The organism is Nocardia sp. NPDC003482 (assembly GCF_053588115.1).
The window spans coordinates 57,339-283,980 of the sequence record NZ_JBSFPI010000009.1 but is presented as its reverse complement, the minus strand read 5'-3'; the positions used below and the strand labels follow the sequence as shown (position 1 = coordinate 283,980).

At 70.0% G+C, this 226,642-nt stretch carries 219 protein-coding genes and 5 pseudogenes (1 of these 224 running past the window's edge); 102 read left to right on the top strand and 122 right to left on the bottom strand.

From position 1 onward, the window contains the following. Positions 1-326, bottom strand: the 5' portion of a protein-coding gene (locus ACWDSJ_RS16905) for a zinc-dependent alcohol dehydrogenase (protein WP_450032937.1). Its footprint begins 844 nt before the window's first position; the window shows 326 of its 1,170 coding nt (coding positions 1-326); the start codon lies at positions 324-326; its stop codon lies off the left edge, out of view. Positions 327-333: 7 nt separating this feature from the next. Beyond that, positions 334-852 (bottom strand): hypothetical protein, encoded by a 519-nt coding sequence (locus ACWDSJ_RS16900; protein ID WP_450032935.1) that lies wholly within the window; start codon positions 850-852, stop codon positions 334-336. Positions 853-970: 118 nt separating this feature from the next. On the opposite strand from ACWDSJ_RS16900, the gene ACWDSJ_RS16895 reads away from it, so the two are divergent. Continuing rightward, positions 971-2,065, top strand: a complete 1,095-nt coding sequence (locus tag ACWDSJ_RS16895; protein WP_450032933.1) for an S-(hydroxymethyl)mycothiol dehydrogenase — start codon at positions 971-973, stop codon at positions 2,063-2,065. A gap of 42 nt (positions 2,066-2,107) precedes the next feature. On the opposite strand, the gene ACWDSJ_RS16890 is transcribed toward ACWDSJ_RS16895, so the two are convergent. From ACWDSJ_RS16890 to ACWDSJ_RS16865, 6 genes are all read right to left on the bottom strand, one after another. Continuing rightward, a complete protein-coding gene (locus tag ACWDSJ_RS16890) occupies positions 2,108-2,638 on the bottom strand; it encodes a DUF4383 domain-containing protein (protein ID WP_450032932.1) in 531 nt (176 codons plus the stop codon). A gap of 83 nt (positions 2,639-2,721) precedes the next feature. Further along, the gene (locus ACWDSJ_RS16885) at positions 2,722-3,726 is read right to left on the bottom strand and encodes a YihY/virulence factor BrkB family protein (protein WP_450032930.1); all 1,005 of its coding nucleotides are present in this window, start codon (positions 3,724-3,726) and stop codon (positions 2,722-2,724) included. A 46-nt stretch (positions 3,727-3,772) separates the two neighbouring features. Next, on the bottom strand, positions 3,773-5,041 hold the full coding sequence (locus tag ACWDSJ_RS16880) for a cytochrome P450 (RefSeq protein WP_450032928.1): 1,269 nt from the start codon (positions 5,039-5,041) through the stop codon (positions 3,773-3,775). Between the two features lie 17 nt (positions 5,042-5,058). Next, positions 5,059-6,387, bottom strand: a complete 1,329-nt coding sequence (locus ACWDSJ_RS16875; RefSeq protein ID WP_450032926.1) for an NAD(P)/FAD-dependent oxidoreductase — start codon at positions 6,385-6,387, stop codon at positions 5,059-5,061. Further along, complete coding sequence (locus tag ACWDSJ_RS16870) at positions 6,384-7,604, bottom strand: cytochrome P450 (protein WP_450032924.1); 1,221 nt, start codon at positions 7,602-7,604, stop codon at positions 6,384-6,386. Before ACWDSJ_RS16870 ends, ACWDSJ_RS16875 begins: the two co-directional genes overlap by 4 nt. Beyond that, positions 7,601-8,839 (bottom strand): cytochrome P450, encoded by a 1,239-nt coding sequence (locus ACWDSJ_RS16865; protein ID WP_450032922.1) that lies wholly within the window; start codon positions 8,837-8,839, stop codon positions 7,601-7,603. The genes ACWDSJ_RS16870 and ACWDSJ_RS16865 overlap by 4 nt, the downstream gene beginning before the upstream one ends. A gap of 232 nt (positions 8,840-9,071) precedes the next feature. Between ACWDSJ_RS16865 and ACWDSJ_RS16860 the strand changes: the two genes are divergently transcribed. The 6 genes from ACWDSJ_RS16860 to ACWDSJ_RS16835 are packed head-to-tail and all read left to right on the top strand — an operon-like array spanning position 9,072 to position 14,003. Then, complete coding sequence (locus ACWDSJ_RS16860; protein ID WP_450032920.1) at positions 9,072-10,709, top strand: fatty acyl-AMP ligase; 1,638 nt, start codon at positions 9,072-9,074, stop codon at positions 10,707-10,709. Between the two features lie 33 nt (positions 10,710-10,742). Beyond that, positions 10,743-11,531: a ferritin-like domain-containing protein gene (locus ACWDSJ_RS16855; protein ID WP_387357085.1), complete on the top strand. Its 789-nt coding sequence runs from the start codon at positions 10,743-10,745 to the stop codon at positions 11,529-11,531. 3 nt (positions 11,532-11,534) lie between these two features. Then, a complete protein-coding gene (locus ACWDSJ_RS16850) occupies positions 11,535-12,062 on the top strand; it encodes a PaaI family thioesterase (RefSeq protein WP_450032917.1) in 528 nt (175 codons plus the stop codon). After that, positions 12,059-12,316 (top strand): acyl carrier protein, encoded by a 258-nt coding sequence (locus ACWDSJ_RS16845; RefSeq protein WP_387357082.1) that lies wholly within the window; start codon positions 12,059-12,061, stop codon positions 12,314-12,316. Before ACWDSJ_RS16850 ends, ACWDSJ_RS16845 begins: the two co-directional genes overlap by 4 nt. Beyond that, the gene (locus tag ACWDSJ_RS16840) at positions 12,313-13,146 is read left to right on the top strand and encodes an SAM-dependent methyltransferase (RefSeq protein WP_450032915.1); all 834 of its coding nucleotides are present in this window, start codon (positions 12,313-12,315) and stop codon (positions 13,144-13,146) included. Before ACWDSJ_RS16845 ends, ACWDSJ_RS16840 begins: the two co-directional genes overlap by 4 nt. A 14-nt stretch (positions 13,147-13,160) precedes the next feature. Beyond that, positions 13,161-14,003, top strand: coding sequence for an acyl-ACP desaturase (locus tag ACWDSJ_RS16835; RefSeq protein ID WP_387357078.1), 843 nt, complete (start codon positions 13,161-13,163; stop codon positions 14,001-14,003). 70 nt (positions 14,004-14,073) lie between these two features. Here the strand turns inward: ACWDSJ_RS16835 and ACWDSJ_RS16830 are convergent, their stop codons facing one another. Then, positions 14,074-14,541: a PaaI family thioesterase gene (locus tag ACWDSJ_RS16830; RefSeq protein ID WP_387357076.1), complete on the bottom strand. Its 468-nt coding sequence runs from the start codon at positions 14,539-14,541 to the stop codon at positions 14,074-14,076. Positions 14,542-14,693: 152 nt separating this feature from the next. Between ACWDSJ_RS16830 and ACWDSJ_RS16825 the strand changes: the two genes are divergently transcribed. After that, complete coding sequence (locus ACWDSJ_RS16825; protein ID WP_450032912.1) at positions 14,694-15,893, top strand: cytochrome P450 family protein; 1,200 nt, start codon at positions 14,694-14,696, stop codon at positions 15,891-15,893. Between the two features lie 5 nt (positions 15,894-15,898). Here ACWDSJ_RS16825 and ACWDSJ_RS16820 read toward each other — a convergent pair whose 3' ends face one another. The 5 genes from ACWDSJ_RS16820 to ACWDSJ_RS16800 all read right to left on the bottom strand — a co-directional run bounded on the left by ACWDSJ_RS16820 (position 15,899) and on the right by ACWDSJ_RS16800 (position 19,772). Further along, a complete protein-coding gene (locus ACWDSJ_RS16820; RefSeq protein ID WP_450032910.1) occupies positions 15,899-16,690 on the bottom strand; it encodes an ABC transporter permease in 792 nt (263 codons plus the stop codon). After that, positions 16,687-17,421 (bottom strand): ABC transporter ATP-binding protein, encoded by a 735-nt coding sequence (locus tag ACWDSJ_RS16815; protein ID WP_450032908.1) that lies wholly within the window; start codon positions 17,419-17,421, stop codon positions 16,687-16,689. Before ACWDSJ_RS16815 ends, ACWDSJ_RS16820 begins: the two co-directional genes overlap by 4 nt. Positions 17,422-17,429: 8 nt before the next feature. Then, entirely contained in the window at positions 17,430-17,912 is a 483-nt protein-coding gene (locus ACWDSJ_RS16810) for a hypothetical protein (RefSeq protein WP_450032906.1), read from the bottom strand. Positions 17,913-18,082: 170 nt separating this feature from the next. Next, positions 18,083-18,778, bottom strand: coding sequence for a hypothetical protein (locus ACWDSJ_RS16805; RefSeq protein WP_450032904.1), 696 nt, complete (start codon positions 18,776-18,778; stop codon positions 18,083-18,085). Between the two features lie 67 nt (positions 18,779-18,845). Continuing rightward, positions 18,846-19,772 (bottom strand): PDR/VanB family oxidoreductase, encoded by a 927-nt coding sequence (locus tag ACWDSJ_RS16800; RefSeq protein WP_450032902.1) that lies wholly within the window; start codon positions 19,770-19,772, stop codon positions 18,846-18,848. Between the two features lie 156 nt (positions 19,773-19,928). Between ACWDSJ_RS16800 and ACWDSJ_RS16795 the strand changes: the two genes are divergently transcribed. From ACWDSJ_RS16795 to ACWDSJ_RS16760, 8 genes are read left to right on the top strand one after another with little or no spacing between them, the layout of a single operon-like run. Then, on the top strand, positions 19,929-21,089 hold the full coding sequence (locus tag ACWDSJ_RS16795; RefSeq protein WP_450032900.1) for an acyl-CoA dehydrogenase family protein: 1,161 nt from the start codon (positions 19,929-19,931) through the stop codon (positions 21,087-21,089). A gap of 12 nt (positions 21,090-21,101) precedes the next feature. Beyond that, a complete protein-coding gene (locus ACWDSJ_RS16790; RefSeq protein WP_387357062.1) occupies positions 21,102-21,623 on the top strand; it encodes a YiiD C-terminal domain-containing protein in 522 nt (173 codons plus the stop codon). Beyond that, positions 21,620-22,513 (top strand): alpha/beta hydrolase family protein, encoded by an 894-nt coding sequence (locus ACWDSJ_RS16785; protein ID WP_450032898.1) that lies wholly within the window; start codon positions 21,620-21,622, stop codon positions 22,511-22,513. Before ACWDSJ_RS16790 ends, ACWDSJ_RS16785 begins: the two co-directional genes overlap by 4 nt. 10 nt (positions 22,514-22,523) lie before the next feature. Continuing rightward, positions 22,524-23,654 carry an ABC transporter ATP-binding protein gene (locus ACWDSJ_RS16780; protein ID WP_450032896.1) on the top strand — a complete coding sequence of 377 codons (1,131 nt, stop codon included), beginning with the start codon at positions 22,524-22,526 and terminating at the stop codon, positions 23,652-23,654. A 30-nt stretch (positions 23,655-23,684) separates the two neighbouring features. Next, on the top strand, positions 23,685-25,058 hold the full coding sequence (locus ACWDSJ_RS16775; RefSeq protein WP_450032894.1) for an ABC transporter substrate-binding protein: 1,374 nt from the start codon (positions 23,685-23,687) through the stop codon (positions 25,056-25,058). Beyond that, positions 25,055-25,912 carry a metallophosphoesterase gene (locus ACWDSJ_RS16770; RefSeq protein ID WP_450032892.1) on the top strand — a complete coding sequence of 286 codons (858 nt, stop codon included), beginning with the start codon at positions 25,055-25,057 and terminating at the stop codon, positions 25,910-25,912. The genes ACWDSJ_RS16775 and ACWDSJ_RS16770 overlap by 4 nt, the downstream gene beginning before the upstream one ends. After that, on the top strand, positions 25,912-26,862 hold the full coding sequence (locus ACWDSJ_RS16765; RefSeq protein WP_450032890.1) for a carbohydrate ABC transporter permease: 951 nt from the start codon (positions 25,912-25,914) through the stop codon (positions 26,860-26,862). The genes ACWDSJ_RS16770 and ACWDSJ_RS16765 overlap by 1 nt, the downstream gene beginning before the upstream one ends. Then, positions 26,852-27,667, top strand: a complete 816-nt coding sequence (locus tag ACWDSJ_RS16760) for a carbohydrate ABC transporter permease (protein ID WP_387357050.1) — start codon at positions 26,852-26,854, stop codon at positions 27,665-27,667. Before ACWDSJ_RS16765 ends, ACWDSJ_RS16760 begins: the two co-directional genes overlap by 11 nt. Before the next feature lies 1 nt (position 27,668). Here ACWDSJ_RS16760 and ACWDSJ_RS16755 read toward each other — a convergent pair whose 3' ends face one another. From ACWDSJ_RS16755 to ACWDSJ_RS16730, 6 genes are all read right to left on the bottom strand, one after another. Continuing rightward, positions 27,669-28,130, bottom strand: coding sequence for a hypothetical protein (locus ACWDSJ_RS16755; protein WP_450032888.1), 462 nt, complete (start codon positions 28,128-28,130; stop codon positions 27,669-27,671). 86 nt (positions 28,131-28,216) lie between these two features. Beyond that, complete coding sequence (locus tag ACWDSJ_RS16750) at positions 28,217-28,894, bottom strand: LppP/LprE family lipoprotein (protein ID WP_387357047.1); 678 nt, start codon at positions 28,892-28,894, stop codon at positions 28,217-28,219. Positions 28,895-29,009: 115 nt separating this feature from the next. Further along, positions 29,010-29,621 (bottom strand): hypothetical protein, encoded by a 612-nt coding sequence (locus ACWDSJ_RS16745; RefSeq protein ID WP_450032885.1) that lies wholly within the window; start codon positions 29,619-29,621, stop codon positions 29,010-29,012. Between the two features lie 131 nt (positions 29,622-29,752). Further along, positions 29,753-30,658 carry a helix-turn-helix domain-containing protein gene (locus ACWDSJ_RS16740; RefSeq protein WP_450032883.1) on the bottom strand — a complete coding sequence of 302 codons (906 nt, stop codon included), beginning with the start codon at positions 30,656-30,658 and terminating at the stop codon, positions 29,753-29,755. A 103-nt stretch (positions 30,659-30,761) separates the two neighbouring features. Continuing rightward, entirely contained in the window at positions 30,762-31,220 is a 459-nt protein-coding gene (locus tag ACWDSJ_RS16735; protein WP_450032881.1) for a DUF4254 domain-containing protein, read from the bottom strand. A gap of 99 nt (positions 31,221-31,319) precedes the next feature. Next, on the bottom strand, positions 31,320-31,541 hold the full coding sequence (locus ACWDSJ_RS16730; RefSeq protein ID WP_450032879.1) for a hypothetical protein: 222 nt from the start codon (positions 31,539-31,541) through the stop codon (positions 31,320-31,322). A gap of 184 nt (positions 31,542-31,725) precedes the next feature. Here ACWDSJ_RS16730 and ACWDSJ_RS16725 point away from each other — a divergent pair, with 184 nt between their 5' ends. The 6 genes from ACWDSJ_RS16725 to ACWDSJ_RS16700 all read left to right on the top strand — a co-directional run bounded on the left by ACWDSJ_RS16725 (position 31,726) and on the right by ACWDSJ_RS16700 (position 35,708). Then, positions 31,726-32,940, top strand: coding sequence for a helix-turn-helix domain-containing protein (locus ACWDSJ_RS16725; RefSeq protein WP_450032877.1), 1,215 nt, complete (start codon positions 31,726-31,728; stop codon positions 32,938-32,940). A 14-nt stretch (positions 32,941-32,954) separates the two neighbouring features. Continuing rightward, on the top strand, positions 32,955-33,671 hold the full coding sequence (locus ACWDSJ_RS16720) for a 5-formyltetrahydrofolate cyclo-ligase (protein WP_450032875.1): 717 nt from the start codon (positions 32,955-32,957) through the stop codon (positions 33,669-33,671). A 167-nt stretch (positions 33,672-33,838) separates the two neighbouring features. Beyond that, positions 33,839-34,138, top strand: coding sequence for an MTH1187 family thiamine-binding protein (locus tag ACWDSJ_RS16715; RefSeq protein WP_387366153.1), 300 nt, complete (start codon positions 33,839-33,841; stop codon positions 34,136-34,138). Positions 34,139-34,185: 47 nt separating this feature from the next. Beyond that, positions 34,186-34,656, top strand: coding sequence for an NUDIX domain-containing protein (locus ACWDSJ_RS16710; RefSeq protein WP_450032873.1), 471 nt, complete (start codon positions 34,186-34,188; stop codon positions 34,654-34,656). A 69-nt stretch (positions 34,657-34,725) separates the two neighbouring features. After that, a complete protein-coding gene (gene cyaB, locus ACWDSJ_RS16705) occupies positions 34,726-35,283 on the top strand; it encodes a class IV adenylate cyclase (protein WP_450032982.1) in 558 nt (185 codons plus the stop codon). 128 nt (positions 35,284-35,411) lie between these two features. Beyond that, a complete protein-coding gene (locus ACWDSJ_RS16700; protein WP_450032871.1) occupies positions 35,412-35,708 on the top strand; it encodes a hypothetical protein in 297 nt (98 codons plus the stop codon). Between the two features lie 3 nt (positions 35,709-35,711). On the opposite strand, the gene ACWDSJ_RS16695 is transcribed toward ACWDSJ_RS16700, so the two are convergent. The 7 genes from ACWDSJ_RS16695 to ACWDSJ_RS16665 form a co-directional block, all read right to left on the bottom strand. Next, a complete protein-coding gene (locus ACWDSJ_RS16695; RefSeq protein ID WP_450032869.1) occupies positions 35,712-37,247 on the bottom strand; it encodes a PfaD family polyunsaturated fatty acid/polyketide biosynthesis protein in 1,536 nt (511 codons plus the stop codon). Continuing rightward, the gene (locus tag ACWDSJ_RS16690; RefSeq protein ID WP_450032867.1) at positions 37,244-38,908 is read right to left on the bottom strand and encodes a beta-hydroxydecanoyl-ACP dehydratase; all 1,665 of its coding nucleotides are present in this window, start codon (positions 38,906-38,908) and stop codon (positions 37,244-37,246) included. The genes ACWDSJ_RS16695 and ACWDSJ_RS16690 overlap by 4 nt, the downstream gene beginning before the upstream one ends. Positions 38,909-39,405: 497 nt before the next feature. Further along, positions 39,406-45,651 (bottom strand): SDR family NAD(P)-dependent oxidoreductase, encoded by a 6,246-nt coding sequence (locus ACWDSJ_RS16685; protein ID WP_450032865.1) that lies wholly within the window; start codon positions 45,649-45,651, stop codon positions 39,406-39,408. Positions 45,652-45,680: 29 nt separating this feature from the next. Then, a complete protein-coding gene (locus ACWDSJ_RS16680; RefSeq protein ID WP_450032863.1) occupies positions 45,681-46,286 on the bottom strand; it encodes an SGNH/GDSL hydrolase family protein in 606 nt (201 codons plus the stop codon). Continuing rightward, positions 46,283-47,536, bottom strand: a complete 1,254-nt coding sequence (locus ACWDSJ_RS16675) for an NAD(P)/FAD-dependent oxidoreductase (protein WP_450032861.1) — start codon at positions 47,534-47,536, stop codon at positions 46,283-46,285. The genes ACWDSJ_RS16680 and ACWDSJ_RS16675 overlap by 4 nt, the downstream gene beginning before the upstream one ends. A 142-nt stretch (positions 47,537-47,678) precedes the next feature. Continuing rightward, on the bottom strand, positions 47,679-49,349 hold the full coding sequence (locus ACWDSJ_RS16670; protein WP_450032859.1) for an AMP-dependent synthetase/ligase: 1,671 nt from the start codon (positions 49,347-49,349) through the stop codon (positions 47,679-47,681). A gap of 87 nt (positions 49,350-49,436) precedes the next feature. Further along, on the bottom strand, positions 49,437-50,369 hold the full coding sequence (locus ACWDSJ_RS16665) for a LysR family transcriptional regulator (RefSeq protein ID WP_387366124.1): 933 nt from the start codon (positions 50,367-50,369) through the stop codon (positions 49,437-49,439). Positions 50,370-50,586: 217 nt separating this feature from the next. Between ACWDSJ_RS16665 and ACWDSJ_RS16660 the strand changes: the two genes are divergently transcribed. Together ACWDSJ_RS16660 and ACWDSJ_RS16655 are read left to right on the top strand one after the other, a co-directional pair. Then, positions 50,587-50,970, top strand: coding sequence for a hypothetical protein (locus ACWDSJ_RS16660; protein ID WP_450032856.1), 384 nt, complete (start codon positions 50,587-50,589; stop codon positions 50,968-50,970). Between the two features lie 94 nt (positions 50,971-51,064). Then, positions 51,065-52,054: an AurF N-oxygenase family protein gene (locus tag ACWDSJ_RS16655; protein ID WP_387366112.1), complete on the top strand. Its 990-nt coding sequence runs from the start codon at positions 51,065-51,067 to the stop codon at positions 52,052-52,054. Here the strand turns inward: ACWDSJ_RS16655 and ACWDSJ_RS16650 are convergent. Together ACWDSJ_RS16650 and ACWDSJ_RS16645 are read right to left on the bottom strand one after the other, a co-directional pair. After that, positions 52,021-52,746 (bottom strand): TetR/AcrR family transcriptional regulator, encoded by a 726-nt coding sequence (locus ACWDSJ_RS16650; protein WP_450032854.1) that lies wholly within the window; start codon positions 52,744-52,746, stop codon positions 52,021-52,023. The genes ACWDSJ_RS16655 and ACWDSJ_RS16650 overlap by 34 nt on opposite strands. A gap of 5 nt (positions 52,747-52,751) precedes the next feature. Then, positions 52,752-53,399, bottom strand: a complete 648-nt coding sequence (locus ACWDSJ_RS16645) for a TetR/AcrR family transcriptional regulator (protein WP_450032852.1) — start codon at positions 53,397-53,399, stop codon at positions 52,752-52,754. A 157-nt stretch (positions 53,400-53,556) separates the two neighbouring features. On the opposite strand from ACWDSJ_RS16645, the gene ACWDSJ_RS16640 reads away from it, so the two are divergent. From ACWDSJ_RS16640 to ACWDSJ_RS16630, 3 genes are read left to right on the top strand one after another with little or no spacing between them, the layout of a single operon-like run. Continuing rightward, positions 53,557-54,741 (top strand): hypothetical protein, encoded by a 1,185-nt coding sequence (locus ACWDSJ_RS16640; RefSeq protein ID WP_450032850.1) that lies wholly within the window; start codon positions 53,557-53,559, stop codon positions 54,739-54,741. Further along, positions 54,738-56,621 (top strand): hydroxysqualene dehydroxylase, encoded by a 1,884-nt coding sequence (locus ACWDSJ_RS16635; protein WP_450032848.1) that lies wholly within the window; start codon positions 54,738-54,740, stop codon positions 56,619-56,621. Before ACWDSJ_RS16640 ends, ACWDSJ_RS16635 begins: the two co-directional genes overlap by 4 nt. Further along, positions 56,618-58,051, top strand: coding sequence for an NAD(P)/FAD-dependent oxidoreductase (locus ACWDSJ_RS16630; protein WP_450032846.1), 1,434 nt, complete (start codon positions 56,618-56,620; stop codon positions 58,049-58,051). The genes ACWDSJ_RS16635 and ACWDSJ_RS16630 overlap by 4 nt, the downstream gene beginning before the upstream one ends. A gap of 3 nt (positions 58,052-58,054) precedes the next feature. On the opposite strand, the gene ACWDSJ_RS16625 is transcribed toward ACWDSJ_RS16630, so the two are convergent. The 4 genes from ACWDSJ_RS16625 to ACWDSJ_RS16610 all read right to left on the bottom strand — a co-directional run bounded on the left by ACWDSJ_RS16625 (position 58,055) and on the right by ACWDSJ_RS16610 (position 61,504). Further along, a complete protein-coding gene (locus ACWDSJ_RS16625) occupies positions 58,055-58,663 on the bottom strand; it encodes a TetR/AcrR family transcriptional regulator (RefSeq protein WP_387366191.1) in 609 nt (202 codons plus the stop codon). A gap of 75 nt (positions 58,664-58,738) precedes the next feature. Next, complete coding sequence (locus ACWDSJ_RS16620) at positions 58,739-59,719, bottom strand: oxygenase MpaB family protein (RefSeq protein WP_450032844.1); 981 nt, start codon at positions 59,717-59,719, stop codon at positions 58,739-58,741. Positions 59,720-59,760: 41 nt separating this feature from the next. Then, positions 59,761-60,639, bottom strand: coding sequence for an oxygenase MpaB family protein (locus tag ACWDSJ_RS16615; protein WP_450032842.1), 879 nt, complete (start codon positions 60,637-60,639; stop codon positions 59,761-59,763). 37 nt (positions 60,640-60,676) lie between these two features. Next, positions 60,677-61,504 carry an oxygenase MpaB family protein gene (locus ACWDSJ_RS16610; protein ID WP_387366088.1) on the bottom strand — a complete coding sequence of 276 codons (828 nt, stop codon included), beginning with the start codon at positions 61,502-61,504 and terminating at the stop codon, positions 60,677-60,679. A 367-nt stretch (positions 61,505-61,871) separates the two neighbouring features. Between ACWDSJ_RS16610 and ACWDSJ_RS16605 the strand changes: the two genes are divergently transcribed. Genes ACWDSJ_RS16605 through ACWDSJ_RS16565 form a run of 9 tightly spaced genes read left to right on the top strand, consistent with a single transcriptional unit; the run spans position 61,872 to position 70,279 of the window. Beyond that, a complete protein-coding gene (locus tag ACWDSJ_RS16605) occupies positions 61,872-62,702 on the top strand; it encodes an MlaE family ABC transporter permease (protein ID WP_387366085.1) in 831 nt (276 codons plus the stop codon). Then, a complete protein-coding gene (locus ACWDSJ_RS16600; RefSeq protein ID WP_450032838.1) occupies positions 62,702-63,577 on the top strand; it encodes an ABC transporter permease in 876 nt (291 codons plus the stop codon). Before ACWDSJ_RS16605 ends, ACWDSJ_RS16600 begins: the two co-directional genes overlap by 1 nt. 2 nt (positions 63,578-63,579) lie before the next feature. Further along, a complete protein-coding gene (locus ACWDSJ_RS16595) occupies positions 63,580-64,602 on the top strand; it encodes an MlaD family protein (protein WP_450032836.1) in 1,023 nt (340 codons plus the stop codon). Continuing rightward, complete coding sequence (locus tag ACWDSJ_RS16590; protein ID WP_387366076.1) at positions 64,599-65,612, top strand: MlaD family protein; 1,014 nt, start codon at positions 64,599-64,601, stop codon at positions 65,610-65,612. The genes ACWDSJ_RS16595 and ACWDSJ_RS16590 overlap by 4 nt, the downstream gene beginning before the upstream one ends. Continuing rightward, on the top strand, positions 65,609-66,661 hold the full coding sequence (locus ACWDSJ_RS16585) for an MlaD family protein (RefSeq protein WP_450032833.1): 1,053 nt from the start codon (positions 65,609-65,611) through the stop codon (positions 66,659-66,661). The genes ACWDSJ_RS16590 and ACWDSJ_RS16585 overlap by 4 nt, the downstream gene beginning before the upstream one ends. Before the next feature lies 1 nt (position 66,662). After that, positions 66,663-67,688: an MlaD family protein gene (locus ACWDSJ_RS16580; RefSeq protein ID WP_450032831.1), complete on the top strand. Its 1,026-nt coding sequence runs from the start codon at positions 66,663-66,665 to the stop codon at positions 67,686-67,688. Further along, a complete protein-coding gene (locus ACWDSJ_RS16575) occupies positions 67,685-68,695 on the top strand; it encodes an MlaD family protein (RefSeq protein WP_450032829.1) in 1,011 nt (336 codons plus the stop codon). The genes ACWDSJ_RS16580 and ACWDSJ_RS16575 overlap by 4 nt, the downstream gene beginning before the upstream one ends. Then, positions 68,692-69,645 (top strand): MlaD family protein, encoded by a 954-nt coding sequence (locus ACWDSJ_RS16570; protein ID WP_450032827.1) that lies wholly within the window; start codon positions 68,692-68,694, stop codon positions 69,643-69,645. The genes ACWDSJ_RS16575 and ACWDSJ_RS16570 overlap by 4 nt, the downstream gene beginning before the upstream one ends. Before the next feature lie 19 nt (positions 69,646-69,664). Next, complete coding sequence (locus tag ACWDSJ_RS16565) at positions 69,665-70,279, top strand: hypothetical protein (protein ID WP_450032825.1); 615 nt, start codon at positions 69,665-69,667, stop codon at positions 70,277-70,279. A gap of 7 nt (positions 70,280-70,286) precedes the next feature. On the opposite strand, the gene ACWDSJ_RS16560 is transcribed toward ACWDSJ_RS16565, so the two are convergent. Further along, complete coding sequence (locus ACWDSJ_RS16560; protein WP_450032823.1) at positions 70,287-71,735, bottom strand: DUF4041 domain-containing protein; 1,449 nt, start codon at positions 71,733-71,735, stop codon at positions 70,287-70,289. 155 nt (positions 71,736-71,890) lie between these two features. Between ACWDSJ_RS16560 and ACWDSJ_RS16555 the strand changes: the two genes are divergently transcribed. Genes ACWDSJ_RS16555 through ACWDSJ_RS16540 form a run of 4 tightly spaced genes read left to right on the top strand, consistent with a single transcriptional unit; the run spans position 71,891 to position 74,437 of the window. Beyond that, positions 71,891-72,397: a metallophosphoesterase family protein gene (locus tag ACWDSJ_RS16555; protein WP_450032821.1), complete on the top strand. Its 507-nt coding sequence runs from the start codon at positions 71,891-71,893 to the stop codon at positions 72,395-72,397. A 51-nt stretch (positions 72,398-72,448) separates the two neighbouring features. Next, positions 72,449-73,369, top strand: coding sequence for a non-homologous end joining protein Ku (ku, locus tag ACWDSJ_RS16550; protein WP_450032819.1), 921 nt, complete (start codon positions 72,449-72,451; stop codon positions 73,367-73,369). Further along, positions 73,366-73,905 carry a GNAT family N-acetyltransferase gene (locus ACWDSJ_RS16545; RefSeq protein WP_450032817.1) on the top strand — a complete coding sequence of 180 codons (540 nt, stop codon included), beginning with the start codon at positions 73,366-73,368 and terminating at the stop codon, positions 73,903-73,905. The genes ku and ACWDSJ_RS16545 overlap by 4 nt, the downstream gene beginning before the upstream one ends. A gap of 55 nt (positions 73,906-73,960) precedes the next feature. Beyond that, positions 73,961-74,437 (top strand): hypothetical protein, encoded by a 477-nt coding sequence (locus tag ACWDSJ_RS16540; RefSeq protein WP_450032815.1) that lies wholly within the window; start codon positions 73,961-73,963, stop codon positions 74,435-74,437. A gap of 3 nt (positions 74,438-74,440) precedes the next feature. Here ACWDSJ_RS16540 and ACWDSJ_RS16535 read toward each other — a convergent pair whose 3' ends face one another. Next, positions 74,441-75,058, bottom strand: a complete 618-nt coding sequence (locus tag ACWDSJ_RS16535; protein ID WP_450032813.1) for a hypothetical protein — start codon at positions 75,056-75,058, stop codon at positions 74,441-74,443. Positions 75,059-75,237: 179 nt separating this feature from the next. Between ACWDSJ_RS16535 and ACWDSJ_RS16530 the strand changes: the two genes are divergently transcribed. Then, positions 75,238-75,918, top strand: coding sequence for an RDD family protein (locus tag ACWDSJ_RS16530; RefSeq protein ID WP_450032811.1), 681 nt, complete (start codon positions 75,238-75,240; stop codon positions 75,916-75,918). 51 nt (positions 75,919-75,969) lie between these two features. Here ACWDSJ_RS16530 and ACWDSJ_RS16525 read toward each other — a convergent pair whose 3' ends face one another. From ACWDSJ_RS16525 to ACWDSJ_RS16480, 10 genes are all read right to left on the bottom strand, one after another. Beyond that, positions 75,970-77,007, bottom strand: a complete 1,038-nt coding sequence (locus ACWDSJ_RS16525) for a phosphotransferase family protein (protein ID WP_450032809.1) — start codon at positions 77,005-77,007, stop codon at positions 75,970-75,972. A gap of 358 nt (positions 77,008-77,365) precedes the next feature. Further along, positions 77,366-77,956, bottom strand: a complete 591-nt coding sequence (gene warA / locus ACWDSJ_RS16520; RefSeq protein WP_450032808.1) for a 16S rRNA (adenine(1408)-N(1))-methyltransferase WarA — start codon at positions 77,954-77,956, stop codon at positions 77,366-77,368. 109 nt (positions 77,957-78,065) lie between these two features. Beyond that, positions 78,066-78,494 (bottom strand): DUF4189 domain-containing protein, encoded by a 429-nt coding sequence (locus ACWDSJ_RS16515; protein ID WP_387365862.1) that lies wholly within the window; start codon positions 78,492-78,494, stop codon positions 78,066-78,068. Between the two features lie 77 nt (positions 78,495-78,571). After that, positions 78,572-78,928, bottom strand: coding sequence for a metal-sulfur cluster assembly factor (locus ACWDSJ_RS16510; protein ID WP_387365859.1), 357 nt, complete (start codon positions 78,926-78,928; stop codon positions 78,572-78,574). After that, entirely contained in the window at positions 78,921-79,403 is a 483-nt protein-coding gene (gene sufU / locus ACWDSJ_RS16505; protein ID WP_450032805.1) for a Fe-S cluster assembly sulfur transfer protein SufU, read from the bottom strand. Before sufU ends, ACWDSJ_RS16510 begins: the two co-directional genes overlap by 8 nt. Before the next feature lie 3 nt (positions 79,404-79,406). Then, a complete protein-coding gene (locus ACWDSJ_RS16500) occupies positions 79,407-80,660 on the bottom strand; it encodes a cysteine desulfurase (RefSeq protein ID WP_450032803.1) in 1,254 nt (417 codons plus the stop codon). 1 nt (position 80,661) lies between these two features. Continuing rightward, positions 80,662-81,438 carry a Fe-S cluster assembly ATPase SufC gene (gene sufC / locus ACWDSJ_RS16495; RefSeq protein ID WP_450032802.1) on the bottom strand — a complete coding sequence of 259 codons (777 nt, stop codon included), beginning with the start codon at positions 81,436-81,438 and terminating at the stop codon, positions 80,662-80,664. A gap of 31 nt (positions 81,439-81,469) precedes the next feature. Further along, positions 81,470-82,648 carry a Fe-S cluster assembly protein SufD gene (gene sufD / locus ACWDSJ_RS16490; RefSeq protein ID WP_450032800.1) on the bottom strand — a complete coding sequence of 393 codons (1,179 nt, stop codon included), beginning with the start codon at positions 82,646-82,648 and terminating at the stop codon, positions 81,470-81,472. Beyond that, positions 82,648-84,084 carry a Fe-S cluster assembly protein SufB gene (gene sufB, locus ACWDSJ_RS16485; RefSeq protein WP_450032798.1) on the bottom strand — a complete coding sequence of 479 codons (1,437 nt, stop codon included), beginning with the start codon at positions 84,082-84,084 and terminating at the stop codon, positions 82,648-82,650. Before sufB ends, sufD begins: the two co-directional genes overlap by 1 nt. After that, the gene (locus ACWDSJ_RS16480; protein ID WP_450032796.1) at positions 84,081-84,869 is read right to left on the bottom strand and encodes a helix-turn-helix transcriptional regulator; all 789 of its coding nucleotides are present in this window, start codon (positions 84,867-84,869) and stop codon (positions 84,081-84,083) included. Before ACWDSJ_RS16480 ends, sufB begins: the two co-directional genes overlap by 4 nt. A 197-nt stretch (positions 84,870-85,066) precedes the next feature. Here ACWDSJ_RS16480 and mptB point away from each other — a divergent pair, with 197 nt between their 5' ends. From mptB to ACWDSJ_RS16465, 3 genes are read left to right on the top strand one after another with little or no spacing between them, the layout of a single operon-like run. Beyond that, positions 85,067-86,764, top strand: coding sequence for a polyprenol phosphomannose-dependent alpha 1,6 mannosyltransferase MptB (gene mptB, locus ACWDSJ_RS16475; protein ID WP_450032794.1), 1,698 nt, complete (start codon positions 85,067-85,069; stop codon positions 86,762-86,764). Further along, entirely contained in the window at positions 86,761-87,693 is a 933-nt protein-coding gene (locus ACWDSJ_RS16470; protein ID WP_450032792.1) for an ABC transporter ATP-binding protein, read from the top strand. Before mptB ends, ACWDSJ_RS16470 begins: the two co-directional genes overlap by 4 nt. Positions 87,694-87,704: 11 nt before the next feature. Then, complete coding sequence (locus ACWDSJ_RS16465; protein ID WP_450032790.1) at positions 87,705-88,487, top strand: ABC transporter permease; 783 nt, start codon at positions 87,705-87,707, stop codon at positions 88,485-88,487. A gap of 117 nt (positions 88,488-88,604) precedes the next feature. Here ACWDSJ_RS16465 and mug read toward each other — a convergent pair whose 3' ends face one another. After that, a complete protein-coding gene (gene mug, locus ACWDSJ_RS16460; protein WP_450032788.1) occupies positions 88,605-89,165 on the bottom strand; it encodes a G/U mismatch-specific DNA glycosylase in 561 nt (186 codons plus the stop codon). Positions 89,166-89,250: 85 nt separating this feature from the next. Here mug and ACWDSJ_RS16455 point away from each other — a divergent pair, with 85 nt between their 5' ends. Together ACWDSJ_RS16455 and ACWDSJ_RS16450 are read left to right on the top strand one after the other, a co-directional pair. After that, the gene (locus tag ACWDSJ_RS16455) at positions 89,251-90,276 is read left to right on the top strand and encodes a COX15/CtaA family protein (protein ID WP_450032786.1); all 1,026 of its coding nucleotides are present in this window, start codon (positions 89,251-89,253) and stop codon (positions 90,274-90,276) included. Between the two features lie 7 nt (positions 90,277-90,283). Next, entirely contained in the window at positions 90,284-90,502 is a 219-nt protein-coding gene (locus ACWDSJ_RS16450) for an FmdB family zinc ribbon protein (RefSeq protein ID WP_387365823.1), read from the top strand. Positions 90,503-90,506: 4 nt separating this feature from the next. On the opposite strand, the gene ACWDSJ_RS16445 is transcribed toward ACWDSJ_RS16450, so the two are convergent. Both ACWDSJ_RS16445 and ACWDSJ_RS16440 read right to left on the bottom strand, forming a co-directional pair. Next, a complete protein-coding gene (locus ACWDSJ_RS16445) occupies positions 90,507-93,797 on the bottom strand; it encodes a BTAD domain-containing putative transcriptional regulator (protein WP_450032784.1) in 3,291 nt (1,096 codons plus the stop codon). A 149-nt stretch (positions 93,798-93,946) separates the two neighbouring features. Continuing rightward, entirely contained in the window at positions 93,947-94,282 is a 336-nt protein-coding gene (locus tag ACWDSJ_RS16440) for a WhiB family transcriptional regulator (protein WP_387365817.1), read from the bottom strand. Between the two features lie 203 nt (positions 94,283-94,485). On the opposite strand from ACWDSJ_RS16440, the gene ACWDSJ_RS16435 reads away from it, so the two are divergent. After that, positions 94,486-94,806, top strand: coding sequence for a hypothetical protein (locus tag ACWDSJ_RS16435; RefSeq protein ID WP_450032782.1), 321 nt, complete (start codon positions 94,486-94,488; stop codon positions 94,804-94,806). A 36-nt stretch (positions 94,807-94,842) separates the two neighbouring features. After that, positions 94,843-97,299 carry a LuxR C-terminal-related transcriptional regulator gene (locus tag ACWDSJ_RS16430; RefSeq protein ID WP_450032780.1) on the top strand — a complete coding sequence of 819 codons (2,457 nt, stop codon included), beginning with the start codon at positions 94,843-94,845 and terminating at the stop codon, positions 97,297-97,299. A gap of 18 nt (positions 97,300-97,317) precedes the next feature. Here the strand turns inward: ACWDSJ_RS16430 and ACWDSJ_RS16425 are convergent, their stop codons facing one another. Next, positions 97,318-97,731, bottom strand: coding sequence for a DUF7144 family membrane protein (locus tag ACWDSJ_RS16425; protein WP_450032778.1), 414 nt, complete (start codon positions 97,729-97,731; stop codon positions 97,318-97,320). 114 nt (positions 97,732-97,845) lie between these two features. Here ACWDSJ_RS16425 and ACWDSJ_RS16420 point away from each other — a divergent pair, with 114 nt between their 5' ends. Further along, entirely contained in the window at positions 97,846-98,307 is a 462-nt protein-coding gene (locus tag ACWDSJ_RS16420) for a PLDc N-terminal domain-containing protein (RefSeq protein WP_450032776.1), read from the top strand. Here ACWDSJ_RS16420 and ACWDSJ_RS16415 read toward each other — a convergent pair. Further along, positions 98,297-98,821 (bottom strand): potassium channel family protein, encoded by a 525-nt coding sequence (locus ACWDSJ_RS16415; RefSeq protein WP_450032774.1) that lies wholly within the window; start codon positions 98,819-98,821, stop codon positions 98,297-98,299. The genes ACWDSJ_RS16420 and ACWDSJ_RS16415 overlap by 11 nt on opposite strands. Before the next feature lie 30 nt (positions 98,822-98,851). Between ACWDSJ_RS16415 and ACWDSJ_RS16410 the strand changes: the two genes are divergently transcribed. Further along, complete coding sequence (locus tag ACWDSJ_RS16410) at positions 98,852-100,714, top strand: glycoside hydrolase family 15 protein (RefSeq protein WP_450032772.1); 1,863 nt, start codon at positions 98,852-98,854, stop codon at positions 100,712-100,714. On the opposite strand, the gene ACWDSJ_RS16405 is transcribed toward ACWDSJ_RS16410, so the two are convergent. Further along, entirely contained in the window at positions 100,675-101,550 is an 876-nt protein-coding gene (locus tag ACWDSJ_RS16405) for a class I SAM-dependent methyltransferase (protein ID WP_450032770.1), read from the bottom strand. The genes ACWDSJ_RS16410 and ACWDSJ_RS16405 overlap by 40 nt on opposite strands. A gap of 30 nt (positions 101,551-101,580) precedes the next feature. Then, the gene (locus tag ACWDSJ_RS16400) at positions 101,581-101,925 is read right to left on the bottom strand and encodes a hypothetical protein (protein WP_387365793.1); all 345 of its coding nucleotides are present in this window, start codon (positions 101,923-101,925) and stop codon (positions 101,581-101,583) included. A 47-nt stretch (positions 101,926-101,972) separates the two neighbouring features. On the opposite strand from ACWDSJ_RS16400, the gene ACWDSJ_RS16395 reads away from it, so the two are divergent. After that, positions 101,973-102,938, top strand: coding sequence for a quinone oxidoreductase family protein (locus tag ACWDSJ_RS16395; protein ID WP_450032767.1), 966 nt, complete (start codon positions 101,973-101,975; stop codon positions 102,936-102,938). A gap of 42 nt (positions 102,939-102,980) precedes the next feature. Here ACWDSJ_RS16395 and ACWDSJ_RS16390 read toward each other — a convergent pair whose 3' ends face one another. After that, the gene (locus ACWDSJ_RS16390; RefSeq protein ID WP_450032765.1) at positions 102,981-103,580 is read right to left on the bottom strand and encodes a TetR/AcrR family transcriptional regulator; all 600 of its coding nucleotides are present in this window, start codon (positions 103,578-103,580) and stop codon (positions 102,981-102,983) included. A gap of 84 nt (positions 103,581-103,664) precedes the next feature. Between ACWDSJ_RS16390 and ACWDSJ_RS16385 the strand changes: the two genes are divergently transcribed. After that, the gene (locus ACWDSJ_RS16385; protein WP_450032763.1) at positions 103,665-105,092 is read left to right on the top strand and encodes an FAD-dependent monooxygenase; all 1,428 of its coding nucleotides are present in this window, start codon (positions 103,665-103,667) and stop codon (positions 105,090-105,092) included. A 117-nt stretch (positions 105,093-105,209) separates the two neighbouring features. Further along, on the top strand, positions 105,210-106,748 hold the full coding sequence (locus ACWDSJ_RS16380; protein WP_450032761.1) for a hypothetical protein: 1,539 nt from the start codon (positions 105,210-105,212) through the stop codon (positions 106,746-106,748). Between the two features lie 132 nt (positions 106,749-106,880). Here ACWDSJ_RS16380 and ACWDSJ_RS16375 read toward each other — a convergent pair whose 3' ends face one another. Beyond that, positions 106,881-107,867: a heme o synthase gene (locus ACWDSJ_RS16375; RefSeq protein ID WP_387365778.1), complete on the bottom strand. Its 987-nt coding sequence runs from the start codon at positions 107,865-107,867 to the stop codon at positions 106,881-106,883. A gap of 276 nt (positions 107,868-108,143) precedes the next feature. On the opposite strand from ACWDSJ_RS16375, the gene tkt reads away from it, so the two are divergent. The 6 genes from tkt (at position 108,144) to ACWDSJ_RS16345 (ending at position 115,167) form a co-directional block, all read left to right on the top strand. Beyond that, positions 108,144-110,288 (top strand): transketolase, encoded by a 2,145-nt coding sequence (gene tkt / locus ACWDSJ_RS16370; protein WP_450032759.1) that lies wholly within the window; start codon positions 108,144-108,146, stop codon positions 110,286-110,288. Positions 110,289-110,293: 5 nt separating this feature from the next. Next, positions 110,294-111,424 (top strand): transaldolase, encoded by a 1,131-nt coding sequence (gene tal, locus ACWDSJ_RS16365; RefSeq protein ID WP_450032758.1) that lies wholly within the window; start codon positions 110,294-110,296, stop codon positions 111,422-111,424. A gap of 93 nt (positions 111,425-111,517) precedes the next feature. Then, a complete protein-coding gene (zwf, locus tag ACWDSJ_RS16360) occupies positions 111,518-112,990 on the top strand; it encodes a glucose-6-phosphate dehydrogenase (RefSeq protein WP_387365769.1) in 1,473 nt (490 codons plus the stop codon). Beyond that, positions 112,987-113,895: a glucose-6-phosphate dehydrogenase assembly protein OpcA gene (gene opcA / locus ACWDSJ_RS16355; RefSeq protein WP_387365766.1), complete on the top strand. Its 909-nt coding sequence runs from the start codon at positions 112,987-112,989 to the stop codon at positions 113,893-113,895. The genes zwf and opcA overlap by 4 nt, the downstream gene beginning before the upstream one ends. Further along, on the top strand, positions 113,888-114,625 hold the full coding sequence (gene pgl / locus ACWDSJ_RS16350; protein WP_450032755.1) for a 6-phosphogluconolactonase: 738 nt from the start codon (positions 113,888-113,890) through the stop codon (positions 114,623-114,625). Before opcA ends, pgl begins: the two co-directional genes overlap by 8 nt. Next, the gene (locus tag ACWDSJ_RS16345; RefSeq protein WP_450032753.1) at positions 114,622-115,167 is read left to right on the top strand and encodes a nitroreductase family protein; all 546 of its coding nucleotides are present in this window, start codon (positions 114,622-114,624) and stop codon (positions 115,165-115,167) included. The genes pgl and ACWDSJ_RS16345 overlap by 4 nt, the downstream gene beginning before the upstream one ends. Here ACWDSJ_RS16345 and ACWDSJ_RS16340 read toward each other — a convergent pair. Next, a complete protein-coding gene (locus ACWDSJ_RS16340; protein ID WP_450032979.1) occupies positions 115,151-116,092 on the bottom strand; it encodes an alpha/beta fold hydrolase in 942 nt (313 codons plus the stop codon). The two genes, ACWDSJ_RS16345 and ACWDSJ_RS16340, sit on opposite strands and share 17 nt — an antisense overlap. Before the next feature lie 96 nt (positions 116,093-116,188). Between ACWDSJ_RS16340 and ACWDSJ_RS16335 the strand changes: the two genes are divergently transcribed. After that, positions 116,189-117,085: an SDR family NAD(P)-dependent oxidoreductase gene (locus ACWDSJ_RS16335; RefSeq protein WP_450032751.1), complete on the top strand. Its 897-nt coding sequence runs from the start codon at positions 116,189-116,191 to the stop codon at positions 117,083-117,085. Here the strand turns inward: ACWDSJ_RS16335 and ACWDSJ_RS16330 are convergent. Beyond that, the gene (locus tag ACWDSJ_RS16330) at positions 117,036-117,869 is read right to left on the bottom strand and encodes a LysR family transcriptional regulator (protein WP_450032750.1); all 834 of its coding nucleotides are present in this window, start codon (positions 117,867-117,869) and stop codon (positions 117,036-117,038) included. The two genes, ACWDSJ_RS16335 and ACWDSJ_RS16330, sit on opposite strands and share 50 nt — an antisense overlap. A 70-nt stretch (positions 117,870-117,939) precedes the next feature. On the opposite strand from ACWDSJ_RS16330, the gene ACWDSJ_RS16325 reads away from it, so the two are divergent. After that, positions 117,940-119,046: a YbfB/YjiJ family MFS transporter gene (locus ACWDSJ_RS16325; protein ID WP_450032748.1), complete on the top strand. Its 1,107-nt coding sequence runs from the start codon at positions 117,940-117,942 to the stop codon at positions 119,044-119,046. Here the strand turns inward: ACWDSJ_RS16325 and secG are convergent. Together secG and ACWDSJ_RS16315 are read right to left on the bottom strand one after the other, a co-directional pair. After that, a complete protein-coding gene (secG, locus tag ACWDSJ_RS16320; RefSeq protein ID WP_387365745.1) occupies positions 119,033-119,266 on the bottom strand; it encodes a preprotein translocase subunit SecG in 234 nt (77 codons plus the stop codon). The two genes, ACWDSJ_RS16325 and secG, sit on opposite strands and share 14 nt — an antisense overlap. Before the next feature lie 51 nt (positions 119,267-119,317). Next, positions 119,318-120,934: an MFS transporter gene (locus ACWDSJ_RS16315; protein WP_450032745.1), complete on the bottom strand. Its 1,617-nt coding sequence runs from the start codon at positions 120,932-120,934 to the stop codon at positions 119,318-119,320. Between the two features lie 52 nt (positions 120,935-120,986). On the opposite strand from ACWDSJ_RS16315, the gene ACWDSJ_RS16310 reads away from it, so the two are divergent. Together ACWDSJ_RS16310 and ACWDSJ_RS16305 are read left to right on the top strand one after the other, a co-directional pair. After that, the gene (locus tag ACWDSJ_RS16310; RefSeq protein WP_450032743.1) at positions 120,987-121,778 is read left to right on the top strand and encodes an META domain-containing protein; all 792 of its coding nucleotides are present in this window, start codon (positions 120,987-120,989) and stop codon (positions 121,776-121,778) included. 59 nt (positions 121,779-121,837) lie between these two features. Further along, positions 121,838-124,282, top strand: a complete 2,445-nt coding sequence (locus ACWDSJ_RS16305) for a thiamine pyrophosphate-dependent enzyme (RefSeq protein WP_450032742.1) — start codon at positions 121,838-121,840, stop codon at positions 124,280-124,282. A gap of 13 nt (positions 124,283-124,295) precedes the next feature. On the opposite strand, the gene ACWDSJ_RS16300 is transcribed toward ACWDSJ_RS16305, so the two are convergent. After that, the gene (locus ACWDSJ_RS16300) at positions 124,296-125,474 is read right to left on the bottom strand and encodes a cytochrome P450 (RefSeq protein ID WP_450032740.1); all 1,179 of its coding nucleotides are present in this window, start codon (positions 125,472-125,474) and stop codon (positions 124,296-124,298) included. Between the two features lie 93 nt (positions 125,475-125,567). Here ACWDSJ_RS16300 and ACWDSJ_RS16295 point away from each other — a divergent pair, with 93 nt between their 5' ends. Further along, positions 125,568-126,386, top strand: a complete 819-nt coding sequence (locus tag ACWDSJ_RS16295; RefSeq protein ID WP_387365729.1) for an SAM-dependent methyltransferase — start codon at positions 125,568-125,570, stop codon at positions 126,384-126,386. 76 nt (positions 126,387-126,462) lie between these two features. Here the strand turns inward: ACWDSJ_RS16295 and tpiA are convergent, their stop codons facing one another. From tpiA to ACWDSJ_RS16250, 9 genes are all read right to left on the bottom strand, one after another. Beyond that, on the bottom strand, positions 126,463-127,248 hold the full coding sequence (gene tpiA / locus ACWDSJ_RS16290) for a triose-phosphate isomerase (protein ID WP_387365726.1): 786 nt from the start codon (positions 127,246-127,248) through the stop codon (positions 126,463-126,465). Positions 127,249-127,251: 3 nt separating this feature from the next. Beyond that, positions 127,252-128,466, bottom strand: a complete 1,215-nt coding sequence (locus tag ACWDSJ_RS16285; RefSeq protein WP_387365723.1) for a phosphoglycerate kinase — start codon at positions 128,464-128,466, stop codon at positions 127,252-127,254. Positions 128,467-128,470: 4 nt separating this feature from the next. Further along, positions 128,471-129,490 carry a type I glyceraldehyde-3-phosphate dehydrogenase gene (gene gap / locus ACWDSJ_RS16280; protein WP_450032737.1) on the bottom strand — a complete coding sequence of 340 codons (1,020 nt, stop codon included), beginning with the start codon at positions 129,488-129,490 and terminating at the stop codon, positions 128,471-128,473. Positions 129,491-129,667: 177 nt separating this feature from the next. Next, positions 129,668-130,177, bottom strand: coding sequence for a hypothetical protein (locus ACWDSJ_RS16275; protein ID WP_450032735.1), 510 nt, complete (start codon positions 130,175-130,177; stop codon positions 129,668-129,670). Between the two features lie 178 nt (positions 130,178-130,355). Next, positions 130,356-131,339, bottom strand: coding sequence for a DNA-binding protein WhiA (gene whiA, locus ACWDSJ_RS16270; protein ID WP_387365714.1), 984 nt, complete (start codon positions 131,337-131,339; stop codon positions 130,356-130,358). After that, positions 131,330-132,376 (bottom strand): gluconeogenesis factor YvcK family protein, encoded by a 1,047-nt coding sequence (locus ACWDSJ_RS16265; RefSeq protein ID WP_450032733.1) that lies wholly within the window; start codon positions 132,374-132,376, stop codon positions 131,330-131,332. Before ACWDSJ_RS16265 ends, whiA begins: the two co-directional genes overlap by 10 nt. Continuing rightward, entirely contained in the window at positions 132,373-133,323 is a 951-nt protein-coding gene (gene rapZ / locus ACWDSJ_RS16260) for an RNase adapter RapZ (RefSeq protein ID WP_387365708.1), read from the bottom strand. The genes ACWDSJ_RS16265 and rapZ overlap by 4 nt, the downstream gene beginning before the upstream one ends. Before the next feature lie 113 nt (positions 133,324-133,436). Further along, positions 133,437-135,485: an excinuclease ABC subunit UvrC gene (gene uvrC, locus ACWDSJ_RS16255; RefSeq protein ID WP_387365705.1), complete on the bottom strand. Its 2,049-nt coding sequence runs from the start codon at positions 135,483-135,485 to the stop codon at positions 133,437-133,439. Between the two features lie 10 nt (positions 135,486-135,495). Beyond that, entirely contained in the window at positions 135,496-136,377 is an 882-nt protein-coding gene (locus ACWDSJ_RS16250; RefSeq protein WP_450032730.1) for a LysR substrate-binding domain-containing protein, read from the bottom strand. Between the two features lie 77 nt (positions 136,378-136,454). Between ACWDSJ_RS16250 and ACWDSJ_RS16245 the strand changes: the two genes are divergently transcribed. Next, positions 136,455-137,456, top strand: a complete 1,002-nt coding sequence (locus tag ACWDSJ_RS16245) for a bile acid:sodium symporter family protein (RefSeq protein ID WP_450032728.1) — start codon at positions 136,455-136,457, stop codon at positions 137,454-137,456. A 4-nt stretch (positions 137,457-137,460) separates the two neighbouring features. Here the strand turns inward: ACWDSJ_RS16245 and ACWDSJ_RS16240 are convergent, their stop codons facing one another. The 4 genes from ACWDSJ_RS16240 to ACWDSJ_RS16225 form a co-directional block, all read right to left on the bottom strand. Beyond that, entirely contained in the window at positions 137,461-139,368 is a 1,908-nt protein-coding gene (locus tag ACWDSJ_RS16240; RefSeq protein ID WP_450032726.1) for a CocE/NonD family hydrolase, read from the bottom strand. Between the two features lie 35 nt (positions 139,369-139,403). After that, positions 139,404-140,288 (bottom strand): TIGR03854 family LLM class F420-dependent oxidoreductase, encoded by an 885-nt coding sequence (locus ACWDSJ_RS16235; protein WP_450032724.1) that lies wholly within the window; start codon positions 140,286-140,288, stop codon positions 139,404-139,406. 78 nt (positions 140,289-140,366) lie between these two features. Next, a complete protein-coding gene (locus tag ACWDSJ_RS16230) occupies positions 140,367-141,596 on the bottom strand; it encodes a winged helix-turn-helix domain-containing protein (RefSeq protein ID WP_450032722.1) in 1,230 nt (409 codons plus the stop codon). 58 nt (positions 141,597-141,654) lie between these two features. Continuing rightward, positions 141,655-142,491, bottom strand: a complete 837-nt coding sequence (locus ACWDSJ_RS16225; protein WP_450032720.1) for a hypothetical protein — start codon at positions 142,489-142,491, stop codon at positions 141,655-141,657. A 255-nt stretch (positions 142,492-142,746) separates the two neighbouring features. On the opposite strand from ACWDSJ_RS16225, the gene ACWDSJ_RS16220 reads away from it, so the two are divergent. After that, positions 142,747-143,574, top strand: coding sequence for an IclR family transcriptional regulator (locus tag ACWDSJ_RS16220; protein WP_450032718.1), 828 nt, complete (start codon positions 142,747-142,749; stop codon positions 143,572-143,574). Positions 143,575-143,661: 87 nt separating this feature from the next. Here ACWDSJ_RS16220 and ACWDSJ_RS16215 read toward each other — a convergent pair whose 3' ends face one another. Beyond that, entirely contained in the window at positions 143,662-144,555 is an 894-nt protein-coding gene (locus ACWDSJ_RS16215; RefSeq protein WP_450032716.1) for an AfsR/SARP family transcriptional regulator, read from the bottom strand. A gap of 244 nt (positions 144,556-144,799) precedes the next feature. On the opposite strand from ACWDSJ_RS16215, the gene ACWDSJ_RS16210 reads away from it, so the two are divergent. Continuing rightward, the gene (locus ACWDSJ_RS16210) at positions 144,800-146,455 is read left to right on the top strand and encodes an FAD-binding dehydrogenase (protein ID WP_450032714.1); all 1,656 of its coding nucleotides are present in this window, start codon (positions 144,800-144,802) and stop codon (positions 146,453-146,455) included. Positions 146,456-146,468: 13 nt separating this feature from the next. On the opposite strand, the gene ACWDSJ_RS16205 is transcribed toward ACWDSJ_RS16210, so the two are convergent. Continuing rightward, positions 146,469-147,506 (bottom strand): beta-ketoacyl-ACP synthase III, encoded by a 1,038-nt coding sequence (locus ACWDSJ_RS16205; protein WP_387365679.1) that lies wholly within the window; start codon positions 147,504-147,506, stop codon positions 146,469-146,471. A 90-nt stretch (positions 147,507-147,596) separates the two neighbouring features. Between ACWDSJ_RS16205 and ACWDSJ_RS16200 the strand changes: the two genes are divergently transcribed. After that, positions 147,597-148,181, top strand: coding sequence for a TetR/AcrR family transcriptional regulator (locus ACWDSJ_RS16200; protein WP_450032712.1), 585 nt, complete (start codon positions 147,597-147,599; stop codon positions 148,179-148,181). 21 nt (positions 148,182-148,202) lie between these two features. Here the strand turns inward: ACWDSJ_RS16200 and ACWDSJ_RS16195 are convergent, their stop codons facing one another. Next, positions 148,203-148,880, bottom strand: a complete 678-nt coding sequence (locus tag ACWDSJ_RS16195) for an HAD family hydrolase (RefSeq protein ID WP_450032710.1) — start codon at positions 148,878-148,880, stop codon at positions 148,203-148,205. A gap of 73 nt (positions 148,881-148,953) precedes the next feature. On the opposite strand from ACWDSJ_RS16195, the gene ACWDSJ_RS16190 reads away from it, so the two are divergent. Then, positions 148,954-149,751: an ABC transporter ATP-binding protein gene (locus ACWDSJ_RS16190; RefSeq protein ID WP_450032708.1), complete on the top strand. Its 798-nt coding sequence runs from the start codon at positions 148,954-148,956 to the stop codon at positions 149,749-149,751. On the opposite strand, the gene ACWDSJ_RS16185 is transcribed toward ACWDSJ_RS16190, so the two are convergent. Beyond that, positions 149,748-151,223 carry an amino acid permease gene (locus ACWDSJ_RS16185; protein ID WP_450032706.1) on the bottom strand — a complete coding sequence of 492 codons (1,476 nt, stop codon included), beginning with the start codon at positions 151,221-151,223 and terminating at the stop codon, positions 149,748-149,750. The two genes, ACWDSJ_RS16190 and ACWDSJ_RS16185, sit on opposite strands and share 4 nt — an antisense overlap. Before the next feature lie 224 nt (positions 151,224-151,447). Here ACWDSJ_RS16185 and ACWDSJ_RS16180 point away from each other — a divergent pair, with 224 nt between their 5' ends. Beyond that, positions 151,448-153,397, top strand: a complete 1,950-nt coding sequence (locus ACWDSJ_RS16180; protein WP_450032705.1) for a gamma-glutamyltransferase family protein — start codon at positions 151,448-151,450, stop codon at positions 153,395-153,397. Positions 153,398-153,400: 3 nt separating this feature from the next. Here ACWDSJ_RS16180 and ACWDSJ_RS16175 read toward each other — a convergent pair whose 3' ends face one another. The 6 genes from ACWDSJ_RS16175 to ACWDSJ_RS16150 form a co-directional block, all read right to left on the bottom strand. After that, positions 153,401-153,916, bottom strand: a complete 516-nt coding sequence (locus ACWDSJ_RS16175; RefSeq protein WP_450032703.1) for a DUF4333 domain-containing protein — start codon at positions 153,914-153,916, stop codon at positions 153,401-153,403. A gap of 104 nt (positions 153,917-154,020) precedes the next feature. Beyond that, positions 154,021-154,518 (bottom strand): PH domain-containing protein, encoded by a 498-nt coding sequence (locus tag ACWDSJ_RS16170; protein WP_450032701.1) that lies wholly within the window; start codon positions 154,516-154,518, stop codon positions 154,021-154,023. A gap of 4 nt (positions 154,519-154,522) precedes the next feature. Then, a complete protein-coding gene (ribH, locus tag ACWDSJ_RS16165; protein WP_387365654.1) occupies positions 154,523-155,002 on the bottom strand; it encodes a 6,7-dimethyl-8-ribityllumazine synthase in 480 nt (159 codons plus the stop codon). A gap of 25 nt (positions 155,003-155,027) precedes the next feature. Then, a complete protein-coding gene (locus ACWDSJ_RS16160; protein ID WP_450032699.1) occupies positions 155,028-156,281 on the bottom strand; it encodes a bifunctional 3,4-dihydroxy-2-butanone-4-phosphate synthase/GTP cyclohydrolase II in 1,254 nt (417 codons plus the stop codon). Between the two features lie 74 nt (positions 156,282-156,355). Further along, positions 156,356-156,961 carry a riboflavin synthase gene (locus tag ACWDSJ_RS16155; protein ID WP_450032697.1) on the bottom strand — a complete coding sequence of 202 codons (606 nt, stop codon included), beginning with the start codon at positions 156,959-156,961 and terminating at the stop codon, positions 156,356-156,358. A gap of 97 nt (positions 156,962-157,058) precedes the next feature. Further along, on the bottom strand, positions 157,059-157,322 hold the full coding sequence (locus ACWDSJ_RS16150; RefSeq protein ID WP_450032695.1) for a hypothetical protein: 264 nt from the start codon (positions 157,320-157,322) through the stop codon (positions 157,059-157,061). Between the two features lie 110 nt (positions 157,323-157,432). Between ACWDSJ_RS16150 and ACWDSJ_RS16145 the strand changes: the two genes are divergently transcribed. Next, positions 157,433-157,903 (top strand): hypothetical protein, encoded by a 471-nt coding sequence (locus ACWDSJ_RS16145; RefSeq protein ID WP_450032693.1) that lies wholly within the window; start codon positions 157,433-157,435, stop codon positions 157,901-157,903. Positions 157,904-157,925: 22 nt separating this feature from the next. Here ACWDSJ_RS16145 and rpe read toward each other — a convergent pair whose 3' ends face one another. Beyond that, a complete protein-coding gene (gene rpe, locus ACWDSJ_RS16140) occupies positions 157,926-158,576 on the bottom strand; it encodes a ribulose-phosphate 3-epimerase (protein ID WP_387366182.1) in 651 nt (216 codons plus the stop codon). 131 nt (positions 158,577-158,707) lie between these two features. Between rpe and ACWDSJ_RS16135 the strand changes: the two genes are divergently transcribed. From ACWDSJ_RS16135 to ACWDSJ_RS16125, 3 genes are all read left to right on the top strand, one after another. Continuing rightward, entirely contained in the window at positions 158,708-159,130 is a 423-nt protein-coding gene (locus ACWDSJ_RS16135) for an anti-sigma factor (protein ID WP_387365639.1), read from the top strand. After that, positions 159,130-160,047: an RNA polymerase sigma factor SigF gene (locus tag ACWDSJ_RS16130; protein ID WP_450032691.1), complete on the top strand. Its 918-nt coding sequence runs from the start codon at positions 159,130-159,132 to the stop codon at positions 160,045-160,047. Before ACWDSJ_RS16135 ends, ACWDSJ_RS16130 begins: the two co-directional genes overlap by 1 nt. 95 nt (positions 160,048-160,142) lie before the next feature. Next, a complete protein-coding gene (locus ACWDSJ_RS16125; protein ID WP_450032689.1) occupies positions 160,143-162,212 on the top strand; it encodes an NAD(+) synthase in 2,070 nt (689 codons plus the stop codon). On the opposite strand, the gene ACWDSJ_RS16120 is transcribed toward ACWDSJ_RS16125, so the two are convergent. From ACWDSJ_RS16120 to ACWDSJ_RS16105, 4 genes are read right to left on the bottom strand one after another with little or no spacing between them, the layout of a single operon-like run. After that, a complete protein-coding gene (locus ACWDSJ_RS16120; RefSeq protein WP_387365630.1) occupies positions 162,209-162,826 on the bottom strand; it encodes a PAS and ANTAR domain-containing protein in 618 nt (205 codons plus the stop codon). The genes ACWDSJ_RS16125 and ACWDSJ_RS16120 overlap by 4 nt on opposite strands. A gap of 25 nt (positions 162,827-162,851) precedes the next feature. Beyond that, positions 162,852-163,340, bottom strand: a complete 489-nt coding sequence (locus tag ACWDSJ_RS16115) for a hypothetical protein (RefSeq protein ID WP_450032687.1) — start codon at positions 163,338-163,340, stop codon at positions 162,852-162,854. Then, the gene (locus tag ACWDSJ_RS16110) at positions 163,337-165,679 is read right to left on the bottom strand and encodes a molybdopterin oxidoreductase family protein (protein WP_450032977.1); all 2,343 of its coding nucleotides are present in this window, start codon (positions 165,677-165,679) and stop codon (positions 163,337-163,339) included. Before ACWDSJ_RS16110 ends, ACWDSJ_RS16115 begins: the two co-directional genes overlap by 4 nt. A 47-nt stretch (positions 165,680-165,726) precedes the next feature. Further along, positions 165,727-167,004, bottom strand: coding sequence for a hypothetical protein (locus tag ACWDSJ_RS16105; RefSeq protein ID WP_450032685.1), 1,278 nt, complete (start codon positions 167,002-167,004; stop codon positions 165,727-165,729). A 109-nt stretch (positions 167,005-167,113) separates the two neighbouring features. Between ACWDSJ_RS16105 and ACWDSJ_RS16100 the strand changes: the two genes are divergently transcribed. Further along, on the top strand, positions 167,114-167,968 hold the full coding sequence (locus tag ACWDSJ_RS16100; protein ID WP_450032683.1) for an alpha/beta fold hydrolase: 855 nt from the start codon (positions 167,114-167,116) through the stop codon (positions 167,966-167,968). Here the strand turns inward: ACWDSJ_RS16100 and ACWDSJ_RS16095 are convergent, their stop codons facing one another. Then, the gene (locus ACWDSJ_RS16095; protein WP_450032681.1) at positions 167,969-169,057 is read right to left on the bottom strand and encodes an FAD-dependent oxidoreductase; all 1,089 of its coding nucleotides are present in this window, start codon (positions 169,055-169,057) and stop codon (positions 167,969-167,971) included. Positions 169,058-169,108: 51 nt separating this feature from the next. Between ACWDSJ_RS16095 and ACWDSJ_RS16090 the strand changes: the two genes are divergently transcribed. Continuing rightward, on the top strand, positions 169,109-169,552 hold the full coding sequence (locus ACWDSJ_RS16090; RefSeq protein ID WP_387365615.1) for a MarR family winged helix-turn-helix transcriptional regulator: 444 nt from the start codon (positions 169,109-169,111) through the stop codon (positions 169,550-169,552). Between the two features lie 232 nt (positions 169,553-169,784). On the opposite strand, the gene ACWDSJ_RS16085 is transcribed toward ACWDSJ_RS16090, so the two are convergent. The 6 genes from ACWDSJ_RS16085 to ACWDSJ_RS16060 form a co-directional block, all read right to left on the bottom strand. After that, positions 169,785-171,095, bottom strand: a complete 1,311-nt coding sequence (locus ACWDSJ_RS16085; protein WP_450032678.1) for an RsmB/NOP family class I SAM-dependent RNA methyltransferase — start codon at positions 171,093-171,095, stop codon at positions 169,785-169,787. Positions 171,096-171,478: 383 nt separating this feature from the next. After that, positions 171,479-172,402, bottom strand: a complete 924-nt coding sequence (fmt, locus tag ACWDSJ_RS16080) for a methionyl-tRNA formyltransferase (RefSeq protein WP_450032676.1) — start codon at positions 172,400-172,402, stop codon at positions 171,479-171,481. Continuing rightward, positions 172,402-172,965 carry a peptide deformylase gene (def, locus tag ACWDSJ_RS16075; protein ID WP_450032674.1) on the bottom strand — a complete coding sequence of 188 codons (564 nt, stop codon included), beginning with the start codon at positions 172,963-172,965 and terminating at the stop codon, positions 172,402-172,404. Before def ends, fmt begins: the two co-directional genes overlap by 1 nt. A gap of 54 nt (positions 172,966-173,019) precedes the next feature. Beyond that, positions 173,020-174,027: an esterase/lipase family protein gene (locus ACWDSJ_RS16070; protein WP_450032672.1), complete on the bottom strand. Its 1,008-nt coding sequence runs from the start codon at positions 174,025-174,027 to the stop codon at positions 173,020-173,022. 63 nt (positions 174,028-174,090) lie between these two features. Next, entirely contained in the window at positions 174,091-174,747 is a 657-nt protein-coding gene (locus ACWDSJ_RS16065) for a PadR family transcriptional regulator (protein ID WP_387365600.1), read from the bottom strand. A gap of 140 nt (positions 174,748-174,887) precedes the next feature. After that, positions 174,888-176,324: a carotenoid oxygenase family protein gene (locus ACWDSJ_RS16060; RefSeq protein ID WP_450032670.1), complete on the bottom strand. Its 1,437-nt coding sequence runs from the start codon at positions 176,322-176,324 to the stop codon at positions 174,888-174,890. A 95-nt stretch (positions 176,325-176,419) separates the two neighbouring features. Here ACWDSJ_RS16060 and ACWDSJ_RS16055 point away from each other — a divergent pair, with 95 nt between their 5' ends. Continuing rightward, the gene (locus ACWDSJ_RS16055; RefSeq protein WP_450032668.1) at positions 176,420-177,061 is read left to right on the top strand and encodes a TetR/AcrR family transcriptional regulator; all 642 of its coding nucleotides are present in this window, start codon (positions 176,420-176,422) and stop codon (positions 177,059-177,061) included. A 106-nt stretch (positions 177,062-177,167) separates the two neighbouring features. Continuing rightward, positions 177,168-177,878 carry a helix-turn-helix domain-containing protein gene (locus ACWDSJ_RS16050; protein ID WP_450032666.1) on the top strand — a complete coding sequence of 237 codons (711 nt, stop codon included), beginning with the start codon at positions 177,168-177,170 and terminating at the stop codon, positions 177,876-177,878. Here ACWDSJ_RS16050 and ACWDSJ_RS16045 read toward each other — a convergent pair. The 15 genes from ACWDSJ_RS16045 to pyrR all read right to left on the bottom strand — a co-directional run bounded on the left by ACWDSJ_RS16045 (position 177,860) and on the right by pyrR (position 194,641). Beyond that, positions 177,860-178,435: a dihydrofolate reductase family protein gene (locus tag ACWDSJ_RS16045; RefSeq protein ID WP_387365589.1), complete on the bottom strand. Its 576-nt coding sequence runs from the start codon at positions 178,433-178,435 to the stop codon at positions 177,860-177,862. The genes ACWDSJ_RS16050 and ACWDSJ_RS16045 overlap by 19 nt on opposite strands. A gap of 163 nt (positions 178,436-178,598) precedes the next feature. Further along, entirely contained in the window at positions 178,599-181,055 is a 2,457-nt protein-coding gene (locus ACWDSJ_RS16040) for a primosomal protein N' (RefSeq protein WP_450032664.1), read from the bottom strand. Then, positions 181,056-182,270, bottom strand: a complete 1,215-nt coding sequence (metK, locus tag ACWDSJ_RS16035) for a methionine adenosyltransferase (protein WP_387365583.1) — start codon at positions 182,268-182,270, stop codon at positions 181,056-181,058. It lies immediately after the preceding gene. 251 nt (positions 182,271-182,521) lie between these two features. Next, positions 182,522-183,739, bottom strand: coding sequence for a bifunctional phosphopantothenoylcysteine decarboxylase/phosphopantothenate--cysteine ligase CoaBC (gene coaBC / locus ACWDSJ_RS16030; RefSeq protein ID WP_450032662.1), 1,218 nt, complete (start codon positions 183,737-183,739; stop codon positions 182,522-182,524). A gap of 50 nt (positions 183,740-183,789) precedes the next feature. Further along, the gene (gene rpoZ / locus ACWDSJ_RS16025) at positions 183,790-184,065 is read right to left on the bottom strand and encodes a DNA-directed RNA polymerase subunit omega (protein ID WP_387365577.1); all 276 of its coding nucleotides are present in this window, start codon (positions 184,063-184,065) and stop codon (positions 183,790-183,792) included. 54 nt (positions 184,066-184,119) lie between these two features. Then, on the bottom strand, positions 184,120-184,701 hold the full coding sequence (gmk, locus tag ACWDSJ_RS16020) for a guanylate kinase (protein ID WP_387365574.1): 582 nt from the start codon (positions 184,699-184,701) through the stop codon (positions 184,120-184,122). Positions 184,702-184,709: 8 nt separating this feature from the next. Further along, positions 184,710-185,027 (bottom strand): integration host factor, actinobacterial type, encoded by a 318-nt coding sequence (gene mihF / locus ACWDSJ_RS16015; RefSeq protein ID WP_040748769.1) that lies wholly within the window; start codon positions 185,025-185,027, stop codon positions 184,710-184,712. A 643-nt stretch (positions 185,028-185,670) separates the two neighbouring features. Then, positions 185,671-186,495, bottom strand: a complete 825-nt coding sequence (pyrF, locus tag ACWDSJ_RS16010; protein ID WP_450032658.1) for an orotidine-5'-phosphate decarboxylase — start codon at positions 186,493-186,495, stop codon at positions 185,671-185,673. After that, complete coding sequence (locus ACWDSJ_RS16005) at positions 186,492-186,626, bottom strand: hypothetical protein (RefSeq protein WP_450032656.1); 135 nt, start codon at positions 186,624-186,626, stop codon at positions 186,492-186,494. The genes pyrF and ACWDSJ_RS16005 overlap by 4 nt, the downstream gene beginning before the upstream one ends. A gap of 153 nt (positions 186,627-186,779) precedes the next feature. Beyond that, positions 186,780-190,088 (bottom strand): carbamoyl-phosphate synthase large subunit, encoded by a 3,309-nt coding sequence (gene carB / locus ACWDSJ_RS16000; protein ID WP_450032654.1) that lies wholly within the window; start codon positions 190,086-190,088, stop codon positions 186,780-186,782. Then, the gene (gene carA / locus ACWDSJ_RS15995) at positions 190,088-191,206 is read right to left on the bottom strand and encodes a glutamine-hydrolyzing carbamoyl-phosphate synthase small subunit (RefSeq protein ID WP_450032652.1); all 1,119 of its coding nucleotides are present in this window, start codon (positions 191,204-191,206) and stop codon (positions 190,088-190,090) included. Before carA ends, carB begins: the two co-directional genes overlap by 1 nt. Beyond that, positions 191,203-191,709: a PH-like domain-containing protein gene (locus ACWDSJ_RS15990; RefSeq protein WP_450032650.1), complete on the bottom strand. Its 507-nt coding sequence runs from the start codon at positions 191,707-191,709 to the stop codon at positions 191,203-191,205. Before ACWDSJ_RS15990 ends, carA begins: the two co-directional genes overlap by 4 nt. Further along, positions 191,710-193,047, bottom strand: a complete 1,338-nt coding sequence (locus ACWDSJ_RS15985; RefSeq protein ID WP_450032649.1) for a dihydroorotase — start codon at positions 193,045-193,047, stop codon at positions 191,710-191,712. Further along, positions 193,044-194,009 (bottom strand): aspartate carbamoyltransferase catalytic subunit, encoded by a 966-nt coding sequence (locus ACWDSJ_RS15980; protein ID WP_450032647.1) that lies wholly within the window; start codon positions 194,007-194,009, stop codon positions 193,044-193,046. Before ACWDSJ_RS15980 ends, ACWDSJ_RS15985 begins: the two co-directional genes overlap by 4 nt. Next, positions 194,006-194,641: a bifunctional pyr operon transcriptional regulator/uracil phosphoribosyltransferase PyrR gene (gene pyrR, locus ACWDSJ_RS15975; RefSeq protein ID WP_387365549.1), complete on the bottom strand. Its 636-nt coding sequence runs from the start codon at positions 194,639-194,641 to the stop codon at positions 194,006-194,008. Before pyrR ends, ACWDSJ_RS15980 begins: the two co-directional genes overlap by 4 nt. Positions 194,642-194,834: 193 nt before the next feature. On the opposite strand from pyrR, the gene ACWDSJ_RS15970 reads away from it, so the two are divergent. Further along, on the top strand, positions 194,835-195,725 hold the full coding sequence (locus ACWDSJ_RS15970) for an alpha/beta fold hydrolase (RefSeq protein WP_450032644.1): 891 nt from the start codon (positions 194,835-194,837) through the stop codon (positions 195,723-195,725). A gap of 39 nt (positions 195,726-195,764) precedes the next feature. Continuing rightward, positions 195,765-196,211 (top strand): nuclear transport factor 2 family protein, encoded by a 447-nt coding sequence (locus ACWDSJ_RS15965; protein ID WP_450032643.1) that lies wholly within the window; start codon positions 195,765-195,767, stop codon positions 196,209-196,211. A gap of 495 nt (positions 196,212-196,706) precedes the next feature. Here ACWDSJ_RS15965 and ACWDSJ_RS15960 read toward each other — a convergent pair. Further along, positions 196,707-197,225 (bottom strand): annotated as a pseudogene (locus ACWDSJ_RS15960) (YbhB/YbcL family Raf kinase inhibitor-like protein); the annotation flags it as partial. Positions 197,226-197,305: 80 nt separating this feature from the next. On the opposite strand from ACWDSJ_RS15960, the gene ACWDSJ_RS15955 reads away from it, so the two are divergent. From ACWDSJ_RS15955 to ACWDSJ_RS15945, 3 genes are all read left to right on the top strand, one after another. Next, on the top strand, positions 197,306-197,968 hold the full coding sequence (locus tag ACWDSJ_RS15955) for a GntR family transcriptional regulator (protein ID WP_450032641.1): 663 nt from the start codon (positions 197,306-197,308) through the stop codon (positions 197,966-197,968). Positions 197,969-198,094: 126 nt separating this feature from the next. After that, positions 198,095-199,006 (top strand): NADP-dependent oxidoreductase, encoded by a 912-nt coding sequence (locus tag ACWDSJ_RS15950; RefSeq protein WP_450032639.1) that lies wholly within the window; start codon positions 198,095-198,097, stop codon positions 199,004-199,006. Positions 199,007-199,101: 95 nt separating this feature from the next. Beyond that, complete coding sequence (locus tag ACWDSJ_RS15945; protein ID WP_450032637.1) at positions 199,102-199,245, top strand: hypothetical protein; 144 nt, start codon at positions 199,102-199,104, stop codon at positions 199,243-199,245. Positions 199,246-199,273: 28 nt separating this feature from the next. On the opposite strand, the gene ACWDSJ_RS15940 is transcribed toward ACWDSJ_RS15945, so the two are convergent. Then, entirely contained in the window at positions 199,274-199,813 is a 540-nt protein-coding gene (locus ACWDSJ_RS15940; RefSeq protein WP_450032635.1) for a YaeQ family protein, read from the bottom strand. A 91-nt stretch (positions 199,814-199,904) separates the two neighbouring features. Between ACWDSJ_RS15940 and ACWDSJ_RS15935 the strand changes: the two genes are divergently transcribed. Both ACWDSJ_RS15935 and ACWDSJ_RS15930 read left to right on the top strand, forming a co-directional pair. Continuing rightward, positions 199,905-200,762 (top strand): alpha/beta hydrolase family esterase, encoded by an 858-nt coding sequence (locus ACWDSJ_RS15935; RefSeq protein ID WP_450032633.1) that lies wholly within the window; start codon positions 199,905-199,907, stop codon positions 200,760-200,762. 81 nt (positions 200,763-200,843) lie between these two features. After that, positions 200,844-201,722: an RNA polymerase sigma-70 factor gene (locus ACWDSJ_RS15930; protein WP_450032631.1), complete on the top strand. Its 879-nt coding sequence runs from the start codon at positions 200,844-200,846 to the stop codon at positions 201,720-201,722. 3 nt (positions 201,723-201,725) lie between these two features. Here the strand turns inward: ACWDSJ_RS15930 and ACWDSJ_RS15925 are convergent, their stop codons facing one another. Continuing rightward, the gene (locus ACWDSJ_RS15925; protein WP_450032629.1) at positions 201,726-202,790 is read right to left on the bottom strand and encodes a DUF5685 family protein; all 1,065 of its coding nucleotides are present in this window, start codon (positions 202,788-202,790) and stop codon (positions 201,726-201,728) included. Between the two features lie 100 nt (positions 202,791-202,890). Between ACWDSJ_RS15925 and ACWDSJ_RS15920 the strand changes: the two genes are divergently transcribed. From ACWDSJ_RS15920 to ACWDSJ_RS15905, 4 genes are read left to right on the top strand one after another with little or no spacing between them, the layout of a single operon-like run. After that, the gene (locus ACWDSJ_RS15920; protein WP_450032627.1) at positions 202,891-203,367 is read left to right on the top strand and encodes a hypothetical protein; all 477 of its coding nucleotides are present in this window, start codon (positions 202,891-202,893) and stop codon (positions 203,365-203,367) included. Positions 203,368-203,374: 7 nt separating this feature from the next. Then, positions 203,375-203,989, top strand: a complete 615-nt coding sequence (locus ACWDSJ_RS15915; protein ID WP_450032625.1) for a GNAT family N-acetyltransferase — start codon at positions 203,375-203,377, stop codon at positions 203,987-203,989. Beyond that, positions 203,986-204,570 (top strand): TetR/AcrR family transcriptional regulator, encoded by a 585-nt coding sequence (locus ACWDSJ_RS15910; protein WP_450032623.1) that lies wholly within the window; start codon positions 203,986-203,988, stop codon positions 204,568-204,570. Before ACWDSJ_RS15915 ends, ACWDSJ_RS15910 begins: the two co-directional genes overlap by 4 nt. A 44-nt stretch (positions 204,571-204,614) precedes the next feature. Then, positions 204,615-205,397: an SDR family NAD(P)-dependent oxidoreductase gene (locus tag ACWDSJ_RS15905; protein ID WP_450032621.1), complete on the top strand. Its 783-nt coding sequence runs from the start codon at positions 204,615-204,617 to the stop codon at positions 205,395-205,397. A gap of 10 nt (positions 205,398-205,407) precedes the next feature. On the opposite strand, the gene ACWDSJ_RS15900 is transcribed toward ACWDSJ_RS15905, so the two are convergent. Next, positions 205,408-206,310, bottom strand: a complete 903-nt coding sequence (locus ACWDSJ_RS15900; RefSeq protein WP_450032620.1) for a DAPG hydrolase family protein — start codon at positions 206,308-206,310, stop codon at positions 205,408-205,410. A gap of 79 nt (positions 206,311-206,389) precedes the next feature. Then, a complete protein-coding gene (locus tag ACWDSJ_RS15895; RefSeq protein ID WP_450032618.1) occupies positions 206,390-207,517 on the bottom strand; it encodes an FAD-dependent oxidoreductase in 1,128 nt (375 codons plus the stop codon). 67 nt (positions 207,518-207,584) lie between these two features. On the opposite strand from ACWDSJ_RS15895, the gene ACWDSJ_RS15890 reads away from it, so the two are divergent. Continuing rightward, complete coding sequence (locus ACWDSJ_RS15890) at positions 207,585-208,274, top strand: TetR/AcrR family transcriptional regulator (protein WP_450032616.1); 690 nt, start codon at positions 207,585-207,587, stop codon at positions 208,272-208,274. A 1-nt stretch (position 208,275) separates the two neighbouring features. On the opposite strand, the gene ACWDSJ_RS15885 is transcribed toward ACWDSJ_RS15890, so the two are convergent. Continuing rightward, on the bottom strand, positions 208,276-209,202 hold the full coding sequence (locus ACWDSJ_RS15885; protein ID WP_450032615.1) for a helix-turn-helix domain-containing protein: 927 nt from the start codon (positions 209,200-209,202) through the stop codon (positions 208,276-208,278). 100 nt (positions 209,203-209,302) lie between these two features. Here ACWDSJ_RS15885 and ACWDSJ_RS15880 point away from each other — a divergent pair. The 4 genes and pseudogenes from ACWDSJ_RS15880 to ACWDSJ_RS15865 all read left to right on the top strand — a co-directional run bounded on the left by ACWDSJ_RS15880 (position 209,303) and on the right by ACWDSJ_RS15865 (position 212,413). Beyond that, positions 209,303-209,697 (top strand): annotated as a pseudogene (locus ACWDSJ_RS15880) (ectoine synthase). After that, the gene (locus ACWDSJ_RS15875) at positions 209,694-210,755 is read left to right on the top strand and encodes a threonine aldolase family protein (RefSeq protein WP_450032613.1); all 1,062 of its coding nucleotides are present in this window, start codon (positions 209,694-209,696) and stop codon (positions 210,753-210,755) included. The pseudogene ACWDSJ_RS15880 and the gene ACWDSJ_RS15875 overlap by 4 nt, the downstream one beginning before the upstream one ends. Positions 210,756-210,791: 36 nt before the next feature. Continuing rightward, positions 210,792-211,418 carry an alpha-ketoglutarate-dependent dioxygenase AlkB gene (locus ACWDSJ_RS15870; RefSeq protein WP_450032611.1) on the top strand — a complete coding sequence of 209 codons (627 nt, stop codon included), beginning with the start codon at positions 210,792-210,794 and terminating at the stop codon, positions 211,416-211,418. A gap of 281 nt (positions 211,419-211,699) precedes the next feature. After that, a complete protein-coding gene (locus ACWDSJ_RS15865; RefSeq protein WP_450032610.1) occupies positions 211,700-212,413 on the top strand; it encodes an HD domain-containing protein in 714 nt (237 codons plus the stop codon). Here the strand turns inward: ACWDSJ_RS15865 and ACWDSJ_RS15860 are convergent, their stop codons facing one another. Further along, positions 212,414-213,643, bottom strand: coding sequence for an FAD-dependent oxidoreductase (locus ACWDSJ_RS15860; RefSeq protein ID WP_387365484.1), 1,230 nt, complete (start codon positions 213,641-213,643; stop codon positions 212,414-212,416). 62 nt (positions 213,644-213,705) lie between these two features. Beyond that, on the bottom strand, positions 213,706-214,263 hold the full coding sequence (locus ACWDSJ_RS15855) for a DUF4334 domain-containing protein (protein ID WP_387365481.1): 558 nt from the start codon (positions 214,261-214,263) through the stop codon (positions 213,706-213,708). 145 nt (positions 214,264-214,408) lie between these two features. Here ACWDSJ_RS15855 and ACWDSJ_RS15850 point away from each other — a divergent pair, with 145 nt between their 5' ends. From ACWDSJ_RS15850 to ACWDSJ_RS15840, 3 genes are all read left to right on the top strand, one after another. Continuing rightward, a complete protein-coding gene (locus ACWDSJ_RS15850) occupies positions 214,409-214,813 on the top strand; it encodes an SgcJ/EcaC family oxidoreductase (protein ID WP_450032975.1) in 405 nt (134 codons plus the stop codon). Between the two features lie 357 nt (positions 214,814-215,170). Continuing rightward, a complete protein-coding gene (locus tag ACWDSJ_RS15845; protein ID WP_450032608.1) occupies positions 215,171-216,310 on the top strand; it encodes a serpin family protein in 1,140 nt (379 codons plus the stop codon). 7 nt (positions 216,311-216,317) lie between these two features. Further along, positions 216,318-217,559, top strand: a complete 1,242-nt coding sequence (locus ACWDSJ_RS15840; RefSeq protein ID WP_450032606.1) for an SLC13 family permease — start codon at positions 216,318-216,320, stop codon at positions 217,557-217,559. Between the two features lie 6 nt (positions 217,560-217,565). Here the strand turns inward: ACWDSJ_RS15840 and ACWDSJ_RS15835 are convergent, their stop codons facing one another. The 4 genes from ACWDSJ_RS15835 to ACWDSJ_RS15820 are packed head-to-tail and all read right to left on the bottom strand — an operon-like array spanning position 217,566 to position 220,054. Further along, positions 217,566-217,823, bottom strand: coding sequence for a YciI family protein (locus ACWDSJ_RS15835; protein WP_387365472.1), 258 nt, complete (start codon positions 217,821-217,823; stop codon positions 217,566-217,568). Then, positions 217,823-218,326 carry a transcription antitermination factor NusB gene (nusB, locus tag ACWDSJ_RS15830; protein WP_387365469.1) on the bottom strand — a complete coding sequence of 168 codons (504 nt, stop codon included), beginning with the start codon at positions 218,324-218,326 and terminating at the stop codon, positions 217,823-217,825. Before nusB ends, ACWDSJ_RS15835 begins: the two co-directional genes overlap by 1 nt. 10 nt (positions 218,327-218,336) lie before the next feature. After that, entirely contained in the window at positions 218,337-218,900 is a 564-nt protein-coding gene (gene efp / locus ACWDSJ_RS15825; protein WP_387365466.1) for an elongation factor P, read from the bottom strand. A gap of 35 nt (positions 218,901-218,935) precedes the next feature. Continuing rightward, positions 218,936-220,054, bottom strand: a complete 1,119-nt coding sequence (locus ACWDSJ_RS15820) for an aminopeptidase P family protein (RefSeq protein WP_450032603.1) — start codon at positions 220,052-220,054, stop codon at positions 218,936-218,938. Positions 220,055-220,253: 199 nt separating this feature from the next. Between ACWDSJ_RS15820 and ACWDSJ_RS15815 the strand changes: the two genes are divergently transcribed. The 4 genes and pseudogenes from ACWDSJ_RS15815 to aroB all read left to right on the top strand — a co-directional run bounded on the left by ACWDSJ_RS15815 (position 220,254) and on the right by aroB (position 225,106). Then, a complete protein-coding gene (locus ACWDSJ_RS15815) occupies positions 220,254-220,709 on the top strand; it encodes a prepilin peptidase (RefSeq protein ID WP_450032601.1) in 456 nt (151 codons plus the stop codon). A 92-nt stretch (positions 220,710-220,801) separates the two neighbouring features. After that, positions 220,802-222,016, top strand: a complete 1,215-nt coding sequence (aroC, locus tag ACWDSJ_RS15810) for a chorismate synthase (protein ID WP_387365457.1) — start codon at positions 220,802-220,804, stop codon at positions 222,014-222,016. Further along, positions 222,013-222,531 (top strand): annotated as a pseudogene (locus ACWDSJ_RS15805) (shikimate kinase); the annotation flags it as partial. The gene aroC and the pseudogene ACWDSJ_RS15805, both read left to right, overlap by 4 nt. A 1,456-nt stretch (positions 222,532-223,987) precedes the next feature. Continuing rightward, complete coding sequence (gene aroB, locus ACWDSJ_RS15800) at positions 223,988-225,106, top strand: 3-dehydroquinate synthase (protein WP_450032598.1); 1,119 nt, start codon at positions 223,988-223,990, stop codon at positions 225,104-225,106. A gap of 181 nt (positions 225,107-225,287) precedes the next feature. Here aroB and ACWDSJ_RS15795 read toward each other — a convergent pair. After that, positions 225,288-225,377: pseudogene (locus ACWDSJ_RS15795) on the bottom strand (decaprenylphospho-beta-D-erythro-pentofuranosid-2-ulose 2-reductase); the annotation flags it as partial. Positions 225,378-225,650: 273 nt separating this feature from the next. Here ACWDSJ_RS15795 and istB point away from each other — a divergent pair. Then, positions 225,651-226,383, top strand: a pseudogene (gene istB / locus ACWDSJ_RS15790) (IS21-like element helper ATPase IstB). Positions 226,384-226,642: the final 259 nt, after the last annotated feature.

The window sequence follows — 226,642 nt, the reverse complement described above, 5'->3', positions numbered from 1 at the left end:
GGATTGGTGGTGTCGCACACCGAGTACAGCTCGTGATCGCAGTACCAGCACGACCCGCAGCCGATGAACGACGGCACCACCACCCGGTCCCCGATCGCGCGGTCGCGGACCTCCGCGCCGACATCGACGATCTCGCCGAGGAATTCGTGCCCGATGACATCGCCCGCGCGCATCCCCGGCAGGTAGCCGTCGATGAAATGCAGATCCGACCCGCAGGTCGTGCTGATCCGCACCTGGACGATGACGTCGTGCGGATTGACCAGGGCCGGATCGTCGACCGTTTCCATGGCCAGATCGTCGACCCCGTTCCAACACAGTGCGCGCATGATTCTCCTAAGCCGTGGTCCGCGCACTGGGATTGTGCGCGAGGGTGGGGATCTCACCGGTCTGCAACAGCGCCCGCGCCCGGTAGAGCACGGTGAACGCGGCCGCGCCGGTGAGCAGATCGGGCAGCGGCGTGTGCGCCGCGAGCCGCACTTCGGTGCCGAGATCGTTTGGCGCATCCGAGAATTCGAGCCGGATCCACATCGGACCCGAGTCGCCGGAGCGGGTTCCGACGAACCGCATACCGTTCTCGTCGTCGACGAGTTCGGTGTTCCAGCTCAGCGTCTCCTCTCCCGAGCGCCGCACGCTCCACTCGTAGCTGCCCTCGGGGCCGGGCCGGACCTCGGCGAGATCGCCCAGTACCCGCGACCAGTTCGCCGGGTCGCGGAAGAACAGCGCGACCTGTGCGCGCGGCCGGGTGATCGTGAGGGTCTGCCCGGGTTCGCCGCCGGATCCGCCGACGAGCTTTCCGACCAGCTCGCTCACCTGGGATTTCGCCTTGTCCACATAATGATCGACAGAGTGCATCGAGGACTCCCTTCGCTCTCGGAGCGGCCTACCCCCGTCCCGCTCCCGGAACCGGTCCCCGGGAAAGATTTCTGTGCGACCGTGAACACGGTTTCCCACGCGAGGAGAGGACGGTTCGATGGCCCAGACGGTTCGGGGTGTGATCGCCCGGTCGAAGCAACAGCCGGTCGAGGTGACCGAGATCGTGGTGCCGGACCCGGGGCCGGGCGAGGCCGTGGTGCGGGTGCTGGCGTGCGGGGTGTGCCACACCGATCTGCACTATCGCGAGGGCGGCATCAACGACGAGTTCCCCTTCCTGCTCGGGCACGAGGCCGCGGGCGTGGTGGAGACGGTCGGCGCGGGCGTGACCGAGGTCGAGCCGGGCGATTTCGTGATCCTGAATTGGCGGGCGGTGTGCGGGACGTGCCGGGCCTGCCGCAAGGGCAAACCGTGGTACTGCTTCTCGACGTTCAACGCCGCCCAGCCGATGACGCTCGCCGACGGCACCCCGCTCACCCCCGCCCTGGGGATCGGCGCGTTCGCGGACAAGACGCTCGTGCACGCCGGGCAGTGCACCAAGGTCGATCCGGCCGCCTCACCCGCCGCGGCGGGCCTGCTCGGCTGCGGGATCATGGCCGGGCTCGGGGCGGCGCTGAACACGGGCGGGGTGAGCCGCGGCGACAGCGTGGCGGTCATCGGCTGCGGCGGGGTCGGCAGCGCGGCCGTGGCGGGTGCGCGGCTGGCCGGGGCCACCACCATCGTCGCCGTCGACATCGATCCGCGAAAACTGGAGTGGGCCAAGGGTTTCGGCGCGACTCATACCGTGGACGCGAGCGCCGGGGATCCGGTGCCGGTGATCCAGGAGATCACCGGCGGGTTCGGCGCGGATGTGGTGATCGACGCGGTGGGGCGGCCGGAGACCTGGAAGCAGGCGTTCTACGCGCGGGATCTGGCCGGGACCGTCGTGCTGGTCGGCGTGCCCACCCCGGAGATGCGGCTGGAGATGCCGTTGCTGGACTTCTTCTCCCACGGCGGCGCGCTCAAGTCGTCCTGGTACGGCGACTGCCTGCCCTCGCGCGACTTCCCCACCCTGATCGATCTGTACCGGCAGGGCCGCCTGGACCTGGATGCCTTTGTCTCCGAGACGATTTCGCTCGACGAGGTGGAGCAGGCGTTCGCGAAGATGCACCGCGGCGAGGTGCTGCGGTCGGTGGTGCGGGTGGCCGAGCGGTGACCGCGTGGCCCGCGCCCGATGCGGCGCGGGCCCCGGGATGGGTCAGTGCGCGTGCCCGTGCCGGGTGTGCCGGGCCTGGCGGCGGCCCTCCGGGCGTCCGCGCTGCGGCGAACCCGCCGCCATACCCGAGCCGCCGCCCGCGGGCAGCAGCAGGCCGAGCGCGACCATGACCGCGCCGAGGCCGAGGTGCAGCCAGTTGTCGGCGTTGTTGACCGGGATGAAGTTGGCGTCGCTGTCCTTGTCGACCAGCAACCCGTAGATCCACAAGGCCAGGTAGATGACGCCGCCGCCGATCAGGAAGGTACGCGCGCCCGCCCGCGAGCGCGCCATCGCGAGCCCGGCCAGACCGAAGACCAGGTGCACGATGTTGTGCAGCGCCGAGACGTTGAAGAGTCCGAACAACTTCGCGCCGGAATGGTGTCCCGCCCACGACAGCATGTCGTAGTCGGTCGTGATCCCGGGGATGAACCCGAGGATTCCGACCAGCAGGAACACCGCGCCGATCGCGTACGCGGCGGTCTGGATGAGCGTGCTGCCGCCCACCCTGCCCTGGGCGTATCCGGCTGTGGCCATCTCGATTCTCCTCTCGACTGGGCCGACCCGGCCGAATCATGATCACCGCCGAAATAGCCGCTTGCTATCGCGCCAAACGTGGGTTACTCCTCGGGCGGACGATCCGCGGCGGGGGTGAACCCGATTTCCACCCGCTGTTCGGGGCTGCGGGTCTCCGCGCCGGTGGCCGCGATGAGGTAGGACTTGTCGGCCGAGGTGAGCGGCGGCTGGCTGAGCCCGCGCGGCCACAGCCCGCGGCTGCGCACCACATCGGCCTCCACGGCGTACAGGGTGACCGTGGCCTGCAACGCGAACCAGCTCAGCAGCCCGAGCACCACGCCGAACAGCCCGGCGACCGCCTCCGCGTGCCGCAGGGTGTGGGCCAGCAGCACTCCGGCCAGATTGGACAGCAACTGCCAGGCCATCCCGGCGGCGAACGCGCCCGGGATCATCGAACGGGTGGCCACCACCCCGGCGGTCGCCAGCCGGAACGCCGCCAGGAACAGCGCCCCGTCCAGCAACCCGGACACCGCGACCACCAGGATCCGCACCGGCAGCGCGCCCAGCCCGAGCGCCTCCCCCGCCGCGCCCATCGCCGCGGCGGTCACCGCGACCACGATCGTCAGGCCCAGCACCGCCAGCAGTCCCAGGGCGCGCACGTAGTTCAGCGGGAAGGCGGGCCGGTCCACCCGCGGCACCGCCCACACCGTGTTCAGCGTCTTCTGCACCGCCGCCGCGAAACCCCGTGCGCCCCAGACCGATCCGGCGATACCGACGGTGAGGGCGAGGCCGGTGTTGCCCAGCGCCGTGACGCCGAGCTGCTCGTGCAGTTGCGCGCCGACGATGGGGAACTCGCTGAACGCCGAATCCACCACCTGCTGGCGCAGTCCCGGCGAATCCCGCAGCACGATGCCCGCCGCCGTCACCAGCACGAGCAGCAGCGGGAAGGTCGCCACGAATGCGTAGTAGGCCAGCAGCGCGACCAGCGTCCCGGCCTCGTCGTCGTTGAACTTCTTGATCACCCCGACCACGAACGCCACCGGCCGGTGCCGTTGCTGCCACGAATCGAGCCGCCGCACAAGCGCTTCGACACCCGTGATCGGGTTCATGTCCCGGTTATACCGCTCCCGCGCGGCCCGCGGTACCGGAACGGAGTCAGGCGGGGGTGATCCGCACCGGCAGCGCCTCCAGGCCGCGGATGACGACATTCGGCTTGTAGGGCGGATTCTCGGTGAGCGGTTCGAGGGTGCGGGCGCGGCGCAGCAGCACGTCGAGCAGGATCTCCATCTCCAGCAGGGCCAGCGGCGCGCCGAGGCAGTAGTGGATGCCGAGGCTGAAGCCGAGATGCTTCTTGGCCGGGTGGTGCGGGTCGGCGTAGCGGGCGACGTCGACGCGGTCGGGATCGGCGTAGGCGCGCGGGTCGCGGTTGGCCGAATTGATCAGCACCACAACGCCTTCGCCGGTCTCGAACCGGTGCCCGGCCACCTCGATCGGGCGGGTGGCCGCGCGGGTGGTGATCTGCACCGACGGCTCGAGCCGCAGCAGTTCGTCGGGGGCGTACTCGGTCAGGCCGGGCCGCTCGCGCATCCGCTCGAACTGGTCCGGGTTGCGCATGAGCTGCAACAGGCCGGTGCCGACGAGGTTGGCGGTGGTCTCGTGCCCGGCGACGAAGGTGGTGATGCAGGTGGCGAGCAGTTCCTGTTCGGTGAGCACGTCGCCGCGGTCCTCGACCAGTGACAGGGCGCTGAGCAGATCGTCGGCGGGCCGGGCACGGCGCTCGTTGAGCAGTTCGCGGAAGTAGCCCATGAATCCGCGCGAGGCGGCGCTGCGCGCGGTCAGCGCCTCGGGCGGCAGCGTGTAGTCGTGGTCGAAGCCGCGCGCCAGATCCTGCGACCAGCGGTGCACCTGCTCGTAGGCCTCGCTGGGCACGCCGATCAGCTCGCAGGCGATGATCAGCGGCAGCGGGTAGGCGATGGTCTCCACCAGATCGAATTCGCCCGCGGCCAAGGCGTTGTCGACCAGTTGTTCGGTGAGTTCGGTGATGCGCGGGCGCAGCCGGGTGACCATGCGCGGGGTGAATCCCTTGGTGACGAGGTTGCGCAGGCGGGTGTGGTCCGGCGGCTCCATCCACAGGAACGAGGTGGGCAGTTCCTCGGGGGCGTTCTCCGGGGAGACGGTCGGATGCATCATGCCCGCCTCCTCGGCGTGGCTCCACGCGGTGGTGGACAGCACCGCGGCGCAGTCCTCGTAACGGGTGAGCACGTGGTGGCCGATCGGGGTCTGATGCAGGGGCCCGGCCTCGCGCAGCACGGCGGCCGCGGCGTAGGGATCGGGGCGGCCCTCGGGCCCCAGCAACCGGGCGAGGGCGGCGGCGACGGCCGAATCGGGTTCGGCGACAGCGGTGTTCGACTGCGAAGGGTCCATCGGTTTCTCCTCGGTGATCAGCGGCGGGCGGGCTGGGGTACCGGTGGTCGCGCCGGGGCGGCGGGGCGCAGGACGCGGCCGAGGACGCGCGGATGCAGCAGGGCGGCGGGCGGTTCCACGAGATTGGCCACGCGCAGGAACGCGCGCGCCACCCGCGGATCGGTGTGCGCCGCGCGATGCACGCGCGCGAGATAGGCATGGGTGGCGTGGGTGCGCGGCGAGCGCCGCCCGACGACACCGGGATGGGCGAGATCCGCGGTGGTCGACAGCTGCCAGGCCGCCGCGACGCAGTTGGCGGCCTCGGCGTAGAACCGGGCGGGCAGCCGCCGCGCGTCGGTGTGCAGGCACTCCCGCAGCGCCAGCGCCTGCTGCGCGGCCACGGTCATGCCCTGGGCGTAGAGCGGGTTGAAACTGCACAGCGCGTCGCCGAGGGCCAGGAACCCTTGCGGCACAACGGGTTGCCGATCGTAGCGGCGGCGCACGGCCTGGCGGAACCGGTACGGCACCGGATCGCCGAGCGGTTCGCCCGAGACGATGTCGTGGATGTCGGGGGTGGGCAGTCCGGCGGCGAACGCGGCGAACGCGTCCGGCTCGGTGGGCGGATGGTCGCCGAGCATTCCGGCGAGGGTGACATGCCAGCGGTCGCCCTCCACGCGGATGGCGCCGCCGCCGCGCCCGTCGGGTCCGGTCGACACGATCACCGAGCGGTGCCCGTCGAGCTGTCCGGGCCGGGCCCGGTAGAACCGCGACGCGTAACCGAGATCGACCTCCAGGGTCTCCTCCTGCGGGGCGCGGGCGCCCAACTGGCTGAGCCATTGCGGGGCCCGCGAGCCGCGCCCGGTGGCGTCGACGACGAGATCGGCGGCGAGCGTGTCGGGTTCGCCGTCGGTGGTGACCTGCACGGCCCGCACCCGGGCGGCGTTGCCGAGCAGCGACCGCGCCGTCGTGTGCGCACGCAGCCGCACCCCGGGCAGCGCGAGGGTGCGTTCGCGCAGCACCGATTCCAGCAGCGGCCGGGTGGCCAGCACCGAGGTCAGGCCCGTCTCGGCGGGCGCGACGCGGGAACCGCCCACGTACCAACGGGTTCCGATGAGCACCTCCGCGGTGGCCGCGCCGCGCCGTTCCATCTCGCCCGTGAATCCCGGGTAGAGCCGCTCGATGGCGGTCCGGCCGCGATCGAGCAGCCCGTGCAGATGCCGGGCCTGCGGGACGCCGCGCCGCTCCGAATCCGCCTCGGCCGCATCGCGTTCCAGGACGGTGACCCGGTCGAACCGCTCGGTGAGCACCCGGGCCGCGAGCAGCCCGGCCACGCCCGCGCCGACGACGACGGCGTGCCCGTCGCTCACAGCGTCACCGGCAGCGCGACGATGCCGCGGTGGATGAGGCTGGGCTGGTAGTCGACCGTCTCGGTCGCGAGCGCGAGTTCGGGGGCGCGGGCCAGCAGCGCGCGCACCGCGACCTCGGCCTCGAGCCGGGCCAGCGGCGCGCCGACGCAGAAGTGGATGCCCAGGCTGAACCCGAGATGCTTACGGGCGGGCCGGTTTCCGGCGTAACGGGTGACGTCGAAGGTCTCCGGATCGGCGAAGACGCGGCCGTCGCGCCCGGCCGAGCCGGTGAGCACCACGACGCCGTCGCCGCGCCGGAACCGCTTGCCGCCCACGGTCGTATCCTCGAGCGCCACCCGGATGGTGAACTGGGTGGGCGCGTCGTAGCGCAGCATCTCGTCCAGCGCGGGCGCGATCAGATCGGGCCGCTCGCGCAGCAACGCCATCTGATCCGGATTGCGCAGCAGTGCCAGCATGCCGTTGCCGATCAGGTTGATCGAGGTCTCCATCCCGGCGACCAGCAGCAGCAACGCCATGCCGACCACCTCGGGCTGGGTCAGCTCCCCGCCCGCGGCGGCCGCGGCGACCAGTTCGCTGAGCAGATCGTCGGTGGGCGCGGACTTCTTGCGCTCCACCAGACCGGCGAAGTAGGTGAGGCAGTCGCGGGCGGCGATCCCGCGCGCGGCGACGGCGTCGTCGGTGAGCAGCGCGTCGGGATCGCTGCCCCGGGCGATGGCGAGCTGCCAGGCGCGGAAGTCGGCGGCGCGGGCCGGATCGCCGCCGAGCAGCCGCACCGGGATCATGGCCACCGCCAACGGGACCGCGAGTTCGTTGAGCACGTCCAGGGTGCCGCGCTCGATGGCGGCGTCGAGCAGGTCGTCCACCACCCGGCCCGCCAGCGGGGACAGTTCGGCGATCGTCTTGGGCGTGAACGCCTTCGCGACCAGTTTGCGGTAGCGGCCGTGCTCGGGCGGGTCCATGCGCACGAACGAGCCGGGGATGGCGGCGGTGCTGTCGCGGAACGGGCTGATGCCCGCGGTGTAGCCGTGCCCCCAGTGCGCGCCGGTGAGCACCGCCGCGCACTCCTCGTAGCGGGTGACGAGAGTGACCGGCACATCGCCCAATTCGAAGGGCAGCAGCGGGGTCGCGTCGCGCACCCGCCGGTACTCCGGATACGGGTCGGCGCGGTGCGCGGGCTGGAAGGCGTCGAAGGTGATCTCCGGGATCGCGGTGCTCATCGGGCCACCACCCGCACGTCGAGCCGGGACACGCCGCGCACCACCACATTCGGGCGGTAGGCGGGTTCGGCGAGCAGTTCCAGATCCTTGACCCGTTCGGCGATCGCGGTCAGCACCGTCTGCATCTCGACCCGCGCGAGGAACGCGCCCAGGCAGTAGTGCAGGCCCAGCCCGAACGACAGGTGCCGGTCGGTGCGGTTGCCCGCCGCGTAGCGGGCGATGTCGAAGCGGTCCGGGTCGGGGAAGGCCAGCGGGTCGCGGTTGGCGGAGGCGAACAGCACCACCACCGCGTCGCCGGGTTCGAAGGTGTGCTCCCCCACCGTGATTCGGTCGTGCGCGGCGCGGGTGGTCAGGTGCACGGGGGCGTCGTAGCGCAGCACCTCGTCCACCGCGGGCACGGCCAGCTGCGGATTCGAGCGCAGCCGCCGGAACTCCCAGGGGTTGCGGATCAGGGCCAGCACGCCGTTGGCGATCAGGTTGACGGTGGTCTCGTGCCCGGCCACGACCAGGATCAGCAGGGTGCCGATCAGTTCGGTCGGGGTGAGCGCCACGCCCTGCTCCTCGGCCTGCACCAGCGCGGTGATCAGATCGTCGCGGGGTTCGGCGCGGCGCTGGCGCGCCAATTCGCCGAAGAACTCCTCGAATTCGCGCACCGCCGCGGTGCGGGCCGCCAATTCCTCGGGCGCGAGCAGGGTATCGGGATCCAGGCCGCGGGCGATGGCGTGCGACATGTGCCGCACCTGCTCGTGCGCCTCCGGCGGCACGCCGAGCATCTCGCAGATCATGCTGAGCGGCAACGGATATGCCAGCGCGTCGAGCAGTTCCACCTCGCGGCGGGCGAGGATGTCGTCGAGCATCCCCGCGACCAGTTCCTCCGCGCGTTCGCGCATGGCGCCCACCGAGCGGGCGGTGAACGCCCTGCCGACCAGCCCGCGCAGGCGGGTGTGCTCCGGCGGCTCCATCCACAGGAACGAGCCGGGCAGCTCGATATCGCTGGAACCGTGCAGCAACTGCGGTTCCTCGGCGTGGCTCCAGCGCGGATCCTGCATGATCGCGCGCGCCTCGGCGTAGCGGGTGACCAACCGCATGTCGTGGGGACCGGGCACGAACGGACCGGCCGCGCGCAGCACCTCGTAGGCGTCGTAGGGATTGTGGCGCATGTGCGGGCCGACACTGTCGACGACCGCCTGCTGCACGGGACTGATCTGCGCGAGCGCGGACTGCTCGGAACTCACCGGGCGACTCCTGGGGTGGGAGGCGACACGTGTCGCCGACGCGGAAAACCGGGTTCGCGACCATCGTGGCGTCGGCCCGAGGGACCGGGCGGCGAAGATCGCCGCTTCCTATCGGGTGATAGCCGAACAACGTTATCGCGCAGGGTGATCGGGCAATCGGAAGGAATTATCAGCGCGCGGAATTCACAGCTCGTTCGCCATGCGGTCACACTGCGCTGTTGTCGTGACGGTCATGAATTCCTCGGTAACGGGTCCGACACTCACGGACCGGCTCGCCGAAATCGCGGCCGCCCATCCGCGGGTGAGCGCCACCTTCTGGTCCTCGGCGCAATCGACGACCTATTCCGAACTCCACGACGCCGCCCTCGCGGCGGCGAAATCGCTTGTCGCGCAGGGTGTCCAGCGCGGCGAGCCGATCGGCATCCTGGCGCCCAACGCCCCGGAATTCCTCATCGGATTCTTCGGCTCGATCGCCGCGGGCGCCGCCGCCACCCCGCTGCCGTTGCCCGCGGGCGCGCGGCAGATCGAACAATATCCGCACAAACTCGCCGCCATTGTCGCCGCCTCGGGAATGCGTCACATCCTGGTGTCGCCGCGTTACGCGGAAATGACGTCGCTGCTCGGCGACACCGTCGATGTGCAATTCCACGACGCCGTCGCGCTTTTCGAGAACAATAATGTGAACGCCATTCTGCCCGAGGTCGGTTCGGACGATCTCGCGGTCGTCCAGTTCACCTCCGGGAGCACGGCCGCGCCCAAGGGGGTGCGGCTGACCCATCGCATGGTGCTGGCCGGGCTGGCCGCCATCCGCGAGGGCATCGCGCTGGATCTCGACGATCAGGGCGGGTTCTGGCTGCCGCTGTTCCATGACATGGGCCTGTTCGGCACGCTGTCGGCGATTCTGCGCGGCATTCCCTCCCATCTGTGGTCCCCGGCGGCGTTCGTCAAGGATCCGGCCCGCTGGCTGGCCCAATTCGATGCCAGCGGAACGACGATCACCGCCATGCCGAACTTCGGCTACGAGGCGCTGCTGGCCGCGGTGCCGCCGGAGCGGGTGACCGACTTCGACCTGAGCCGCTGGCGGATCGCGTTCAACGGGGCCGAACCCATCTCCCATCAGGTGGTGACCGCGTTCCAGAATCGGTTCGCCCCGGCGGGTTTCGCGCCGGAGACCATGTTCGGGGTGTACGGGATGGCCGAGGCGACCCTGGCCGTCACCTTCCCGCCGCTGGGCCGAGGGCCGGTGTTCGACTGGGTCGACCGGGCCACGCTGTCGGAATCCGGGTGGGCGCATCCGGTTTCGCCGGACGATCCGGGCGCCCGCGCGGTGGCGGGGGTGGGTTATCCGGTGGCCGGGCTGCGGCTGCGGGTCGTGGACGACGAGTCCGGGATGACCGTGCCCGACGGCGAGGTGGGCGAGATCCTCATCCGCGGGCTGTCGGTCACCGACGGCTATCTGACGGTGGATCCGGTCGATCCGTTCACCGACGGGTGGCTGCGCACCGGCGATCTGGGCTATCTGCGCGGCGGCGAGCTGTTCGTCACCGGGCGCAGCAAGGACATGATCACCGTGCGCGGGGTCAACTACTACGCCCAGGACGTGGAGGCCGCGGTCCGCGATCTGGACGGCGTCTACAAGTTCCGCTGCACCGCGACCATCGACCCCGACGACGCCGAGACCATCGCGGTGATCGCCGAGACCGAACTGACCGGCGCCGCGCGAGAGGCGTTGTGCGCGAACATCGGTGACCGCATCGCCGCCCGGCTCGGGCTGGCGGCCGTGCGGGTGTGCCTGGTCGCCCCGCGCAGCATCCCGCGCACCTCGAGCGGCAAGCTGCAACGCCTCGCCGCCCGCGAACTGCTCTCGTAATCCCCCGCCTCCCGTTTCGAGATCGGAGCCCCCGTGCACAGCTACGACGTCTTCCGCCACTACGAGCGGCTGCATTGGCAACTGACCGACCTGTCGCTGGGGTCGGTCGATCCGACCCTGGTCCGGCCCGAGTACGTGACCCTGGCCAAGAGCGCGGCCATGGGCGAATCGAATGTGATCGCCGCCGTGCACGGCTTCCTCGAGGAGTTCGTGGACGACTACGACTTCTCCACCTTCGCGGTGGTGTGGGGTTATCAGGAAGTGCAGCACCACTACGCCTTCCGGTCGTGGCTGGCCGCCGTGGGCGAGGCCGTCGACGATCGGGCCGTGGACGCCATGCGCGAGCCGTACGCGCCGGGCACCACGCCCTCGGCGACGTTGGCCACCAACATCATCAGCGAGCTGACCGTCAACCACGTCTACCGGGCGGTGTCGCGCTGGGTGGAGGAGCCGGTGCTGAAGGATCTGCTGCTGCGCGCCAGCCGCGACGAGTCCGGGCACGCGCGCGAGTTCATCCACTACACCACCAAGCGGCTGGAGCGGCGGCCCGAGGAACTGCCCTCGGTGCTCGAGACGCTGTACGTGTACAGCTCCGAGGCCAAGATCAAGCATCCGGTGAGCACGTTCAAGTCCGGCATCAGTGAGTTGGGCGACCACGAGACCATCGACACCGGATTCGAGCTGTTCCTCGAACAGGTCGCCGCCGAGGGCGAACTCGAGGATCTGCACGACAAGGTGCGCCGCACCTTCGCCGGGATCACCGGGCTGGACCTGTCGTCCAACGCCAAGGTGCGCCGCGCGCTGGCCGACGCGATCGCCTGAGCCATGGACCACGACACCGTGCGCGTGCCCTGGTCGGTGGTGCCGGACTACCGGTGCTTCGGCTGTTCGCCGCACAACCCGTCCGGGCTGCGGCTGAGCTTCACCCGTCGCGGCGACGGGTTGGAGGCCGCGGTCCGGCTCGGCCGCGAGTTCGAGTCCTATCCCGGCGTGGTGCACGGCGGGCTCATCGGCGTGGTGTGCGACGAGGTGATGGGCAATCTGATCGTGCTCGCGCGCGGGGTGCCCGCGTTCACCGTCTCGATGCGCACCCGCTATCTGACGCCGCTGTTGGTGGATGGCGACTATGTCTGTCGCGCAACGATTTCCGAGGGCGGGGACGCGACCATCGCGGCCGCCGCGGAGATCGTCGACGCGGACGGGCAGTTGTGCGCCACCGCCACCGCGACCTATCGGCCGTTCGCCCTGGGCGACGTCCGTCATCAGCTCACCCTCAGCGACGACGATGTCGCGCGCCTGTCCGACGCCCTGTCCCGTCCGAACACCCTGTCCCCGAACGGAGTTCACCCATGACCGCTCACGACGACATCCTGCGCACCGTCACCGAGATCGCCGCGTCCGAAACCGGCATTCCCGCAAGCGAACTCACCCCCGACGCCGATCTGCGCGGCATGGCCGGGGTGGACTCGGTGCGGGTGCTGCGCATGATCGCGCGCATCGAACGCGCCTACGACATCGAACTCGACGACGAGGACGTGTTCGGCCTGTCCACGCTGTCGCAGGTGGCGACCGTGGTCGGCAAGGCGCGGGCGGAGGCCGCGGCGTGACCGCGATCGCCGACACCAATCAGCACTACGATCTCGATCCGGAGATCTTCGGCGAATTCCTCGATCCGCTGCGCAAGTACAGCTCCGGGCTGTACCTGTCCGACACCGACACCCTCGAGCGGGCGCAGCGGCAGAAGCTGCGGTTCGTGGCGGAGCGGCTGGGGCTGTCCGGCGGGGAGCGGCTGCTCGACGTGGGCTGCGGGTGGGGTGCGCTGATCCTGTTCATGGCCGAGGAATTCGGTTGTGACGCACTGGGAATCAGTCCCGCGCCGCGCCAGCACGAGTACATCGCCGAGCAGGCGCGGGCGCGCGGGGTGGCCGACCGGATCCGCACCCGGGTCGGGCACTTCGAGCGAATGGAGTTGCCGGAGCGGAACTTCGACGCGGTGTCGCTGCTCGGGTCGATCGTGCACATGCCCGATGTCGACGCGGTGTTCCGCCGGGCGCGCGCGGTGCTGCGGCGCGGGGGCCGGTTGTACGTGTCGGAGAGCTGTTTTCGCAACGCGGCCGCGCGCGACGCGTTCGACGCGCGGACCGGGACGCGGTTCGTGCGCGCGGACATCTTCGGGTTCGGGGAGCTGCGGCCGCTGTCGGAGCTGATCACCGCCGCCGAGAACGCCGGGTTCTCGATCAACTCGGTCGACGATCTGACCGACGACTACCGGCGCACGATCGAGGATTGGATCGCGAACGTGGACGCCGCGGCCGAGCGCATCGACGCGCACGGCGACGGCCTGGCCGCCAAGCTGCGGCGCTATCTGGAGATCGCCAACGCCGGGTGGGGTTACACCACCAAGCATTACGCGCTGGTGTGCCGCAAGGCCCGCTAGCGGAGGAGACTGCCATGAACATCGAATCGGCCCTGATCCCGGCCGATCAGGTGGCGGCGGCCGTGGACGGCTTCCTGGCCGCCTCGCCCGCCGCCCGGGCCTGGGACGTGGAGACCGCCTTCGACTGGGCCCGCGCCGACGCCGGGCGGCTCACCGAGGGCCAGCGCTCGGCGGTGCAGTTCGTGACCTACATCGAGGACCATCTGCCCGGCTATTTCGATGTCTACCACCGGTATTTCCCGGTCGACGACAGCGTGGACCTGGCGACCTTCACCCACAATCGCGAGCTCTACCACTTCACGGTCCGCTGGGCCGCCGAGGAGGACACCCACGCCCGCGCCCTCACCCGCTACCAGACCGCCTCCGGCATCGCCGAGATCGACACGCTCCGAACCGATCTCGCCGTCGAGGGCCGCAAACCCTTCGACCTGCCCTACGACCACCCGGTCCAGTTCTTCGCCTACGCGCTGGTGCAGGAGAAGGCGACCCAGATGTACTACCAGCAGTTGCGCGAAGTGATCGACGAGCCGGTGCTGGACGCGGTGTTGCTGCGGCTGTCCCGCGACGAGGCGCGGCATTTCACGTTCATGGCGGATGTGGTGACGCGGTACCTGCGCACTCACGGCGACGAGGTGGTGGCGCCCATCCGCGACGTCATCGCGGAATTCCGCATGCCCCTCGCCGATACGCTCCGAGGTTACTGGCGCTGGGCGCTGCGCATCGCGGATGTCGCCACCTACGACCACACCGAAGCGTACGACCATCTGGTGAAAGTCGTTGACCGGGCGGTGGATACGCGGTCGGATCAGGTCGATGAGTTGGTGCGGTTCATCGGGAGTTGCCGCGCGTTGCGGTGAGTCCTCGTGGGAGGACGTCGGCACGAGGGGCTCCACCGCTGGGAACGCGGTGGAGCCCCTTCCCTTTCTCCTACTTCTCGGGGGAAAGGACCAAAATGGTGGTGGAGCCGTGGGCGATCAATTTGCCTGCGGCGTCGGTGATTCGGCCTTCGGCGGTGGCGGTGCGGCGGCCTACGTGGACGGCCTTGGCGTCGCAGGTGAGGCGGGAGCCGTCGAGGGTGACGGAGCGGATGAAGTTCACCTTGAGTTCGAGGGTGGTGTAGGCGATTCCGTCGGCCAGTTTGGTGAAGACGGCGCTGCCCATGGCGGTGTCCAGCAACGTGGCGAGGACGCCGCCGTGGACGGTGAACATGGCGTTGATGGTGGCGGGGTTGGGGTCGAGGTGGTAGCGGGTGTAGCCGTCGCCGGCCTCGTCGAGGCGGATGCCGAGGGACGCTCCGACGCCGAGATTCTCCTGGAGGCCGCGCTCGAAGACGGTGGTCAGTTCGCCGACCCGGGACGCGACGGTGCCGTTGGGCTGAATGCCGGTGCTGGTCATAAGGTTTCCTCCCTGTGAAGCGGTCGGTCCCATTCGATCAGCGCTCGGTGAACGCCGAGCGGACGCGGGCGATGACATATCGAACTTCGATCGGATGATCGAAACCGCCGGTGCCCCGGGCGAATTCACCGGCCGGGCGTAGCGTGGACGGGGTGGTCGAGACGCTGAGCGCCGATTTCTTCACCGATCCCCATGTCCATTACCGGCGCTGGCGCGAGCACGGCCCGGTCCATCGGATCCGGTTCCCCGACGGCGTCGAACGCTGGATCGTCGTCGGCTATCCCGAGGCCCGCGCCGCCCTGGCCGATCCGCGCCTGCGCAAGGACATCGTCCACGTCGACGGCCTGGTCCGCGCCAAACGCCCCGCCGCCGCGGCGAGCCCGCTGTCGCTGACGCTGCTCACCCACATGCTCAACACCGATCCGCCCCAGCACGCCCGGCTGCGCAAGCTGGTGAACAAGGCGTTCGCCCCGCGCCGGGTGGCGGCCCTGCGCCCGCGCATCGAGCGGATCACCGACGAACTGCTCGACGCCCTGGACACCGGCGACCGCGTGGACCTGCTGCGCAGCTTCGCCGTCCCGCTGCCCATCACCGTGATCTGCGAGGTGCTCGGCGTCGCCGTCGACGACCGCGACGCCTTTCGCACCTGGACCACCGATCTGGTCGGCGTGGTGGGCCGCGAGGCCGAACGCGCCCGCGCCACCGCCGCCATGGCCGCGTTCCTGCGAGATCTGGTGCAGGCCAAGCGATCCCACCCCGGCGACGATCTGCTCTCGGCGCTCACCCTGCCCGCCGAGGACGGCGACCGGCTCACCGAGAACGAGCTGGTCTCCATGGCGTTCCTGCTGCTCATCGCGGGCCACGAGACGACGGTCAATCTCATCGGCAACGGCGCGCTGGCCCTGCTGCGCGATCCGGACCGCCTGCGCGAGCTGAGCGCCGACCTGTCGGCCGTGCCGGACGCCGTGGAATCGTTCCTGCGCTACGACGGCCCGGTCGACCTGGCCACCATCCGCTACACCGCCGAACCGGTCCGCATCGGGGACACCGAGATCCCCACGGGCGAACTGGTGTACGTCTCCCTGGCCGCGGCCAACCGCGACCCGGACCGCTTCCCGGACCCCGATCGGCTCGACCTGTCCGCCGACGCGAGCGGCCATCTGGCCTTCGGCCACGGCATCCACTTCTGCGCGGGCGCTCCCCTGGCCAGGCTGGAGGCGTCGATCGCGTTCACCGCCCTGCTGAAGCGCTTCCCGGACCTGCGCCTCGACATCGACGCGGCCGATCTGCGCTGGTACGAGAGCACCCTCATCCGCGGACTGATCGAACTCCCGGTCCGCTTGCGGCCCTGAGCCTTTCAGTCCGTGGCGAGGTCGCGCCGGGACAGCCGCACGGTGCCGAGCACGAAGAACACCGCGGCCACGAGCGCGAAGTACAGCAGCGCGCCATTGGCGCCGCCGAACGCGGGATGACTCGTCGGGTACTGACCCGCGCCCAGTTCGCCGTTCTTGAACGGCATCCACCGCTGCACGGCATTGCCGACCTTCACCGGCAACATCGCCGAGAACGCCTCGATGCCGAACTTCCACAACAGCACCCCGCCCACCACGACCCCCGGCCGGGGCACCAGCCCCGCGAGGCCGACGCCCAGCGCGCAGACGCAGAACGCGAAAACCGGTAGCGCCCACAACAATCGGATTCCAGCGGCCGAGCCCATATCGACCCGGCCCCACACCTCGGGAAACACGACCGGGAACACCGCGAGCAGGATCACCATGGTGACCAGCACCGCCACCGCCGCGAGCACGCCGAACACGATCAGCTTCGCGACCGGGAGCAGCCAGCGCCGGGTCTGTGCGCAGTACACCAATTGCGCTGTCGCGTACCGGAACTCGTTGCTGAGCGAGGACACACCCGCCGACATCAGGATGATCGTCGCGAAGATCATCACCCAGTACCCGGCGTTGTTGGTGTCCATCCCGCCGCCACCGTTGATCTTGTTCATTCGCGACGCCACGGCCAGGCTGGCGTTCACCGCGAGCGGCAGCGCCACGGCGATCGGTACGATCGCCAGCCACACCGGGCTGCGCCAGGACAGCTTCGTCAGTTCGCTGCGGACAGCGCGCGCCAAATGGACTGCCGCACTCACTGTTTCACTCCCCCGGCGTATTCGACGCTGCCGCGCGTGACCGTCAGATACGCCGACTCGAGCCGACGCGGCCCCGACCCGAGCGCGAGGGTCTCCTCGCGGTCGGCGTCGGAGAGGATCCGGCCGCGGCCCATGATCACGATGCGGTCGGCGGTGATCTCGACCTCCGTCAGATTGTGCGAGGCGACCAGCAGCGTGCGGCCCTGGTTCGCCAGCCCGGTCAGCAGTTCGCGCAGCCACAGCACCCCGTCGACGTCGAGGCCGTTGTCCGGCTCGTCGAGCACGATCGTGCGCGGGTCGCCCAGCAGCGCGGACGCGATGCCGAGCCGCTGCGACATGCCGAGCGAGAACCGGCCCACGAGCCGATTCCCGACCTCGGACAGGCCCACCCGGTCGAGCACCTCCCCGACCTCGCGGACGGGTATCCCGCCGAGGCGGGCCTGCCACGAAAGATGCTGGCGCGCCGTATGTCTCGGGTTCCGCGCGAAGGTGTCGAGATTGAACCGCACCTCGCGCATGGTGTCGCCGAGTTCGCGCAGCGGGCGCTCGGCGATGCGCACCGTGCCCGAGTCCGGCGCGGTGAGCCCGGCGATCATCCGCATGACCGTGGACTTCCCGGCGCCGTTGGGCCCGAGCAGGTAGGTGATCGAACCGGCCGCGGCGGCGAAGCTCACGTCGTCGACCGCGACCTTGTCACCGAACCGCTTGGACAGGGCGGAAACTCGGATCATCGAGCGGATCAGTAGCCGAAGTCGGGGTTGCCGGTGCAGCCACCGATGCCCGCGCAGGTGGCCTTCCAGTCGACCTTCCACAGCCCGTCCTCGCGGATGTAGGAGTACGTTCCGCTCGCGGCCGGGAAGCCCGCCATCACGCCGGACAGGGTGGCGGTCATGGTGTTGCCGTTGACGCTCTTGGAGGTCGCGCGCTCCTGGATCGACAGGAAGTCGTAGAGCTGGCCCTGGGAGAGGATGCCCTGCAACGCGGGACCGGCCGTCTCGCCGTGGTAGCTGACCTTGACCTTCTCGCTGATCGGCAGGTTCGGGTTCCACAGCGCGGCGAACTGCCCGGCGATCGCGTCGAGCGACGGATCCGCGTCGCGCACATACAGATCCGCGACCGACGCGTCCCGGACCGAGCGATCCGCGAGCGCGGGGGACGCGGCGCTGGTGATCAGCAGACCAGCGAAACCCAGTGCGGCGAATACTCCGGCGATCTTCTTCATAACCCATCCTGCGTCTCTCGGGAGGGCGGCCCGACCTTCTCGGCCACCCCGTCGCCTCGGCACGCTACTGGGTCGAGTTAGGTAAGCGCAACCTAACAACACGAAGAGGCCCCGTCCGGGATCGCCGGACGGGGCCTCGGTGTCCCCCCGGTTTCCACCGGGGTCTTTCCCTACTTGGGGGCGCTGAAGGGCTGGTTGATCGTGGTGAAGTACTGGATCGCGGCCAGGATCGCGACCGGCGCGGTGACCAGCAGCTGACCGGCCAGCGTGCCCAGCGCGCCCACGGCGACGATGCCGCCGATGCAGCCGATCACCGCGGCCGGGACGAACGCGCCGAACAGGCCGACGATGGCCGCCGAGGCGACCGTCGCACCCGCGACGCCGCCCAGCACACAGCCCACCGCGCCGCCGGCGATGCCGCCGACGAGGGTGCCGATGGTGGCGCCCATGGTGATGGTGCTGGTCATGCGGGTCCAGGCGGCCTGCTCGCGATCGTAGGGGGTCTTCCAGGGGGCGGTGTCCTCGTAGGGCAGCGCGACCGGCTTGTAGACCGCGTGCGCGACGTCGAACTGCGGGGACAGCGTCGCGGTGTGGCCCTGGACCTGGGCGGCGATCGGGAACTCGAAGTCGTCGACCCGGAACTTCAATTCCGTTCCGGCGAGCACGCTTCCGTCGGCCGCCTTGATCTTGAACACCCCGTCCTCGACATCGAGCGAGCCCGCGTCGGTGGTGATGATCGTGGCCGTCTCGGTGGCGGTGGCCTTGTAGTTCACGACGCCGTTGTCGGCGGGCGCGGCACCGGCCGTGCCGGCGGCGACGCCCAGCGCGGCGACCACCAGAGTCGACGCCGCAGCGAATTTCCTCATCCTGGTTCTTTCTTTCCTCGTGTCGGGTGTGTGATCGGCGCGCGGGGTGCGCGCACGTCGATGGGCGTCACAGATCGAGGACGAGCACCCCGGCAGCGCGGGAGACGCAGAGCATCATGGTGTCGCCGCGGACGCGTTCGGCCTCGGTGAGGACGCTGTCGCGGTGGTCGATATCGCCTGTCACGACGGCGGTTTCGCAGCTGCCGCAGGTGCCCTCGCGGCAGGAGGTGATGACCGGGACGCCCGCCGCCTCCAGCACATCGGCGATGGACTGGGTGGCGCCGACGCGGTGCGTCGTGCCGGTGCGGGCGAGCCGGACCTCGAAGGGTTCGTCGGGTCCGGCGACGATCGCCTTGGGCGCGAAGCGCTCGGCGTACACGGCCGAACCCGTTGCGGCGGCGGCGGTTTCGACGGCGGCGAGCAGGGGTTCGGGACCGCAACAGTAGATCGCGGCGTCCCCGGCCCCCGCCACGATCTCCGCGATCGGCAGCAGACCGTCGGTGTCCTGCGCGACCAGCCGCACCCCGGGCCGCGACGCCAGCTCCCCGGTGAAGGCGAAGTGGGCGCGAGATCTGGCCCCGTAGAACAACTCCCAGCGCGCGCCGCGCGCTTCCGCGGCGGCCAGCATCGGCAGGATCGGCGTGATCCCGATGCCCCCGGCCACGAACACGTACGCGTCGCTGTTGACCAGTTCGAAGTTGTTGCGCGGCGGCGAGACTCGCAGCTCCGCACCCTCGTGAGCGTTGCGGTACAGCCACTCCGACCCGCCGCGCCCCCGCGGCTCGCGCAGAATCGCTATGCGCCAACGGTTTTCGTGACCCGGATCACCGCACAGCGAGTACTGCCGGACGCCCGCCTCCGCGACGGACACATCGATGTGCGCGCCCGGCGACCACGGCGGCAGCGCCGCGCCGTCGGCGGCGGCGAGGTCGAGGCGGAACACGCCCTCGGCCTCGTCGCGGCGGGCGAGCACCCGCACCGGTAGCTCGGTCATATCGTCCCCTCGGTCGTCGTCGCCACCACCGTGACCGAGTTGCTGTCCGGTCGCACGACCCCCGCGACGATCCGATTCGACCGATCGGCATCGCCTATCGCCCGCGCGCCCGCGTCCGGGCGGGACAGAGACTGGGCACATGAGCGAGGTGAGCGCATGACTACCGTGGCCCAGTTGGTCGAGCGGACCCGGGAGTTCGTCCGGGACCACGTGATCCCGGTCGAGCGCGAGGTGGTGGCCGGGGGCCGCGTCACCGACGACGCCCTACGGCTGGACCTGCAGAAGAAGGCCAAGGACGCGGGCGTGTTCGGCCCGCTGTCGGATCCGGCGTACGGCGGTCTCGGCCTGGACACCCGCGCGCAGGCGCGGGTGCTCGAGGCGGCCGGGGCGAGCCTGCTCGGCCCGCTGGCGGTCAACGCCTGGGCCCCCGACGACGGCAACATTCATTTGCTGGCCCATGTCGCCAACCCCGAACAGCGGGAACGGTATCTGGCCCCGCTGGCGTCGGGCGAGGTGCGCTCGGCCATCGCCATGACCGAACCGGCGCCCGGCGCGGGCTCGGATCCGCGCATGCTCCAGACCGTCGCCGAGGAGACCGACACCGGCTGGATCATCAACGGCAGCAAGCACTTCACCACCGGCGCGCAGGGCGCGGCGTTCGTCATCTGCGTCGCCCGCACCGCCGACGGCCCGACCATGTTCCTGGTCGACCAGGACAATCCCGGCCTGCGGGTCGGGCGGCGGATGCCGACCCTCGACCACACCAGCGCCCCCGGCGGCCACTGCGAGGTCGAGTTCACCGACTGCGAGGTGCCCGACGAGGCGGTGCTCGGCACCGTCGGCGCGGGCCTGGAACTGGCCCAGGTGCGTCTCGCCCCGTCACGGCTGATCTTCTGCATGAACTGGCTCGGCCTGGCCGTGCGCGCCCAGCAACTGACCGTCGACCACATCACCCGCCGCCACGCCTTCGGCGTCGCCATCGCCGAACACGGTCTCGCCCAGGGCCTCGTCGCCGACAGCGAGATCGACATCGCCGCCGCCCGCGGCCTGATCGCCACCGCCGCCGCCACCATCGACGAGCAGGGGCCGCTGTCGGCGCAGGCCCGGCACGAGACGTCCATCGCGAAAACCTTCGTCTCCGAGGCGGTCTGGCGGGTGCTGGACCGGGCGGTGCAGCTGCACGGCGCGCTGGGGGTCACCGAGGACCACCTGGTCGCCCGATTCCTGGTGGAGGCCAGGGCGTTTCGCATCTACGAGGGGCCGTCGGAGGTGCTGCGGTGGTCGATCGCCCGCCGCGTCCTGCGCGGCCCGCGCTGAGGAGGAATCCCGATGACCACCCGTGAACTGAGCGGTTTCGCCGCCGCCTACCCCGAACTCGACCCGGCCGCGGTCGATTACGAGTACCTGCGCGCCGTCTCCCAGGACATGGTCCCCTTCGGCCGCCACGTCGGCACCCGCATCACCGAGATCGGCCCCGACGCGGCGATCGTGGAGATCCCCGCGGGCGACGAGGTGCGCAACCACATGGGCACCGTGCACGCGGGCGCGCTGTTCACCGCCGCCGACATCGCGGGCGCCGCGGCGTTCGTCGGCGCGGCGGCCGAGCGGCTGCACACCGTCGAGCGGCTGGTGCTGCGCGGCGGCACCGCCGCCTACCGCAAGCCCGCCGTCGGCCGCATCCGCGCGATCGCGACCGTGGACACCCGCGAGCTGGCCGACATCCTCGCCGCGACCGCCTCGGCGCGGTTCGAGCTGGCGGGCAAGGCGCTGCTGCGCGACGACAACGACGTGGTGGTCGCGAAGTTCACCTTCGACTACGTCTGCGACGTGAACCTGGGCGAGCCGTCATGACCGCCGCGAAGCCGGAATCCCGGTCGGAGTTCACCACCCTGGAGGCCACCGAGGTCTCCACCGCAGACGGCGTGGTCTTCACGCTGCGCCGATTGGCGGCCGCGGACCCCGCCGCCCCGGTGGTTCTGATCCTGCCCGCCATGGCGATGAAGGCGCGCAACTACCTCGCCCTCGCCAAAGCCCTGCACGCACAGGGGCTTTCGGTGGTGACCGCCGATCTGCGCGCGCACGGCGAGGCGCGCCCGCCGCTGGGCGAGCACACCGATTTCGGGTACCGGGAGATGATCGAGATCGATCTGCCCGCGATCGTGGGCGCGGTCGAGCGGCTGTTCCCGCACGCCCCGCTGCACCTGTTCGGGCACAGCCTGGGCGGGCAGATCGCGCTGCTGTTCGCCGCCGCCGAACCCGAGCGGGTCGCCGGGGTGACCGTGATCGGCACCGGCACCGTGTTCTGGTACGCCTTCGGGCCGCGCCGCTGGTTCGAGGCGCTGAGCCAGATCCAGTGGATCGGCCTGGTGTCGCGGGTCAAGGGCCTGTGGCCCGGCGGGGTGCTGATCCCCGCGCCCATGCCCGGCGGCGTCATGACCGACTGGTCGGTGCACTCGCTGACCAGCTACTACCGGGTGCGCGGCACGAAGCGGCGCTACAACGACCTGCTGAAGCGGATGACCCTGCCGGTGCTGGCGATCTCGCTGTCCGAGGACGTGCTCGGCCCGAAGTCGAACGTCGACTTCCTGGCCGGGCGGATGCCCGCGGCCAAGCTCACCCGCTGGCATGTGGACGAGAACTCGACGGTGACCCATCGCGACCACTTCGCCTGGATCAAGGACTCCCCCGCCGTGGGAGCCGCTGTGGCGCAATGGATCACGACCGGCGCGGTCGGGGCCTGAGGGGAGCATCGTGGCACGACTGCGAATCGAGGCGCTGTCCAAGAGCTTCGGCGGCACCGACGCGGTGCGCGAGGTGAGTCTGGACATCGCCGACGGCGAGTTCCTGGTGCTGCTCGGCCCCAGCGGCTGCGGCAAATCGACGCTGCTGCGCATGATCGCGGGGCTCGAGGACCCGACCTCGGGCCGAATCCTGTTGGACGGCAGGGATATCACCACCGAACCGCCCCAGCGCCGCGATCTGGCGATGGTGTTCCAGAGCTACGCGCTCTACCCGCATCTGACCGTCGCCAAGAACATCGGCTTCCCGCTGCGCGCCCGGCGGCACTCGCGCGCCGCGATCGCCGAACGCGTGGAGCGGGTGGCGGCCACCCTGGAGCTGTCGCCGCTGCTGGACCGCCGCCCGGCCGCGCTGTCGGGCGGGCAGCGGCAGCGAGTCGCGTTGGCGCGGGCCATGGTTCGCGATCCCGGCGCGTTCCTCATGGACGAGCCGCTGTCCAACCTCGACGCCAAACTGCGCAGCGCCACCCGCGCCGAACTCATCGGGCTGCACCGCCGCCTGGGCGCGACGTTCCTCTACGTCACCCACGATCAGGTCGAGGCCATGACCATGGCCACCCGGATCGCGCTGCTCAACGCCGGGGCGGTGGAGCAGGTCGGCACGCCCGAGGAGCTCTACGACCGCCCGCGCTCGACGTTCGTGGCCGGATTCCTCGGCTCGCCGCCGATGAATCTGTTTCCGGCCGTGGTGCATTCGCGCGACGGCGGGCTGCGCGTGCGCGCCGACGGCGTGGACGCCGCCCTCCCGATCGCCGACCGGATCGACGATCAGCCCGTGATCGCCGGAATCCGGCCCGAACAGCTGCGGCTCGATCCCGACGGCGGCGCGGTGCACGGCCGGGTGACCATGGTCGAGAACCTCGGCAGCGAGGAGCTGGTGCACGTGGAGGTCGGCGCGACCACCCTGTGCGCGCGGGCGCCGCGCCCGGCGGGCGCCCGGGTCGGCGAGCCGATCGGCTTCCGCGTCGATCCCGCGCACGTGCACCTGTTCGATCCCGATTCCGGCCTGCGCCTGACCTGGCGTGCGCCCTCCGATACGGCCCCGCCCGAACCCGACGCCGCGCGAGCCGTCCCCGTTCCCTGAACCACATTCGCACTCGATGAGGAGAAATTCGTGAAACGCACCCTGCCCGCCCTGGGCCTGGCCGTGGCGAGCGTGCTCGCCCTGGCCGGGTGTGGCGGACTCGGCACCACCGGCGGGGCCGACCAGACCTCGGCCGCGCCCATTCCGGAGCTGAAGCCGGATCAGCAGGTCTCGATCGTGTTCGAGTCCTACAACTACGGCCTGGCCGGGGCGTGGACCGACACCTTCAACGCGCTGATCGCGGACTTCTCCCGCCAGCACCCGAACATCAAGGTGACCGCGCAGAAGCCGCAGGGCAACAGCCCGAACCCGGCCACCGACACCATCTCCAGCATCCAGAACCAGATCGTCGCGGGCAATCCGCCCGACGTGGCCCAATTGGGTTTCAGCGACCTGGATTTCACCATCCACCAGCTGGGCGCGAAGCCGCTGGACACGCTGCTCGGCAAGGACGAGGTGCAGCGCAACTTCGACGGCGCGAAGTACCCGTACGCGCCCAAGGCCCGCACCCTCGACGACTGGGACGGCCACACCTACGGCGTGCCGTTCGTGTTCTCCACCCCGGTGCTGTACTACAACGCTTCCCTGTTCCAGCAGGCCGGGCTCGATCCGGCCAAGCCGCCCGCCACCTGGGCCGAGGCCGCCGACGCCGCCAAGGCGATCGCCGACAAGACCGGTAAGGGCGGGCTCTACATCGACTGCTTCACCAAATCCGCCAAGGATTGGTGCTTCCAGTCGCTGGTGCGCTCCAACGGCGGGCGCGTCATCTCCGCCGACCGGCACACCCTGGAGTTCGCGAGCGCGCCGAGCGTGGAGGTCGCGAAGTTCGGTCAGCAGCTGGTGGCCTCGAACGAGATGCCCAAGCTGGACCAGAAGCAGGGGTACGAGGCGTTCGCCCGCGGCGACGTCGGCATGATCCTCGAGACCAGCGCCATCCAGGGCACCTTCACCACCGGGGCCAAGGACAAGTGGGATCTGCGCTCGGCCCCCATGCCCGCCTTCGACGGCAAGCCGACCGTGCCCACCAATTCCGGTGCGGGACTGCACATCCTGTCCAACGACCCGGCCAAGCAGCGCGCGGCGTGGGAGTTGATCAAGTACCTCACCAGCGAGGCCGCCTACGTCAAGATCTCCTCCGGCATCGGCTATCTGCCGCTGCGCACCGGACTGCTCGACGATCCCGCGGGCCTGCGCGACTGGGCGCAGAAGAATCCGCTGCTCGCGCCGAACGTGGCCCAGCTGGATCGGATGGAGCCGTGGATCTCCATGCCCGGCAACAACTATCTCCAGATCCGTGACGGCATGATGGACGCGGTCGAGTCGATCGTGTTCCAGGCCAAGGACGCTCAGCCCACCCTCACCGCCGCCCGGGACGCGGGCGCCAAACTCCTTCCGGTGTCATGACCGATCTCACCGTCGTCCAGCTCACCGACACCCATCTCCGCCCCGCCGGGGAGACGGTGCACGGCAGCGTGGACACCCACGCCAATCTGACCTTCGTCCTGGACCAGCTGTGCGCCTCGAATCGGCGCGTGGACGCCCTGGTGCTGTCCGGCGACCTCACCGACGCCGGGGACCCGCGGGCCTACCGGCGGCTGCGCGAGGCCGTCGAACCGGCCGCCGCCCAGCTGGGCGCGACGGTCGTGTACGCCATGGGCAATCACGACGAGCGGGTGGCCTTCGCCACCGAACTGCTCGGAAGGGATTCCGCCGCAATAGATCCCGAGGTTCCGCTGGACAGCCTCACCGATGTCGACGGGCTGCGGATCGTCACCCTGGACAGCACCACCCCGGGACGGCACGAGGGCCGGTTGGAGGTGGACCAGCTGGCCTGGCTGACCGAGCAGTTGAGCACGCCCGCCCCGCGCGGGACCCTGCTCGTGCTGCACCATCCGCCGCTGCCCTCGCCCAACGCGACCACCGAATTCCTGAAGTTGCAGCAGGCCGAACTGCTCGAGGAGGTGGTCACCGGCACCGACGTACGGCTGATCGTCTGCGGGCACAACCATCTGACCGCGGCCTCCGCCCTGGGCGGAATCCCGGTGTGGATCGGTCCCGCGCTGGCCTACCGGATCGATCCGATGGCCCCGGCCGGGCGGCATCGCGGCCTCACCGGGTTCGGCTACAGCCGCATCGATGTGCTCGGGTCGACCTTCCTGGCCACCGCGGTCGAGGCGACCCCCGCCGCGCCGGTGTACGACCGGCCGGAGTCCGAGGTGCTCGAGCAGCTGGCCGCGCTGGCGGCCGAGTCCCGCTGATGTTCGTCGTCGAGGCACCGCCCGCCGAGCTCGAAGCCGTTGCGGCCGAGCCGGTTCGGTCCCGCCGCCCCATCCTGACCAGGGTGGGGCGGTTCGCCGTGCCGTACCTGTATCTCGCGCCCGCGCTGGTGCTGCTGGTGGTGTGGACCTACCGGCCGCTGGTGCAGGCGTTCGAATTGTCCACCTACTCGTGGAATCTGCTGCCGACCGCGCCGATGAAGCCGGTCGGCGCCGCCAATTACGAACGGCTGGTGCAGCTTCCGGCGTTCACCGATTCGATCTGGCGGACGGTGGTGCTGATCGTGGGGCTGCTGCCGTTCACGGTGGTGCTGCCGGTGCTGATCGCGCTGGCGAGCCGCCGGGTGCACGGGCGGGCCCGCACGGTCTATCAGGCGTTCATCTTCGCGCCGTTCCTGGTCGCGCCCGTGGCCGCGGCGGCGGTGTGGCGCTGGCTGCTGGCGCCGAAGGCGGGCGTGGTGGATCAGGCGCTGGGCACCGATCGCAACTGGGTCTACGAGGCGTCGAGCGCGCCGTGGGTGATCATCGTCATCACCGGCTGGCAGCTGCTGGGGTTCGCGGTGCTGGTGGTGTGGGCCGGATTGGCCGGGATCAGCGGCGATTACGACGAGGCGGCCCGGGTGGACGGCGCGAGCGCCGGGCAGATCCGGCGCTGGATCACGCTGCCGATGCTGTCGCCGACGGTGGCGTTCCTGGTGTTGACGACCGTATTGCTCACTCCCACACTGACTTTCCCGCTGATCGACACGATGACCCAGGGCGGCCCGGCGCAGGCCACCACCAATATCTACTACCTGCTGTGGGATTACGCGTTCCACAGCTTCGACGCCGGGCTCAGCGCGGCGGCCGGGGTGCTGTTGTTCCTCGGGTTCGGGGCGGTCGCGGGCGCGTTGGTGTGGGTCTCGGAAAAGGTTGCCTTCCATGATGATTGACCGGATCCGCGCGGCGGGCAGTCACGCGCTGCTCGCGGTGACCGCGCTGGTGTGCGTGTTCCCGATCTACTGGTTGTTCGCGACGGCGCTGCGCCGCCCGCAGGACGTGTACTCGCTGTCGCCGCTGCCGTGGCCGCTGTCGTTCACCAGCTACGCCGACGCCGCGCGGCAGGTGGACGTCGCCGGGCTGGTGGCGAACACCTTCCTGCTGGCGGGGTTGTCGGCGGTGGGTCAGCTGTTGTTGGCGCTGCTGGCCTCCTACGCCTTCGCCATGTACACGTTCCCGTTGCAGCGGGTGCTGTATCTGGCGTTCGTGGGAATCTGGCTGGTGCCGTTCCAGGTGACCATGCTGCCCAATTACATTCTGCTGAACCAGCTCGGGCTGATCGACACGGTGGTGGGGGCGGTGCTGCCGACGCTGTGTTCGGCGCTGGCGGTGCTGATGTTGCGGCCGCACATGAACGCCTTCCCGAAGGAGTTGATCGCGGCGGCGAAGGTGGACGGGCGCTCGTCGTGGTCGATCCTGTGGACGGTGGTGGTGCCGAATCTGCGGCCCGCGTTGGCGGCCTTGGCGATTCTGTTGTTCATCAACGCGTGGAACGAGTACTTCTGGCCCGCGGTGGTGATGCGCAAGTCGAATGCGGTGTTGCAGTTGGGGTTGCGCAGTTTCATGGGGACCGCGGAGGGGGATCAGTGGGGGCCGATGATGGCGGTGGCGAGTTTGGCTTGTCTGCCGGTGTTGGTGTTGTATCTGGTGTTGCAGCGGCACATTGTGAACGCGTTCGTGCGGTCGGGGTTGAAGTAGGTCAGCGGCCCTGTTCGTGGGCCGTGCGGAAACATTCTGCGACGGAGGCGATTTCGCCGCGTAGGAAGGCGACGATGTCGGGGACGGTGACCCCGGCCTCGCCGTAGCGCCGGGCGTTGGCCAGGGCGTGGGCGGCGCCGGAGCGTTGGTCGGGCTCGCCGGGCCAGGTTCGCGCGATCTCCTCGACGTGGTCGACCACCGCCCGATAGCGATCGAGCGAGTGGCCGACGCTCACCGACTGCACCAGCCCCGCCAGGGCGGTGAGGTAGCCGCGATAGAACTCCGAGGAGCAGTCCGGATTCCACCGGTCGCGGAGCAGGACCGCGTCGCAGGGCGCGTAGTTCAGCATGGCCTCGAGTTCGGCGTCGGTGCACCAGTGGTCGATCTTCAGGCCGAATACGGCGTCCTCGGCCGCGATATAGGCGGCTCGCTTGCGGCGACCGGATGCGGGAGCGGCCGACATGCCCACCCTCCTCGACGGCGAAACACTTGCGGTGTCAGCCTACGTGGGGGTGGGCCGTTCGGGACGGAAACGCGCGCTCCCCCAGGCTACTTCGCGACCTGCGGCGGGATGGGCCGGTCCGGGGTGATGGTCGAGCCGTCCGCGCCGAGGGTGAAGGTGATGTCGACCGGGCCGCCCGCCGGGCAGCAGTTCGGTTCGTCGCCCGCGATCCACCGGTATCGCACCTGCACACCGCGGTCGGACGAGCCGACGATCGAGGTGTAGGAAGTGGCCGCCTTCGTCGCGGTGCCGAGGTAGCGGTCGTGGTTGAAGAACAGGACGTGCCAGGGGGAGCTGGCGGTGCCGCGCGGGGTGGCGGCCAGGACCCAGAGCAGTTGCGGGCACGAGCCCAGCGGGGCGTCGGTGGCGCTCTCGGGGACGTAGTTCTCCCCGCCCACGCCGGGGCCGAGGGAGTTCAGGGCGGCGGCGACCACGCCCGAGTTGATGTCTACGCAGAGGCCGTGACCGGCTGTGGCGGGGGCGGTTCCGGCCTCGGGCGCGCGGGAGGTGGCGGCCGGTGCGGAGACGCTGGCGCCGGGCTGATCGTTGACCGGAGTGCGGGTGGCGGCGGGGGACTCCCCCGCTGTGGCGGTCGGCTGCCCGGCCGTGGTGGTCGAGGCGGTGTGGGTGGTGGTCGTGGCCGGTGCGGTCACGTCGTCCTGGCATGCCGTGGCCGACAGTGTCACCGCGGCCGCCGCCGCTACCGCGCCGATGATGCGTTTCATCAAGGTCCCTCCGATCGTTTCTGTTCGGAACATCGATGAGGGGGGCGACGTGGTTACGCCCATAGTTCTAGGGGCAGGCGCGAATCACGTTGTGGTAACGGCTCATTCGGCGGCATCAGTTCCCGTGCCAGCGGGCGGTGCGGAAACACTCTGCGAGGCAGGCGATTTCGCCGCGCAGGAAGGGGACGATCTGGGGGACGGTGGCGCCGGATTCGGAGTACTGCCAGGCGTTGGTCATGGCGAAGGCGGCGCCGGAGCGTTGGTCGGGGGTGCCGGTCCAGGATTTCAGGATGTCGTCGATGGTGGTGACGATCGAGCGGTACCGGTCGAGGGGTTGGTCCGCGCTCACCGATTGCACCAGGCCCGCGAGGGCGGTGATGTAGCCGCGGTAGAACTCCGACGGGCAGGTGGGGTCCCAGCGGTCGCGCATGAGGGTGCCGTCGAAGGGGGCGTAGTTGAGTAGGGCGGTGATCTCGTCGTCGGTGCACCAGTGGTCGACGGTGAGGGCGAATACGGCGTCGGGGGGTGGTGGGGTGTAGGGGGGCGCGGGGGGCGGGTCGTCGTGCGTGCTGCCGGTGCCTGAGCGCCCGCGCCGGTCCTCGAATGTCCAGCCCGTGCCGGACTGCCGCCGGACCTCGCGCTGGATCTCGACATCGATTCCGGGTGCGCCTGCGAAGTCGACGCCGAGATGGCCGGCGGCCGCGTTCGCTATGTCCTGGTCGGACATGAGTGAGCCGAGGGCCGAGTCTCGGGCGCGTTGGACTGCCTCTTGAATGTCTTCTTGGACTCGGGGATCGCGTGGGTCCGGATAAGTCGACATGCCCGCCCTCCTCGCATGGGAACGTCGCTATGGCAAGCCTATCCGGTCTCGGGGCGGTCTGCGCCGGAACGGCGGCTGCGTTCGAGTTCGTCCGTCTGTGGCTGCGCCGATGACGAGTTTCGGAGTTCGGTGAGGGCGGATTTGTAGCGGGCGATTTCGGCGGGTCGTTCGAGGTAGAGGTCTCCGGCGTGTTCTTCGATGTGGACGATGGGGGGTTGGGTCATGCGGGATTTGGGCATCGTGGGGAACTCCAGGAGTGAGAAGGAGCCGAGTAGGGCGCCGATGTGGTTTCGGGTGGTGAAGGGGACGACTCGGATCGAGATGTTGGGGCGATGATCGAGTTCGGTCAGGTGCTGGAGTTGTTCGTCCATCACGGCGGGGCCACCCCATTCCTCGCGCAGCGCGGCCTCGGACAGGAGGATCTCGGCGGTGAATGCCGGATCATCAAGGCGGGCTTGCCGTTTCAGCTCGCGGTGGACGCGTTCCTCGATTTGTTCCGTCGGGGAGTTGGGGGTGTCGGTCCAGGCCACGGCGCGGCTGTAGGCGGGGGTGCGGACGAGGACGGGCAGGCGGATGACCGCCCATGCCGTGAGGCGGATGGCTTGCTCTTCCAGCGCGAGGCAGGGGTCGAAATCGGGGATTTCCCGATCGATGAGTGGCTGCCACCAGCCGCCGCCCCGCTCGGCGGTGCGGCGCGTTTCGCAGGCCAAGGCCAGGATCAGGCGACGCTCCTCGTCGGACACGCGGTAGAGGTTGCACAGGGTGTTCATGTAGAGGTCGCTCGCCGAGCGGACCGACAACCCTTCCTCCAGTCGGCCCATCGTTTGGGGAGAGATCCCGAGGACGCGGGCCGCGGCGGCCTGGCTTATCTCCGCTCTGTCCCGCAAGGCGCGCAGTTTCTGGCCGAGGGCGCGTCGCGCGAATGTCGAACCTTCAGCGGGCATTCCATCTCCTTGGCTTCGTTACATGGTTGCTTGTTCAATCCAGCGCCAGCGCAATCGCGTTGGTGCTCAGCAAGTCCGGAGTTCGACTTTCCCGAATCCGTTGTCAGCCACCGTCCCCGAGCGCCGGTAGCCGCAGCGAGCGGCGGCTGAGTTCGGTGTTGAGATCGGTGTAGCCCTCGACCAGTTCCGCCAGCCGATACCAGGCCGCGTGCACCTGCGGGTCCGTGCTGAGGTCCGCCACCGTCATCAACAGGTGGTAGGCGTGGACCTGCAAACGGGCGAGCCGGTCGATCACCGCACCAAGGGACTCGGTGTGCATCCGCGCCCCGCCGCACGGTACCGGCAGATGGGTCGCCGCCCAAGCATCGACAGCGAACACCAATTCCGCTCGCGGACAACAACACTGGTTCACGCAGGTTCGCATTGCCTGATACAGGCGCCCGAACTCGGCAGCGAGTTCGAGCACCGGATGGTCGCCGATGTGATGCCCGCGGATCGCCGCACACAGCTCCTCTCCCGAGGGCAGCACCTGCGACCCCGAACCGTGCGAAACAGGACTCATCCGTTCACCTGCTCCCAGAACGAACGCTCAGCGGGCCGAGGTGCTCACGGGCGAGGGCGAGCACGGTCGTGCGCGAGTGCGCTCCCGCCTCGCGGGACATCACCACACCGCCTGGCGCGGGTCCGGCACCAGATGCATTGCCGCGCTCGCGAAGTCGTGTGCTGCTTCGCTCAGCGACCACAGACGCTTCCCAGAGTTGCCCCTGGCGGCCCGTTGGTGATTGCTCCGGCGCTCACAACGGCTCAGCGCGGCGTAATAGCGATTACGCGGCGTCGAGACCGGCCCGTCGTCCTTCGGCTGCCCCAGCTTCCCGCCGTTCATCGTGTTTGCCCTCCTCTCCGTCGGTGTTTCGAGAAGGCGTCCAGTCGCTGGACCAATGCCGCTGGACCCCGCTCCGGTGCCTCATCTCAGAGCGTGGTCGAACTGTCGCCATGACTGAAGCGCGCGGGTGCTACGGAGGATCTACGCTGTGAGGAAAACCCCGGGACGCGGAACGGCGGATCGAATGATCGTGACGAACTGGACAGGCGTCGAGGTCAAGGCCCTTCGTCTCGCGGCGCTACGCCGCACCCAGAAGGATTTCGCCGCACTGTCAGGTTTCTCTCTTGCGGTGATCCGCAAGTGGGAAGGTCGCGGTGGGTCTATCACTCTTTCGGGAGAATTTGCCGAGGGAATGGATACGTTGTTTCGCCGATTGGACGAAAAGCAGCGCGCACGGTTCCAAGCGGCACTCGCCGCGGACCTTGGTGCATCCCAGGCCAGAAGTCGCCCGAACGAAACCGACGATAATCTACAGTTCGGTCTCCGAAAGCCCGAGTCCGTCGACTTGAAGGCGATAGCGCGGTTGCGCAATCTCATCGCAGATCTGGATGAAAGCTACGGCAATGAGTCGTCCGCATCGCTACTCGCCCAGGCTGGCCAGTACCTCGGCCAGGCGCGGATCTTTCAGAATTCCGCGCCCAGCGAATCCATTCGTCGTGAGTTGTTCGCAGTGGAAGCGCAGGCCGCAAATTTGATGAGTCGGCTTGTCTGGGACGCGTCGCAACGTAGGGACAATTCGACGGCGCATCATTACTTGAATCAGTCCATCGCCGCCGCCCGGAAACTGGGTGACGTATTAATGGAAGCTCAGGCCAACCTGCGGCAAAGTTACATAGCGCTGTACGGCGAAAAAGATCCGGTGCAAGGTCTCGAACTTACCGAGCGTGTCGCAGATATAGCGCGACACTTGAATTCCGAACTGACTGGCGTTGCTCTTTTGCATCGAGCGGAGGCATTTGCGATGCTCGGACGGGAGGTCGACTGTGAAAAATCATTGAGCACAGCAGAAAGATATTTCGACAGGATCGCTCACGATCAATTCTCCTTGGGTCTACACTCGGAAACGCAGCACGCAAGGCTGGCAAGTTCGTGCTACCTCTCCTTGGGTAAAGCCAAGAGGGCACAGACAATTCTGGAGAGCGCTGTCGAGCAGTGCCGAGATGGCTTCAAGACTCGGGCCATCATGGCAGGAAATCTAAGCCTGTCTTACATTCGACAGCACTCGATGGACGAAGCAGCTCATGCACTCCACCAGGCCATCGACCTTGTCGAGCAGACCCGCGGCGGCGCTGGGTTGAATATCGTCTTCACCGCCTGTCGCGAGTTGCAGCCATACCGCAACATTCCAACTGTTCGAGACACGTATGACAGGGTTCTAGCCCTCATGACTACGACCTGAGCGAAAGGGAAGACATGAGCGTAGCTTCGGCGAAGCAGACCGTACGTGAACATGTGTGGAATCGACTCGAGGAAAAGGGCGCTGTCGAGCCGAATGCGAAGAGAAACATCCCTTCATTCGTTGGAGCGGAAGATGCTGCGCGTCGACTGGCCGGTCTCGCTGAGTGGCAGAAATCTACAGTCGTGAAGACAGTGCCGGACACTGCTCAGTTGCCTGTCCGTGTCCGTGCTCTGACCGAGGGGAAGATACTTTACATGGCGGTTCCCAGACTCGCGGCGCCAAAGCCTTTCTATCTCCTCGATCCGAGCAATCTCGCCGAGCCTCCGGAAATTGCCTCGCAGAAGACCTCCGCCGCCGAAGTGGGTCGAAATGTCGATGTGGACGAAATGCTGCCGATCGATATGGTTGTCATCGGCAGCGTGGCAGTGAACCGGCAGGGAGTTCGACTAGGCAAGGGTGCCGGATACTCCGATATTGAATTGGCACTACTGCAAGAGGTTGGTTTGATCAACTCGGAAACGCCGATTGCAACTACAGTCCATCGGCTCCAAGTGGTCGACGAAGAATTGCCGGAGGCCGAACATGACTTCCGTGTGGATTTGATCGTGACTCCCGACGAGGTTATTCGATGCGCCCAATCGCGCCGTCCGGATGGCATCCTGTGGGAGTCGCTACCGCCCGAAAAGATCGCTGCCATTCCCGCTCTGGCTTCACGACAGTCGAAGCTCTGAAGAGGGACGACCTGAACCGCGTCCGCGATCCGGTCGAAGACCGGTCCGAAGAATCCGGCTCGGCGCGTATCCTTGACGCTCGTATGCGAGGCCGGCCGTGACGATCGAGTGGCGGAAGTCGCGGCCACGCAACGACTTCGACGCGGGATCACCGATAGGAGCTGCTCATGATCATCGCCTTCTCGGTTACGCCGATGGGAACAGGGGAAAGTGTCGGTGAAGGTGTGGCGGAAGCTGTCAGGGTCATCCGCGCGAGCGGGTTGCCGAACGAGACGAACGCTCTGTTCACCACCATCGAAGGCGAGTGGGATGAGGTCATGGCCGTGATCAAGGAAGCGATCGACGCGGTCATGGCTGTCGCGCCCCGGTGCAGCATCGTGCTCAAAGGGGATATTCGGCCCGGTGTCACCGATGCGATGACGAGCAAGGTCGCATCGGTCGAGCGGTATCTCGGGGTAGCCGAATAGGTGCCGTACAGAAAGGCGCATCGCTTGAACGTAGACGAGTCGATCCGATGACCGATCCGGCCGCAAACTTCGCAACACCTCGACTGGCATCCGGAGCGCTGTTTGTCAAAGGAGAGGACATATTGCTGGTCCGTAAAACCTATGGCGATCGATGGGACATCCCGGGCGGATACGTCGACCGAGGAGAGTCCCCGGCATCAGCTTGCGAACGTGAGTTGCGAGAAGAATTGGGTCTGAAAAGGTCCGTCAAGCGGCTGCTGGTTCACGACTGGGCGCCGAGCGATACCGAAGGGGACAAAATACTGTACCTCTTCGATTGCGGGCCGCTGGGCGATGACGAGGACAGGATTCAGGTCGATGGAATCGAAATAGACCAGACCGAATGGGTCAACGTAAACAATCTGTCAGAGTATGTGATCCAGCGCCTCGCGCGACGCCTGACCTACGGCTACCGCGCGTACGTTTCGAATGCTGTCATGTACCTCGAGCACGGGCAGCCCCGCACTGTAGGCAGATAGTGCCGCGTTCATGCCCAAGCAAGCGGCTGGCCGCGTTGCGGAGCGAGGAAACCCGATGATCGAAGCCGAATACAAAGCTCGACTTCGGAGCCAGCGGCCGTCCGTGCCGAGCTACGGAGTCGAGCGGCGGTCGAGAAGGCAACGTACGAGGACACCTACTTCGATGATTCGAACGGGTCACTGACGGACGGGGGCCGCGAGCTTCGGGTCAGGACGGTCAGCTCGGCGGCGGCGGTTCGGTATCTGCTGACCTACAAGGAGCCAGCTGTCGATCAGGCAACGGGATCGAAGCCCGAGTTCGAAACCGAGGTGAGTTCTGCCGATGACATGGCACAGATCCTCGAACGGCTCGGGTACCGGAAAGTGATTTCATTCCGGAAGGACTGCGAGAACTACCGATTCACCGCGCGTGGCCGCCCGCTGACCGCCACGATCGTGACCGTGCCGGAACTCGGTGGTGCGACGTTCCTCGAATTGGAGACCCAGTCCGAGGAGGACGGCTTGGCCGATGCGTTGGCCGACCTGCGCGCCGTCCTCGAGGAGATCGGCGTCTCGGACGGCGAACTGACCACCGAGTTGTACACCGACGCCGTGGCTCGGAGCAGGGGCGAGAAGGGGACGACCTGAGCTAGGCTGCTCGAGTGGCGGAAGGCGCGGCCGCGCAAGGACTTCGGCGCGGGATCACCGAGAGGTGTGGCCGAAGTCGTTCGAGGTCGGTTGAGCAGTATCTCAAGGGTGAGAGGTGAGCTGCGGTCATGACAGCGGGGATGACGATTGTCGGTTACGCCGTGCTCAACGCGAACCTCGTCGAGGAGGGGATTCGCGCTGAGCTTCAGCGAATTGGGGAGTCGGGCAACGGTCTTTACGGTGCCCTGTTCGTCTACGACCATGCCGCCGATGGTTCCACCACGAAGTGGACGTTGTTCACCGCTGATCCCGACTATGCCGAGATGCTGACCAAGGGCACGGGGAAGGAGGAGTTCGACCCGCAGATGTTGCGGGCCAAACTGCCTGCGTTCCAGCCTGGTTGGGCTATCTCCGCGGACGGTTGAGCCTCAGCGTTGCTCCAATGGGCGGGGCACGTACCGGGCGGCGTCGGCGGGCAGGCGCAACCCGGCCGTGCGGAGTTGGGCCACACGCGTGAGATATGCCGCGCCGTACATGATCTGGTCGGCGATATCGGCGACCGTGCGGTTCTCCGGAACGGCGAGGTAGGTGCCCGCTACCCAGTCGTTGAAGCCGCCCATTGCCGGACCGCACCAGATTTGGTAATCAGCGGTGCGGGTGGATTCGCCGCGGATGCTCCAGCCCGAGGACAGGCCGAGGTACCAGCGGAAGACCAGGGCCATTTTGTGTTTCGGGCTTTGTTCGGCGCCGGTTACCTGGGCGGGGTCGCGTTCGGTGAAGAACGCTACGCAGTCGTCCCAGACCTGGTCGAGGGGGCGGGCGAAGATTGTTCGTTCGAGGTCGGCGCGTTGGTCGGGGGGGATGGCGTCGAGGCCGTCGTAGGCGCGGTAGAGGTCGTAGAGGCGTTGGGCTCGGGTGGCGAACATGGTGCCTCGGCGGAGGACCTGCACCTGGACGCCGAGTTCGAACATGTCCGAGGAGGGGGCCATGGTGCAGTCGGCGAAATCGGCTGTGGCCAAGAGCTTTTTGGTGTGGTCGCATTGGGCGGCCTCGCGGGTGGACTGGTTCACCGAACCGGTCACCACGTAGGCCGCGCCGAGGGCGAAGGCCGCGGCGGCGGCGTCGGGGGTGCCGATGCCGCCCGCCGCGCCGATCCGGACCTCGGCCGCGGCGGGCAGCTCGCGCGCGATGCGGTCGCGGGCGGCGACGATCTGCGGCAGCAGCACCACCAGCGGTCGCCGGTCGGTGTGGCCGCCGGAGTCGGCCTCGGCGGTGATGTCGTCGGCCATCGGTACTCGGGCCGCGAGGGCGGCCTGTTCGGCGGTGAGGCGGCCGTCGGTCACCAACTCGCGCAACAGCTTCTCGGGGGCGGGTCGGAGGAAGCGCTCGGCCACCTCTGTGCGCGACACCTTGGCGATCACTCGGTGACGGCGGTCGACGCGGCCCTGCCGGTCCGCGACCAGGCCCAGCGCGCGGTAGCGCACGACCTCGGCGGTGAGGTTCATGAACGCCGACGCCTCCACGCAGCGCACGCCGTGCCGCAGGCAGGCGTCGATGATGGCGCGCTCCAGGGCGGGTTCGGACGGGCTGTGAATCAGGTTGCAGGCGAAGGGTTTATCGCCCAGGGTGCCGCTCAGTTCGGCCAAGGCCGCGTCGATCACCCGCGGGGTCACCCCGGCCGCGCCGTAGAAGGCGAGGTATCCGGCGCTCGCCATGGCGGAAACCATTGCGGGCGAGGCGATCCCGTTGGCCATGGCGCCCGCAGCGTAGGCCGCGCGCACCCCGTGCTCGATGCGGAAACGGCTGTCGCCCAACTGTTCCGGCGGGAGCGGCGCGACGGCGGTGAGGACCTCCGCGCGGGCGGCCTCGGCGCGATCGGAGGTGGCCAGCACCCGGCCGTCCCGCCGGACGATCCAGCAGGGCCGCCGCACGTCCAGCAGCACCTCGGCGATATCGGCGGTCACGGCAGCACCTTCCGGTCGGCGAGTTCCACGGCGAGGTCGATCAGTTCGTAGATGCGCAGGCCCGGCTTCCACAGCGAGCCGTCCACGATCGCGACGACGCGGCCGTCCTCGCGGCGGACCTCCTTGATGTGGGCCTCGAGTTCGACGGTGCCGTCGCTGGGCAGGAACTGACCGCGATAACGCCAGGAGAAGGCGATACCGGTGGGGATCCGGAACACCGGATCGGCCATCCCCGCCGCGAAGCCCTGATCGAGCAGCCACTCCTGCACGGCGTGCAGCACCGATTCCACGCCCAGCGAACCCGGGATGACCGGATCGAGGTGGAAGTGCCGGTCGAAGTACCAGTCGGTGGCATCGATCTCGCGCAGCGAATGCAGGTATCCTGCACCGTATTTCCCGCCGCCGTCGACCACGCTCACCCGGTCGATCAGCGCGAGGGTGTGCCGGGCGGCCAGCGGGGCGGCGGGATCGGCGCGGCGGGCGGCCACGTCGATGGTGCGGACCGGGGTGCCGGGATTCTCCGACAGCCAGGACGGGACGTGCCGACCGGCGTCCAGACCCGTCTGGTTGGCGAGCGCCTCGTCGCTGAAGTAGCCGAACATGGTCTCGCCGGTGTAGAACGGTTCGCCGTCCACGCTGAGGGTGTAGTCGAAGGTCTGCAATGACGAGCCGGGCAGGATGGTGGTCGACAGCAGCCGCGAGGACTGGTGGATCGTCTTGTCCCGCAGGTCGATTCGCCGGAGCACGGTCGCGGTGCCGCCGAGGTTGCGCAGGCTCAGGGTGGTGCCGGGCTGGGTGAGGGTCGGGCCGGCGTAGTAGCCCATGAGCAGCGCCGCCTGGAGGGAGGTCTCCATGTACACGAAGTGCGGCATGGATTCGTTGGCGGTGTCGGCGTAGTACCAGGAGTCGGCCGGGGAGTCGTATTCCGTTGTGTACGAGGCCCCGTCGAGCCGACCGCGTTCCCCGTGGAAGGTGAGCACCCGGTCCACCAGCAAGAGGCCGCCCTTGGGGAGCCGCGTGGCGCGCACGCCTGTGTAGGGCGCGAACTCCGGGCCCATGGCGATGGCCTGATCGCCGCGGGCGAGGTGGTTCATGTGGAATTCGCTGAGCAGCAGGCCGCCCGCCGCGTGCCCGGGACCGACTGCCGCGCCCGCGGGTTCGGTCGCGGTCACGGTCACCCGGATCGCCCCCGCCGTCGCGGTCAGATGCGGCCGCGGGATCAGGTCGATGTCGTCGACGACGAGATCGACTGTGCCCGAGCCATTTTCACCTGATCCTTCGACCACCGAGGTCAGCGTGGACCCGGGCAGCAACAGATGCAGCCCCGCGAAGAGGGCGAACACCTCCGCCGCCTGCACCACGGCCGCGCGGACGTCCCCGGCATAGGAGGCGACCACGCGCCCCTTCCCGTTCCCGCCCCGCAACTCGATCGCGTCCACGTCCGTGAGCACCAGCGCCGCCGAATCAGCCAGGCGCGCAACGGCATCCGCACCGGCCCGCGAGTACGCGGGGCCGAACACCTCGGCCACGGCACCCTCGGCAAGCAGCCGCAGGGCCGCCTGATCGAGCCGGTCCCGCGAGCTCCGCACCGGAGGCTTGAACGCCGCCTCCGCCGCGGCCATCACCGGCACGGCCGACTGGCCGAACCCGTTCGCCCTCACCGGAGAGAGCGAGCCTCCGAGGGCAGCCCCCGCAGCCGGGGTAGCCGCGCCTCTCGGGGAGAGGGAGCCCCGCGCGGGAACGGCCGCCGCGGGTGCGGCTGCGGCCAGCGAAGTGGCGTCCGAGCGACCCAGCCCGCCCGCACTCGCCGGGGAGAGCGAGCCCCGTGCGAGAAGCCCTGTCGCCGAATCATTTGCGGCCGACGACGTGGCTCCCGACCGGCCGGACCCGACCGGGGAGGGATTTCCAGCGGCCGGGGCCGACTCATCGGCGTTCTCCGGGGCGGTGGCGCTCAGCCAGAGCGCGCGCTGGACCGCGACGTGGGCGTCCAGGGCGGCGCGGTGGGCTGCCAGGACGCTTGCGCGGATGCGGGCCACGGGATTGTGGCCGGTTGGGGCGGGCGCCACGGGGGGCCGCACCGGGTCGGGCGTCGGGGTGGGCGGGGCCGGGGGTGGGCCGCCCAGGGGGTCGAAGGCGACCCCGTCGAATTCGAGTACCGTCATGCGGTCCACCGCCTCACCGAGGTTCGGAACTTCTCCGTCAGGTCCGGGGTCGTCACCACGGTGACGTCCGAGAAACGTTGCAGGACATCGCCGTTCAGGTCGGTCGCGGTCGCGTCGATGCGGGCGTCGAAGCGGGTCGTGCGTGGGTTGTCGACGGTGACCAGGAACGGTTCGGGCGGGAGCGGCCGGTGGTAGTCGATCCGGCCGACGCCGAGGGGCAGGCAGGCCGCGCCGAGCAGGCGGTGGCCGAGCACGGGCGGGCATTGCAGGATCAGGTCGGCGAGCACCGGGTCGTGTAGCCGACCCGCGTACGCGCCCTCGCCGACCCGGGCGGGCGGCAGCGCGCATTCGATTACCAGCGCCTCGTCCGTGGCCGACCGGACCATTCGCATGCCCTGGAGGGCGGGCGCGTGGAACTGGACGGCGTCGCGGTAGAGGTCGGCGGCCGATTCGCCGGGGCCCGCGGGCACGGTGATTCGCGGCTGGTCCGCGGCCGGGGCGCCGCGGCGCAGGGTGGCGCGGAATCGGATGGCGCCCGAGGCTTTCAGGGCCACCGAGACGGTGGTGGCGTCGACCGGTTCGAGGGCGAACTCGAACTCCTCGATCGGGTGATCGAACACCACGCCCATGAGCACCTCGAAGTCGCGCGCCTCGATCACCGTCGCGCCGGGCAGATTCCGTTCGACGAGGTTGATCATCGCGCCCAGCCCGAAGGTCGCCGGCAGGACGATGTGCTCGCCGACGCGGTGCGCGGCGATGATCGGATCGTCGACCAGTCCGGTGATCGCGCGGCGGGCGCGCACCGGGGCGGGGGTGGTCTCCGCGCTCGACAGCGCGACCGCCTCACCCACCAACACCACGGTGTCGGCGGCCCGCTCGGGGGTGAACTGCTCGGTGAAGGCGACCGCACCGGTCTCCGGCGCGAGCAGGGCGATGCCCCGCGACCGGAAGTACCCGCGAAGTTCCGGCGTCACCATGCCGCCGTCCCAGGCGCCCCAATCCACCGCCGTCACATGGCATTCCGGATGCCGGTGCCGCCAGCTCGCGGCGAAGCGGCACAGCGCCTCGTTGGCGGCGGCGTAGTCGGCCTGCCCGGCATTGCCGAAAAGTCCCGCCACCGAGGTGAACAGCACCAGATGCCGGGGATCGGGGACCACCTCGAGCGCCGCCGCGAGCCCGGCCAGCTTCGGACGCAGCACCCACGCCACCGAATCGGCAGTCTTGTCGGTGAGCATGGAGTCGGCCAGCACCCCCGCGCCGTGCACGATGCCGGTGAGGGTGTCGCGCCACGGCGCCAGCGCGGTGCGTACCGCCTCGGCGTCGGTGACGTCGGCGGAGACGTAGTGGGCGCGCTCCCCGAGTTCGGCGAGGATCTCCCGGATCTCCCGCCCGGCCCGCGCGCGTTCGCAGGCGCGGTCGATATCGCGCGGTTTCGCGCCCGACCCCGCCAAGGCGCGCACGGCGGCGGCCTTGAGATCCGAATCCACCTGTCCGGCAGCCCATTCCGGCTCCGGGGTCAGTTCGGTGCGGCCCAGCAGGACGAACCGGCAGGCACCGCGCCGGGCCAGGTCCCGCACACAGGTGGCGGTGACCCCGCGCGCGCCGCCGGTGACCAGCAGGACGTCCCGCTCGGTCAGCAGCGTCGGATCCGGCTCGGCGGTCGGATCGACCCAGGTGACCGCCGAGGCGTCGGCATGGCGACTCGGGACCGGGGTGCGGCGCTGCCGGTCGGCGTCCACGCCGATCTCCAGGGTGTCGCGGGCGGCGTCGACCAGTTCGGTCGCCACCACCGCGGCCAGCCCGTATCCGGTGAGGGCCGGGTCGATGTCGAGGGCGCGGCAGAACAGCTCGGGCTGTTCGGCGGCAAGGGTTTTCACCACTCCCCCGACGCCGCCGACGAGCGCCGCGACCGGATCGGCGTCGCCGCGCAGGCCCAGATGCCCGTCCAGGCGGGTGACCGTGAGGAAGGCCGCGCGGCCCTCGGCGTCGCGCAGCAGGGGCACCGACCGGCCCGCGGTGAGCACGGCCTCGGTCAGCACCTGCTGGGCGCGGTCCCAGTCCCGCACACCGCCGACCACGACCACGATGGCGTCCGCGGGCCGGTCGGCGTCGCGCAGCACCGTCCAGCCGCGCGCGGTCAACCCGTCTTCGATGGCGTCGCAATCGGTTCCGGCATCGTCGCCGAGTCCGATCACGACCGCGACCGCGTCGTCGCGATACGGGTTGACCGCCACGTCCACGGGCGCCACGGCGATCAGGTCGACGGTGTGCCGCGGCGCTCCCGCCGCGGCCTCACCTTTTGGGTGGACATCACCCCCGTCGGTCGCGGCCAGTTGCTCGGCCACCTGATCCAGCGTGCGCAGCGTGCCCAACTGCTCCGGGCCCAGGCTCGGTAGGTGCGGAAACCGTTCCTGGAGCGCGCCGATCACCTGCACCCGCTTGATGGAGTCGACACCGAGGTCGGCCTCCAGATCCATGGAAGGATCGACCATCTCGACCGGATACCCGGTCTTGTCGGCGACGATCTCCTGGAGCGCGCGGCGCAGGACGGGCACGGTGGCCTCGCCGTCCGCGACGGAAACCTCGGGGGCCGAATCGGTTTCGGCTCCGGCGAGCGTGTCGGCGACCTGGTCCAGGGTGCGCAGGGTGCCCAGTTGCTCGGGGCCCAGGCTGGGCAGGTGTGGGAAGCGTTCCTGCAACGCGCCGATCACCTGCACCCGCTTGATCGAGTCCACGCCGAGATCGGCCTCCAAATCCATTGAAGGATCGACCATTTCGACCGGGTAGCCGGTCTTGTCGGCCACCACCTCCTGCAACGCCTGGCGCAGGGTGTCGCGGGTGACGGGCCCGCTGCCGTTCGAGGACGGCGCGCTGCCATTGGTGGCGGGCGCGGGGGTGGTTTGCGGGACGGGCGCGGGAGCCGGGGCGGATCGCGGTACCGGCGCGGGAGCCGGAGCAGACGCGGGCGCGGGAGCCGAGGCGAACGCCGAAACAGGTTGCGGCGCAGACATTTCGACCGGCGCGGCCGGGCTCAGCGCCCGCCGGACGGGCCGCTCGACGGCGATCGGCTCGGCCCGGTGCATCGGGGTCGAGACGACGCCGCTCTCCAACTCGGCGAGCTGGGCGAGCACCTCGCTGGCGCGGGTGTGGCTGTCGCTGATCGCGACGCCGTGCCCGGTGACGGCCTCGATGGCGCGCACCGCGCGGTCGTCGAGCCCGCCGTTGTGCAGGGCGTCGGCCAGGCTGCGGGCCAGATCGAGCTGGCCGTCGAGGTAGTGGCGGTGGGTGTGCAGATGCTGCACGAGCGCGCTGTCGAGGGCGTCGGCCGAGGCGACGCGGTACTGCGGCACGGACACGGGGTTCTCCGTCGGTTCGGCGGGAAGTGCGGGGGCAGAGGGCGTTTCGGCGACAACGGTGGCGGCGATCCGGTGGCCGTCGGCCAGCGCGGCGGCGTAGGCGGCGCGGCGGGTCTCGGGCACGTACTCGGGTGCGGACAGGGTGACCGTCATGCGGCTGGACTTCGGTTCGGCGCGCGGCGGTTCGGCCGTGTAGCGGTTGATGCCGCGCACGTCGAAGCCCAGCACCGCGAGCCGCACCGCGGCCCGCTTCAGCGCCAGATCCCCGTCCCCGATCGGGCCGGAGTCGGTGGCGATGGCGATCACGTCGTCGCCGAGGGTGCGGCGCACCAGCGAGGTCAGCACCTGCTTGGGGCCGAATTCGACGAAGACCGTGCAGCCGTCGGCGCGCAGGGCGTCCAGCGCGGCCGCGAATTCGACGGGCTTGCCGAGCTGGGCGACCAGCGTGGCGCGATTGTCGGCGGCGTCGTCGCCGTAGCTCGCGCCGAGCGAGTTGGCGTACACGGGGATGCGCGGCGCGCCGATGGCGACCTCGCCCACGGCCGCGGCGAACCGGTCCACCGCGTGCGCCACGTACGGGGTGTGGAACGCGCCGGAGACCGGCAATTCCTTGGTGGGAACGCCCTTTTCGGCGGCCCGGTCGCGCACCGCCGCGACACCCGCCGCGCCGCCGCCGACCACGACCTGATCGGGGGCGTTGTGGTTGCAGATCCACACGTCCTCGACCCCGGCGAGCAGCGCGGTGACCGTCTCGCGGTCCGCGCCGACCGCGAGCATGGTGCCCGCGTCCACACCGTCCTCGACCGCCATGGCCGCGCCGCGGGCGCGCGCCAGGGTGAAGTAGTCGGCGTCGGTCAGCGCGTCGGCCGCCCACAGCGCGGTCAGCTCACCGAAGCTGTGGCCGAGGTAACCCGTTGCGCGGAAACCGAATTCGCGCAGCACCCGGAACTGGCCCACGGACAGCGCGCCGATGGCGGGCTGGGCGAACTCGGTGCGGCGCAACAGGTTCTCCTGCTCGCTCCGCTCGTCCTCGGTGAAGGCGGGCGGCGGGAACACCACGCTCGCCACGCGCCGATCGGCCCCCGCGAACGCCGCGTTGGCCTCGTCGAAGGCGGTCGCCACGGGCGGATTGTTCAGCGCGGCGGACGAACCCATGTCCACGTATTGGCTGCCCTGCCCGGCGAACAGCGCGGCCGCCCGGCGGTTCGGCAGCGCCGCGGCCCGGAAGTAGACGCCCTCGGGATGGTCCCAGGCGGCGGCCTCGGAATTGCGGACGAGTTCGTCCACGGCCAGCGAGCGCAGGTGCGCGGCGTGCTCGTCGTCGATGGAGACGAATCCGATCCGGGCGTGGTCCTCGGGAATGTCGCCGCCGTCGCCGGGCGCGGTGCTGCGCACGACGTCCACCAGCCCCGCCACGTCCGGCGCGTGCCACACGTGCGCCCGCGGCGCGCGGTGCAGCACCCGCAGCCCCTCGCGCCCGGAGTCGGCCTCCTCGAGCACGATGTGGAAGTTGGTGCCGCCGAAGCCCATTGCCGAGGCCGCGGCGCGCCGCACCGGCCGACGCGGATCGCGGATCCACGGCCGGGTGCGGGTGTTGACGTAGAACGGCGCGCTGTCCCAATCGAATTCGGGATTGGGCGCCTCGACATTGATGGTGCCGGGCAGCACCTTCTGGTGCAACGCCAGCGCCAGTTTCATGACGCTCGCCGTCCCGGCCGCGCCCTTGGTGTGCCCGATCTGGGATTTGACGCTGCCCAGGGCGGCGAAGCGGGTCTCCGAGTCCGCCTCGGCGAGAACGCCTTTCAGCGCGGTCAGCTCGGTCTTGTCGCCGACGGCGGTGCCGGTGGCGTGCGCCTCGATCAGCGCCACGTCGGCGGGCGAGCAGTCGGCGTCGGCGTAGGCGCGCTCGAGCGCCACCCGCTGTCCCTCGGCGCGCGGGGCGTAGATGCTCTTGGAACGGCCGTCGCTGGAGGAACCCAGGCCGCGGATCACCGCGTAGATCCGATTCCCGTCGCGGCGGGCGTCTTCCAGGCGACGCAGCGCGAGCATGGTGATGCCCTCACCCAGCAGGGTGCCGTTCGCGCCGTCGGAGAACGGGCTGATCCGATCGGTCGGCGACAGCGCGCCCACCTTGCTGAAGCACATGTAGATGAAGATGGTGTTCTCGGTGTCGACGCCGCCGGTGATCATCATGTCGGCGCGCCCGTCCTGCAATTCGGCGATGGCCGTGCGGATCGCCGCGAGCGAGGCCGCGCAGGCCGCGTCGACCGTGCAGTTCATCCCGCCGAGGCCGAGCCGGTTGGCGACCCGGCCCGCGACCACATTGGCGAGCAGGCCCGGGAAGGAGTTCTCCTCCCACGGCGCGAACGCGGCCACGAACCGGTCGGCGATGGCGTCGGCGTCGGTGTCGGACAGGCCGACCGAGCGCGCGGCCTCCTTGAGCACCGGCGTGGACAGCCGGGCCGCCAGCGGATGCATGAGCGGCACCGGGCCGGTGGTGCCCAGCACCACGCCGGTGCGGCTCGCGTCGTACCAGGACGAGTCGAGCGCGCCGGCGTCGGCCAGCAGATCCCGCGCCACGCCCAGGCTCAGGGTCTGCATGGTGCTGGTGACCTCGAGCTGATTGGGCGGCAGCCCGAATTCGAGCGGATCGAATTCGACGTCGGGCAGGAACGCGCCCCGGCGCGAGTACGTCTTGTCCGGCGCCTGCGGGTCGGGGTCGTAATAGTCGTCGAGACTCCAGCGCGACCCCGGCACCTCCTCGGTGCAGTCCACGCCGTCGACGACGTTCTGCCAGAACTCGAGGTGGTTGTGGGCCTTGGGAAGTAGTCCCGACATCCCGACGATGGCGATCGGATCGCGCGCCAGGCGTCTGTCGTCAGTCACGAGGTTTCCTCTCGAACCGGGCTGCCCGATCAGGCGGCGACGGTGGTGGCGGTGGTCGAGGCGATCAATTCGGCCGCGGCGGCGGCGAACACGCGGTGGCCGAGCGAGCTGGGATGCAGGCCGTCCTCGGTCCACATCTCCGCGCGCGCCCACTGCGGCTGCGCCGCGATGTCCAGCAGCAGCGTCCCCGTCTCCGAAACGGTCCGGGCGAGTGCGGCATTGGCGTGCGCGAAGCGTTCCCGCAACAGGTCGCGGAACCGCTCGGGCACCGGCAGCCGCGCCGGGATGTCCGGATAGGTGGCGGTGAACACCGTCGCGCCGGAGCAGCGCAACGTGTCGAACAGGTGGGCGAGGTTGTCCTCGAACCGATTCCGGTCGTAGTCGCTGACCAGATCGTTGACGCCCACGATCACGCCGTAGGCCGCCGCGCGGGCGGCGACCGCGACCCCCAGCTGCCGCTCCAGCACGATCGTGGTGGTCGCGCCGTGCTCGCCCAGATTGCGAATCATGGTGGGCCGCAGGCCGAGCTGGCTGCCCAGCCGGGGCACCCAGCCGCGCAGCGCGCCGCCGGGCTGCACGTCCCCGCGCCCCTCGGTGAAGCTGTCCCCCAGCGCCACCAGCGCCACGCCGCTCATGCGGGCACCCCCGCGTCCTTGGTGACGAAGCGGCGGTCGGCCGGGAAGTTCACCTTCTCGTACAGTTCGGCCAGCTCGGCCTCGCCGAAGTACTTGTCCGGCGAGTACAGGCCCGAGATGAGGCCGAAGAACTTCTTCGAGTAGTCGGCGTCGTAGCTGGTCGCGCGGAACACCGAGTCGTAGTACGGGGTCAGCGTCAACTCGGAGATGCTCTGGGTCAGCTCGAAGGTGCTGGCGCTCTGGGCATCCCGCTCGCGCTGGTACTCGGCCAGCGCCTCGGCCATCGGCCGCGCGCCCGACAGGCCCTCGTCGACCAGATCGGCCAGCAGCTGCGCGTACTTGAACGCGTCGGTGATGCCCCACCCGGTGAACGGATCCTTGTGGTAGCCCGCGTCGCCGACCAGCGCCCAGCCCGGACCGTAGGAGCGGCGGCGGTAGTTGTCGGGGTAGAGCATCGGCCGGAACGGCTCGACCCGCTTCGCGGTGTCGCGGAAGCGCGCGCCGATCTCCGGATCGACCTGCTCGATGATCTCCTGCACGCCCGCGTCGGGGTCGGTGCGGAACGCGCGGAACCGGTCGCGCTTGCGCATGACCGCCACCAGCGCCAGCCCGTCGTTGGTGGGCCAGGACGCGAACTGCTGCTCGCCGAAGCCGGTGCGGTGGTGCATGCCCCAGTCGACGCCCTCGTAGTAGGAGTAGTAGACGAAGCAGGCCGCGGCCGAACCCTCGTAGACCTCCGCGCCGACCTGCTTGGCCACCGTCGACCCGGAGCCGTCCGCGCCGATCACGATGGTGGCCTCGAACTTCTGCTCGGGGCCCTCGCCGACCCGGCCGCGCAGCCCGGTCACCCGGTCACCGTCGAAATCCAGTGCGGTGACGGTGAATCCCTCGATGACCTCCACACCCGCGTCCCGGGCGGCGTCGACGAGGATCTTGTCCAGCACCGTGCGGCGCGGGCAGTAGACGGTGTCGATGCCGTCGGCCGAGGGGTCGGCCATGCCGCGGATGTCGATGTCGGTGTAGGTGAAGTTCAGATGCCGCACCGGCGGGCAGCCGGTCGCCACGACCTCGTCGAGCAGACCCCATGTCTTCAACAGGCTCAGCCCGGCCTGGTGGATGTAGTGCGTGGAGGGGGTGTCGCTGGGGAAGGTCGCGCGATCCACGGCGAGCACCCGGTAGCCCTTGCGGGCCAGCAGCATGGCGACAGGAGAACCCGCGACGCGGGTTCCGACCACGATGACGTCGTACATGAGGCATCACTTTCGGTAGTCGAATTCCGATTTCGAGTCTGTCTTCGATTCCTCGCGTAAACCACGTCCGGCCAACGCAATTCATCGGACGATCGGTGACGGCTATCGCGATGGAGAAATTGCGCGCCGCTTTTCTACGAATTCACTTGCGCGCAACATAAAGCTGATCGATGTCGGCGGCGTAGGTCTCGGCGATCGCGGCCCGGCGCAGTTTCAGCGAGGAGGTCAGCAGGCCGTTGGCGACGGTGAAATCGCCCTCCACGATGCGAAACTCGCGAATCGATTCGGCCCGGGACACCAGCGAATTGGCCTCGTCCACCGCGTCCTGGATCGCGGTCGCCGGATCCGCGCCGGGATGCTCCGCGCGCCAGCGCTCGGCGCGCTCGGGGTCCAGGGTGACCAGCGCGGTGACGAACGGCCGCGCGTCGCCGACGACCATGCAGTTGCTCACCAGCGGATGCAGCCGCACCCGATCCTCGAGCGGGGTGGGCGCGACGTTCTTGCCGCCGGAGGTCACCAGGATCTCCTTCTTGCGACCGGTGATCCGCAGGTAGCCGTCGTCGAGTTCGCCCAGATCGCCGGTGTGCAGCCAGCCCTCGTCGTCGACCGGGCGCTGCGCGCTCGCCGCGCCCCAATAGCCCGGCGTCACATGCGGTCCGCGGACCAGCACCTCGCCGTCGGGACCGATCCCGACCGCGGTACCGGGAATCGGCCTGCCCACGGTGCCGAGCCGATTGGTCGCCGGGGCGCTGACGGTCACCGCGGTCGCGGCCTCGGTCAGCCCGTAGCAGTTGAGGATGATCGTGCCGAAGCCCGCGTAGAACCCGGCGGTCGAATCATCAAGGGAGGCACCGCCGCAGATGACGTGGCGCAGCCGCCCGCCCAGCGCGCCCGCCACCGGCTCGGTGAACTCGGCGGATTCGGGCGTGGCCAGCCGCGCCAGCCCGCGCTCGACGCCCGCGCGTTCGTCGGCCTCGGTCAGCAGGGAACGGCAGTGCTTGCGGATCTTCTCCAGGCCGTAGGGGATCATCGGCAGGAAGGTCGGGCGCACCCGCGACAGGGCGGGCACCAGATCCGGAATGCCCGGCAGCAGATGGGTTTCCGTGCCGCCGCACAGGCACGCGAACAGCATGGTCTGGCCGAACACGTGGGACAGCGGCAGCGCGAGCACGGTGGTCCCGTCGAACACCGTGCCGGTCTGGCGGACCGTGTTGGCCGCGGAGGCGTACATGTTGCGGTGGGTGATCATGCAGCCCTTGGACAGTCCCGTAGTGCCGCTGGTGTAGACGATCATGGCCAGGTCGTCGGCGGCGACCGCGGCGACGAGCGGGTCGAGATCCGCGGGCGCCTCACCCTTGGCCCACACGGCGACCTCGTCGAACAGCCACGCCCCCGGGCCGCCCGCGTCCGCCAGCCGCCGCGCGTCCGCGTCGGTCTCCGCGGCGAAATACGCGCTGCCGCTGTCGGAGAGGATGTGCTCGATCTGGGTGTGCGAGGAGGTCGGGTACACCGGCACCACCACCGCGCCCAGGGCGAGCGCGGCGCAGTCGAGCAGCGCCCACGCCAGCGAGGTCCGGCCGAGCACCGCGACCCGGTCCCCGTGCCGCACTCCACGTTCGGTCAGTGCCCACGCCAGCGCGCGCACGCGGGCGTCGACCTCGGCGGCGGTGAGCGCGACGCCGTCGGCGCACAGCGACGGCCGCGCCGGATGCTCGCGCGCGGCCGTGGCCAGAATCGAGTACAGGCCCGCCGCGTCGGCGAGGGCCGCTCCGTTCTCCGTGACAGACTTCTGCGTGACAGACACTGTGTTCACGAACCGAATTCTGCGGGGCACCAACTCGACTCGTCGCCGCGGATATCGCGGTTCCTACCGCGCGAATGTCATGGCCTATCGGGGTGGTCAGACCGAAATCGCGCGGGGAGAATCGAGGTCCGTCGCCTCCGCCGATTCCATACAGTCCAGAAACAGCTCGACCGCCGGATTGGATTCCTCCGCCCGCCACACCGCGTACAAATCCAGAGTGGGAACCGGATCGAAAAGTTTCACCGCCACCGAACTGCTGCCGGGCACACCCATGCCGAGCGAAATCGCCCGCGGCAGCGAGGCGAACCCGACCAGCGGCCGCACCGAGACCATGTGCGCGGTCGCCCCCGGATCGTCGGCCAGATGCGCGACCGTCAGCGAGATCCGGTTGTCGGCCGCCGCCGAGAGGATCGAGTCGTACATCGCCGGGCACTGCTCGCGGGCGAACAGCACGCACTGCTGTCCGGCCAGTTCCGCGAACCGCACCCCCGGCCGATCCGCCCAGCGGTGCCTGCGCCCGACGACGGCGACCAGCGGCACCCGGTGCAGCAGCCGCCGGTAGCGGAACTCCGCGGTGCTGGGATGGCCGTACACCAGCGCGAGATCCAGTGTGCCGTCGGACAATCCGGCCAGCTGCGGGCCGGTGCGCTTCTCCCACAGCGACACCACGATGTCGGGGTGCCGCTCGGTCATCCGGGCCAGCGTCTCGGGCAGTACGTGCCGCGACGCGGGCAGGTTGTAGCCGATGTTCAAGGTGCCCGCACGTCCCTCGGCCGTGGCCCGGGCGGACTCGGCCGCCCGTTCCATCTGCGCCACGATCTGACGTGCCTGACTCTCGAACTCCCGTCCGGCCGCGGTCAACCGCACCTCGTGCGAATTGCGCGCGACCAGTTGCACTCCCAGTGATTTCTCCAGCTTCTGCAGCTGGGCGCTCAGACTTGGCTGAGTCAGATGAAGGCGCTGCGCTGCGCGGCCGAAGTGCAACTCTTCGGCTATGGCGATGAACGATACGAGATGTCGGAACTCCATGCCAGGCCTCCTCCGCCTACCTGGAACGTTAGCGACGTCAGATAACCGAGCATGAACCGAACACGCCCAGCGGGCACCGGATCCGTTGCCGGTGCGTGAACCCCGTCGTTCCCCGGCACAGGGTGTGCTAACTCCCGTGCGTGCACCTCGCCGTTCCCCGGCACAGGGTGTGCCGACTCCCGGGGTTGGAACGCCCGCGGCGGGCTATCCGAACAGTATGCACCGCACCGTGTTCGCCGCGCTCGTCGTGGGCGCGGCACTGTTCGCCGCCTCGTGTGACTATGTGGGGGGCCAAAATTCGGCCACCAATGCCGACGACCATCCGGCGTTCGTCACCACCACCTCCGCCTCGGTCGCCACCACCCCGGTGCGCGCGCCCTCGGCCAGCTCGCCCAAGCAGATCCGGCACGTGTCGTGCGAGGACCTGCTCGGGAAACTGGACGGCATCCGCGCGCAGTCGGGTCAGCCCGGTGTCGACAAGGCCGTGGCGGACACCATCGCCGACTACCCGAACAAACCCGACTGGGCCGTGCTCACCGGCGAACAGCGGCAGGCCGCGATCGACGGCGCCCACGACGCGGCCACCGGGACGTGCCCGTAACCCTCGCCTCGACCGGGGCGAGAATTCGGGACGGGCAGTTGTGTGGGACCGCGAGTCCCATATAAACTCGGGGTAGACGCTGGAGGAGGCACCGATGACGCTGTCCGAGACCCGACGCACCGACCCCTTCGGGCCCGACTATCGGGAGACGCTGCAAGCCCTGTCCGAGGGTTCGGTGCGACGCAACTTCGATCCCTATCTCGACATCGATTGGGACGCACCGGAATACGCGATCGACCCGGACGATCCACGCTGGGTGCTGGACCCGGAGATCGACCCGCTGGGCGCGACGCGCTGGTATCGCGAACTGCCCCTGGAACGCCGCATCGAGATCGGCAAGTGGCGCATCGCCAACGCGATCAAGGTCGGCGCGGCGTTCGAGAGCGTGCTGATCCGCGGGATGATGCAGTACATCATGAAGCTGCCCAACGGGTCGGCGGAGTTCCGGTACTGCCTGCACGAGATGACCGAGGAGTGCAACCACATCCAGATGTTCCAGGAGCTGGTGAACCGCATCGGCGTGGATGTGCCGGGCATGCGCCCGATCTTCCGGGCGCTGTCGCCGTTCATCGGTGTGGCGGGCGGTTACGCGCACGTCATCCTGTTCATCGGCATCCTCGGCGGCGAGGAGCCCATCGATCACTACCAGAAGGCGCTCATCCGCGCGGGCGGGCGCATCCCCGACGCGGTGCATCGCACCATGGAGATCCACATCGCCGAGGAGGCCCGGCACATCTCGTTCGCGCACGAGTACCTGACCGTACACATCCGGCGGCTCGGCCCGGGCCGGAAGGCGGTGTGCGCCATCGCCTTTCCGCTGGCCATGCGCTGGCTGGCCGGGGAGATCATGGCTCCCCCGCGCTCGTTCGCCCGGCAGTTCGACATCCCGCGCGAGGTGATCCGCGAAGCCTTCTGGCGCGCACCGCATTCCAAGCGCGTGCTCGCGGGCTACTTCGACGACGTGCGCAAGCTCGCCGACGATCTGGGCCTGCGGACCCCGGCGGCGCGGCTGCTGTGGCGCGCGCTGGGCATCGACGGCCCGACCTCGCGCTACCGCAGCGAACCCGCCCGGCGCGCGGCCTGATTCGCGGCGAGGTCGTCGAGCAGTTCCAGCAACGGCCGGTCCGGATCGAGGGCCAGGCCGTGCGACCGGGCCACCCCGTCGAGAATGCTCCAGGCGTAGCCGGAGATCTCCGCGATGAGATCCTTGCGGCCCAGCGCCGGATCCGGATCGCGCGACCACCGGGTGACGGTGGCCTCGGTCATCGACACGATCGCGAAGGTCATGGTGTCGATCACCGGCGGGTCGGCGACCCCGACCGCCCCGGCCAGCCCGGTCACCAGCTGTTCGGCCCGCGCGGCGATGGCGGCCAGCAGTCCGGTCAGCGCGTCGCGCTCGATCGGATCGTCGGCGGCCGGTCCGCCGCGCAGGAATTCGTGCCAGCGCGGGTGATCGCCGATCCAGTCGACGACCACGCCGACCGCGCGGGCCAGGATGCGCGCGATCGACCCGGCGCCGATGTCGAGCGCGGCGTCCAGCTCGTCGACGAACCGCTCGGCGATGACCGCGCGCACCCGGCGGTCGAGTTCCTCGCGGCCCGAGAACTGGCGGTACAGCACCGATTTCGCGAGTCCGGCGCGCTCGGCGATCCGCTGCGAGGAGATCGGCGCGCCGGGCGGACCCTGTTCGATCAGCTCGATCGCGGCCTCGACGATGCGCGTGCGCCGCTCGTTGTTGTGCGGTTCCCAGCGCGCCCGGCGGCCGCCGGTGTCCACCCCCATTACGTGGCCGGGCCCGGAACCCGGCCCGTGTCGCCGTAGACGGTCAGCCAGATGGCCCGGGCCAGGCTGCGCGCCAATTGCTCGTCGGCCGACTCCGGCCGGGTGCGGCAGTGCACGGTCATGGTCCGTTCCACCATCCAGGTGAGGGTGTGCGCGGTCGTCTCGGGATCGAGGTCGGATTGGATTGCGCCCGTGCGCTGTTCGCGGGCCAGCCGATCGCGCACCGCGTCGATGAACGTGCCCACCCGGCCGAGCCAGTACGCCGCGACATCGGGGTCGTAGGCGGACAGTTCGCTCAGCGCGAGCATCAGGTAGATGTGGGTGCGGCATTCGGAGAGCATCTGGCGCATGGCCTGTTCCACCCCGGCCGGGCCGTCGGTGTGGTCGGACTGCCACCACGTCAGCGCGGCGCCGAACGCGCCGATGGTGGCCTGTTCGGCCAGCGCGATGAGGAGCTGACTCTTGTCCGGGAAGTAGAGATACAGCGTCGACCGGGCGATCTCGGCGCGTTCGGCGATGCGCTGCATGGGCAGTTCGGTGTACGGCGTTCCGTCCGACATCAGCTCCTCGGTCACCCGTAGCACACGCTGGGCGACGTCCTCGCGGCGATCTCTGACTCGGGAACGTGAGCGGGTGGTGGTGGGCACCGCACCAGCGTATCGGCCGCGTGCCACAGTCGGACAGTGTGTCGACACTGCGTTGACTTTCGGACAGTGTGTCATCACACTGTTCGACAGCACAGTCTTGTCCGTTCAACCGGGCGGAAGTCCGGGCGGACGAGGAATTTCCGATCGGTAGGTCGTCATGTTCAACACAACGAAGACGTTGCTGTCCGTAGGGATTTCGGCCGTCCTGGCGGCGGCGTTCACCGCGATGGGAACCGCACCCGCGGGGGCGGACCCGTTTCCGGCGGGGACGCCGGTCCTCACCAGTGATCTGACTCCCGAAACCCAGCAGTCCGGCCATGTGGCCGTCCCCGCGGACGATGTCATGCATCCGGATTCGTGGGTGGAGTGGTGGTACACGATGCTGCGCGATCCGGCGTCCGAGCGCACCTTCATCGCGGTGATCACCTCCGCGCCCGTCCCGGCGGTGAGCGCGGTCTTCATGTACGGCAATGGAAACGACCTGCTGTCGGCTCCGGCCGGGGGCATCCTGCCGGGCGGCGGGCTGCCGGTGCTGCCGCCCGCGAACGACGGCCTGCCCGGCGTGCGCACGATCGCGGGCGGTCTGGACTTCGATCCGGTGCGCGGCGCGTATCACCTTGTGCTGCAAGCGCCCGTGCAGGCGGATGTGTGGCTCGACGGCGCGCCGCTGCCGGGGGCGACGGGGCGGATGACCATCGACGACGGCGAGTGGATGGGCTGGAGCGCGCCGGTCGCGTCGAGCACCGTGCACGGCTGGGTGCGGAGTCCCGGCGGCGAGCGCGAGAACGTGGACGGGTGGCGCGGCTACCACGACCACAACTGGGGACATTTCACGATGGTCGATCAGCGCGCCGACGGCTGGGAGTGGGGCGTGTCGTTCGAACCCGACGGTGGCGCAACGCTGCTGGGCGGTCTGGTCCGGCGCGGCGGGCAGTGGAAGGGCACGCTGGTCGACGTGCGGCCCTCGGGCACCCGCGCGTGCGTGCCGACGACTCTCCAACTGTCGGACTGGTATTCGGGTCCGACGCCGCTGAGCGGGGCCACCTTCGCGCTGCCCGCCACGATCACCGCGGCCTGCGCGCCGCCGCCCGGGCTGCCGGGCGCGATCTCCTCCCGCGGTGAGCTCTACGGCGCGGACGCCGAATTCACCGCGACCTTCCATCTGACCGAATCGCTGGTCGCCGACGGGGGCGTGCTGGCGGCGTCGGCGGAGGCGCCCTACCGCACGGTGCCGGGGTCGTTCGGCATCTTCGAGCATGTGCGGTCGCTGGTGTCGCGGGTCGAGCAGGCCGGGCGCGAGCGGCAGGACACGGTCGTGAATCCCGAAGGGGGACAACGATGACAGGCCCGGTGTCGCGGCGGGCGATGCTGGGCGGCGCGCTGGCCGCCGGGGTCGCGGTGGCCCTGCCGCGGTCGCGCGCGGCCGCGCGGTTGGTGCCCGAGCGGCGGTCGGTGGCGGTGTTCGGCGCGGGGATGGCCGGGCTGGCCGCCGCGCACGAACTGGCCGAACGCGGGTTCGCGGTGCACGTGTTCGAGCGCAAGGCTCAATTGGGCGGTAAGGCACGCAGTTTCGGGGTGCCGGGCACGGCGACGGGCGGCCGCTCGGAGCTGCCCGCCGAACACGGGTTCCGGTTCTTCCCGGGGTTCTATCAGCACGTACCGGATTCGATGTCGCGGATTCCCCGGCCCGAACGCGGTGATACGACGCTGGATTCGCTGCGCGGGCTCGACGAGTTCCCGGGTTTCGGCGGCGGGGTCACGCTCGGGCCCGGCCAGAGCGTCGGGGGGTATCTGCCCTATCGGCAACCGGCGGATCTGGCACGGCTCGCCGATCCGGCGTACCTGGTCGCGAATGTGGCCGGGGCGCTGGCGATTCTGGTGGGCACGCCCACGCTGCGGCTGCCGGTGGAGATGCTGGACTTCACCGCCAAGTCCTTGGCGTACATGACCTCGAGCCCGGAGCGGCGGCACGGCCCGTTCGACCACATCACCTGGTGGAACTATCTGGGCGCGGACGGCAAGTCGACCTACTTCCAGAACGCGATCGTCAAGGGCACCACCGAGGACCTCGTGGCGGTGAAACCCCGGATCTGCGCGGTGGATTCGGCGGGCAACATCATCGAGGCGTTCACCTGGAACATCCTCGGCTACCGCTACGGGCCGCACGACGCGTACCTGCTGCGCTTCCTCGACGGACCCACCAGCGAGGTGTGGCTGGATCCGTGGACGCGTCACCTCGAGGGCCTCGGGGTGAGCTTCCATCCCGGGCAGGCGCTCGAGCGTTTCGACGTGGCGGGCGATCGCATCACCGGGGCCACGGTGGTGGACGGTGCCGGGCGGCGCGCGCGGGTCGAGGCGGACTGGTTCGTGTCGGCGCTGCCGGTGGACAAGGCGCGGCCGATCCTCACCGAACCCGCTGTGCTGCGGGCGGATCCGGCGTTGGAGGGCGTGAACGAGCTGACCGTGGACTGGATGAACGGCCTCCAGATCTACCTGCGCGAGCCGACCTCGCACGTGCGCGGGGTGCTGGGAACCCTCGATCATCCGTGGACGCTGAGCGCGGTCACCCAGTCGTTGCTGTGGCGGGAGGACTTCCCGCGGCGCTTCGGCGACGGCACGGTCGGCGAATGCGTCTCCGTCGACATCTCCACGTGGGACAACGGGGTGGGCACGACGCTGGTCGGCAAACCGGCGAACCGGTGCGCGAGAGATGAGGTGTTCCAAGAGGTTTGGGCCACGTTCAAGGCCCGGTTCGGCGCGGAGGAACCCGCCTTCCGCGACGCGAATCTGCACTCGTGGTACCTCGACCCAGCCATCGACGTGGATCCGGAGACCGGCGGCCTGAGCAATGACGAACCGCTGACCGTGCAGACCGTCGGCACCTGGGACAAACGCCCCGACGGGTCGACCGCGCTGAGCAACCTGTTCGTGTGCGGCGACTGGATCCAGAATCCGGGCAATGTCGCCTGCATGGAGGCGGGCAATATCGCGGGACGGGTGGTCGCGGCGATGATCGTCGAGGCCGCGGGGGTCGGCGGTGCGCCGGTGCGGATCTGGGACGACCTCACCCCGCCCGCGCTCGCGCCGTTGATCCGGATGGACGCCGACCGCTTTCGGCACGGCCTGCCCAACATCTTCGAGGACCCCACCACCGCCCTGGCCGGAATCGATTTCGCCGCAACGGTTTCCGCCGCCGTCGACAACGCGATCGGGACGCCATGACAGCCGACACCGCACCGACCGGACCCGAGCACGTCGACGCCGTCGTCGTCGGGGCGCGCTGCGCCGGATCGGCCACCGCTACCGCCCTCGCCCGCGCGGGGCGCCGGGTGGTGGCGCTGGACCGCGCCCGCTTCCCCTCCGAGACCCTGTCCACCCATCTGCTGTTTCCCGGCGCGGTCGCCGAGTTGCGGGCGCTCGGCGCGCTCGATCGCGCGGCGGCGCTGGGCGCGCCGCGGCTCACCGCCACCCTGGCGGCGCTGGGCGGGCACGAGGTGCGCGGCACCTACTCCCCCGCCGACGGCATCGACTACGGAATGTGCGTGCGCCGAACGGGTTTGGACGCGGCGCTGGTCGCCTCCGCGCGCGAGGCGGGGGCCGAGATCCGCGAACAGGCCACCGTGCTCGAGCTGTGCCGCGACGCCGACGGCCGGGTGAACGGGGTCTGCTACCGCGATCGGCACGATCGGGTGCGGGAGGTGCGCGCCCCGCTGGTCGTCGGCGCGGACGGGCGGCGCAGCCTCGTCGCCCGGCACGTCGGCGCGGATCGGCCCTATCGGCGCAGTCCGAGCGGTCGGGCGTGCTTCTTCGGGTACTGGCGCGATCGCGATCCGAGTCGCCGCCATATCGCGGCGATGTGGCGGGTCGGGCCGGAACTGGGGACCGCCTTCCCCTGCGACGACGGTCTGGTGCTGGTGTTGTTGCAGCCGCCGGTCGAGCGCGCGAGGGAGTTCCGCGGCAATCTCACCGAGGAGTATCTGCGCACGGTCGCCGCGATCGCACCGCTCGCCGAACGGCTCGACGGGTGCGAACTGGTCGGCCGCATCCGCTCCGCCACCGATATCGAATCCTATTTCCGCCGCGCCACCGGACCGGGCTGGGCGCTGCCGGGGGACGCGGGGCATTTCAAGGACCCCGTTACGGCGCAAGGGATCCGGGACGCCTTGCGGTTCGGCCGCCTGCTGGGCGAGGCCGCCGCGCCGGTGCTGTCGGACGCGGCCGCGCTGGATCGCGCCCTGGTCCGCTGGGAGCGCCGCCGTGAACGCGAATGTCTCGAGACGTACCAGTGGACCAATCAGCTGGCTCGGGGCGAGAGTCCGACGCCGCTCGAGGTCGAGCTCTATCGCGCCGGATCGCGGTCGGAGGAGTTGGCGCGGCGCATGTCCGACGTCTACGCCCGCACGATCGCGCCCGGGGAGGTGTTGGGCGCGGCCAATTCGGTGCGGCTGCTGGTGGGGGCGGTCACCCACCGTGACACCGATCTGCGGCGCTTGGCCGGGACCGCGGTCCGCGACATCCGCGGCGATGTGCTCGACCGGGCCGAGCGCTTCCGGGCCGCCTGGAGTCCGCTGCCGCCGCTGCCGAACGGATCCGGGAGCGGCGCAACGGGTTCCGACGCGGCGGCGCACCGGGCGGCGGGGTTGTCGGCGTGAGCCTCAGCCACCGACCAGGGGCACCAGATACCGGCGCGCGAAATCCCGGGCGCGGTCGATGTTCTTGATGGGGATCACCGATTCGGGAGTCTCGACCAGCGAGATCATCAGCCGGGACAGCATCTCGCCGACGATCTCCACATCGAGGTCGGCCGGTATCTGGCCCTGGGCCTGCCACAGCCGCAGCCGCGCCGCCACCCGTTCACGGGAGACGGCGATGACGTTCTCGTCGGTGAGGAACGCCGACAACTCCCCCGCCGCGGGCGACGCCCGGATGCTGCGGGTGAGCAACTTCGGCGCGGAGGCCGCGTGCACAAACGCCGCGAACACCTCCACCACCCCGTCCACGGCCGATTCGGCTCGCTCGGCGACCTCGTCGATGAGCGCGCTCACCCGCAGTGCCTCGTCGATGATGGTGAGCCGCACCAGATTCCGCTTGTGCCCGAAGCGGCGATACACCGTGGCCACCCCCACCCCGGCGGCGTCGGCGATGCGCTGCATGGTGGTGTCGGCGAAGCCGTACTCGACGAAACAGGTCCGGGCAGCGGTCACGATGCGGCGCGCGGTCGGATCGAGCTCGGCCCGCTCGGCGGGCAGTCGGCCGAGGGGTATCGCGGGTTCGGCCACCTGAGCTCCGTGGGGTCGGCGTCTTCCGGGTCGGTTCCCTTTCTATCACCGCGCTCGGGGTCAGCGCGTCTCGCCGAGGGTGAGCACCGGCTTGTCGATCGGCTGCTTCGGGCGCACCTGGTACGCCGCCGACTCGAGTTCGCGCCGCCGCATGGCCTGAACGCACTGGTGGTGCTTGCGGGCGTGGTAGGCCAGCGGGAAGTAGGTGAGACGGTCCGGCAGCACCCGGTAGGCCAGTCTGATCACCGCGAAAATCCGTGCCGCGCTCGCCTTTTCCTTGGCGGTCAGTTCCACGTCGAGCATCGCCCGGACGCGCTCGTCCATCGCCGAGACCATGGCCAGATACGTCATCCGCAGCATCGGGCGCATCGCCGCCGTCACCAACGGCCGCAGCGGCGCGGGCATTTTCGCGAGTTGCTCGGGTCCGGGCCGCCCGGCGCGCAGGTCACGTACCGCGTCGAGGGTTTGCGCGTTGGCCTCGAGGGTGGTGTCGATCATGCGGTCGAAGTAGGTCTCGAACTCCTCGTGGGTGGCCGGGTACCCCCTCATCGGCACCTGCAACAACCGCGCCAGCCGCCGGTTGTCGGTGAGCAGTTCCTCCCGCTCGGCGGTGGTGAACTCGCGCCCGATCAGCAGCGGCCCGGCGTTGATGGTGGTGATGTACGCGGTGGCGATGACCCATTGGTAGGCACCGGGATCCAGCGCGCTGATGTGCTTGCCGGTGGTGCTCGATCGCATCGTCAGCGGCTGGTGCAGCGAGCGCAGCCGCCGCCCCTCCTCGACCGCCTCGAGGCCGCCGTAGGTCCAGCGCAGCACCGAGTCCACCGAGCGGATGGCCCGGCCGCCGGGATCGGTGCGCGAGATCGAGTAGCGGTCCACCACCTCGGCGATGACCGGGTGCATGCCCTGCATGAGGAACGCCGCCGCCTCGAGCAGCAGATAGGTCCAGTGCCCGACCATCTCGGCGGTGAGCGAGTCGGGCGGGATCAGCTCGAGCGGCTCGCCGTCGACGAGCAGTCGCTGTTCCGGTGCGGTGGTCACGGTGAACTTCCTTCGGTGTCGATGCGGAACGGAATCACGGCTCACACCACGGTCAGGCCGAGGACGTACCGCAGCCGCATGTCCCAGACCTGCAACAGTGTCATCGTCCGCACGACCGCGCGCGGGGTGAGTCGATCGATCAGGCGGCCGAGGGCGAGCCAGCGCTGAAAGCGGCGCTCGTCGTCGGCGGTCCAGGGGTAACCGAGCTTCGCGCGCAACTGCGGCGGCAGATAGCCCAGCGTCATGAACAGATTCCACTCCCCCAGCAACGCCGGAACCGGGGCGGGCAGGAAGTCCAGCCGGGCGATGCCGACGAGGAAGCGGCGGGTCGGCTCGTCGAAATCGAGATGGTCGAGTTGCTGTTCGCGGTAGCGCTCGAGCGCTTCCCGGTCGGCGGGCCACAGCTGCCGGGGCACCTGCAACGTGGTCGCGAACACCGACGCGGCCTGATGGGTGACCTCCGGATCGTGAAAGGTCTTGCCGCGCCGCAACTTCCGGCTGTCGTCGAAGACCAGCGCCAGGCAGGTCGCCACCCACAGTTGCAGGGTGGGGTCGAAGGCGTTGTAGCGCACCGGACTTCGCTCGGTCGAGCGCACCTGCACGTGCGAGGCGTTCACCGCCTCCCGGTAGATGCGCCGGTCCTGGGCGTTGCCCGCGAGCGCGACCGCGATGTAGGTCATCGTGGTGCGGGCCCGCTTGACCGGGTGCTTGTGCAGGTTGCCGCTGTCGACGCGGCTCTCCATCACGCCGTAGGCGACCTTCGAATTGGCCAGCTGCATGATGACATTGGCCGAACCGTAGGCGGGTCCGAGGCCGGGTGAGAGTTCGTCGAGCAGGAATCGGGTGTCGGCGGCGTCGGCGGCGTCGCGGGCGGCCCGCCGGGTCGGCGGCGGATCGGCGGGCAGGGCATCGAGCGTCATGGCGGATCGTCCTCGGCAGCGTCGACGGGACAGGGATTCAGGGTCGGGTGGTGGTGCGCGCGGCGGCGGGGTGGCGAATCCGGTCGGGCAGCGCCCGGTCCAGCGTCCGCACCGATCGGACCAGCCGATCGAACCGCCGGGCCCGCGCCGGGGACCAGTCCAGCCCGAGGCGGTCGCGGACCGCGGGCGGCACCAGCCCGGCGGTCGACAGCCGCCACAGGGCCGCCAGCGGCAGCGCGAAACCGTTCCAGAGCGCTTGCGGCACACGCAGATTCGGCGGCACCGGCATCGGCTTGCGGTCGAGTTCGATGATCAGGTCGGTGGCGGCGTTGCGTTCGAGGACCTCGTTCGCGGTGCGGTGGTAGTAGTCCCAGAACTCGGCGCGGGTCGCGGGCACCACGCGGTCGGGGATGCGCAGCACCGCGGCCAGGTCCCGCCACTCGCGGAACACGGCCTCCTCCTTGGCTTCGTCGACGCGCCCGTCGAAGACGCGGCGCACCTCGGCGGGCCCGGCGTAGCCGGTGGCGTGCACCCACAGATAGGCGTCGGCGTTGAGCGCGTGATAGCGCCTGCCCCGCGCGTCCACGCCCGCGATGCCGCGATGCATCTCGCGCAGCCGCTGTCCCTCGGCCACCGCCGCGTCCGCGCCGTGGAAGCCCGCGACCCGCTGCGCGGAGGCGAAGGTGCGGGTGATGCGCGACCAACGGTCGCTGAGGAATTCGGAGTGGTCGATGACGCCCGCGCCGACGATCGGATGCGCCACCTCGAGCAGGATCACCGCGCGGGCGCCGAGCACGCCGCGCCAGTCGAAACCCCACCGCCAGGTGGCGGAGCCCGGACCGATCGGCCGAAGCTCAGAAGTCAATGGGGATTCTTGTTCTGCCGTGGACATTCTCCGGCTCCTCCCCCTCGGCGAGCGACCATCCGAGGTGATAGAAACAGCGACTCTGAACTATCAACACAGTGTGACACAGCTCTCCGGCGATTGATAGATCTCGCCCCCATCTCTCTCGAAGCACGGCAAATCGCCTGGGTATATGTCACTTTGGGACAATCTCCCGAATCGCCTCCGGCCCGCACCTCGGGTGTGCCACCATTCGTTGATAGATCGAGGGCCGACCGTCTATCAGGCTTTCACGCGTCGCCGACCCCGCTTCCGTCGGCGCGTATGTGAAGGCTAATTCATTCAGAGTTGACGGCTCAGAGCCTCATCGTTCGGAGGATGGGCAGGCATGGGAGCACTCGCCGAACCCGCGACGGAGCGGGTGGAATCGGTTGCGCCGCACCGGCTCACGGCCAACGTGCGTACGCTCGGCCGGGTAGTGCGGCTGGGCGCGCGCGCCACGGGAATTCTGGTGAGCGACGCCGCCGGGGGACGATTCCCGGTGCGGGAGGCGCTGATTCAGGGCTGGTTCTTCGTCTCGGTGTCGATGTGGCCCGCGATCCTCATCGCCCTGCCGATGGGTGTGGTGATCGCGGTGCAGGTCGGCAGCGTGACCGCGAACGTCGGCGCGACCTCGATGGCCGGAGCGGTCGGCGGGATGGGCGTCATGCAGCAGATCGCGCCGCTGGCCGCGGCCCTGCTGGTCGGCGGCGCGGGCGGGTCGGCGATCGCGTCGGATCTGGCCTCGCGCACGATCCGCGAGGAGATCGACGCCATGCGCACGATGGGTGTGGATCCCCAGCAGCGGCTCGTCGCGCCACGGCTGCTGGCCATGGCCGTGGTCGCGCCGATGCTGTCGGTGCTGATCATCCTGATGAGCGTGCTCGCCAGTTTCGTGGTGGCGGCGGTCGGGCAGGGCGTGGCGCCCGGGTCGTACTGGCTGTCGTTCGGCAGCTTCGCCTCGGTCACCGATCTGATCATCTGCCTCGGCAAGGCCGCGATCTTCGGGTACGTGGTCGCCGTCATCGCCAGCCATCGCGGGCTCGAGGCCAAGGGCGGGCCCAAGGGCGTGGCCGACGCGGTGAACGCCGCCGTGGTGCTGGGGATTCTGGCCTGCATGGTGATCGATCTGGTGATCACGCAGATCACCCTGATGTTCGCGCCGATGAGGTTCCTGTGATGGCCCGGCCGTGGGTGGCGACCCCGACGTCCTACCGCCCCAAGGGATTCCGCTGGACACGCGGTGCCGCACGCGCGTGGCTGCCGATCGAGGAACTCGGCCTGCAACTCCAGTTCGGCTGGGCAACCTTCCGCGGGATCGGGCACACGCTGCGCTACCATCGCAGGCACACGATCAGCATCTTCACCGATCTGGCCTGGGGCAACGGGCGTTCGGTGGTGGTGGGCGGCGGGGTGGCCCCGGTGCTGGCGATCATGGGCGTGGTCGCGGGCGGCATGGTCGGGCTCGTCGGCTACACCGCCCTGGACATGCTCGGCATCGGCCCGCTCGCCGGGGTGATGTCGGCGATCGCCAATCCGCGCGAGCTGGCCCCGCTGGTCGCCGCGGTCGGCTTCGCCGCGCAGGCGGGGTGCCGGATCACCGCGGAGGTGGGGGCGATGCGGATCTCCGAGGAGATCGACGCGCTCGAGGCGCAGGCCATCGATCCGGTGCCGTACGTGGTGTCCGCGCGGCTGCTGGCGGGCGTGCTCACGGTGATCCCCTCCTATCTCATCGCGCTGGCGCTGGGGTTCTGGACCACCGGCGTCACCGTCACCGTCGTGCACGGGCAGGGCTCGGGCGCCTACGACCACTACTTCCGAATGTTCGTCGACGCAACCGATCTCGGCTACTCGCTGGTGAAGGTCGTGGTGTTCGTCATGGTGGTCACCCTCGTGCACGCCTATCAGGGCTTCTACGCGCGCGGCGGCCCCGAGGGCGTGGGTATCGCGTCCGGGCGCGCGATCCGGGCCAGCCTGGTGCTGATCACCGTGACCGACATGGTCCTCACGGTCGTCATGTGGGGGCTGGAAACCACACTCAGCTTCTCGGGGTGAGCATGATCAGCAGAATCGACTCCGGACGCGGACCGGACGAGTGGGGGTTGCGGATCCGGGGGATCGCGGTACTCGTCGCCCTGGCGGTGGTGACGGGGGTGGCGTGGCGGTCGGCGCAACCGAATCGGAACGGGCACACCGATTTCGGGCTGACCGTCACCGCGCTCGGCGACGGGGTCGGTCCCGGTACGGGGGTCCGCCTGCGCGGGCTCACCATCGGCTCCGTCGTCGACGTGCGGCCGCAGGGGCCGGACCGGCAGCTGCTGACCGTCAGCGTCGGCGACGCGCCGCTGCGCGAACTGTCGACGGCGATGCGGGCCCGGTTCGTCTCCGCCAACGTCTTCGGCACCACGGCGCTGGAACTCATTCCGGCGCAAGGGGGTTCGCCGATCGCGCCGGGCAGCGTGCTGGATATGGCCGACGCGGTCGGCAACTACACCGTCACCCAGATCCTGCGCGACTCCGGCCGCGCGATCCTCGACGTGGTGACCGCGCAGCTGACCGTCTCCGTCGACGGGGCCGCGGCGCTGACCAGCCGCACCGCGCCGATGCTGGCCGCGGGTCTGCTGACTCTGCGCACGCTGCAACGCAATCAGAACATGCCGATGCGTGACCTGCTGCCCAAGGTCGCCGACCTCACCGAGGGCGTGGCCGCGTTCACCCCCTCGGCGCTGGGCATTCTGGACGCGCTGGCGTCGGTGCCCGAACTCGACGACAACGGCCAGGTGGGGCTGGCGCACGACACCATCGTGGAGGTGTCGAATCTGGTGTTCTCCTTCGCCGGGAAGTTCGTCGGCGCGCTCGGCCCGTTCAGCGAATCGTTCGACGTGTTGCTGGATCTGCTGGTGCCGACGAATCAGGGCCTGCGCGATGTGACCCCCGATCAGGTGCGCCGCCTGCTCGCCGGGGCCGACGGCGCGCTGCACCGCGACGGCGACCGCGTCGCCCTCGACACCGAGATCATCCTGCAGGGGTTCCCCGCCTTCGCGATGCCGCTGCGGACCGCCGGGGAGGCGCCGCGATGAAGAACGCCCGCCGATCCGCCCTGCGCCTGGCCGTGCTCGCCGTGCTCGTGGGCCTGATCGTGACGCTGATCGTGCAGGCCGTCCAGCGGCCCGTGGGCGGTGAAACCCGCACGTACCACGCGCGTTTCGCCGATGTGTTCGGTTTGCGGAACAACGCGGACGTGCGACTGCGCGGGGTGCAGGTCGGCAAGGTCACCGGAATCGAACTCGGCCCGGACGCCACCGCGCGGGTGACGTTCACCCTGCGCACCGAGTACCGGCTGCGCGACACCGACGAACTCGCGGTGAAGTTCCAGAACCTCAGCGGCCAACGGTATCTCGCACTCACCCAGGGCGCGGACGGACGCACCCTCGCGCCGGGCGAACTCGTCACCCACACCGTCGACTCCTTCGACATCACCACCGTGTTCAACGGATTGCGCCCGCTGCTGACCGAGGCCGATCCCGCGGTGTACAACCGGCTCGCGCGCAATCTCACCGCGCTGATCGAGGGCAGCGGCAACGATATGGCCCCGGTGCTGCGCGATGTGGCGACGCTGTCGTCCTACGCCGAGGACCGCACCGCGCTGATGACCGCCATCGTGGACAACCTGCAAATCGTCTCGGACAAACTCGGCGGCCGCTCGCAGAATCTGGAGGCGATCCTGCAAGTGTTCCATTCGATCTTCATGCCCATCGCCAGCCGGATGGACGAATTCCTGTCGCTGATGGACAAGGGTTCGGTGGAGCTGAGCGAGGTGGTGCGCCTGGTGGATTCGGTGTCGCTGCTGGGGCTGGGCGCGCGCGACCACGCCGACGATCTGACCCGCCGCATCGACGAGACCATCCCCGACACCCGCGAGGCGGTCCGCTCGCTGTCGCTGCTGCCGGGGCTGCTCGAGGGGCTCAACACGATGATTCCCGCCGCCGCGCCCGAATCACGGTGCGGCAACGGCGCTTTCCCGCTGCCGGTGACCGCCGCCGTGCTGCTGGCGGGGCGGCAGCTGACCGTCTGCAACGGAGGCCGATGATGATCGCCACGTTCACCCGGGTGCCCGCGCTACCGCACCGTCCGGCACTGCCGCGGATCTCGCTCGGCTCCGAGGAGGCGACCCCGCGAGCCCAGACGATCTGGGCGGTGCTCAGCCTCGTCGTGGTGACGGTGCTGCTGGCCGCGGCGGGCGTGCTGTACGTGCATCCGCCCGGGTACACCACCTATCACCTGGCGCTGCCGGAGGCCGGTGGGCTGCACGGCGGGGAGGGCGTGCGGGTGGCGGGGGTTCCGGTGGGGCGGGTGCTGGGCCTGCGGTTGCGCGGCGACGACGTGGAGATCGAGTTCTCGATGAAATCGGGTGTGCGCCTGGGCGATTCGACCTCGGTCGACGTCCGGATGCTCACCCCGGTCGGCGGGCTGTACCTGGCGGTGCTGCCCGCGGGCGCGGGACCGTTGCGCGGCGCGATCCCGGCGACGCGGGCCCGGTTGCCGTTCGTGGTCAACGATCTCGTCGCCGCCGCGAAGTCCGAGACCGACAAGGTGGACATCGACGGGCTGCGATCGAGCCTGTCCGGGGCGGCGGCCGCGGTGTCCGGCGCGCCCGACGCCCTCCGCGGTTCGGTGACCGATCTACAGAAGGTGGTGGAGCTGTTCGCCACCCAGCGCGACCGCATCCGGGAACTGGTCGCGCTGTCCGACGAATACGTCCAGGCCGTGCGCGACAATCAGGCCATGGCCGCGGAGGTGCTGCGCGCCTACGCGTTGCTGGGTCCGCAGATCGTCGCCACCCGCGCCAAGGTCAAGACCTTCGCCGACGCCACGGCCGCCATCGTCGGGACGCTGTTCGACTTCCTGTCCGGCCCCTACGCCACCAAGGTGGAACCGCTGCTGCCGCCACTCGAGCAGACCCGCGATCTGGGCGGCCAATTGCTCGCCGAGACCGACCGAACGATGCGCGCGCTCACCGAGACCGTCACCGAGCTCGGCGCGCTGGCGGGGCCCGAGGGCGCGGCGCTGATCGACCAGAGCGGGTTGACCGTGGCCGCGCCGAATCTGTGCCTGCCGCTGCCGGGGAAGGGGTGCTGAGATGAAACCGCCGTCCCGGATGTCGCTGGTGGTGGTCGCGGTGGCCGTCGTCCTCGCCACCGCCGCCACCGTGCGCTGGCAGGTCGGGCGCGCCGAGACGCGTTCGCTCTGCGCGGATTTCGACACCACCTACGGGCTCTACGACGACGCGGCGGTCACCATCCGCGGCATCACCGTCGGCAAGGTGCGCGCTTTGGAACCGCAGGGCGGTCACGTGCGGGTCCGCATGACCCTCGACGATCGCCCGCTGCCCGCGAATGTCGGTGCGGCCGTGGTCGGTTCGTCGATCCTCACCGATCGGCGGGTGGAACTGGTCGACGCGTCCTATCACGGCGGCCCGCTGCTGCCCGCCGACGCGTGCATCGCGCGGGACCGGACCCGGGTGCCGGTGAGCGCGTCGGACGCGCTGGACTCGTTCGCGAAACTCGTCCATCAGGTCACCGCACCCGACGCCTCCGGCACGCCGCCGCTGCAACGGCTGCTCACCGGGACCGATCGGGAGATGTCGGGGCTGGGCCCGACCATCAATCAGGAACTGCGGCAACTCGCCGACGCGCTGGCGCAACCGGATGCGTTGCTCGGCCACTTCGGACGGCTGCTGGACAACGGCGCGGAGTTGAGCGAATTCGTCACCGCGCAGTGGGACGACCTGAAGACGACGCTGGTCACCTTCGGCCCCGGCCTGGAACTCATCGAGCACATGCTCGGCGTGGTGAAGGTGGTGGTGGAGAAGCTCGCCCTCGCCGTCGGACCGCTGGACCGGCTGTTCGATCAGCATTTCCCGTATCTGATGGAGGCGCTGAACTCCACCATCCCCGTGATGACGCTGGTCCGCACCCGCACCGAGGAGTCCAAGGATCTGCTCGACCGCATCCCGGGGGTGATCGCCATGCTGCGCACCATGATTCAGGCGCAGCCCGGGGCGGTGGCACTGGACTATCGGGCGCCCGAGGTGAGCACCGCCGATCCCGCCGGGACCGTGCCGCTACCGCAATTGCTGGTGACCCTCGCCGGAGGCGCGCGATGATCCGTCCTGTCACCGCCGTACTGGTCGTCTTGACCGTCTTGGCCACGGCCGCATGCGGTTTCAACCCGAGCAACTACGTCATGCCCGGAACCGGGGTGGGCGGGCCCACCTATCGGCTCGATGTCGAGTTCAGCTCGCTGCTCAGCCTGCCCGCGGGCGCCGATGTGCGCAGCAACGGCACGAAAGTCGGTTCGCTGCACTCGATCTCGCTCACCCCGGCGTGCGCGGTCGCCCATCTCGACCTCACCACGGCGGTACGGTTCCCGCGCGGCACCCGCGCCGAACTGCGGCAGACCACGGTGCTCGGCGACATCTACCTGGCGCTGCTCCCGCCGCGGGGCGGCACGGCCCCGCCGCTGGGCGACGGCGACACGATTCCCTTGCGCGACACCGATCCCGGGCCGCAGGTGGAGGACATCCTGCAGCGGATCGCGCTGTTCGTCAACGGCGGCAGCATCACCCGCTTGCAGGACGCGTTCGATCGGCTCGACAGCGTGCTGCCGCGGGATCCGGCCGAGACGCGTGATCTCGCGGCGGGCATCACCGCGAATCTGCGCGACGCCGCCGCCGACACCGCCGATATCGACCGCATGCTGGCGGCGACCGATCAGCTGGCACAACGGCTCGCGGGGATGCGGGACCGGCTCGGGTTCATGTTCTCCGACACCGCGCGGCGGCGGCTCGAGCGGGTGCCGGAATTCATGACGGCGGTGCTGAACGTCGTCATCGATATCAACACCCTCACAACGGGTTTGGACTGGTTGATCCCCCGGCTCCCACATCTGAACGAATTCCTCGACAAGATCGCGCCGCTGCTGCGCGAACCCTCCCCCAGCGCGACCGAATCGCGCGGCAACGGGGCGGCGGCGATGACGTTGACGCAGGACAAGGTCATTCCGTTCCTGCTCGGCCCGAATGTGAACATCCGGCAGGTGAGCGTGGCCGGGCCCGGGGACGTCACCAAGGACGCGGTGGTGCTGTTGCAGATGATCGGAGCGCTGCGATGACCCGGATTCCGCACTGGCTGTCCGGGGTGGCGCTGGTGGTGGTGCTGGTGCTGGGCGGCAGTTATCTGGTGCTGGGCGTGCTCGATGTGGAACCCGCGCGGCAAATGCGCCACGCGACAGTGGATCTCGGCGAGAGCGGTGGGCTGCGCGGCGGCTCCGAGGTGGTGTATCGCGGGGTCACCATCGGACATGTCGACGAGATCCACGGGGTGCCGGGCGGGGTGCGGATGAGGATGTCCTACGACGCCGACTACCGGATTCCGGTCGATTCCGCCATGCGGGTCGAAACCCTTTCGGCGCTGGGCGAACCCGTGTTCGCGCTGCTGCCCAGTGGGACGGACGGGCCGTTTCTGGCCGAGGACGCGCACCTGACCGGGCCCGTGCGGATCCCCACCTCGGTGCCGGAACTGCTCGCGTCGAGTTCCACCCTGCTCGGGCAGATCGATCCGCGGCAGGCCGCGCGGCTGGTGGACACCTTCGCCCAGGCGGTGACCGGATTGGACACGGCGCTGCCGACACTGGGGCGGAGCGCGGATCTGCTGTTGGCCACGCTACTGGCGCACCAGAATTCGCTCGACACGGTGCTGCGGAATCTCATGACGGCCATGCACGATGTCGACTGGGCCAAGCCCGCGATGACCTCGGCTCCACCGCAATTGGACGGTTTCGGGGCGACGCTGGGCGTGTCGTATCGGTATCTGTTCGAGGGTTCGCGCCAGTTGCGCGGCAACGAAGTGCTGGGTTCGTGGCACGAGCAGGAGAACCAGCTCGTCGACTATCTGCAACGCCTCGCACCCGAACTCGGCGCGATCGGCGTCGCGCTGCGCCCCGTGACCCGAGCCACCGGCCCGCTGCTCGGTTCCATCGACCTCGGGACCCTGCTCGAACAGGCCCTGGCCGCCCTCCCCGGCGACCGCCTCCGCATCGCTCTCACCGCCCCGCCCCGCTGACCACCCTCGAGGAATCGCCATGTCGGACACCGATATCGAAGACCCCACGGTCGCGGCGGACGCGCCCTCCGAGACGCGGAGCGCCACCGCGTCCCGCCTGGTGCGCCGCCCCGCCGCGGCCGTGCTGGCGGCCGCCCTCGCCGCCGCCCTGACCTTCGCGGTCCTGTGGCTCACCGACGACTCCGGTGCCGAACTCGACGCCTTGCGCACGCGGCTGGACACCGAAGCCCAAGCCGAGCAGGCGGCCACCACCTACGCCCTCAATGTCTCCAAGGTCGACTACAACGCCGTCGAAACCTGGCACACGGCCTTGAACACCGGCGTCACCGAACAACTCGAAACCAAACTCGACGCCGCCGTCGGCGTGGTGGGCCCCCTGCTCACCCAACTCCAATACACCTCCACGGCAAAACCCTTGGCCGCCAGGGTCTCCCAACACAACGGTGACACGTACGTGGTCCAGGTCTTCGTGGACATGACCTCCCGCAGTCGTCAGACGCCCGACGGGGTGACGGCGACAGCGACGTACACCATCACATTGGACCGGGCGGCGCATTGGACGATCACGGATGTGGGCGGGGTGGGCGCGCCGCTGGCGGCCACGCCCGCCGCACCGGCCACCCCGGGGCGGTGACTCGCTATCACGCGACGTCGGCTGGGGTCGTCTCCCGGCTCTGGTGGAACTCGACGGCTTCGGGTAATTCGGTGAACTCCAACAGATCTCCCGCGAGTTCTTCGAGATGTTCGCGGGCTTCGACGGGTGTGGCGTAGAAGAACTCGCGACGCGGGTTCACCCGGTTGACCCGGCGGTCGTCCAAGCGCCGGTGCATCTCGGCCTCGATGCCGACGGCGTCCTCGGCGAAGAACAGGGCATGGACGTCGAATCTGAAGGGGACCGACGCATCTCCCAGTTCCCGGATCCGGTCCATGGGCTCGAGCCGCCGTGTCATTCCGATCTTGATCATGCGCTCGCCGAACGCGCCGATGTTCGAGATGACGTAGACGTAGCCCGCGCGCACGTTCGCGGCGCGATAGTCGACGTCCTCGATGGCCTTCCCGATGTCTTCCAACTTGGCGCGTGCCTGTTCGACGGCGGCCAGGTCGCCGTTGGCCTCCAGGCGGGCCAGCACATTCGCGTAATGCCGGCGCTCCTTCTCGAGCCGCTCGCGCTCGCGCTCGATTTCCTGCTGAACCTTGCGTTCCTCTCGAAGCCGCTCGCGCTCCTCCCGTTCCTTCTCCTTCTCCCGGGCGAGCATCTCCAGATAATCCGCGGTGAGTTCGAGCTCTTCGATCCGCAATTCCTGATAGTCGGAGGCGATCCGGATCGACATCGTATTTCCCAGTCGCGCAATGGTTGTCGCGACCTTCTCCAATCGGTCGATCGCTGACGCCAGTTTGTAGGGCTTCATCGACCGGACGAGATTATCCGCTTCGGCATTGTAGGCCCGGAGCATGAGCTTCGAGAAATCTCGAACGAGCTTACGTCCCTCCGCGGCCGACCCGTTGACGTTCCACGAATTCGCGCAGTGTACCGCGCCACCGTCCTGCCGGGCCATGACCTTGATCCGATCCTGGAGGCGCTTCAGTTCCTCCTTGTAGGTGATCGAGTCACTGAGCGGATGCCGATAGGTGTAGATGCCGACCTCCTGCAGGATCTCCTCTTCCTGCGTCTTCACGATCTTTCGCTCGAGGTCTTCCAAGACGAGTCGGCCCGTGTCGATCTTCTTCTGCAACCCCTCCTTCTGCCGAGCGAGTTCGACCACGTCCAAAGCTCCGAGCCGGTCCATCTCGGCCCGCAGCTCTTCCAATTCCTTTCGGAGTTGCCCGACCTCCTCGGACTTCTGTTGCGCGAAATTCCGAACGCCGAACAAGGGAACATCCGACCGCTCGTTCGACGGCTCCACTCGGTTCTGTCGCGTTTCGGGAACGGGAACGTGAACAGGAACGGGCTGCGGCTGAGTGGGGATGATCGGGGGTTCGACGAAACCCGGGTTACGACTGATGTGCTCAGTCCAACGGCGACCGTCCCAGTACCGCAACCACCTGGCATCGTAGGGGTCCTGATACCAATTCGGCGCTGGATTGTTCACCTGTCTCCTCCGTTCGAACCGGGAACGCTCGACCCGTGGCACAAGAAGATCGAATGGACCCTGGGCGGCGGCCTTCACCGGCGATCGAAAGAAATGTCGGCCGCACGACTTCCCTTGTTACGAGCTGAGTCGACCCGGGTAGTACCGTTCCAGCCGTGCGCCTGCTGTTGATGTCGGATACGCATCTGCCCGTGCGGGCCAAGCGGCTGCCGGAGCAGTTGCTCGCCGAGGTGGAGCGGGCGGATGTCGTTGTGCATGCCGGGGATTGGGTGGATGTGGCGACCTTGGAGTTGCTCGCGGGGCGGGCGCGGCGGGTGGTGGGGGTGCACGGGAACAACGACGGGGGTGAGTTGCGGGAGCGGTTGCCCGAGGTGGCTCGGGTGGAGTTGGGCGGGGTGCGGATCGGGGTGGTGCACGAGACGGGGGCGGCGAAGGGGCGGGAGGAGCGGTGTCTGGCCCGGTTCCCGGAGGTGGATGTGCTCGTGTTCGGGCACAGCCACATTCCGTGGGACAGCGTGGCGGGCGGGCGGCTGCGGTTGTTGAATCCGGGGTCGCCTACGGATCGGCGGCGGGAGCCGTATTGCACGTATATGACCGCGGAGGTGAGGGGTGGGGTGCTCGGGGCGGTCGAATTGCATCGGTTGCCGCGGGCCGGTGGGTAGGCCGGCGCGTTTCGGCGGACAATACGGACGGATCGAAAGTACTCTCGGGGTATGCGGTCGATCTGGAAGGGCTCCATCGCGTTCGGGCTGGTGAATGTCCCGGTGAAGGTCTATACCGCCACCGAGGATCATGACATCCGGTTCCATCAGGTGCACGCCAAGGACGGGGGGCGGATCAAGTACGACCGGGTGTGCACGATCTGCGGGCAGTCGGTGCAGTACGCCGACATCGATAAGGCGTACGAGTCGCCGGAGGGGGATCGGGTGATCCTCACCGACGAGGACTTCGCGAAGCTGCCGGTGGCCGAGAAACACGAGATCCCGGTGCTGCAATTCGTGCCGTCCGAACAGATCGACCCGATGCTGTTCGACCGCAGCTACTATCTCGAGCCCGACTCCAACACCCCGAAAGCCTATGTGCTGCTTGCCAAGACGCTCGAGCAGACCGACCGGGTGGCGCTGGTGAACTTCACGCTGCGGCAGAAGACCCGGCTCGGCGCGCTGCGGGTGCGCGACGGGGTGCTGGTGCTCCAGACGCTGCTGTGGCCCGACGAGGTGCGCACGGCCGACTTCGAATCGCTCGACGGGGTGGCCGAACCGCGCAAACAGGAACTCACCATGGCCGAAACGCTCGTCGACAGCATGTCCGACGACTTCGATCCGGACATGTACACCGACGAGTACCAGATCGAGCTGAAGAAGATGCTCGACGAGGCCATCGCCTCCGGTTCCAGCAAGGTCACCCGGCCCCCGGAGGCCGCGCCCACCGAGATGGACGCCGAGGTCGTCGACCTGGTCGCGGCCCTGCAACGCAGCCTCGAGGCGACCGGGCGGCGCGGCGGCGGCAAGGCCGAACCGGCCGCCAAGACGACCGCGAAGAAACAACCCGCCAAGAAGCAGCCCGCGAAGAAGGCCGCCGCCAAGAAGACGGCGAGCAAATCGTCCAAGACCTCGACCCGCAAGGGCGCGTGAGCCGGGTGGCCGCCGATATCGCCATCGTCCCGATGGGACTGGGCCACCTGCGCGAGGTCCTCGACCTCGGCGAGGAGATGTTCGACACCGACGCCAAGCCCTACACGTCGTGGTCGCTGACCTCCGTCGCCGAACATCTCGACACGCCCGACAGCTCCTGCTGGGTCGCCCTCGACTCCGACCGCGTGGTCGGCTTCGTGCTGGGCTCCATGGAGTTCGAACTGCGCGAGGACTGGGGTTACCTGGAGTGGATCGCGGTCGCCCCGGACGCGCAGGGACGCGGCATCGCCGGGCGGCTGGTCGACATCTGCTGCGCGACCCTGTTCGCGCGGGGCGCGCGCCGCATCGTCACCGATGTCGAGGCCGGGAACTCGGCGTCGGCGGGGATGATGGCGCGGCACGGGTTCAGCGAGGGCGCCACGGTCATCCTGTTCGTGCGGCCGAATCCGGAGCAGCCCGAGGCCGCCGCCGACGCCCCCGGCCTGTCCCCCACCGCCAAGCGCACCCTCGCCCGCACCGGGCGGCTGCGCGGCTGAGGGCCGGGCGCTGTTCCCGCCGAGATCTGTCGGACCTCTCGATTACGGTGTCGCCATGACCGATTCGACGATGGCGGCGATCGCCGAGGCGATGTCCCTTGGCGCACAAGGGGATCCGGCGGGCGCGCGGGAGCGGATGACGGCGCTGTGGCGCACGGTGGGCGCGGCGGGAGATCCGTTGCACCGCTGCACCATCGCGCACTATCTGGCCGACCTGTTCGATGATCCGGCCGAGGCGCTCACCTGGGATGTGCGCGCCCTCGACGCCGCCGAGGCGCTCACCGACGAGCGGGTGCGCGCCCACCACGAGGGGCTCAGCGTGGCCGGGTTCTATCCGTCGCTGCATCTGAACCTGGCCGACAACTTCCGCCGCCTCGGTTCGTTCGACGCGGCGCACCGCCATCTCGAACAGGCCCGCGCCGGGACGCCCGCGCTCGCCGACGACGGATACGGTTCGGTCGTGCGGGCCGGGATCGCGAATGTCGAAGCGGCCCTTGCCGACAAGTCGACCGACCGGTTGCCGAGCCACTGACCGTCAGCCCGCGGCGCGCTTCTTGCCCTCGGTGAAGAAGTCGATGAGCGCGGCGACGGTCGGCACCTCCTCGCGCAGCCGTTTGGCGCCGAAGGGCGCGTTCCAGAACGCGCCCTCGCGGCGGCTCCACGGACCGACGTAGGCGTACGGTCGGGGGTCGTCCCAATCCCCCGGCGACACACCGTAATTGGTCTGATCGACGGCGACCGACAGATCGAAGTGCTCCGGCCACAGCGTCGGGGCCTGTTCGGCGAAGCGGCGCAGCGCGGTGTCGCCGAGGGCGAACCAGTCGTGGATCCGGTCGGCCGCCTCGGAGTCGAGGCCGAACACCTCCCCGGGATCCATATGGGTGCCGTCGCTGTACAGGCCCGGCGGCGGGCCGGCCGCCTCGAATCCGGCCCGTTCGGCCAGATCCTCGTAGCTGCCGTGCAACGGGATGCGGCCCTCGGGCCACACCAGGTCGGTGCCGACCACCGAGACCGGCCATTTGACCCCGGCGAAGCCGCCGAGCACGACCCGCATTCGGACCGTACCGAACCGCCGGTACTGCGGACCGGCGATCAGCAGCTCCGACACCGCGTGCAGGGCGAAGCGAGTGTCTTCATAGGTGAGCTCGTCCACCCGACCATCATCACCGCATCGGGCGTCGCGTTCGCGGGATTACGTCGGGTTGCCGCGTGTTTTCGGCGCATTTCGCTCATACTGATCGGCGGGCTCACCGGTTAGCCGCGGTTCCGACACTGTTCCACCCGGTCGTTGCGCTCACCTTGTTCACATCCATCATCGTCGGAGGCCCTCGAATGACCGATCCGTATGCCCAGCAACCCTATCCACAGCAACCCGGCCAGTCCGGCGGCTATCCGCAGCAACCGGGGTACGGCACCCCGCCGCAGGGTTACGGCCAGCCGCAGCCCGGCTACGGCGGCCAGCCCTACGGCGGTCAGCCCGGGTACGGGGGCCAGCCCGGCTATCCGCCCGCGCCCGGCTACCAGCCCTACGGTCCCGCCGCCCCCTATGCCAGCTGGGGTGCCCGTGTCGGCGCGTTTCTGATCGACTACCTGATCGTCGGCGTGCCCGCCGGCATCCTCTACGGCATCGGCATCGCGGTCGGCTCCTCGGGCATGACGTGCACCAGCGACGACAGCCTCGACTCGTACAACACCACCTGCACCGGCGGCGGCCTGTCGGCGGCCGGCGTCATCCTCCTCCTGCTGGGCGGCCTGTACGCGCTGATCGCGACCCTGTGGCTGCTCTACCGCGAGGGCACCACCGGCCAGACTCCGGGGAAGCAGGTCGCCAATATCCGCCTGGTGCGCGAGGCCGACGGCCAGCCCATCGGCTTCGGCATGGCCATCGTCCGCCGCATCGCCCACATCGTGGACGCCATCCCGTGCTACATCGGCTACCTGTGGCCGCTGTGGGACGAGAAGCGCCAGACGTTCGCGGACAAGATTCTCAGCACGATCGTGGTCAAGGTCTAGGTTCCGCGGTTCGGGTACGCCGCCGACGCGGGGGTCGGCGGCGTTGTCGTATCACGGGGAATCTCGTTGCGGCCGTCGGCTTTCGGGGCGGATCCGGCCCAGCAGATCCCATTCGAGTTCCGCGAGGCGACGAGCGTCGGCGCCCGTCCCGGCGACGGCTTCGGCGGCGAGATCCAGGCCGAGCTCGAGCGTGAGCAGGACCGTCCACCACCGGAACCGCTCGATATCGAGGACTCCCCCGACCTGTTCGTACCCGTGCCGGAACGGTTCGCGACCGGCGAACCCGCCGAATTCGGCCCGGTCGTTGCCGAAGCGCCACACCCGCAGCGCGGCCCGGGCGACGTCCCGCATGGGATCACCGAAGCGCCGCGCCTCCTCCCAGTCGAGCACCGCGCGCAGCCCGTCGCCGTCGACGATGAGATTGCCGGTCCGCATATCGTTGTGCAGCAGCACCTTTCGCGCCGGTGGGCCGGGCACCCGATCGCGCAGCCAGCACAGCGCCAGGTCGAAGACCGGGCGATCCAGGGGTAGGTCGGCCACGCCGCCTTCGACCGCCGCCAGGTGCGCGCGGACGGGGTCCGCGGTAGGTGATGTCGGCGTGAAATGTGTTGTGGCTCCGGGGAATTCGGCGGCGGTGGGCAGCGCCGCCGGGGCGGTGTGCGGGTCGATGGCGTGCAGGCGGCCCATGGCCTTGCCGAGTTGAGCGGTCAGGCGTTCGCCGATTCCCGCGGCGCGGACGAGCCGGAAGACCTTGCGCGGCAGTGTTTCCCCGTCCACGAGCTCGGCGACGAGGAAGGGCGCCCCGACGTACTCGGGATCCGTGCATGTGGCGACGATCGGAGGGACGGGAACGCCGTGTTTGCGGGCCAGTTCCCGAGTTTCGGCCTCCACATCGACCGGTAGACGCCGGACCGGGCCGGGTACGAACGTCGCCACGAGGCGTCGGCAGTGTCCGCGCCGCTGCGCGTCGAAGGCGATGGTCCGACGACGCGCACCCACCGACAGTTGCCGAATGTTGGAGACGGCCACGGTCTCCCCGAACTCGGCGGTCAGGAATCGACCCAGCCCGCCCGCGACATTCCCCGTCATCGCCCCTCCCGACGGCGGTCCCCCACCTGTACGACGGGCGGACTCCCGCAAACGCCCCTGGGACACAAACGATCTCGAATCACCGTCGCGGCCGTTCGGTACTGCATCATTGCCCTCCCTCACACCTGATTTCAGGATGCCACCAACAACCGGACCGGCCACCCGGATTGACCCGAAACGCGAACGCACTCTTGCGCCCCGGTACTCGCGGCGGCCCCACCCCACCGGCCGACCGAACAGCGCCCGAGAGTTGCGGCCCGGTGCCCATGGCGGCCGCACACCGACCAGCGGCCGCACGCCCGCCCGACAGTTGCGAGCCGATGGTCGGGATGGCCGAATCCGGCGGTGGCAACGGTGGTCAGCCCGTGCGGGCCGCGGTACTCGCGGTTCGGCGGGCCTCGATGCGCCACGCGGGTCGGCGGACGCCCGCGCCCAGGCGCTTGCCCCAAGTCGAGCCGCTGGCAACGACTTCCGGGCCGGACAGGGGGTGAATGTCGGTGATCGTCAGGCCATGGGACGCGTAGGGGGTGACGAGGGCCGTCAGCTGGTTGGGGTCGTCGAGGGCGGACAGGCCGGAGCCGTGGTCGCGATCGGTGACCGAGACCCGAATGGTCAGTGTCGCATCGGATTTCATGATGCGGGTGAGTTCGCCCAGCATCACCGAGTCGGCGGTGAGCAGGCCGCGCAGCAGGGAGCCCCACGGAAAATCGATCGTCACGGCATCGGCCGCCGCGTCGAGTTCGCGCGGGAGTCGCTCCGCCGCCGCGACGACGAACAGCGCGTTGGGCACTTCCCCGCGCAGGATCCGTCGAGAGGTCTCGACCATTCCGGCCGCGTGGGCGTCGATGCCGATCGCCAACCGCTCCGGGTCGGCGGCCGCGGCGGCGCGCACCGCCCGTCCGTCCCCGGTGCCGAGATCGACCAGCACCCTGGCGTACCGGCCGATCAACTCCTCGGCTTAACCGATGTCCACGTCGCGAATTCGCTTACCGCACACGATCTTCATGTCCGCGACGCTAGCCGTCGAGGCGCGGCGCCGCATCCGAATTTCCGGTGCGTCAGTGCGCGTTGTCGGTGCAGGCCGACAAAACCACCTGCGCCGCACGGGGTTCCGCGCTGCCGAGGTCGGGGAAGGGTGGGGCGCTCAGGCCGAGGGAGTCGACGGCGGCCTGCTCGGCCTCGGTCTTGGTGGGGGCCCAGGACCAGCCGAAGCGGTGGTCGGCGCCCTGGGCGACGGCGGCGCAGGCGTTGACGAAACGGACCACGACCTGGCAGTCGTAGACGGCGCATTTGACATTGGCCCCGGCGTCGGCGAGCGGCTGGCTGGGGTAGTTGACCGCGTAGGACACCGTGCCGCTGCTCGGGGAGAGCGACATGGCGCCGTACAGGTCACCGGGCGCGGCGTGCGCGGGCGCCGCGCCGATGGTGGCGAGTGCCGCGACCGCGGGGGCGCCGAGCGCCCAGGCGGCCTTGTGCAGCGATGGCATAGAGATTCCTCCCCGTACGTGATGGCGAACGGGTTGAATCTTCCTCGACCGCGCGCGGTCTGTCCAAAGAAACGGGGCTAAACGGTGAAGCCCAAGGCGCGCAACTGTTCCCGGCCGTCCTCGGTGATCTTGTCCGGACCCCACGGCGGCATCCAGACCCAGTTGATCTTCAGATCCTCGACCAGGCCGCTGCGCACGAGCGCGTTGCGGGACTGGTCCTCGATGACGTCGGTGAGCGGGCAGGCCGCCGAGGTGAGGGTCATGTCCAGCACGGCGGTGTCCTCCTCGACCCGCATGCCGTACACCAGGCCGAGATCGACGACATTGATGCCGAGTTCGGGATCGACGACGTCGCGCATCGCCTCCTCGATGTCCTCGAGCTGGCGCAGTTCCTCGTCGGTGAGCTGCTGCTCGGGCGCCGGTGTCTCACTCATGACGTTCCCCATTTCCCATCGCGGGCTTGGTCTCCTGCGCGGAGGTTATCCGGACCACGGCGTCCTTGAACGCCATCCAGCCCAGCAGCGCGCATTTCACGCGCGCCGGATACTTCGACACCCCGGCCAGCGCGATGCCGTCGCCGAGCACGTCCTCGTCACCCTCGACGGTGCCGCGGCTGGAGATCATCTCGCTGTAGGCGTCGACGACCTTCAGCGCCTGCTGCACCGGCAGGCCGATCACCTGATCGGTGAGGATCGAGGTGGCGGCCTGGCTGATCGAGCAGCCCTGGCCGTCGTAGGAGACGTCGGTGACGTCGCCGTCCTCGCCGATCGCGACGCGCAGGGTCACCTCGTCACCGCAGGTCGGGTTCACGTGGTGCACCTCGGCACCGTACGGCTCCCGCAGCCCGCGGTGATGCGGGTGCTTGTAGTGGTCCAGGATGACTTCCTGGTACATCTGCTCCATGCGCATGGTCTATGCAACTCCGAAGAAGCTCTGTGCCTTCCGCACCGCGGCGACCAGCCGATCGACCTCGTCGAGGGTGTTGTACACCGCGAACGAGGCGCGCGCGGTGGCGGCGACGCCGAAGCGCCGGTGCAGCGGCCACGCGCAGTGGTGCCCCACCCGCACGGCCACGCCCTCGTCGTCGAGCACCTGACCCACGTCGTGGGCGTGGATCCCGTCGACCACGAACGACACCGCGCCGCCGCGCTCGACCGCCTCGGTCGGCCCGATGACGCGCACGCCGTCGAGCGCGCCGATCCCCTCGAGCGCCGCGGCCGTGAGCGAATGCTCGTGCGCGGCAACGTTTTCCATGCCGATGTCGGTCAGGTAGTTCACCGCGGCGCCGAGCCCGACGACCTGCGAGATCATCTGCGAGCCCGCCTCGAACCGCTGCGGCGGCGGGGCGAAGGTGCTGTGGTCCATGTAGACGGTCTCGATCATCGAGCCGCCGGTGATGAACGGCGGGGTGTCCTCGAGCAGGGCGCGCCGCCCGTAGAGGATGCCGATGCCGGACGGGCCCAGCATCTTGTGCCCGGAGAACGCCGCGTAGTCCACCCCCAGCTCGCGCAGGTTCACCGGCGAGTGCGGCACCGACTGGCAGGCGTCGAGCACCACCAGCGCGCCGACTTCCCGTGCGCGGCGGACCAATTCGGCCACCGGCGCGACCGCGCCCGTGACATTGGACTGATGGGTGAACGCGACCACCTTCGTCGCGGGCGACAGCTCGAGCGAGTCGAGATCGATGCGGCCGTCGTCGGTGACCCCGTACCACTTCAGCGTCGCGCCCGTGCGCCGGGCCAGCTCCTGCCACGGCACCAGATTGGCGTGATGCTCCAGCTCGGTGATGACGATCTCGTCGCCGGGACCGACCCGGTGCGGGAAGCGGTCGTCGGAGAACGCGTACGCCACCAGATTCAGCGATTCGGTGGCGTTCTTGGTGTAGACGATCTCGTCCGCGCCGACCCCGACGAAGCCCGCGATCAGCGCGCGCGCCGCCTCGTACGCCTCGTTGGCCTCCTCGGCCAGCTGATGCGCGCTGCGGTGCACGGCGGCGTTGTGTTCGAGCAGGAACGCCCGCTCGGCGTCGAGCACCCGCAGCGGACGCTGCGCGGTCGCACCGGAATCCAGGTACGCCAACGGTTTTCCGTCGCGCACGGTCCGGCTCAGGATGGGGAAGTCGGCCCGGACCCGCGCGACGTCGAGGGTACCCACGGTGGTGGTCATATCAGGCTCCCGCGGTGGCTGTCTGGGTGAAGCGCACGTACCCGTTGGCGTCGAGCTCGTCGGCGAGTTCGGGGCCGCCCTCGGCCACGATGCGCCCGCCCACGAACACGTGCACGAACTGCGGCTGGATGTAGCGCAGGATGCGGGTGTAGTGGGTGATGAGCAGGATGCCGCCGTTCTCGCGCTCGGCGTAGCGGTTCACGCCCTCGGACACGATGCGCAGCGCGTCGACGTCCAGGCCGGAATCGGTCTCGTCGAGGATGGCGATCTTCGGCTTCAGCAGGCCCAGTTGCAGGATCTCGTGGCGCTTCTTCTCACCGCCGGAGAAGCCCTCGTTGACGCTGCGCTCGGCGAAGGCCGGATCGATCTCCAGCTCGCCCATCGACTCCTTGACCTCCTTGACCCAGTGCCGCAGCTTCGGGGCCTCGCCGCGCACGGCCGTGGCCGCGGTGCGCAGGAAGTTCGACATCGACACGCCGGGCACCTCGACCGGGTACTGCATGGCCAGGAACAGGCCCGCGCGGGCGCGCTCGTCGACGGACATGGCCAGCACGTCCTCGCCGTCGAGGGTGATCGAGCCCTGGGTCACGGTGTACTTGGGGTGGCCCGCGATCGCGTAGGACAGCGTGGACTTGCCCGAGCCGTTGGGGCCCATGATGGCGTGCGTCTCACCGGATTTCACGGTGAGGTCGACGCCCTTGAGGATCTTGATGGGCTCGCCGGACTCGTCGGGATTGGCGACCTCGACGTGCAGGTCCTTGATTTCGAGGGTGGTCATCGGGAGTGGGTGTCCTTCGTAGTCGGGGGGTTCAGGCGCCGATGGCGGCGAGTTCGGCCTCGATGGCCGTCTCGAGCCGCTCCCGGACCTCGGGAACCGCGATCTTCTGGATGATCTCGTGGAAGAAGCCGCGCACGACCAGCCGTCGCGCCGCCTCCTCCGGGATACCGCGGGCACGCAGGTAGAACAGTTGCTCGTCGTCGAAACGCCCGGTGGCCGAGGCGTGTCCGGCGCCGACGATCTCGCCGGTCTCGATCTCCAGGTTCGGCACCGAGTCGGCGCGCGCGCCGTCGGTGAGCACCAGGTTGCGATTCACCTCGAAGGTGTCGGTGCCCTCGGCGGCCGCGCGGATCAGCACATCGCCGACCCAGACGGTGTGCGCGTCGGGCTTGTCCGAGGCCGGATTGCCTTGCAGCGCACCCTTGTACAGGACGTTGGACTTGCAGTGCGGCACCGCGTGATCCACGAGCAGGCGCTGCTCGAAGTGCTGACCGTCGTCGGCGAAGTACAGGCCGAGCAGTTCGGCGTCGCCGCCCGGGCCGTCGTAGCGCACGGTGGCGGTGAGCCGCACCAGATCGCCGCCGAGGGTGACGTCGATGTGGCGCAGGGTGGCGTCGCGGCCCAGCTTGGCGTGATGGGCGGCGGCGTGCACCGCGTCGTCGGCCCAGTCCTGCACGGCGACCACGGTGAGCTTGGCGCTGTCGCCGAGCACGAATTCCACGTTCTCGGCGTAGGTTCCGCTGCCGCGCTGATCGAGCACGACGGTCGCGACGGCGAAGGCGCCGAGCCGGATCTGCAGGTGGCCGTAGGCCGTTCGGCCCTCGCCCGGACCGGTGACGGTGATCGTGACCGGCTGGGCCACCTCGACCTCGGACCCGATCGACACGATCGTCGCCCGCTCGAAGCCCGAATAGGCTTGCGCCGCAACGCGATCGGTGGGCACCCCGGCCGCGCCGAGGCGGGCGTCGGCGCGGTCGACGGTCTCGGTGGTGACGCCGTAGGCCGGGGTCACCTCGACCGTGACCTCGCCGTCGCGCACGGCCGTGCCGTCGTGCAGGCCGCGCAGCCGCCGCAGGGGCGTGAACCGCCACGCCTCGTCGTGACCGGAGGGCACCTCGAAGGCGTCCACGTCGAACGACGCGAACAGCTCACCCTTGTTGACGGCGATCGCGCGAGCCTCGGCGGCCTCGGCGACGTTCTCGACCGGCATCAGCCGACGGCTCCTTCCATCTGCAGTTCGATCAGGCGGTTCAGCTCGAGCGCGTACTCCATGGGCAGTTCCTTGGCGATCGGCTCGACGAAGCCGCGCACGACCATCGCCATCGCCTCGTCCTCGGTGAGGCCGCGGCTCATCAGGTAGAACAGCTGGTCCTCGGAGACCTTGGAGACCGTGGCCTCGTGCCCCATCGTGACGTCGTCCTCGCGGATGTCGACGTAGGGGTAGGTGTCGGAGCGGCTGATCGTATCCACCAGCAGCGCATCGCATTTCACGGTCGACTTGGAGCCGTGGGCGCCCTTGTTGACCTGGACCAGGCCGCGGTAGGAGGCCCGGCCGCCGCCGCGCGCCACCGACTTGGACACGATGGTCGAGGAGGTGTGCGGCGCCAGGTGCAGCATCTTCGCGCCGGTGTCCTGGTGCTGGCCCTCGCCCGCGAACGCCACCGACAGCACCTCGCCCTTGGCGTGCTCGCCGGTCATCCAGACCGCCGGGTACTTCATGGTGACCTTGGAGCCGATGTTGCCGTCGATCCACTCCATGGTCGCGCCCGCGCCCGCCTTGGCCCGCTTGGTGACCAGGTTGTAGACGTTGTTCGACCAGTTCTGGATGGTGGTGTAGCGACAGCGGCCGCCGTCCTTGACGATGATCTCCACGACCGCGGAGTGCAGCGAGTCGGACTTGTAGATCGGCGCGGTGCAGCCCTCGACGTAGTGCACGTAGGCGCCCTCGTCGACGATGATCAGGGTCCGCTCGAACTGGCCCATGTTCTCGGTGTTGATCCGGAAGTAGGCCTGCAACGGGATGTCGACGTGCACGCCCGGCGGCACGTAGATGAACGAACCGCCCGACCACACGGCCGTGTTCAGCGCGGAGAACTTGTTGTCCCCGGCGGGGATGACCGAGCCGAAGTACTGCTTGAACAGCTCCGGATGCTCCTTGAGACCGGTGTCGGTGTCGAGGAAGATCACGCCCTGGGACTCGAGGTCCTCGCGGATCTGGTGGTAGACCACCTCGGACTCGTACTGGGCGGCGACACCGGCGATCAGCCGCTGTTTCTCCGCCTCGGGGATGCCCAGCTTGTCGTAGGTGTTCTTGATGTCCTCGGGCAGCTCGTCCCAGCTGGCGGCCTGCTTCTCGGTCGAGCGCACGAAGTACTTGATGTTGTCGAAGTCGATGCCGTCGAGGTTGGAACCCCAGTTGGGCATGGGCTTGCGATCGAAGATGCGCAGCGCCTTGAGGCGGATGTCGAGCATCCACTCGGGCTCGTTCTTCTTGGCCGAGATGTCGCGCACGACCTCCTCGGACAAGCCGCGTTTGGCACTGGCACCGGCGACATCGCTGTCAGCCCAGCCGTAGCCGTACTTGCCCAGCGAGGCGATGGCCTCCTCCTGGGACAGCGGCTGCACCGGGTCGGTGGTCGTCGTCATTCGGCACTCCTTCCGGAGTCGATCGTGGTTTCCGCCGCGGGCTGGGCAGCGGACTCGTCGGAGTTCAATACGAGCAGCGGGACGTGGGTGGTACAGGCGCAGTCGCCGTTGGCGATGGTGGCCAGGCGTTGCACATGGGTGCCGAGCAGTTCGCGGAACGCCTCCAGCTCGGCGGCGCACAACTCCGGAAACTCCTCCGCCACATGGGAAACCGGGCAGTGGTGCTGGCAGATCTGCACGCCGGTGCCCACCTTGCGGGTGGACGCGGCGAAACCGGCCTCGGTGAACGCCTCGGCGATCTCGTCGGCCTTGTCGGCGGTTGCCTCGGGGGTGGGGGTCTGCCGGGCGAGCCGATCGACCCCGGCCACGATCGTGGCGACCCGCTGCCGGGCGAAGTCGACGATGGCCTGGTCGCCGCCGAGCGCGCGCAGCTGACGCATCGCCGCGCCCGCCAGATCGTCGTAGGCGTGGCCCAGCCGACCGCGACCCGCGGCGGTGAGCTGGTACTGCTTGGCGGGACGGCCGCGGCCCTTCTGCTGCCACGGCGCGGACCGCGCCGCGCGCGCCTCCCCGGATTCGATCAGCGCGTCCAGGTGCCGCCGGACCCCGGCCGGGCTCAGGCCCAGCCGCTCGCCGATGGCGGTCGCGGTGATCGGGCCCTCTTCCAGCAGCAGCTGGACGACGGCCGCCCGGGTGTGCCCCTCGGTCCCGGGCACGGCAGTGGACCGGGCGCCCTCTCGGCGCCCGGTTTCCGCCTCCGCGTTCCGCAAACCCACGGTTTTCACAACATCAGTGTGACGGAATTCCTTCCCGGGTTCCAGTAAGGGTGCCCTGACCGGCGGCGATCACACCGCTCCCGCCTGCGCGTTCGACCCGGGAATGTGACCGTTTCCGCAGCTGGACGAAAAGGCTACCGGGACCGTATCCGCCCGTCGCGGCACGGTTCCCGGAAAGGGGTCGCGGCGAACTAGGCTCTGCAGGCGTGGTGGGTACCGAGGGCGCGCGGCGCAGCATCGTGGAGTGGGGACGCCGCGCGTTGGGTCTGGACGTGCCGCCCGCCGATCACACGATCGCGGTGCTGCACAGCGTCGAGTCCGAGGTGCCCGGCCTCGACGCGCGCGAGACGCGCCAGCTCGGCCGGATCCGGCTGCTCGGCGCGACCGGGACGGTGCTGATCGGCATCAGCGCGCTCGGCGTGGCGGCCCAGCCGGTATTGCAGAATCCGGTCTCCGGCGTGCGGGTGATCGGGGTGTTCGCGCGCTGGCAGACCTCCTCGCTGGCGCTGTCGATGATCGGCACGGTGCTGGTCGTGATGGCCTGGTTGTTGTTGGGGCGCTTCGCCGTCGGCGGTTTCGGCGGCGGGCCCGTGCACCGGCTGACCCGGTCCCAGCTCGACCGCACGCTGCTGCTGTGGATCCTGCCGCTGTCGGTCGCTCCCCCGCTGTACTCGACCGACGTGTACTCGTATCTGGCGCAGAGCGAGATCGCCAAGCGCGGAATGGACCCCTATCAGGTCGGTCCGGCGCAGGGCCTCGGCGTCGGCAATGTGCTGACGATGAACGTGCCCAACATCTGGCGTGAGACGCCCGCGCCCTACGGTCCGCTGATCCTGTGGATCGGGCGCACGATCTCCCATCTGACCGGGGACAACATCATCATCGGGGTATGGGCGCACCGGCTGCTGGCGCTCGGCGGCGTGGCGCTGATCGTGTGGGCGCTGCCGCGGCTGTCGCGGCGCTGCGGGGTCGCGGGGGTGAGCGCGCTGTGGCTGGGCGCGGCCAATCCGCTGGTGCTGTTCCACCTGGTCGCGGGCGTGCACAACGACGCGCTGATGCTCGGGCTCATGCTCGCGGGCATGGAGTTCTGCCTGCGGGCGATCTGCGACGACGACGGGCTGGGCCGCCGCGGATTCGATCGGCGGGAGTGGACGCTGTTGATCTTCGGCGCGGTGGTCATCGCGCTGTCGTCGACGATCAAGATCACCTCGTTGATCACGCTCGGGTTCGTGGGCATGGCACTGGCGCGGCGCTGGGGCAAGGGGTTGCGGCCGGTGCTGGCCGCGGCCGGGCTGCTCGGTGTGATCGCTTTGGCCACAACGCTTTTCGTGAGTCTGGCGAGCGGGTTGGGCTTCGGGTGGCTGTTCACCCTCAATACCGCGAACGTGGTGCGCAGCTGGATGTCGTTGCCGACGCTGGTCGGGATCATCACCGGGTTCGGCGGGGTGCTGCTGGGATTGGGCGATCACACCACGGCGTTGCTGAGCATCACCCGGCCGATCGCGCTGGTGGTCGCGGCGTTTTTGACCCTGCGGATGCTCATCGCGACGTGGACGGGACGGCTGCCCGCGGTGGGCGCGCTCGGGGTGTCGCTGGGCGCGATCGTGCTGCTGTATCCGGTGGTGCAGCCGTGGTATCTGCTGTGGGCCATCGTGCCGCTGGCCGCGTGGGCGACCACGCCCGCGTTCCGCGTTCCGGCCGTGGCGTTCTCGGCGGTGGTGAGCGTGATGCTGATGCCGCGCGGCGCGGACTACGGGGTCTTCCAGATCATCGAGGCGGCGGTGGCGACGGTCGTGGTGTCGCTGTCGTTCATAGCGCTGACGCGGAACCTGTTGCCGTGGCGCAAACCCGCGGGGGTGTCTGCTCCGTCACAGCGGGCGGCGGCCTACGGTATCTCCTCGTGAGCGCACCCTCGCAACCCGCTGTCAGCGTGGACGGCGTCGTCAAACGATACGGCGACGTCACCGCGGTCGACGGCATCAGCTTCGAGGTCCGCCCGGCCGAGGTGCTCGCGCTGCTGGGCCCGAACGGCGCGGGCAAGACCACGACCGTCGAGATGTGCGAGGGCTTCAAATCCCCCGACGCCGGGCGCGTGCGGGTGCTGGGCCTGGATCCGATCGCCGACTCCGACGCGCTGCGCCCGCGCATCGGGGTGATGTTGCAGGGCGGCGGCGCGTATCCGGGGTCGCGGGCCGGGGAGATGCTCGATCTGGTCGCCTCCTACGCCGCCGATCCGCTGGATCCGGACTGGCTGCTGGCGACGCTCGGGCTGCACGAGGCGCGCCGCACGCCGTATCGGCGGTTGTCCGGCGGGCAACAGCAACGTCTCGCCCTGGCGTGCGCGCTGGTGGGACGGCCGGAACTGGTGTTCCTCGACGAGCCGACGGCGGGTATGGACGCGCAGGCGCGGCATCTGGTGTGGGAGCTGATCGACGCGCTGCGCCGCGACGGGGTGGGCGTGCTGCTGACCACGCACATGATGGACGAGGCCGAACAGCTCGCCGACCGGCTGATCATCATCGATCACGGCCGGATCGTGGCGGCCGGGACGCCCGCCGAGGTCACCTCCACCGGCGCGGAGGGGCAGTTGCGGTTCACCGCGCCGCCCAAACTCGATCTGCGGCTGCTGGAAACGGCTCTGCCGGAAGGCTTCTCGCCGACCGAGACCGCGCCGGGCGCGTATCTGCTGCGCGGCGACATCACCCCGCAGGTGCTGGCCACCGTGACGGCCTGGTGTGCGCGAATCGACGTGCTGCCCAGCGATATTCGCATCGATCAGCGGCGGCTCGAGGACGTCTTCCTGGAACTGACCGGGCGGGAACTGCGCGGGTGAGGAGTACAGCCGTGACCACCGAGACCGACCGTTTCGCGCCGGGCACCTTCACCCCCGATCCCCGGCCCGCGCCGCGCGCGGCGATGCTGGCGGCGCAGACCCGGATGGAGCTGATCCTGTTGTTGCGCAACGGGGAACAGCTGCTGCTGACGATGTTCATCCCGATCGCGCTGCTGATCGGGCTGACGCTGCTGCCGATCAGCGGACTGGGCGAGCATCGGGTGGATCGGATCGTTCCCGCGGTGATGATGGTGGCGATCATGTCGACCGCGTTCACCGGACAGGCCATCGCGGTGGGCTTCGACCGCCGGTATGGGGCGTTGAAACGCTTGGGCGCCACCGCGTTACCGCGCTGGGGCATCGTCGGCGGCAAGTGCGCGGCGGTGCTGATCGTGGTGGTGTTGCAGTCGATTCTGCTGGGGCTCATCGGGGTGGCGCTGGGCTGGCGGCCCTCGCTCGGCGGGCTGGTGTGCGGCGCGGCCGTGATCGCCTTGGGGACGGCCACTTTCGCGTCCCTGGGTCTGCTGCTGGGCGGCACGCTCAAGGCCGAGGTGGTGCTGGCGCTGGCGAACATCCTGTGGTTCGTCATGCTCGGCACGTCGAGCCTGGTCTTCGCCGCGGAGAACGTCCCGCACTGGCTGAGCCTGGCCGCCCGCGTGGTCCCCTCAGGCGCACTCGCCCAAGCCCTCGAACAGGCCCAGAAACTGACCGTCGACTGGTACGGCCTGATCGTCCTGACCGCCTGGGGCCTCCTCGCGGCCACCCTCGCCACCCGCTGGTTCCGCTTCGAATAACCCCCACCCTGTACGGCAACCCCAGCCGCACCCTTTATTCGGATCCGCACCCCTTGCAGACCCCTGAAACGGGTGCGGATCCGAATAAGGGGTGCGGCTGGGTTCGTAAACCTGGGGTCAGTCGAGGGCTTCGCGGAGGGTGCGGAATTCGGCGGCGAGGGCGTCGATGGTGTAGTGGGCGTTGAGGCCGCTGGGGTTGGGGAGGACCCAGACCTCGGTGTCGCCCAAGGGGTCCGGTTGGGGGCCGACGACGGTGCGGGGGCGGGCGAAGGCGGTTCGGTAGGCGCCGAGGCCGAGGACGGCGAGGACGCGGGGGCGGTAGGTGGCGACGCGGTCGCGGAGGGCGACGCCGCCCGCGCGGAGTTCGTCCTTGGTCAGTTCGTCGGCCTTGGCGGTGGTGCGGGGGGCGACGTTGGTGATGCCGAGGCCGAGGTCGAGCAGGGCCTGCTGCTCGTCGGGGCGCAATTGCCGTGGGCTGAAACCGGATCGGTGCAGGGCGGGCCAGAAGCGGTTGCCGGGGCGGGCGAAGTGGTAGCCGGTCGCGCCGGACCAGAGACCGGGGTTGATGCCGCAGAACAGCACCCGCAGGCCGGGGGCGATGAGATCGGGAATGGTCACGTCCCGCGCGGCGGCCAGATCGGCGGGAGTGGGACGGGAGGTCGAGGCGGAGCGCGGCACCCGACCAGTGTGCCGGACCCACACAACGACGTCTTGTAGTAGCCCGGTCGATCCGGCCCGGACCGCGCCGACTACCATCGGGGCCGTGCTGACTCGCGCCTTCCTGCGACTGGTCGATCTGCTGCCGCTGCCCTCGGTGCGGGCGCAGCGGATCATCGCGTTCCTCGTGATCGCCTCGCAGGCCGGGATCTCGGTGACGGGCGCGGTCGTGCGCGTCACCTCCTCCGGACTCGGCTGCCCCACCTGGCCGCGCTGCTTCCCCGGCAGCTTCACCCCGGTCGCGCACGCCGAGGTGCCGGTGCTGCATCAGGCCATCGAATTCTCCAACCGCATGCTGACTTTCGCGGTCACGCTGTGCGCGGCGCTGGTGGTGCTGGCCGTGCTGCGGGCGCGGCGTCGGCGCGAGGTGCTGGTCTACGCGTGGCTCATGCCGGGCGGCACCGTCCTGCAGGCCGTGATCGGCGGCTTCACCGTACTCACCGGACTGCTGTGGTGGACCGTGGCCGTGCATCTACTGGCCTCGATGCTGATGGTGTGGCTGGCGGTGCTGCTGTTCGCCAAAATCGGCGAGCCCGACGACGGCGTGCCGGTCGCGCAGGTGCCCGCGCCACTGCGCTGGCTGACCGTCCTCAGCGCACTCGCCCTGTGCGCCACGCTGATCGCGGGCACGCTGGTCACCGGCGCCGGTCCGCACGCGGGCGACAAGAGCGTCGACAAGCCGGTGGCCCGGCTCGAGGTCGAGATCGTCACGCTGGTGCACGCACACGCCCAGTTCCTGGTCGCCTATCTGGCCCTGCTGGTCGGACTGGGCTTCGGCTTGGCCGCGGTCGGGATGACCCGCGCGATCCGGGTGCGGTTGTTCGTGTTGATCGCGCTGGTGTGCGCGCAGGGTCTGGTCGGGGTGGTGCAGTACTTCACGCATGTGCCCGCCGCGCTGGTCGCCGTGCACGTCGGCGGCGCGGCCGCGTGCACCGCCGCCACCGCCGCCCTGTGGGCCGCCCTGCGCACCCGCGAAACCGTCTCGGCCGCACCGGCTTCCGCGATCGCGGAGACCACCGGCGAAGCGATGACCGTACCGGATGCTGCGCGCAACGCGGGGGCCGGGCGATAATTCCGTCATGCCGACCTACGCCTACCGTTGCCGCGAATGCGACGAGACCTTCGAACTCGTCCGGCCGATGCGCGAATCCGGCGCCGCCGCACCGTGTCCCGGCGGGCACGCCGACACCGTCAAACTGCTGACCACCATCGCCCTCACCGGCGCGGCGGGCGCCCCGGCCCCGGCTCCCGCGCCCGCGGCGGGCGGCGGCTGTTGCGGGGGCGGCTGCTGCGGCTGACCCGTCAGGGCAGGGCCGCCAGATCCCGGCTCACCCGCGCCGCGGTGGTGACGGCCCGACGCCGGAACTCCGCGGCCGCGGCGGCGTCGCCGCCCATCTCGGCAAGTTCGGCGAGCAGTTCGTCCATGACCCCGAACACCACCGCGCCGGTGTCGAGCCCGATGAGCGTGCCCGAACAGGGCCGCAGCGCGTCGAGCAGTTCGGCCGCGACCGCGTGGTCCCGTACCGCGACCGCCGTGCGCGCCCGGAACGCCGCCGAGATGATCCGATAGAAGTCCGGGCGCGGATTCGGGTGCTCGGCGAACACGATGCGCGCCCGCTCGGGTTCCCCGGCGTGCAGCAGCGCCAGGGCGTACACCTGCGCGACCGGATCGGGCCGGACCGCGTACAGCGCGCCCAGCCGGTCCACCAGCCCGGACAGATCGCCCTGCGCCCACGCGACGGTGAGGTCGCCGAACAATACGATCTCGCTGTCGCTCGCGGCCGTCGATTTGCGCAGGCGCGAATCGAATTGGCGATATTTGTCCTTCGCCTCGTCCGCCGCGCCCCGCAGCAGCGCCACCACCGCCGGGAACGCGGACAGGATGTCGACCACGGGCCGCAGCCTGCTCGCCGAGGCGCGGTCCAGCGCCCGATTCCAGTGCCGGGCGGCGGCGCGCAGATCGCCGGTGCGGCAGGCCGCGCGGAACCGCAGATAGTGCCCGACCGCCTCGTAGTGGGTGAGCCGCGCGGTCCGCGCGGCGCGGAGCAGCTCGTCGGCGAGCGGCTGCCAGCCGTCCCGGGCGGCCGGTCCGGTGATCACATACGCGACGGCGACCAGCGCCGCGCAGATCAGGTCGGGATCGTCGCAGCGGCGGGCCACGTCCACCGCGTGGCACGCCCGCTCGTGGGTGCGCGGATCGGCGATCTCCTCGACGCCCGCCTCGTAGACCGACGCGATCAGCAGCCGCGCCCGCGTCACCGGCGAATTCGCCCGTGCCAGCGCCGATTCCATCGCCTCCCGCAGCCGGCGGTCCGATCCGCCGCACGGCCGCATCCCCCAGATCACCGGCGTCCGCCAGCAGGTGAGCACCGGGAACAACGCCTCGTCCCCGAGGTCGACGGCCAGATCGAAGGCGCGGCGGCGGGCGGCGCGGGCGGCCGCGAACTGGCCGTCGTAGGCCAGGGCGTCGGTCAGCGCGCACAGCGCCCGCACCAGGGCGAGCCGGTCGGAGCGCGCGGCGGATTGCCGTGCGTGCCCGGCGGATTCGTGCAATCGTGCGGCCGCCTGCCACAGCATCGCCGCGTCCGCGCGTTGGCCGCGCTGGTCGGATCGGTGCGCCGCGACGATGACGTGGGTGAGCGCGTGCGCGGCGGTGGCGCGGGTGGCGCCGCGCGCGGCGTGCAATCCGCGCAGCCCGGCGTCGAGGCCCTCGACCGCGGGCTCGGCGCCGCGACGCTCCAGCAGTTCCAGTGCGCCCCAATGCATTCGGCTCCGGCGCAGCGGGGAGATGCGGTCGTAGACGGTGTCCTGGACCAGGGCGTGGGCGAGCGCGATGCGGCCGCGGTCGTCGAGGACGATGAGCCCGGCCACCGCGGCCGCGTCGACGCGGTCGACGAGTTCCTCCTCGCCGACACCCGACAGTTCGGCCAGCAGCTCCGGATCCAGCGGGCGGCCCCAGATGGCCACGTACTGCAACAGGGTGAGCACGCCCTCGGGCAGCTGTTCGATGCGCTCGGTGAGCACCGATCGGATGGTCTCCGGTAGGGCGACCGAATCCCCCTGTGTCACCATGAGTTTGGTCAGTTCGCGCACGAACAGCGGATTGCCGCCGGTGCGCCGGTGCAGGGTGCGCAGCATCTCGGGTTCGATCGCCACCAGCCCGGCGCCCTGGGCGATCCGGCGGGTGCCCTCGACGTCGACCCCATGCAGTTCCACCCGTTCGGTCACGCGATCGGCCAGGGCCGCCTCGGTCGCGCGCAGCAGCGCGGGCAGTTCCGGGCCGCGGGCGGTCACCGCGATCAGAACCGGCTCGCGGTCCAGCCAGTTCACCAGCTGCCGCAACACCTGGAGGGTGGCGGCGTCGGCGCGATGCAGATCCTCCACGACGATGGCGACGGCATTGTCGCGCACCGCTTCCCGGCACCGCTGCGCCACCGCCCGGGCGAGGGTGAACGGATCCGCCCGCATGGGCTCACCGCCCAGACCGGCGAGGATCTCCGTCCAGGCCCACGCGGGCGGGGCGCCGTCGACCTCGGGCACGCAGGCGTAGGCGGTGGCCCAGCCCTGCGCGGCGAGCTGCTCGCGCAGCCCCGACACCAGCGTCGTCTTACCGGTGCCGACCTCACCGACCACCCAGGCCAGGCGCAGACCCGCCGAGCGGGCCTCGGCCGCGGCGGCCAGCAAGGCCGCGCGCTGACTCGGATAGAAGGTCGAATCCCAGTGCCGCCCAGGCCGTTCCGGGCGGCCCGCGGAATCGGCCGGAGCCGCCCTGGCCACGACGGGGAGACCGGCCGGTTCCGTGGGCGGCATCAGCTCGGCTACCCCGTGATTGAGAATGGCCGATTCCAGTTCGTCCAATCGCGGGCCGGGATCGATACCGTATTCGGTGCGCAGATATTCGCGCGTCCGCCGCACCGTGGCCAATGCCTCGACCTGTTGGCCGAGCCGATACTGCGCCACCGCGAGCAGGCGCGCGCTCTCCTCCCGTCCCGGAAATTCCTCGACCTGCCGCCGCAGCACGGCCACCACCTCACCGACGCGATCGAGTTCGAGGGCGGCGTGGGCGCGCATTTCGATCGCGGTGGCCCGTAAATCGGTGAGGCGGGCGACCTCCGCGGCGGCCCACGAGGCGTCGGCGAAGGATTCGAAGGCCGCGCCGTGCCAGCAATTGAGCGCCTCGTCCAATATCCGGTACCGCTCGGCCGGATCCGGCCGGTCCCGGGGATCGTGGACGCGCTGCTCGTATCGGCGCAGTACCGCCTCGAACCGCCACGCGTCCACATTTCCCGAATCCAGCCGCAGCGCATAACCACTCCCCTCGGACACCAGAATCCGCGCGGGCGTCCGGGGTCTTCGGGTCGGTTCCAGCACGCGCCGGAGATTGTGAATCTGTACCTGCAACACCGCCGGGGCGTTCGGCGGTGGGGCTCCTTCCCACACATCGTCGACGAGTTTGTCGATTCCGAGAGTCTTACCCCCGGCCACGACCAAGCGTCCCAGTACGGCCCGTTGCCGTCGTGCCCCGATGCGCGCCGCGCGTCCGTCGAGCGAAACCTGCAACGGACCGAACACCTGAACCTGTGGTTCCGTCATCACATGATGCCCCTCTGATCGCCGAGCTATCCATCGCAAATAAAAACTCTCGAGATCGTCCGGTAAATTACCGCCGACCTGCGCCATTCACAAACCGACAAGATCGGCGACAGGCCAGCAAACCCGTTGTCGGACAATCGTTCCGCGTATCACGCCGGTATCTCGGCGAATCCGCAGTGCGCGCAGGAACCGCTTTGTGATGGTCGGTTGACCAACCGCCAGCACCGGACGCAGCGGGGTAATCGGGTACGCCCGGCGGCGATCCGGCGCAGGGCCGCGTGCGCGTCGGAATCGCCCGCGAGCCATACCCCGGCGGCGACGCATCGGGTCAATCCGACCGTGAGGGCATGTGCCGCACACTCTTTCACCACCGGACAGTCACGGCACAGGGCGAGAGCCTGCCGCGGGTCCCCCTTCGGCGGCGGGGGCGGATGGAAGATCCCCGGTGCCGCATACCGGCAGGCCGCGCTGCTACGCCAGTTCACACGCCGTCCTTCCTCGAGCTCGAGATCGTCGGAAAACAGCGCCACTCTATTCTCGAAGCCATTCCTTGTCGTCACCCACGTCAATTACGGAATGGCATCGAATTGAGCCGGAAGTCGAAAGGAAGCAATGGATAAGCGCACCGGAAGCGCGGCGCGCCACACTCTCCGGGAAAGGGTAGCGACAACCTCAGGAGTAGAACCGAATGAACTCATCGGCGTTCCGGACCACCGATTCCGCCACGGTCCTCACCGGCCTGCTCGGCCTCGCCGAACGCGCGGTCGCGCTGGCCGGGTTCCTGCTGGTCCGCGGCGCGGCGACGGCCGCGATCGACCCCCGCGCGGGGGAACCGACCCGGCCCGGCCTGTACCGGGACCGCGACGGCGACATCTGGCAGAAATCCCCGGAGGGGTGGCGGCTGTGCCTGCAACGCGGCGTCGCCGTGGACACGATGACGACGTGGGAATGGAATGACGGCCACGTTCGTGATTACGCACCTTTCGTTCCCCTGCCCGGCATTGTCTGAGGGCCTGCGACAGAAAAACTGATCGAGGGAGGTCCGATGGTGAATTCCGCTCGTACACCGCTACGCCGTCCCGAACTCTACGTCCGTTTCGATGCCGCGCTGGCGGCCGCGAACGGGCAGGTGGTCCTGCTCTCCGCCCCGGCGGGCACCGGCAAGACGACCCTGGTCGCCGACTGGCTCGGCGGCCATCTGCGCCGCTCGTGTCCGGACGCGCGCATCCGGTGGGTGCGTGTCGAGGACGGCCACGACGCGATAAGCCTTGTGCGCGAGGCGTTTTCACCAGATCCCGGCGGTCCGGTGGTGCTCGTGCTGGACGACGCGCACCGCATGCGCGAGGCGGAGGCGGCGGCCGAACTGCACCGGCTGCTGTGCGCGGCTCCGGACCGGCTCGTAACCGTGCTCGCCGGACGCCACGATCCACCGATCCCCTGGCACGACCTGGAGTTACGCGGCCGGTTGACCCGGATCTCGGCCCGGGAGCTGGCCTTCACGGAGGTGCGTGCCGCGCAGTTGTTCCGCCGATCCGGGTGCGGGCTCACCGAGGCCGAGCTGGCCGCGGTGATGACCTCGACCCAGGGCTGGGCGGTGTTGGTGCGGATGGCCGCGACGCATTTCGCGACCCGGCCCGATCGCGCCGCGGCACTGGCGGAATGGGCCGAGGGAACCCCCGAGGTCGCGGCGTTCCTCACCGAGGCGGTGCTCGCGCCGCTGCCCGAATGGGTACGCGAGTTCGCCTCGATCACCAGCGTGCCCGCCGCCTTCCCCGCGGCGCTGGCCGAACATCTCACCGGCGCGCCCGCCGCCCCCGCGCTGGACGAACTCCGCGCCCGCGGGGTCCCGCTGAACACGCGGGCGCGCGGGGCCGAACTCTGGTTCAGCTATCACCCGGCGCTGCGGGCGCGGCTGCTCGCCGAGCGGCGGCGCCGCGGCGATCCGGATCTCGCCGAGCTGGGTTCGCGCGCCGCGCAATGGTTCGTGACGGCGGATCTGCCCCTGCTCGCGCTCCCCCATCTGGTCCGGGCGCCGGATCCGGCTCCGCTGCACGCCTTTCTGCGCGAGCGGGCCCTGCGCATCGTGCTCGGCGGTGCCGGTCCGGCGTTGTTCGCGCACCTCGAACCGGTGCCGGACGGCCCGTTTCTCGCGGTCCTGCGGGCGGTGCACGCGTTGGAGCACGGCGATGTCGCGGCGGCGATCGCGCATCTGGATCCGGCCCTGCGCAGGCGGGCCGACGCGGACCCGATCGCGCCCGAGGGTTTCCTCGTCGCCTCGACGCTCGCGGTCACCGCCGGGATCGCGCTGGCCACCGGCACCGGATCGGCCGATTTCCGGCTCGCACCGCCGGAGCCGACCGGTCACGCCGATATCGACGGTTACCTCGCCGTCCAGCTCGGCACCGTGCTGGCCGCGCGCGGCGACATCGGCTCGGGCACACGGCATTTGCGCCGCGGCCTCGCCCTGGCCGACTGCGCGGGCAACGCGCGGCTGGCGGTGCGGGCCGGGGCGCGGCTGGCCGTGGTCGCGGCGGTCGGCGATTCCGTGGACGCGATGCGGCACCACGCCGACACCGCGGTCCGGACCGCCGCGAGTCACGGGATCGGCGACTGCGCGGACGCCGCCCAGGCGCGGGCGATGCGGGCCTTCGCGGACTACCTGCGCGGACACGTCCGGGTGTCGGAACCGCTTGCGCCGCTGCCGGATTCGACCGGCGCGCCGGTCGATCGCCGGACGGAGGTGGTGACCCGGCTGCTCGCCTTCGCCGCCGGTGACGATCGGTACGACGCCGCGGAGGCGCTGCGCCGGGCGATGGTACTGCTGCTGCGGGAGCCGCCGTCGACATCGCTGGCCGCCGGGCGGTTCCTGCCGCACGTGGTCCGGGCCCTGGTGACCGTGGATGCCGTGCACTCGGCCCGGCTGCTGATCGAGCACGCGACGGGCGTGCTCGGCGAGACCACCGATGTGGTCCTCGCCCGCGCCCTGCTCGCCGTCGCGGGCCGCCCGCAGACCGCGCGCACGCTGGTCGAGCCGCTGCTGGTCGACACCGAGACGCTGCCCACGCTCGATCTGGTGACGGGCTGGGTGGTGACGGCGGTATCCGTTGCGGCGCTGGGCAATTCGGCGGGGGCGCGGTCGGCGATCGTGCGCGCGGTGCGCGCCGCGGCCGCCGATCGGATCGTCCGCCCGTTCCTCGACGTGCCGGGTGCGGGGACGCTGCTCGACATCCATGTCGGGACCTTCGGCCGGGACGACGCGTTCGTCGAGCACATGCGCCGCCACCCCGGGATGCGCCGCGACACCGCGCGGCCCAGCCTCACCGCGACCGAGCTGACCGTCCTGGCGCAGCTGCCGTCCGGGCGGACCGCGCAGCAGATCGCGGAGGTGCTCGGCGTGTCGATCAATACGGTGAAGACGCATCTGCGCGGCATCTACGGCAAACTCGGCACGAGCTCACGGGCGGGGGCGCTGGAGCTGGCCCGGCGCAGCGGCCTGCTGTGAGCGCCCCCGCCCCGGCGATCAGGACCGGGCGACCGGCCAGGACGCCGCCACCGCCCAGATCACGACCACGTCCAGCACGATCACCAGGATCGACCAGGCGGGATAGTAGGGCAGCGACATGAAGTTGCCCACGATCGACAGCGCGGCGACCGTCATCGCCGCCACGCGACCCCAGGTCGTGCCGCTGGTGAGCCCGATGCCGCACAGCACCAACACCATTCCGACCACGATGTGGATCCAGCCCCACGCCGTGGTGTCGAATCTGTAGACGTAGTCGACGCCTACGACGTACAACTGATCGGCACCGACCGCCGAAATCCCTTGCAGGATATCGAGGGCGCCGACGGTGAACAGCAGAATCGCGGCGGCGAGCGCACCACCGCTCACCCGGGATCGGCGTTCCGGGTACTCGATTTCCGACGCGTGCGTCACGGTCCGTTCCTTTCGTCGCGAGCGGGTGAACGTCTTCGAACGTGCGCCTCTCGCCGGGAAATCGCCTCGCCCGCAACGGATGACTTCGCGGTGCGCCGGATTCACCCGGCGCGCATGAGGTTTCGCGGACACCGCCGCGGCAGGGTCGAGGACACGACCCGATCACGCCGCGAGCGCGGCCCGCACGGAGAGGTGAGCGATATGGCGTTCTGGGAGATCGTCTGGTTCATGATCCTGACATTCCTGATCTTCGCGTATCTCATGCTGTTGTTCTCGATCATCAGGGACCTCTTCCGCACCCCGGGGACCTCCGGCTGGATCAAGGCGCTGTGGGTGGTGTGCCTGATCGTGTTCCCGTTCGTCACCGCGCTGATCTACATCGTCGTGCACGGGCGCGCGATGGCGGAGCGCACGGCGCTGGCGGTGGCCGAGCACGAGCGCGCCGAGGACGACCACATCCGCCGAATCGCCAACGAGGACAAGGCGGCCCGGCTGCGCGACGCGCAGCTGCTGCTCGATCAGGGCACGATCGACTCGGCGGAGTTCGAGGACATCAAGCGGCGGATCATCCGCTGAACGGGCCGGGCGCGTCCCGCCGGTCACGGCGGATGCGCACCGAGACCGTCACCAGCCGCAGCGCCAATCCGATCAGCACGATGTTCGCGAGCATCTGCACGGTCACCACGGCCCGGGTGGCCTGCGCGACGGGAACGATATCGCCGAATCCGACGGTCGCGAAAACGGTGACGCAGAAATACAACGCGTCGAGCCGGGTGAGCGGCGTATCGAAGGCGCCCGACATTTCGGTGGCGAGCAGGTAATAGACGGTCGCGAAGGTCAGCAGATGCAGTCCGACCGTGACCACCAGGGCCTCCACGGCCTGGGCGACGGGACGATCGACGCGCATTATCCGGCGAATCTCCCACGCGCACACCAGCACAACCGCCACGATGCCCGCGATAGTGACCAGCAGTTCCGGCACCCGCGCGAGTCGGGTGAAGGGCAGCAGGAAATACGCCGAAACCAACACCGCGAGCGTGAGCGCCGGGCGTAACACGAGATTCCACCAGAGAACGCGATTTCGCGACATCGGTGCCCACGCTACCGGAAAGGAGATGCCGTGACCGCTCATCCGTCCATCGCCGACCACGGTGTGATCGGCGATCAGCAGACCGCCGCCCTGGTGAGTATCGACGGGGATATCGACTGGTTCTGTAGTCCCCGTTTCGATTCGCCGAGCGTTTTCGGCGCGTTGCTGGACGACCGCCGCGGCGGGCACTGCCGAATTCGGCCCGCGCAGCGGCCCTATCGCGCGCGGCAGATGTATTTCCCCGACACGGCCGTGCTCATCACCCGGTTCGCGACCGACGCGGGCACCGGCGAGATCGTCGATTTCATGCCGCCCACCGGTAAGGACAGCACCGGCACCCACCGGATCGTGCGCCTGCTGCGGTGCGTGCGCGGCCGGATCACCTTCGAACTGGACATTCTGCCCGCCTTCGACTACGGCCGCCGCCCGCACACCGTGCGGACCACTGTGGACGGCGCGGTCTTCGACGGCGGCGACCTCGGCCTCACCCTGCACGGCGTGCGCGAGCCCGGCGACGCGCGGCTGGCGCAGCTACAGATCACCGAACAGGGGGCGTTGCAGGGGTTGTTGCCGCTGTCGGCGGGACAGGTCCGCGGCTTCGTGCTCGACACCGGAATCCGCCAGGCACCCACCGCGATTCGGGTGGCCGAGGTCGAAGAGCTGTTCGACGAGACGGTCCGGTTCTGGCACGGCTGGCTGGCGAAATCGACCTATCGCGGGCGGTGGCGCGAGGTCGTGCACCGCTCCGCGATCACCCTGCGGCTGCTGACCTACGCGCCCACCGGGGCGCCGATCGCGGCGGCCACCGCGGGCCTGCCCGAGGAGCTCGGCGGGGAACGGAACTGGGACTACCGCTACACCTGGATCCGGGACGCCTCCTTCACCATCACCTCGCTGCTGTCGCTCGGATTCACCGAGGAGGCAGCGGATTTCGCGCGCTGGCTGCGCAATCGCTATCGCGCGCAGGGCGATCCGCTCGAGGTCATGTACCGGGTGGACGGGTCGACCGACCTCCGCGAGGAGATCCTCGACCACTGGGCGGGCTATCGGGGTTCGCGGCCGGTGCGCATCGGCAACGACGCGGCCGGACAGCGGCAACTCGACATCTACGGGGAACTGCTCGACGCCCTGTTCCAGGCCGACCGCGCCGGATTGCGCATCGGGCACGCGGGCTGGCAGGACCTCACCGCGCTGCTGGACTGGCTGACCACGCACTGGGACAGCGCCGAGGAGGGCATCTGGGAAACCCGCGGCGGGCGCGCGGATTTCACCTACGGGCGGCTGATGAGCTGGGTGGCGTTCGATCGGGCGATCCGGCTGGCCGACCGGCACGGCCTGCCCGGGCGGGTGGAATCCTGGCGGCGGCAGCGCGCGCTGATCCACACCCAGATCTGGGAGTCGGGCTGGAGTCCGCGCCGGCGCGCCTTCGTGCAACGCTACGACGGCGAGGTGCTGGATTCGTCGCTGCTGCGCATGGTGCAGGTCGGATTCGTCGCGCCCGGCGATCCGCAGTGGCTGTCGACCCTGGCCGCGATGCGGCACGAGCTGGTGACCGACAGCCTGATGCATCGCTACGATCCGGCCGCCTCGCCCGACGGGCTGGCGGGCGCGGAGGGCACCTTCTCGCTGTGCACGTTCAACTACGCGAGCGCGCTGGCCCGCGCGGGCAAGGTCACCCAGGGCCGGATGGTGTTCGAGAAGATGCTCACCTACGCCAATCACCTGGGCCTGTTCGCCGAGGAGATCGCGGTCACCGGCGAACAACTCGGCAACTTCCCGCAGGCGTTCACCCATCTGGCGCTCATCGATGCCGCCCTCACCCTCGATCGCGCGCTCGACGGCGAGGGCGAGGACTACGACTTGTCCGCGATCACCGCCCGGCCCAGCCCGTAGGCGCGGGACTGCGGCACCGGTATCCCCAATTCGGTTGCCGCGCCGAATAATTCGCGGTCGTCGGTGACGGTGAGGCCGTGGTCGTTCAGCAGCGCGCGCATCTCCTGCGGGGACCAGGTCGACAGGTGCGGTTCGTGGCGGAGGGGGTCGCCGCCGCCGGTGAGGCGGGTGAACAGCCGCAGCGCGTGGCGGCCCAGGCCCGCGAGGCGATTGCGGGTGGGATAGGTCGCGATGAGGCGGCTGCCCGGGGCGGAGAGGTCGGCGACGACCGTGAGCGTCGCGGCGACCTGGGCGTCGGTCAGGTACGGCAGCACGCCCTCCCAGATCCAGGTGGTGGGCAGCGCATCCCGGAATCCGGCGGACCGCAGCGCGGAATCCAGTGCGTCCCGGCCGAATTCGACCGCGACGTGGGTGAGCGATCGCGCGACCGGCGTCAGGCCGTCGACGCGGTCGCGCTTGTCGGCCTGGGAGGCGGGATGATCGACCTCGAACACGTCGACCTCGGCCAGTTCGCTCATCCGCCAGGCCCGGGCGTCCAGTCCGGCGCCGAGCAGCACGAGCTGCGAATTGCCTTGTGCGCGAACGGCGTCGTCGATGACGACGGTGCGGACCGCCAGGACACCCGCGGTGCCGCCGAGCAGTTCGTACTCCATCCGTTCCCGCCAGCCACGGGGTTGCTCCCCGGCGCGGGCCCGGTCCACCGCGGCCCGCTCGTCGGGACGCAGCAGCCGCACGGCCACCGGGTCCGCGAAGCGGCCCACCGCGAGCCGTCCGTCGGCCACCGCGCGACCCTGGCACACCAGGACGGCGGTCCAGCTCGCCTTCTTCTCCGTCATGCCCGCCCATTATGGTCGGGCCGCGGGGAATCAGCGCTCGTTGCGCGCCTTGGGGTAGCGGCTCTGCCGCGCGACCCAGCCCGCCATCTTGGCCCAATGCCCCTTGGCCGGGGTGGCGGCGGCACTCAGGTCGCGGTCCCAGTGCTCGGTCTCGGTGACCCCGTCGACGGCCGCGACCACGGCCTTGGCGGTGGGCAGGTCGTCGACGACCCGGTCGCCGAGCACGCCGTCTGCGCCGACCAGGGTGATGCGCACGCCGATCCGGCCGATGGGCTGCAGGACGGCGGTGGCCGAACCGCCGTGGGCGGCGGCGAACTTGCGCACCGAGTCGATGACGGCGGACGACGGCTTGGTCGCGGTGGCGGTGTCGGTCATGGAGATCAGTTTACCGACGGGTAAGCACGGGTGTAGAACTGGATTCCATGCGCGCCATCCAGGTTTCCGAGCACGGTGGTCCCGAGGTCCTGAAGCCCGCGGAGGTGCCCGATCCGCAGCCCGGCCCGGGGCAGCTGCTGGTCGACGTCGAGGCGATCGGCGTCAATTTCATCGATACCTACATTCGCACCGGCCGCTATCCGCGCGAGGTCCCCTACATTCCCGGGGCCGAGGGTTCGGGCGTGGTGGCGGCCGTCGGTCCCGATGTCGAGGAGTTCCGGGTCGGGGACCGGGTGGCGTGGGCCGACGCCCCGGGCAGTTACGCGGAGCGGGTCGTCGTGCCCGCGCGGGTCGCCATTCCGGTGCCGCCGGGGGTCGAGCCCGCGGTGGCGGCGTCGGCGCTGTTGCAGGGGATGACCGCGCACTATCTGATCGAATCGGTGTACAAGCCCGAGCCCGGCGAGACCGTGCTCGTGCACGCCGGGGCCGGTGGGGTGGGCCTGCTGCTGACCCAGTTGGCGGCGGTCAAGGGCATTCGCGTGATCACGACCGTCTCCACCGACGAGAAGGAGGCGCTGTCCCGGCGGGCGGGCGCGAGCGAGGTGCTGCGCTACGGCGACGATCTGGCCGCGCGGGTGCGGGAGCTGACCGGCGGCGAGGGCGTGGCGGCGGTGTACGACGGCGTCGGCAAGGACACCTTCGAGGCGAGTCTGGCGGCGTTGCGGATTCGCGGCACACTGGCGTTGTTCGGGGCGGCGAGCGGGCCGGTGCCGCCGTTCGATCTGCAACGGCTCAATCCCGCGGGGTCGCTGTTCGTCACCCGCCCGACGCTGGCGCACTACACCCGCACCCAGGACGAATTGCGGTGGCGCGCGGGCGATGTCTTCGACGCCCTCGCGGCGGGGACGCTGCGGTTGCGGGTGGGCGCGACCTATCCGCTCGCGGAAGCCGAACGCGCGCACCGGGATCTGGAGTCCCGGCGCACGACGGGGTCGATCGTGTTGCTGCCGTAGGCGTTTCACCGCGGCCCCGAATGGTGTTGCGGCCGTTGCGATTCAGTAGTCGCGCCCGGTCAGGCCGCGGTAGATGAATCGGGTCAGGCCGTCGATCGCCTGCGCGTCGGTCAGCGCGAGCGCGCCCTCCTCGACGGCCTCGAGCAGGGCCTGCACCATCAGGAAGGCCATCGCGAGGCTCGCGTCGGGCGTGCTGGGCAGGGTCAGCCCGGCGGCGTCGAAGCCGTCGAGGTGATCGGCCAGTTCGGCGCGTTCCTCGGCGGCGAATCGCGCCGCGACATGGGCGAATTCGTCGTTGACGAGGGCCGCCTGGCCGACCGCGCGCAGCACCGGCCAGTGGGCGCGCGCGAAGTTCCAGTAGTTGCGGACGTGATAGCGCACCGCAGCCGGATCGGTGAAGTCCGGGCTGTGCTCCGCGGCGTCGGCGGCGATGTCGCCCTCCTCGCCGAAGTCGCGCAACAACGCCTGGAGCAGTTCCTCCTTGCCGGCGAAGTGGTTGTAGAACGAGCCCGCCGAGCGCCCCGCGGCGGCGGTGATGTCGGTGATCTTGGTGTTCAGATAGCCGCGCTCGGCGAACAACCGGCGCGCGGCGTCCTTCAACGCCTGTTCGGTCTCGGCCGACTGCTCCTTGCGGCGGGCCATCCCTCACCTCCTTGACAGCGGACCCTACCAACCAGGATAGTGAATTCAGATTCAGTGAATTTGAATTCAGTATTGGAGGGAACCATGTCTACGCAGGTACTCATAGCCGGAGCGGGTCCGACGGGGCTCACGCTCGGCATCGATCTGGCGCGGCGCGGTATGGCGGTGCGGATCGTGGACAAGGCGGCGGAGTTCTTCGTCGGGTCGCGCGGGGACGGGATCCAGCCGCGCACGCTCGAGGTGTTCGACGATCTCGGCGTGATCGGGGCGGTGCTCGCGGCGGGCGAGGACGCGCCCGCGATGCGGATTCATCTCGATGGCGAGTTCGTCGGCGAGCGGCGACGCGCGGAGTTGCGGGAGCCGACGGCGGCGGTGCCGTACCCGAACGCGTGGGTGCTCGGGCAGTCGCAGGTGGAGGGGATTCTGCGGGAGCGGCTGGGTGAGTTCGGGGTGAAGGTCGAATTGTCCACGGCCGTCACGGATTTCACGCAGGACGAGGACGGGGTCACGGTCTCGCTGGCGGGTCCCGGCGGGGTCGAGACCGTGCGGGCGGACCATCTCGTCGGCGCGGACGGCGGGGCCAGTACGGTGCGCCGGACGTTGGGGATCGCGTTCGAAGGGACCACCGACGAGGAGTTCCGCATGTTGATCGGGGATGTGCGCGCGGACGCCCTCGACCATTCGTACGGGTACTGGTTCGCGAGGGCCGCCGCGCCGATGGAGGGCGTGGCGCTGACGCCGCTGCCCGAGGATCGGCTGTTCCAGTTCATCGCGCCGCTCGCGGAGTCCGAACCGACCCGCGAGGTGATGCAGCGCGTGCTGGACCGGTACTCGGGGCGCACCGACATCACGATCGGCGAACCGGTGTGGGCCTCGGCGTGGCGGCCGAATATCCGTCTGGCGCAACGGTTCCGGGTGGGACGGGTGTTCCTGGCGGGCGACGCGGCGCACGTGCATCCGCCGACCGGCGGGCAGGGCATGAACACCGGCGTGCAGGACGGCTACAACCTCGGGTGGAAGCTCGCGGCCGCGCTGGACGGGCGCGCGGACGTGCTCGACACCTACGAATCCGAGCGGCGCGCGGTGGCCGCGCGGGTGCTGGGGGTGAGCACCGACCTGCTGGATCGGCACAAGGCCGGGGACGAGGCCGCGCTCGAGCGGGACGAGACGACGATGCAGTTGGACGTCAGCTATCGGACCGGGGAGGAGACCGGGCGGTTGGTCGCGGGGGATCGGGCGCCGGATTCGGTGCTGCGGCGGGCCGACGGCGGGTCGGTGCGGTTGTTCGATCTGTTCCGGGGGCCGCATGCCACGCTGCTGGCATTCGACGCGCCCGTCGGCGAGACCGACGCGCACACCAGGGCGTTCTCGATCGTCGGGCCCGAATGCGCGCCGGTGGGTGCGGAATTGGCGGCCGTCGACGGGCATGCCTTCGCCGCTTATGACGCGACGCCCGGGACGCGAATCCTGGTGCGGCCGGACGGTTATCTGGCCTGGCGTCGGGAGGGGTGACCCCGGGGTGACGCGGCGGCGCGGATGCTGGATGATCTGTGCTGCCGCACAAGCCGATTCGCCCGGTTCGCCGAAACAGTCGTACCGTGGTCGAACGGCCGCTCGGGCGGTCACCGGATGAGGGCTCGACAGGGGTTGATCACGATGTTGGTGAAGGTCCGCAACGACGACCCGTCACGGCTGTCCGCCACCGAGCGGACGGTGGTGAACTGGCTCAAGTCGTGGACCGGCGCGCACGCGTTACCCGGCATCGCGGTGATCAAGGCGGGCGGCACCGACGCGATCGTGTGGACGCCCAAGATCTGTGTCGTCATGACGGTCAAGGGATTCACCGAGCGGGTGAACGGGACGCTGGCCGTCTCGGCGCACGAGCCGTGGACGATCGATGGGCGCGTCGCACCGCTCGAGGGGGCGCAGTCCGGGACCGAGGCGATGGGGGAGATTCGGGAGCGGACCGCGGAGATCCAGCAGTTGCTGCGGGCCGCGCCCGGCCGGGAGGGCGTGGGGGTCATCGGTGTGGTGCTGGTGATTCCGCAACTGGGCACCCGCATCTCGCTGGACAAGGGCGAGTTGCCGGAGGGGATCGATGTGGTGGTCGGCGACGGGCCGTCCTCGCTGCGGTCCTACGTCGCGCGGATCACCGAGGGCGCGCCGGATTCGTGGAACGCGGCGCAGGTGGGTCAGGCGCTGGGCGCGCTCGGATTCGCCGCCGCCGCAACGTATTCGGATCTGACGGCGGAGGGCTTTCCCGCGCCGCGGGCGGATCGGACACCGTCCCGGCCCGCGGATCGTGCGGAGGGAGCTTCCGTTCCGCCTGGCGCGCCGATTCCGCAACCCGGGGCGGGCTTTTCGGGGCAGGGTCAGCAAGGTGTGCCGATTCCGCAGCCCGGGGGCGCGTATTCGCCGTCTGGCGCGGCGTTTTCCGGGCAGCAGGGCGCGCCGATGAGTGGACAAGGTGCGCCGATCCCGGGACAAGGTGCGCCGATGGGGGGCCAAGGGGCACCCATCCCCGGACAAAGCGCATCGGTGGGCGGCCAAGGCGCACCCATCCCGGGGCAAGGTGCGCCGATGGGGGGCCAAGGGGCACCCATCCCAGGACAAGCCTCACCGATAGGCGGCCAGGGCGCACCCATCCCCGGACAAAACGTACCGATGGGCGGCCAAAGCGCACCCATCCCAGGCCAAGGCGCACCCATCCCGCACCGAGGCGCACCGATCCCCGCCCCGGGCACACCCCTTGCGGCACAAGCCACTTCGACAAACCCGCAAGGCGCCCCCATCCCCCCGGGCTCCCCCGGCGCCACCCCCCGAACCGCCACCCGCGAATTCCCCTCGGGCCCACCATCTTCCACCCCAGGCCCCCAATTCGCCCCCACCCCCCAACCCTATTCGGTCCCCTTCGACCCCCGCCCCCCGAAGGAACCCCGCCCCCGAGGCCGAGGCATCACCCCCTTGATCATCCTCGTCCTCCTGGTCCTGATCCTCGCCCTCGCCGCCTTCTGCACCGGCGGCAACACCAAACACACCACCCCACCCCCCTCCTCCCCCACCTCCGGCCACCCCGCCCCCACCACCTTCACCCCCGCCCCCGAACGCACCATCCCCACCCAAACCCCCGGCCCCGCCTGCTACCCCCTCCAACCCTGCCCCAGCTGACCCTCCAAACCGCCCGTCCCTCAAAGGTCCACGAACCCAGCCGCACCCCTTATTCGGATCCGCACCCCTTCCATAGCTCTACAAGGGGTGCGGATTCGAATAAAGGGTGCGGCTGTGTTCGTGGACCTGGGGTCAGTGGAGGAGGGTGTGGCCTATGGTGTGCCAGCCGAGGACCGAGTCGACGGCGAGGCCGCAGAAGACGACCGCGAGGTAGTTGTTGGATTGGAGGAAGAGGCGGAGGGGTTTGACGGATTCGCCTCGGCGGACGCCGGAGTAGAGCTGGTGGGCCATGAGGAGGAACCAGGCTCCGGCGGCGATGGTGACGGCGGCGTAGACGACGCCCGTGGCGGGGATGAGGGCTACGGTGGCGGCGACGGTGAGCCAGGTGTAGATGACGATCTGTTTGGTGACCGTCTGCTCGGTGGCGACGACGGGGAGCATGGGGACGCCCGCGGCGCGGTAGTCCTCCTTGTAGCGCATCGCCAGGGCCCAGGTGTGCGGGGGCGTCCAGAAGAAGATGACCAGGAACAGCACGAGGGCGGGCCAGCCGATGGTTCCGGTGACCGCGGACCAGCCGACCAGGACCGGCATACATCCGGCCGCGCCGCCCCAGACGACGTTCTGCGAGGTGCGGCGCTTGAGGCCCAGCGTGTAGACGAAGACGTAGAACAGGATCGTCGCCACCACCAGCGCGCCGGACAGCAGATTGGCCTGCCACCACAGCCACGCGAACGACCCCGCCCCGAGCAGCACCCCGAACACGAACGCGTTGCGCGTCGGCACCGCCTCGCGGGCCAAGGGCCGCTTCGAGGTCCGCTTCATCACCTTGTCGATATCGGCGTCGGCCACGCAGTTGAGCGTGTTGGCGCTCGCCGCGCCCATCCAGCCGCCGAACAGCGTCGCGAGGATGAGCCGGATATCGATGTGCCCGCGGTCGGCCAGCAGCATCGTCGGGATCGTCGCCACCAGCAGCAGCTCGATGACGCGCGGTTTGGTCAGCGCGATGTAGGCCAGCACCCGCCGCGTCAGCGCCGCGACCGGACCCGTGCCGGTGACACGGTCGGCCAGCACCGTCGCGGAGGAGCCATGCGCACCACCCGGCTGTTGCCCAATCCGCACTGTCTCTCCTCGCAGGTGGTGCACTCGATCCGATGGGAACTACTACGCACGATGGTAGACCCCGGCGGGCCGGGCCCCGGACCCACCCGCCGCGAATCCGCCCGTGCCGCAGGCATGGTGCGCGTTCAGCGCGGTAATCATTCACCGTAACGAAGGGGCGACACGGCTCGGGGTACGGGCGGGTTCCCGTATCGCGGCGTGACGCTCACCTCTAGGGTGGTGGGTAATCTCGAGCCGCCGCCCACCGATGACGAGAAGGTCAGGAGAATCCCGGTCGTGTCAGTCACAGACGACATCCGTGCCCTCACCCAGCCGAACCACCCGGAAGACTGGACAGATCTGGATACGCGAGCCGTCGACACGGTCCGCGTTCTCGCCGCCGACGCCGTGCAGCAGGCGGGCAACGGTCACCCCGGCACGGCGATGAGCCTCGCGCCCCTGGCCTACACCCTCTACCAGCGCGTGTTGCGCTTCGACCCGACCGAGCCGAACTGGACCGGGCGCGACCGGTTCGTCCTGTCGGCGGGTCACTCCAGCCTCACCCAGTACATCCAGCTGTATCTGGCGGGCGTGGGCCTGGAACTCGACGACCTGAAGAATCTGCGCAAGTGGAACTCGCTCACCCCGGGCCACCCCGAGTACCGGCACACCCCGGGCGTGGAGATCACCACCGGCCCGCTCGGGCAGGGCCTGGCCTCCGCGGTCGGCATGGCGATGGCCGCCCGGCGCGAACGCGGCCTGTTCGATCCGAACGCCGAACAGGGCCACAGCCCGTTCGACCACTTCGTCTACGTCATCGCCTCCGACGGCGACATCGAGGAGGGCGTCACCTCCGAGGCGTCCTCGCTCGCGGGCACCCAGCAGCTGGGCAACCTCATCGTCTTCTACGACGACAACCGCATCTCCATCGAGGACGACACCACCATCGCGCTGAGCGAGGACACCGCCGCCCGCTACCGCGCCTACGGCTGGCACGTGCAGGTCGTGGAGGGCGGCGAGGACGTCGTCGCGATCGAGAAGGCCATCGCCGACGCGCAGGCCGTCACCGACAAGCCGTCGTTCATCCTGCTGCGCACCATCATCGGCTATCCCGCCCCGAACAAGATGAACACCGGTTCCGCGCACGGCGCCGCGCTGGGCGCCGACGAGGTGGCCGCCACCAAGAAGATCCTCGGCTTCGATCCGGACAAGACCTTCGAGGTCGACGAGGCCGTCATCGCCCACACCCGCGGCAACGCCGCCGAGCGCGGCAAGACGCTGCGCGCGGCCTGGCAGGCCCGGTTCGAGGCGTGGGCGCAGGCCAACCCGGACAACAAGGCGCTGTTCGACCGCCTCTACGAGCGCAAGCTGCCCGAGGGCTGGGCCGACGGCCTGCCGTCCTGGGAGCCGGACGCCAAGGGCCTGGCCACCCGCAAGGCGTCGGGCAACGTGCTCGCCGCGCTCGCCCCGGTGCTGCCCGAATTGTGGGGTGGCTCGGCCGATCTCGCCGAATCCAACAACACCACCATGCCCGGCGAACCGAGCTTCGGCCCGGAGTCGATCTCGACCGGCATGTGGAAGGCCAACCCGTACGGCCGCACCCTGCACTTCGGCGTCCGCGAACACGCCATGGGCGCGATCCTCAACGGCATCGCCCTGCACGGCCCGACGCGCCCGTACGGCGGCACCTTCCTGGTGTTCTCCGACTACATGCGGCCCGCGGTCCGGCTGGCCGCGCTCATGCGGGTGCCGGCCATCTACGTGTGGACCCACGACTCGATCGGCCTCGGCGAGGACGGCCCGACCCATCAGCCGATCGAGCATCTGGCCGCCCTGCGCGCGATCCCCGGCCTGAACGTGGTCCGTCCCGGCGACGCCAACGAGACCGTGCACGCCTGGCGGGCCATCCTCGAACTGGAGAGCGCCGAGCGCGCCTCGCACTTCACCCCGAAGCAGGGCCCGCACATCGACGGCCCCTCCGCGCTGGCGCTGACCCGCCAGAACCTGCCGGTGCTCGAGGGCACCAGCTACGAGGGCGTCCGCAAGGGCGGCTACATCCTGGCCGAATCGTCCACGGACACACCGCAGGTGATCCTGATCGCTACCGGCTCGGAGTTGCAGATCGCCGTGGAGACCCGCACTAGGCTGGAGGAGCAGGGCATCGGAACCCGGGTGGTCTCGATGCCGTGCGTGGAATGGTTCGACGCGCAGGACCAGACCTACCGCGACGAGGTGCTGCCGCCCGCGGTCCGCGCCCGGGTCTCCATCGAGGCCGGGATCGCGATGCCGTGGTACCGGTTGACCGGGGACGCGGGTGAGCACGTGTCGATCGAGCACTTCGGTGCCTCGGCCGACTACCAGACCCTGTTCCGTGAGTTCGGCATCACCACCGACGCCGCGATCGAGGCCGCCCGGCGTTCACTCGACAAGGTGAAGGGATAAGCGACATGGCACAGAACGAGAATCTCGCCGCACTGTCCGCGGCGGGGGTGTCGGTGTGGCTCGACGATCTGTCGCGGGACCGCATCCGGTCCGGCAACCTCGCCGAACTCATCGCGACCCGCAGCGTGGTCGGCGTGACCACCAACCCGACGATCTTCCAGGGCGCGCTCAGCAAGGGCCACGCCTACGACGATCAGATCAAGGAACTGGCCGCCCGCGGCGCCGACGTGGACGCGGCCATCCGCACGATCACCACCGACGACGTGCGCGCCGCCTGTGACGTGCTGGCCGACGCGTTCGACGCTAGCAACGGCGTCGACGGCCGCGTCTCCATCGAGGTCGATCCGCGCCTGGCCTTCGACACCGACAAGACCGTCGCCCAGGCGGTCGAGCTGTGGAAGATCGTGGACCGGCCCAACCTGTTCATCAAGATCCCCGCCACCGAGGAGGGCCTGCCCGCCATCACCAAGGTGATCGCGGAGGGCATCAGCGTGAACGTCACGCTGATCTTCTCGGTCGAGCGGTACCGCAGCGTGATGGGCGCCTACCTCGACGGCCTGCGCAACGCCCGCATCGCCGGGCACGATCTGGCCCGCATCCACTCGGTGGCGTCGTTCTTCGTCTCCCGGGTGGACACCGAGGTCGACAAGCGACTCGAGCAGATCGGCACGCCCGAGGCCCTGGAGCTGCGCGGCAAGGCGGGAATCGCCAACGCGCGCTTGGCCTACGCGGCCTATCAGGACGTGTTCGACGGCGGCGCGCACACCTCGACCTACCAGCATCTGGCGTCGGCGGGCGGGAATCGCCAACGGCCGCTGTGGGCTTCGACCGGGGTGAAGAACCCGGACTACTCCGACACCATGTACATCACCGAACTGGTCGCGCCCAACACGGTGAACACGCTGCCGGAGAAGACCCTGGAAGCGTTCGCGGATCACGGTGAGCTGCGCGGGGATACGGTCAGCGGCACCGCGGCCGAGGCCCAGGAGGTATTCGACAAGCTCAGCGCGGTCGGCATCGACATCCCCGACGTGTTCCGGGTCCTCGAGCGCGAGGGCGTGGAGAAGTTCGAGAAGTCGTGGGACGAGTTGCTCACGGCGACCAAGTCCGAGCTCGAGACCACCGGGAGCAACTGACCCGTGGCCGGTCCCCAGGAATCGGCAGCACCGGCGAATCCGCTTCGCGAGGAGCGGGACAAGCGGCTTCCCCGGATCGCGAGCCCGTGCAGCATGGTGATCTTCGGTGTCACCGGTGACCTGTCGCGCAAGAAGCTGATGCCCGCCATCTACGATCTGGCGAACCGGGGGCTGCTCCCGCCCTCGTTCGCCCTGGTCGGGTTCGCGCGCCGGGACTGGGCCGACGAGAACTTCTCCGAGGTCGTGCTCGAGGCGGTGAAACAGCACGCGCGCACGCCGTTTCGGCAGGAGGTGTGGGATCAGCTCGCGGAGGGGCTGCGCTTCGTGCAGGGCACCTTCGAGGACGACGCGGCCTTCACCCAACTGGCCGACACGCTGAAGCAACTGGATCAGGAGCGCGGCACCGGCGGCAATCACGCGTTCTACCTCTCGATCCCGCCGAACGCGTTTCCGACTGTGCTGCAACAGCTTTCGCGTACCGGCCTGGCCCAGCAGCAATCGCCCACCCCGGGCAAGGTCACCCCGTGGCGGCGGGTGGTGATCGAGAAACCGTTCGGGCACGACCTGGCCAGCGCCAAGGAGCTCAACGCGCTCGTCAACCGGGTCTTCCCCGAGGAAACGGTCTTCCGCATCGACCACTACCTCGGCAAGGAGACCGTGCAGAACCTGTTGGCGCTGCGGTTCGCCAACGAGCTGTTCGAGCCGGTGTGGAACTCCAATTTCGTCGACCACGTCCAGATCACCATGGCCGAGGACATCGGATTGGGCGGGCGCGCGGGCTATTACGACGGCATCGGCGCGGCCCGCGACGTCATCCAGAACCATCTGCTGCAACTGCTGGCGCTGACCGCGATGGAGGATCCGGTCAGCTTCCAGCCGCGGCAGTTGCAGATCGAGAAGATCAAGGTGCTCTCGGCGACGAAACTGGTCGAACCGCTGGACGAGACGACCGCGCGCGGGCAGTACACCGAGGGCTGGCAGGGCAGCGAGAAGGTCGTGGGCCTGTTGCAGGAGGAGGGTTTCGACCCCAACTCCCGCACCGAGACCTACGCCGCCATCACCCTCAACGTCGACACCCGGCGCTGGGCGGGCGTCCCGTTCTACCTGCGCACCGGAAAACGCCTGGGCCGCAGAGTGACCGAGATCGCGATCGTGTTCAAGCGCGCCCCGCATCTGCCGTTCGACCACGAGATGACCGAGGAGCTGGGGCAGAACGCCCTGGTCATCCGGGTGCAGCCGGACGAGGGCATCACCATGCGGTTCGGGTCGAAGGTGCCCGGCTCCAGCATGGAGGTCCGCGACGTGAACATGGACTTCAGCTACGGCGAGTCGTTCACCGAGGTCTCCCCCGAGGCCTACGAGCGGCTCATCCTGGACGTGCTGCTCGGGGTGCCGTCGCTGTTCCCGGTCAACGAGGAGGTCGAATTGTCCTGGCGCATCCTCGATCCCGTGATCGAGCACTGGGCGGCCGACGGCAAGCCCGAACCGTACGAGGCGGGCACGTGGGGTCCGATCTCCGCGGACGAGATGCTCGCCCGCACCGGGCGGGAATGGCGGCGCCCGTGATCGTCGACATGCCCGACACCAACACCCAGGACGTCGCCAAGCGCCTGCTCAAACTGCGCGAGAGCAACGGCGTGATCGCCATGGGCCGGGTGCTGACGCTGGTGGTGTGCACGCTGGACTCCTCCGAGGCCGAGGAGGCGATCGACGCCGCCAACGACGCCAGCCGCGAACATCCCTGCCGGGTGATCGTGCTCGCGCGCGGCGACCGGTTCGCCGAGACCAAACTCGACGCCCAGATCCGCGTGGGCGGCGACGCGGGCGCGGCGGAGGTGATCGTGCTGCGGTTGCAGGGCGATCTGGTCAATCACGAGAGCAGTGTGGTCATCCCGTTCCTGCTGCCCGACACACCGGTGGTGGCGTGGTGGCCGCGCGGCGCGCCGGAGTTCCCGTCCAAGGATTCGGTGGGGCGCTTGGCGATTCGCCGCATCACCGACGCCACCTTCGCGGCCGATCCGCAGGGCACGATCCGCAAGCGGCTGGACTCCTACGCGCCGGGCAATACGGATCTGGCGTGGAGCCGGATCACCTATTGGCGCGCGCTGCTCGCCGCCGCGCTCGACGAACCGCCGTTCGAACCCGTGGAATCGGTGACGGTGTCGGGGCTGGCGGAGGAACCGGCGCTGGACGTGCTCGCGGGCTGGCTCGCCGCGCGGCTGGGCTGCCCGGTGCGGCGGCGCACCGGCGAGCTGAAGGTGGAGCTGCACCGCCCGACGGTCTCGATCGCCATCGCGCGGCCGCAGACCGGGCGCACCGCCACCCTGTCCCGCACCGGCGAACCCGATCAGCGATTCGCGTTGGCGCGCAGGGAGACCAAGGACTGCCTCGCCGAGGAGCTGCGGCGGCTGGACGCCGACGAGGTGTACGCCGAGGCGCTGGCCGGGATCGAAAGGGTCGTCTATGAGTGAGCCCGGGATCGAGGTCGTCGCCGACGCCGACGCGCTGGCCGTCGCCGCCGCGCGGCGGTTCGTGGAGGTCGTCACCGCCGCCCAGCGCGATCGGGGTGTCGCCTCGGTCGTGCTGACCGGTGGCGGATCCGGTATCGCCACCCTCGAACAGGTCCGCAAACTCGGGGGCGATATCGACTGGTCTCGGGTCGAGATCTTCTGGGGCGACGAACGTTTCGTGCCCGCGGGCGACGCCGAACGCAACGACCGGCAGGCCCGCGAGGCGCTGCTCGATCATGTGCCGGTCGATCCGGCGCGGGTGCACCCGGTCGCCACCTCCGACGGTGAGTATCCCGATCCGGTGGAGGCGGCGGCGGAGTACTCGGCGACCGTGCACGCCCATCTGGCCGCGTACGGCGCCTTCGATCTGCATCTGCTCGGCATGGGCGGTGAGGGGCACGTCAATTCGCTGTTCCCGCACACCGACGCGGTGCGCGAGGAGCACGAACTCGTTGTGGCCGTGACGAATTCGCCCAAGCCGCCGCCGGTCCGGATCACCCTCACCCTGCCCGCCGTGCACAGGGCCCGGCACGTCGTGCTGATCGTCGGCGGCGCGGGCAAGGCCGCGGCCGTGGCGGCGGCGATCGGGGGCGCGTCGCCGCTGGACGTCCCGTCGGCGGGCGCGCGCGGCGGCGAGTCGACGACCTGGGTGCTGGACGAGGCGGCCGCGTCGGACCTACCGGCCCGTTGAGCGCGCCGAGCGAATTCGCGGACGCCGGGTCGGTGCGGGCGGCCATCGCGACGCTGCGCTCGGTGCGGCACTTCCGGCCCAATCCCGTTCCGCGCGTGACCGTCGAGGAGGTCATCGAGGCGGCGCGGTGGACGGGATCGGCCCGCAATCGGCAGCCGTGGCGGTTCGTCGCGGTCACCGATCCCCGGCAACGCGCGGCGCTGTCCCGGCTCGGCGACTACGCCATGTTGCTCGGCCGCGCCCCGCTGGTGCTGGTGCTGCTGTCGGAGGACAACGGCCACACCGACACCGAATTCGATCTCGGGCGCATGGCGCAATCCCTGTGCCTCGCCGCGCACGAACGCGGCCTGGGCAGTTGCGTCACCAGCTTCCATCCCGACGAGAACGTCCGCGCGGCCGCCGAATTGCTCCAGGCGCCACCGGGCTGGCTGCCCCGCCACGCCATCGCCCTCGGCTACACCGACGACGAGAACCGCGGCTCCCCCACGGCGATTCCCGTCGGACGGCTGCCGGTCGCGGAGCTGCTCACCTGGCTTCCGTGACCTGCGGCAGGTTCAGCGCCGCCAGGTGCGTGGTGAGGAAGGCGTTCACCGCCTCGGTGCGTTCCCATTGCACGAGATGACCCGCGCCGGAGACCTTTTCGACCGCGCGGAGATCCGGGACGTGGGCGCGCATGGTGGTCAGCGGGTCGCGGCCGCTGAAACCCTCCATATCCGGGTCGTGCTCGCCGTAGAGGAAGTGGGTGGGGACCTCGACGGTGGTGGGGAGGTCGGCGGTGAGTTCCCAGTTGCGGTCCAGGGCGCGGTACCAGCTCAGCGGGCCGGTGAAGCCGGTGCGCTCGAATTCGGTTGCGAGCGTGTCGAGTTCGGTCTCGTCGAGCCACGGCCAGGGGAAGGCCGGGGCCTGCGGGAGGACGTCGAGGTAGCCGAGGCCGGGCGGGTTCTTCCAGGTGTCGAGGTAGTGGTAGTCGCCGCTGAGGGAGTAGAACACGCGGGCCAGGAATTCCTTTGGGCGCGCGGCCAATTCGGCGTCGGCGACGCCGGGGGTCTGGAAGTAGGCCAGATGCAGGAAGTGCCGCTGGGACGCCTTCACCCAGAACGCCGACGGCGGCTTGGGCGGGCGCGGGGCGTAGGGATTGTTCAGCACGAAGATCCCGGCCACCCGCTCCGGGGCGCGCAACGCCAGCTCCCACACCAGTTGCGCGCCGAAGTCCAGGCCGACGAACGCCGCGCGCTCGGCCCCGAGGTCGTCGAGTAGCGCGAGCAGATCGCCGATCACCGCGCGATTGGTGTGCGCCTCCACCCCTTCGGGAGCCTCGGTGCGACCGTAGCCGCGCAGATCCGGGGCGATGGCCCGGTAGCCCGCGGCCGCCAGCGCGGGCAGTTGCCGATGCCAGACGTACCAGCCGTGCGGGAAGCCGTGACAGAGGATCACCGGGAAGCCCCGGCCCTGTTCGACGACGCGCATCCGCGCCTCGCCCGTGTCCACGAACCGCTGTGTCGGCTCCACTCCGCCTCCCGAGTACTAGAACGTGTTCTCATTTCACGGTAGTGTCCCGGAGTCGTGAACGGAATACTCGCCGACCGGGTCGCGGTCGTCACCGGAGCCAGCCGCGGCATCGGCAAGGGCATCGCCCTGGAATTGGGGGCCGCGGGCGCGACCGTGTACGTCACCGGCCGCACGGACGCGCCGGGCCGGTTGCCGGGCACGGTCGCCGAAACCGCCGCGCGCGCAACCGAACTCGGCGGCGTCGGGATCCCGTATGTCTGCGATCACCGGCACGACGCGGCGGTGGCGGAGCTGTTCGCCACGATCCGCCGCGATCACGGCCGTCTCGACATCCTGGTCAACAATGTCTACAACTCCCCCGCCTCGGCCCGCTGGCTCGGCAAGCCGTTCTGGGAGGTGCCGCCGCGGGCGTGGGACGAGAGCTTCGACATCGGCGTCCGCTCCCACTACGTCGCCGCCTTCCACGCCGCCCCGCTGCTGATCGAATCGGGCGGCCTGATCGTCAACATCTCCTCCCCCGGCGCGGAGCACTACACCCACAACGCCGTCTACGGCGTCGCCAAGGCCGCCGTCGACCGTCTCACCGCCGACCTCGCCCACGACCTCGCCTCCACCGACGTCACGGTCGTCTCCCTCTGGCCCGGCATCGTGAATACCGAACTGCTGCAGATGGTTCCGCCCGGCCCCGACGGCCGCCGCCTGATCACCCTCCCCGGCGAGGGCACCTTCGACCTCGCCGACGCCGAAACCCCCCACTTCCCCGGCCGCGCGGTCGTCGCCCTCGCCACCGCCCCCGACCGCCGCACCCGCACCGGAAAGCCCTGGCGTGTCGCCCATCTGGCGGCCGAGTACGGCTTCACCGACATCGACGGCCGGATGCCCCTCGCCGAACCCGAGGAACTCAGGCCACATCCAGGAAGCGCCGCACCGAACGGGCAGGGGCGGGCTTGACGCGCCAGACCAGGCGGACGCGGGAGGGTGGGGCGTCGGGGACGTCCAGGTAGACGACGCCCGGGTGGGGGGCTCGGGTGCGGGCCAGTTCGGGGACGCCGCCGATGCCGCGGTCGGCGGCGATCAGCTCGATCCATTCGTCGAAGTTGGTGCAGTGCACGACGGTGCGGCCGGGAGGTGCTGTGGGCCAGGAGGTTTCGTCGGTGGTGCCGGTGATGGTGTTGGCCACGAGGGGGTAGTGGGCGGCGTCGGACCAGCGCAGGTCGGGGCGGCGGGCGAGGGGTGAGCGGATCGACACCGCCAGCAGGCGTCGCTCCACGCCGATCACGCGGCTCGCGAGTTGGGCGGGCAGCCGGGAGTCGCGGCGGTGGAGCGCGATGTCGACCGCGCCGGACTGGAGGGCGGCGATCGGGTCGTCGACGCGGCGGATCTCGACGTGGCCGCCGAGGGCCTCGAAGCGGGTGCGGGCGGCGGCGAACCAGGTGTCGGGCAGGAGCCAGGAGAAGCCGATCGAGACCGCGGAACGCAGGTGCAGGTCCGCGACGGCCGTGTCGAGGTCGGCGAGCAGGCGTTGGGCGACCGCGCGGAAGTGTTCGCCCTCGGCGGTGAGGGTGAAGCGGCGCGAGGTGCGTTCGATCAAGCGGCAGTCCAGGATTCGCTCGAGCTGCTGGATGGTCCGGGTCAGCGACGGCTGGGTGATGTGCAGGCGCTCGGCGGCGCGGGTGTAGTTGCGTTCGCGCGTCACGGCCAGGTAGGCGCGCAGGTGCCGCAACTCCAGATCCATGCGTTCAGCGTATACACGGTGCCCGGAAAGCATTTCTCTCGGCCGTCGCGGATCCCTACCGTCGAGTGGTGTGACGATTGTGCCGACCCGCCCGGATTCGCTCGCCCCCGCGTTCCGTGCCTCGGCGGGGCTGGCGGCCGCCATGGGGATCGGGCGGTTCGCCTTCACGCCGCTGCTGCCGGTCATGATTCACGCCGGTCGGATCGACGCGCGGGCGGGCGCGCTCATCGCGGCGGCCAACTACGCGGGCTACTTGATCGGGGCGGTCGTTCTGGCTCGTCGTCCGGAATGGCACGGCCGCAACACCTTTCGGGTCGCCGCCGTCGCGCTCGTGCTGAGCGAGGCGCTGATGGCCTGGCCCGCGCCGCCGCTCGTGCCCGCGATGCTGCGGCTGGTCGCGGGTGTCGCGAGCGCGGTGGTGTTCATCGGGTGTGCGGGAATAGCGGCGCGGCACGAGAATCGGCGGCGCGCGGCCGGGATCACCTTCGCGGGCGTCGGCTGCGGGATCGCGCTGACCGGAGCGCTGGCACTGGTATTCGGGCCGCTCGTGTCATGGCAGGCACTGTGGCTGGGGTCGGCCGTGCTGACCGCCGCGCTGCTGGCACCGGCGCTGGCGCTCGATATCGTGCCGGGTCGCCGGGCGCGGGCCGGCACCACCCGTTCGGTCCGGGCGTGGCGGGCGCTGCTGCTCGCCTACTTCCTGGAGGGCCTGGGCTACATCGTGATCGGCACATTCCTCGTGGCCGCCGTCGGTGACGCGACCCTCGGCACGACCCTGTGGGTCGTCGTCGGCGTGGCCGCGGCCCCGGCGACGGTGCTGTGGGGTGTGCTGGCCCGGCGACGAACGCCGTTGCGCGCCATGGTCTTCGCGCTCGTCTTGCAGTTCTTCTCGGCGTTGCTGCCCGCGCTGTCGCCCGGCGCGGTCCCGGCGCTCGTGTCCGCGGCGCTGTTCGGGGCCACGTTCATGGGCATCACGATGCTCGCGATCGAGATCGGCGACGACCTCGCGGGTGCGGGGGCGGCCGCGACGCTGACCGCCGGATACGGGCTGGGTCAGGTGCTGGGGCCGCTGGTGGTGACGCCTGTCCTGGGCACGAGCTACACCGCGGCCTTCGCCATCGCCGCCGTCGTGCTCGCGGCGGCGACCGGCGTGGCGCTGACGATCAGGAGAACTTGATCTCGAAGCCGATGCCGAGGATGGAGATGATCCAGATCAGGCCGATGAAGATCGTGATGCGGTCGAGGTTCTTCTCCACGACGGTGGATCCGGACAGGCTCGCCTGCACGCCGCCGCCGAACAGGCTGGACAGCCCTCCGCCCTTGGCCCGGTGCAACAGGACCAGCAGCACCAGCAGCACGCTGGTGATGATCAGGAGGATATCCAGGAACATGCGCATGCCCGACAGTTTAGGTCCCCGCCCGCGCCGGTTCCGCAGCAGCCATGGCAATCATCCGCGCCGCCAGGTCCGCACCGGCTGCACCGGTCGCACCGCGACCAGATGCAGGGTGTGACTCTCCCCCGTCGTGTACTCCCCGACGCGTTGTTCGGCCAGCCGGTCGTTGGCGGTGAGCCGGACCTGATGCTGACGCATGTGCTCGTCCCACGAACGCACCACGAACGCCTCGATATAGCGGTCGGCCACGCCCACGTCCCGGTACAGACGCCATTCCATCGCGCCCGTGCGCTGCCGGGACCGGCCCACCCGCGCCATGGCCGAGGTGAAATCGGCCGCCGCCGCGGCGGGTACGTGATAGGTCACCAGCACCAGCACCGGGCCGTCCTCGGGTTCGGGTTCGAACTCCAGCACCGGTTCGGGCCAGTAGGCGGCGGGCGTGGTGTCCAGAGAGGTGACCCGCACCGGCAGCCACACCGTGGTCAGCGCGCACAAGGCCAGCAGGCCGGTCGCGCACCACAGCGCGACCGTCACCCCGAACGACCCCGCCACCACACCCCACACCAGCGAACCGACGGCCTGCCCGCCCATGAACACCAGCTGATACACCGACAGCCCCCGCGCCCGCACCCACCCCGGCAACAGCAACTGCATCGTCGAGTTCAGCGTCGACAACGCGGTCAACCAGGAGAACCCACCGAACACCAACGCCACCAACACGATTCCCGCGACGGGCACGCTGGCCGCCGCGAGCGTCGCCACCGCGAACAGCACCGCCGCCAACGCCAGCAGCCGGGTCGGGCTCAATGTCCTTCGCAGCCAGGTCAATTGGGTCGCCCCGGCCACCGCGCCCACGCCCAGCGCGCCGAGCAGCAGACCGTACCCCGACGACGACAACCCGAGGCGCGCGTGTGCGACCACCGGCAGCAACGCCCACAACGCGCTCGCCGGGCCGATGAACAGGATCGACCGCAGCAGCACCCGCCGGATCGCGGGCGCCGCGCGAATGAACCGCAATCCCGTCTGCAAGGCCGCGAACGGGCGTTCCGCGGGCAGATCCTGATCGGCCGCCGGCCGCCGCCACCGGACCAGCACGGCCACCACCCCAACGAACGAGGCGGCGTTCACCGCGAACACCAGCGTCGGCCCGACCAGCGACACCAGCACGCCCGCGATCGCGGGCCCGACCGCGCGGCCGATATTGTTGCTCATACTGCCCAGCGCCGCCGCGGCCGGAATCTCGTTGCGCGGCACCAACTCCGGCTGCACCGCCTGCCACGCGGGCGCGGTCATGGCCTGCCCGATGCCGAGCAGGAACAGCAGCGTCAGCAGCAGCGCCGGGGTGATCCGCCCGACGGCCGTCACCCCGGCGAGCACCAACGCGCAGACCGCCATCGCCGATTGCGCGCCGATCAGCAGCCGCCGCCGGTCGAGCAGATCGGCGAGCACTCCCGACGGAATCGACAGCAGCATCACCGGCAGGGTCGTCGCGGTCTGCACCAGCGAGACCAGCGTCGCGGCGTTCGGCTCCTCGACCAGCAACCACTGCGCGCCGACCGTCTGCATCCAGGTCCCGAGATTGGACACCAGCTGGGCGATCCACAGCGCGCGAAACACGCGCGACGCCAAGGGCGCCCAGGTGGAGGCGGGAGCGATCGGGGGTGCGGCCATATCGGGAGCCTAGCCAGCCGGGATCCGGGCCAATCGCCGCTACGATGGCAACATGTCGGCAACGCTGCTGCGCTGGGTGCTCGTCCTGACGCTGGCGACGGCGGTGGTGGGCTGTTCCACGGACTCGGGCTCGCACGATTCGACCGGTCCGACGCCGATGGGCCACGCCTACGTCTCCACCGAGGTCGACGGCACGCCCATCCCCGGCGGCGGTCCGCTCGAACTCACCTTCACCGACGGCCGCGTCTCCGCGCGCTCCGGCTGCAACACCAGCGGCGGGCCGGTGTCCTTCGACGGTGACGTCCTGCGGATCTCCGGCCTCGCGACGACCATGATGGCGTGCCTCGGCGACCGCGCGGGAGCCGACGGCTGGCAGACGGGCCTGCTGGAATCCGCGCCGACCTGGAAACTGAACGGCGACACGCTCACCCTGACCGGTAACGGCAGCACGGTCGCCCTCCTCGACAAGCGGGTCGCCCGGCCCAACCGGCCGCTGACCGAGACCGAATGGACCGTCACCACGCTGCTGCGTCCCGAGGGACAGGTCACCTCGCAGGCCCTCGAACACGCGAAACCCACCCTGACCATCGGCACCGACAATCGGGTCGCGGGCAGCGCGGGCTGCAACCACCTGAGCGGAACGGCCGAGATCGCGGCGGGCGACCGGGAGATCACCTTCCGGCTCGCCACCACCCGCATGCTGTGCGAACCCGAGGTGATGGACGTCGAACGACAGGTGCTCGAGGCCCTGGACGGTAAGACCACGGCCACCGTCGACGGCGACACGCTCACCCTGCGCAACGACGGCAACGGCACCGGTCTCGTGCTGACCGCCGATCACTGATCGGCGGCGACGGCGGGATTCCGGCCCGCCGGGCGCTGCGAGACAACATCATTGGAGAGGTGAGCAGCGAACGCGAAGCAGACCTGGATCGCCGGTTGCGGGAGGCGGTGCGCGCGGCGGAGCCGGGGACGCCCCGGGCGGCCACCGATCCCGTCCGGACCGGGAGCGCGTACACGGGTGTCACCTGTCTCGACCTGTTCGACGCGCAGGCCACGAGCCGCCATCTCGATCTCGCCGCCCGGCGGCTCACCGCGTCGGGTCGCGGCTACTACAGCATCGGCTCGTCCGGGCACGAGGGGAATGTGGTGCTGGCGGCCACGTCGCGGCCGACGGATCCGGTGCTGTCGCACTATCGCGCGGGCGCGTTCTTCGTGCATCGCTGCCGTCAGGTGCCCGGCCTCGACCCGATCCGGGACGTGCTGCTGGGGGTGGTCGCCGCCGCGGCGGACCCGATTTCCGGTGGGCGGCACAAGGTTTACGGTTCCCGGCCCGCCGCGGTGATCCCGCAGACCTCGACCATCGCCTCCCACCTGCCGCGCGCGGTCGGGCTGGGTTTCGCCCTGGACCGGGCGACGCGGCTGGGCAGGCGCACCGAGTGGCCGCCGGACGCGGTGGTGTTGTGCACGTTCGGTGACGCCTCGGCCAACCACTCCACCGCCGCCGGCGCCGTCAATACCGCGATTCACACCGCGCACCAAGGGGTTCCGCTGCCGGTGCTGTTCGTGTGCGAGGACAACGGGCTGGGCATCAGCGTGCCGACCCCGCCGGACTGGATCGAGCACGCGTACGGGTCGCGGCCGGGACTGCGGTACTTCACCGCCGACGGAGCGGATCTGCTTGCGGCGCTGGATGTTTCGGCCGAGGCGTTCCGCTGGGTGCGCGAGCACCGCCGCCCGGCGTTCCTGCGGTTGCGGACCGTGCGGCTGCTGGGGCACGCGGGTTCGGATGTGGAGTCGGCGTATCGGCGGGCGAGCGATATCGCCGCCGACCTCGACCGCGATCCGGTGGCGGCGACGGCCCGGCTGCTGGTCACCTCGGGCATCGCCACCGCCGAGCACGTGCTCGAACGGTACGACTCGATCGGGGCGCGGGTCACCGAGATCGCCGCCCGGGTCGTCGAGGAGCCGCCGTTGCGGAGCCGGGCGGAGGTCATCGCCCCGCTGGTGGCGAGCGATCCGGTGGCGGTTCGCGCGGACGCGGCGCGGACCGAACCCCTGGTGTCGGACCGGCGGGAGAGCGCTCCCGACTCGCCGGGAAAGCCGTTGTCGGGCAATGGTTTCGGCCTGCCCGCCCTGCGGACCGGGCGCTCGGTAGCGGCGGCCGGGGACGCCGCGTCGCCCGGCGAGAACCCGGCGGCGGAACTGCGGGACGCGACCGCGGCGGGCAGCACCGCCGTCGACCCCGGCGACTCCGTGGTGGTCGTCTCCGATCGGGAGGAGCCCGCACCGGGCGGACGCGAGCGGGCCGACGGGCCGATGACGTTGGCGCAGGCCGTGAATCGCACGCTCGCGGCGCTGCTGGAACGCGACGACGACATTCTGGTATTCGGCGAGGACGTCGGCCGCAAGGGCGGGGTGTACGGGGTGACCAAGGGTTTGCAGAAGACCTTCGGCGCCCGCCGGGTCTTCGACACCCTGCTCGACGAGCAGAGCGTGCTCGGGTCCGCGCTCGGCGCGGGGCTCGCCGGATTCGTGCCGATACCCGAGATCCAGTACCTGGCCTATGTGCACAACGCGCTGGACCAGATTCGGGGCGAGGCCGCGACGCTGAAGTTCTTCTCGGCCGGGCAGTATCGCAATCCGATGGTCGTGCGCATCCCCGGATACGGATACCAGAAGGGCTTCGGGGGTCACTTCCACAATGACGACTCCGTCGCCGCCCTGCGCGACATCCCCGGCGTGGTGGTCGCCTCCCCCGCCCGCGCCGACGACGCGGCCGCGATGCTGCGCACCTGCGTCGCGGCGGCCCGCGTCGACGGCCGGGTCTGCCTCTACCTCGAGCCGATCGCCCTTTATCACACGCGTGACCTGCACGAATCCGGTGACGACGGCTGGCTCGCCGCCGCCAACGGCGATCCGGTCGACATCGGCCGCGCCCGCGCGTACGGCGACGGCGCCGCCCTCACCATCGTCACCTTCGCCAACGGCGTCCCCATGAGCCTGCGCGTGGCCCGCCGCCTCGCGGACCGCGATATCGGCGCCCGCGTCCTCGATCTGCGCTGGCTCGCGCCGCTGCCGCTCGACGACCTCCTCCACCACGCCCGCGCGACCGGCCGCGTCCTCGTCGCCGACGAGACCCGCCGCAGCGGCGGGGTTTCCGAATCGGTCTGCGCCGCCCTGCTGGACGCCGGGTTCGGCGGGCCGATCGCGCGGGTCACCAGCGCCGACAGCTTCGTTCCGCTCGGCCCGGCCGCGGCCCGTGTACTGCTGGACGAGGAGGCGATCGAGGAGGCCGCGGTGAAACTCGTCGAATCCTCGGCGGACACGTCCGATACACGGCGCTAGGGGGTCGTGGGGTTCAGCGGGCGGTGATCGTGGTGGGGAGAGCGGCGAAACCTCGGTTGTTGGAGGCGTGGATCCGGCGCAGGCCCGCGGGGTCGATCTCGTAGTCGGCGACGTGAGATGCCAACTCCCCCAACGCGATTCGCAGTTCGAGCTGGCCGAGAGCGGCGCCCAGGCAATGATGGCGGCCGCTGCCGAACACCAGCGACGGGCCGGTGTCGCGATCGAGGTCGAAGGTGTCGGGATCGGTGAACACCTCGGGGTCGCGGTTGGCGGAACCCGTGATCAGCAGCATGCGCGCGCCCTTGGGGATGTGCACGCCGTGCAGTTCGATCTCCTCGGTGGTCGTGCGCAGATTGTTCTGGGTGGGCGGATCGAAACGCAGGCCCTCGGCGATGAAATCGTCCACGCGGCCGTCGAAGCCGCGGCGGCGCTGATCGGGATGCCGCCAGCCCGTGTACCAGAGATTGCCCAGCGACAGCATCGCCGTCTCGATGCCCGCGCCGACCAGCAGGATGAGCACGCCGACGATCTCCTGCGGTGTCAACCGGTCGTCCCCGTCGGCGGCGTCGAGCAGGGCGGACAGCAGATCGTCTCCGCGCCGCTGGCTCCGCTCGATCGTCAATTCGGTGTAGTAGCCGACCAGTTTCCCGATTGCCTCCATGGCCTCGGGCCGCAGATCGGTAGACTCCTCGTCGGTGTACATGATCTCCTTGCCGAGCTCGAGGACCAGCTCCCGGTCCCGCTCCGGCACCCCGACCAGTTCGGAGATCACATGTGTGGGGAACGGCCCCGCGAAGTCGGCCATCAGGTCGAACGAGCCCCGCTCGAGCAGCGGCGTCAGCAACCCGCGCGCGATCTCCCGGATCCGCGGCTCCAGTCCCGACACCCGTCGCTGGGTGAACGCCTTGGTCACCAGCCCGCGCAGGCGGGTGTGCTTCGGCGGATCCATGGCCACGAACGAGAAGAACTGCTCGGCCTGCGGACCCCAGAACGCCGGTTCCATCCGCAGCCCGTTGGCGCTGGAGAAGCGCTCCGAATCCCGGAACGCGGCCAGCACGTCGGCGTGGCGCGACAGGGCCCAGAAGTCGTCGACCTCGTTGCGGAACACCGGCGCCTCGGCGCGCAGCCGGGCGTAATAGGGGTACGGGTCGTCGTGAACAGCGAAATCGTAAGGGCTGTACTGCAATTGCATTGACCGAGCCTTCCATGCGCGCGGCGGTGTCGCTACCGGATTCGCGGATCGGAGCTGACAGGATCACAGTAGTCGAGAGGAAAGAGGGCGTACGTGGACTCCGAATGGGCAACTCCACCCCCCGGCATCGATGTGTCCAAACCCCACCCCGCCCGCCGGTACGACTACTGGCTCGGCGGTAAGGACAACTTCGAGGCCGACCGCAAATCGGCCGAGCTGGTGGCCGAGGCGTTCCCCAGCGTCCAGTTCTCGGCGCTCGAGAACCGCGCCTTCCTGCGCCGCGTGGTCACCTTCCTGTCCGCGGAGGCCGGGATCCGGCAGTATCTCGACATCGGCGCGGGCCTGCCGACCGCGGGCAATGTGCACGAGATCGCGCAGGACATCGCGCCCGAGTCGCGCATCGTCTACGTCGACTACGACCCGATCGTCGCGGTGCACGCCCGCACGCTGCTCAACAGCACGCCCGAGGGCCGGACCGCCTTCCTCGAGGCCGATGTCCGCGACCCCGAGCGCATTCTCGGTCACCCCGACGTGCTCGCCACCCTCGACTTCACCCGGCCGGTGGCGCTCATGCTGGTGGCGGTCATGCATTTCATCGTCGACGAGGAGAAGCCCTACGAGCTGGTGCGCCGGCTCACCTCGGCGCTCCCGTCGGGCAGCTATCTGGTCATGAGTCACGCCACCAGCGACCACCTCACCCCCGAGGACATCGCCGAGAGCGAGGAGGCCAACAAGCGCAGCGGCATCCCGTTCCGGCTCCGGTCCACCGCCGAGTTCGAGCCGTTCTTCGAGGGGCTGGAGATCGAGCCGCCCGGAATCGGGTCGATCATGTCCTGGCGGCCGGAGGGGTGGCGGGCGCATCCGCGGCCGGAGGCGGTGTCGATGCTGGGAGCGGTCGCGCGAATTCCCTAGCGGCGCACGGCTTTTCGACGGACAACGGCCCGGTATCGACGAGCGATACCGGGCCGTTGGGTTCGATCGCGGCCGATCAGGGCAGCGGGCCGCCCGCGGCGATGGCCGAGAGGGTGGCGAATTCGTCGCCCTTGAGCGACGCGCCGCCCACCAGGGCACCGTCGATATCGGTCTGCGAGGTCAGCTCGCCGACGTTCTTGGCGTTGACCGAGCCGCCGTAGAGCACCCTAACCGACGCGGCGACCTGCTGACCCGCCAGCTCGGCGAGTTCGGTGCGGATCGCGCCGCACACCTCCTGCGCGTCGGAGGGGGTGGCGACGCGGCCGGTGCCGATGGCCCACACCGGTTCGTAGGCGATGACGACCTTCGAGATCTCCTCGGCCGTCAGACCTTTCAGCGAACCGCGCAGCTGCTCGAGGTTGTAGGCCACGTGCGTCTGCGCCTCGCGGATGTTGAGGTTCTCGCCGATGCAGACGATCGGGGTCATCCCGTTCTTCAACACCTGCTTGGTCTTCGCCAGCACGATGGCGTCGTCCTCGTTGTGGTACTGCCGCCGCTCGGAGTGGCCGACCACGACGAACGAGCAGCCCAGCTTCGCCAGCATGGGGGCGCTGATCTCGCCGGTGTAGGCGCCCGCGTCGTGCACCGAGACATCCTGTGCGCCATAGGTGATCAGCAGGCGGTCGCCCTCGATCAGGGTCTGCACGCTGCGGAGGTCGGTGAACGGCGGGAGCACCGTGACATCGACCTTGTCGAAGTACTTGTCCGGCAGGGCGAAGGCGATCTTCTGCACCAGGGCGATGGCCTCGAGGTGGTTGAGGTTCATCTTCCAGTTGCCCGCGATCAGGGGTTTACGCGCCACGACTCAGTCCTCCAACACCGCGATGCCCGGAAGTTCCTTGCCCTCCAGGTATTCCAGCGACGCGCCGCCGCCGGTGGAGATGTGCGAGAAACCGTCCTCGGGCAGGCCGAGCGAGCGCACGGCCGCGGCCGAATCGCCGCCGCCGACCACCGTGAACGCGCCCTTCTCGGTGGCCTTGACGATCGCCTCGGCCACGCCCCGGGTGCCCGCGGCGAACTTCTCGAACTCGAACACGCCCATCGGCCCGTTCCAGAACACCGTGCGCGCCTCGGTCAGCAGCGCGCCGAACCGCCGCGCCGACTCCGGGCCGATGTCCAGACCCATCCAGCCTTCCGGAATCTCGTGTGCCGCAACGACTTTCGACTCCGCGTCGGCGGCGAACTTGTCGGCCACCACGATATCGCGGGGCAGGTGGATCACGTCGGCGTAGGTGTCGAGCAGCTTGCGGCAGGTGTCGACCATCTCCTCCTGCAACAGCGAGGAACCGACCGAAAGCCCTTGCGCGGCAAGGAAGGTGAAGCACATGCCGCCGCCGATGACGAGGGTGTCGACCTTGGGGGCGAGCGCCTCGATGACCGCGAGCTTGTCGGAGACCTTCGAGCCGCCGAGCACGACGGCGTAGGGGCGTTCCGGTTCGGTGGTGAGCTTGCGCAGCACCTCGACCTCGGTGGCGACCAGGCCGCCCGCGTAGTGCGGCAGCAGCTTCGCCACGTCGTAGACCGACGCCTGCTTGCGGTGCACCACCCCGAATCCGTCGGAGACGAACGCGCCGTCGTCGCCGACCAATTCGACCAGGGCCCGGGCCAGTTTGCCGCGTTCGGCGTCGTCCTTGCTGGTCTCGCGCGGATCGAAGCGGATGTTCTCCAGCAGGAGCACATCGCCGTCGGTCAGGCCCTCCGAGCGGGCGAGGGCGTCCTGCCCGACGACGTCACCGGCGAGCTGGACGTTGCGGCCCAGCTCCTCGGCCAGCTTCGCCGCCACGGGGGCGAGCGAGAGCTTCGGGTCGGGCTCACCCTTGGGACGGCCCAGATGCGCGGTGACGACGACCTTGGCGCCCGCCTCGACCAGCGCCTTCAGCGTCGGGACCGAGGCGAGGATGCGGCCGGGATCGGTGATCGCGCCGTTGTCGTCGAGGGGGACGTTCAGGTCGGAGCGCACCAGCACGCCCCGACCGTCGACACCCTCGGCCAACAGGTCCTGAAGTGTCTTGACTCCCATGGGTCTACAGCGACTTGCCGACGAGGCCCACGAGGTCGGCCAGGCGGTTGGAGTAGCCCCACTCGTTGTCGTACCAGCCGTTGACCTTCACCTGACCGTCGATGACCTTGGTCAGCGGCGCGTCGTAGATGCAGGAGTGCGGGTCGGTGACGATGTCGCTGGAGACGATCGGGTCGGTGTTGTACTTCAGGATGCCCTTGAGCGGACCCTCGGCGGCGGCCTGGTAGGCGGCGTTGATCTCGTCGACCGGGACGGCCTTGCTCAGGGTGACGGTCAGGTCGGTGAGCGAGCCCGTCGGGACCGGCACGCGCAGCGCGTAGCCGTCCAGCTTGCCGACCAGCTCCGGCAGCACCAGGCCGATGGCCTTGGCCGCGCCGGTGGAGGTGGGCACGATGTTCAGGGCCGCGGCGCGGGCGCGACGCAGATCCTTGTGCGGGCCGTCCTGCAGGTTCTGGTCCTGGGTGTAGGCGTGCACGGTGGTCATCAGGCCGCGTTCGATGCCGAACGCGTCGTTGAGGACCTTGGCCAGCGGGCCCAGGCAGTTGGTGGTGCAGGACGCGTTGGAGATGATGTTCTGGCTGCCGTCGTACTTGTCGTCGTTGACGCCCATGACCAGGGTGATGTCCTCGTCCTTGGCGGGCGCGGAGATGATCACCTTCTTGGCCCCGGCGGCCAGGTGGCCCTTGGCCTTGGCGGCGTCGGTGAAGATACCGGTCGACTCGACCACCACGTCGACACCCAGATCGCCCCAGGGCAGGGCCGAGGGGCCCTCCTTGATGGCGAGCGCCGTGATCCGCTGGTCGCCCACGACGATGGTGTCCTCACCGTCGAGCGAGACATCCTGCGGCAGGCGGCCGAGGATGGAGTCGTACTTGAGCAGCGTCGCCAGGGTGGCGTTGTCGGTGAGGTCGTTGACCGCGACGATCTCGATATCCGTGGTACCCAGCGCCTTCTGCGCCTCCACCGCCCTGAAGAAGTTACGACCGATGCGGCCGAAGCCGTTGATGCCTACCCGGACAGTCACGTTATCGCTCCTCAGCTTTCAAGCGGATTTCGTTCCGTTGCAAAGTCCACACTAATGCCCACGCCGCGAGGGCACAGACATGCCCCTACTCACACCGAACTGCGGGAGTTCCCGCGATCCGGCCGGACCGCCGCCGACGCCCCGACGGCCCGTTAACCACCTAGCGAAGCCCGCCCTTCACTGGCCCGCGCGCCCGTTCAACGCCAGCACCACAAGGTCTTTCAGCTCGGCGAGCCCCTCCTCGAGCGACCGGAACCGTCCGTTCGCCTGGTCGAAGTACCGGTCCATCCGAGTCTCCAACTGATCGAATCGATTTCGCGTCTCGATCTGGAACTCGGCCAGCCGCTCCCCGAGCGCGTTCGTCATCTTCCGCTGAATCTCGGCCTTGCGCTCCAGAGATGACTGCCCCGCTTCCAGCCGGGTCTGACCCTCCTCGAGTCTGGTCTGGCGGCCCTCCAAAGCGATCTGCCCCGCCACCAGGGACGCCTGTCCCTCGACGAGGGCCGTCTGGGTCGCCTCGATCGAGTCGAAGCGCGCCTCGTACCGTTCGTCGTTGGCGTCCACCTTGGCGCTCAGCGCGTCCACCTTGGCGCTGACGGCCTGCACCGCGCCGGAGGTGGCGTGGTCCTCGGCTCGGTTCGCCTCCAGTGCCGCCACTCTCGCCTCCAGCTGAACCAATGTCGTCATCGTCTGGCCCCCTTACGCTTCGGTCACCCCTAACCCGGCACCTCGAAGCTACCGCACCGGTGGGGTGGGTGGGAGTGGTGGAACGTGTTCTGGGGATAACTTTCGGGCTGTGGATGAATCTATGAAAACCGCCGTCGCACAAGGGGATTCGTGCGGCGGCGGTTCTCGGAGGGAAGACTCAGGCGTCTTCGAGGAGTTCGGCGGTGACGGCGGATTCCGTGTCGGGGACGCCCAATTCCTTGGCGCGGCGGTCGGCCATGGAGAGCAGGCGCCGAATGCGGCCCGCCACCGCGTCTTTCGTCATGGGGGGTTCGGCCAGTTGGCCCAGTTCCTCGAGGGACGCCTGGCGGTGCTGGACGCGCAGGCGGCCCGCGGCGGCGAGATGGTCGGGGACGTCGTCGCCCAGTATTTCCAGGGCACGCTCGACCCGGGCGGCGGCGGCGACGGCGGCGCGGGCGGACCGGCGCAGGTTGGCGTCGTCGAAATTGGCCAGCCGGTTGGCCGTCGCGCGCACCTCGCGGCGCATGCGGCGCTCCTCCCAGGTCAGGCGCGTGTCCTGCGCGCCCATTCGGGTGAGCAGCGCGCCGATGGCCTCGCCGTCGCGGACCACCACCCGATCGGTGCCGCGCACCTCGCGCGCCTTGGCCGAGATGCCCATCCGGCGGGCCGCGCCGACCAGGGCCAGCGCGGCCTCGGGGCCGGGGCAGCTCACCTCGAGGGCCGAGGAGCGACCGGGTTCGGTCAGCGAGCCGTGCGCGAGAAACGCTCCGCGCCAAGCGGCTTCGGCGTCGGCGATGCTGCCGCCGACCACCTGCGCGGGCAGGCCGCGCACGGGACGCCCGCGCACATCCAGCAGACCGGTCTGCCGGGCGAGGGCCTCACCCTCCTTCGACACCCGCACCACGTACCGGGAGGTCTTGCGCAACCCGCCCGCGCCGAGGACGTGCACGTCGGAGCCGTAGCCGTACAGCTCGAAGATCTCGCGGCGTAGCCGTCGCGCGATCGACCCCATGTCGACCTCCGCCTCGACGATCACCCGCCCACCGACGATGTGCAAGCCGCCGGCGAACCGGAGTAGCGCCGACAACTCCGCCTTGCGTGAACTCACCTGCGAGACGGAGAGACGGCTCAGCTCGTCCTTCACCTCGGCTGTCATCGCCACGAGACCCGCTCCTTTCCACCCAACGCGGACCGCACCTGCTGGCCACGGTGCCGTCCTTCGACTCGAAGCCCTGTCATTTCCGGCCGAGGTAGCCGGATCACCTGATCCAGTGCGGCGGCTAGTTTTCCAGGGTGGTGCCGGTCCGTCCCCGCCTCGGCGACATCAGCGAAGGTTACTCGCGCGCGCAGCTGTTCGGCAGCTCTTGCCACATGTTCGCGCTCGCTACCCTCGGGTACGGACCCGGAATCCACCAGCACATGATCGACCGCGAAATCCGGTGCGTGCTGGGACAATACATGCAGGTGCCGCTCGGCGGAGAATCCGGCCGTCTCACCCGGCTCCGCGGCGAGGTTGAGCACCAGCACTTTTCGGGCACGCGTGTGCACGAGCGCCTCGTGCAGGCCCGGAACGAGTACGTGCGGAATGACACTGGTGAACCACGAACCCGGACCCAGCACCACCAGATCGGCGTGTTCGATCGCCGCGGTCGCCTCCGGACTCGCGGGCGGATCCTGCGGAATGAGCCGCACGCGGCGCACCTTGCCGGGCGTGGTCGCCACCGCGACCTGCCCCCGGATGCACCGGCTCACCCGCGGGTCGGCCTCGAGCCCGGACACGTCGGCCTCGATGATCAACGCGGTCGGCGACATCGGCAGCACCCGGCCGCGAATGCCGAGCACCCGGCCCATCTCGTCGAGCGCCGCGACCGGATCGCCGAGCACCTCGGTCAGGCCCGCGAGCACGAGGTTGCCCACCGAATGCCCGGCCAGCGCGCCGGTGCCGCCGAAGCGGTGCTGCACCGTGCGCGCCCACAGTCCCTCGGTGTCCTCGGACAGCGCGGCCAGCGCCATCCGCAGATCGCCCGGCGGCAACATGCCCAGTTCGGCGCGTAGTCGCCCCGACGAGCCACCGTCGTCGGCGACGGTGACCACCGCGGTGATCCGCTCGGTCAGCCGGCGCGCCGCCGACAGGGTCGCGTACAGGCCGTGACCACCGCCCAGCGCGACGATCGCGGGCGTTTCGTCGGTTGCGCTCATTCCCGCCCCAGGTCTCGGTGAACCACACGCACGACATCGTGATCGGACGCCCCCAGCGCTTCGCCCAGGGCCTCCGCCATCGCCACACTGCGGTGCTTACCGCCGGTGCAGCCCACTGCCACGGTCATGTAACGCTTCCCCTCTTGGCGGTACCCGTTGGTCGTCAGATCGATCAGGTGGTGACAGGTCCGCAGGTAGTCGTCGGCGCCCGGCTGGGACAGCACGTACTCGCTGACCACCGCGTCCTGTCCGGTGTATTCGCGTAACTCCGGCACCCAATGCGGATTGGGCAGGAAACGCAAATCAAACACCATGTCGGCATCCAGCGGAACTCCGTACTTGAAACCGAACGATTGGATTGTCACCTGCAACGCGGTCGGCGCGCCGCCACCGTAGGCCTCCTCCAGCTTGCGATGCAATTGATGCACCGACAGCGCGGTGGTGTCGATGACCAGATCGGCGGCGGCCTTCACCGTGGCCAAGCGCTGCCGCTCGGCGGTGATGCCGGCCGACAGCGTACCGTCGGCGCTCTCGCTCTGGAGCGGGTGGCGTCGGCGGGCGAAGCCGAACCGGCGGATCAGCACGTCGTCGGACGCCTCGAGGAACAGCACGCGGGTGCGCACGTTCGCGGCGCGCAGCTGCTCGGTCACCCCGGACAGGTCGCCGGTGAAGAACCGGCTGCGCACATCCATGACCAAGGCCAGTTTGCGGATCGGCGGATCGGCCGCGGCGCCCAATTCGACCAGGCGCGCGATCATTTCGGGCGGCAGGTTGTCGGCCACGTACCAGCCGAGGTCCTCGAGGACGCGCGCCGCCGTGCCGCGCCCGGCACCGGACAGTCCGGTGACGATGACAACCTCGACGCCCGCGTTGCCGGGCTCGGGTCGCAGGGACGTCACGGCGGCGTGGCCGTCCGCCGCGTTGTTGTTCGATTCGACGCTGGTCATGTCCTATCGGATCCGTCTCTGGGCTGTCATTCGATCATCCTGCCTCGCATCGGCTCGAGACGGCGAGCACACGCCAGGGACGAAACCCAGACGTGACCAGTCCGGTTCGCGACTCAGTCATCGTTGAGGGCCGCGAGCACCGCCTTGGCCGTGGCGACTCCGATGCCCGGCACCTCCGTGATCTCCTCCACCGTAGCCTCCTTCAGCCGCGCGACCGAGCCGAAGTGGGTGACGAGGGCGGTACGCCGGGATTCGCCGAGCCCGCGCACCGCGTCGAGCGCGGAGGCGGTCATGCGGCGGGAGCGTTTGGAGCGGTGGAAGGTGATGGCGAATCGGTGCGCCTCGTCGCGCACCCGTTGCAGCAGATACAGCGATTCGCTGTTGCGCGGCATGATCACCGGGTCGGGCTCGTTCGGCACCCACACCTCCTCGAGCCGTTTGGCCAGCCCGATCACCGCGACATCGGTGATGCCGAGTTCGTCGAGCACCTCGGCGGCCGCGTTCACCTGCGGCGCACCGCCGTCGACGACGTACAGGTTCGGCGGATACGAGAATCGGCGCGGCTTACCGGTTTTCGGGTCGATGCCGGGCGTGGCGTTGTCGGGCTCCTCGGCGAGGGCCTCGAGATCCTTGCGCAGCCGGTAGAACCGCCGCCGGGTGACCTCGGCGATGCTGGCCACGTCGTCGGAGCGGCCCTCCCCCGCGGCCTCCTTGATCGTGTAGTGCCGGTACTCCGATTTGCGCGGCAGCCCGTCCTCGAACACCACCAGCGAGGCCACCACATCGGTGCCCTGCACGTGGCTGATGTCGACGCATTCGATGCGCAACGGGGCCGAGTCGAGTTCCAGCGCGTCCTGAATGCCTTGCAGCGCGGCCGATCTCGCGGTCAGATCGCCCGCGCGCTTGAGTTTGTGCTGGGCCAGCGCCTCGGCGGCATTGCGCTGGACGGTCTCCATCAGCGCCTTCTTGTCGCCGCGCTGCGGCACCCGCACCTGCACGGCCGCGCCGCGCAACTCCGAGAGCCAGCCCTGGATCTGGTCGATGTCCAACGGCAGGGTGGGCACGAGCACCTCGCGCGGGACCACGGTCGCCGGGGTCTCGGTGTCGGTGTTCTCGGCGAAGGCGGCCTGTTCGCCGTAGAACTGGGTGAGGAACTGCTCGACCAGCGCGGCCAGCTCACCGCCGGATTCGACGTCGCGCTCATCGTCTCGACCTGTGCCGGGGCCCTCCGTGGTTACGCGGGCTGCCTCCTCCGGGCCTGACCAGCCCAGGTCGGCAGCGTCGCCGGATTTGTCGACCACCCAGCCGCGCTGGCCGCGCACGCGTCCGTCGCGGACGTGGAAGATCTGCACCGCCGCCTCGAGTTCGTCGGTGGCGAAGGCGATCACGTCGGCGTCGGTGCCGGTGCCGAGCACGACGGCCTGCTTCTCCAGCGCGCGTTCGAGCGCCTGCACGTCGTCGCGCAACCGGGCCGCGGCCTCGAAGTCCAATTCGGCCGCGGCCGTGTGCATTTCGCGTTTGAGTTCGCGCACCATCCGGTCGGTCCGGCCGGAGAGGAAGTCGCAGAAGTCCTCGGCGATGCGGCGGTGCTCGGCGGCGTCGACGCGGCCGACGCAGGGGGCCGAGCATTTGTCGATGTAGCCGAGCAGGCACGGCCGCCCGATCTGCTGATGCCGCCGGAACACGCCGTTGGAGCAGGTGCGCACCGGGAACACGCGCAGCAGCAGATCGACCGTCTCGCGGATGGCCCAGGCGTGCGCGTAGGGGCCGAAGTAGCGCACCCCCTTCTTGCGCGCGCCGCGGTAGACGAACACCCGCGGATACTCCTCGTTCATGCTGACCGCGAGCATCGGGTAGGTCTTGTCGTCGCGGTAGCGGACGTTGAAGCGCGGATCGAATTCCTTGATCCAGTTGTATTCCAGCTGAAGGGCTTCCACCTCGGTGGTGACGACCGTCCACTCCACCGCGGCCGCCGAGGTGACCATCTGCCGGGTGCGCGGATGCAGCGAGGTGATGTCGGCGAAGTAGGAGTTCAACCGGCTCCGCAGGCTCTTGGCCTTACCGACGTAGATGACCCGCCCGTGCGCGTCCCGGAATTTGTAGACGCCGGGTTCGACGGGGATGGTGCCCGGGGCGGGTCGGTAGGTCGCGGGATCTGCCACGGCAACCAGGTTAACGACCTGGACCGACAGGTGAACCGACGGTGGCCGAGCGCAGCCGCCGCGCCGACGCCGCGATGGCCTCGTACAGCGCGCGTTCGGGTTCCGAGGGCCGCTCCCGGCGGCGCAACAGCACGAACTCCAGCTCGCCCAGATCGGGCAGCCGGTCGTCGTGCACCGCGAAAAGCCCTGGCGGAAGCAGACTTTCGGCGTGCACGGTCAGCCCGAGACCGGCCAGCACGGCCGCGCGCAAGCCGAGCTGGCTGTCGCTGACGCAGGCGATGCGCCAGGTCCGGCCGTGGCGTTCCAGGGCGCGCAACGCGACGCGGCGGGTGATGCTCGGCGGCGGATAGGTCACGAGCGGGATCGGATCGGCGAAACCCGTTGCGCCCGAGGGTCCGGCCCACACCGTGCGGTCGCGCCAGAGCGGTTCGCCGTGCCGCTCGCCGGGCAGCCGCTTGCCGACCATGAGGTCCAGTTCGCCCGCCGCGAGCCGGTGCTCGAGGTTCTCGCTGAGCCCGACGGTCAGCTCCAGATCGACGCCCGGATGGCTGCGCTGGAATTCGAGCAGCACCTCGGGCAGTTCGCGGGCCATGACGTCGTCGGAGGCGCCGAGCCGGATCAGTCCGGTCAGATGCGATTCGGCGAAGTGGCGTTCGGCTCGGGCCTGGGCGTCGAGGATGTCGCGCGCGAATCCGACCATGGCCGCGCCGTCGGCGGTCAGGGCGAGATTGCGGGTGTCGCGGCGGAACAGGGCGCGGCCGGTCGCCTGTTCGAGCCGGGCGATGTGGCCGCTGACCGTCGACTGTCGCAGCCCGAGCAGGCGGCCCGCGGCGGTGAAGCCCCCGGCCCGCTCGACCGCCAGGAAGGTCCGCAGCAGGTCGGGATCGAACACATTGATCACGATACTCGTTCGGAGTTATCGCTTTCACCGCCTGTCGCGATCGGTGCGCCGGGTTCTACCGTGCGAGGGTGAGGTTCTTCGCCAAGCTACGCATCGACGCCTTCATGCTCGGCCTGCTGGTCAGTGTGCTGGTGGCCGTGGTCCTACCCGCGCGCGGCGATGCGGCCGCCGTGCTGGACCGGGTCACCACGGTCGCCATCGGCGCGCTGTTCCTGCTCTACGGCGCGCGCCTGGAACCGCGCGAAGCCCTTGCGGGACTGCGGCATTGGCGGCTGCACTCGACGGTCCTCGCGGTCACCTATCTGGTGTTCCCGCTGCTCGGGCTGGCGTTGCGGCCGCTGGTGACCGGTGTGCTGAGCGACGAGTTGTACACAGGGGTGCTGTTCCTGACGCTGCTGCCCTCGACGGTGCAGTCGTCGATCGCGTTCACCGCGATCGCCCGGGGCAACGTGGCGGGGGCGGTGGTGAGCGCGTCGCTGTCGAATCTGCTCGGCGTGTTCGTGACGCCGCTGCTGGTCGTGCTGCTGCTGCGCACCCCGGGCGGGGCGACGGTGTCGGCGGGCGCGGTGCTGGCGATCGTGTCGCAGTTGCTGCTGCCGTTCCTGGCCGGGCAGGTGCTGCGGTCCCGGTTGCGTCCGGTGCTGCGGCACGCGGCGCTGACGCGGGTGGTGGATCGGGGGTCGGTGTATCTGGTCGTGTACGCGGCCTTCAGCGCCGGGATGGTGGAACACGTCTGGCGCGGGATCTCGGGGTGGGCGCTCGCGGCGGTGGTCGCGGTGTGCGCGGGGCTGCTGGCGCTGGTGCTCGCCACGACCTCGGCGCTGGGGCGGGTCGCCGGGTTCGGGCGGGGTGATCGGATCGTGTTGATCTTCTGCGGGTCGAAGAAGAGTCTGGCGAGTGGGCTGCCGATGGCCACGGTGCTGTTCGGCGGGCACGCGGTGGGGTTGATCGTGTTGCCGCTGATGATCTTTCATCAGATCCAGTTGTTCACCTGCGCCGCGCTCGCGGGTCGATGGGGACGGGCCGCGGACGCCCGCAGCGTCCCGGAGCGGGCGGGCGCGGTCGCGTGAACGGCTAACGGCCCGAAGGGAATTCGGTGCTTCCACCGTCCCCGGCGGGGATGATCGGCAGCGTCACCGACGACGGGTGGTCGGGGTCGTGCAGGATCGTCTGGGTCGCGCTCTGCGTGGCGGTGCCGAGGCCGAACGGCTCGCCGGTGTTCGGATTGGGGGCGTACTGCGGATAGTCGCTGGAGGAGATCTCGATCCGGAGGCGCGAGCCCGCGGGCACCAGATAGCTGGTCGGCCAGATCTTGATGCTGTACCGGTAGGGCTGGCCGGGCACGATGGGTGTCGGATTCTCGAGCGAGTCGCGGAAGGCCGCGCGCAGGATGCCGTTGTTCAGATTGCGTGACGAGCCGTCGGGCGCGACCACCACGAGTTTGGCGGTGAAGTCGGTGTCGGGGGCGGTGGAGGTGGCCCACAGGTCGACCGTCGTCGGGCCGGTGAGTTCGGTGTCGGCGGTGAGCGGGGCGCTGGTGTAGGTGAGGACGTCGGTGCGTTGTTCGACCACGAATTGGTCGAACGGTCCCTGCGGTCCGGTGCTCGCGCCGCAACAGGAGTGCCCGCCCGCGCTGGGGGCCGGGGTGAGCGGGTCATAGAGGTAGTGGTCCGGCGGTTGCGGACTCGTGGGACGTTCGGAAGTCAGTGCGCCGCTGCGGTTCTGGGGGCTGGCGTCGCCGTTGCCGGAGAAGTAGTAGGTGGTCCAGCGGGTGTTCGGCAGGGGCCAGGCGTCGGCGGACTTCCAGCGGTCGGCGCCCATCAGGAAGTAGTCGACCCGCGGCTTGCCCGAGACGTTGTTGTCCCGCCCCTTCAGGAAGTGATCGAACCAGGCCAGCATGAGGTCGTTGACGGGACTGTCGCCCCCGGGACCGCCGTCGAGCATGGGCGCGGAGATGTGCGAACCCGGCCGCCCCCAGCCGACGTGGTCCCACGGCCCGATCACGAGCCGTTGGTTGCGGCGGGCGTCCTCGGTGCCGCCGGAGCGGACCATGCCCGCGAAGTTCTCCACCCCGCCCGCGAGGAAGGCGTCGTACCAGCCCTCCATATCGAGCACGGGCACCTTCACCGACGGATAGCGGTCGCGGATGCTCCACTGCTTCCAGTAGTCGTCGCGGGTGGAGTGCCGGATCCAGTCGAAGAACCAGGGCGCCACCGTCGGATCGCCCGGATGCAGGGGCGGGAACTGCTGGTACGGCCGATAGGCCAGCCAATGGGTGTAGTCGGCGCCGTCTGCCTGCAACTGTTTCGCGGTGCCGGTGTCCCCGCGATTGACCGCCGCGCTGGTGGCGATGGTCTCCATCGCCCAGGGTTCGACGAAGGCCAGCCGGAACGCGCCGCCCTCGTAGGTCCAGCCGTCGTAGTAGTCCGAGGCGGTGTTGGCGGGCACGATCGTGGTCAGATGCGGCGGGGTCTCCACCGCGGCCAGCCATTGGGTCGCCCCGACATAGGACGAGCCGTACATGCCGACCTTGCCGTTGGAACCGGGCAGGCCCGCGGCCCACTCGACCGAGTCGTAGCCGTCCGCGCGGTCGGCGGCGAATTCGGTGAAGGTGCCGCCCGACGCGCCCTGGCCCCGAATGTCCTGCACCACAACGAGATAGCAGTGCGAGGCGAACCAGTCCGGGGTCTGGTAGCGGGAGGGCTGGATCTGCGCGGCCGTTTTGCCGTACTGGGTGCGCATGAGCACGACCGGCACCGCGTCCCCGGTGCGCGGGCGGTACACGTCCGCCTTCAGCACGACGCCGTCGCGCATGGTGGCGGGGACGTTCTCCTGTTTGTCGACCGCACAGGGTCCGCGCCCGCCGGCCGGTGGCCACGATCCCGTCTCGCGGGTGCGCGTCCCGCCCGAACCGCCACAGCCGCTCAGGAGCAGAACGGCGATGGCCGCCAGCGCCGCGCCCCGCGTCCGCTTCGACGACATGCGCCGACGGTAGCACCGACGCGAACGCGGTTGCGCTACTTCGACTCCAAGGGCAGCAACACGTCGGTGAAGCGGTCCAGGAACGCCTCGAACGATTCGGTGCCCGCGGAGCGGACCACGAATTTGGTGATGCCCGCGTCGAGGTAGCCGTCGACGAGGCGGCGCACCGCGTCCCAGTCGGCCGCGACGAGTTCGGCGGGATCGACGTCGGGCCTGCGCGCCCGCACGGCGGCCACCAGATCGGCGGGTGGATTACCTTCGGCGACAACGAGATTGACGCCGTAGTGGTCGGGTTCGATCTCCCGTCCCGCCGCCGCGGCCGCCGTCTCGATGGCCGCCCGCGCGGTCCGGGCCTCGGCCGGGGTCAGGAAGCTGCCCAGCCACCCGTCGCCGAACCGTCCGATGCGTTCGAACGCCGCTGGGGCCGAACCCCCCAACCAGATGTCCAGCGGCCGGGCCGGGCGCGGCCCGATCGCGGCGTCCCGCACGGTGAAGAACCGCCCGGTGAAGGTGAGCTTCTCCTCGGCCAAGGCCGCGCGCAGCAGGCGCAGCGACTCGTCGAAGACCGCGCCCCGCATGCCTTTCGGCACCTCGAACAGTTCCCGCTCACCGGGCCGCGCCGGTTGCAGCCCGAACACCGGCAGCACCCGTTTGGGCGCCAGCGCCGCCAGCGACGCGAGCTGCTTGGCCACCAGCACGGGATGACGGCCGGGCAGGATCGCCACCGAGGTGCCCACCTTCAACCGCTCGGTCCGCGACAACGCGAAGGCCATCCCGACCGTCGGGTCCACCGCGTCGGCGTAGATCACCTCCGACAGCCACAGCGAATCCACACCCGCCGCCTCGAGCAGATCCACGACCCGCGCGAATTCCGCGGGTCCGCTGTCCATCCCCAACCCGACCCCGAATCGGACCTTCATCCCCGCCCTCCTCCGTCGTCTCTCGCTCGGTGCCAACCCGGAGCACAGCCCGTTCCATTCCCGAGCGTCTCGGGACGCCTACGCCGCCGCCGCGAAGACGCGGCCCAGTGGGCCCGCCAGATCGCCGCGCGCCCCGATCTCGACGGTGTCCAGTTCCAGCCAGGCGGCCAGTTCGCGCAGCGCTCGGGCGAGTTCGCTTGTGACATAGGGCGAATCCCAGCCCGGTTCGGCGAAGGCGCCGGGGACCAGCAGGCGCCCGGTGCCGCGCTCCGCGCGCAGGTCGACCCGGGCCACCAGCTCGCCGTCGAGCAGGAACGGGAACACGTAATAGCCGTGGACGCGTTTGGGTTCCGGGGTGTAGATCTCGATGCGGTAGTGGAAGTCGAAGATCCTTTCGGTGCGGGGCCGGAAGAAGATGAGCGGATCGAACGGGCACAGCAGCGCCGCGCCCTCGATCCGCCGCGGCGTGCGCGCTGCCGCGTGGAGATAGGCCACCCGGTCCCAGCCGTCGACCTGTACCGGCTCCAGCACCCCCGCGTCCACCAATGCCGCGATGGCGGGTTCGGTTTGGCTGCGGTGCAGGCGGTAGTAGTCGCGCAGATCCGGTTCGGTGGCGATGCCCAGGGCGACCGCGGCGCGGCGGACGAGTTCGAGCACCGCCTCCGGCTCCTCGACGCGCCGGGCCGTGATCTCCGGCGGCAGCACGCGCTCGGTGAGGTCGTAGTGGCGCTGGAAGCCCACCCGCTTGTCGACCGAGAGCTCACCGGTGGCGAACAGCACCTCGCAGACCACCTTGGTGTCGCTGTAGTTCCAGCCCCAATGGTCCTTGCTGCGCGGCCGGTCCAGTTCCAGATGCCGCTCGACCTCCCCGGCCGTGCTCGCCCCGAACTCGCCGATCACCCCGAGCACGTCGCCCGGGAGATTCGGATTGCGCTGCAACACGTTTCGCGCGCCGCCCCACCGGCCGTGGCGATACCGCTCCATCCGCCACCGCAGCAGCGGCCAGTCCTCGACCGGGAGCAGCGCCGCCTCGTGCGCCCAGTACTCGACCAGCCGCCGCGGCCGCCGCCCGCTGTGACTCCACGCCGCCTCGTCGAGCAGGGTGCGGTCGTACGCGCCGATGCGGCTGAACACCGGCGCGTAGTGCGCCCGCACCACCGCCGACACCGAATCCAGTTGCAGCAGCTGCGTCCGCTCCAGCACCCGCAGGATCGTGCGGCGGCTGGGTGGGGACGACGGCCGTGGCGTGGCGAATCCCTGGGCGGCGAGCGCGGTCCGGCGGGCCGCGGCGGCGGTCATGGTACGCACAGTCGCACCATGCCAGACGCCACCGACAAGTCGGCGCGCGCGCCCGCCCGGCCGCCGGTCAGGAGATCTTGTCCGCGGATTTCGGCGGCGCCAGCGCCTGTTCGACCGCCGCCAGGGCGTCGACGGGAGTTCGGTTGGCGCCGTTGGCATCTCGCCCGAGCTGCGGCCAGCCCGCCCCGTCGGGGCCGCGCAGCTGGATCCAGATGTCGCGGGTCTTCTCCAGCAGCTCGCGCTGTTCGGCCTCGGTCAACGCTGTCATGATTCCCTCCTCTGTTCCCACGCCGCACTGTGCGGCGAAGTCCTCCGGTGACAGGCCGTTGGCGGCGTTCATATCGCAGCTGCCGAAGGGCGGACAGCCCTCGGGCAGGCCGCCGCCGAACCCGGCGCCGTCGGTGTACTGGTGGGCGATCTGGCCGGGCAGCTCCGGATTGTGGCCGTAGCCCGCGCCGACCAGGCGCAGCCCCTCGGGACGGTCCGGCCACATGGCGAACAGGTCGCCCTTGTTGGCGTAGCCGATGACCCGCCGCGGATCGCCGAGCCAGTCGGCCAGCCGCCAGTACGCGCGGTTGATGCCGTCGGATTGATCGCCGCCGGGATTGCCGCCCGATTCGACGTCGATCATCGTGATCATGCGGGGATGCGGGCCGCCGCACCGCTCCACCATCTCGCGATGGGTGGCCACCGTCTCGGCCCAGTTGGGCCGCCAGTAGAAGTAGACGATGAAACACGCCAACCGGCCGTCCTCGACCGCGGCCGTGGCCCACGCGTAATTCGCGGCGAAGTTCGGATCGCGGAAGGTGCCGTCGTTGGAGCGGAAGCTCAGGATCCCGTACGGATAGGAATCGTCGACCGGGGCCTGGAAATACGAGACATCGGCAAAGAGACTGTCCACCATTGTCTTTCCTTTCGATCGGTATGCGGCCAGTCTCGGGGCCGGGCGTCTCATCGGCGTCTCACGCGCGTCTCATGAAACACGCCGATCGGTTCGCTCGAAATGCTGAAACATAGTTGCACCACGGCTCGATAACCAGGAGAATCAGGCAGGCACTGATTCAGCCAGCCGGTGACCAACCGCTCGGGGGGCGGACATCGGACCGACAGCGGCCCGATCGCTCGGCGATCGAGGCGGCGGAAGGCCGAGGTGAACAGCGTGCGGGCAACGACCAAGAACGGAACGACGGGAGGCCGCGGGGTATTGGAGGGCGCGTTCGCGCTGCTCGACGTCCTCGCGGACGGTATCGATCGCGGGCTGACCCAGCTCGCGGCCGAGGCCGGTCTGCCGAAGGCGACCGCCCACCGACTGCTCGACCAACTCGTCTCGCTCGGCGCGGTCGAGCGCCGGGACGGGCGATACGGTCTGGGCGCCAAGACCTTTCGGCTCGGCCAGTCCTGGCGCCCGGCGCGGCTGCTGCGCGCGGCGGCGGGCCGGCCGATGGGCAGGCTGGCCGCGAACGTCGACCGCGGCGGATTCAGCCTGTCGGTGACCGCGGGCCGGCAGACCATGCTGGTGGCGGGCATCGGCCGCGAGGTGAACGAGGCGTTTCCGCTCCGGGCCGGGGTGGTGCTGCCGCCCGGCACGGCGGCGGGCAAGATCCTCGCTCCTACAACGCCTTTCGCGACCGCGCCGGAGGGATGCTCGCCGCGCGAATGGGCGCGCACGACCGCCGCGGCCCGCGAGCAGGGCGTGGCCTACGACCTCGACATGCGGCACGTCGGGGTGGCGTGCGTGGCCGCGCCGGTGTACGCCCCGTCCGGGGTGGTGGTGGCCGCGCTGGCGGCCACCACCTTCGACCTGCGCCGGGTGCACGGTCTCGCCGAGGCGGTGCGCCGCGGCGCCACCATGATCACCGCCGATCTGGCCCGGCTCGTGCGCACCGAGCGCGCGGGGACGCCGTGGCCGGACGAGGGGGCGTTCGCCGCGCCGGAGTCCGGCGACGCGACCGGCGCGCCGGGGGACAGCCGGACTCGGACGGCCTGAGCCGGACCCGTTGCGGGCCGGGCGAATCCGCGACGTGCCAGCCGCTCACCCAGGAACACGGTGCGGACCGGCCCTCGGCTCGGCCGGTCAGGGCGACAGCTTGTGGGTCCGGCCGACGAAGAGGTCGGCCGGGCCGCACAGCGCTCGGCCGCCGTCGGTTCCGGCCGGTGTCAGCGGCGGCGTCGGCGGCCGCGCCGGAACCCGCAGCGACGGATCATGATTCAGCATGCGCACCTCGAGCTCGGCGGTCTCCGGTGACGGATCCATGCCCAGCTCGTCGGCGAGCGCGCGGCGCAGGCGGTGCAGCCGATGCAGCGCGTCGGGCGGACTGCCGTTGCGGTACACCGCGATCGCGTGCAGGCGGGCCAGCGGTTCGTGCAGCGGATGCTCGGCCACCAGGGCCGCCAGTTCGGCGACCACGTCGGCGTCGGCGCCCGCGCGCACCGCGGCGTCGAGTCCGGTGACGGTGAGCCCGAGCCGCCACTCCGTCAGCCGCGCGGCCTCGGCCTGGGCGAAGGGCAGCGCGAGCAGATCGGCCAGAGCCGGTGCGCGCCAACGCGATACCGCGTCGTCGGCCGCGACCCGCACATCCTCGTGGCGTCCGGCGCGCCGGGCCGCGTGCATGCGATCGGCGGCGGCCTCGGCCGCGACCAGATCGGTGACGACCACGCGCGCCCGATAGCCCGCCGAGGTGCGGCGCACGGCGTCGTTGTGTTCGCCCAGCGCCGCGCGCAGGCGCGAAATCAGCACGCGCAGACGGGGAATGGGCCGCCGCAGCTCGCCCTCGCCCCACAGGTCGGCCGCCAGCCGACCGTCCGGCACCGGCATCCCGCGCGCGAGTCCGAGCCGGACCAGAACCGCCCGTTCCAGCGGGCGATCCACGGCCAGTCGCCGTCCCCCGGCCCACACCTGCACCGGACCCAGTATGCGTAGCTCGACGGGCGCCTCGGCCGCCCCGCCCCATCGATCCGTCTCGCTCATCGCCCCTCCACGATTCTGCGCCGATGCGCCGGACGCGCATCCGCCCCGAAATGGTTGCCGTGAGAATGAAGCCCCCGAGCCCGCCCGCGAATACCGAGAATGCCGACTCGCCCTGCCGAACGGAAGTTTGCGGTCCGATCACCGGACCGCTCACGATGATGCCGGGTGGCACCGACAAGTTCTGCTACCGTGACCCGGCGAACCGATACACTGATGTATCCAATTTCGTCCGAACGGAGGACTCGTGGCGCAACAGCCGGATGTGATCGTCGTCGGGGCAGGGCTGGCCGGTCTGGTGGCGACCTACGAGCTGACCAGGGCCGGGCGGCGGGTCCTCGTACTGGATCAGGAGAACCGCAACAATCTGGGCGGCCAGGCGTTCTGGTCGCTGGGCGGGCTGTTCCTCGTCGACACGCCCGAACAGCGCCGGATGGGGATCAAGGACTCCCTCGAGCTGGCCTGGCAGGACTGGCAGGGCTCGGCCGGATTCGACCGGGACGACGAGGACCACTGGGCCCGGCAGTGGGCACGGGCCTACGTCGAGTTCGCCGCCACCGAGAAACGCGACTACCTGCACGAACTCGGCCTGCGCGTGACCCCGCTCGTGGGCTGGGCCGAACGCGGCGGCGCGCACGCCGACGGGCACGGCAACTCGGTGCCGCGCTTCCACCTCACCTGGGGTACGGGCCCGGAGGTGGTGCGGGTGTTCCTCGAACCCGTGCTCGCCGCCGAACAGCGCGGTCTGGTGGAGTTCGCCTTCCGGCATCGGGTGGACGAGCTGATCGTGGAGAACGACGCGGTGGTCGGCGCGCGCGGCAGCGTGCTCGAACCCACCGACCTCGACCGCGGCCGGGCCTCCTCGCGAAACAGCGTGGGCGCGTTCGAATTCCGCGCGCCCGCGGTGCTGGTGTCCTCGGGCGGCATCGGCCACAACCACGAACTCATCCGCGCGAACTGGCCTGCCGACCGCCTCGGCCCGTGCCCGGAGACCATGATCTCCGGCGTCCCCGCCCACGTGGACGGGCGGATGCTCGCGATCACCGAGAGCGCGGGCGGGCGCATCGTCAACCGCGACCGCATGTGGCACTACACCGAGGGCCTGCACAACTGGGATCCGATCTGGCCCGATCACGCCATCCGCATCATCCCCGGCCCGTCCTCGCTGTGGTTCGACGCGACCGGAAAGCGCCTGCCCGCACCGTGTTTCCCGGGTTTCGACACCAATTCGACCATGAAGGCCATCCTGTCGACCGGCTACGACTACTCGTGGTTCGTGCTGTCGCGCTCGATCATCGAGAAGGAGTTCATGCTGTCGGGTTCGGAGCAGAACCCCGACATCACCGGCAAGGACCTGAGATTCGCGCTGCGCAGCCGCCTGGCCAAGGGCGCGCCCGGACCGGTGCAGGCGTTCGTCGACCACGGCGTGGATTTCGTGGTCGGCGCGACCGTGGCCGAACTCGTCGAGGGCATGAACAAGATCGCGCGGGGACCGCACCTCGACGCCGCCGACCTGGAACGCCAGATCGCCGCGCGCGACCGCGAATTGGCCAACAAGTTCAGCAAGGACGCTCAGCTCATGGCGACGGCCAATGCCCGCCGCGCGCTCGGCGACAAGCTGGCCCGCGTCGCCACCCCGCACCGCATCCTCGATCCCGCGCACGGCCCGCTGATCGCCGTGCGGCTCAACGTCCTCACCCGCAAGACGCTGGGCGGTCTACAGACCAACCTCGACTCGCAGGTGATCCGCGCCGACGGCGCCCCCTTCCCCGGCCTGTACGCCGCGGGTGAGGTCGCCGGGTTCGGCGGCGGCGGGGTACACGGCTACAACGCGCTGGAGGGCACCTTCCTCGGCGGCTGCATCTTCTCCGGCCGGGCGGCGGGCCGCGCGCTGGCCCGCTGAATCCCGTTCGGGCTCAGGCGATTCGGGGCAGGTTCACGACCTGTCCCGCGTAGGCCAGTCCGGCGCCGAAGCCGAGCAGCAGGGCGGTGTCGCCGGGCCGGGCCTCGCCGGAGCGGAGCAGTTGCTCCATCGCCATCGGGATCGAGGCGGCGCTGGTGTTGCCGGTCTCGACGATGTCGCGGGCGACGGCGACGGAATCGGGGATGTGCAGCGCCTTGATGAGCGCGTCGATGATGCGGATGTTGGCCTGGTGCGGGACGAAGGCGTCGAGCTGGTCGGAGGTGACCCCGGCCAGATCGAGCGCGTCGCGGCACGCCTTCTCCAGAAATGTGACGGCCCAACGGAATACGGCCTGGCCGTTCATCCGGATGTAGGGCCGCACCGTGCTGCCGCCGCTCGCCTCGGCCGCGGCGACCTCGGCGAAGTACTGCTGGAAGTCCTTGTCCTGCTTGATGGCCGCGGTCTGGCTGCCGTCCGAACCCCAGGCGACCGGGCCGACGCCCTCGGCGTCCGACGGTCCCACCACGACCGCGCCCGCGCCGTCGGCGAAGATGAAGGCGGTCGTGCGGTCGGCGGGATCGAGCAGATCCGAGAGCCGCTCCACGCCGATCACCAGCACGTGCCGGGCCTGTCCGGCGCGAATCAGGCTGGCGGCGTTGCCCAACGCGTAGCAGAATCCGGCGCACCCGGCGGAGACGTCGTAGGCCGCGGTGTCGTGCATGCCGAGTTCGGTGGCGACCACCGCACCGGCCGAGGGCCCGAGCACCATCTGCGAGGAGGTGGCCAGGACGACGGCGTCGATCTGCTCGGCGGCGATGCCCGCGGCGGCGAGCGCGTCGCGGGCCGCGGCGGTGCTCATGGAGACGATGGTCTCGTCGGATTCGGCCCAGCGGCGGGCCGCGATGCCGGACCGGCTGCGGATCCATTCGTCGGAGGAGTCGATCTGCTCGACGATCTCGGCATTGGGCACGATGCGGCGCGGCCGGTACACACCGAGCCCGAGTAGGGCGGCGTGGGCGACCGGGGTGGCGGTGGCGATGGGGGTGGGCACGACGACTTCCTCTCCGGGTGAACCGATCGGTTCACCGTCTACGATCTAACATGAACCGAACGGTTCACACAAGTGTCGGAAGGTGCGAACATGACGACGGCGGGTCCGCGTGCACGACTGCTCGCGAATACCATCACGATCGTCCAGGAGCACGGGGTTCACGCCGCCGGCCTGAGCGAACTGCTCAAGCGCAGCAACGCCTCGCGCAACTCCCTGTACCAGCACTTCCCCTCCGGCAAGGGTCAGCTCGTGGAGACCGCCGCGCGGATCGTGTCACGCCTGGTCTACCAGCATCTGAGCACGATGGCCGACGCGCTGGCGACCACCCCCTCGGCGGACCGCTGGCTCGACGAGCTGTTCGCGTTCTGGCGGCGGCCGCTCGAGTCCAGCGACTACCGCAAGGGGTCGTTCATGATGGCCGCCGCGCTGGACGAACTGGATCCGGTGGTACAGGCCGCCGCGGGTCAGGCCTTCGCCGAGTGGACCGCGCGGCTGGCCGACGGCATGGTCGCCGCGGGCATCGAGCGGTCGGCCGCACGGGCGCTGGCGGGTCTGCTGCTGTCGGTCATCGAGGGCACGATCGTGCAGAGCCGGGCGTTGAAGTCGAGCCAGCCGTTCCTCGACGCCAAGACGCAGCTCGTGGTGCTCCTCGACCATCATCGCGGGCGGGCGTGAGGTCCCGCACGGCGAAGTGGGTCAGGGCAGTCCGTAGGGCGCGAGCGCGTCGAGCAGCCCGGTGCGGCGGTCGAGGGTGGGCAGCGGTTCGACGTGGGCGAACCGGCAGCCGACCGCGGTGGCCGCGCCGTCGGCCTCGACGCTGTCGCCGACCATGAGGGCATCGCGGGTGCCGACCCGCTCCAGCGCCCAGTCGAAGATGGCGGGGTCGGGTTTGACCGCGCCGATCTCGTAGGACAGTGCGAACGCCGTGATGTGCGCGTCCCAGCCGCGCGCGGCGAAGGCGGGCCGCACGTCGAAGGCGATATTGCTCACGATCGCGATCGGAACCCTTTGGGCGGCAAGCCCTTCCAGCACCTTGCCGGTGTCCGGGTAGGGCGTCCAGGCGTGCGGATCGACCATGCGGTCGTACAGCCGCTCGGCCCGGTCGCCCGACAGTCCGGACCGCCGCAGCACGGTCAGATAGGCCGCTCGGTGCAGCGCCGGGTCGAGATCGCGCCGCTCCCAAGCGAATCGGGTGCGCTCGTCGAGTTCGAGCACCGGCCCGACGGGCTGGGTCATCCGGCGCAGGATCTCGGCGGACTCGTCCGCGTCCATCGGCCGACCGTCCTCGGTGATGAGATCCGCGGCCCAGCTCTCGTCGTCCTCGAGCCGGAACAGGGTCCCCGAGTAATCGAACAGCACCGCCTCGACAGTCACCCGAACAGCCTACCGAATCGTCCCATGATTACCCACACCGCAGCTTGTCTGAGGAGTTTGCTACCGTGGCGGCATGGCCGACTCCCCCATTCTCCAGGCCGACGCGGTCGATTTCGTCCGCGCCCGCAACCCGATCCTGAGCGCGGTGTCGCTGACGGTGCGGCCCGGTGAGCACTGGGCCCTGCTCGGCCCCAACGGGGCGGGCAAGACGACCCTGCTGAAGTTGCTGGGCGCCCTCGAACATCCCACGCGCGGCGCGGTCGAGGTGCTCGGGCACCGGCTGGGCCGGGTCGACATGCGCGAATTGCGCACGGCCATCGGCCATGTCGACCCGCGGCACGCGCCGCCGTATCCGCTGACCGCGCACGAGGTGGTGCTGACCGGGCTCACCAACACCGCCGATCTGAAGCAGCGCTGGAATCCGACCGCGGCCGAGATCGCCGAGGCGGACCGGCTCATCGAGTTGCTCGGGCTCGCGCATCGACGAGATGCCCGCTGGCCCACCATGTCCCAGGGCGAACGCGGCCGCGCGCTGATCGCCCGCGCGCTCATGCCGAATCCGCGCCTGCTGCTGCTCGACGAGCCCGCCACCGGGCTCGATGTGGCCGGGCGCGAACAGCTCATCGAGAACATCGATCGGCTCCAGGCCGCCCGGCCCGAGCTCGCCTCGGTACTGGTCACCCATCATCTCGAGGAGCTGCCGCCGGGCACGACCCACGCCATGCTGTTGCGGGCGGGCCGCAGTGTGGCCCAGGGCCCGGTCGACCGGGTGCTCACCGACGCCCATGTGAGCACGTGCTTCGACCATCCGATCCGGCTCACCCGGACCGAGGGCCGGTGGCAGGTGCGCACGGACCGGGTGCGGGTCTAGGGATTGTCGTCCTTGTCGAGCGGAAGGTTCGCGACCACCGGGAATTCGCCGGTGTAGCCCTCGCGTTCGCGGGCGATGCCGAGCACGCGGCGACGCGCGGCGAACCAGCCGACGATCAGGGCGGGCACGATGACGAGCAGGCTCGCCACGGTCCAGGTGCCCACCGGGTAGTCGAAGCCCATGAGCACCACCACGACCACCAGGAAGATCAGTGTGGCGACGCTCGTGTAGGGCGTGCCGAACATGCGGAAGGCGGGGCGGCGCGCCTCGCCCCTGCGCCACAACTGCCACAACCGCAGCTGGCACAGCACAATCGTGGCCCAGGACGCGAGGATCCCCAGCGAGGCGACGTTCAGCACGATCTCGAACGCCCGCGACGGGACGATGTAGTTGAGCCAGATCCCGAACAGCGCGACCACGCTGGTCAGCAGGATGCCGCCGTAGGGCACGCCGCGGCGGTTCATGCGGCCGGTGAAGCGGGGCGCGCTGCCGTTCATCGACATCGAGCGCAGGATGCGTCCGGTGGAGTAGAGCCCGGCGTTCAGACTGGAGAAGGCGGCGGTGAGCACCACGAAGTTCATGATCGATCCGGCGTTGCCGACCCCGAGCTTGCCGAAGAACGTGACGAACGGGCTCTCCCCCGCCGAGTACGCGGTGTAGGGCAGCAGCAGGGCCAGCAACAGCAGCGACCCGATGTAGAACACCACGATCCGGAAGATCACCGAGTTGATCGCGCGCGGCATGATCTTCTCCGGATTCGCCGTCTCACCCGCCGCCGTGCCGACCAGTTCGACTGCCGCGTAAGCGAATACGACGCCGGAGGTCACGGTTACCAGGGGCAGGACACCCTGCGGCAGCCAGCCCCCGGCGTCGGAGACCATGCCGAGACCCGTGCTGTTGCCGGCGATCGGGAACCGGCCCACCAGGAAGACCAGGCCGACGATCAGGAACGTCACCAGCGCGATCACCTTCACCAGCGCGGCCCAGAACTCGAACTCGCCGAACCACTTCACCGACACCAGGTTCACGCTCAACACCACGCACAGCGCGATCAACGCCAGCAGCCACTGGGCCACCGGCTGGAACGCCGACCAGTAGTGCAGATAGGTGGCGATGGCCGTGGAGTCGACGATGCCGGTCATCGACCAGTTGAGGAAGTACATCCAGCCCGCCACGAACGCGGCCTTCTCGCCGAAGAACTCGCGCGCGTAGGACACGAACGAGCCCGACGACGGGCGGTGCAGTACCAGCTCGCCCATCGCGCGCAGGATGAAGAACACGAACAGGCCGCACACCCCGTAGACCAGGAACAGGCCCGGTCCCGCGTTGGCGAGACGGCCGCCCGCGCCGAGGAACAGGCCGGTGCCGATCGCGCCGCCGATCGCGATCATCTTGAGCTGACGCGGCTGGAGGCTCTTGTGGTAGCCGCTGTCCTCCGCGTCGAGATGTCTGTTGCCTCGTACCTGGGTCATCTGCCGGTTGTTCCTCCGTCGACTCCGTGAGGCCCTGACGTTATCTGTTCAATAGCCACTGTCCGCATCAGCCCCCGGACAGCGGCACCGATACACCATAAGACGTGCTGGATCGAATTCGATGCAGCCGTGCGGAAATAGCTGTTCGGATGCTCGCACTCGCGCGTCGGTCCGGCGGCGGGAAATGTCCGCCCGCTGTCGGACCCGGGCGATACAGTCCGTTCATGAGGCGCACGCGACACACCTGGACCGGCGCGGCCGCCGCGCTCGTGCTCACCACGGCCGTACTCACCGGTTGTTCCTCGAACGATTCCACCGCCGCCGACCGGACGTGCGCCGACGCGCCCAACGGCACGGCCGTCGCGAGCACCGCCGCGGGCCCGGCCGCGACCAGTACCAACCTCGCCACCAATCCCGAGATCGCGACCGGCTACCGGAAGAACATGACGCCGGTGCGCACCGGTTCGTTCGCGGTGTCCTCCGCCAATCCCCTTGCGACACAGGCGGCCTGCCGGGTGCTGGCCGACGGCGGCAGCGCGGCCGACGCGCTGGTGGCCGCGCAGATGGTACTGGGTCTGGTCGAACCGCAGGCGTCCGGCATCGGCGGGGGCGCGTTCCTCGTGTACTACGACGCGACCTCCCGCACGGTCGACGCCTACGACGGCCGCGAGGTGGCCCCGGCCAGCGCGACCGAGAATTATCTGCGCTGGGTCAGCGACACCGATCGCACTGTGCCGCAACCCAATGCGCGGGCCAGCGGCCGCTCGATCGGGGTGCCCGGGGCGCTGCGGCTGCTGGAGCTCGCGCAGCGCGAGCACGGCCGCAAACAGTGGCGCGAACTGTTCGATCCCGCGATCAACCTTGCCGACCACGGCTTTTCGATCAGCCCGCGGCTGGCGGGACAGATCGCCGAATCCGCGCCCGACCTCGCCCGCGACGACAACGCGAAGGCGTACTTCCTGCAACCCGACGGTTCGCCCAAGCCGGTGGGCTTCCAGCTGAGCAATCCCGCGTACGCGAAGACGTTGGGCGCCATCGCCTCCGACGGCCCGGCGGCGTTCTACACCGGCGCCATCGCCCAGGACATCGTCGACGCGACCGCGACCACGTCCGGCGGTCGCACGCCGGGCCAGATCACGCTCGCCGATCTGAGCGGCTACCAGGCCAAGAAGCGCACGGCCCTGTGCACCGACTACCGCTCCCATCAGGTCTGCGGCATGCCGAATCCGTCCTCGGGCGGGATCACCGTCGCCGCGACGCTGGGCATCCTGTCGAATTTCGATCTCGCGTCGCTGCCGCCGGACTCGCTCGACCGCGACGGCGGCAAGCCCAAAGCCCAAGCGGTGCACCTGATCTCCGAGGCCGAGCGGCTGGCCTACGCCGACCGGGACAAGTACGTCGCCGACTCCGATTTCATTCCGCTGCCCGGCAATTCACCGGACACGCTGCTGAACCGGGACTATCTGAAACAGCGTGCGGGACTGATCGATCCGAACCACAGCATGGGCACCGCGCAGCCCGGCGACTTCGGCCCGGTCCCGGTCGGTAACGGCCCGCAGCCGCCCGAGCACGGCACGAGCCACATCTCGGTGGTCGACAAGTACGGCAACGCGGCCGCGATGACGACCACCGTGGAGTCGGCGTTCGGCTCGTTCCACGTGGTGGACGGCTTCGTGCTCAACAACCAGCTCACCGACTTCAACGCCGAACCGACCGGACCCGACGGCGCCCCGCTCGCCAACCGGGTCCAGGCGAACAAGCGGCCGCGCAGTTCGATGAGCCCGACGCTGGTGTTCGACAGGGCGGCCGACGGTTCGCGCGGCGACCTCACCTTCGTCACCGGTTCGCCCGGCGGGTCGGTGATCATCCAGTTCGTCGTGAAAACCCTTGTGAGCATGCTGGATTGGGGCCTGGACCCGCAGCAGGCGGTGTCGGGGGTGGCCTTCGGCGCGGCCAACTCCCCGAGCACCAACGTCGGCGGCGAGCATCCCGCGATCGACGCCGCCGACCACGGCGACCACGATCCACTCGTCCAGCGCCTGCGCGAACTCGGCCACCAGGTCAGCGTCGCCCCGCAGTCCAGCGGGCTCAGCGCGCTGAAACGGGAGAACGGCGGCTGGATCGGCGGCGCGGACCCGCGGCGGGAGGGCGCGGTGATGGGCGACGCGAAATAGGCCCTAGTGGTCGAGGCCGACCGAATAGGAATACTGGTCGCCCTTGACCGCGGAGATGACGAAGGTGACCGGGACCGTCCTGCCGTCCACCTGGGTGACCGTGCACTTGCGGGAGCTGTTGGCCTCGAGCTTCTGCAAACCGGTGCAGGCGACCCCGGCCACCTCGCCGTCGGAGATCTGCCGGTACATGTTCTCGATCTTGGTCTGGGCGTCGTCGGCGGCCACCACGCGGTCGTCGAAGGCCGCCTCGACCGAGACGTCGTTGCCGTCGACCTTGGCGGCCTTGGCGGTCACCGGCCAGGTGGTGCCCGCCTTGTCGGCGGCCTTGCACTTGACGGTCGCGCCCTCCTTCACCGCGAGCGTGCCGTCGCACGACGAGCTCGCCGGATCCTCGCCCGCGTTCTTGTGGAACAGGTCGGTGATCGCGGCCTGGACGTCCTTGTCGTCCACATGGGAACCGATCGACACCGAACAGCCGACGGCGATCAGGATCGGCGACAACAACAGCAAACGACGCATGGCGGGACCTTCACTTCTCCGGTCGGCGACCCCTCATCGATCACCGATTCAGCAAGTGCTATCACGCCCCGGGCGCTTCGGCCATTCGAACGGTCGACCGGCGCTCAGTCGCCCTGCGTCGCGGTGTATTTCGCGCCCAGTTCGCGGAACCGGTCCATGGCCCGCGCGGCGTGCTCGCCGTCGTTGACCCGCAGCGCCAGCATCGGCACGTACTCGTCGCCGATCAGTTCCAGCCGCGCCCACGCCTTCTTGTCCGGCAGCGACACGCCGCGGATATCGGGCCAGCGGAAGTCGTTGTCGCCCAACACGTTCCGGACCGAGACCCCACCCGGCCCGACGCGCACCCGGGGGCGGGTCAGCAGCAGCACCGCCCCGGCCAGCAGCCACCCGAAGCAGATGAGCGCGATCTGGTCGGCGACGCGCAGATTCACGCCGGTCGCGGTGTGCGGGGTCGCGATCCCGGCCACGGTGAACGCGATCGCGATGACCGCGGCCACGATCCGCGCGGTGCGCGCCGAACGCCGGGGACGGATCTCGAGATCCCACTCCGGCGCGGGCTCCGCCCGCTCGGGTCCGCGCTTGCGGATACGGACGACCGGCACGCGATCACGCGTCCTGTCGCAGCGCCCGCAGGGTGAGCGCCGCGTCCAGCGCGGCGGCGGCGGCCTGCTCGCCCTTGTCCTCCGCCGAATCCGGCAGCCCGGCGCGGTCGAGGGCCTGATGTTCGGTGTTCACGGTGAGCACGCCGTTGGTGACCGGGGTGGACTCGTCCAGCGACACCCGCGTCAGCCCGGCCGTCACCGCGTCGCAGACGTACTCGAAATGCGGTGTCTCCCCGCGGATCACGACGCCCAGCGCCACCACCGCGTCGTGGCCGCGGGCCAGCGCCTGCGCGACCACCGGCAGTTCCATCGCGCCCGCGCAGCGCACCACCGTGATCTCCTCGACGCCCGCGTCGCGCGCCACCCGCTCGGCGTTGGCCACGAGCGTGTCGCAGATCTTGGTGTGCCAGCGCGAGGCGACGATGCCGAGTTTGAGGCTGCTGGCATCCTCGAGTGCGAAATCCGGTACGCCCGCACCGCTCATTGTCGAATGTCCGCCTTCCGAATAGTTATTGCGCGGTCTCGTCGAGGTCCAGATCGTCCAGCCCGACCAGGTCGTGGCCCATCCGGTCGCGCTTGGTACGCAGGTAGTGCAGATTCTCCGGCGTGGGGCGGACCGGCATCGGCACCCGCTCGGTGATGCTCAGACCGTAGCCATCCAGGCCGACCCGCTTGGCCGGGTTGTTGGTCAGCAACCGCATGGACTTGATGCCGAGATCGACGAGGATCTGCGCGCCCGTGCCGTAGTCGCGGGCGTCGGCGGGCAGGCCGAGTTCGATATTGGCGTCGACGGTGTCGTGCAGGCCGCTGTCCTGCAACTGGTACGCCTGCAACTTGTGCATGAGGCCGATGCCGCGGCCCTCGTGCCCGCGCATGTACAGCACCACGCCGCGGCCCTCGGCCGCCACCATCTCCATAGCCGCCTCGAGCTGCGGGCCGCAGTCGCAGCGCAGCGAGCCGAACACGTCGCCGGTGAGGCATTCGGAGTGCACGCGCACGAGCACGTCCTCGCCGCCGTCGACGGCGATGTCGCCGAGGACCAGCGCGACATGTTCGACGTCGTCGTAGATGCTGCGGTAGCCGACGGCCCGAAAGCCGCCGACGCGGGTGGGGATGCGGGCCTCGGCGATGCGCTCGACCTGCTTCTCGTGCTTGCGCCGCCAGGCGATCATGTCGGCGATGGAGATCAGCGCGAGGTCGTGCTCGTCGGCGAAGACGCGCAGCTCCTCGGTGCGCGCCATATCGCCCTCGTTCTTCTGGCTGACGATCTCGCAGATGACACCGGCCGGGCCGAGCCCGGCCATGCGGGCCAGGTCCACGGCGGCCTCGGTGTGGCCCGGGCGGCGCAGCACGCCACCGTCCTTGGCGCGCAACGGAACCACGTGCCCGGGGCGGGTGAAGTCGCTGGGCTTGGCGAGCGGATCGGCGAGCAGGCGCATGGTGGTCGCGCGGTCGGCGGCGGAGATGCCGGTGCTCACGCCCTCGCGCGCGTCGACCGAGACGGTGTAGGCCGTGCCGTGCTTGTCCTGATTGATCGCGTACATCGGCGGCAGGCCGAGGCGATCGCAGTCCGCGCCGGTGAGGGGCACACAGATGTAGCCGGAGGTGTAGCGGATCATGAAGGCCACGAGTTCCGGGGTGGCCTTCTCCGCGGCGAAGATGAGGTCGCCCTCGTTCTCCCGGCCCTCGTCGTCGACGACGACGACCGCCTTACCGGCGGCGATATCGGCGACGGCGCGCTCGATGGTGTCGAACCTGGTCACGTCTGTTGTGCTCCATCTCGAATTCGGTGCCCCTCAACACTACGGCGTGGGCCTGTGCGCCGACGCGGCGGGAATCACCCGCGTTGTGTCAGCCGCTCGACGTACTTGGCGATGATGTCCACCTCGAGATTGACGGTCGTGCCGACCGGGGCGCCGCCGAGGGTGGTGAGTTCGCGCGTGGTCGGGATGAGCGAGACCTCGAGCCAGTCGCCGTCGTCGTCCGCGCCGAGGCCGGACACGGTCAGCGAGATGCCGTCGACGGTGATCGAGCCCTTCTCGACGACATAGCGAGCGAGGTTGTCCGGCAACGAGATTCGCACGACCTCCCAGTTCTCGGCGGGGGTGCGCGCGACGACGACGCCGGTGCCGTCGACGTGTCCCTGGACGATGTGCCCGCCGAGGCGGCTGTTGACCGCGGCGGCCCGTTCCAGATTGACCCGGGAGCCGACGTCGAGCCCGCCGATGCTGGACCGGGCGAGCGTCTCGCCCATGACGTCGGTGGTGAAGCTGTCGCCGTCGACGATGTCGACGACGGTCAGGCATACGCCGTTGACGGCGATGGAGTCGCCGTGCTTGGCATCGGAGGTGGCCAGCTTGCCGCGGATGGTCAGCCGGGCCGAGTCCGCGAGCGGTTCGCGCGCGACGATCTCCCCCAACTCCTCGACGATGCCTGTGAACATGCCCTCTTCTCCTGTCACCGTGCCCGGCACGCCGGGCTCCCGCTTGCGCCAACAGCCCGAACCGGCGGGCCTATTCCCCGCCGCGCCGACGTGCCCTTCAGCGTAACGACGGGCGGTCGTAGGCGACAGACTGCCGTCCCGGCGGCGCGTTCGAGACCGCGCTCCGGTTACCGGGGCGGGAAGCGGACGGCTCGTCGGGAATCGCGCGGCGAAAGGAAATGCGATCGAGGAAATACCCGGCTATTTCCGGTGACGGCAATTCGGAAAATCCGACGATCCCAACCAGTCGGAACATGTAGAGCGGGAATTGCGGCGCGCGGAAGGAACTGCCCGAATTACGTTCGCGGCGTTCGATGTTCACGCGCTCGACGGCGTGTTTACACCCGATGCTTGCGTTCCGACAGACGCAGACGCAATATCGTTATAGAGTCGATTCCGAACAACAACTGCGGCGAACAGATGGGGGTAAGCGTGAGCACGCTTCTCGATTCGACACTCGAGGTTCGTTGCGTTCAATATTCCCGTGAATTCCACCTCCCCGCGTCGATCGATCCCGCGACCCGGCACATCCTGCTCGAGATCGGCGCCCGCTACTGCGCGGTGACCATGCCCGCCGAATTGGGCGAGCGGGTACATCAGCGCCTGACGCAGGCCGACCTCGCCGGGCCGGTGGTCCATCATCCGCGCGCGGGGCGCTGGACCTTCATCACCGGTCCCGCCCGCCCCGGCGCGGTGACCGCGGCCGTGTCCGCCGAGTTGTTCCGCCTCTACGCCACCGTCGCGTGCGCGGGCAGTCAGGTGGTGCTGCCGTCGGCCGACGACGAGCGCACCGGCTACCGCACCTGGGTGCACGCCCCCGAGACCACCGCCGCCGTGCCGCCGCTGGAGGCCGTCGTGGAGGCCCTGCGGGCGGTAGGCGCGCCGAAAAGCGCGGCGCGCTAACGGGTTTCGGTGCGATCGCGGCCTACCGCGCCTGGACGACCTTCTCGCGCAGCTTCTCGACCGTGGCCGCCGGATCGTCGGTGCCGTAGACCGCGGACCCGGCGACGAAGCAGTCCACGCCCGCCTCGGCGGCCTGTTCGATGGTGTCCATATTGATGCCGCCGTCGATCTCCACGACCAGGCGCAGTTCGCCGGAGTCGACGAGGCGGCGGACCGTGCGCGCCTTGTCGAGCACGTCGGCGATGAACGACTGCCCGCCGAAACCGGGCTCGACGCTCATCACGAGCAGGGTGTCGAAATTGCGCAGGATCGGCAGGTACGGCTCGATAGGGGTTTTCGGCTTGACCGAGAGTCCGGCCTTGGCCCCGGCCGCGCGGATGTCGCGGGCCACTGCGACCGGATCGTCGGTCGCCTCGGCGTGGAAGGTCACGTTGTAGGCCCCGGCCTCGGCGTAGGGCGGCGCCCAGCGGCCCGGATCCTCGATCATGAGGTGGCAGTCCAGCGGGATGTCGGTGGTCTTCAGCAGGCTCTGGACCACGGGCAGGCCGAGGGTGAGGTTCGGCACGAAGTGGTTGTCCATGACGTCGACGTGCAGCCAGTCCGCGCCCGCGACCGCGTCGGCCTCCTCGGCCAGATGCGCGAAGTCCGCGGACAGGATGGACGGGGCGATCATCGGCGACGGCCGGTGGAAGGGCGCGTTCGAGGAGGTGGACACGGCGCAGAGTGTAGCGACGCCCGGTCACGCGCAGGGCATCGCAGGGGATACCCCGATTACGCGACAGGGGTTTGGGTAGCCTTCTTCAGGTGATCAATACTTCGGCGGAACAGGGGTTGCGCGGCACCCCGGTGGAGATCGGCGTCGCCGCGACCGTGTCACAGCTGCCGATCGTGCGCGGTCTCGCCGAAACGTTGGTGCTGCTCAGCGATTTCACCCTCGACGAGGTCGCCGACATCCGGCTGGCCGTCGACGAGGCGTGCTCCACGCTGATCGCGATCGCCGCGCCCGACAGTACGTTGCAGTGCCGATTCTCGGTGGGCGACAAGGATCTGCTGGTCCGCGTGGCCGGGGTGGCCGCCCGCGAGGGCCTACCCGACGAGCACGCCTTCGGCTGGCACGTGCTGCGCACGCTCACCGACGAGATCGCCGCCACGCAGGAGGGCTTCGACGAGAACGTGTCCGGCTATCCGACGATCGTGGAATTCCGGCGGGTCCGGGGGAAGGCGTAGTGGCCGAGGAGAACACCGCTTCCACCCCTCACGGCGCCACCGAGCCGGACAAGGAGACCCCGGGCAAGGAGTCCGCGGACAACTCCGCCGCCGAGCCGGACGAGGACACCGACGACAACGAGGCCGTCGACAGCGACGAGGTCGACGAGGTCGCCGAATCGGTCTCCGGATACGACGACGTCACAGCGCTTTTCGAGCAGCTGGCCCGGGTCGGCGAGGACGAACCGCGCCGCGCCGAGCTGCGCGCCGAACTGATCCATCGCTGCATCCCGCTCGCCGATCACATCGCGCGCAAGTTCAGCGGCCGCGGCGAGCCGTTCGACGATCTGACCCAGGTCGCCCGGGTCGGCCTCGTGCACGCGGTGGACCGCTTCGACATCGCGCGCGGCTCGAACTTCCTGTCGTTCGCCGTGCCGACGATCATGGGCGAGGTTCGCCGCTACTTCCGCGACAACACCTGGGCTATGCGAGTTCCGCGGCGCGTCAAGGAGACTCACCTGCGGATCGGTTCGGCCATCGACGCGCTGTCGCAGTCGCTGGGCCGCTCCCCCACCGCCAAGGAGATCGCCGCCGAGTTGGGCATCTCCGCCGACGAGGTGACCCAGGCCGTCATCGCGGGCAACGCCTACCAGCCCAGCTCCATCGACGCGGTCTCGGTGGGCCGCGATTCGGAGGCGTCACTGCTGGACACGCTCGGCGAGGAGGAGTCGCAGTTCGATCGCGTGGAGGAGTACGTCGCGATCCGCCCGCTGCTGGCCGGGCTGCCCGAACGCGAGCGCCGCATCCTCACCATGCGGTTCTTCGAATCCATGACCCAGACCCAGATTGCCCAGCGCATGGGCATCTCCCAGATGCACGTCTCTCGCATCCTCGCCAAAACCCTTGCCCGCCTGCGGGAACAGTCGGCCCGCGAGTAGGTCGAGTAGATTCCCGAGTAGATGATCACCTGGGACCGGCCCACCGGCGGATTCCCCGGCGATCATTATCCTCACCCGGACGGAAAGGGGTCGGTGTGGCGCAGGAGCTGCCGTTCGATTCGTTGTATCGGCACGGGTTCGCGCGGGTGGCGGTGGCGGTGCCCCCGATGCGGGTCGCGGATCCGGACTACAACGCCGAGCAGACGCTGCGGCTGGCCGAGCGGGCCGCCGGGGACGGGGTGGTGCTCACGGTCTTCCCCGAACTGGGCCTGTCCAGTTACACCGCCGACGACCTGTTCCACCAAGACGCGCTCGACGACGCCGTGGGCCGCGCGATCGATCGGATCGTCGCCGCGAGCGCCGACCTGGACACCGTGCTGGCGATCGGCGCGCCGATCCGCGCGCAGGGCCGATTGTTCAACTGCGGCATCGTGATTCATCGCGGCCGGGTGCTGGGCGCGGTGCCCAAGAGCTATCTGCCGAACTATCGCGAGTTCTACGAGAAGCGGCAGTACGCGGCCGCGCGCGAGGTGCTCGACGATCACGTCACCATCGCCGGGCAGCGGGTGCCGTTCGGGGCGGACCTGCTGTTCGTGGCGAGCAATCTGGAGGGCTTCGTCTTCCATCTGGAGATCTGCGAGGACGGCTGGGTTCCGTTGCCGCCCAGCGGTTTCGCGGCGCTGGCCGGGGCGACGGTGCTGGTGAACCTGTCGGCGAGCAATATCGTCGTCGGCAAGGCCGACTATCGGCGGCAGCTGTGCTCGGCGCATTCGGCGCAGTTCATCGCCGCCTACCTGTATTCGGCCGCGGGACACGGGGAGTCGACGACCGATCTGGCGTGGGACGGGCAGGCGCTGGTCTGCGAGAACGGCGATCTGCTGGCCGAGGGTGAGCGGTTCGCCGATCATCCGCAGCTGGTGACCGCCGATCTGGATCTGCGGCGCCTGGCGGCGGATCGGCTGCGGATGACCAGTTTCGCCGACAATGTCCACGATCATCGCGAGCGGCTGAGCTGTCTGCGCCGCATCGAGGTCGATCTGCCGGTGCCGTCCGGCGCGGTGGAGCTGCGCCGCGAGATCGCCCGGTTCCCTTATGTTCCCGCGAATCCGGCCAAACGCAACGAGCGCTGCGCCGAGGTGCACCACATCCAGGTGGAGGGGCTGAGCACGCGGCTCGGGGCGACCGGCGCGCAGCGGGTGGTGATCGGCGTGTCCGGCGGCCTGGATTCGACGCTGGCCCTGATCGTGGCGGTCAAGACGATGGACCGGCTCGGGCTGCCGCGCGAGAACGTGCTGGCCTACACCATGCCCGGGTTCGCGACCAGCAAGCGCACCCTCAACGACGCGCATCGGCTCATGCGCGCGCTCGGGGTGTCCGCCCGCGAGATCGATATCCGGCCGTCGGCGACGCAGATGCTGCGCGACCTGGAACACCCTGCGGCCGAAGGGGTTCCGCAGTACGACGTGACGTATGAGAACGTGCAGGCCGGGGAGCGCACCTCGCACCTGTTCCGGCTGGCCAACCAGCACAACGCGCTCGTGCTGGGCACCGGCGATCTGAGCGAATTGGCCTTGGGCTGGTGCACTTTCGGGGTGGGTGACCACATGGCGCACTACAGCGTCAACGCCTCGGTGCCCAAGACCCTGATCAAATACCTCATCGCGTGGGCGGTCGACACCGGCGAGCTGGGCGAGGCCGCGAACGAGGTGCTGACTTCGATTCTGGAGACCGAGATCTCGCCCGAACTCGTGCCCTCGGACGCCGACAGCGACGACGATTCCGCGCAGCCGGGGCAGAGTTCGGAGGCCACCGTCGGGCCCTACGAGTTACAGGACTTCCACCTGTACTACCTGCTGCGCTTCGGTTACCTGCCCAGCCGGATCGCGTATCTGGCCCGGCACGCCTGGTCCGATCGCACGCGCGGCCGCTGGCCGGATCTCATCCGTCCCGAGGACCACCACGAATACGATCTGCCGACGATCAAGCACTGGCTCGCGGAGTTCCTGCGGCGGTTCGTGCAGACCAGCCAGTTCAAGCGCTCGACGCTTCCGAACGCGCCGAAGGTGGGTTCGGGCGGTTCGCTGTCACCGCGCGGCGACTGGCGCGCGCCCAGCGACGCGGTGGCCACGGCCTGGCTCGACGAATTGCAGCGCAACGTTCCCTAGGGACCGGTCTGGTGCACGGTGAGCAGCAGGTGGTCGAAGGCGTTCTGCACGCCGGGCGGGGGCGGCTCGAGCGTGTCGAGTTCGGCGATCAACTGGGCCGCCAGGGCGTGCAGCGAGACCCCGGTCTCGTCGGCACGCCATTGCAGGATGCGCAGGGCCTGGTCGGCGCGGATGCGGTAGATCCGCATGAGCACGCCCTTGGCCTGTTCGACGACCGCGCGGGCGGCGACCAGTTCCGGGAGGGTCTCGTTGACGACGGTGCGCCGATGTTCGGTGAGGGTCGGGGTGAGATCGAGGTAGTAGCCGGAGGTGCCGACGACCGCGCCGGTGTCGTCGAGCATCCGGTCGGCCACCACGATCACCTGGTGTTCGCGGCCCGCGGTATCGATGAAGCGGTGGCGGCTGGAGAACGGTTCGCCGCGCCGGACCGATTCGGCGAGCAGATCCGCCACCACGGGCCGATCGTCGGGATGCTTGTGCGAGAGGATCAAGGCGGTGGTCGGGGTGACCGTGCCCGGCTCGTAGCCGTGCATCCGCGCCACCTCGTCGGACCACTCCCACCGCTGATCGGCGAACCAGAACCGGAAACTGCCCACGCCCGCGGAGTCGCTCACCGACCGAGTATGGCACCGCGAACGCTCACGGTGTGGCGATCGCCTGCGCGGCGCTCTCCTTCAATTTCGCGTTGGACCACTGCATCTGGCGCAGGGTCTCGCCGTGGCAGCGGGTGGCGAGTTCGAGCAGTTCCGCGTCCTCGGTCGCCTGGGCGGACTGGGCGAGGATCTCCCAGTCCAGCGACACCACCACCGCCTTGGCGTGCACGGTCCGCAGATCCCGCAGCAGCAACAGCGCGGGCGTGTGCCGACGGCCCAGCAGTTCACTGGTCCGCTGCCGGACCGCGCTCGAAACCTTGTGCGGCAGTGCGGTTTCCATGAATATCCGGACGCCGCGCGGGCGGGCGGCGCGGGTCAGCGCGCGCTGATGCGCCCGGGACCAGTCCGCGAGATCGCGGGCGAGGTGGAAGATGTCGTGGTCGGCCTTGTGCCGGTCGGAGACGCGCAGCAGTTCGTCGGCGAGGTCGCCCTCGGCGCGATGCAGATCCCGGATGACGAGCGCGAGTTTGTTCATCGCGAATCCCCCGCCTCGATCCGCTCGACCGCGGCCACACCGGCCTTGAACAGCGGCTGTTTGGAGACCGGATCCCAGTCGGTGAGGGTCAGTTCGTTGGCCGCGCGGCCGTCCTCGCCGTCGGGTCGGTAGCCGCCGGGTTCGTCCCAGTACCCGTAGTGGAACGGCAGGAACACCGTACCGGGCCGAATTCCGGTGACGCGCAAGCGCGCTCGCACCCGCCCGCGCGGGGTGGTGACGCGCAGCAGATCGCCCTCGGACCAGCCGTGGGAGCGCGCGTCGGCCTCGGCCAGTTCCACCCACACCTCCGGCGCGGCGGCGCGCAACTGGGGGACGCGGCCGGTCTTGGTGCGGGTGTGGAAGTGGTAGAGGGTGCGGCCGGTCGTCAGCTGATACGGGTACTCGGCCGAGGTGGTCTCGTGCGGCGGTGCGTAGTCCGCGGCCCGGATCATGCCCTTGCCCGCCGGGTTGAACGCGGTGTACTCGTCCTTGGACCAGGGCGCGCCGGTGACCAGATCGCGGCCGTACCCCTCGCACATCTCCGGCGTCGCCCAGAAGCTGCCGTCGGCGTAGAGGCGTTCGGTGCCCTCGGGTCGGTCCGGCGTGCACGGCCATTGGATGCCGCCGCCGCGCAGCGCGTCGTAGGTGATGCCGGTGTAGTCGCAGGGCCGCCCGGCGCTGCACCGCTTCCACGCCTCGAACGCCTCCTCGGGGGTGTGCCAGGTGATCAGCGGGCCGCCGTCCTTGTCGCGCAGGTCCAGTCGCGCGGCGTAGTCGAGCAGGATGGCCAGATCGGAGCGGGCCAGGCCGGGCGGTTCGACCGCCTGCTCCGAAAGGTGCACGGTCCGATCGGCATTGGTGAAGGTCCCGGACTTCTCGCCCCAGGTCGCCGCGGGCAGCACGACATCGGCCAGGCGCGCGGTCTCGGACAGGAAGATGTCCTGGACCACGAGGAACAGCCGATCCTGCGACAGGATGCGGCGTACCCGTTCCAGTTCCGGAAGGGACACCAGCGGATTGGTGCCGGTGACGTACAGGAACCGGATCGAGCCGTCCTCGACATAGCGCAGGATCTGCATGAGATGGGTCGGCGCGGAGTAGTGCGGGATGTGGCCGGGGTCGACGTTCCAGATCTCGGCCAGTTCGCGCACGTGCTCGTCGTTGGCCCAGTTCCGGAAGCCGGGCAGATCGCCGTTCGCGCCGCATTCGCGGGTGTTCTGGGCGGTCGGCTGCCCGTTCATCTGGAGCACGCCGCAGCCGGGGCGGCCGAGCAGGCCGCGTAGCAGGTGAATGTTGTTGACCTGTATGGCCGCCGCGGTGGCCTGATGGGATTGGTAGAAGCCTTGCAGCACGGTCGACAGCACGCGGTCGGCCGTGCCGAGCAGGCGCGCGGCGTGGCGGATGTCGTCGACGGGGACGTCACAGATCTCGGCCACCCGCTCGGGCGGATAGTCCACGACCAGCTTGCTCAGTTGCTCGAAGCCGACGGTGTGCGCGGCCACGTATTCATGGTCGACCCAATCGTTTTCGATGATCTCGTGCAGCAGCCCGTTCATCAGCGCGAGATTGGTGCCGATCCGGGGCGCGAGATGTACGGTCGCGGCGCGGGCCACGGGGGTGGTGCGCGGGTCGACGCAGACGACCGCGGGCGGATTCGGTCCCGCGAGCCGGTCCAGGACGCGCGACCAGGACACCGTCTGGGTGGCGGCCATATTGTGGCCGAACAGCGCGATGACGTCGGCGTGGTCGATATCGGCGAAGCTGCCGGGCTGGCCGTCGCAGCCGAAGGACTCCTTGAGCGCCTCGGCGGCCGTCGCGGTGCACAGCCGGGTGTTGCCGTCGAGATGGTTGGTGCCGATGCCGCCGCGGGCGAGGGTGGCGAGGGTGTAGTACTCCTCGAGGAACAGCTGGCCGGTGGTGTAGAAGCCGATCGAGCCGGGACCGCGTTCGTCGAGCAGCGTCCGCGTGCGTTCGGCGACCACGGACATGGCCGTCTCCCAATCGGTTTCGACCAGTTCGCCGTCGCGGCGGATCAGCGGGGCGGTCAGCCGGTCCGGCGCGGCGTTGGCCTGCCAGCCGTACAGATCCTTCGGGCCCAGCCGTCCCCGGTTCACCCGATCGCTCGCGCGCCCGCGCACCCCGACCATGCGGCCGTCGGCCACCGCGATGTCCATGGCGTCGCCGTTGGAGTGCAGCAGCGACGCGGTCGGCACCCAGCGCTCGACGGCATCGGGGGTGACCCCGTCGGCGAGATGGGTGTCCACCCGGTCGGGCCAGGCGTCCCCCCGCCCGTACGGTGTGCGCTCACCCCAGGGTTCGGCGATTCGATCCTCGGCGATCACGTGGTCGAGCTACCCGACCGCCCGGTCACGAAACCTGCGCCCGGCTAGCGGAGGACCGGGGTGAGGTCGTAGCGGGCGAGGACGCGGCGCACCAGGTCACCGAGTTGTTCGGTGGTGTCCAGGGCGGGCGGGTGGAAACCGTTGACGCGCAGCGTGATCGCGCCGTCGATCTCGAAGAACACGCCGTAGAGGGTGCCGCCGCGCGCGGTGACGATCGCGCGGGAGTCCAGGCCCTGGTTGATCAGCGCGAGGGTGATCGAGGAGGCCGCGCTGCCGTCGATGTCGAGGATGCGCGGGTCCACGGTGCCGAGATTCGAGCAGACCGTGCGGGTGGGGTCGGTGGCGGCCCGGCGGGCGAGTTCGCCGTACAGGCCGCGCGGCAGCGCCACCGCGATGGGGATGAGCGGGGGCATGGTCTGCTCGGCGGACAGCTTCTCCTTGATCAGGGCGCGCAGCGGGGCCAGGTCGTCGGGCACGCCCTCGACCGCGAAATCGATCGAGCCGAGGGCGTTGGCGCGTTCGTCGTCGGCGGTGCGGGTGCTGACCGGCATCATGATTCGCGCGTGGCCCTGGTCGTCGACGCGGCCGACCTCGGTCGCGAGCGCGGCCATGACGGCGACGGCGAGGGTGGTGGAGGTGCCGTGCCGCGCCTTGGCGGCGGCGTGCCAGAGGTCGGCGGGGATCGTCGCGTCGACGGTCGGCAGTTCGAAGCCGTCCTCGCGGGCGGGCCGGGGTTCGCCGCGGCCGGTCGCGGCGAGCCGCGCGCCGAGCACCACGGCGGCCAGGACGGGACGTATCCGTCTCGCCGTCGCGCCGAGATCGGCGAACAGACGACGCACCGGTCCCTGATCTGTTGTGGCCCAGTCGAATTCGTGGTCCTCGTCGGCGACGGCGGCCACCAGGGCGTCGCAGAACCCGCGGCCGTCGGCGATGGTGTGCGAGGCGAGCAGCGATACCGCGCTGCCGCCGTCGTCGAGGTCGACCACGGCCAGCCGCCACGCCGGGCCGCCGTAGGTCCGCAATTCGGCGCGGCTCCGTTCGGCCACCCAGGCGTCGAGTTCGACGCGCGGGATCGGCCGGGGCGCGATCTCGATGGGCGCGAATTCGCCCGCGCCGCTCCAGGTGTCACCGGCCGCGGGAATGCGGGCGGGTTCGACCACTCGGCGGAGCCGGCCGCGACGCAATGCCGCGTGGAACTGTTCCAATTGCGCGATATTCGCCGCACGGTCGTAGCGCCACACCGCGTGGATCGCCAGCGCTCCCCCCAGGGCGGCATGACCGCGCGCGCTGACGCAGTCGATGTCATTCAGGCGGTACAACATGTCTCCTCGAAACACCGAACATCGACCGGACACCGACGTCGTCGCAGAGACAATACGATTTGCCCACCCCGAATGTTACGGAACCGGACAGTAGGGTAACCCTGGGGTCATGACCGAAACCCGGGGTTCGGGGCTGCGCGGTACGACCGTGGCGGGGGCGCGTCTTCGTTATCTCGAGCGCGGGACGGGTGAACCGTTGGTGCTGCTGCACGGGTACCCGCAGAATCACCGGTGCTGGCGGCGACAGATCGACGCGCTCGCCGCGACCCGGCGGGTGATCGCGCCGGACTGGTTCGGCTGGGGTGAGTCCGCGCGGCCGCCCGGTGCGACGTGCGAGTACGACTCCGAGGTGGCGTTGCTGCCCGCGCTGCTCGACGCGCTCGGCATCGAGCGGGCCGATATCGCGGCCCACGACTACGGCGGTTATCTCGCACTGGGTTTCGCGGTGGCGCAACCGAATCGGGTACGCCGCCTGGCGATCCTGAACTCGCGAGCGCACCGTACCTTTCCCGCACCGTACTACGCGCTGTTCGGCGCGCTGAGCGCGCTGGCGCGGCGGCCCGCCCGGCGTCGGGTGCTGGTGTCGCTCCCGCTCGGGGGCGCGCACCGCCGGATGCTGAAACGCTATGTGCGCCAAGGGGCGTTCACCGCCGCCGAGGTCGAGGACTACATCGGCTGGCTGGATACCCGGGCCGGACGCGAGCGCTATGCCGACTACTTCGCGGGCTACAGCGTCCGGCCGCGCTCACAGCTCGCCGACCTGTCCGGCATCCGCTGCCCCGCCGCGGTCGTCTGGGGCGATCGGGATACCGCCTGCCCCTTCGCGATCGGCGAGGATCTGGCCCACCGGCTCCCGGACGCCACCCTCACCCGCGTCGCCGGAGCGGACCACTACGTGATGGAACAGCGGCCCGCCGAGGTCACCGCGGCGCTGCTGGCGTGGCTGGAACGCCCTGCGCCGTAATCAGGTTCGCCGCTGCGAGGCCGCGACCGCCTCGAATCCGTAGCGGAGCATCGCACCCTCGTAGTCGTGCACCGCCGCCACCAGCGCACCGGGTTCGGCGAGAATCCGGCGGCACAGCTCGGCCGCGTCGCGCAGGGCGACGGCCGCGCTGATCCCGGCGGGCACCATGGTGTGCGCCGCGTCGCCCATTACGGTTACGGGCCCGGATTCCCACGGCGACAACGGTTTCGCGGTGCGGATCGTGGTGCGGGCGACGCTGTCCGGATCGCCGAGGCGGATGAGCGCGCCGAGATTCGGATGCCAGTCGCGCACGGTGTCGGCCGCGATCCGGCGCAGCTCGGCCCCGTCGGCCCGCTCGAGACCGGCCGGGAACCGCTCGGCCGGCGCGACCACCACCCACATCACGTAATCCGAACCGCCGGAAAGGAATTCGTGGGCGGCCACCGGCACGAAGCGCCCGTCGTCGCCGACCACGGTGCAGAATCCGTCCAGCGCGGCGGGCGGGGTGAGGGCGCGCGCCTCCTCGGTCAGCGCGGTGCGGCCGTAGATCTCGGTCTGCCCGGTCTCCACCACCTCGGCGTGCGGCAGCAGTTGGGCGCGCACCCGCGAATGGGTGCCGTCCGCGCCCACCAGCAGATCGGCGTCGATCTCCGTACCGTCCCCGAACCAGGCCCGCACCCGGCCCGTGTCGAGCACCTCGTAGCGCTGGAAGGGCGCCGCGTAGCGCACCGTCAGCCCGGTGAGCAGGATGCGCCGCAGGGTCGAACGGTCGACGGTCAGATGCCGTCCGGACACCGCCTCGTCCGCGGTCTCCGGAACCAGGAACTCCTGAACGACGCGCAGGCCCGGATCCAGCACGCGCACGCCCGAGCCGCGCCTGCCCGCCGTGGCGAGCACCCGGTCGTACAGCTCCGAGGGCAGGAGTTCGCGCAGGGCGAGATCGCCCGGCTGGTCGATGTGGATGCGATACCCCTGCGCGTCGCGCTCGGCCGGTTCGCGTTCGAAGACGGTGACATCGATTCCGGCCCGGCTCAATCCCTGGGCCAGCAGGGAGCCCGCGAGACCGGCTCCGGCGACAACAATATTCACGCCTTCAGATTATCTGTTTTAAGACGATTTGTCCTCGGCCATAATAATCCGGTGGACGATTCCTCGGCTCGGCTCGGCGCCCGGATCGGCGGGCAGCTGTATCTGGCCCATCGCTACGCCCGTTCGGCGACCAATCGGGCGCTGCGCGACCACGGCGTGGAACTGCGGCATCTGGGCGTGCTCACCCGGCTCGCCGAGAACGGTCCGCTCAGTCAGCGCGCCCTGGTCGATCAGCTCCAGCTCGACAAGTCGTCGATGGTTTACATCATCGACGAGCTGGAGAAGCAGGGTCTGGCCGAACGCCGCCGCGACGATCGCGACCGGCGCAGTTACGCCGTCCACATCACGGACGCGGGCCGGGACCGCCTGCTCGCGGCCACGGCCACCGCCGACGCCGTGGTCGCCGATCTGCTCGCGCCCCTGTCCCCCGCCGAGCGCGAACAGCTGCACGACCTGTTGGGCCGCTTCATCGCCCACGCCGAGGAGCGGGCGTAGCGGGTGCCCCTGAAACGGCGAAGCGCGGTGCGCCCGGGGGCACACCGCGCTACGGAAGAACCGAGGGAAAGGGCCGTCAGGCCGCGCTGCCGCTCAGCGCTTGCAGGGCCGTGCTGAAGATCGTCGCGACCACGTCCAGAAGTTCCATTGTCTGCCTCACCTTCGATCGAGTGGAAGGCCCGAGCATGCACGGGCCGAGTGGACAACAGGTTACGAGGCGCTGCGAGGTTCCTCAGCGCGGCTTGCGCAGGGCGGCCAGGAACATGGCGTCCGTGCCGTGCCGGTGCGGCCACAGCTGGGCGGCCGGTCCGTCGCCGACGTCGGTGACGCCGGGGAGCAGTTCGCGGGCGTCGAGCTGTTCGGCGTCGGCGCGGCGGACCAGATCGCCCACCACCGCGACCGTCTCGGGCAGGTGCGGCGAGCAGGTCGAGTAGACCACCACACCGCCCGGCCGCAGCAAACCCCATGCGGCGCCGAGCAATTCGCGTTGCAGCACGGTGAGATCGCGGACGTCGGCGGGGGTGCGCCGCCAGCGCGCCTCCGGCCGCCGCCGCAGCGCGCCCAGGCCCGTGCAGGGGGCGTCGACCAGGATGCGGTCGTAGCCGGGGGCGAGACCGCTGGCCCGGCCGTCGGTGACGTGCACGGTCACCGGCAGCCCGCGCGTGGCGGTGCGCACGAGTTCGGCGCGGTGCGCGGCCTGTTCGACCGCGTCGAGGTGGTAGCCGTCGATATCGGCGAGCGCGCCGAGCAGCGCCGCCTTCCCGCCCGGTCCGGCGCACAGGTCGAGCCAGCGGCCCGTGTCGGGGCCCAGCAGCGGAGCGCGGGTCAGCGCCAGCGCGACCAGTTGACTGCCCTCGTCCTGCACCGCGGCCATGCCCTCGCGCACGGGTTCGAGCTTGCCCGGATCGCCGCCGTCGAGGTAGACCGCGTACGGGGACCAGCGGCCCTCCTCGCCACCGGTCACCAGGGCCAGCTCCTCGGCGGTGATCTCGCCGGGCCGCGCCACCAGATGCACGGCCGGGCGCTCGTCGTCGGCGGCGAGCAGCTCGCGCAGCTCCCCCGCCCGCGCGCCCAGCGCGTCGGCGAACGCCTGCGCGATCCACGTCGGGTGGGCGTATTCGAAGGCCAAGTGCCCCACGGGATCCGGCGGCGCGAGCCGTTCCACCCACTCGTCCGGTCCGCGCTCGGCGACCCGGCGCAGCACGGCGTTCACGAATCCCGCCCGCCCCTGGCCGAATTCGGCCCGCGCCAGCGCCACCGAGGTGTCCACGGCGGCGTGCGCCCCCACCCGGGTCCGCAGAATCTGATACGCCCCGAGCCGCAGCACGTCCAGCAACGGCCCGTCGATCTCCTCGACCGCGCGCCCCGCCCCCGCCTCGATCACCGCGTCCAGGAACCCGAGCGACCGACAGGCCCCGTACCCCAGTTCGGTGGCGAACGCCGCATCCCGCCCGGACAGCCCGCGATCGCGAATCATCTTGGGCAACACCAGGTTCGCGTAGGCATCCCGCTCCCGCACCACCCGCAGCAGATCCCGCGCCACCGCCCGGACCGGATCCGGATCGGCGTCGTTCCGCCGCCCCTTCCCGGCACCCTCGCCCCGTCCGCGACCCCGACGCGGCCCCGCCCCCTCACCCCGGCCGCCCTCGCGGCGCGGCCCGTCCGCGCGACGGCCCGCACCGGATCGACCACGCTCACCCCGGCCCGATCCATTCGGACCCGAGTCCGAGCCTCGACCCGACCCTTCGGGCCGATTCGCGCCCGAGTCCCCCCGCGGCCCGTCGGCACGGCGATCCGCGGCGGATCCGGGATCGGTACCCCGCACGCGCGCCGACCGCCCGGACACTCCACGGCCGTCGGCCGAATTCCGCTGCGCGCCAGCCGATCTCGGCTGTGATTCGTCGCGTCGCCCCCGATCGGCGGGGCTCACTCGACCACCGCGCCGGGCTCCAGGCGGGCGCCGCGGGCCCAGTCGAGGGCGGGCATCATGCGTTTGCCCTCGGGCTGGACCTCGGTGAGGCGGACGGCGGTGGTGGTGGTGCCGACGTAGACGCCGGATTTGCGGACCTCGACGACGCGTTCGGGGAGGGTCTCCTCGACCAGTTCGACCGGGGCGACCTTGAGGCGTTTGCCGTCGACCAGGGTCCACGCCCCCGGTGCGGGGGTCACCGCGCGGATGCGGCGATGGACGGCGAGGGCGGGCTGGTCCCAGCGGATGTGCCCGGCGGCCGGGTCGACCTTCGGGGCGTAGGAGACGCCCTCGGTCGGCTGGGGTTCGGCGTGCACGGTGCCGTCCTCGATGCCGTCGAGCGTCGATTCCAGCAGGCGCGCACCGGTTTCGGCGAGCCGGTCGAGCAGGGTTCCGGCGGTGTCGGTGACCGCGATCTTCTCGGTGACCACGCCGAAGACGGGACCGGTGTCGAGCCCGGCCTCGATGCGGAAGGTGGAGGCGCCGGTGATCTCGTCCCCGGCCGCGATCGCCGCCTGCACGGGGGCCGCGCCGCGCCAGGCGGGCAGCAGCGAGAAGTGCAGATTCACCCAGCCGTGCCGCGGGATGTCGAGCACCGGCTGGGGCAGCAGCGCGCCGTAGGCGACCACCGGGCAGCAGTCGGGGGCCAGCTCGGTCAGCCGGGCGACGAAGTCCGGTTCCGAGGGCTTGCGCGGGGTGAGGACCGGGATGCCGCGCTCGTCGGCGAGTCGCCCGATGGGCGAACGGGTCACCTTGCGGCCGCGGCCCGCCACCGCGTCGGGCCGGGTGACCACCGCGACCACCTCGTGCCGCGACGAGTCCAGCAACCGCCGCAGCGAGGGCACCGCCGGTTCGGGCGTGCCCGCGAAGACCAGGCGCATCAGCTGCTCCGCTCCGCCGCAGCGGCCTTCGTGGCGGCCACTTCCGCGGCCGGCATCACCGTCTTGCCCGTGGTGAACCACTCCGATTCGCGCACCGCGCGCATCGCCTCCTTTCGTGTCGCCGCATTCAGACGGTCCAGGTACAGCACCCCGTCGAGATGATCGGTCTCGTGTTGGACACAGCGCGCCAGCAGTCCCTCGGCCTCGAATTCGACTGCGGCCCCGGCACTGTCGAGTCCGCGCGCCCGCACCCGCAGCGCGCGGGTGACGTCGTAGCGCAGGCCCGGAATCGACAGGCAGCCCTCCGGACCGGTCTGCTCCTCCGCGCCCAGCACCTCGTAACTCGGATTGACCAGATGCCCGGCCGCGTCACCGGTGTCGTAGACGAAGACCCGCAGTCCGACGCCGATCTGCGGTCCGGCCATGCCGACGCCTCCGCTGGCGTGCATCGTATCGGTCAGGTCGGTCACCAGCTGACGCAGTTCCCTGTCGAAGGTCGTGACCTCGTCGGCACGGGCGCGCAGGACGGGATCGCCGAACAGGCGAACGGGCTGGACGGTCACGAGAAACTCCCCGGGCGATCGGATACGGACGTCCTATTTTACGGACGTCCCCGATCAGGAGTGCGCGCCCAGCACGACCTCCGGAATACCGGTCCCGAGCGGCACCGCCTGACACACCGGTTCGACGGCGTGTTCGGGGTCGAGGACATTGAGCATCAGCCGCTGCGCGAACGGGTCGTAGACGATGTGGAAGTGCCCGGTCAGGTCGACGGGGCACAGATCCTGCAACACCAGATTGGTCGCGTTGGGCCCGTGCAGCGCGATATTGCCGAAGGGCTGGATGATCTCGTCGACCCGGCTGCCGATGGTGGTGTAATGCGGTCCCGCGACGGTGTCGCCACCGGCGTTGAGCGCCACCATGAACGGCGCGCCCTGGGCCTGCTGCACCGCCGCGATCGAGGTGACCTTCTCGAACACCGGCCACAGCCCCGGCACCGCGTCGGCCACCGGCACCAGCCCGTACATGACGCCGCCGTAGGAGGGCGAGGCCATGCCGACCCACTGGTCGACCTTGTCCGCGCCGCCGAGCTTGTCGACGTAGTAGCGAGTGACGTTGGCGCCCTGGGAGAATCCGACCAGATCGACCTTCTTCGCACCCGTCGCGGCCAGCACCTCGTCGACGAAATCGCCGATCTGGCGCGCCGACTGCCACACGTCCTGGGTGCCGTAGCTCGTCGCGCCGGGCTTGCCGCCGTAATTCGGTGCGAAGACACAGAATCCGGCGTCCTTCAGCTGGGGTGAGACGGCCGACCAGTCGGAATAGGCCGAGGCGTCGGTGCCGTGCGCGAGCACGACCGGATAGGGATGCTCGGCGGTCGGGGCGCACCCGAAGTCGTTAGCGCCCAAGGGCGCGGTGTCGGGGTGGGCCTTGAGATACCAGGACGCGGTCAGATGCTCCGACTGCGGCGGACCCGCCTCGGTAGGCACCGAGACGTCGGCGCCCGCATCGGCGAAAGCGGGCGCACCGGCACCGAATACCAGTGCGCACGCCGCCCCGCCCGCGACCACCGCGTGCCGCCATTGTGAGATACCTCGAGCGAATCCGCCCCCGGGTCGTGCCATTTCACGATCATCCCGCATTCGCGGTCGCGGAATTCCGTGCTCGGCCAAACCATTTCGAAACCGTTACTTTTGCTCGTCGTCGGCCAGGATCCGGTACAGCGCGCGCCGGGCCTCGGTGAGCACCTCGGCCGCCTTGGCCGCCTGCTCCGGCGTGCCCGCGCGGGCCACCTGAGCGACCGCGCCCATCAACTGTCCGACGAGTTCGCGCAGATCCAGTGCCTGATCACCGATTCCGTCGCGGACCTCCTGCCAGGGATCGCCGAGTTCGTCGGCGTGCTCGCGCACGTAGGTGACGCCCTCGTCGGTCAGCTTGGCGGTCTTGCGGCCCGAGACCTTCTCGATGAGCACCAGCCCTTCGTCCTCGAGTTGTGACAATGCCGGATAAATCGATCCCGGACTGGGACGCCAGACATCGTCGCTGCGCTCGCGGATCCGCTGGATCAGCTCGTAGCCGTGCATCGGACGCTCCTGGAGCAGCAGCAGGATCGCCGCGCGGACGTCGCCGCGCCGACCCCGACCGCCCCGGCCGCGCCCGCGGCCGAAGTGGCCACCCCCGGGACCGAAGCCCGGTCCGAAGTCGGGACCGAACGGCCCGAACCCCGGGCCGAAGCCGCGCGGGCCCCGCGGGTGACGGTGGAACTGTTCGGGTCCGAACTGCTCGCGACCCGGTCCGCGGCCACGCCAGCGGCCGCGTGCGTTCATGTTCTCCATGTTTTCCATGGCCAGCCTCCTCAGGCTTGTTCTTACGTTGACAGCATCGACGATATATCGGCAATGCATCTTCGACAAGTGTGAGGCCGGACACGAACCGACCGGCTGGGTCGTCCAGGGCCAGCGAGGCGCTGACTGGCCGTGACGCCTCAGGCGGCGGACACCCAGTTCCCGTGGAAGCCCGCGGGCACGCGGTGCGGCAGGTGCACGCGGGCGACGTCGTCGAGGGTCGCCGCGTCGAGGATGGCCAGATCGCTGGTGTCGGTGGCGGCGTCGTAGACGAAGCCCATGAGCACGCCGTCGTCCTCGGCCGCGTCGGGGGCGGAGGGCTGGAAGACGAACTCGCCCAAGGCTTTTCCGGGGCCGAACTCGCGGACGAGTGCGCCGCCGCCGACGAAGTCGTGCTTGTAGAGCCGCGGACCGCTCGCCACGCCCGTCCCCACCGCGGGCGCGTATCCGTAGCGATGGCGCCGACCCGTCAGCCGCTCGTCGACGCGCGGGAACTCCTGCGGCCGATCGTCGAGCACACCCTGGCGGACCTTGCCCGCCGCGAGGTCGACCTCCCAGCGGTCCAGGGTCGGCAAGCCCTCGTTGGGGCCGGTGAAGTCGGTGGCGAACATCGTCTGGTAGCGGACCACGTCGAGCACGAGGGTCTCGCCGTCCTCGTAGGCGTTCATGGGGTGGAAGACGTAGCACGGCTCGATGTCGAACCAGCGCACGTCGGCGTTGCCGCCCGACCGCGGCATGACGCCCAGCCGCGCCGGATACTTCGGATCCCAGCGATAGGGCATGCGCCGATCGGGCGAGACCGAATTCTGCCGTGCCGCGGGCGGATTCGGGATGGGCACGCGACCGACCAAAGCCGACAACACCAGTCGCGCGGGCAGCCGCAGCGCGCGCGGCACGGTCATCGCCACCGCCTGGCGCGCGTCGAAGGTGACCGGCAGATCGTAGAAGACGACGTAGTTCTCGGTGAGCGAGAAGTCGTGCATCATCGGCGAGCCGCCGACCTCGATATCGACCGTGCGCCGGGCGCGGCCGTCGGCGCCGATGACCGAGTACTGCACCTTGTTGCCGCGCTGGAACGAATACGAAACCGCGTGCAGCTCACCGGTTTCCGGGTCGCGCTTGGGGTGGGCGGTGTAGCCGCCGGTGATCGTGCCGTCGAAATCGCAGACGCCGATCGTGTCGAGTTCCTCGGACAGCTCGTAGTTGGGCTGACCCGCCTCGATCAGGGCGAACGTGCGCCCGGCGTGGCCGATGACATTGGTATTGGCGCCCGGACCCCCGACCGCCTCCGTCCCGGGCACGGCCCCCTCGCCGAGCGCGCGGGCGGTGACCGGGCCGCGCACCCAGCGGTTGCGGTACCACTCGGCGCGGCCGTCGCGCAGGCGGACGCCGTGCACCATGCCGTCGCCGACGAACCAGTGGTACACGGCCGGATCGAGTTCGCCCACCGGGTTGGGGCCGTTGCGCAGGTACCGGCCGTCGAGGTGGTCGGGAATGGTTCCGGTGACCTTCAGATCGGTGAGTGTGTGCTCGTGCTCGATCGGAGCGAACAAGCCCGAGAGATAGCGATTGCCCATGGGGACCCCCAAGACGAGGAATAACGGTGTTATATGAGCTAGAATAACGCCGTTATGGAGGTGTGGCAATGGTGAGTTCCCGATCCGGAGCGGGGATGCGTGAACGGTTGATCGAGGCGGGGATCGACCTGCTGGAGTCCGACGGCCCCCAGGCATTGCAGACGCGGCGGGTGGCCGCGGCGGTCGGCGCGTCGACGATGGCGGTGTACACGCATTTCGGCGGCATGACCGAATTGCTGGGCGCGATCGTGGCCGAGGCCTTCGCGCGCTTCGGCGCCGCCCTGGGCGCGCGGCCGCCGAGCGACGATCCGGTGGCCGATTTCCTGGTGATGGGATACGCGTATCGGCAGTACGCGCTGGCCAATCCGCAACGCTATCTCCTCATGTTCGGCCTGTCGCCCGCATCCGAAAACGGCGGCGCGCCTTGCGATTTCGTCGCGGCCCCGGTGACCGACGCGGTCGGGGCGGAGACCTTCGAACAGTTGGTGGCCGTGGTCGAGCGCATGATCGCCGAGGGCCATATCCACACCGGCTCGGCCCGCGAGGTGGCGGCGCGCCTGTGGGGCCTCATCCACGGCGTGGTGCTGCTGGAGCTGTCGGGCAACCTCGGCGCCGACGGCCGAGCCGTCACACAGGTGCTGCTACCCGCCACGATGGACATCCTGGTCGGCATGGGCGCCGACCGCGCGCATGTCGAGGAGTCGCTGGCGCGAGCCGCGGCGGCCATCACCGGCTGAATCTCAGGGTGGGTCGCCTCGCCGCTGCGCGCGTTGATCGTCGCCCCTGAGTGTTCGGTCGCGGCGTGTGGCCTCGCCGCGGGCACAGGCCGCTTAGGATGGCGCGGTGGGACTGCTGTTGGCGGCGCGGGCGTCGGATTCGCCGTGGGTCGCCGAGGTGTGGACGTGCCGCAGTGAGCGGGTGGCGGAGATGACCTCGGTGGCGACCGAGACGTGGGGGCTGGTGTTCTGGGAGCAGGACGGCGTGGCGGGCGCGGCCGTCACCGGTCCCGAGAGCCGTACCGCGACCGCACCCGTCCCGGAGGGCGCGTCGTTCGTCGGTATCCAGTTCGCGGTCGGCACCTCGCTGCGCGGAGTGGCCGCGCCGAGTCTGGTCGACACGGGGATCGTGCTGCCGGAGGTGACGGAGCGGAAATTCTGGTTGGACGGAAGCCGTTGGGAGACACCGGGTCCCGATGACGCGGAGGCGCTCGTCGCCCGGCTCGTCCGGTCCGGGGTCGTGGTGCGCGACGGGCTGGTCGCCGACGTGGTGCGGGGACATCGCCCGCCGGTCACCGAGCGAACCCTCGAGCGCCGCTTCCGCGCCGCGACGGGACTCACCCGCGGCGCGGTGCGGCAGATCGAGCGGGCCCGCACGGCCGCCACCCTGTTGAGTTCGGGCGCGGGCGAGGACACCGTGATCGATACGCTCGGGTACTACGACGCGCCGCATCTCGCGCGGGCGCTGCGGCGATTCGTCGGGCGTACCTCGCGGCAACTCCGCGCGGGAGTCGAGGGCGCGATCGCACTCGATCTACGTCAGCGCGCCACCTCGTAGACGAGTTTGGTCACCCCGTTGGCGTAGGACGCCGAATCCCGCAGGCGCAGTTGCTGTTTGTCGCGATCGGCCCGGCTGAACACGCTCTTGCCCGCGCCCAGCAGCACCGGGAACACCAGCAGGTTGTAGCGGTCGATCAGGTCGGCGTCGGCCAGACGCCGGGCCAGTTCGGCGCTGCCGTGGATGAAGATGCCGCCGCCGTCGCCCTGCTTCAGCTTCGCGACGTCCTCGGTCGAGCGCAGGATCGTGGTCGGTCCCCAGCCGTCGACGAGGTCGTCGTCGGTGAGTCCGGTCGAGACCACGTACTTGGGCAGGTCCTTGTAGTCGACGTGGTCCGCCGAATCGCGCCAGATCGGGGCGAACGCCTCGTAGCTGCGGCGGCCGAACAGCAGTGCGGTCGTGTCGGCGAGTTCCTCGCCCTTGAGCGCGAACGCCTCCGGCACGAATTCGGTCTCCATCACCCAGCCGCCGCTGCGGTGGCCCTCGACCTTGCCGCCCGGCGAGTCGACCACGCCGTCCAGCGTCATGAAGCCCGTCCAGACCAGTTCCCGTGTCACCGAATCTCTCCTCGTCCTCGTTGTCGGTGGTCGGAAGCCTACGGGGCCCAGCCAGCGACGTCTTGGACGAAACCGACACGATATCGAGGGTGTCCCGGATGTGGTCGGACCGGGCGCACCCGGCGCTGCGGGCGGGGCTCGGTGCGGGAGGCCGACGCGGTGGTCAGCCGATATCGATCGGGTCGATCTGGACGCGCAGGGGATCGTCGGAGCGGTGGGTGCTGCGGACGGCCTGGGCGGCGGTGAGGGTGCGGGACAGGGCATTGCCAGCGGACCGGGGGGCGCGCAGGATCATGCGCTCGACCTCGGCGGGAGAATCGCCGGAGGAGAACGGTTTTCGGGCACCCGGCGGCAGCGGGACGGGACCGAGGATCTCCACCTCGGCGGGAAGCGTTGCCTCCCCGAGCAATTCGGCGATGGAGTCGGCGGTGCCGTCGACGGCGGCCAGGCGGACCGCGGGCGGGAAGCGGACCTCGGTGCGGGCGGCGAGCTCGAAGTCCGCGTGGCCCACGGGATCCCAGCGCACGAGGGCCTGCACGGTCGGAACGGCCGGATCGGCCATGACGATCACCTGCCCCGTCGAGCGCACCAGGGCGGCCGCCGACATCCAGCGCCGCAGCGCGTCCTCGGCGGCCCGCAGATCGGCCCGCCCGAGCAGCGCCCACCCGTCGAGGAGCAGCGCGACCCCGTAACCGCCGGGCGCGGTGGGTTCGGCCCCGATCGTCGCGACGACCACCTGCGGCCCCTCCGGCACCGAATCCAACACCGCCGAGCCCCCGGACCCGCGGATCGGCACGCCGGGAAACGCCCGGCCCAATTCCTCGGCCGTGCGAGCGGCCCCGATCACGACGGCCCGCAGCGCCCGGGAGCCGCACGTCCCGCACCGGAACGCCGCCTCGGTCTTGCCACACCACCGACAGCTCGGGCTGTGCGCGATCTCGTGCGGCGGCACGCTGTCGGATCGGGCGGCACCATCATGTCGGTCACGCGAACGGCTTTGTGGCGCAGTGGCTTTCGAGGCGTTGTCGGGGAGGGCCAAGGGGCCGTTGCAGTGGCGGCAGCGGGCGGGGGTGCGGCATTTGGCGCAGGAGAGGGCGGGGACGTAGCCGCGGCGGGGGACCTGGACGAGGACGGGTTCGCCTGCCGCGAGGGCCTTGCGGGCGGCGGTGAACGCGACGCCGGGGATGCGGACGGCGCGGGCGACCGGGTCGCGTTCCAGTGCGATATCGGTGTCGCCGGGGACGCTGATGCGGGGCATGTGCTCGCGGATGACGGCGCGGTCGGCGAGAAGGTTGTGGGCCCAACCGGATTCGACGACGGCCTGGATCTCGGCCGTGCGGGAGAATCCGGCCGCCAGGAAGGCCGCGCCGGTCTCGTGTGCCCGCAGCATGGCGACCTCACGGGCGTGCGGATACGGCGAGCGGGGCTCGGCGTACATGTCGTCGCCGTCGTCCCAGATCGCGATCAGACCCAGATCCCGCGCGGGCGCGAACACCGCGCTGCGCGTGCCGACGACGACCCGCGCCTCCCCGCGCAACACCGACAGCCAACGCCGGTATCGCGCCGAGGGCCCCAAACCCGCGGCCAGCCCCGCCACGCCCTCCCCCACAACCTCCGCGCACGCCGCCAGCACCCGATCCAGATCACGCTGATCCGGCACCACCACGATCGCGCTGCGCCCGCCCTCGGCCACCACCGCCGCCACCTCGGCCAGCCGTCGCGCCCACTCCTCCCCCGGCACCGCCTGCCACGCCGCCCGCGGCCCCCGCCCCTGCCCCAAGGCCGTCAGGAACGATTCGGCATGCCGGTACTTCGCCCATCCGGGGAAGCGCGAACCCGCGCCCACCTGCTCCCCCGATTCCGGGGACCCCTCCGAAACCGCCATGCGCACAACGGCTTCCGAGTCCCCGGGAGTAGCGCCCGCCGTATCGTTCAGGTCCGCCGTCGCGACCTGCTCTCCGGAGCCGGGAGGCCCGTCGGAGACGGACTCGGCATCCGCCCCGCGCCCCGAATACGCCGCCTCGCCGTGCTCCCCCGACCCTGACGAAGCCTCCGAAAACGCCGCGGCGGCAGCCACTTTCGGGGACACCGGACCATCACCCGTCGCGCTGATCGCCTCCCCCGGTTCGGCCTGCTCCCCCGACGCCGAGGACGCATCCGAAGCTTCCGAACCAGCAACCGCATTCGCGGCCTCCGGACCTTCGGCCCGATCGACCGCCTTCGAAACCGATTCGGCCGCAACCGGTTTCGCCTCGGCCTTCGCGTGCCGCGGCGGAATGGCCAACCGCAGCACATCCGCACGCGTCCCCGCGTATCGGGCGGCGACGGCCTCGACCAACCGGAGGATCTCCGGGGTCAGAACCCGCTCGCCGGAGACGACGCGCTCGAGGCGCACGAGTTTGCCGGTGTGGTCGGACTTCTCGAGGCGTTCGAGAACGAATCCGTCGATCAGCCGACCCGAGAACCGAACCCGGACGCGCACGCCGGGTTGGGCGAGGGCGTCCAGGTTCGGAGGGACCAGGTAATCGAAATCCCGGTCGAGGTGGGCCGGTTCGAGCAGCGGCAGGACGCGCGCGATGGGGCGCGCGACCGCCGCCGTCTCCGGTTCCGGCTCGGCCAATTACAGCCCGACGGCCGCGCGCAGCTTGTCCGCGCGGTCGGTGCGCTCCCAGGGGAGGTCGACATCGGTGCGGCCGAAGTGGCCGTAGGCCGCGGTCTTGGCGTAGATCGGGCGCAGCAGGTCCAGGTCGCGGATGATCGCGCCGGGACGCAGATCGAAGACCTCGGTCAGGGCCGCGGAAATCTTTGCGGGATCGACCTTTTCGGTGCCGAAGGTCTCGACGAACAGGCCGACGGGCGCGGCCTTGCCGATGGCGTAGGCGACCTGCACCTCGGCGCGGTCGGCCAGTTCCGCGGCGACCACGTTCTTGGCGACCCAGCGCATGGCGTAGGCGGCCGAGCGGTCGACCTTCGACGGATCCTTGCCCGAGAACGCGCCGCCGCCGTGGCGGGCCATGCCGCCGTAGGTGTCGACGATGATCTTGCGACCGGTCAGGCCCGCGTCGCCCATCGGGCCGCCGAGCACGAATTTGCCGGTCGGGTTGACCAGCAGGCGGATGTCCGAAGTGTCCAGCGGCTCCGGCAGATTCAGCTCGGCGAGCACCGAATCCACGACCTTCTCGCGGATGTCGGGGGCGAGCAGATTGTCCAGATCGATGTCCGCGGCGTGCTGGGTGGACAGCACCACGGTGTCCAGCCGCACCGGCCGCGCGCCGTCGTATTCGATGGTGACCTGGGTCTTGCCGTCGGGGCGCAGGTAGGGCAGCACACCGGACTTGCGGACCTCGGTCAGTCGCCGGGACAGGCGATGCGCCAACGCGATCGGCAGCGGCATGAGCTCGGGGGTCTCGCGGGTGGCGTAGCCGAACATCAGGCCCTGGTCGCCCGCGCCCTGACGCTCGATCTCGTCGTCGGAACCGCCGACGCGCGCCTCGTGCGAAGTGTCCACGCCCTGAGCGATATCCGGCGACTGCGCGCCGATGGCGACGTTCACGCCGCAGGACGCGCCGTCGAAGCCCTTGGCCGAGGAGTCGTAGCCGATCTCGAGCACCTTCTCGCGCACGATCGTCGGGATGTCGGCGTACGCCGATGTGGTGACCTCGCCGGCCACATGGACCTGGCCCGTGGTCACCAGGGTCTCCACCGCGACGCGGCTGCGCGGGTCCTGCTCGAGCAGTGCGTCGAGGATGGAATCGCTGATGGCATCACAGATCTTGTCGGGATGCCCCTCGGTCACGGATTCACTCGTGAAAAGCCGACCACCGAACGTGCGCACAGTTAATCCCTCTCCCTCAACGGGTTTCTCGTCTCGGACTGCGACGCTAACGGCCTCCCGTCACCGCGCAACCCTTTGACTCAGACTATTCCAAACCACCGACGGGGTGGGCGATGACGTCGCCGCTTGCGACGTTCCCACCAGCGACAACACCTCCACAGGGCTCCGTTTCGGCGGCCGGTGCGCTGATGCGCGCGACGCGTTCCCGCATCGCGTGCCACTTAGCAGGATAAGCCGGAACCATGGGCGCGTCAGCGCAACAGTGGTCCCAGCGCGTCCAGCACACGGCTGGCCAACAGGGCCTTCGATCCGTGATCGAGGGCCTGCTCGGTGCCGTCGGCGCCGAGCAGCCAGCCGTCGTTGTTGTCCACCTCGAAGGCCTTGCCCTCGCCGACCGCGTTGACGACCAGCAGGTCACAGCCCTTCCGCTTCAGCTTCGCGCGGGCGTGGGTGAGTACGTCGCCGTGTTCGTCGCCGGTCTCGGCGGCGAATCCGACGATCGCGAGCCCGGGCAGGCGGCCGTCGCGGCGCGCCTGCACCAACCCGGCGAGGATGTCGCGGTTCTTGGTGAGTTCGATCGAATCCGGTTCTCCCGCACCCTTTTTGATCTTCGCGGCGGCGACGTTGGCGGGCCGGAAGTCGGCGACCGCGGCGGCCATGATGACCGCGTCGGCCCCGGCGGCGTGCTTGTCCACCGCGATGCCCATCTGGTCGGCGGTGGTCACCGGCACGACCTCGACGCTCGCGGGCGGTTCGAGGCCGACCGTGTTGCCCGCGACCAGGGTCACCTGCGCGCCGCGCTGGGCGGCGACGCGGGCCATCGCGTACCCCTGCTTCCCGGAACTGCGGTTGCCCAGGAATCGCACCGGATCCAGCGGTTCGCGCGTGCCGCCCGCGGAGATCACGATGCGACGGCCCTCGAGGTCGCGCGGGATCGCGTCGGCGCGTTCGAGCAGCAGCGAGGCCAGCGCGAAGATCTCCTCGGGTTCGGGCAGGCGGCCCGGTCCGGTGTCGGCGCCGGTGAGGCGGCCCGCGGCCGGTTCCATGACCGTCGCGCCGTGCGCGCGCAACGTCCGCACGTTCGCCGCCGTGGCCGGGTGCTGCCACATCTCGGTGTGCATGGCCGGGGCGAACAGCACGGGACATCGCGCGGTCAGCAGGGTCGCGGTGAGCAGATCGTCGGCGCGGCCCATCGCGGCGCGCGCCATCAGGTCGGCGGTCGCGGGGGCGATGACGACGAGATCGGCGGCCTGCCCGATCCGCACGTGCGGGACCTCGGGCACATCGGCGAAAACGCCGGTGTGGACCGGGTTTCCGGACAGCGCCTCGAAGGTGGCCCTGCCGACGAACTGCAATGCCGACTCGGTGGGGATGACGCGGACGTCGTGCCCGGTCTCGGTGAACTTGCGAACGAGCGAGCAGGCCTTGTAGGCGGCGATCCCGCCACCCACGCCGACAACGATCCGCATCTGACTACGCCTCTTCGGGTCCGGGTGCTGTGGGCGGCGGGGTGCGCCCCTTACTCGCCTTCGGAGTGCTCGAGCAGATCGGAGTGGATCTCGCGCAGCGCCACCGACAACGGCTTCTCCTGCAGGCCCGGCTCGACCAGCGGGCCGACGTACTCGAGGATGCCGTCGCCGAGCTGGTTGTAGTAGTCGTTGATCTGGCGCGCCCGCTTGGCCGCGTAGATGACCAGCGCGTACTTCGACGACGTGCGCTCGAGCAGCTCGTCGATCGGCGGGTTGGTGAGACCGACCGGGGTGTCGTACGCGGGCACGGTCTTGGTGTCGCTCACTGGTGAGGCTCCCTGCGGGTCGTGTGGACGTGAATTCGGCCGTACCGGCCGCACTCAGAAAGAATTTGTGCTAACGAACAACGATACCAACTGCTCACAGGCGCTCGTCAGTTCGTCGTTCACGATCACGGTGTCGTACTGGTCACAGGTCGCCAGTTCCATTCGCGCGGTCTCCAGCCGGCGCTCGATGACCTCGGGCGGTTCGGTGCCGCGGCCGGTGAGCCGGGCGACCAGTTCCTCCCAGCTGGGCGGCTTGAGGAAGACCGTGCGGGCCTCGGGCATGACCAGCTTCATCTGGCGGGCCCCTTCCTGGTCCACCTCGACCAGGACGTTCTTCCCGGCGGCGAGGGCCGCGCGCACCGGGGCGGCCGGGGTTCCCGAACGTTGCAGGCCGCCGTGAATCTCGGCCCACTCGAGCAGGTCTCCCCTGGCGATCATGGCGTCGAACTCGGCCCGGCTCACGAAGTGGTAGTCCTGCCCGTCGACCTCCCCGGGCCGGGGGGCCCGGGTGGTGGCCGACACACTGAAGACCAGGTCCGGCAGCCGCTCGCGGACGCACCGGACGATCGTGGACTTGCCGACGGCCGAGGGGCCGACCAGTACGACCAGTCGACCCTTCTGCGTGTGCTCGACCACCCTCGTGATCAGGCCTGGTCGAACTTCGCCAGCAGCGCCTTGCGCTGACGATCGCCGAGGCCGCGCAGGCGACGGGTCGGCGCGATCTCGAGCTCGGTCATGATCTCGGCGGCCTTGACCTTGCCCACCTTCGGCAGGGCCTCGAGCAGCGCCGACACCTTCATCTTGCCCAGGACCTCATCCGTCTCGGCATCCTTCAGGACCGTCTTCAGGTCGGTGCCGCCACGCTTCAAGCGCTCCTTGAGCTCTGCCCGAGCGCGGCGAGCGGCAGCCGCCTTCTCCAAAGCAGCGGCGCGCTGCTCGTCAGTCAGCTGGGGAAGGGCCACGGTTCCTCCGTCTCATCGTTCATTGCATCATCTCCCGCCGGTAACCCGGCGGTCTGTGCGACCGTACCCACGCCGCGTGCCGATTGCGAACCCACCCCCCAGGTCAGCGCGGGATTCGGGCACGCTATCGCATCCCCGGACGCCCCCCGACGCCCCATCGAACAGACATTCCGAATCCTACCGCCGATCCCCCCACCAGGCCCGTGACCTGCGCCTTTCCCGGCCCCAACCGGCATTGTCGCAGTACAGCCCACCTCCCCCGCCCCACCGTGACCGCCCCGTTATCCGCCGACCAGGAATTTTCTTGGATTTCCCGGCGTGTCGCGAAATCTCGCCAGGGCGTGTCGCCCGTCTCGCCCCCTTCCTCCCCCTCGCCCGACTCCACCCACCCCACCCCTCCCCCAACCCCTCGTACCGACCCCTCACGCGCCCCTGACACGCCGAAACACATCCATGTAATTCCCCAACCCCATCCGGTTCCCCGCCCCCTCCAAACCCCCACCACGACAAACAAACCGGTCTCCCTCATAGCTACGGCAGCCCCAGCCGCACCCTTTATTCGCAAACGCACCCCTTTCTGGGCCATGAAAGGGGTGCGAATTCGAATAAAGGGTGCGGCTGGGTTGCCGGGCCTTGGGGGTGTTCAGGTTTGGAGGAAGGCGAACTGGTCGGCGAGGTGGTGGAGGCGGGTGCGGAGGGCGGCTGTGGAGGGGCCCGCCGAGAGGAGTTCGCGGGAGACGGCGGGGAGGGCTGTGTGGTAGACGGCGGGGGGGAGGAGGGTGCGGATCGAATCCGGGCCGCCGCCTTGGGTTCCCACGCCGGGCATGAGGATGGGGCCGTTGAGGTGGGTCAGGTCGGGGGCCTCGGTGAGGGTGGCGCCGATGACGACGCCGATCGAGCCGAAGGGGGAACCCGTGTTGCAGGCGGCGGCCTCGTCGACCATGGTTTGGGCGATCGTGCGGCCGTCGGAGGCCGTGGCGCGCTGTAAGGACGCGGCCTCGGGGTTGGAGGTGGCGGCCAGGACGAAGACGCCGCGGTCGTTGGCGGTCGCCGATTCGATTGCGGGAGACAGGGATCCGAAGCCGAGGTAGGGCGAGACCGTGACCGCGTCGCTGCCGAGCGCGCCGTCGCCGAGCCACGCCTGGGCGTAGGCGGCCATGGTGGAACCGATGTCGCCGCGTTTGGCGTCGGCGAGCACCAGCGTGCCCTCCGCGCGCAGCGCGCCGATGGTGTCCTCCAGGACCATCAGCCCGCCCGACCCGTACGCCTCGAAGAACGCCACCTGCGGCTTGACGAGCGCGACGCGGCCCGCGAACGCCTCCACACAGGCGTCCGCGAAACGTTTGAGCCCCTCGACGTCCTCGCTCAGCTCCCAGGCGCGCAGCAGCGGCGGATGCGGGTCGATGCCCACGCACAGCGAACCGTGCCGGGCGCAGGCATCGCGCAACCGTTCACCGAACGAGGTCAACGGCTCTCCGCGTCCGCGCCCGCGGTAGCCAGCTCGGCCTCGATCGGCTCGTCGTCGGAACGCAGCGGGTCGCGGCCGATGGGCGGGGTGGCACGGAAACCGACGGTGGAATACCCGCCGACCTTCCGCATCCCCCTGATGTCGCCTCCCCCCGGCAAGACGACCTCACCGGTTTCGATCATGCGACGCCGACGCGGTTTGACCCGCCCCGCGCCCACGGGACGGGCACCTGCCCCAAGCCCGATGGCTCCCACCGTAATTTCCTCTCCTGTTCCGGTTGTCGTTCAGCCGCGCAGTACGGCGTGCAACTCCTGGAGGGAGCGCACCCCGATACCGCCATTGATCGTCGCCTCGATGCCCTGCACGGCCGCGGCCGCGCCCTGCACCGTCGTGATGCACGGAATATCCGCACCCACCGCGGCGGTCCGGATCTCGTAGCCGTCGACCCGAGGACCCGAGTTGCCGTAAGGGGTGTTGAACACGATGTCGATCTCACCATTCCTGATCCGATCGACGACCGTCGGCTCGTCGGTCGGCGACGGCTCCGAATGCTTGCGTACCCGCTCACACGGAATTCCGTTGCGCCGCAACATCTCCGCGGTGCCCTCGGTGGCCAGGATCCGGAAGCCCAGATCGTGGAGTCGTTTGACCGGGAACACCATGGCTCGCTTGTCGCGGTTGGCGATCGACACGAATACGGTACCCGCGGTAGGCAACGAACCATAGGCCGCACTCTGACTCTTGGCGAAAGCGGTACCGAAATCCGCGTCGATGCCCATCACCTCACCGGTCGATTTCATCTCCGGGGAGAGCAGCGAGTCGATGCCGGTGCCGTCGGGACGGCGGAACCGGTGGAAGGGCAGCACCGCCTCCTTGACCGCGACCGGCGCGTCGAGCTGGGCGTGGCCGCCGTCGCCCTCGGCGGGCAGCATGCCCTCCTTGCGCAGCTCGGCGATGGTGGCGCCCAACATGATTCGCGCCGCCGCCTTGGCCAGCGGTACCGCGGTCGCCTTGGAGACGAACGGCACGGTGCGGCTCGCGCGCGGGTTGGCCTCGAGCACGTAGAGCACATCGTCCTTGAGCGCGTACTGCACGTTCAGCAGCCCGCGCACGCCGATGCCCTTGGCCAGCGCCGCGGTCGAGCGGCGCACGGCCTCGATATCGCTGCGGCCCAGCGTGATCGGGGGCAGCGCGCACGCCGAGTCGCCGGAGTGGATCCCGGCCTCCTCGATGTGCTCCATGACGCCGCCGAGGAAGACCTCGGTGCCGTCGCACAGCGCGTCGACGTCGATCTCGATGGCGTCCTCCAGGAACCGGTCCACCAGCACCGGATGGTCCGGGTTCAATTCGGTGGCGCGGGAGATGTACCCCTCGAGCGCGGTCTCGTCGTAGACGATCTCCATACCGCGCCCGCCCAGCACGTAGGAGGGCCGCACCAGCACCGGATAGCCGATGCTCGTGGCGATCTTCTTGGCCTGGTCGACCGTGGTCGCGGTGCCGTACTTCGGCGCGGGCAGCCCCGCGTCGACGAGCACCTGCCCGAATTCGCCGCGGTCCTCGGCCAGGTCGATGGCGGCCGCGGAGGTGCCGACCACCGGCACCCCGGCGTCGGTCAACCGCTGCGCCAGACCCAGCGGGGTCTGTCCGCCCAACTGCACGATGACGCCCGCGACCGTTCCCGATTCGCGCTCGGCGTGATACACCTCGAGCACGTCCTCGAAGGTGAGCGGCTCGAAGTAGAGGCGGTCGGCGGTGTCGTAGTCGGTGGAGACGGTCTCGGGGTTGCAGTTGACCATCACCGTCTCGTAGCCCGCGGCCGAAAGTGTCTGCGCCGCATGGACACACGAGTAGTCGAACTCGATGCCCTGCCCGATCCGGTTGGGTCCGGAGCCGAGGATGATCACCTTGTCCCGCTCGAGCTGCGGAGCGACCTCGGACTCCGCGCCCGGATCCAGTTCGTAGCTGGAGTAGTGGTAGGGCGTCTTGGCCTCGAATTCGGCGGCGCAGGTGTCGACGGTCTTGTAGACCGGCCGCACCCCGAGCCGGTGGCGCAGCTCGCGCACCCCGTTCTCGCCCGCCAATTCCGGTCGCAGCGCGGCGATCTGGCGATCGGACAGGCCGTGATGCTTGGCGCGACGCAGCAGCGGCTCGTCCAGCACCGGCGCGGCGAGCAGTTCGATCCGCAGATCGACCAGCCCGGCGATCTCGGCGACGAACCACGGGTCGATGCCCGAGGCCGCCGCGACCTCCTCGACGGTCGCGCCGAGCCGCAGCGCCCGCTCGACCTGGTAGAGCCGTCCCTCGGTGGGGGTGCGCAGATCCTCGAGGATCGCGGGCACGTCGGTCCAGTCGCCGTCGGGCTGGGTCCAGAAGCCGGTGGCCTTGGTCTCCAGCGAGCGCAGCACCTTGCCGAGGGCCTCGGTGAAGTTGCGGCCCAGGCTCATCGCCTCGCCGACCGACTTCATCGTCGTGGTCAGCGTCGGGTCGGCGCCGGGGAACTTCTCGAACGCGAAGCGCGGCGCCTTGACCACCACGTAGTCGAGCGTCGGCTCGAAACAGGCGGGGGTCTCCTTGGTGATGTCGTTGACGATCTCGTCGAGGGTGTAGCCGATGGCCAGCTTGGCCGCGATCTTGGCGATCGGGAAGCCGGTGGCCTTGGACGCCAGCGCCGACGAGCGCGACACGCGCGGGTTCATCTCGATGACGATCAACCGGCCGTCGGCGGGGTTGACCGCGAACTGGATATTGCAGCCGCCGGTGTCGACGCCGACCTCGCGCAGGATGGCGATGCCCAGATCGCGCATCTTCTGGTACTCGCGGTCGGTGAGCGTCATGGCGGGCGCGACGGTCACCGAGTCGCCGGTGTGCACGCCCATCGGGTCGACGTTCTCGATCGAGCAGACCACCACGACGTTGTCGCGGCCGTCGCGCATGAGCTCGAGTTCGTATTCCTTCCAGCCCAGGATGGATTCCTCGATGAGCACGTTGGCCGTCGGCGACGCGGCCAGGCCGCCCCCGGCGATGCGATCGAGGTCGGCCTCGTTGTAGGCCATGCCCGAGCCGAGCCCGCCCATGGTGAACGATGGCCGCACGACCACCGGAAAGCCCAGTTCCGCAACGGTTTCGCGGACCTCGTCCATGGTGAAGCACACCCGGGAGCGGGCCGATTCGCCGCCGACCTTGGCGACGATGTCCTTGAACTTCTGCCGGTCCTCACCGCGCTGGATGGCGTCGAAGTCCGCGCCGATCAGCTCGACGTCGTACTTCTCCAGCACGCCCCGCTCGTGCAGGGCGACCGCGGTGTTGAGCGCGGTCTGCCCGCCCAGCGTCGCCAGGATGGCGTCGGGGCGTTCCTTGGCGATGACCTTCTCGACGAACTCCGGGGTGATCGGCTCGACGTAGGTCGAGTCCGCGAACTCCGGATCGGTCATGATCGTCGCCGGGTTGGAATTGACCAGCGACACCCGCAGGCCCTCCGACCGCAGCACCCGGCACGCCTGGGTGCCGGAGTAGTCGAACTCGCATGCCTGACCGATCACGATCGGGCCCGAGCCGATCACCAGGATGTGGCGCAGATCCTCGCGGCGTGGCATCAGGCTCCCTCCATGAGACCGGCGAAGCGGTCGAAAAGATAAGCGGCATCGTGTGGTCCCGCGGCGGCTTCGGGGTGGTACTGCACCGAAAAGGCGCGGCCGTCGACCAGCCGCACCCCCTCCACGGTGCCGTCGTTGGCGCAGGTGTGGGTGACCTCGGCGGCGCCGAAGGGCGTGTCGAAGCGCTGCCCGGCCTCGCCCTCGAGCGCGAATCCGTGGTTCTGCGCGGTGATGGACACCGCGCCGGTGGCGTGGTCGATCACCGGGATGTTGATGCCGCGGTGCCCGAACTTCATCTTGTAGGTGCCCAGGCCCAGCGCGCGGCCCAGGATCTGATTGCCGAAGCAGATCCCGAACAGTGGAATCCCTTCGCCCAGAACATCTTTGGTGAGCGCGACGGCGGCGTCCTGGGTGGCCGGGTCGCCCGGTCCGTTGGACAGGAACACCCCGTCGGGGTTCAGCTCCTTGATCCGGTCCAGCGAGGAGTCGGAGGGCACCACGTGCACCCGGATGCCGCGCTCGGCGAACATGCGCGGGGTGTTGGTCTTGATGCCGAGATCGACCGCGACCACCGTGAACCGGTGCGCCCCAACGGGTTCGATCGTGTAGAGATCGTCGGTGCTGACCTCCTCGGCCAGATCCGCGCCCAGCATCGAGGGCTGACCGGTGACCCGGTCCAGCAGCTCCTCGGCGGAGGCGTCGGCGGCGGCGCCGGAGAAGATGCCCGCCTTCATCGACCCGCGGGTCCGCAGATGCCGCACCAGCGCGCGGGTGTCGATGCCGGAGATGCCGACCACGTGCTGGCGTTCCAGCTCCTCTTGCAGGGTCGTGGTGGCCCGCCAATTGGAGGCCCGCCGCGCCGGATCGCGCACCACGTAGCCCGCGACCCAGATCTTCTGGGACTCGTCGTCCTCCTCGTTCCAGCCGGTGTTGCCGATCTGCGGGGCGGTGGCCACCACGATCTGGCGGTGATAGCTGGGGTCGGTCAGCGTCTCCTGATAGCCGGTCATCGCGGTGCAGAACACCGCCTCGCCCAACGTTTCTCCCGTGGCGCCGAAGGGCGCGCCGCGGAACACGCGGCCGTCCTCGAGCACCAGCACAGCGGCGTTCCCGCTCATGGTTGTTCTCCCGTCGTCGTGCCGGTCGCGCTGCCCGTCCAGGCCGGATACACCGTCTTGTCGTCCCCGCGGAATCCGGTGTCCACCTCGGTCCCGGTCGGCAGCTTCCAGCGAATTACCAGCACCCCATCTGCTGTCATTACCTTGCCCGCGTGCCCGCGCTCGGTGCGCACCGCGGTGATGGACTCCTGCGGAATCCACAGCGGCGTGGCGCCGTCGCGTTCGAGCAGGATGCCCCGCTCGAATCGGGTGAGTTCCGCCGTGGCCCGGAACCCCAGATCGCCCACCGCGATCCGGTTCTGCCAGCTGGGGGCCAGCGTGGTTCCGGTGTAGAGGCCCGTGGTCGGTTCCAGCAGTTGCGCACCCAGTTCGGCCGGGACGGTGGGCAGTTCACCGACCGCGGCGGCCTGCTTGCGCGCCTTCTTCCGCCAGGCCCGGTACATCAGCCACAGGCACAGCGCGAACAGTGCCAGCAGCCCGAGCACCCACAGCAGTCGCTCCATTTACCGTCTCGCTCTCGCCTTGCCGTCGCGCGCGGTGATCCGCCCGCGCAGCAACGTCGCCGTCACGCGCGCGGGCAGGGTCATCGCCTCGTAGGGCGTGTTGGTGGATATGCTCGCGAGCTCCGTTGCCCGCACGGTCCACTCCGCGTCCGGATCGACCAGCGTCAGATTGGCCGGTTCGCCGACCGCGATCGGCCGCCCCTGATCGTCCAAACCCGCGATGCGCGAGGGCTTTTCGCTCATCACCCGGGCCACGCCGCGCCAGTCCAGCAGGCCCGGCGCGACCATGGTCGCCACGATGATCGACAGCGCGGTCTCCAGACCCAGCATGCCGGGGCGGGCGGCGGCGAATTCGCAGCACTTGTCCTGTTCGGCATGCGGGGCGTGGTCGGTGGCGACGCAGTCGATGATGCCGGCGGCCAGGGCCTCGCGCAGCGCCGCCGCGTCGCTCGCCTCGCGCAGCGGGGGGTTGACCTTGTTGACCGCGTCGTAGGTCTCGAGCCGCGAGTCGTCGAGCAGCAGGTGGTGCGGGGTGACCTCGGCGGTGATCGAAATGCCTTGGGCCTTGGCCCATTTCACCAACTCGACGGTGCCCGCGGTGGAGGCGTGGCAGATGTGCACCCGCGCCCCGGCGTCGCGGGCCAGCAGCGCGTCGCGCGCCACGATCGACTCCTCGGCCGCGCGCGGCCAACCCTGCAAACCCAGCCGGGCGGCATTGGGGCCCTCGTGCGCGACCGCGCCCACGGTCAGCCGCGGCTCCTCCGCGTGCTGGGCGATGAGCACGCCGAGCGAGTTGGAGTACTCGAGCGCGCGGCGCATGATCAGCGGGTCGTACACGCAGTGCCCGTCGTCGGAGAACATCCGCACGCCCGCCGCCCCGGCGGCCATGGTGCCCATCTCCGCGAGCTGCTTGCCCGCGAGGCCCACCGTCACCGCGCCGACCGGGTACACGTCGACCAGCCCGACCTCCTGCCCGCGCCGCCAGACATGGTCGGTGACGACCACGCTGTCCGCCACCGGGCTGGTATTGGCCATGGCGAACACGGCCGTGTAGCCGCCCAATGCCGCTGCGGCGGAACCGGTTTCGATGGTCTCGGTGTCCTCGCGGCCGGGTTCGCGCAGGTGCGTGTGCAGGTCGACGAAGCCGGGCAGCAGGATCTGGCCGGTGCCGTCGATGATTTCGTCGTGCCCCTCTCCGTCCCCGGCGCCCTGCTCCTCTTTGTTCCCGGCCCGCTTTTCAGCGGGAACGATCTCCCGGATGATCCCGTCCTCGACGAGGACGTCGACCGGCTCGCCCTCGCCGTAGGGGCGAACGTTCTCGATCAGCACCCGGCTCACGCCACCACCTCTTCGGCTCCGATCAGCAGGCGGAACAGGACCGCCATGCGCATGTGCACCCCGTTGGTGACCTGTTGCAGCACAGCCGCTTTCGGGGAATCCGCGACCGAGGGCGCGATCTCCATACCGCGCAGCATGGGCCCGGGGTGCAGGACCACGGCGTGGTCGTCGAGCAGCGCCAGCCGTCGCTCGTTGAGTCCGTAGTTGATCGAGTACTCCCGCGCGGAGGGGAAGAAGCCGCCGTTCATCCGCTCGGCCTGCACGCGCAGCATCATGACCGCGTCCGCGCCGGGCAGTTCGGCGTCGAGCGAATGCGCGATCCGCACCGGCCACGCGTCGACCCCGACCGGCAGCAGCGTGCGCGGGGCGACGAGCACGACCTCCGCGCCGAGGATGTGCAGCAGGAACGCGTTGGAGCGCGCGACCCGGCTGTGCAGGATGTCGCCCACGATGACCACGCGTTTGCCGTCCAGATCGCCGAGCCGTTGCCGCAGCGTCAGCGCGTCGAGCAGGGCCTGGGTCGGATGTTCGTGCATCCCGTCCCCGGCGTTGATGACGGCCGGACCCGGGCCCGCGTATCCGCTCGCGCCCTCGGCGAATTCGCCGAACCAGCGCGCGATCTGGTGGGCCGCGCCGGAGGCCGGATGCCGCACGATGAGCGCGTCCGCCCCGGCGGCGTGCAGGGTCAGCGCGGTGTCGCGCAGCGACTCGCCCTTGGACACCGACGAACTCGACGCGCTGACATTGATGACGTCGGCGCTCATCCACTTCCCGGCGACCTCGAACGAGACCCGCGTGCGGGTGGAGTTCTCGAAGAACACCGTCATGACCGTGCGCCCGCGCAGCGTCGGCAGCTTGCGCACCTCGCGCCCGAGCAGCGCCTGCTCAAAACGCTGGGCGTCGTCCAGCAATTCGGTCGCGCTGGCCCGGTCCAGATCGGTGACCGACAGGAGATGCCTCACTTCTCGTCCCCCTGATGCAGGTAGACGCCGTCGCGGCCGTCGTGTTCGGTCAACAGCACGGAGATGTCCTCGGTCCGGGCGGTGGGCACGTTCTTGCCGACGTAGTCGGCGCGGATGGGCAGTTCGCGGTGGCCGCGGTCGATGAGGACCGCCAGCTGCACGGCGCGGGGGCGGCCCAGATCGCGCAGGCCGTCGAGCGCCGCGCGGACGCTGCGGCCGGAGAACAGCACGTCGTCGACCAGGACCACCAGTGAATCGTCGATGCCGCCCTCGGGCACCGAGGTCCGCTCCAGCGGGCGGTGCGGGCGGTTGCGCAGATCGTCGCGGTACAGGGTGATGTCGAGCGAGCCGACGGCCGGGCGCACCCCGGCGAACTCCTCGATGCGGTCGGCGAGTCGCGCCGCCAAACCCGTTCCGCGCGTGGGGATTCCGATCAGCACCACGCGGGGCGAGCCCGGCTCGCGGGAGTCCAGCGCGGTCTTCTCGATGATCTGGTGCGCCATGCGCGCGATGGTCCGGCCGACATCCTGAGCGGACAACAGCTCCCGCCCGGCACCCACCCAATCCGGGTCGTGCCGTTGCGAGTATTCGCCCGCGCTCGACCTGGCGGCCCGATCCTCGGGCACGGCCATGTCGACCTCCTTCCCCGCCTCACAGGACGGTCCTTTAAAGGATGTCTTCCGGGCACGAAGACTAGCAGCGCGCCCGCGACCGCCCGACGGCGGGGTACCCGGTGTGAGCGCCGCCACCTGCGCCGATACCCGGCATTCCACTGAGCGGCGAGTGGCCCGTACACCGTAAATCCCTGTGTGACATGCTGGATGGGTGAGCAATGAGGCCGACTTCTCCGAACCGCGGCGACTGCGCTTCACCGGCCTGGGCGGCATCACCCTCGCGGGCGAGAGCTGGGGTCCCGAGGACGGGCCGCTGGCGGTGTTCCTGCACGGTGGCGGCCAGACCCGGCATTCGTGGAAGGAATCCGGCGCGGCCCTGGCCAAGGCCGGGATGCGGGCCGTGCTGCTGGACGCGCGCGGGCACGGCGAGAGCGACTGGGCGCCCGACGGCGACTACCGCCGCGAGGCCATGACCGCCGATCTGCTCGCCGTCCTCGCCGAGCTCGGCCGTCCCGCGATCGTGGTCGGCGCGAGCATGGGCGGGCTCACCGGTCTGCTGGCGACCGCGCGGCCGGGTCACGAGTTGATCGCCGGGCTGGTCCTCGTCGACGTCGTGCCGCGGCCGGAGCACAAGGGCGTCGAACGCGTCCTGAACTTCCTCGGCGGCCATCCCGAGGGTTTCGCCACGCTCGACGAGGCCGCCGACGCGGTGGCCGAATACCTCCCGCATCGCAAGCGCCCGCGCAGCACCGACGGCCTGCGCCGCAATCTCCGTCAGCGCGCGGACGGCCGCTGGTACTGGCATTGGGATCCGGCGATGATGTCGGGCCGGGGCGAGGACATCGAACTGCACACCGAGGTGCTCGAGGACGCCGCCCGTCGGCTGACCCTGCCGGTCCTGCTGGTGCGCGGCCGACTCTCCGATGTGGTGAGCGAGCAGGGCGTGGCCGAGTTCCGAAAGCTGGTGCCGCACATGGAATATGTCGAGATCACCGGCGCGGCCCACACCGCGGCCAGCGACGTCAACGACGCGTTCTCCGACGCCGTGGTCGATTTCGTGCGCGCTCACCTCGAGGGTCGGGGCACCACCGAATCGGCATGACTGGAACCTGACGTCGGGTCATGGTGCACGGTCGGATTCATGGATACCGAATTCGAGGTCGGTCGCGTCTTCGACCGTTACTTCCGGGCACTGGACGAGAAGCGTTTCGACGCCGCGCATTTCGCGACCCTGTTCGCACCCGAGGGGAGGATCGTGCGGCCGAACGACGCGGTCACCACGGGACCGGCCGCCATCGCGGCGAGTCACGCGCGGAGTTTCGCTCGGTTCGACGCGACCCAGCACCTCCTCACGGGGCGCGATGTGACGATCGAGGGCGACGCGGCGGCGGTGTGGGCGAATATCGTGGCCATTCATCTGTGGCGGGGCACACCGGCCGACGCGAGCATGCTCGATCGCTCGTTCACGGCGGGCGGGGTGATCACGGCGGCGGCGGTGCGGACCGCGGCGGGCTGGCGGCTCACCGAGGTCCGCAACCGAATCCTCTGGCGCACAGGGCTTTTCGGGGATATGGCGCGGAGTCGGTGACCGTCAGGCCGCGGCGCGGCGGCGGACCGTGCGCTCGAGAATGCCGAGCGTGGCCTTGAGCGCCGACTCGGGCACCACGGGGAAGGGGAAGCGCCGCTTCCATTTCTCCTCGACGCCGGACCAGTCGTAGTACGAGGTCACCAGCGTGCCGCCCGCGACGGGTTCGAGGCGGTAGCCGTAGACGTGCTCGAGTCGGAGTCGGCGCTCGCCGCGGCCCTCGACCGTCCAGGCGATCTCCCGATTCGGGGTGAGCGTTCGGATGACGACCTCGACGTCGTATTTGCCGAGGGGCACATCGCCGAGGGCCTCGCGGTCCATATGGACCACGAACCGGTCGCCGGGTCGGCGCACCCGCTCCCCCTCGGCGGCGAGCAGCATGCCCGAGGCGTCGATGTCGACGTGGCCCGCGGGGTCGGTGAGGATCGCGAAGATGTCCTCCGGCGCGGCGGGCACGAGCCGGGAAACCTCTGTGCGCTCGACCTTTTCGCGCAGCGGCGGGGTCTCGGCGGTGGCGATGAGGACCGCGCGGCCGAGCGTGTGACCGGACATGGTGAAGCCGAGCAGGGCGGGCGTGGCATCGGCGGGGACGCCGAGGGTTTCGACGTCGAGGGCGTACACCACGACGAAGTAGCGGTGCGGTCCGTCCCCGGCGGGCGGGGCCGCGCCGATGAAACGAGCGATGCGGGCGTCATTGGGCAACTGGTAGGCGCCCGCGGGCAGGCCCGAGCCGGTGTCGTCGCCCGCGCCCTCGGGCAGTTCGGTGACGGTGGCCGGGATGTCGGCGACGGCCCAGTGCCAGAACCCCGAACCGGTCGGGGCGTCCGGATCGTAGACGGTGACGGCGTAGCTCTTGGTGCCCTCCGGCGCGTCCCGCCAACTCAGTTGCGGCGAAACGTCTTTGCCGCCGGGGACGCCGGAGGACCACTGCGCGGGCGGCCACGCGGCGCCGTCGGCGACGGTGGTGCTGGTGACGGTGAACGAGGCCGCCTCGGGCAGACGAGCGAGCGGATTCATGCGGGGCTTCCTTTCGAGCGGTACGAATCGACCATAACACCGATAATCGATTATTTACAGCATGATCTATGATGGCGAACATGTCCTCCCCTACCGCACCGGCCGCCCGGATGCTTTCCGAACAGGTCTACGCCCAGCTGCGGGAGGCCATCCTGCGCGGCGAGCACGCGCCCGGCGCGCCACTGAAACCGCAGGATCTGGCGAGCGCGCACGGGGTGAGTCTGGCCGTCGTGCGCGAGGCGCTGGTCCGACTGGTCGGCGACGGCCTCGCCGACCGGTTGCCCAATCGGGGTTTCGCGGTGCCCGCCTACTCCGATCGCCGCTGGCAGCAGATCGCCGAGGCACGTCGCACGATCGAGCCGGCGATCCTGCGCATCTCCGTCGAACGCGGCGATCTGGACTGGGAGGCGCGCGTGCGCGCGGCCCATCACCGCCTGGCCCGCACGCCCGCCTTCGCCCCCGACGAGGGCGAGTACTACACCGCCGCCTGGTCCGAGGCCCATCGCGTCTTCCATCGCGCCCTGCTCGAGGGGTGCGGGAATCCGGCGCTGCTGGACACCTTCGACAGGCTCTGGACCGCAAGCGAATTGACGCGTCGGTGGTCCACCCAGCGCCATCCCGATCGCGACGGCGCGACCGAACACCGCCGCCTCGAGGAGCTCGCCTTGGCCCGCGACGCCGACGCGGCCGCCGCCACGCTGGCCCGGCACCTCACGCTGACCGCGACGGGCCTGACCGATTGAGTGGTCACCGCCACGCGCACCGACACGAGGAACTCGGCCTCGCCGACGGCTCACCGTTCCCATGGAAAGCTGGGCGCCAACCCGAGACGACGGCGTCACGCCGTTCATCCGATCGAGGAGCGCACAGTGCGAGCAGCTCGTTTCAGCCGGTTCGGGGGACCCGAGGTCCTCGAGATCGTCGATCTGCCCGAACCGCATCCCGGCCCCAGGGAGGTGCGAATCGCGGTGCGGGCGGCGGGAATCAATGCCAGTGACTGGAAGAAGCGCCGGGGCGAGCTGGACCAAGGGCTGCCGCAGGCCCTCGGATACGAGGCGGCGGGCGTCGTCGACGAGGTGGGTTCGGGGGTCACCGAGGTGGCCGTGGGGGATCGCGTGTTCGGGTTCACCGCGCACGAGGGTGCGCAGGCCGAGTCGGCCGTGCTGGCGCATTACGCGCCGATCCCGCCGTCGCTGGATTTCGCGCACGCCGCCGCGCTCCCGGCCGCCCTCGAAACGGCCACGCGCGCCATCGATCAGCTCGGTGTCCGCGACGGCAGCACGCTGCTCGTCAACGGCGCTTCGGGCAGCGTCGGCAGCGCGGCCGTGCAACTCGCGGTGGCACGGGGCGCCCGCGTGATCGGCACGGCCGGTCCTGCCAATCACGACTATCTGCGCTCCCTCGGGGCCGATCCCGTCGCCTACGGTCCGGGTCTGGTCGAGCGCGTTCGGGCCTTGCGGCCCAACGGCATCGACCTCGCCCTCGATGTCGCAGGCAGCGGTGTCCTGCCCGAACTCATCGCCCTCACCGGCGACCCGGGCCGCGTGGTGACGCTCGCCGATTTCGCCGGGGCCCGCGCGCACGGCGTCACCTTCAGCCGCGGCGATGCCGGACGCGCCCTGCACGCCCTCGACGACATCGGCGAACTGCTCGAGACGGGCCGCTTCACCCTGCCCGACGTGCACACCTTCCCCCTCGCCGAGATCGCCGAGGCCCATCGGGTCGGCGAAAACAGCCGTGTGCGCGGCAAACTCGTCCTGGTGGTCGGGTTCGACCGCTGACCCAGCGTCGCCCCCGCACTGCCCTTCGCCGAACCCGTTGTGGCGCACGAGAACCCGTTCTCCGTACCCTGAGAACGAGTTCGAGGGGGTCCGGGGTGAAGCGCCTGCTGTTTCTCGTCATCGCGATCGTCGTCGGGGTGTCGACCTACGACTACGCCACGTCCGCCGGGCATTACGGGCTCGTGGTGGTCGCCGGGGTCGTCGCCGTGCTGGTGCTGGCGAGCAAGATCGTCGATTAGCGCCTCGGATCCGACCGAACCCCGGGCGCTACTCGAGCCGGTGTTCCTCGATCGGGGTGCTCAGGTCGACGCCGTTGAGCGTCAGGTAGAGCTGGCGTTCGGTGACCGAGACCGCGAGGGTGTTGCGGCGGTCCAGGTTCGCGGCGGCGTCCACGACGTCACGGTCGAGGCTGTACAGCGGGATCTCCTCGGCGCGGTGGATTCGCTTGCCGGACAGCTGGTTCAGGACCTTCGCCGGGTCGCGATGGGTGTAGATCGCGACGCGTCCGGCGAGCTTGCTGCCGCGGTGGACGCGGTCGGCGTCGGGCGCGCCGATCTCGATCCACGCCGTGATCCGGCCGGTGAGATCGCGGACCAGCACGGCGGGTTCGTCGGTCGAGGAGACGCCGCCGTCGCTGAAGGCGATGCCCGGCTCGTATTCGAGGCAGTAGGCCAGCAGGCGCGTGACCATGAATTCGGCCGTCTCCGAGGGATGCCGGGCCAGCCGTACGTCCAACTCCTCGTAGACGCCGCGGTCGACGTCGGCGAGGTGGACGCCGACGGTGTACAGGGTCGCGCCGAGGGCCATAGTCGCGGCAGCTTAGCCGAAACCATAATGACGAACACTATTGTTCGTTATTCTGGCCGCCTCGAAAGCATTTGGAAGGCAGGTGACTTCGTTGTCGAAGATCTCTCGCTGGGCGGCCGCCGCGTTCGGTGCGCTGGCCGCCGTGACGCTGGTGACCGCGGCCCCGGCGGTCGCGGACGACGCCCCGGCGGCGTGTTCCACGACCTCGACCGGCGGCACGATTCCCCAGTCGGTCACGAAGGACAACAACCGCCCGTATCTGTTGAATGTGCCCGCGGGCCTGCCGAATCCGGCGCCGCTGCTCGTGGCGGTACACGGCGGACAGGACAATCCGGCCCACTTCGAATCCGTGACCGGCTGGACCCCGTACGTCGCGCAGAAGAAGGCCATCGTGGCCTACCCGCGAGGCAGCAAGGACGACGGCAACGGGAACTGGTCCTGGGATTTCGCGCACAACTCCGGCGACGTCACCGTCCTGCGCGACATGGTGGCGCAGATCTCCGCCCAGTACTGCGTGGATCAGCACCGGATCTATTTCAGCGGCCACTCCAACGGCGGCCAGATGACCTCCCGAATGGCCTGTGACGCAACCGATCTCGTGGCCTCGGCGGCGGTGTACGCGGGCCCGGCCCCGACCCTGTCCGACGACGACTGCCCCGCCTCACGCCCGATCTCCTTCGGCGTCATGCTGGCCGACGACGATCCGCTCGTCTGGCAGGTCGTCGCCGAACAACACCGCGACCTGTGGCGGCGCAAGGACAGCTGCGGCACGTCACACACCGAGACGGGTCCGGAGGTCCTCACCGGCACCCGCTACGACTGCGCCGCGGGTACCCAGGTGGTGTACCGGCTCTACGACAACGGCGGGCACCTCTGGCCCGGCGGCGCCCGGGGCGCCGATGTGCGCGATCGGATGTGGAGCCTGTTCACGGCCAGTCCACGCCCCTGAGTGCTGACGCGGCTGGCGGTTGTCACGGAATCGGGGCGGGCGGCATCTGATGGGAAACCGCCCGACCCCGAGGGGACTCCCATGCCGGACCCGGCCACCGACGCCTTCGTCGCCCATCGCAATCTGCTGTTCACCGTCGCCTACGAGATGCTCGGCTCGGCCGCCGACGCCGAGGACGCGTTGCAGGAGACGTGGTTGCGCTGGTCCGCGGTCGACCTGGACGGGATTCGGGACCAGCGCGCCTATCTCGTGCGCATGGTCACCCGGCAGGCGTTGATGCGGGTGCGGTCGCTGGGGCGGCGCAAGGAGTCGTATGTCGGTTCGTGGCTGCCCGAACCGTTGCTCACCGCGCCCGATGTCGCCGAGGACGTCGAACTCGCCGAGAGCGTGTCGATGGCGATGCTGCTCGTCCTGGAGACCCTCGCACCGACCGAACGCGCGGTGTTCGTGCTGCGCGAGGTCTTCGACCTGGGCTACGACGAGATCGCCGACGCGGTCGACAAGACACCGGCCGCGGTCCGCCAGATCGCGCACCGCGCCCGCGCCCACGTGGCCGCGCGCCGCCCCCGCGGCGAGATCTCCCCCGCCGAGACCCGGCACGCCCTCGCCGCCTTCCAGCGCGCGGTGGAAACCGGTGAGCTGCAAGGACTTCTGGACATCCTGGCACCCGACGTCGTCCTGATCGGCGACGGCGGCGGGATCGCGCAGGCGGTGCTCGACCCGATCGTCGGCGCGGACGCGGTCGCTCGCGTCCTGAGCCCCGGACTGCACCACATCGATGCCGCCTCGCTGCGGCCCGCGCAGGTCAACGGGTATCCGGCGCTGATCCTGTGGCGCGACGGCGAGGTCGATACGGTGCTGGCCCTGCGCGTGGAGGAGGGGTTGATCACCGGGTTCTACTCGGTCCGCAATCCGGAGAAGTTGTCGCGGCTGCGGCAGGAGACGGCGTTGCGGCGCTGATCGTCAGTTGTCGCAGCAGCCCTCTCCGCAGCAGCAACAGCAGTCCTCGCCGCAGTCGCAGCATTCGCAGCAGATCATGCCCTCGCAGAAGGGGATACAGAATCCGCCGCGCCGGGGCGGTCGGCCGTAGCCGTACCCGTAGGGCGGCGGCGGATAGCCGTAACCCGGTGGCGGATAGTCGTATCCGGGCGGGGGACGGCGGCGGCGCCAGCGGCCGCTCGGCGGGGCGAAGGTGCGCTGGACGGAGTGGCGCAGCTCGTGGATCAACAGGGCGCGCACGAGACGGTCGTCGGTGAATTCGGCCTCGGCCAGGGCGAGTTCGATACCGAGCAGGGCGTCCGCGCAGAGCCGGTGCGCCTCGTCCACGCCGGAACCGGTGGCGGCCAACGGATTCCATTTGCCCCGGGCGTGATCGTCGGCCAGGTCCTCCACCGCGTCGAGGAGATGCGCCGTGCGACCGAACAATCGGCCCGCCTCGGTGAGCGCGTCGACATTGCGCGGCCGTCCGGCGAGGATCGCCGTATGCCCGAACGCCGCGGCGGTGGCGGCCTCGGTCGGTTCGGTCACTTCCAGTAACGCGGTGCCCGGCCCGGCGGCGGCCTCGACGGCGATCTGCCGATCCACCGCACGCAACAGCACGGCCGTGTCGAAACCCAGGGCCGCGCCGCTCTCGGTGCCCTGCCGCGCCCACCGATCCGCGATACGCCGTGCGGCGGGGCGCAATCCGGTGGTCCCGGCCCACCCGTCGCCGTCGTCGGCGTGATCGCGGACCTTGGCCGCGGCCAGTACCAGCGAAACCGTCGCCGCGAGCCGTACGCAGTCGCCGGTGGCCACCTCCGCGCGCCGCATGCCGCGCAGCGGGCACGGCCCGGCGGCCCGGCGACTCGTGCCCGGCGACTGGGCCTCCACGAGCGCGGAGATCACCAGCCCGTCGTAGTTGGTCGCCACCCGGGCGGCCTGACCGTGACCGTCGCGCAGAGCCAGACACAGCCCACACAGCTGGGCCAGCCACGCGCGGCCCAACTCCTCGCCCAGTCGATGCCGACACGGGCGGATGATGCCGAACATCCCTCGACGGTAACCCCGTCGCGCGAACGCCACGCCGAGATCGGCCGCGCGGATGCGAAATTGGGTGGCAAACCGGAAATTCGCCCGTCACCCTGATGGAATGGAATGTCTGGGAATCGATTTCGGCCGCGTGATCCAGGGGGCGCCCGGCCCCGACGGCACGGCCGACACCGTCTTCCTCGGCGCGAGCCTCGCCGAGGCGGTCGAATCACCCGCCACGCCGGGGGCATTCGAGGTGCTCCCGGATCTGATCGCCCGGTTCGAGGGCCGCGCGTGGATCATCTCCAAATGCGGTGAGAACACCGAACGCAAGACCCGGGCCTGGCTGGACCATCACGCGTTCTACGACCGCACCGGCCTGCCGCGCGGCCACGTCCGATTCTGCCGCCAGCGCGCCGACAAGGCGGTCGTCTGCGCCGAACTGGGCATCACGCACATGATCGACGACCGGCTCGACGTGCACCGGGCGCTGCGCGACGTCGTCCCGCACCGCTACCTGTTCGGGCCGCAGGAGGAGATCCCGGACTGGGTGGTGCACACGCCCGACTGGGACGCCGTCGCGGCGCTGGTGCGGTGAGCTGATCATGGACCTCGAGGTGCCGTCGGCGCTCGCGCCCGGAGTCGCGCCGCCCGCCCGAATCGAGGTGGGCGAGTTGCTGCTTCGCGCTTGGCGGCCGGAGGATCTGGTGCCCCGATTCGAGGCCGTCGCCGACTCGTTCGACCACCTGCATCCGTGGATGGACTGGCTCGCCGAGCCGACCACACTGGATCGGCAACGCGAATGGGATCGCGCCCGGGGACACGGCTGGCCGAGTGACGACCGCGGCTTCCATTACGGCGTCTTCGCACCCGACGGTCTCCTGCTCGGCGCGATGAGCCTGCACGATCGGCTCGGCCCGCCCGCGATGGAGATCGGCTACTGGTGCCGGGCCGGGCACACCGGCCGCGGCGTGATCACCCGCTGCGCCGACGCCCTGACCCGGATCACGCTGTCGCTGCCCGGCATCGAGCGCGTCGAAATCCATTGCGACGCCGCCAATCTGCGCAGCGCCGCGGTCCCCCGACGGCTCGGCTACGAACTCGATCGCGTCGAACCACGGCCACGCCGCGCTCCGGCGGAGTCCGGTCGCGGCATGTGCTGGATCAAGCGGCGAACCCTTGGACCACACGGTCCAGACAGCGGTACCGTCGAGGGGTGAGACTCACCCCCAAGGGGCAGGCCACCCGGCAGCGCATCGTGGAGGGGGCCGCGCTGCATCTGCGCGGCGACGATCCGGGCAATGTGACGCTGGACGACATCCGGGCCATCACCGGGACCAGCAAGGGGCAGATCTTCCACTACTTCCCGGGCGGCAAGGAGGAACTCCTCGTCGCGGTCGCGCGGTACGAGGCCGAGCGCGTACTCGAAGATCAGCGGCCGCATCTCGACGCGCTGACCACGTGGGCGGCGTGGGAACGCTGGCGGGACGCGGTGGTCGCGCGCTATCGGGCGCAGGGCAGGAACTGCCCGCTGGGCGCGCTCCTGCAGCAGGCCGCCGCCACGCCGGGCGCGGCGGCGATCGTCACCACGCTGCTCGCGCAATGGCACGCGCGGATCCGGGACGGGATCGCCGCGATGCAGGCCGCCGGGCTCGTCCGCCCGGAACTCGCGGCCGATCGGGTCGCGACGACCTTTCTCGCGGGGATCCAGGGCGGGGTGCAGATGCTGCGCACGACCGGTGACGCGACCTATCTGGAGACGACGATGGACACCCTCATCGAGTATCTGCGCGGGGCCTGAGTTTGGACTTGCCGGTCCAAAAATCCGCTCGTACCTTCGCCGGTATGACACGATTTTCCGGTAAGACCGCCCTCGTCACGGGATCCACGAGCAATATCGGCCGCGCGATCGCGACGGCCCTGGCCCGCGAGGGGGCGCACGTCGTCGTCTCCGGGCGCGACGACGGCCGGGGCGAGGCCGTGGTCGCCGCGATCCGCGCCGAGGGCGGGCGGGCCGACTACGTGCGCGCCGAGCTGGACGGCGGTTCCGCGGCGAGCCGGGCCCTCGCGTCGGCGGCACGCGATCGGCTCGGCGGTCGCATCGACATCCTGGTCAACAACGCCGGGATCTATCCGCCCTCGGCGACGCTCACCGACGACGACGAGATCGTGGACCGGCTCTACGCCGTGAACGTGAAGGCCCCGTACTTCCTCACCCAGGCGGTGCTTCCCGACATGATCGAGGCGGGCGGCGGCGTGATCATCAATCTCGGTTCCTGGGTGACGCGGCTCGGGCTGCCCGTGGGAGCGCTGTACGCCTCGACCAAGGGGGCGCTGGAGACCCTCACCCGATCCTGGTCCGCGGAGTTCGGCCCGAAAGGCGTTCGGGTGAACGCCATTTCGCCGGGCGTCATCCTCGCCGCCGATTCGACCGTCGCGCACCCCTCGGTCGAGGCGCTGATGCACGGCACCCCCGCGGGGAGTGCGGGCGCCCCGGAGGCGATCGCCGCGGCGGCGGTCTACCTCGCCTCCGACGACGCGGCCTTCGTCCACGGGTCCGTCCTCGACGTCGACGGCGGTCGGACCGGGGTGGCGGTGATCGCCGACGCGGCGACGGTCGGCTCCTGACGTGCACGGTTCAGGAGCCGAACTCCTCGTACAGCTCGGGCAGGAAGCCCGCGAGGTGGTTCATCTCCTGGCCGCAGTGCAGCATGAGGTCGCGGGCGAGGTCGAGGCCGGGCAACAGGTCCGCGGGGTCGGCCGCGGGTCCGCGTCGCACGGCCCGCGCGGCGTGCAGCGGATCGAGCGCGTGTGTTCCATAGAGGCGGAGGTAGAAGCGGCTGCGCATTTCGCAGCCACCGGCGACCGGACGTACCTGATGGGCCAGCCACCCCAGGTCGACGGGTGCGATCGCGCTGCCGACGCGGCCGAGGATCACCGTGTGCTCGTCGGGCACCGTGAAGCCGTGGGCGACCGGGTCGCGGAAGGCGATGGCGAGCTGTTGCAGTTTCGGGCCGATGTACTCGTCAACGTAGGAGATGTTGCCGATGTACTTCGCCCGATCCGGCAGCGGCGCGCCGACCCGATCGGCGGCCACCTCGGCGTACAGGTGCGCGTGCGGATGCCACAGTTTGTAGCGCGCGGACTCGACGAGATGCCAGCCGAACCACCAATCCCACATGGGCGCGGACACGCGCGGCATCTCCGTGCGCACCGCCACCCAGACGACACCGGATTCGGTTGCGCCGTAACCGGTTTCGATGGCCGAGTAGCCGCTCGGGGCGAGGTCGGTGACGAGGTCGGAGAAGGGCGGTATCGAGGCGGCGGGCGCGGGCGCGGCACGGTAGGCGTCGGCGACGGCGGGTTGCGGGGGCGCGGTGTGCTCGGCCATGTACCGCGCGTAGGGGCGGGTCCGATCCCGCGGCGAATAGCCGGGATAGCGGAGGTCGTCGTCGGATTCGTCGGCGTGCGCGAGTCCGGTGGCGGCGACGAATGCGCTTGCGGCACTTGCCCCGAACGCCAGCGCGCGACGACGGTTCACCCTCGATTGCCTCGGCACCGGCCGAGGCTAACCCGCTCCCGCCGCCGGTGCGGTGCGGGCCGGACGAGCCTGGGACATCTCACAACGGCGCGGAGGTGAACAGGTCGATGAGCCCGTACGGCGCGCGTTCCCCCAGGCACAGATCCAGGATCTCGTGCGCGTCGGCGTAGAACGCGGCGCCGCGTTCGAACATCGCCTTCTCGTAGACACCGAGGGCCGCCTCGACGTCGCCGGGGTGCGCGGCGATGGCCTCGCCGAGTTCGGCGCCGTCGAGCATCGCCAGATTCGCGCCGTCGCCCGAGGGCGGCATGAGGTGCGCGGCGTCGCCGAGCAGGGTCACCCCCGGCACCCGATCCCACCGATGCCCGTCGGGCAGGGTGTGGATCATGCGCGCGACCGGAGCGGTGTCGGCGTCGGTGATGAGCGCGGTGAGTTCCGGTGCCCAGCCGTCGAATTCGGCCGCGACGCGGGCCGTCGCGGCGGCGGGATCGGTGAAGTCGATCGCCGCGACCCACTCGGCCGAACGGTTCAGCTCGACGTAGGTGTGCAGCACCCCGCCCGCCTCGCGATGCGCGGCGATGCCCTGTCCCGGCGTGGCCGCGTACATCGCGCCCGAGCCGACCGCGGCGGCCGACGCGGGATGGCGTTCGTCCGCGTCGTGGAGGTAGGTCTCCACGAACGTCGTGCCGATGTACTCCGGCCGGGCGTCGGACAGCAGCGGCCGGACCCTCGACCACGCGCCATCGGCCCCGATCAGGAGATCGGTGATCGCCGTCGAACCGTTCGCGAAGCTCAGCTCGTGGCGGCCGTCGCCGAGGGACCGCACCGCGGTGACCTTGTGACACCAGCGCACGGTGCCCTCGGGCAGCGCGTCGAGCAGGATCCGGCGCAGGTCGCCGCGCAGCACCTCCGGGCGGCGACCCGAGCCGTCGTCGGGAAGGTCGAGCAGCACCGTGCCGTCCGGGCCGAGGACGCGCGACGCCTCGGCGCCCCGGTGGATGATCGCGTGGAATTCGTCGGTGAGACCGGCGGCGGCGAGCGCGCGCTGCCCGTCCTCCTCGTGGATGTCGAGCTGACCGCCCTGCGTCCGGGCCGCCGCGGACGCGTCGGCCTCGTAGACGGTCGCCGCGATGCCGTGGACGTGCAGAACGCGCGCGAGGATGAGGCCGCCCAGGCCCGCACCGACGATCGAGATGGTTGTCGTCATGGTCTTCTCCCTTCGTTGGAACGTCGTTCCAACATCCAGCTTGGAACAACGTTCCAGACATGTCAAGATGGATGGCGTGGCAACCGGAAAGCAGCGGAGCGAGCGGCGCGCGGACGCGCTGTCGAAGGAGCGGATCGTCGAGACCGCGATCGAGATCCTCGACACCGAAGGCGAGAACGCCCTCACCTTCCGCGCACTCGCCGCCCGGTTGGCCACCGGAGCGGGCGCTATCTACTGGCACGTCGCGAACAAGAACGACCTGCTCACCGCGGCGACCGAGGCGGTGGTGGCCCGCGCGCTGACCGAGGGCGACGACGCGGCCGAGCCCCGGCAGGCCATCCGGGACATCGCCCTGGGCGTGTTCGACGCCATCGACGCCCATCCGTGGGTGGGCACCCAGCTCACCCGCGAGCCGTGGCAGGTCGCCATGCTCTCGATCTTCGAGGGCCTCGGCGGTCACCTCCCGGCCCTCGGCGTTCCCGAACCCGCGCAGTTCGACGCGGCCTCGGCGCTGTTGAACTATATCCTCGGCGTCGCCGGGCAGAACGCCGCGAACGCGCGTGAGCACGCGCCGATGACCGACCGCCGCGCGTTCCTCGGGGCCGTCGCCGCGCGCTGGTCCGCACTCGATCCGCAGCGGTATCCGTTCCTGAACCGGGCGGCCGGGCGGCTGCCCGAACACGACGACCGCGAGCAGTTCCTCGCGGGCATCGATCTGATTCTCGCCGGGATCGAAACCCTCGCGGAGCCAAGCTGATTCACGCCGAAGCGCGGAAGCCCCGGCGATACGCCGAGGGCGAGCAGCGCATGGCCCGGGTGAAGTGGTGCCGGAACGTCACCGGGCTCGCGAAGCCGACGGCCGCGGCGACCTCCTCGATCGACATCGTGCCGCGTTCGAGCGGCGGCAGGCTGGCCCGGACGCGTTGCGCGACGACCCACCGCATCGGGGTGGTTCCGGTCCGCCGCTGGAACTGCCTCAGGAACGTCCGGCGCGCGAGATGGGCCCGAGCGGCCATGTCCCCCACCGTGATCGGTTCGGCCAGATGATCCAGCGCCCACTCCATGGCCCGCGCGACCCAGTCGTCGTCGGATTCGGGCACGGCGGTCGGCACGAGCTGGGCCTGCTCGCCCGCGCGGTGCGGCGGAACCAGCAGGTGCCGGGCGATCGTGTTCGCGACCCGCGCGCCGCGATCCGTGCGCACCAGGTGCAGGCACAGGTCGAGCCCGGCGGCATTGCCCGCGCCGGTGAGGATGTCGCCCTCGTCCATGTACAGCACATCGGGACACACCCGGATGTCCGGATGGCGGCGGCGCAGCAGCTCGGTGTACTGCCAGTGCGTCGTCGCCGCCCGGTTGTCGAGCAATCCGGCGGCGGCCAGCGCGAAGACGCCCGAACAGATCGAGACGATCCGCGCCCCGCGGGCGTGCGCCGCGCGCAGCGCCGCCACGAGGTGGGACGGGATCGCGCCGCTGGGATCCGGTACCCCGACGACGATCACGGTATCGGCCCCGGCGAACAGCTCGTCCTCGTCGATCGAACAGATCCGCAGGTCGTACCACGGCCCCTCGACATCGGGTCGGGTCACACCGAATACCTCGACCACAGAACCGAATTCGAAGGGCGCCATCCCGTCGAAGGCGAGGACGGAGACCGTGTGCCGCCCGTCGGAGGTTCCACCACGCATGGCACAATCTTAGCGATAGGGGGCGTTACTGCCACTCCCGGTCGGTCGGGCCACGAGCCATGATCTTGGTATCGGTAGGAACATCGAGAAGAGGTATTCCATGATCGTGCGCTCACTGCGAGAGACCGTCGGCACCGAACGCGAGGTGCGGGGACCGGATTGGATCAGCCGCCGCCTGATCCTCGCCCGGGAGAAGGCGGGCTTCTCCGTGAACGACACCCTCGTGCGCGCGGGGGCCGAGCTGAAGATGTGGTACGCCAACCACATCGAGGCCGTCTACGTCCTCGAGGGCACCGGTGAGGTCGTCGACGACGAGACCGGGCAGCGGCATCCGCTCGAACCCGGCGTGCTGTATCTGCTCGACGGGCACGAGCACCACACCCTGCGGACCATACCGAGTTCCGGGCGCTCTGTGTCTTCGATCCGCCGCTCACCGGCCGCGAAACCCACGACGAGAACGGCACATTCCCGCTCGTGCCGGAAGAGGACGCATGACCGGCACCGAGGGCGAACCGCGAAGCGGATTCGTCAGTGACAACAACGCTCCCGTCCACCCGGACATCATGACGGCCCTGATCGCCGCCAACGAGGGCCACCAACCCGCCTACGGCGCGGACCGGCACACGGCCCGGTTGCGCGAGGTGATCAAGACGCGGTTCGGGGAGCGCGCCGAGGTCTATCCGGTGTTCAACGGCAGCGGCGCGAATGTCGTTGGGCTGCAAGCGATGTGCGATCGCTGGAGCGCGGTGATCTGTCCCGCGTCCGCGCACGTCAACCTGGACGAGGGCGGCGCGCCCGAGAAGGTGGCCGGGCTCAAGCTGATCGCGGTCCCGACCGCCGACGGCAAGCTCACCCCGGAACTGATCGAGCCTTACGCGCGCGGCTTCGGCGTGCAGCATCACGCGCAGCCGAAGGTCGTCTCCATCACCCAGACCACCGAACTCGGCACCCGCTACACCCCGGGCGAGATCGCGGCGATCGCCGCCTTCGCCCACGAACGCGGCATGCTGCTGCACGTCGACGGCGCTCGCCTGGCCAACGCGGCCGCGGCCCTGGACCTGCCGCCGCGCGCGTTCACCACCGACGTCGGGGTGGACGTGCTGTCGCTGGGCGGCACCAAGAACGGTCTCATGTTCGGCGAGGCCATCGTGGTGCTGAATCCCGATGCGGTCCGCGGTGTGCCCTACCTCCGCAAGTCCGCCCTGCAACTGGCATCCAAGATGCGGTATCTCTCGGCCCAATTCGTCGCGCTGCTCGAGGGCGACCTGTGGTTGCGCAACGCGCGCCACGCCAACGCCATGGCGGCCCGCCTGGCCGCGGCCGTCGCCGACCTCCCCGGCGTCGAGATCCCGCGACCGGTGCAGGCCAACGCCGTCTTCGCCGTACTGCCCCCGGCGGTCATCGAACGACTCCTTCGCCGCTACCAGTTCGCCGTCTGGGACGAACGCGTCGGCGAGGTCCGCTGGATGTGCTCGTTCGACACCACCGAGGCCGAGGTGGACGCCTTCGCCGCGACGATTCGCGACGAGATGTCCGCCCATGCCGGGGAGTAGCTTGAACATATGTTCGAAGAACCGTAGATTCGAGGCATGTCGATACCGTTACAGGGATCGCTGTTCGACGACGCCGAGGACGCCTCCCTCGGGTCGTTGCGCGGAGTGCGCCGGGACAGGTTGAGCGACGGGGCCTGGGTGGATGTGCTGCCCGGCTGGCTCGGCGGGGCCGACGCGGTGTTCCAGCGGCTGGTCACCGGGGTGCCGTGGCGCGCGGATCGGCGGCAGATGTACGACCGGATGGTGGATGTGCCGCGGCTGCTGCGGTTCTACGGCGCGGACGAACCGTTGCCCGACCCCATCCTGGACCAGGCGCGCGCCGCGTTGACCGACCACTACCGCGCCGAACTCGGCGAACCGTTCCGCACCGCGGGCCTGTGCTACTATCGCGACGGCAACGACAGCGTCGCCTGGCACGGCGACACCATCGGCCGCGGGGCGACCACCGACACCATGGTCGCGATCGTCTCGGTCGGCGCGGCCCGCAGCCTCGCGCTGCGCCCGCGCGGCGGCGGGGCCAGCCTCCGCTACCAGGTCGGCCACGGCGACCTCCTCGTCATGGGCGGCTCCTGCCAACGCACCTGGGAACACGCGGTACCCAAGTCCCGCCGCCCGGTCGGCCCGCGCATCAGCATCCAGTTCCGGCCGCTCGACGTTCGGTGAGTCGCCCACGGATCCGGCGCTCCGAGCCCCGCTCGTCGCCCGATGAACGGGCCACGAGATATTCATCCCGAGGGCCACTCGTCGTTCAATGAACCGGCCACGAGATATTCGCCTCGAGCGCCGGTCGTCATCCGATGAATTGCCTACGAGATATTCGTCTCGGGCACCGCTCGTCATCCGATGAACCACCCACGAGATATTCGCCCCGAGGGCCACTCCTCATCCGATGAACCGCCCACGAGGTGTTCGCTCCCGGCAGGCCCCCGGTTAGATTGGGCGGTATGAGCACAGTAGGGGCGGGGCTTCTGGCCGTGATGCCGTTACACACCATCAGTGAGGTGCACGGCGAGAGCGGTTTACGGCAGCGGCTGGAACTGGAGACCGAGAAACTGACCGAACCGGAGCGGGTCGGCGCGGCCCTGGACCTGGCGTCACGGCTGCATGCGGCGGACCGCTACGGCCGCGAACCGTATGTGAATCATCTACTGCGCGTGGCGATCCGGATCGTCAGCCACTACGAGGTGCACGACACCGAGCTGGCGATCGCGGGCCTGCTGCACGACGCGGTCGAGGACCACGCCGCCGACCTCGCGGGCGAGCGATCCGGCACGCCGACCGAGGCGGCGCTGGCCGAACTCGACGACCGGTTCGGTCACCGGGTCGCGGATATCGTTGCCGCCGTGACCAATCCGCCCCGCGAACCGGGGGTGGACCGGCAGGAACAGTACCGCGAGCACGTCGCCGCCAGCCTGGACCGCAACCCCTGGGCGCGGGTGGTGAAGATCTCCGACTTCACCGACAACGGCGTCGGCATCGTCTACGCCACCGGCGGCGTGCAGCACCACCTGGCCACCAAATACCGTCCGCTGACCGATGTCTACCGCGAATTGGTCACCCGCCCCGACACCCCGCTCGCCGATCACGTCAAACAGCACATCCTCGACCAGCTCGACCGCGCCGACCAACGGTTCGACGCGATCCTCGACGAGGAGTAGTCAGGGCCGCCGCGCGAAGTCGGGGGCATGCTCGGGCAGCGCACCCCGCGCGACCAGGAACGGCGGCACATCGCGCACGATCGGCACGCGCCGGAAGACGCGCAGCGGCAACGGGGTTCGCGTCCGATTGGAGACGTTCAACCGTCCCGCCACCGCCGGGCCGATCACCACCCGATGCAGGACACGCTGCATGGTCTGCGTGATCACGGTCGGCACGATCCGGCGACGCTGCACCCGCGCCAGATCCGCGACCGTGACGTGTCCGGACCGCAAGCGCGGCACCAGGATTCGCGCGGCGGCCACCGCGTCCTGCACCGCCAGATTGATGCCGACACCACCGACCGGCGACATGGCGTGCGCGGCGTCGCCGAGACACAGCAATCCGTCGGTGTACCAGCGGTCGAGACGGTCGAGTCGCACCTCGAGCAGCTTCACGTGCTGCCAGTCGGGCACCGCGTCGATCCGATCCGCCAGCCACGCCACGCTGTCGGCCATGGCCCGCATGATCTCGGTGACCGGCCCCTGCCGCAGCGCCGGATCGCTGCCCTTCGCGATGAGCGTCGCGCACTGCCAGTAGTCGCCGCGGTCGAGCATGATCGCGACCCGGTCGGCGGTCAGCACCGGAACCGCGCCCGCGGGATCGGTGTCGTGGCGCGGGATGCGGAACCACCACACGTCGAACGGCGTCGCCCAGCGGCGTGAGCCCAGCCCGGCCGCGTCCCGCAGCACCGAACCGCGGCCGTCGCAGGCGAGGGTCAGCGCGGCCCGGATCTCGCCCGCCCCACCGTCTTTCGTGCGGTAGCGGACCCCGACGATCCGGCCGCCCTCGCGCAGCGGATCGATGGCCTCGGTGTTCATCCGCAACCGGAAGCTCGGTTCCCGGTCGGCGGCGCGGGCCAGCAGATCGAGCAGATCCCATTGCGGGACCATGGCGATGTACTTGTGCGGGCCGGGCAGGCGGTCGAATGTCGCGACCGTGGTCATGCCGCCGCGCAGCGGCAACTGCACACCCCGCAGACGGCGTTGCGGCAGTTTCGCGAACTCCTCCCCCAGACCGAGTTCGTCGAGCAGATCGAGGGTGGTGGGATGCACTGTGTCGCCGCGGAAGTCGCGCAGGAAGTCACCGTGCTTCTCGAGAACGGTGACGTCCACCCCGGCGCGGGCCGCCAGCAGAGCGAAGACGATCCCGGCGGGGCCGCCCCCGGCGACCAGACAGGTCGTGCGTTCCATCGGGACATCCCTTCGGTCGCGACGCGCTGTCCCGATGGTAGTTCACGCGGCGGCCCGCTCGCTCAGACGCTTTCGCGGCGCAGGATGAAGAAGTACGGCTCCGGCATACCGCGCAGATCCATCACGCCCAGCAGGGTCTGATCGTCCACCAGCCGGAAGATGTCGATGATCGGCAGATGGTCGTAGATCATTGCGGCGCTGATCTTTCCGCGGAACTCCACATTACGCAGCCGGGCGCGCGACGGGCGGGTGCGCAGCAGTGGGCGCAGGATCGGCAGCAGGGCGCGGGCGGCGCGCACCCCGGACAGCGGAATCCGACCGGCCAGCGCGAGCGGCACCCGACGGGGATCGACGGCGAACACGGCCGCGTCCCGCCCGGCGAACAGCAACGGCTGCACCGCGTCGGGGCTGTCGAACTGCTTTCCGTACCAACCGGATTCGATGAGGACCCCGGCGAACGGGTGCCCGGTGTCGAGTTCGTCGCCGCGCCAGCGGCCGGTGGTGATCTCGTCGACCCGGACCGCGGGCAGGGAGTCGAACAGTTCCCACGCCTCCTCGGGCGTGCAGCCCTCATCCTGCAACTCGCGTAAGCGCGCGGCGGGCGTCTCGACGCTGGCCATCCGTCCTCCTCCACGTAGCGACCGAATGACAAAGATCGTCTCACGATATCTCACCGGTTCCGCGGCACCGGCCGACGTGACCCAGGCCACGCCGCTCGGCTCTGGACCTCGAGCGCGGTTCAGGAACGACCATGGTGTCGTGACCATGCACGACACCGACGACATCGCCGCCATCCGCGCTCTCATCGGGCGTGTCGAGACCGGCTTCAACACCAACGACGCCGACCTCATGAGCGGCGATTTCACCGCCGACGCCACGGCCGTCAACGCCGCCGGAACCCTGATCCGCGGCCGCGAGGCCCTGCTCGAGGCCAGCCGCGCCGGCCTGGCCGGATTCCTGAAGGACGAATACGTCCGTTACGACCTGCTCGACGTCACCTTCCTGCGCCCCGATATCGCCGTGGCGCACAAGCACGCCCGAGCCACCACCGCCGACGGCACCCTCATCGACCGGGAGCCCGCCATGATCGCGCTCTACGTCCTGGTCAAGGAGAACGGCCGGTGGCGCACCGCCGCCCGGCAGAACACCCCGATCCCCCGGCCTTCATGACGGCCGGGCCGGCGGACGCCCACGCGCCCGCCGGTGCCCCCGCTGCGCCCACGTACACCCGGCAGCGGGGGCATTTCCTTCCGGTCCCCGTGTCCCTCATGGTTACTGGGGGCTCGGGATTCGACATCCCCACGCTTACCGGACGCTCGAGAATTCGATGGCCCCCACGGTTAGCGCTCGAGAATTCGACGGTCCCCATAGTTACCCGGGCATTCGGGGATTCGACGTCCCCCACAGTTACCTGGCACTCGGGGACTCGACGTCCCCCGCGATTCCCTGGCACTCGGGGATTCGAGGCGTCCCGGTACTGGTCCGTGCGCGGCGGCCCTCGGCACGGTTCGGGCTACCCTGGGCGTTGTGCAGACCAGTCTCCTGCCTCATGTGGCCGCCGCCAACGCGTTGACCGAGCGGTGGTGCGCGGCCGCCGGTACGGACGACTTCGTCTTGTCGGGGTGTGGGGTGTGGCCCTTGCTGGGGGTGCTGGCGGGGGCGGCGAACGAACCCGCGCGCGCCGAATTGGCCGCCGCTGTGGGGCTTTCCGACGCCGAGGCGCACGAGGCGGCCCTGCGCCTGCTGTCGGAGCTGGACGGGGCCGAGACCATCGCGGGGGCGCTCGGGGTCTGGGTGCGCGAGGACGTGGAGCTGCGGGAGCGCTGGGCGCGCTCGTTGCCGGACGGGACGGTCGAGAAGCTCACCGACCAGGCGGCGCTCGACGGGTGGGCCGACCAGCACACGGGCGGACTCATCCGGCGGTTCCCGCTCGACGTCACGCCCGAGACGCTGCTCGTGCTCGCGACCGCGATCGTGGCGCGCACCGCGTGGCGCGACACCTTCGACGAGGATGTGCTCGAGCCGCAGGACGGCCCCTGGCAAGGACATCGCGGCCCGGCGCTGGCGCGCAATTCCCATCAGCTGGACGATGTTTCGCTCCTGACGGCGGCGACGCCGGTGACCCGCGTGGTGGTCCGCGGCATCGGCGACCTCGATGTGCACCTGCTGAGCGGCCACGGCGAACCCGCCGAAGTCCTCGGCGCGGGGCTCGGGGCGCTGGACGGCTCGGTGGCGGTGCGCACCGACTTGCCGGTCGGCACCGAAGGACCCGGCCTGCGCGTCCGCGACACCCGGGCGGTATTCGACACCCTGCGAATCCAGCTGCCACCGTTCGAGATCCGCTCCAGCCACAGTCTGCTCGCGCACGCCGAGCTGTTCGGGCTGCGCACGGCCGCCGACGGCAGCGCCCAGCGTTTCCCCGAGATCTCGCCGACGCCGCTGTATGTCGCCGAGGCCGCCCAGAACGCGCTCGCCCGCTTCACCCGGGAGGGTTTCGAGGCCGCCGCCGTGACCGCGGTGACACTGGCCCGGGCGGCCGCGATGCATCGACCCCGGCCCGCTCTCGAGATCTCGGTGACCTTCGATCGACCGTTCGGATTCCTGGCCGTGCACCGGCCCACGGGACTGGTGATCGTGGCCGGGTGGGTGGCCCGGCCGCCTGCCTGAGCGCCGCATGCCGCAACGGATCGACACCGAGCGGATCGCGTCGGCGGCCGAGCCGCGCCTGCGGCGACTGAGCACGCTCGATTGGATTCGCCTGGCGCTGTTGGGAATCGGGCTGCTGTGCGTGGCGACCGGCCTGCTGCCGCGCGCCGAGGCCGCCGCCAATCTGCGCCGCGTCGGGCCGCTGCTGTTGTTCCTGGGCAGCGTGATCGTGCTCGCCCACCTCGCGCGCCGGGCCCTGGTGTTCGATGTGATCGCGCATCGGCTGGCGATCATCGGGCGGGGGCGTTATCCGATCCTGTTCGTGCTGTGCGTGCTGTTCGCCGCGACCACGACCATGGTGCTGAATCTGGACACCACCGCGGTGCTGCTCACCCCGGTCATGCTCGCGCTGGCCCGGCCCGCCCGCATCCCGCCGCTGCCGTTGGCCATGACGACGCTGTGGCTGGCCAATACCGCGAGCCTGGTACTGCCGGTCTCCAACCTCACCAACCTGCTGGCCGCCGACCGCGTCGGCCTGGACGGCACCGCCTTCGCGGCGAGAATGTGGCTGCCGCAACTGGTTTCGGTGCTGCTGACCATGCTGTTCCTATGGATCTGGTACTGGCGGCGCCGACACCGGGACAACGATCGCTACCTGCCGCCCGAACCCGTCCGTCCCGGCGACGGGCGGCAACGGGCGCTGTTCGCCGTGACCGGCGTGGCGTGTCTGCTGTTCATCGCGGCCATCCCGATCGTCGGTGACAGCATCGGCATCGCGGCCGCCGCGGCCGCGCTCGTTGCCGTGGCGGCCTTCGCGATCTGGGATCGCGGCGCGCTGCGCTGGTCACTGATCCCCTGGCAGTTGCTGATCTTCGTGGTCGGGCTGTTCCTGGTGATCCCGACCCTCGGCCGGTTCGGCCTGTCCGATCTCATGGGACACCTGATCGGTACCGACGCCGGAGCGGTAGGGGCGTATCGCGCGGCGGCGGCGGGGGCGGGCCTGTCCAATGTGGCCAACAATCTGCCCGCCTACACCGCCGGGGAGGCGGTGGTGCCGCACGGCAACGGAAATCAGTTGCTGGCGTTGCTGATCGGCACCAATGTCGGCGCGATCGTCACGCCCTGGGCCTCGCTGGCCACGCTGTTGTGCCTCGAGTTCTGCCGCACGCACGGGGTGCGGGTGCCGATGGTCCGGTTCGTGCTCACCGGGGCGGGGCTGGCGATCTGCGCGACCGCGGCGGCCGTGGCCATGCTGTACGTCACCGGCTGAGTCCGCTCAGCCCGTGACGTCCCATTCGTACACGGTGAGTTCCGAGGCGCCGGTGGTGTGAATGGGATCGGTGCTCACCAATTCCCGTGCCGCCGTGAGGTTTTCGGCCCGCACGACGTAGGCGCCGCCGCTGCCGTCGGTGAATCCGCCGCTGCAATCGAGCTGATCGCGGGCCCGGACGTCGGCGAGCCACGCGCGATGCGGCTGGATCACCGACTCGTCCCACCGCGCGGTCCGCAGGGCCAGGACCAGATACTTGCGCATCACGCCTCGTCGTCGCGGACCCGGGTGGCGGCGGCCGCGGCCCGCACCTGCGGTGCCACCTGCACCACCTGACCGAGCACGCCGTTGACGAATCCCGGCGAATCGTCGGTCGACAGTTCCTTGGCCAGCTCCACCGCCTCGTCGACGGCGACCACGGGCGGTACGTCGGTGGCGTGGAACAACTCCCACACCGCCACCCGCAGCACCGCGCGATCCACCGCGGGCAGCCGCGACAGCGTCCAGTCCTGCAAGTAGGACTCGATCGTGCCGTCCACCCGATCCAGGTCGTCGGCGACGCCCTCGACCAGGGTGCGGGTGTACGGGTTCACCGGCGCCACCGACTCGTCGCGCACCGCCAGCCGCACCCGCTCGTCGAGCAGGTCGGCGGGATCGATGTCGCGGGCCTCGGCCTCGAACAACAGGTCGACCGCGCGTCGGCGCGCCTTGTGCCGGGCGCCGAGCTTCTTGTACGGGGACTTCTTGTCCCCGGGCTGATCCGCCACGCTCACCAGGTTAGGCGTTCACTCGGCCGAGGTAGCTGCCGTCGCGCGAGTCGATCTTCAGCTTGTCGCCCTGGTTGATGAACAGCGGCACCTGAACCTCGGCGCCGGTCTCCAGGGTGGCGGGCTTGGTGCCCGCGCTGGACCGGTCGCCCTGCAGGCCGGGCTCGGTGTGGGTGACCTGCAATTCGACGGTGACCGGGAGTTCGACGTAGAGCACTTCGCCCTCGTGCGTGGCGACCTGCACCGACATGTTCTCCAGCAGGAAGTTCGCGCTGTTGCCGAGCACCTTGTCGCCGATGTGGATCTGGTCGTAGGTGTCGCCGTCCATGAAGATGTAGTCCGACCCGTCGTGGTACAGGTAGGTCATGTCGCGCCGGTCGACATTCGCGATCTCCACCTTGACGCCCGCGTTGAAGGTCTTGTCGACGACCTTGCCGGAGACGACGTTCTTCAGCTTGGTCCGCACGAACGCCGGACCCTTCCCCGGCTTCACGTGCTGGAACTCGACGATCTGCTGGAGCTGATTGTCGATTTTCAGCACGATGCCGTTCTTGAAGTCGCTGGTGTCCGCCACTGTCCTCGGATCTCCTGTTCGTAGGGCAACCGGCGTCAGTCGACGACGGTCAAATCTTTGCTGGTGAGCGTGAGCAGCTCGGGGCCCCCCTCGCGAACCACGAGCGTATCCTCGATGCGGACACCGCCGCGGCCGGGGAAGTACACACCTGGCTCGACGGTCACCGCCACGCCTCGCAGCAGTGTACCCGTGCCGGTTTTGCCGACTGCCGGTGCTTCGTGGATCCGCAGGCCCACACCGTGACCCAGGCCGTGCACGAACAGCTCACCGTGCCCGGCCGCCTCGATGACCGAACGGGCCGCCGCGTCCACATCCGCGCACGCGACCCCGGGTTTCAATGCCTCCCGACCGGCCCGCTGCGACTCCAGGACCAGGTCGTACACCTCGCGCTGCCAGTCGCTGGGCGGACCGAGCACCAGGGTGCGGGTCATATCGGAGTGGTAGCCGTCGACGACCGCGCCGAAGTCCAGCTTCACGAAATCGCCCACGGTCAGCACGGCGTCGGTCGGACGATGGTGCGGCACAGCCGAATTGGGACCGGTGGCGACGATCGTCTCGAACGAGATCGCGTGCGCGCCGTGTTCGAACATCAGCCATTCCAGTTCGCGGGCCACCTGGCGTTCGGTGCGGCCGGGGCGCAGGCCGCCGCGCTCGAGCAGGGTCGCCAGCGCCGCGTCGGCGGCCGCGCAGGCCGCGCGCAGGCGTTCGACCTCGTAGGCGTCCTTGACCAGGCGCAACTGCTCCACCAGGCCGGGGGTGGGCGCGAATTCGAGCCCGGTGCCCCACTCCAGGAAGGAGCGGTGCTGGTCGACGGTGACGACGTGGCTCTCGAAGCCGACGCGGCCGGTCTGCCATTCCCCCGCCAGTTCGACCAGGCGGCGCGCGCTCGACCGCGCGATCTCGGCGCGTAGATCGGGAGCCTGCTCGCCGACCTGCGTGCGGTAGCGGCCGTCGGTGCAGAGGACGGTGCGCTCCTCGGCCCCGTCCCAGGCGTACACCAGCAGCGCGGCGTTGGATCCGGTGAAGCCGGTCAGGTATCTGACGTTCACCAGATCGGTCACCAGCAAGGCGTCGACCCTGTTCTCCACCAACAGGTCCCGCAGCGCGGCCCGGCGGGCCGCGTACGCGGGACGGTGCGCACCGTGATCAGACATGGCACCCACGCTACCGCTGCCCGCCGACAGGGCCCGCACCCCGTCGGTCGCGCCGCCGAAGCCGCCGCACCCGTCGTCACCTGGGCGAACCCCTCCGCGAGGCGGCCGATCGTAAGCAACGGTTGTTCACATCCCGAAAGTTGTCCACATTTTGGATTCGCGGCTCCCGCAAGCGATTTCGACCGTGCAGGATCGAGACATGACCGCCTTCGCACTCGTCCTCCTCGCCCTGTGGTGTACGGCCTTGAGCGTCATCGACTTCCGCGTCCGCCGATTACCCGACGCGCTGACGCTGCCCGGCGCGCTCGCCGTACTCGGCTACGCCGCGGGCGCCGATCGACTGGCCGCCGCCGTCGCCGGGGCGCTCCTGCTGGCCGTGCCGTATCTGCTCGTGCACATGGCCGCGCCCGCCGCGTTCGGTGCCGGGGATGTGAAACTGGCGCTCGGCCTCGGCGCGGCGGCCGCGTGTGGCGGAGCGAACACTTGGATGTGGGCGGCGCTCAGCGCACCGGTGCTCACCGCGCTCGGCGGCGGCGCCCTCACGGTGTTCCGCGCCTACCGATCCCACGCCCCACCAGCGAATACGACTGTCCCGCACGGCCCTTCGATGTGCGTCGGAACGCTCGCCGCGCTGCTGGCCGCGCCGTTCGTGTGATCGACCGATCCCCCGGCTGGCGGGCATACGGAGCCCCGCCGGTGCGCCGCCGGGCCGACCGGATGTCCGACCTGACCTGCTGACGTGGAAAGATGGTGAGCGTGTTGCGCTGGATTACCGCCGGAGAGTCGCATGGTCCCGCCCTCGTGGCGATCCTCGAGGGGATGGTGGCCGGGGTCGAGGTGACCTCGGCCGATATCGCCGCGCAACTCGCGCGCCGCCGCCTCGGATACGGGCGTGGCGCGCGGATGAAGTTCGAGGCCGACAAGGTCACCGTCATCGGCGGCCTGCGGCACGGCCGCACCATGGGCGGTCCCCTCGCGATCGAGATCGCCAATTCCGAATGGCCGAAGTGGACCCAGGTCATGGCCGCCGACCCCGTCGACGAGGCCGAACTGGCCGAACTCGCGCGCAACGCGCCGCTGACCCGTCCGCGTCCCGGGCACGCCGACTATTCGGGAATGCTCAAGTACGGCTTCGACGACGCGCGCCCCGTCCTCGAGCGGGCCAGTGCCCGCGAGACCGCGGCCCGCGTCGCGGCGGGCACGGTGGCCCGGGCGTTTCTGCGGCAGGCCCTCGGCGTCGAGGTCGTCTCGCATGTGGTGTCCATCGGGTCGGCGCGCGCGGCCGACGGCGTGGTGCCGACCGCCGCGGACGCCGACGCCATCGATGAGAGCCCGGTGCGGGCCTTCGACAAGGACGCCGAGGCCGCGATGATCGCCGAGATCGATGCCGCCAAGAAGGACGGCGACACCCTCGGCGGTGTGGTGGAGGTCGTGGTCGAGGGGCTGCCGGTCGGTCTGGGGTCGTTCACCAGCGGCGAGCACCGGCTCGACGCGCGCTTGGCCGCCGCGCTGATGGGGATTCAGGCGATCAAGGGCGTCGAGGTCGGCGACGGGTTCGAGACCGCGCGGCGGCGCGGCAGCCAGGCCCACGACGAGATGCGGCCCGGCCCGGACGGGGTCCTGCGCTCGACCAATCGGGCCGGTGGTCTCGAGGGCGGCATGACCAACGGCGAGCCGCTGCGCGTGCGCGCGGCCATGAAGCCGATCTCGACCGTGCCGCGCGCGTTGTCGACCGTGGATATGAGCAGCGGCGAGGAGGCCGCCGCGATCCATCAGCGTTCCGACGTGTGTGCCGTGCCCGCCGCGGGCGTCGTGGCCGAGGCGATGGTCGCGCTCGTCGTCGCGCAGGCCGCGCTGGAGAAGTTCGGCGGCGACTCGTTGTCGGAGACCGTCGACAACATCACCAGCTATGTGAAGCGGATCAATGCCCGCCCGCACGTTCCGGGCGCCGTGACGTCATGATCGTGCAGACCGACCCGCGCCGACCGTGCGTGGTGCTGGTCGGCCCACCGGGAGCGGGCAAGTCGACGATCGGCCGCAAGCTCGCCAAGGAACTCGGTGTCGAACTGTTCGACACCGACGCGGGAATCGAGGCGGAGACCGGACGCAGCATCCCGGAGATCTTCGCCGACGAGGGCGAACCGGAGTTCCGGCGCATCGAGGAGCGCGTGGTGCGCCGGGCCATCCTCGCCGAGCGCGGCGTGGTCTCCCTGGGCGGCGGCGCCGTGCTGTCGGCGAACACCCGCGAGCTGCTGCACGGCCGCACGGTCGTCTACCTGGAAATCAGTGTGGCCGAAGGACTTCGGCGCACCGGCGCGAGCACCCACCGCCCCCTGCTGGCCGGTGACGATCCGGGCGCCAAGTACCGCAGCCTCATGCGCGAACGCCGCCCCCTCTACCGCGAGGTCGCCAGCGTCCGCGTCCGCACCGACGGCCGCAGCCCCGGCCGTGTGGTCCGCAACATCCTCGCCAAACTCGACCTCGAGCCCGCCACCACCCACCCCGCGCCCCCCTCCCGAGCACCCGGCGGCGAGGCCACGAGCCGCCGCGCCCGAGCCCGCCGACGCCGCCGTTCCCGCACGGGCAACCAGCCCACCGCCGAGACGAACGCGACGGCGGCGCGGCAGAACCCCGAGTCGGCCGCCTCAACCTCGAGCAACACCGAGGGCGCGGCGGCGAGGCCCCGCTCCGCCGGTACCAGCACGGCCGCGAAACCTACCCGGCAGGCCGAAGACGCCCCTCGCACAACCGATTCCGCCGAACCAACCGCGAACGACTCCGCACGGCGACGATCTCGCCGCTCCCGCCGAGGCGGACGCCGACACACCCGCAAGACGCCGAGCGCCATCGAGTCGATTACGAGCGATACCTCCGACTCCACCCCGAACGACCCACCGACGCGTAGGTCCACCCCCACGACTTCCGCCGAGCGCTCAACGGACGCCCCCCAATCTCCGGCGAAGCGTGCGGCAGCCCCGTCGAACGCGGACCGCCGTCGCAGACGCCGCACCACCCGCCCATCGGCCGCACCGACCCACCTTGCCCCGTCCACGCGAGTCGACAATTCAAAGGCAGATTTCCCCGCCGCTGAAAAGCCGGACGACACAACACCTTCCGATTCGACTCGGTCGACAGGGGCCATCTCGAAGCCCCAGCCGACCACTCCCAACGATCCGTCCACCACAACCACACCCGACCCGAACGCATCCGCGAATTCCCGGTCCCCGCAAGCCCACCCCGAACCCGAGGCCCACCCGACCAACCGTCCGCCCCGCCGACGCGCCGCGGCCCGCCCGGCGGGTCCACCCATGACGCCCGCTGGCCCAGCCACATCCACCACGAACAACGAGACCGCCGAGCGTCCGAAGACGACTTCCGCCCCAACACCGTCCGTCACAGGCCCCGAAGCGGTCAGGGCAAGCTCCCCCAACCCGACAGCATCCGCGAGGCACGGCCAAACCGCCGGTACGCCGGAAAAACCTTCCTCCCCAACGGCATTCACCGGTAGCAACGAGACCACCGAACCGCAGACAGTGGCCTCCGGCCCAGCGGCACCCACCACGAGCCACGAGGCCGCCGAGTCTCCGAAAGAGTCCCCCGACTCAACGGCGGCCGCCAAGAGCACTCAGACCACCGAGGTGCCGAAAACATCCGCTGGCTCAACGGCATTCGCCACGGGCCACGAGGCCGCCGAGTCGCGGATAACGTCCGCCGGGTCAGCGGCATCCGTCACGATCGGCGAGGCCGCCAGCGCGCCGACCAGGTCTTCCGGGCTCACAGAGTCTGCCGCGAGCGGCGAGGCTACGGTGGGCGAGGAGGCAAAATCCGACCTGGCACAAAGTGACTCGGCCGGGATGGCTCGGAGCATGGTGCTCGGGTCGGGCGCGGGCGGCCATGTACACGACGAACACGAGAAGAATCGGAGCAGCTGCCATGAGTGAGCCGACCCGCATCGAGGTCCGCGCCGCCGATCCGTATCCGGTGATCATCGGGCGGGGGTTGCTCGGCGATCTGGTCGATCAGGTGACCGGGCAGTCCGGGGTGCGGACGGTCGCGATCTTCCATCAGCCGCCGCTCACCGAGACGGCCGAGGTGGTGCGGCAGGCGTTGGCGGACAAGGGGATCGACGCGCATCGCGTCGAGATCCCGGACGCCGAGGCGGGCAAGGACCTGCCGGTGGCGGGATTCTGCTGGGAGGTGCTCGGGCGGATCGGCCTCACCCGGCAGGACGTGGTGATCAGCCTCGGCGGCGGCGCGGCCACCGATCTGGCCGGGTTCGTGGCCGCGACCTGGATGCGCGGCGTGAAGATCGTGCACGTGCCGACCACCCTGCTCGCCATGGTCGACGCGGCCGTCGGCGGCAAGACCGGCATCAACACCGAGGCCGGTAAGAACCTCGTCGGCTGCTTCCACGAGCCCACGGCGGTCCTGGTCGACCTGGCGACCCTGGAAACCGTGCCGCGCAACGAGATCGTGGCCGGTATGGCCGAGATCATCAAGGCGGGCTTCATCGCCGACCCGGTCATCCTGGACCTCATCGAACGCGACCCGCAGGCCGCCCTCGACCCCAAGGGCGACGTCCTCCCCGAACTGGTGAGCCGGGCCATCCAGGTCAAGGCCGACGTGGTCTCCGCCGACCTCAAGGAGGCCAGCCTCCGCGAAATCCTCAACTACGGCCACACCCTCGGCCACGCCATCGAACGCCGCGAGCGCTACCGCTGGCGGCACGGCGCCGCCGTCGCCGTCGGCCTCGTCTTCGCCGCCGAACTCGGCCGCCTCGCGGGCCGCCTCGACGACGCCACCACCGACCGCCACCGCACCATCCTCGAAAGCGTCGGCCTCCCCACCACTTACGACGCCGACGCCCTCCCCCAACTCCTCGAAGCCATGCAGACCGACAAGAAAACCCGCTCAGGCGTCCTCCGCTTCGTAGTCCTCGACGGCCTCGCCAAACCCGGCCGCCTCGAAGGCCCCGACCCCACCCTTCTGGCCGCCGCCTACGCCACCATCGCCCGAGAGAACGCCCCGACCAACGGCGCCATCCTCCTCTGACACCCGCCCGCGACCTGCCCCCGGCACGTCACGCATTGCGGCCGAACGCTTTCGCCGAGTCACGGTGGCCACATCGAACGCCATCTCACTCTGTGTGCCCTCGAAGTCTCAGCAGAATCGCCGGCAACAGCGAGAGCGTCGGCCGCACCGACGCCAGCAACCCTCGCCACGCCCCAACCGGGAGGCTGAGGTAGGAGCCCTCCAGGCGCGCACTGGTGGAGCCGTAAACAAAGTTGAAGCGGCGGACGCGTTCGCCCGCGACCGAGGACATGAGCCGCTGCCCCCACGAGCCGCGAATCCGCCCCCGCAGGAACGGCGCACGTCACCTCCAGGGCAGAGCGCTGTCGACCCACGAGACAGCGACCTACCCGCAGAGCGACCGCACATCTCCCGCTAGGCGGACGTACGTCTCCCGTGAGACACGTGCGTCGCGCGCAAACACAGCGCACATCCCTCGCAGGACGGGCGCACTCGCACTCCGCATAACCACCAAGAACGGCCCACCACCAACGGCTGAGCGAAACCGCCCGACGGGCTGCCCTCGATGCTGGCCTACCAGACCCGGGTACTGCACATCCCCACCATCGACCGGTCCTGGAAGGAGCAGGCCGACCAGGCCCGCGACGAAATCGGTCGCACGAAGAGTATTCGGCGGCTCTGCTGCAACGCCAGGTCGCCGACCGCAAGTCCAAGGACACCTTGATGCGGATACGCACCGCGTACTTCCCCCAGGTCAAGACCCTCGAGGAATTCAACCTCGACCACCTGCCCTCACTACGGCGAGATGTGTTGGCGCACTTGGCAACCGGCACCTTCGTTCCCCAAAGCCGAGAACGTCATCTCCGCTGGCCCACCCGGCATCGGCAAGACCCCACCCCGCGATCGGGCTCGGCGTCAAAGCCGCCCACGCCGGCTACTCGGTACTGTTCGACACCGCCAGCAACTGGATCACCCGCCTTACCAGCGCCCACCACTCCGGACGCCCGAACGCGGAACAGAAGAAGATCCGCCGCTACAAAGCTGATCATCATCGAGGAGGTGGGCTACATCCCCTTCGACCAGGACGCGGCGAACCTGTTCTTCCAACTCGTCGCCTCCCGCTATGAACAGGGCTCGATCATGGTCACCTCGAACCTGCCCTTCGGCCGCTGGGGCAAGACGTTCTCCGACGATGTCGCCGCCGCGACCATGATCGACCGCCTGGTCACCACGCCGAGGTCCTCACCCTCACCGGCGACTCCTACCGCACCCGCCAACGCCGCGCCCTCCTCGCCTAGGAAAACCGCGCCGCCGACCAACCCTCGAAAGCTGCCCCCTCCAGGGGGTCAAGATTTACGATTCGACCGGGGGTCAGCCTTCACGAGTCGTTGACACACGTCGCCCACAAGGCAGAGCGCCTGTCGGCTCACGAAGACAGGGCACCTACCCGCCAGGGCGACCACATGTGCCCCGCAGGGCAGGCCGCGCTCCCGCAGAAGGCGCTTGCACATCGCCCGCAGACACGGGGCTGCGAATTCGCCACGGCGGGAACGGCAC

Coding starts and splice junctions, on each gene's coding strand:
- ACWDSJ_RS16900 (WP_450032935.1), bottom strand. CDS start 852: ATGCACTCTGTCGATCATTATGTGGACAAGGCGAAATCCCAGGTGAGC.
- ACWDSJ_RS16895 (WP_450032933.1), top strand. CDS start 971: ATGGCCCAGACGGTTCGGGGTGTGATCGCCCGGTCGAAGCAACAGCCG.
- ACWDSJ_RS16890 (WP_450032932.1), bottom strand. CDS start 2,638: ATGGCCACAGCCGGATACGCCCAGGGCAGGGTGGGCGGCAGCACGCTC.
- ACWDSJ_RS16885 (WP_450032930.1), bottom strand. CDS start 3,726: ATGAACCCGATCACGGGTGTCGAAGCGCTTGTGCGGCGGCTCGATTCG.
- ACWDSJ_RS16880 (WP_450032928.1), bottom strand. CDS start 5,041: ATGGACCCTTCGCAGTCGAACACCGCTGTCGCCGAACCCGATTCGGCC.
- ACWDSJ_RS16870 (WP_450032924.1), bottom strand. CDS start 7,604: ATGAGCACCGCGATCCCGGAGATCACCTTCGACGCCTTCCAGCCCGCG.
- ACWDSJ_RS16860 (WP_450032920.1), top strand. CDS start 9,072: ATGAATTCCTCGGTAACGGGTCCGACACTCACGGACCGGCTCGCCGAA.
- ACWDSJ_RS16850 (WP_450032917.1), top strand. CDS start 11,535: ATGGACCACGACACCGTGCGCGTGCCCTGGTCGGTGGTGCCGGACTAC.
- ACWDSJ_RS16845 (WP_387357082.1), top strand. CDS start 12,059: ATGACCGCTCACGACGACATCCTGCGCACCGTCACCGAGATCGCCGCG.
- ACWDSJ_RS16835 (WP_387357078.1), top strand. CDS start 13,161: ATGAACATCGAATCGGCCCTGATCCCGGCCGATCAGGTGGCGGCGGCC.
- ACWDSJ_RS16830 (WP_387357076.1), bottom strand. CDS start 14,541: ATGACCAGCACCGGCATTCAGCCCAACGGCACCGTCGCGTCCCGGGTC.
- ACWDSJ_RS16815 (WP_450032908.1), bottom strand. CDS start 17,421: ATGATCCGAGTTTCCGCCCTGTCCAAGCGGTTCGGTGACAAGGTCGCG.
- ACWDSJ_RS16810 (WP_450032906.1), bottom strand. CDS start 17,912: ATGAAGAAGATCGCCGGAGTATTCGCCGCACTGGGTTTCGCTGGTCTG.
- ACWDSJ_RS16805 (WP_450032904.1), bottom strand. CDS start 18,778: ATGAGGAAATTCGCTGCGGCGTCGACTCTGGTGGTCGCCGCGCTGGGC.
- ACWDSJ_RS16800 (WP_450032902.1), bottom strand. CDS start 19,772: ATGACCGAGCTACCGGTGCGGGTGCTCGCCCGCCGCGACGAGGCCGAG.
- ACWDSJ_RS16795 (WP_450032900.1), top strand. CDS start 19,929: ATGACTACCGTGGCCCAGTTGGTCGAGCGGACCCGGGAGTTCGTCCGG.
- ACWDSJ_RS16790 (WP_387357062.1), top strand. CDS start 21,102: ATGACCACCCGTGAACTGAGCGGTTTCGCCGCCGCCTACCCCGAACTC.
- ACWDSJ_RS16785 (WP_450032898.1), top strand. CDS start 21,620: ATGACCGCCGCGAAGCCGGAATCCCGGTCGGAGTTCACCACCCTGGAG.
- ACWDSJ_RS16770 (WP_450032892.1), top strand. CDS start 25,055: ATGACCGATCTCACCGTCGTCCAGCTCACCGACACCCATCTCCGCCCC.
- ACWDSJ_RS16765 (WP_450032890.1), top strand. CDS start 25,912: ATGTTCGTCGTCGAGGCACCGCCCGCCGAGCTCGAAGCCGTTGCGGCC.
- ACWDSJ_RS16760 (WP_387357050.1), top strand. CDS start 26,852: ATGATGATTGACCGGATCCGCGCGGCGGGCAGTCACGCGCTGCTCGCG.
- ACWDSJ_RS16755 (WP_450032888.1), bottom strand. CDS start 28,130: ATGTCGGCCGCTCCCGCATCCGGTCGCCGCAAGCGAGCCGCCTATATC.
- ACWDSJ_RS16750 (WP_387357047.1), bottom strand. CDS start 28,894: ATGAAACGCATCATCGGCGCGGTAGCGGCGGCGGCCGCGGTGACACTG.
- ACWDSJ_RS16745 (WP_450032885.1), bottom strand. CDS start 29,621: ATGTCCGACCAGGACATAGCGAACGCGGCCGCCGGCCATCTCGGCGTC.
- ACWDSJ_RS16740 (WP_450032883.1), bottom strand. CDS start 30,658: ATGCCCGCTGAAGGTTCGACATTCGCGCGACGCGCCCTCGGCCAGAAA.
- ACWDSJ_RS16735 (WP_450032881.1), bottom strand. CDS start 31,220: ATGAGTCCTGTTTCGCACGGTTCGGGGTCGCAGGTGCTGCCCTCGGGA.
- ACWDSJ_RS16730 (WP_450032879.1), bottom strand. CDS start 31,541: ATGAACGGCGGGAAGCTGGGGCAGCCGAAGGACGACGGGCCGGTCTCG.
- ACWDSJ_RS16725 (WP_450032877.1), top strand. CDS start 31,726: ATGATCGTGACGAACTGGACAGGCGTCGAGGTCAAGGCCCTTCGTCTC.
- ACWDSJ_RS16720 (WP_450032875.1), top strand. CDS start 32,955: ATGAGCGTAGCTTCGGCGAAGCAGACCGTACGTGAACATGTGTGGAAT.
- ACWDSJ_RS16715 (WP_387366153.1), top strand. CDS start 33,839: ATGATCATCGCCTTCTCGGTTACGCCGATGGGAACAGGGGAAAGTGTC.
- ACWDSJ_RS16710 (WP_450032873.1), top strand. CDS start 34,186: ATGACCGATCCGGCCGCAAACTTCGCAACACCTCGACTGGCATCCGGA.
- ACWDSJ_RS16700 (WP_450032871.1), top strand. CDS start 35,412: ATGACAGCGGGGATGACGATTGTCGGTTACGCCGTGCTCAACGCGAAC.
- ACWDSJ_RS16680 (WP_450032863.1), bottom strand. CDS start 46,286: ATGAGCGGCGTGGCGCTGGTGGCGCTGGGGGACAGCTTCACCGAGGGG.
- ACWDSJ_RS16675 (WP_450032861.1), bottom strand. CDS start 47,536: ATGTACGACGTCATCGTGGTCGGAACCCGCGTCGCGGGTTCTCCTGTC.
- ACWDSJ_RS16665 (WP_387366124.1), bottom strand. CDS start 50,369: ATGGAGTTCCGACATCTCGTATCGTTCATCGCCATAGCCGAAGAGTTG.
- ACWDSJ_RS16660 (WP_450032856.1), top strand. CDS start 50,587: ATGCACCGCACCGTGTTCGCCGCGCTCGTCGTGGGCGCGGCACTGTTC.
- ACWDSJ_RS16655 (WP_387366112.1), top strand. CDS start 51,065: ATGACGCTGTCCGAGACCCGACGCACCGACCCCTTCGGGCCCGACTAT.
- ACWDSJ_RS16640 (WP_450032850.1), top strand. CDS start 53,557: ATGTTCAACACAACGAAGACGTTGCTGTCCGTAGGGATTTCGGCCGTC.
- ACWDSJ_RS16635 (WP_450032848.1), top strand. CDS start 54,738: ATGACAGGCCCGGTGTCGCGGCGGGCGATGCTGGGCGGCGCGCTGGCC.
- ACWDSJ_RS16630 (WP_450032846.1), top strand. CDS start 56,618: ATGACAGCCGACACCGCACCGACCGGACCCGAGCACGTCGACGCCGTC.
- ACWDSJ_RS16615 (WP_450032842.1), bottom strand. CDS start 60,639: ATGACGCTCGATGCCCTGCCCGCCGATCCGCCGCCGACCCGGCGGGCC.
- ACWDSJ_RS16605 (WP_387366085.1), top strand. CDS start 61,872: ATGGGAGCACTCGCCGAACCCGCGACGGAGCGGGTGGAATCGGTTGCG.
- ACWDSJ_RS16600 (WP_450032838.1), top strand. CDS start 62,702: ATGGCCCGGCCGTGGGTGGCGACCCCGACGTCCTACCGCCCCAAGGGA.
- ACWDSJ_RS16595 (WP_450032836.1), top strand. CDS start 63,580: ATGATCAGCAGAATCGACTCCGGACGCGGACCGGACGAGTGGGGGTTG.
- ACWDSJ_RS16590 (WP_387366076.1), top strand. CDS start 64,599: ATGAAGAACGCCCGCCGATCCGCCCTGCGCCTGGCCGTGCTCGCCGTG.
- ACWDSJ_RS16585 (WP_450032833.1), top strand. CDS start 65,609: ATGATGATCGCCACGTTCACCCGGGTGCCCGCGCTACCGCACCGTCCG.
- ACWDSJ_RS16580 (WP_450032831.1), top strand. CDS start 66,663: ATGAAACCGCCGTCCCGGATGTCGCTGGTGGTGGTCGCGGTGGCCGTC.
- ACWDSJ_RS16575 (WP_450032829.1), top strand. CDS start 67,685: ATGATCCGTCCTGTCACCGCCGTACTGGTCGTCTTGACCGTCTTGGCC.
- ACWDSJ_RS16570 (WP_450032827.1), top strand. CDS start 68,692: ATGACCCGGATTCCGCACTGGCTGTCCGGGGTGGCGCTGGTGGTGGTG.
- ACWDSJ_RS16565 (WP_450032825.1), top strand. CDS start 69,665: ATGTCGGACACCGATATCGAAGACCCCACGGTCGCGGCGGACGCGCCC.
- ku (WP_450032819.1), top strand. CDS start 72,449: ATGCGGTCGATCTGGAAGGGCTCCATCGCGTTCGGGCTGGTGAATGTC.
- ACWDSJ_RS16540 (WP_450032815.1), top strand. CDS start 73,961: ATGACCGATTCGACGATGGCGGCGATCGCCGAGGCGATGTCCCTTGGC.
- ACWDSJ_RS16530 (WP_450032811.1), top strand. CDS start 75,238: ATGACCGATCCGTATGCCCAGCAACCCTATCCACAGCAACCCGGCCAG.
- ACWDSJ_RS16525 (WP_450032809.1), bottom strand. CDS start 77,007: ATGACGGGGAATGTCGCGGGCGGGCTGGGTCGATTCCTGACCGCCGAG.
- ACWDSJ_RS16515 (WP_387365862.1), bottom strand. CDS start 78,494: ATGCCATCGCTGCACAAGGCCGCCTGGGCGCTCGGCGCCCCCGCGGTC.
- ACWDSJ_RS16510 (WP_387365859.1), bottom strand. CDS start 78,928: ATGAGTGAGACACCGGCGCCCGAGCAGCAGCTCACCGACGAGGAACTG.
- sufU (WP_450032805.1), bottom strand. CDS start 79,403: ATGCGCATGGAGCAGATGTACCAGGAAGTCATCCTGGACCACTACAAG.
- ACWDSJ_RS16500 (WP_450032803.1), bottom strand. CDS start 80,660: ATGACCACCACCGTGGGTACCCTCGACGTCGCGCGGGTCCGGGCCGAC.
- sufC (WP_450032802.1), bottom strand. CDS start 81,438: ATGACCACCCTCGAAATCAAGGACCTGCACGTCGAGGTCGCCAATCCC.
- sufD (WP_450032800.1), bottom strand. CDS start 82,648: ATGCCGGTCGAGAACGTCGCCGAGGCCGCCGAGGCTCGCGCGATCGCC.
- sufB (WP_450032798.1), bottom strand. CDS start 84,084: ATGACGACGACCACCGACCCGGTGCAGCCGCTGTCCCAGGAGGAGGCC.
- ACWDSJ_RS16450 (WP_387365823.1), top strand. CDS start 90,284: ATGCCGACCTACGCCTACCGTTGCCGCGAATGCGACGAGACCTTCGAA.
- ACWDSJ_RS16445 (WP_450032784.1), bottom strand. CDS start 93,797: ATGACGGAACCACAGGTTCAGGTGTTCGGTCCGTTGCAGGTTTCGCTC.
- ACWDSJ_RS16435 (WP_450032782.1), top strand. CDS start 94,486: ATGAACTCATCGGCGTTCCGGACCACCGATTCCGCCACGGTCCTCACC.
- ACWDSJ_RS16430 (WP_450032780.1), top strand. CDS start 94,843: ATGGTGAATTCCGCTCGTACACCGCTACGCCGTCCCGAACTCTACGTC.
- ACWDSJ_RS16420 (WP_450032776.1), top strand. CDS start 97,846: ATGAGGTTTCGCGGACACCGCCGCGGCAGGGTCGAGGACACGACCCGA.
- ACWDSJ_RS16415 (WP_450032774.1), bottom strand. CDS start 98,821: ATGTCGCGAAATCGCGTTCTCTGGTGGAATCTCGTGTTACGCCCGGCG.
- ACWDSJ_RS16405 (WP_450032770.1), bottom strand. CDS start 101,550: ATGACGGAGAAGAAGGCGAGCTGGACCGCCGTCCTGGTGTGCCAGGGT.
- ACWDSJ_RS16400 (WP_387365793.1), bottom strand. CDS start 101,925: ATGACCGACACCGCCACCGCGACCAAGCCGTCGTCCGCCGTCATCGAC.
- ACWDSJ_RS16395 (WP_450032767.1), top strand. CDS start 101,973: ATGCGCGCCATCCAGGTTTCCGAGCACGGTGGTCCCGAGGTCCTGAAG.
- ACWDSJ_RS16390 (WP_450032765.1), bottom strand. CDS start 103,580: ATGGCCCGCCGCAAGGAGCAGTCGGCCGAGACCGAACAGGCGTTGAAG.
- ACWDSJ_RS16385 (WP_450032763.1), top strand. CDS start 103,665: ATGTCTACGCAGGTACTCATAGCCGGAGCGGGTCCGACGGGGCTCACG.
- ACWDSJ_RS16380 (WP_450032761.1), top strand. CDS start 105,210: ATGAGGGCTCGACAGGGGTTGATCACGATGTTGGTGAAGGTCCGCAAC.
- tal (WP_450032758.1), top strand. CDS start 110,294: ATGGCACAGAACGAGAATCTCGCCGCACTGTCCGCGGCGGGGGTGTCG.
- zwf (WP_387365769.1), top strand. CDS start 111,518: ATGGTGATCTTCGGTGTCACCGGTGACCTGTCGCGCAAGAAGCTGATG.
- pgl (WP_450032755.1), top strand. CDS start 113,888: ATGAGTGAGCCCGGGATCGAGGTCGTCGCCGACGCCGACGCGCTGGCC.
- ACWDSJ_RS16340 (WP_450032979.1), bottom strand. CDS start 116,092: ATGCGCGTCGTCGAACAGGGCCGGGGCTTCCCGGTGATCCTCTGTCAC.
- ACWDSJ_RS16330 (WP_450032750.1), bottom strand. CDS start 117,869: ATGGATCTGGAGTTGCGGCACCTGCGCGCCTACCTGGCCGTGACGCGC.
- secG (WP_387365745.1), bottom strand. CDS start 119,266: ATGCGCATGTTCCTGGATATCCTCCTGATCATCACCAGCGTGCTGCTG.
- ACWDSJ_RS16315 (WP_450032745.1), bottom strand. CDS start 120,934: ATGGCCGCACCCCCGATCGCTCCCGCCTCCACCTGGGCGCCCTTGGCG.
- ACWDSJ_RS16310 (WP_450032743.1), top strand. CDS start 120,987: ATGTCGGCAACGCTGCTGCGCTGGGTGCTCGTCCTGACGCTGGCGACG.
- ACWDSJ_RS16300 (WP_450032740.1), bottom strand. CDS start 125,474: ATGCAATTGCAGTACAGCCCTTACGATTTCGCTGTTCACGACGACCCG.
- ACWDSJ_RS16285 (WP_387365723.1), bottom strand. CDS start 128,466: ATGGGAGTCAAGACACTTCAGGACCTGTTGGCCGAGGGTGTCGACGGT.
- ACWDSJ_RS16275 (WP_450032735.1), bottom strand. CDS start 130,177: ATGACGACATTGGTTCAGCTGGAGGCGAGAGTGGCGGCACTGGAGGCG.
- ACWDSJ_RS16265 (WP_450032733.1), bottom strand. CDS start 132,376: ATGAGCGCAACCGACGAAACGCCCGCGATCGTCGCGCTGGGCGGTGGT.
- rapZ (WP_387365708.1), bottom strand. CDS start 133,323: ATGACCAGCGTCGAATCGAACAACAACGCGGCGGACGGCCACGCCGCC.
- ACWDSJ_RS16240 (WP_450032726.1), bottom strand. CDS start 139,368: ATGTCGTCGAAGCGGACGCGGGGCGCGGCGCTGGCGGCCATCGCCGTT.
- ACWDSJ_RS16235 (WP_450032724.1), bottom strand. CDS start 140,288: ATGAAGGTCCGATTCGGGGTCGGGTTGGGGATGGACAGCGGACCCGCG.
- ACWDSJ_RS16225 (WP_450032720.1), bottom strand. CDS start 142,491: ATGGTGGACAGTCTCTTTGCCGATGTCTCGTATTTCCAGGCCCCGGTC.
- ACWDSJ_RS16215 (WP_450032716.1), bottom strand. CDS start 144,555: ATGAGCGAGACGGATCGATGGGGCGGGGCGGCCGAGGCGCCCGTCGAG.
- ACWDSJ_RS16200 (WP_450032712.1), top strand. CDS start 147,597: ATGACGACGGCGGGTCCGCGTGCACGACTGCTCGCGAATACCATCACG.
- ACWDSJ_RS16190 (WP_450032708.1), top strand. CDS start 148,954: ATGGCCGACTCCCCCATTCTCCAGGCCGACGCGGTCGATTTCGTCCGC.
- ACWDSJ_RS16185 (WP_450032706.1), bottom strand. CDS start 151,223: ATGACCCAGGTACGAGGCAACAGACATCTCGACGCGGAGGACAGCGGC.
- ACWDSJ_RS16180 (WP_450032705.1), top strand. CDS start 151,448: ATGAGGCGCACGCGACACACCTGGACCGGCGCGGCCGCCGCGCTCGTG.
- ACWDSJ_RS16175 (WP_450032703.1), bottom strand. CDS start 153,916: ATGCGTCGTTTGCTGTTGTTGTCGCCGATCCTGATCGCCGTCGGCTGT.
- ribH (WP_387365654.1), bottom strand. CDS start 155,002: ATGAGCGGTGCGGGCGTACCGGATTTCGCACTCGAGGATGCCAGCAGC.
- ACWDSJ_RS16155 (WP_450032697.1), bottom strand. CDS start 156,961: ATGTTCACAGGCATCGTCGAGGAGTTGGGGGAGATCGTCGCGCGCGAA.
- rpe (WP_387366182.1), bottom strand. CDS start 158,576: ATGATCGCCCCGTCCATCCTGTCCGCGGACTTCGCGCATCTGGCCGAG.
- ACWDSJ_RS16115 (WP_450032687.1), bottom strand. CDS start 163,340: ATGAACAAACTCGCGCTCGTCATCCGGGATCTGCATCGCGCCGAGGGC.
- ACWDSJ_RS16105 (WP_450032685.1), bottom strand. CDS start 167,004: ATGTTGTACCGCCTGAATGACATCGACTGCGTCAGCGCGCGCGGTCAT.
- ACWDSJ_RS16100 (WP_450032683.1), top strand. CDS start 167,114: ATGACCGAAACCCGGGGTTCGGGGCTGCGCGGTACGACCGTGGCGGGG.
- fmt (WP_450032676.1), bottom strand. CDS start 172,402: ATGCGCCTGGTCTTCGCGGGCACGCCCGAACCGGCGGTGCCCTCGCTG.
- ACWDSJ_RS16070 (WP_450032672.1), bottom strand. CDS start 174,027: ATGGCACGACCCGGGGGCGGATTCGCTCGAGGTATCTCACAATGGCGG.
- ACWDSJ_RS16065 (WP_387365600.1), bottom strand. CDS start 174,747: ATGGAAAACATGGAGAACATGAACGCACGCGGCCGCTGGCGTGGCCGC.
- ACWDSJ_RS16060 (WP_450032670.1), bottom strand. CDS start 176,324: ATGGGCAATCGCTATCTCTCGGGCTTGTTCGCTCCGATCGAGCACGAG.
- ACWDSJ_RS16055 (WP_450032668.1), top strand. CDS start 176,420: ATGCGTGAACGGTTGATCGAGGCGGGGATCGACCTGCTGGAGTCCGAC.
- coaBC (WP_450032662.1), bottom strand. CDS start 183,739: ATGCGGATCGTTGTCGGCGTGGGTGGCGGGATCGCCGCCTACAAGGCC.
- ACWDSJ_RS16005 (WP_450032656.1), bottom strand. CDS start 186,626: ATGCGGAAGGTCGGCGGGTATTCCACCGTCGGTTTCCGTGCCACCCCG.
- carB (WP_450032654.1), bottom strand. CDS start 190,088: ATGCCACGCCGCGAGGATCTGCGCCACATCCTGGTGATCGGCTCGGGC.
- carA (WP_450032652.1), bottom strand. CDS start 191,206: ATGAGCGGGAACGCCGCTGTGCTGGTGCTCGAGGACGGCCGCGTGTTC.
- ACWDSJ_RS15990 (WP_450032650.1), bottom strand. CDS start 191,709: ATGGAGCGACTGCTGTGGGTGCTCGGGCTGCTGGCACTGTTCGCGCTG.
- pyrR (WP_387365549.1), bottom strand. CDS start 194,641: ATGGCCGTGCCCGAGGATCGGGCCGCCAGGTCGAGCGCGGGCGAATAC.
- ACWDSJ_RS15965 (WP_450032643.1), top strand. CDS start 195,765: ATGGATACCGAATTCGAGGTCGGTCGCGTCTTCGACCGTTACTTCCGG.
- ACWDSJ_RS15955 (WP_450032641.1), top strand. CDS start 197,306: ATGTCCTCCCCTACCGCACCGGCCGCCCGGATGCTTTCCGAACAGGTC.
- ACWDSJ_RS15940 (WP_450032635.1), bottom strand. CDS start 199,813: ATGGCCCTCGGCGCGACCCTGTACACCGTCGGCGTCCACCTCGCCGAC.
- ACWDSJ_RS15930 (WP_450032631.1), top strand. CDS start 200,844: ATGCCGGACCCGGCCACCGACGCCTTCGTCGCCCATCGCAATCTGCTG.
- ACWDSJ_RS15925 (WP_450032629.1), bottom strand. CDS start 202,790: ATGTTCGGCATCATCCGCCCGTGTCGGCATCGACTGGGCGAGGAGTTG.
- ACWDSJ_RS15920 (WP_450032627.1), top strand. CDS start 202,891: ATGGAATGTCTGGGAATCGATTTCGGCCGCGTGATCCAGGGGGCGCCC.
- ACWDSJ_RS15915 (WP_450032625.1), top strand. CDS start 203,375: ATGGACCTCGAGGTGCCGTCGGCGCTCGCGCCCGGAGTCGCGCCGCCC.
- ACWDSJ_RS15905 (WP_450032621.1), top strand. CDS start 204,615: ATGACACGATTTTCCGGTAAGACCGCCCTCGTCACGGGATCCACGAGC.
- ACWDSJ_RS15895 (WP_450032618.1), bottom strand. CDS start 207,517: ATGACGACAACCATCTCGATCGTCGGTGCGGGCCTGGGCGGCCTCATC.
- ACWDSJ_RS15890 (WP_450032616.1), top strand. CDS start 207,585: ATGGATGGCGTGGCAACCGGAAAGCAGCGGAGCGAGCGGCGCGCGGAC.
- ACWDSJ_RS15885 (WP_450032615.1), bottom strand. CDS start 209,202: ATGCGTGGTGGAACCTCCGACGGGCGGCACACGGTCTCCGTCCTCGCC.
- ACWDSJ_RS15875 (WP_450032613.1), top strand. CDS start 209,694: ATGACCGGCACCGAGGGCGAACCGCGAAGCGGATTCGTCAGTGACAAC.
- ACWDSJ_RS15870 (WP_450032611.1), top strand. CDS start 210,792: ATGTCGATACCGTTACAGGGATCGCTGTTCGACGACGCCGAGGACGCC.
- ACWDSJ_RS15865 (WP_450032610.1), top strand. CDS start 211,700: ATGAGCACAGTAGGGGCGGGGCTTCTGGCCGTGATGCCGTTACACACC.
- ACWDSJ_RS15860 (WP_387365484.1), bottom strand. CDS start 213,643: ATGGAACGCACGACCTGTCTGGTCGCCGGGGGCGGCCCCGCCGGGATC.
- ACWDSJ_RS15855 (WP_387365481.1), bottom strand. CDS start 214,263: ATGGCCAGCGTCGAGACGCCCGCCGCGCGCTTACGCGAGTTGCAGGAT.
- ACWDSJ_RS15850 (WP_450032975.1), top strand. CDS start 214,409: ATGCACGACACCGACGACATCGCCGCCATCCGCGCTCTCATCGGGCGT.
- ACWDSJ_RS15840 (WP_450032606.1), top strand. CDS start 216,318: ATGCCGCAACGGATCGACACCGAGCGGATCGCGTCGGCGGCCGAGCCG.
- ACWDSJ_RS15835 (WP_387365472.1), bottom strand. CDS start 217,823: ATGCGCAAGTATCTGGTCCTGGCCCTGCGGACCGCGCGGTGGGACGAG.
- ACWDSJ_RS15820 (WP_450032603.1), bottom strand. CDS start 220,054: ATGTCTGATCACGGTGCGCACCGTCCCGCGTACGCGGCCCGCCGGGCC.
- ACWDSJ_RS15815 (WP_450032601.1), top strand. CDS start 220,254: ATGACCGCCTTCGCACTCGTCCTCCTCGCCCTGTGGTGTACGGCCTTG.
- aroC (WP_387365457.1), top strand. CDS start 220,802: ATGGTGAGCGTGTTGCGCTGGATTACCGCCGGAGAGTCGCATGGTCCC.
- aroB (WP_450032598.1), top strand. CDS start 223,988: ATGAGTGAGCCGACCCGCATCGAGGTCCGCGCCGCCGATCCGTATCCG.